Origin of the sequence: Thermasporomyces composti (genome assembly GCF_003386795.1) — a bacterium.
In the GTDB taxonomy this organism is placed as follows: domain Bacteria; phylum Actinomycetota; class Actinomycetes; order Propionibacteriales; family Actinopolymorphaceae; genus Thermasporomyces; species Thermasporomyces composti.
Window position 1 is genome coordinate 288142 of sequence record NZ_QTUC01000001.1, and the last position, 229357, is coordinate 517498.

The window sequence follows — 229357 nt, forward strand, 5'->3', positions numbered from 1 at the left end:
CCACGATGTCGGCTGGCCGCGACCGCACCGGCGGCAGCGCCAACTCACGGCGCAGCCCCTGTGCCGCATCCACCAGTGTGTCGAGCAGGAGCCGCAACCGGGCGCTCGCGACGTCACGACTCTCCCGCACTGCCCGGCGCGCCGACTCCAGCGCCATCTCGGCGTCAGCGAGCCGCGCCCGCAGCCGCCGAACCTCCGCCTCAGCGCGCGCGACGTCGGCGGCGGCCTTCTCCTGCACCTCCTCGAGGAGTCGAGCGTGCTGGGCGGCCGTTTCCTCTGCGCTGCGGGCTCGGTCTCGCGCCTGCCGGACAGTGCGGCGGAGCGTGGCGTTCTCCTCCTTCACCGCGGCGAGCTCCGCCTTGAGTCGCTCGCGTTCGTGGCGAGCGGCCTCCCGGACCGCCGCCAGCTGCTCACGGAGACGCGCGACAGTCTCCGCCTCCCGGTCACTGGCCTGCGCGGCGCTCTCCCGCTCGAGCTGCTCGAGGACGTCCTCAGCCACCGCGGTCCACCCCGGCGGCCGCAACAGATAGGCCGCCGCCACCACGTCGAACGGGTCCGCAGCCGCCGGTCGGCGTCCTTCCCGGATCGCCTCGGCGAGATCGGGCATGCCGCGTCGGAGCCGATCCGCCACACGGTGACGGAAGTTCGGGTCCCGATCCACGGCGACCGCGATCGGCGTCGCAGCCAGCCGGACCCGGCGCGCTGGAGCAAACCTCGCGAATGGACGCAGCCCAGCCGGAAGCTCCGCCACCTCGAGCTCGTCGATCGCGCCCGAGGCGAGAGCCACGATCCGTTGCCGAACCTGGTCCGGCAACGGCCGGGAGAGGACGTCTTCGCCCGTCTCCTCCGATCCGGCTGCTTCGCTGCTCACCTTTCGAGCGTAATTGGACGCCCGCCACGCCCATGCCGCGCCTCAATCCCGCGATGAAGGAGAAGACAAAACGTCACCGGATGAGAATGCGCCGTGACACATCGCGACATGACGCCCAGGCGCGACCAGAAACCCCGATCTCTGGCTACCCTTCCGCGCGTGAGCACCAAGAACCGCGCGAAGCTGCTCTACCAGGTCCAGTACGCCGCCCGAAACCCGGGCAAGATTCCGGGCTACCTGCGGCGACTCAGCCGCGACCTCATCCTTCGCGCCCGGTACCGCGATCACGTGAGCTACTACCGCGCGGTCATGAAGTCGGACGCCGCGAAAAGCCCTGAGGCCGCCGTCGGCAGCAAGTCCCACGAGCGTTGGCTCGCCCTCGGCCAGATGCAGTTCGACTACCTCATCGAGCACGGCCTCAAGCCCGGCGACCGCATGCTGGAGATCGGCTGCGGGAACCTCCGAGCCGGCCGGTTGTTCATCGACTACCTCGAACCGGGCCACTACTACGGGATCGACATCTCCCCCGACATTCTCCTGGCAGCGCAGGAGACCATCGTTCGGTACGGGCTGCAGGACAAGATGCCGTACCTCACGCCGGTCAGCGACCTGCGCTTCTCGTTCCTGCCCGACCACTACTTCACCGTCGTCCACGCGCACAGCGTCTTCTCTCACTCGCCGATCGAGGTCATCGACGAGTGCCTGGCACACGTCGGACGAGTGATGGCTCCCGACGGCTTCTTCGACTTCACCTTCGACCGCACCGAGGGCGAGGAGCACCACGTGCTGCGCGAGGACTTCTACTACCGGACCGAGACCCTCATCGCCCTCGCCGAGCGTCACGGGTTGCGGGCGCGCTTCATGGAGGACTGGGAGAAGCGTCCGCACGGCCAGTCCAAGATCCGCGTCACGCACCGCTAGCCAGCCGACCGCGACCCGCGTCGGCGTCCGAGCACGAGCGCGTCCTGCGTCGCGGTGTCGGTGGACACTCGTAACGTCCCGCCCATGACCGTCGAGGCGACGTTCGCGTCCCCACGTAGCGGCGGCCCACCCGTCGGTGTTCAGACCAGCTTCGACGAGCTCGGCACCCCGCTGCGCGAGGTCACCTTCTGTGTGGTCGACCTCGAGACCACCGGCGGCAACCCCGACAGCGCGGGTATCACCGAGATCGGAGCGGTCAAGGTCCGAGGAGGCGAGGTCCTCGGCGAGTTCCAGACGCTCGTCAACCCGGGCGCCGCGATCCCGCCGTTCATCGCGGTCCTCACCGGCATCACCGACGCGATGGTCGCGAGCGCACCCACGGTGAACGAGGTCCTTCCCACGTTCTTGGAGTTCGCGCGTGGGTGTGTGCTCGTGGCCCACAATGCTCCCTTCGACGTGGGTTTCCTGCGCGCCGCCGCCGACGCCGCCGGCTACCGTTGGCCGTCGTTCAACGTCATCGACACCGCCCGACTCGCCCGCCGGGTGCTCACCAGGGACGACGCCCCCAACTGCAAGCTCGCCACGCTCGCCGCCTACTTCAAGTCGCCGACCACCCCGACACACCGAGCCCTCGCCGACGCACGCGCGACCGTCGACGTGCTCCACGGCCTGCTGGAGCGCCTCGGATCACTCGGCGTCCACACGTTGGAGGAGCTGTCGACGTTCAGCTCCCGGGTCTCCCCCGCCCAGCGTCGCAAGCGCCACCTGGCCGACAAGCTCCCCCACGCACCCGGCATCTACCTGTTCACCGACGACCGCGGACGGGTCCTCTACGTCGGGAAGTCCAAGGACCTGCGCACGCGAGTGCGGAGCTACTTCACCGCGTCCGAGACCAGGTCCCGGATGGGCGAGATGCTCAACCTCGCCGCCGACGTCATCGGTATCGAGTGCGCCACGCCCCTCGAAGCCGAGGTTCGGGAGCTGCGGCTCATCGCGGCGCACAAGCCTCGTTACAACCGGCGATCTCGTTTTCCTGAGCGGGCGAGCTGGCTGAAGGTCACCGTCGAGCCCTTTCCTCGACTGTCCCTCGTTCGCGACGTGAAAGCCGACGGGGCCACCTACTTGGGTCCCTTCGGCTCCCGCCGAGTCGCCGAGCAAGCGATCGCAGCCCTCCACGAGGCGTTCCCTATTCGCCAATGCACCCAACGGCTGTCCCGCTCTCCAGGACGTGGTTCCGCGTGCGTCCTCGCGGAGATGGGCCGGTGCGTCGCGCCGTGTGTCGGCACCGTCGATGTCGCGGCGTACGCCGTGCATGTCGAGGCGGTGCGCCGCGCCATCACCACCGATCCCAGCCCTGTCATCGAGGCGATCACCCGTCGGATCCGGGTCTTGGCGGAGCAACAGCGCTACGAGGAGGCCATCGTGCACCGCGACCGGATGGCGGCCTTCGTGCGTTCGGCCGCGCGCACACAACGGCTGGCCGCTCTCGCTCGCTGTCCGGAGGTGGTGGCCGCACGACGTCTGCCCGACGGGGGATGGGAGGCGCACGTCATTCGGTACGGCCGGCTCGCCGGCGCCGGCGTGGTGCCTCCCGGGTCACCGGCACGCGCCGGCATCGCGGTCATCACCGCTTCCGCGGAGACCGTCGAACCGCCACCACCCCCTCGACCGGCCGCCACGGCTGAGGAAACCGAACGGATCCTCGCCTGGTTGGAGCAACCCGGCGTCCGTCTTGTGGAGCTGTCCGGCGAGTGGAGCTGTCCGGTCGCCGGAGCGGAGAGCCGGATCGCGTGGCTGGACACCGCCTACGACTGGCGTGAGGGGCACGTGGACGACTCGCGGGGACTGCGTCCCGGCCAGTCGCCGCTCCGCCCGTGACCCTGCCCACCCGCGTCTTGTCCGGCGCGGCGGCCAGGTGCGGACGGCCGGCCGGGATGTGGTACTCGTTGCGGAGGCAACTCAACGGGTCAAGGAGGCACAGTGATCACGGCGATCGTGTTCGTGCAAGCAGACGTGGCACGCATCCCCGAGGTGGCCCAGCAGATCGCCGAACTCGACGGTGTGAGCGAGGTCTACTCCGTGACCGGAGACATCGACCTCATCGCCATGGTGCGCGTGCGCGAGCACGAGGAGATCGCCACCGTGGTCGCCGACCGCCTCAACAAGGTCCCGGGTGTCCTGGCCACCGAGACCCACATCGCGTTCCGCGCCTACTCCCGGCATGACCTGGAGGCCGCTTTCAGCCTCGGCCTGGACGAGTCCTGAGGGGACGACGTCGAGCTGACCTCCACCTGATCAACACCGGCACACCACGCACTAGCCTGAGCGCATGCAGGACCAGGCGCCCGGCTGGTACAGCGATCCGTTCGGGCTACCGGAGACGTATCGCTGGTGGGACGGCCAGCAGTGGACGCGGTTCGTCACCACGGACTCGTCCGCACCACCGCCGGTCAAGGATGAGGAGAGGCAGAGCGGCACAGCGTCGCAGGCAGGTCCACCCGCGCCCGGAAACGCGGGGCCTCCGGCTCCGCCGCCGTCCACGGTCCCGCCCTCCCGGGGCCCGGCTGGGCCGCCAGGCCCGGGTGGGCCACCTCCGACGCCGCCGCACCCGCCGCCCGGTCCTGGCCCTCACCCGCCCATGTGGCCGGGTTCGGCGCAGCCCATGCCGCCTGGCGCACAGCCACCGCCGCCCGGTGCGCCCGGCCCGGGGTACCTGCCACCCCTTCTCCCACCGAGCGTCCCACCCGCTGGCGGCCTTCCGCCACGAGCGGAGGGGCTAAGCACGGAGGCACGCGTCACCTCCCCCACCGCTCGTCTCGCCGTGATCATCGGCGGCGTCGCGGCCTTCGTCCTGCTCGGAGTCGTCGGTTACGTCGCGGCCAGCTCCGGCGACGACGAGGACACCACGAGCGCGTCCGAGCCCGCTCCGGCAGCCAGCACGCGGGCGCCGGCGTCCCCGGAACCGACCACCAGCCCTTCGTCGCGTCCTGAGCCGGCCCCGAGCACGACGCCCGCAGAGCCCACGAGGCCGGACGACCTCCAGGCGGGACCGCACCTGATGTACAGCCTGTTGTCGTCGCCCTGGCGGCTCGACCCAGCGGCGACCAACGCGTTGAACGCCGTCGTCGCCCAGACAACGGTGACCGAGCCCAACTACCGGGACGGGCACGACTGGCTCGCGCTCGCCGCGGTCGGCCCGGCCAGCCCAGAGTTGTACGACCGGAACGACCTCGCCGCGAGCGCGCAGGAGATCGCGACGTGGTTCGCCGACAACAACTTCGTGGGCGCGGAGATCACCAGCGAGACGAGGTCCCGCACTCCCTTCGAGGTCGACGGCAGGAAGGCCTACCTGCTCGAGCAGCACTTGAGCTACCACATCGAGGGCCTGCGATCGACCGGCGAGACCGTGTACGTCGCGGTCGTGGACCTCGGCAACGGGCAGGGCGGCATGTTCATCGGATCCGTGCCCGACACGCACCCGCAGCTGGTCAAGGACGTGCAGGACGCGATCGAGTCACTCCACGTCATCGAGTGAGGCCAAGTCGGGCGACGCGGGGCACCCGCGGTCGCCCCGCGACGACGCGACACCCCCTGCCCGAGGCGCTACCTCGTGGCAGCGGCGAGCCAACGCTCGAGGACCGCGGCTGCCTGGCCCTCGTCCAGCGACTGGCGAGCCCGCTCGTACGCGGCGGCCAGACGCTCGGACAAGGAGGCGTCCGAGGGCTCGAAGACCGCCAGGGCGGCGGCGGCGTTGAGCAGCACCGCGTCCCGGACGGGCCCGGACTCGCCTGCCAGGAGGCGCCGACAAACCTCCACGTTGTGAGAAACGTCACCACCTCGGAGTTCCTCGGGGGTCGCACGCGGAATCCCGAGGTCGGCCGGGTCGAAGCGCTCCTCGGTGATCGTGCCGTCCCGCACCACCCAGATGCTCGACGTCGTGGTGGTGGTGAGCTCGTCGAGGCCGTCATCACCCCGGAACACCAGGGCGTCGACGCCACGCGCCGCGAAGACACCGGCCACCAGCGCGGCCAGCTTCCGGTCCGCCACACCGACCGCCTGCGCCTGGGGACGCGCCGGGTTACACATCGGCCCGAGGACGTTGAACGTGGTCGGGACACCGAGCTCACGCCGTGGCTGGGCTGCGTGACGCATCGCTGGGTGGAAGCGGGGCGCGAAGCAGAACGTGATACCCGTCTCACTCGCGATCTCGGCCACCCGGCTCGGCTCGAGATCGAGAGGCACGCCCAGGGCCTCGATCAGGTCGGCCGCACCGCAGCGTGACGACGCGGCCCGGTTGCCATGCTTGACGACCTGAGCGCCCGCGCCGGCCGCCACCAACGCCGCCATCGTCGAGATGTTGACCGTGTGGGCTCCGTCACCGCCCGTGCCCACGATGTCGACGGAGCGGCCTGGGACGTCGATCGTCGTGGCGTGCGCGTACATCGCCTCGACGAAACCCTCGACTTCCTGGACCGTCTCGCCCTTCATCCGCAAGGCGATCATGAAGCCGGCCACCTGCGCCGGCGTGGCGTCGCCCGACAGAATCTGACCCATCGCCCAGGACGCCTGCTCGCTCGTCAAGTCCGCACCCTTGAGCAGGTGGTTCAGCACGGACGGCCACGTCAAGGCCGGCTGGTCTGCCATCTCGGCCTCCAGGACAGCGACGGGGGCGACAGGAGAGAGATAAGAGAGATCGACGTAACGGAACGAGCTCAGCGCACTGCCGGCACCTGCTGCGAGAGTCGCCGCCGGGCCAGCTCGACCACCGCCTTGCAGACCGCGCGGGCGTCGAGCGGGTAGGGCACCGCGGCGTCCGCCCGGGACCACGTCGCCAGCCAGGCGTCCTGAACACGGCCTGTCAGAACGAGGATCGGCGGGCACTGGTAGATCTCGTCCTTCAGCTGCCGAGCCAGCCCCATCCCGCCAGCCGGCACCGCTTCGCCGTCGAGGACCGCCACGTCGATGCCGCCGGCGTCCATGGTCTTGAGCACGGCGTGATGCGTGGCGCACTCGACGAACTCCACTGGTGGCAGGTCGGTCTCAGGCCGCCTGCCTACCGCGAACTTCACCTTCTCCCGGGTGGTGCGGTCGTCGGAGTAGACCAGCACCCGCAGCTTCCGGGGGGACGCGGTGGCTTCAGTGCTCATCAGGTGACCTCGCGTGCCGGACTAGGCGGTGTGGCCGGGCGGTGTACTTCGTCCCACCCGTCAACGGCAGGTGACGGGCAGGCATTGGACACGATGCTACCGATGGGCCACCCGCACCCAACCGCCGGACCATGCCGTTCCGGTCCCACCCTGGCCCGACTCGTCGGCACAACCGCCATACGCGCCGCAACGGGGGTCCCACCCCATCGGCCACCCTCTGTCGACATAATGGCCAGCGTGGCGACAGCAGCAGCAGTAGAGCCGGTGGCACGCTTCCACGGCCACCCGAATCGCCCCTCGATGGTCAGCGTGGGGACGATCGTGTGGCTGGCAAGCGAACTCATGTTCTTCGCCGCTCTCTTCGCGGCGTACTTCACCATCCGGGCGGTGTCCCCGGAGCTATGGGCCCAGGAGACGGCGAAGCTCAATATCCCCTTCGCCGCCTTCAACACGACCGTGCTGGTGCTGTCGTCGGTGACGTGCCAGATGGGCGTGTTCGCCGCTGAGCGCGGCCAGGTCGGTCGGCAAGGCGGCCTGCTCAACGTGGCCCGTTGGGGACTGCGCGAGTGGTTCGTCCTCACCTACGTCATGGGCGCGTTCTTCATCGGCGGCCAGGCGTATGAGTATGCCGCGCTGATCTCCGAGGGCGTCACCTTGTCGTCATCGGCGTACGGCTCGGTGTTCTACCTCACGACCGGCTTCCACGGTCTCCACGTGACCGGCGGGCTCATCGCGTTCCTGCTGGTCCTCGGTCGTACGTTCGTGGCCCGACGGTTCACTCACGAGCAGGCCATCAGCGCGATCGTTGTGTCCTACTACTGGCACTTCGTCGACGTGGTCTGGATCGGGCTTTTCGCAAGTATCTACCTCATTCAGTAGGACGGAGCGCTCCGACGTGATCTTCGGGGTTCGGGGTCGTCCCCGGCGCAACAAGGACAGAGAGCGGGCGCAGGGTCGGTTGAGCCGAGTGCTGTCCGCCCACCGGCGGCACCGCTTCGCCGGTGGAGCGGTGCTGCTCGTCACCCTCGTGGGCTTCGGTGGCGTCTACGCGCTTGCCTCGCCGCCGTCCCAGGCGTCCGAGAAGGCCGCGCAGTCGACGCAGATCGAGGAAGGCCGCAAGCTCTTCGCGGTGAGCTGCTCCTCCTGCCACGGGCTCGACGCCCAGGGCACCGAGCGCGGTCCCAGCCTCATCGGTGTCGGCGCGGCTGCCGTCGACTTCCAGGTAGGCACCGGTCGGATGCCGGCGCAGAACCCGGCGGTGCAGGTGCCGAGGAAGCCGCCGGCGTTCGACGAGGAGGAGACCGCTGCGCTCGCCGCCTACGTCGCCTCCCTCGGGCCTGGCCCCGCGGTGCCATCCCGCGAGGACTACGACCCGGAGGGACTGACGGACGCGGAGATCGCCGAGGGCGGTGAGCTGTTCCGCACCAACTGCGCGAGCTGCCACAACGTCGTCGGCAAGGGCGGCGCCCTCACCTGGGGCCGCTACGCCCCCAACATCCAAGGCGTGAGCCCCAAGCACGTCTACGAGGCGATGCTGACCGGCCCGCAGAACATGCCGGTCTTCGCCGACTCGGTCCTCACCCCTGAGGACAAGCGCAAGGTGATCGGCTACCTGGATGCCGTGCAGTCCCAGCCCAAGCAGGGTGGCTTCACCCTCGGCAGCATGGGTCCGGTCACCGAGGGTCTCGCCGCTTGGCTGGGCGGCATCGGCGTCCTCGTCCTCATCGCCATCTGGATTGCCGCGAAGACCGCCAAAGGAAAGGGAGCGCAGGCGAGATGAGCAGCGAGTCCGGCCCCCACGGTGAGGTGGCCACCGCCACCGGCGCCGGCGACCCGATCCCGGACCCTGGGATCCCTCCGCACGAGCCCCGGCTGACCGACATCGACGAGCGCGCCGCCAGGCGAGCCGAACGTCAGGTCGCGACCTTCTTCGGGCTCGCGGCGCTCCTCCTGGTCGCTTTCGTCGTGCTCTACGTGGTCGTGCCGAAGAACGCGACGTTCCTCGGCTTCGGCGCCTCCCACATGGGCTTGGGGCTGACGCTCGGCCTGGCGCTCTTGTTCATCGGTGTCGGCGCCGTCCAGTGGGCGCGCAAGCTCATGGACGACCACGAGATCGTCGAGGAGCGTCACCCCTCCAGCTCGACCGAGGAGGATCGCCAGGAGACGATCGCGATCGTGCGGCAGGGCGCCCAGGAGAGCGGGATCGGTCGGCGCACCCTCATTCGCCGCACGCTCATCGCCGCGCTCGCCACGCTCGGCCTCCCAGTCGTGATCCTGCTTCGCGACCTGGGCCCGCTCCCGGGGAGCAGGCCGGCCCACACCGTCTGGCGGCGCGGAGTCCGGATCGTCAACGACGTCACGTTCAAGCCGCTTCGCCCGGAAGACATCTCCATGGGCATGCTCGTCAACGCCGTTCCGGAGAACATCCAAGAGCTTCCGGAAGGGCGCGAGCGGAACGCGGCCCGCGCCAAGGCGGCGGTGATCTTGGTCCGCATGCGCGAGGACGACATCCGCGCCCTGCCAAACCGCCGCAACTGGGGCGTCGACGGCATCCTGTGCTACTCGAAGATCTGCACGCACGTGGGATGCCCGGTCAACCTGTACGAGCAGCTGACACGCCAAGTGTTCTGCCCGTGCCACCAGTCGACGTTCGATCTCTCCGATAACGGGCGCGTCGTGTTCGGTCCTGCGGCCCGGTCACTCCCCCAGCTGCCCATCATGGTTGACTCGGAGGGGTACCTCGTGGCCCAGAGCGACTTCACTGAGCCCGTCGGTCCTAGCTATTGGGAGCGCGGATGAGTAGCGCCACACCAAAGGCGGTCACCCAGCCCTTGGAGTTCCTCGACGAACGACTGGGGTTGGCCAAGGCGCTCAAGAAGACTCTCCGGAAGGTCTTCCCTGACCACTGGTCGTTCCTTCTGGGTGAGATCGCCCTCTACAGCTTCATCATCCTCCTGCTGTCCGGCACATTCCTGACCTTGTGGTTCAAGCCGAGCATGCAGGAGGTGGTCTACGACGGCAGCTACGGTCCGCTGCGCGGCGTCCACATGTCCGAGGCGTTCGCCTCGACCTTGAACATCTCGTTCGACGTCCGTGGCGGGCTGCTCATGCGGCAGATCCACCACTGGTCGGCGATGCTCTTCGTCGGCGCGATGATGGTGCACATGCTCCGGGTGTTCTTCACCGGAGCGTTCCGCAAGCCGCGTGAGATCAACTGGCTGATCGGTGTCGTCCTGCTCAACCTCGGCCTCGTCGAGGGCTTCACGGGCTACTCCCTCCCCGACGACCTGCTCTCGGGTACCGGCCTGCGGTTCGTGGAGGGTCTGATCCGGTCGATCCCGGTGGTCGGCACCTACCTGTCGTTCTTCGTGTTCGGCGGTGAGTTCCCCGGCGACTCGATCATCCCGCGGCTGTACGGCATCCACATCCTGCTGATCCCCGGGCTGATCCTGGCGCTGATCGCCGCGCACATCGGGCTCGTCGTCTACCACAAGCACACGCAGTACCCGGGGCCGGGACGGACCAACAACAACGTGGTCGGCTACCCGCTCCTGCCGGTGTACATGGCCAAGGCCGGTGGCTTCTTCTTCATCGTCTTCGGCGTCACCGCTCTCATGGGCGCGCTGTTCCAGATCAACCCGGTCTGGGCGTACGGGCCCTACAACCCCACGATGGTCGGCGCGGGCACCCAGCCCGACTGGTACATGGGTTGGGTCGAGGGCGGTCTCCGGATCATGCCGAACTGGGAGACTCGGCTGTTCGGCTACACCGTCAGCTGGAACATCTTCCTCCCCGGCGTCGGTCTCCTCGGACTGCTCGCCGTCGTCCTCGCGCTCTACCCGTTCATCGAGCGGTGGGTGACCGGAGACACCCGCGAGCACCACGTGCTCGACCGGCCGCGGAACCAGCCGACCCGGACCGCGTTCGGCGTCGCCGGCATCACCTTCTACGGCCTGCTGTGGATCGGCGGCGGGAACGACATCATCGCGATCACGTTCAACCTGGCGATCAACGACGTGACCAACTTCCTGCGGGTCGCGGTGATCGTCGGGCCGATCATCGCCTTCCTGGTCACCAAGCGGATCTGCATCGGCCTCCAGCGCCGTGACCGGGAGTCGCTCCTCCACGGGATGGAGAGCGGTGTCATCACCCGCCTGCCTCATGGTGAGTACGTCGAGATCCACACACCGCTGCCGAAGGAGGAGGCCTACGTCCTCGCCTCGCACGAGCGGCAGACCCCGATCGAGATCGGTGAGGGTGTCGACGCCAACGGGGTCGAGATCCCCAAGCGGCGGAGCCTCAAGCTGCGAGCTCTGGCCTCGCGCTTCTACTTCGGTGACGTGGTGCAGAAGCCGACCAAGGGTGAGCTCGAGGCCGCGCACGCGCACGGCCGTGGTCACGGAGCGATCCACCACGACGGGGCTGACCGCACCAAGGAGGTCGGGGCTGGCACGCAGCAGCGTCAGTCCGACAGCTGACACGCTGCCGAGAGACGGCCAAGACGCCCGCCACCCACACGAGGACCTGGGTGGCGGGCGTCACCGCTTTCTGGGACAGCGGCCAACGCGAGGACCTCGCGAGATGACACGGAACTCGGTTCCGAGGTCAAGGCCGCACGGGAAGAGCCGCAGGCCTGGTGTGGCCGGGAAGGAGAATGCCACGGGCCTGGCGTTTCTTCGCCCCGTCCCTCCGATACCTGCCGAGGGAGTGGTGAACGCTGCCCTCATCGCTCCACCGTGAGGACCCGCGAACAGGCCATGCCCTCCCGACGTTCACGAGGATGGTTCGGCTGAACCATGGCACGGTCTTCACGGATCGCCGCGGGTCGGCACCACCCCTGTGGGGCGGTCACTCGCTTCGACCGCGCCCGTTCCGGAGGATATGGCCATGGAGGTCACCACTGGACGGTGACGAGGCCCATGGACGAAGAGGAAGCGGCGCACCCAACAGAGCGTGGCGACCGTCTCCAGACTTCTGGGAAGACGACGGAGGGCTGGCCCCTCCCCTCGCGGGAGATCGAGCCAGCCCTCGGGCACGGCGTGTCGCGATGGAGTCAGACCAGTGCGCTGCCGGCCGTCCACTCCTCCCAGGAGAAGTTCCAGTCGCCGTAGCCGTTGTTGGGCTCCATCGGGTTGCCGTCAGGGCTGTGGACTTCCACGGGGTCGCCCACGTGCGAGTTCTTCCACAGCCACTCGGAGTTCTCGGTGTTCATGCCGATGCAACCGTGGCTGACGTTCGCCCTGCCGTGTGACCCCACCGACCACCAAGCCGTGTGGATGAACTCCCCGCTCCAGGTGAGGCGGAGCGCCCACCGCGAGTGCAGTCGGTAGCTCTCCGGGGCCCCGATCTGCTCGTTGGTGAAGATGACGTTCTCCCTCTTCTCGAGAACGACCTTGACGCCGTCGCGGGTACGCCAACCCGCCTTGCCACCTGTCACCGGGATCGTTCGCGCCAGCTTGCCGTCGATGTAGACGTAGGCGTGGTGCTTGGCGAGGTCGACCTTGGTCACCACCGAGTTGGTGATACTGAAGTTTCGAACCTTGTCCTCGAGCCCCCACGCACCGGCACCCGAGGCGACACCGCGCAGGTTCGCTCGCACCGTGACCTTGGTGTGCGCCGGCCAGTAGGTCTTCGGCCGGAAGCGCACTTCCTCGTCGCTGAACCAGTGCCAAGCGCCCACGATCGGCTTCGACGTCTCGACCAGAAGCCGGCGCTCGACGGCGGCCTTGTTCTTGACCGGCTCCGAGAACTTCACCGAGATCGGCATGCCCACACCGACCGCGCTGCCTTCCGTGGGGGTGATCTCGGCCTCGAGCACTTTCCTGGGCTTGAGCGTGCTGAACGTCTTGTCGACCTTGGTCGGGTAGCCCTCTGCGTTGAGCGCCGTCGCCTGGACGCGATAGACCGTGTCTGGCGCCAAGGGCTGCGTCGAGGTCCACGTGGTGGCGCCCTTGCTCAAGGCGCCGTCGAGCCGCGTGCCGTCCGCTTGGGTGACCCGCACCTCGGTGAGCTTGCCGCCCGCAGCGGTCACCTTGACCGTGCTGTCCAGGCGTACGTTGGTGGTGTTGTCAGCCGGTTCGACCGTGACACGCGCCGGCGGCACGTTGTCAGCCACGGGTACGGCCGCCGCCTCGTTCTTCTTGGCATTGATGTTGGCCTCACGCGGCACGCCCTCTCTCGACTGGCAGCCGGCCACCAGCACGGCGGACAGCATGACAGCGAGAAGACCGACGGCACGCGCAATTGGAACCCGTCGCCCCCGTTGTCCCATGTCGGCTCCCCATCCCAAATCGCCGGTTCTGAGCGCAGAACCGCCAATTCCCCACAGAGTACGTCCTTAGAGAAAGACGCGCTCGACCCCTGGGAAGTTGCTTGCCGATCTGTGCAACAAAACAGTACCGAAGAGCGACGCCGCCCGAAGCTCAGTGGGCGTGCACACCTCGGTAGTACTCGAAGACGAGACCCAGAACGGACACGGTGCCAACACCGACAGCGATGAGGAAAAGCCACCAACCGAACACGACCCCGAGGACGGCGAGCGCCAGGGACAGACCGCAGTAGAGCGGCCACCAGCTGTGCGGGCTGAAGAAGCCCAGTTCGCCCGCCCCTTCCTCGATGTCGGCGTCCTTCCGGTCCTCAGGGCGCGGACCCACCCTCCGGGCGGTGATCAGGGTGTAGAAGCCGATGAGACCCGCCAACAACGTGCTCATCAGCAGCGCCGCGGTACCTGTCGGGTCATGCGACAGGAACCAGTACACAGGGGTGACCATCGCGAAGAACGCGGTCAAGCACAAGAAGATGAAACCTTCGATCTTCACGACTGCCCCTCCTGCTGCGTGCTGATCTGCTCGACGTGGTCTCGCCGGCCCGCCGTCTCCGGCGCGTCCGGGCCTCCCGCGCCGACGGAGGCGAGCTCCGCCATCACCACCTCAGGGTGCCGCAGGTCGAACGCCGGGCTCTCGGAGCGGATCCGCGGGATCGAGGTGAAGTTGTGCCGGGGTGGCGGGCAGGAGGTGGCCCACTCCAGGGACCGGCCCCAACCCCACGGGTCGTCCACCTGCACCTTCGGGCTCCTGCGCGTCCGGAGGACGTTGACGAGGAACGGCAGGGTCGACATCCCCAGCAGGAACGCACCCACGGTCGAGACCATGTTGAGCACCGTCCAGCCGTCCTCGACGAGGTAGTCGGCATAGCGGCGGGGCATCCCCTCCGCGCCGAGGATGTGCTGGACGAAGAACGTGGTGTGGAAGCCCACGAACAGCGTCCAGAAGTGGATCTTGCCGAGGCGCTCGTCGAGCATCCGCCCGGTCATCTTCGGCCACCAGAAGTAAAAGCCCGCGAACATCGCGAACACCACCGTGCCGAAGACCGTGTAGTGGAAGTGCGCCACGACGAAGTAGGTGTCGCTGACGTGGAAGTCCAGCGGCGGCGACGCCAGGATCACACCGGTGAGGCCGCCGAAGAGGAACGTGACCAAGAAGCCGATCGTCCACAGCATCGGGGTCTGGAAGCTCAACGACCCCTGCCACATCGTCCCGATCCAGTTGAAGAACTTGATGCCCGTGGGCACCGCGATCAGGAACGTCATGAACGAGAAGAACGGCAGGTTGACGGCCCCGGTCACGAACATGTGGTGCGCCCACACGGCCATCGACAGCGCCGCGATGCCCAACGTGGCGAGGACCATGCCGACGTAGCCGAAGAGCGGCTTGCGGCTGAAGACCGGCACGATCTCGCTGATGATGCCGAAGAACGGCAGCGCGATGATGTAGACCTCGGGGTGGCCGAAGAACCAGAACAGGTGCTGCCATAGCAGCGCTCCGCCGTGGGCGGCGTCGAACACGTGGCCGCCGAGCCGGCGGTCGAACTCCAGCATGAGCAGCGCGCCGGCCAGCATGGGGAAGACGAGCAGCACCAGGATGCTGGTCACCAGGACGTTCCAGGTGAAGATCGGCATCCGGAACATCGTCATGCCCGGCGCCCGCATGCAGAAGATCGTCGTAACGAAGTTGACGCTCCCGAGGATCGTCCCCAGACCACCCAGGTAGAGGCCCATGATCCACAGGTCCCCGCCAACACCAGGCGACCGCACGGCGTCGGCGAGCGGGACGTAGGCGGTCCAGCCGAACGACGGGGCGCCGCCGGGGACGATGAAGGAGGAGAAGGCGATCAGTCCGCCGAACAAGAACAGCCAGTAGCTGAACATGTTGAGGCGCGGGAACGCCACGTCCGGCGACCCGATCTGCAGCGGCATGATGACGTTCGCGAAGCCGACGAACAGCGGTGTCGCGAACAGGAACAGCATGATCGTGCCGTGCATGGTGAAGAGCTGGTTGAACACCTCTTCACCGGTGCCGGACTTGAAGATCTGCATGCCCGGGACCGCGAGCTCGGCCCGCATGAACAGGGCCATCAGGCCGGCGACGAGGAAGAAGGCGAAGGACGTGATCAGGTAGAGGTACCCGATCTTCTTGTGGTCCGTGGTGGTGAGCCAGTCGACCACCACGCTGCCGATCCGGCGCTCTCGTCGTGGCGACTCGAGCGCGATCTGGGTCTGCGTTGGCCGATCACCGAGAATGGTCACTTCGCCGCTCCCTGAGCTTCGGACACCAGGCCATGCTGCGTCGTGGCCCGTGCGCCGCCAACAGCCTCACCCGTCTGTCCGCGGGCTCGCAGCTCACGCAAGTGCTCGGCGAACTCCTCCCGACTCACGACGTGGACGTTGAAGAGCATCCTCGCGTGGTAGCTGCCACACAGCTCGGCGCACTTGCCCGCGAACACACCCTCCTTGGTCGGGGTGAGCTCGAAGTAGTTCTCATGCCCCGGGATGACGTCCATCTTGAACAGGAACGCGGGGATGAAGAACGAGTGGATGACGTCAGGCGACTCCAGCTGGAACCCGACCTTCTCCCCGACCGGCAGGTACAGGGTCGGGAGACGGTCAGGCGTCCCGGACTCCCAGACCGCCCCGGCCTCCGGCGCCGCACGGCCAGGCCGGTCGAGGTAGTTGAAGGTCCAGCTCCACTGCTGACCCACGACCCGGATGACATTCGCGGGCGGGTCGTTGCGGTCGACCTTCAGGATGGCGTTCTGGTCACGAACGGTGAAGTAGAACAGCACGCCGATGATGACGAACGGCACCACCGAGTAGAGGATCTCGATCGGCAGGTGGTAGCGCGTCTGCGGCGGGATCTTGTCATCGCGACGGCGGTAGGCGATGACGGACCAGATGATGAGTCCCCACACCAGCAGGCCGACGCACGCGGCGGCGATCCACGCGCCCTGCCATAGGTTCAGGACGTGGGTCGCCCGGTCGCTGGCCGGAGCCGGCAAACCGAGGCGCGACCAATTCCCGCCGCCCTGGCCCGCGCAACCGCTCAGCGAGACCAGTGCCACACCGGCGAGTGACGCCACGCTCGCCCACCGCCGGGCGCGGCGCGGCATCCGATCGTCAGGGTTCGACCTCACCGGACGCCTTTCTCCTTGGGATCCGTCCGTCGCCAACGGCCCTGGGGCCCCGGCGTACGGCGTGGAACGTCTCTGTCGGGACAGACCCTACTCGGCGGCTCGTGAGCGGTGGTGACGTACCCCGTGTCGGCCGGGTCACACCACCGTGAGCGGATGGTAGGTGACCGGGTCACGGCACGGAACCCATGCCCTCGTCGCGACGTCCCACCCTCGAGTCCACCCATGAGGCCCGGCCCACGCCCCGGGGATGTCCGTGACTCCCGGCCGTCAGTGGCCCTCGCGACCCGACGATCGGCGAGGTCGGACGCTGCTCTCACCACAGCACCTGTCCCGATCCCAGCACCAGGGCGGGAGCCACCATGGGGAAGTGAGGTGTCCGGTGGCCAACCGCTCGTCGACCTCCCTCGGCGTTCGCGCGCTGACCCTCGTGGCGATCCTGGCCGCGATACTCTCCGCGTGCGGAGATGAGCGGAGTGTGAGTACGGCAGCCCGGCGGGGGAGTCAGGCCCGGACGCCGACGCCGCAGGCCACGACACCGTCGCGTCCCGCGACCCCACCTTCCCCACCTGCCACGTCACCGACTCGAACACCGGACACGGAAGCTCGAACGCCGGGCACGGAACCCCCGCGGACCCCACCGCGCTCGCGCGCGACACCGCCCGACGCCACAGGTGAGCTGCTCCGAATCTCCGCGGCGGAGTCGACCGGGGATGGACGGAGCCTCCAGCTGACCTACACCCTGCCCACTCCCTGCTCGCCCGGCCTGCGCGAGGCACACGTCACCGAGCGTCCCGACGAGGTCGTCGTCACGCTGTACCGACGCTCGCCTCGCCCCGGGGACGAGGGTGTGTTCTGCTCCCAGGTCCTCACCGAGAAGTCCGTCACGGTGAGGCTCGAGCGGCCGCTCGGCGACCGCACGTTGGTCGACGGCTCCTCGGGGAGCCAGGTCCCGGTAGCGCGGCGCTGAGCCGCGGGTCACCCACGCCGACCCATCCGGCGGGGGCGGTGGCCTCACCAGCTCGGGACAGACCGGCGTCCGCACGCGGACGTCGATCTAGAACGACACCTTTCCGGCATTACACTCCCCTGGCAGCTCGCCACGTGACAGGACGTCCTGGTCGGACAGCGGGACGCGGGGCGGGCCGACGAGCCGACAGGTGCGCGCCAACCTGGTGCGCCCGCGAGTGGAGCGAGGGCACATGGGCAAGCAGGCCACCGAACGGCGCACCTTGGGCCGCAGCGGCGTCGAGGTCACCTGCCTGAGCCTGGGGACCGCGCCGCTCGGCGGACTCTTCCGACACGTCGAGGACGACACGGCCATCGCGGTCGTGAAGGCGGCGCTCGACGCGGGGCTCAACTACATCGACACCGCACCGCTGTACGGCCACGGCGTCGCCGAGCGGCGGGTCGGGGCCGCGCTAGCCGCGGCAGGCGTCGAGCGTTCGTCGTACGTGCTGTCCACGAAGGTGGGCCGGCTCATCGTCGACAATCCCGCCGGCGACTCGGACGGCTACGCCGACGCGCCGCCGTCCGAAGCGATCTTCGACTTCACCCCTGACGGGATCCGACGGTCGTTGGAGGAGAGCCTGGAGCGCCTCGGGCTCAGCGCGGTGGATGTGGTCTACATCCACGACCCCGATGACTACGAGGAGCAAGCGCTCAAGGTCGCCTACCCCGTGCTCCACGAGCTGCGCGAGCAAGGGGTGGTCAAAGCGATCGGCACGGGCATGAACCAGTCCCGGATCCCCACTCGTTTCGTGCGCGAGACCGACATCGATGTCGTCCTCCTCGCCGGTCGCTACACCCTGCTCGACCAGACCGGCGCGGCGGACCTGCTGCCCGCCTGCCTGGAGCGAGGTACCTCGATCGTCATCGGCGGCGTCTACAACTCGGGTCTGCTCGCCGACCCGCGTCCGGGCGCGACGTTCAACTACGCTCCCGCCCCACCCGAGCTCATCGCCCGGGCGCAGGAGCTGGAGCGCGTCTGCCAGGCCCACGACGTGCCGCTCAAGGCGGCCGCGATCCAGTTCCCCCTCGCCCACCCGGCGGTGGCGACCGTGCTGACCGGCGCCCGCGACGTCAGGGAGCTGACCGAGAACCTCGCGATGATGGAGTACGACATCCCCGACGCGCTGTGGGACGACCTGGCAGAGGTGGGGGTGCACCGCTATGGCCGCTGAGGAGGGCCGCCCCGCCCCGGCACAGCCATCCAACACCTCCTCGGCTGAGGAACCGGACGCCACACCACCGAGCTCAGCTCGGGGCGACGCCGGGCGGGTCGACGCCCACCATCACGTGTGGGACCTGTCCGTGCGGCCGGAACCCTGGATCACCGGGGACGCCATGGCGCCGATCGCCCGCACCTTCACCGTGGACGACCTCGCGCCGCACGCCGCCGCGGCTGGCGTGACCACCACCGTGCTCGTCCAGACGGTGAGCGAGATCGACCAGACTCGCGACTTCCTGGCCTTGGCGGCGAGCTCCGATCTGGTGGGCGCGGTCACCGGATGGGTGGACCTCACCTCGCCCTCCGTGGCCGACGACCTCGCCGCGCTGCGGGACGCTCCAGGCGGTGAATACCTCCGGGCGATCCGCCACGGGGTGCAGAGCGAGCCCGACCCGGCGTGGTTGTGCCGGCCCGACGTCCGACGCGGTCTTCGGGCGGTCGCCAACGCGGGTCTTCGGTACGAGCTGCTGACCTACCCCGTCCAGCTGCCAGCGGTCTTGTCCACGGTCGCCGACCTGCCGGAGCTGTCGTTCGTCCTCGACCACTGCTCCAAACCCGCGATCGCCGCCGGCCAGATGCATCCGTGGGCCGACCAGATCCGCGAGCTGGCCCGCCTGCCGAACGTCACCTGCAAGCTGTCCGGTCTGGTCACCGAGGCGGACTGGGCGACGTGGGACGTCGCCACGTTACGCCCGTACGTCGAGGTGGTGCTCGAAGCGTTCGGGCCCGAGCGAGTGATGTTCGGCTCCGACTGGCCGGTGTGCCTGCTCGCCTCGTCCTACGCGGACTGGGTCGCGGCGGCGGAGGAGCTGACCGCCCACCTGTCCGAAGCCGAGCGGGCCGCGATCTTCGGTGGCACCGCTCGACGCTTCTACGACCTCGCCTGACCTCGCCGGCTCTCGCCCGTCGTCCCAGCGCGACGAGCGCCGAGGCAAGTCGTCCGCGAGGTGCTGACCCAGGCCACGTCTTCGACCACGGCGGTGCTAGAAACCGGCCATGAGTTTGCGCATCGGCATCGCCGGCATGTCCACCGAGTCCAGCACCTTCGCGCCCCACCGGACGACGCTCGACGACTTCCGCGTCGCGCGCGGTGCGGAGCTCGCAGACCGTTACCCGTTCCTCCGGGACTGGCGTCTGCCAGGACGGACGGACGTGGAGTTCGTCCCCCTCCTGCAGGCGTCGGCGCTCCCGGGCGGACAGGTGCTGCCCGAGGTCTACGACACGCTGGAGGCGGAGATCCTCGACCTGATTCGCGCCGCCGTCGCCGAGCGACCCTTCGATGGGTTCTACTTCGACATCCACGGCGCGATGGCGGTCGAGGGCCGGCGTGACGCCGAGGCCCGCCTAGCCCGACGCATCCGGGAGCTCGTCGGTCCCCGCTGTCTGATCTCGGCCTCGATGGACCTGCACGGACAGGTCTCGCGTGACCTCGTGGAGACAGTCGACCTCCTCACCGCGTACCGGACGGCGCCCCACATCGACTACCTCGAGACCCGCGAGCGGGCTGTTCGCACTCTCGTCCGCTGCCTCACCGAGGGCATCCGACCGGTGCGCGCGTGGGTGCGGGTGCCCGTGCTGCTGCCTGGGGAGAAGACGAGCACGCGGGTCGAACCGGCGCGGTCGATCTACGCCACCCTCCCGGAGATCGAGCGTCAGCCGGGCGTCCTCGACGCGTCGTTGTGGGTCGGGTACGCCTGGGCGGACGAGCCGCGGTCCGCGGCCACCGTCGTGGTCTCCGGCACCGATCGGCAGGCCGTCACCGCGCACGCCGAGCGACTCGCCCGTGCGTGGTGGGATGCCCGGCACCAGTTCGAGTTCTGCGCGCCCGCCGGTCCCGCGGACTGGTGCGTCGCTCAGGCGCTCGCCTCCGACCAGCGCCCCTTCTTCATCAGCGACTCCGGCGACAACCCGACCGGTGGTGGCTCGAACGACGTGGCCTGGTTCCTCGGCCACTTGCTCGCCACGCCGCAGCTGGCCTCCGGCGAGCGGACGGCGATCTGGGCCAGCTGTGTCGCTCCCGACGCGGTCCGCGCCTGCGTGCAGGCCGGTGTCGGCGGATCGGTGCGTGTCGAGGTCGGCGGCTGCTTCGGCGGGGGTGACCCGGTCACCGTCTCCGGCACGGTGACCCACGTCGAGCACGCCGACCCTGTCGGCGGTGACATCGCCGTCGTGCGCTCCGGGGGCGTCCACGCCGTCCTCACCAGCCGCCGGAAGCCGTTCCACTACGTCGCGGACCTGGAAAAGCTCGGACTTGACCCCGCGCAACACGACATCACAGCCGTGAAGATCGGCTATCTCCAGCCCGACCTCTACCAGGCCGCCAAGGGCTGGGTCCTCGCGTTGACTCCTGGCGGTGTCGACCAGGACCTGAACCGGCTCGAGTATCGGCACGTGCTGCGCCCCATCCATCCGCTCGACCCCGAGATGGCCGAGCCCGACCTGTCCGCGGTGCTCTTCGGCTAACCGCATCCACGACCGGGGCATGATCGCGTCCAGCTCGGGGCGTGGATGCTGCGCCGACAGTGATCGTCACTTAGGGTGGTACCTCCCGTCTGGTACCGCCCATGCACGGACCGTCGACGTACGGCCGTCGAGTCACAAGGCGTGGCCATCCGCGGTACCAGCGACCGCGAGAACCGAGGACCGACGAGACCGAGGATCGGGGCGCGGCAACCTCGCCCGCCCCTGAGGGAGCGGCATGGTCGGACTGAGGCTGGAAAGCCTCCGCGTCGCTGGGGTGTGCCCGGAGCTGACCCTCGACGTGCCCGTCGGCGTGATCCGCGCAGCGGTCGTCAGCGACCAGGCCGCCGTCCACGCGCTCGCCAACGCCGTCGTCGGCCTGGACCGCACTCAATCAGCCGGTCGAGTCCTCGTCGATGGCGTGGACGTCTGGCAGCAGCACGTCGACCACCGCAGACGTCGGCGGCACCGCACGGGTCGGCACTGCCCGGTCCGGCTGGTGCCAGCGGCTGGGGGCCTTGTGCCGGGAATCACCGTCGCCGAGAACATGTGGCGGCTCCGATGCCCGACCGCCCGGGTGTCGAAGGCGTTGGGAACGGTGATGACCCAGGAGGTCGCCGCCACGCTCGACATGGCGGACCTGCTCGACCGTCGTCCCGAGCACCTCAGCGCCAACGAGCGCCGACTCGCCGGCCTGGCGCTGGCCCTGTGCTGGGAGCCGATCGCCATCGTCATCGAGGACACACCCGACCACCCGACCTGGCACGCGGTTCTGGAAGAGCCCCGGCGCCGTCGGGTGCCCTCGGCCGAGCTGACGTCGTCCAAGGCCGAAGCGGTGCTCGCCAACGTCGCGGTGCTCGTCATCACGACCGATGCCGCCAGGGTGTGGCAGCTGGACCACGATCCGGTGTGGCTCGAACCAAACCTGGTAACGGTCGGACGCTCGGCGGCGACGTCCTCCACCGGGAGGGCCGACGATGCGTAGCGTGCCTCGAGGCCAGTCGGGCGCTGGACGGCTTCGCCGGCGGGCGGTCTTAGCCGGGCTCCTGTCGGTCAGCGTGCCTCTCCCCGCGTGCTCGGCGGCCGGCGCACTGCTCGCCGATCGGCCGACCGTGCGGGTCGCGGTGACGTGGAGCGCCGCCGAGCTGTCGTTGTTCCGTCGGGTGATCGACGACCTGCGTCGCCTCCCCGGGGAGATGGCCTATGACGTCGACATCCTCCCCTACGGCGACGACATCTCGGCGGCCCTGGCGACCCGCGGCGCCGGCCGGCCAGACGTCGTCCTGCTGCCCCGGCCGGGCCTCGTCGCCGAGCACCTCGACGCTCTGGCACCGTTGCCCGCTGAGAGCTGGCCAGCGCCCGACACCTACCCACCGGTGTGGCGGTCGCTGCTCTTCCATCGACATCCCCAGACCGGGGAGCAAGTCCCCTATGGCCTGCCGTTCAAGGTCGCCCACAAGTCCTTGGTGTGGTATCGGCCGTGCCAGTTCGAGCGTCTCGGTCTGCAACCCCCGCAGACCTGGTCGGACTGGCTCGCCCTCAACACCGAGCTGAGCCGGCAGGGGATCCCCGCGTTGGCACTCGGTGGCGGGGACGGCTGGATGCTCACCGACTTCTTCGAGAACGTTCTCCTCGGACACTCCCCCTGCACCTACGACGCGCTCAGCGGGCCAGCGCCACGCCCGTGGCACGTGCCCGCCGTCCGAGAGGCGTTCCGTTCACTCGGTCAGATGTGGAGCACGCCCGGCGTGGTGGCGGGAGGGGTACGTCGGGCGCTCGTCCAGCAGTTCTCGGACGCGGTGCTGGAGGTCTTCCGCTACCACCGCGCCGCGATGGTCGTGGCGCCCGACTTCGCCTGGCCGATCATCGAGAGGTTCGGCATCGACCCCGACGGCTGTGACAACCCGGTCGGCACCTTCGCGTTCCCTCCCCCGCGCCGAGGCCAACCGCCGCTCGTCGCCGGAGGCGACGTCGTGGTGCTGACTCGACCAGCCCGGCCCGAGGCGCGGGACCTCCTCACCCGACTGGTCGACTCGCGAGCGGTCACGAGCTGGATCAGGGCCGGCGGCTTCGTCTCCCCCGACCTCACCGTGCCCGAGCGGCTGTACCCACCGGACATGCGTCCGGTCGTCCGCCAGCTTGTCAACGAACCGTTCCGCTTCGACCTCTCCGACCAGATCGGGGCCGTCGGCGGCCAGGAGGGCCTCTGGCGGGTTCTCCAGCAGTTCCTGACGCGGGTGGGCGACCGGGATACGGCCGCAGTCGACGTCGCCGCCGACGAGGCTGTCGCGCAGCTCCTCGCTCTGGAGGACGCCACCGTCGGTCGCGACGTGTCGTCGACGTGGGCGAGGCTGCGCGCCAGCTCCGCCGAACAGGTCGACCTGTGCGAACCAGGAGCCGGCGATGGCGGTTGAGAGCCACCGCGGCCTGCGCCTGGAAGTCACCAGTCGTCCGATGAGCGGACGGCTGGTACCCGGACGGCCGCCCCGCAAGATCGGCCGGTACCTGCTCGGTCTTCCGGCCGCGACCCTGGTCCTCCTGCTGGTCACACCCATGCTGCGAACGCTCGTGTGGGCGTTCCGGGAGGATGGGTCGTGGACGCTGCGCCACCTCGTCGGCGTCCTGGCCGACGGCGCGACCCAGCGCGCGTTGCTGCACACCCTCGCCTGGGTCGGCATCGCCGCCGGCTTGGTCGTCGTCTCCTTCTTGCTGGCGTTGGCCAGCCTGCGCTTCGAGCGCTGGGGCACCGCGTTCATGGGCGTGCTCGTGCTGCCTTTCGGTATCTCGGCCCTCACCTCCGGTGCGGCGTTCCGGCTGCTCTACGACCCGACGCCCGAGCGGGGGACGGTCAGCGCTCTCGCCGCTCTCGTCGGCGAGAGCCCGGTGTGGCTCGGCCCAGGCCTCATCTGGTTCGTCTTGGTGTCGGCGTTCGCCTGGACGTGGCTGGGTTTCGCGGTGTCGCTGTTCCGCGCGGGGCTTCGGGCCATCCCTGAGGACGTCGAGCGCGTCGGCCAGGCGCATGGAGCCAGCTGGTTCCAGTTGCTCCGCATTCGCATCCGCCTGGTGCTGCCCGTCGGGGCTCTCATCCTCCTCACCTTGGTCGTCGCCGCCGCCCGCCTGTTCGACCTCATCCTCATCGTCACACCTGGGCCGATGCGGCAGGAGGTCGACACCGCCGCGGTCCACTGGTGGCGACTGACGGTCCAGTCCCCGGAGCCAGGCCGGCCGGCCGCGCTTGCCGTCGTCTTGTTCTGCCTGCTGGGCTGCTGCGCGCTGCTCCTCAGCCACGCGATCGGGCGACGTCGGAGGATGCCACGCACGCCCCGGCCCTGGTGGCGGGAACGCCGGAGCGGTCACGTGCGCTGGTGGCACGTCCTCCTCGGAGTCGGCGTCGCCGCCATGTGGGTGTTCCCCGTCCTCGTGCTCGTCACGACAGCGCTGCAGACTCCCGAGGACGCCGGCGCTCGAGGCTGGTGGACGGTCGGCCAGTCAGGCCTGTCGCTGGCGTCCTTCCGTCAGATCATCGACGGCGGACTGCTGAACTCGCTGTGGTCGACGCTGGTCGTGGCGCTCGGCGCCACGAGTCTCCTCGTGGTCATCGCTCTGCTGGCCACCCCGGCGCTGTCGCTGCGCGTCCCGGACTGGGCCGGTCGACTGGTCGTGGCGGTGCTCACGATGCTGGCGGTCGCGCCGGTGCAGATGTACGCCATCCCGCTGCGTGACGCGTTCACCTCTCTCGGCGTTGTGGGCTCCCGACTGCCGTTGATCGTGGTGCACGTGGCGGCGGGTCTGCCCTTGGCGGTCCTCATCCTGCGCGCCGCCCTCCTGTCCTCCCACCGTCTGTCGTCCCACCGTCCGGCCCTCGACGACGTGCTGCTCGGGCAGACCGGCCCGCTGACCGCCCTGCGTCGACTGTGGGACCGCGCCGGAGCCGCGCTCGTCGCGGTGGCGGTGATGGAGTTCGTCCAGGTCTGGAACGACTTCATCGTCAGCCTCTTCATCAGTGGACCCGGCTCGAGCCCGCTGACGATCGTGCTGTGGGGTGAGGCTCGGCAGTTCGCCACCTCCGCGGGCACGATCGCGGCGAGCGCCGTGCTCGCGGCGCTCGTCCCGGTCGTCGTGCTCTTGCTGGTGTGGCGCCGGTGGATGGTGCCTGGCCTGACCGGAGGACTGCTGCGATGACGGTCACGCCGGATCCGCCACGAGACGCCGACCACCACGGTTCGCCAGGACCGGGCGAGGAGCCGACGGCCGGCCACCAACCTTCCAGCCTTGGCGCGACCGAGCTCGAGAAGGCCGCCGCCGCACCATCCTCGGCGGGGACGACGACCCAGCCTGCCACGCCGTCACATGCCTTCGCCGCCGCTCCGGTCGACGTCGGCTCCTCCACGCCGAGCGGGGTGACGACCGGACCGACACCCGCGCCCTACCACCAGCGACCGGCGCCACCGAGAGTCCCCGACCACCCGCAGGCGCCGCCGACCGCTCACGCGCTCGACGAGCCACGATCGGGCGTCATCCGCAACACCCTCATCGGCGCCGCGGCGCTCTTCGGCATCTTCCTCAACGGCCTCGCGTCAGACCTGCTCGCGGGAACGCTGAGCGACTCGCCGACCTGGGCGCCCGTTCAGCACCTGCTCCGCGTGCTGAGCGGGGTCATCGTCGTGGTGCTCCTCGCGGTCTGGCTCCTCGGCGCGTACTTGCGCAGGCGTCGACCCGTCCGCCAACTCGACAGCGACCTGGTCGCACCAGGACCGCCGACTCGACCCGCGTGGTTTCGACCCGAGCCCGTCACCATCGGGCGGGCGGAGGTCGTGCGGCAGGCGGTCGACGTCGTCCTCCGCCGGGGCGTCGTCGCCATCGTTGGGGCGCCCCGAATGGGAACCTCGACCGTCGCGCACGCCGTCGTCAGCGAGCTCATCCGACAAGGCCACGCCAACCCGGCCCACACCGCGCCCTTTCGACGTGCGCGGATGGTCGACCGAACGCCCCGACGACGCCACCACCATCGCCGGACACCTGCTGAGGACGTTCGGGGCGAGCGAGCCGCTGTCCGGGAGCGAGCAGGTGATGGACGACGCGGCCGCGAGGCTCCTGGAACGTCTGGCTGCGCAGGGCTCGACACTCGTCCTCGACAACGTGTCGAGCGTCGACCAGGTCACGTGGCTCACCAGGCGGTGGCCCAGCGACGGCTCGGGACCCCTGCTCGTGGTGGCCCTCTCGCACGACCCCGGCAGCCTGACGCTGGCCGACGGCTTCCCCGCCGAGTCGATCGTGCCCCTCGCTCCGTTGGAGATCGCTGACCTCCGCCAGCTGTGGCGAGCCGAGATCCGAGACGAACGGTGGGACCCCTATCTCGACGACGTCCTGCGCGCCTGTGACGGCCGTCCCGGCGCGGTCTGGGACCTCGTCCAGGAGCTGACGAGGCCCGGAGCCGACATCTGGCACCCGGAGGAGCTGGTCGACCGACTTCAACTGGCGGCCGTCGATCCTCGGCTCCGACAAGCCACCTCCGTCGTCGACCCGCCCGCCAGAGTCTGGTACGCCATCGTGGGCCGAACCCACCCGGGCATGTCACGTCGTGCGCGTCGGCTGGCCCGGGCGCTGGCCGACCTGCCAGTGGCCGAGCTCACCGTCGAGGCGATGGAGGCGGTTCGGCGGGGTCTCGACGAGGACGCCGACAACTCCGCCGAAGGGGAGCCTGAGCGAGCCGAGTACCCCCACCTCGTGGACCCGCTCCACGAGCTCACGGCCAGGAACCTGGTCCGACAGTCAGAGGCGGGGCGCTACCGGATGCCTCGAGAGATTCGCGTGGCGGTACGCGCCATCGTCACCGACGACAAGCGAGAGGCCCTCCGCGCCGCCCTGCCTTCCCTGGTGCGACGCTATGCCCACCTGGCCGAACGCTGGCGTGGCGTCCTCGACAGCCGCGCGCACGCCGCCTCGGCGGCTCGCTGGTTCCAAGCCGAGGAGCCCTTCCTACGCGCACTCGTCACCGCCAGCTACCCCGACGAGCCCGGCGAGACCGACGAGCCACTGCTCACCCTCGTCATCGACGATCTCGCGACGCTAACGGACGCGTTGGACGTCTGGTACGTGCGCCAGGGCCAGGTGCTTGGCGCCAGGGTCGTCCACAGCAGCTTCGGCGACCTCGCCGAGCGTGCGGGACGCCCCGACCTCGCCATGGTGGCCGAGACCAGGTGCGCCGCCCTCGCTCGGGCTACCGGACAGTTCGAGGACGCAGCCGCCCGGCTCGAGAGGGTTCGCCGCCAGCTCGCCGCCTTCGGCAGGTCCACTCGTCGCACGGCGTGGGCCCTGCGGGCTCGGCTCCACCACGAGCAGGCACAGCTCCACCTGGCGCGCGCCGACCAGTATCACGCCCACACCTCCCCCACATCGGACCACGGCAGCGGCGCAACCGACCCGTTGGCCGCGGCGACCCGACGCGACGTCGAACTGCGCGCCGCCGAGCGGGAGCTCCAGCACGCGTGGGCGGCGCTGCCCAAGAAGGACACGGCCGGCGAGATCACCACGTTGCTCAGCATGGCCGTCGTCTACCTGCACCAAGGCGCACCTGAGCGTGCGCTCGACCGGCTTGACCTCGCCGAAACCCGTGCTCAGGACGCCGAGGACGCGACTGCCCTGGCGCACGTCGCCGAGCTACGGGGAATCGCGGCGTGGATGCAAGGCCGGGCCCCAGTCGCCGTGGCGCTCTGGCAGCGGGCGATGACGCGCTTCAGCGAGCTGGCCGACCACCAAGGGGAGGCTCGATGTCTCCAACACCTGGGTTCGGCCGTCTTGGTCGCGCCGGAGCTGGCCAGCCTTCTGGTCGGTGACCAGCGACGCCCGCTCGACGAGGTGACCGCCGTGCGACACGCGTACACGTGGTTGCAGCGAGCCCAACGACTCGTGGCCGGTCAGCCTGAGTCACCGATCGGCCGCCGTTACCTGGACCTCGCCCGCGAGCGGGTCGGGCACAGCGGCGGCCTCGCCCAAGGCGACGCGGAGGGCGTGGCAGAGGACCACCCCGCCCGCACCGACACGTCGGATGACTCCGACCGTCGCGGATGGCTCCGCCAGATGCTCGGCCGTCTCGGACGTCGGCTCCTCGCGTAGGTGGCTGGTTCATACTCGTCTACGTGACCGCACGCAGCGCCGACTCCGCCGACGAACGGAGCACCGATTCGGGTGTCGGCGACGAACGCACGATCGTCCTCACCGGGCGGTTGGACACCGACGCACCCGACTGGGTCCCCGTCCCGGTGGACGTACCCGATGGTGTGCGTGAGATCGTCGTCCGCTACACCTACGACAACCCGTCGGCGGGCACCGGAGCACCTGGGAACGCGCTCGACATCGGCATCTTCGATCCGCGCGGCCATGAGCGAGGAGCCGCACACGGTTTCCGTGGGTGGTCCGGTGGAGCAAGGGAGAGCTTCTCCATCAGTCGGTCCACCGCGACGCCCGGCTACCTCCCCGGGCCCATTCATCCGGGCACGTGGCACCTCATGCTCGGGCCGTACACGATCACCCCGCAGGGTCTGTCGTACCGAATCGAGGTCACCTTGCGCTTCGGCCCACCCGGCCCGGACTTCGTCCCTCGATACGCCCCGCGACACGCGACGGGTCGTGGCAGGGCGTGGTACCGCGGTGACCTGCACCTCCACACCGTGCACTCAGACGGGCGGCGAGAGCCGGAGGAGCTCGTCGCCGACGTGCGCGCGGCGGGCCTGGACTTCATGGTGTCGACCGAGCACAACACCTCGAGCGCGTCGGGCGTGTGGGGCTACCACGTCCCGGACGACCTTCTCGTCATCGACGGGGAGGAGATCACGACCCGCAACGGCCACCTCGTGGTGGCAGGGCTGGACCCGGGCACCTGGCTCGACTGGCGGTACCGAGCCCGCGACGGTGTCTTCCCCGACGTCCTTCGGCACATCCACCGCCAAGGCGCGCTCGCGATCGCCGCGCACCCGTTCTGTCCGTTCCTCGGCTGTGCCTGGAAGTTCGGGTTCGACGGTCTCGACGCCGTCGAGGTGTGGAACGGCTCGTGGACCCCCGATGACGAGGTGACGCTCCGTCAGTGGGACGCCCACCTCGTGGCCGCGGGAAAGGACGGCGCCTGGCTGCCGGCGGTCGGTGGCAGTGACGCGCACGACCACAGTCAGACCGTTGGCCTCGGGCAGACGGTGGTCCTCGCCGACGACCTCACGAGGGACGCCATCCTCGCCGGTATCCGTGCCGGACGGTGCTACGTCGCGGAGTCCGCGAACGTCGAGCTGGACTTCTCGGCGAGCGCCGAGGAGGCCACGGCGGGCATCGGCGACCGCCTCTCCCTGAGGCCGGACACCGAGGTGGCGGTGGAGGTCGCGGTGCGTGGCGCGCCCGGCACGTTCGTCCGCTTGGTCACCGACGCGGGGCCGGTCGCCCAGCTGCCCGTGCCCGAGAGCGGTAACGGGACCGTGACGTGGCGGACGACTGCACGCGCGGCGGCCTACATCCGCGCCGAGGTCCGACGGATGCCGTCCGGGCCGCTGCCCTTCGAGCCGATGGTGGCGTTCACCAACCCGATCTTCCTGGACGTGCCGTCCTGACAGCGTCCGCCCTGGCGGCGTCCCTCCTGACAGCGTCCGGAGGGCACTCCACGGGCGGATGGTCACCGCGGTGGCGGCGGCCCACCAGCAGAGCCGTCAGTGGAAGGAGTCGCCGCAGGCGCAGGAGCCGACCGCGTTGGGGTTGTCGATCGTGAAGCCCTGCTTCTCGATCGTGTCGACGAAGTCGATGACGGCGCCGTGCAGGTACGGGGCACTCATCCGGTCGACGACCACGTCGACGCCGCCGAAGGTCCGGACCACGTCACCTTCCAGCTCCCGCTCGTCGAAGAAGAGCTGGTAGCGCAGACCCGAACAACCACCCGGCTGCACCGCGAGCCGGAGCCGCAGGTCGTCACGACCCTCCTGCTCGAGAAGGCTCTTGACCTTGGCGGCCGCTGCGTCGGTGAGGACGACGCCTTCCTGCCGCTCCTGCTGGGTCACGTCGCCTGAAATGGTCATACCTCGGACTCCCGTGGTCGGATGTCGGCTCAGTGATGTCGGCCCGATTTCGTCCGCATGGTGCTCAACACCGGCATCGGCACCGGCATTCCAGTGCTCCGGACCCATCGTTGCACAAGCGCACCGCCGCGACACTCAACGGGACCAGGTTCGCCCCGTCAACGCGACCAGGTTCGGGCGACCCGCTCGGCGAGCGCGGCCAACGACTCCCGGGGTCGGCCGAGCGCCTCCTTCTCGCCGACGAGGTCGACCACCGAATAGGCCGACTCCACCCCCATGGCCCGCATCTCCCGGGCGCCGACGTGGACCTGACCCGCGAGCACGACACAGGGTCGGAGCGCCCGCGCCGCGACGGTCGCGACGCCGGAGACCACCTTGCCGCTGGCCGACTGGAAGTCGAACGAACCCTCACCGGTCAGGACGAGGTCGACGTTACGGGCCTTCTCGGGCAGACCGACCGCCTGAGCGACCGTGTCGATGCCCGGCACTCTGCGCCCCCCGAGGAGGAGAAGGGCGTAGCCCAGACCGCCCGCCGCACCCGCTCCCTTGGCGTCGGCGAGCCGACGGTCGGCGAGATCAGCCAGCCGTGCCAGCGCGGCGTCGACGACCACGAGGCGCTCCCGCCGCAAACCCTTCTGCGGCCCGAAGACGTTGGTCGCACCACGCAGGCCGAGCAACGGGTTGTCGACATCGCTGGCGACGAGCAGCTCGACACCAGCCAGCCGCTCACGCGCTGCTCGGACGTCGAGGCGGGTGAGGTCGGCGAGCGCTCGCGGCCCACCGGTGAGGGCGGTCGGCGGGTCGGCGACCGCGCCCATCGCCGCGAGGAGGCCCGCACCGCCGTCGTTCGTCCCGCTTCCACCCAGGCCGACGACGACCCGCCGCACCCCGGCGTCGAGAGCGGCGCGAAGCAGCTCACCGACGCCGTAGGTGGTGGCAGCCTCTGGGTCACGCCGGTCGGCGGGAACCAGCGCGAGCCCGCACGCCTGCGCGGACTCCACGTACGCGGTCCGCTCGTGGAGCAGGAGGGTCGCCGGCGTGGGTTCGCCGAGCGGCCCGGTGACCGTCACCGCTTGCAGCTCGCCGCCGAGAGCGGCGTGGAGCACGTCGATGAAGCCTGGGCCGCCGTCGGACATCGGTGCCGTGAGGACCTCGTCGCCGGGTGCCTGGCGGCGCCAACCTTCGGCGATCGCCTCGGCGGCCTCGACCGCACTCAGGGTGCCGGCGAACTTGTCGGGAGCGATCAGCACGCGCACGCCGGCCATCTTCCACCGCCCGGGTGTCCTGCTCTCACCGGGGGTGACGCGCTCGCCGCCCTCGCGTTTCCCCTGGGATGCGCACTGGCCGCTATCGAGCGTCGACGTGCGCGACGTATGGTCGCCTCGTGCTGATCCGACCGATGACAGAGGACGACATCCCAGCCGCGCGAACACTCGCCCACCAGGCGATGGATCAGGTCCGCGCGGCGACCCGCTCCCCCGGCTCCCCCGAGCCTCGAACCGGTGACCCCTCACCCGAGGCGCTCTCCCTGTGGACCCGGCGCGCCAAGCACTTTCTGCGCCACGACCCCGACGGATGCTGGGTGGCCGACGTCGACGGCAAGGTGGCCGGCGTCGCCATGGCGCTGCGGCGGGACAAGCTGTGGGGTCTGTCCGCGTACTTCGTCCACCCGAACCACCAAGGGGCGGGGATCGGGAAGGCCCTGCTCGACGCTGTCCTCGGCTACAGCCGCGGCTGCCTGCGAGGGATCATCATCTCCACCGAGGATCCGCGAGCGGCCCGCCGTTACCGTCTCGCCGGCTTTTCCCTGCATCCCACGATCCGGGTCGCCGGCGTCGTCGATCGGACGTCGCTGCCCGTCGTGCCGGGGGTGCGGGAAGGCGGTCCGGGCGATCGCGACTTGTGTGACTCGGTGGACCGCCAGGTCCGCGGGGCGGCGCACGGTGTCGACCACGAGTTCCTCGGCGGCGAGTACGGGCTCCTCGTCTGTGACACGCTCGTCGGCAGTGGCTACTGCTATGTCGACGCCAACGGGTCACCCGTCCTGCTCGCCGCGACCGGACGCAAGATCGCGCAACGACTGCTCTGGTCGGCTCTGGCACGTTCACCGGAGAACGCGCAGGTGCGGATCGACTACCTCACCGCGGCGCAGGAGTGGGCAGTGGACGTCGCCCTCACCGCCGGTCTGTCCCTCCGCACCGAGGGCTACCTGTGCCTGCGCCACATGCGCCCACCGGCTCCGTACATCCCCTCAGGCGCCTTCCTCTGACCGCGCCGTTCCAGGGTCCCGACACGGGACCGGCCGGAACGACGCGTCCGCGAGGACCAGAGCTCTCACAAGCCGGGGGCACCCCAGACGGGGAACCACCGCGAGAGGTCGTTCTCGATTCGTAGGTCGTTGGCGATCAGGCCACGAATCTGCAGCTCCAGCGCGTTGTCCCGGCGCTCGTCGCCCACCGGCGCGAAGGGGTAGAAGGACCCCCGCTTGTACAGGTAGACCAACGCCAGCCGCCTCCCCTCCGGGTCGCGGAAGCCGACCAGTGAGCACAGCAGAGACGGCCCGAAACCGGCGGCCTCGAGTGAGGAGTTGACCGCGTGCAGGTCGGTCACCAGGGCGGACATGTCGGACGGATCCGCGCGGCAGACCAGCCAGGTGAAGCCGTAGGAGTCCTGCGTCCGCTCCACCTTCGGCCCCTCGTCGGCGTCGAGCAGTTGCTGGATCTCGGCCTGTGTCGCCGCGAACGCCCCGCCCTCGGCGGCGCGGTAGCACACCGAGCCGACGCCGGTGGGTCGAAACGTCGTCGCGACCTCCAAGGTGAGGGCGGCCTGGGGCAGCCCGAACAGCTGGTCGAGATCAGGCCGCTTGGGCTTGCTTCGCCCAAGGATCACGTCGAGGAACTTCATCGGCCGCCCTTCAGCAGCGAACCCAAACCGTCGAGGCCGCCGAGGCGAGCGTCGCGGGATGTCACAGCATCGGCCTTCCCAGCTCCGCGCTCACCTGCGCCAGCCGCTCCAAGCGCTTCTCCGTGCTGGGGTGCGTCGACAGCAAGGTCGCGAGCGAGTTGCCGACCGCCGCCGGCGCGAAGAAGAACGCTTGCGCCGGCGCGGACCGCCGCAGGTCTCGGGTTGGGATGCGCTCGACGTCGGAGGAGATCTTGACCAGAGCGGACGCCAGCGCTGACGGCTGACCGGTGAGGTAGGCGCCAGCTCGGTCGGCCGCGAACTCGCGGTACCGCGAGAGCGCCCGGGTGAGGAGGAAGCTGATCACGTAGACGACGATGCTGGCCAACCACACCACCGCGAAGACCACGGCGGTGTTGTCCCGGCTGCGGCCGAGCCCCGAGTACATCCCGAACCGGGCGATGAGCCCGGCGAGGACACCAAGGAACGACGCCACGGTCATGACGGCCACGTCCCGGTGGGCGATGTGGGACAGCTCGTGCGCCAAGACTCCCTCGAGCTCGGCACGATCCAGCCGTCGCAGGAGACCCGTGGTGACGCACACCACCGCGTTCCGCGGGTTCCGACCGGTGGCGAACGCGTTGGGGAGCTGCATGTCGGACACCGCCACCCGCGGCTTCGGCATGTCGGCCAGGGCGCACAGCCGGTCGATCATCGCGTGCAGCTCCGGCGCCTCCTCCGGAGTGACCTCGTGCGCGCCCATCGCGGCGAGCGCGATCTTGTCCGAGAAGTACCACTGCGCGACCAGAGCCCCCGCCGCGATGAGGACGACCAGGAACCAGTCGACGCCCGCGGCGATCAAGCCGGCCATCGCCGAGACGTACAGCAGCCCCAGCAGGAACATGACCACGACCATTCGGGTGGTCAGGCCCCTATCCGCCGGAAATCGCGTTCGTGCCATGTGTCATCGCTCCTCCTGTCATCTCATACGACGACGCGCGAGCGCCGAAGATTCCCGGCGCCCGCGCGTACGGCGCGATGAGCGTTCACCACCGAGGTGCCTGACCCGTCCGTTACCCGGGGATCAGTCCCTCCTCGCCGAGAAGCTCTTTGACCTCGTCGATGGTGGCGTCCTCCGGCGGAAGGAACAGGTCCGAGTCCTCCAGCGCGTCGTCCGGCAGCCTGGTGCCGACGGCTCGCACCTTCTGCAGAAGCGCCTGGAGCGCGGACTTGAACGCCGCCTCGTCGCCAGCCTCGACCGCCGTCTCGAGCTCGCTGTCGAGCTTGTTGAGCTCCTCGAGGTGCTCGTCGGCAACCCGCAGCTGGCCCTCGCCGAGGATTCGGACGATCACGATCCCTCCCCCTGCCGTTGTGCCTGCTCCGGCCTGACCTGCGCGGACTGTTCCGCCCCACTCCCGGCCTGGTCACTCTGGGCGGGCTGGCCCTCCAGCTCGCGCGGCTGCTGGGTGCCCCCAGCGAGCTGCGCCTTCATCGCGGCGAGCTCGCGCTCGACCTCGTTGCTCGAGGCCAGCATGTCCAGTTCGCGGGAGATGTCGTCCTTGCCGGTGCCCGTCACGTCGTCCAGCACCCCGGACGCCAGCAGCTCGTCGATTGCCCCGGAACGCGCCTGGAGCTCGGCGGTCTTGTCCTCGGCACGCTGGATGGCCAGGCCCACATCGCCCAGCTCCTCCGAGATCCCAGCGAACGCCTCGCCGATCCGGGTCTGCGCCTCGGCTGCGGTGTAGGTGGCCTTGATGGTCTCCTTCCTGGTGCGGAAGGCCTCCACCTTGGTCTGCAGACGCTGGGCGGCGAGGGTCAGCTTCTCCTCCTCGCCCTGAAGGGCGGCGTGCTGCGTGCTGAGATCAGCGAGCTGCTGCTCCAGGCCGGAGCGCCGAGTGAGCGCCTCCCGAGCCAGGTCCTCCCGGCCCATGCTGAGCGCCTTCTGCGCCTGCTCCTTGAGCTTGTCCGACTGCTGCCGCAGCTGGTTCATCTGGAGCTCGAGGCGCTTCCGGCTGGTCGCGACGTCGGCGACGCCTCGGCGTACCTTCTGGAGCATTTCCAGCTGCTTCTGGTACGAGTAGTCGAGGGTCTCCCGCGGGTCCTCGGCACGGTCCAACGCCTTATTGGCCTTCGCGCGGAAGATCATCGCGAAGCGCTTGAGAATACTCATCGAGGTCGGCCGCCCCCTTCGTCTCCAGGCCGGTCGTCAGTGTCAATCGTGCCGGGTCGGCACCGGACGGCGTGTCTGCGATCACCCTATGCCGCGAAGCCCTCACCAGGCGACCCCGCCACCCGCGTGCCTTGTCGCTGCGGTCGATCAAACCACAGGAAGCCAGGCCACCGGGCCCCATGGCATAGCGTGCATTGGGGACCGAAGCGACGGCCGGGACACATCGTCGAGCCGTTACGCTGTGGAGCGTGTTCCGACGCCGTACGACGACCGAGCCGGCCCCCGCCGAGAGTACCGAATCCACCCCTCGACCCACGACACCGGCCAAGGGGCCACGCGGCAAGGGATCGCCAGGCAAGGGACGTCCGACGCCGAAGCGCCGTGACGCTGAGCGGGCTCGCCGGCAACGGATCGCCGCCCCGCGCGACCGTCGGGAAGCCGCGCGGCTGGCGCGGCAACGGGCCCGGGCGGAGCGCGCGAAGATCCAGCAGGCGCTGATCACGGGCGACGAGCGCTACCTGCCGCCACGTGACAAGGGACCCGTCCGCCGCTTCTGCCGGGACTTCGTCGACTCGCGGAGGACGCTGGGCGAGTACCTCCTGCCCTTCTTCCTGGTGATCTTCCTCGCCATGATGATCCCTGTGCCGCAGGTTCAGCTTGTCGCCTACTACCTGTGGCTCACGGCAATCATCATCGTGCCCGTCGAGCTGTTCATCCTGGGCCGACGGCTCAAGCGCGAGCTCCGGGCGCGCTTCCCGAACGAGAGCCACCGCGGCGCTGTGTTGTACGGCGTGATGCGCGCGACGCAAATCCGACGGCTGCGCCTACCGAAGCCGCAAGTCGCGCCCGGCGACACGATCTGAGACCACCGGGCGCCCCGAGGCGACCGGACGCCGTCCGTCGGACACCCGCAGACCCGGGTCACCACACCCAGAGGACTGACGCCCCCTCAGGACGCGCCCCTCAGGACGTGGGGTAGGGCTACGCGCAGTCGGCCTGTCCGCGGGCGACCGTACTCCGCAGGGTCGGCCGCCTGGCCAGCCGTCCACTCAGCTCCGCGTTCCGCCACGCCGAGCGCATCTCCCCGGCGCTCAGCGCCTCCCGGATGCTCTCGGCGAGCTCGTCGTGGGGAGTCTGCAAGGCGTACCGCCACGACACCACGAGCCCGCGCAGCTCACCGAAGCAGTCGAACTCAGCCAGGACACGGTCATCCGCCGCGGTGCCGACGACCGTCTCCAGGCCCAGCTCGGCGAGGACAGCTCCCGCGCGCGGGACCAGCGGCGCCAGCCGGTCGAGGAGAGGCGGCAGCGCGCCCGCTCCCGCTGGCAGGAAGCTCCGGGCGAGGACCGAGACACCCGTCTCGGCGTACTTCTCCGCGACGAAGTCCGACGCCCGGCGGCGGGCGGCGCGGTAGGCGTCACGGACCGTATCGGCGAGGTCCCGGACCTGGATGCCTTGGGTCCAGTCGGGCGCCAGCTCGACCGCTTGAACGCGGCCATGACCGTCGACGCTGACCCGCACCAGGCCACGTCCGTCGTCGCAGGTGAAGGTGCTCGTGGCGATCCGCTGCTCCAGGATGCGCAACCGGTGCAGCCACTCTTCGCCCCGACGCATGCCGACCCTCCGTTGCGGTGTCTCACCAAGATCGCCCAGACGGTAACGGATGCCTGACAGGGTGTACCAGGCGACTCCCCGAGGACTCGACGTGGCGAACGTCGCACTCCACGGGACTCACGAGGGTCGACTCGGGTGTCGGACCAGGAACTCGGCGGTCAGTCGGCGCTCTCGTCGGCGGGATGCAAGCTCATCGGCCCGTACACCTCTCGCCCGGCCTCGAGCAGGGTGACCTGGTCCACTCCGGCAGCCCGGAGCTCCCGCCAGGTCTCCCCGATCCAGCTCTCCGCGTCACTTTGGGACGGAAACTCGACCCGGGCCAACCCGCCGACGTCGACGGGGTTGCCGTCCGCATCCTCGAGCCGCCATGTCCACGTCATCCCGTTGAGCTTAGAGCCTCCGCAGGGACACGGGCCGCAGCCGGCGCAGTCCACATCCTGACGTCCGCTTTGACGCGACCGGCTCCGTCGTGAGAACTTCCGTCCTGCACAACGTCATGGTGACGGGTCGGTTGACCCGTCTGACAGGGGAAGCCGGTCGGAAGCCGGCGCTGACCCGCAACCGTAGGCCGCGGCCTGGAGAGCAACCAGGCTCCACCCCTTGAGCGGCGAGCCGGGACGCCTGGCCATGACGTGGCTCCACGAACACCCGTCGAGGTCTGCGGGGCGGAGCCCGGGTGAGCACCCGAGTCTGCCCTCGGCCGCCGGCACTCGCCGGACGACGCCGAGGGTTTCTCGTGTTGGTCCCGGGGTCCGCGCCCGGACCCCTCACCCGGAGGACCCCATGAGTCTGGAGCGCGACGTTCGACGCCCTGTCCGGTCAGTCCTGACCGCGTCCAGGACTGCCCTGGCCGCGTCAGCAGCCCTCGTCCTCGCCGTTGTAGTGGCCGGACCCGCGTCCGCCGAGGCCTATCGCTACTGGGGCTTCTACCAGTGGAAGGACGGCGCCTGGGTCCTGGCGAGCAGCGGACCCGCGTCGGTCACGCCGGAGGACGGCGCTGTCGACGGTTGGCGACTGGCTGTCTCGGGCGAGACCACCCCACCCCGACCGCCTCGGGCGCCCGGCGACTTCGAGGCGATCTGCGGAGGGACACCAGCCGAACCCGGCCGCAAACGCGTCGCCGTCGTCGTCGACTACGGGCTCGCCGAGGAGGAGACCAGCGGCCAGGCGCTGCCCCAGCCACGGGGCGCCTGTGCGGTTGTCGACGCGGACGCCAGCTCCGCCCAGGTGCTGGCAGCGGTCGCTTCGGTACGGGAGGAGAACGGGCTGGTCTGCGCGATCGACTCCGTTCCGGCGACCGGCTGCGGGGACACGGTTCCCGAGGAACCCGACATCCCCTCCCCCGAGCCGACCGTGGCGCTCCAGCTTCCGGGTGGCACGCCCGAGGCGACGTCGACCGCGCAGGCCAACGAGACCACGACACCGAATCCGGCGGCCGCTGAGAACACCGATGGAGCGGCGAACACCGACGAGCAATCCTCGTCGCGCGGTGTCGCGGTGTGGTCGGTCGTTGGTGTGCTGGTCGTCGCGGCGCTTGTCCTCGCCGCGTTGGTGACCCGGCGCCGCCGCGGCGCCGGCGAGGACGTCTGACCTGTGCGCGCCGCCCACCGCCCTTCACTCCCCCGCCACCTCCACCCGGGCGCGTGGTGGCTGTGGGCGCTCGGCCTGGCGACCGCGGCGAGCCGTACCACGAACCCGGTCCTGCTGGCTCTGCTCGTCGCGGTGGCCGGCAACGTCGTGGCCGCGCGACGGACGAGCGCCCCATGGGCCAACTCGTACGCGGCGTTCCTCCGGCTCGGACTCGTCGTCATCGCGATCCGGGTGGTGTTCCAGGCCGTGTTCGGAGCCGCGGTCAGCGGCACGACGGTGCTGGTCCGACTGCCCCAGGTGCCGCTGCCGGACTGGATGCAAGGCATCCGGATCGGCGGTCCGGTCACCGCTGAGGCGTTGGCCTCTGCCGCGCTCGACGGCCTGCGCCTCGCGGCGGTCCTGGCCTGCGTGGGCGCCGCCAACGCGCTGGCCAACCCCAAACGTCTGCTGGCCAGCGTGCCCGGTGCGCTGTACGAGATGGGCGTCGCCGTCGTGGTGGCGATGACGTTCGCTCCCCAGCTCGTCGCCGACGCGGCTCGAGCCAGAGCCGCGCGGCGGCTGCGTGGCCAGCCGGACCGTGGGCTGCGGGCGCTTCGCGCCGTCGCCGTCCCGGTGCTCGAGGGCGCCATGGAGCGTTCGCTCGCACTCGCCGCGGCGATGGACTCGCGCGGCTACGGACGGACGAGGACGACATCCGGCCGAGCCCGGGTGCTCACCGGCGTGCTCGTCCTCGGCGGCCTGCTCGGCATCTGTGTCGGCCTCTACGGCCTCCTCGACGCCGGCGGACCGCCGGCGCTGGGCCTTCCCCTCCTGGTCGCCGGCGTCGCGGCGGCGGGAACGGGCCTGTTCCTCGGCGGCCGGCGGACGGCCCGCACCCGCTACCGTCCCGACCCCTGGGCGTTGCCCGAGTGGCTGGTCGCCGGCTCCGGCATCGCCTGCGCGGCCAGCTTCATGTGGTCTCAGGCCACCGGCGCCGACGGCCTCGTCGTGGCGACCACACCGCTCGCCGTGCCGCCCTTGCCGGCCGTCGCGGCGGTCGGCGCGCTCCTCGCTCTCCTTCCGGCGTGGCTGGCACCTCCGCCGCCGACGCCCGCCGGCCGAACCGCGGAGGTCTTCCGGTGATTCGCTTCGAATCCGTCACGGTCTACTACCCCGAGCAGCCCGAGCCGGTCCTGCGGGACGTCACCTTGCACGTGGCGGAGGGCGAGCTGTGTCTGGTCGTCGGTCAGACCGGAAGTGGCAAGTCGACCTTGCTCCGGGCGATCAACGGTCTGGTTCCGCACTTCACCGGCGGAACTCTGATCGGACGGGTGCTCGTGGACGGCCGCGACACCCGCACGCACCGCCCTCGCGACCTGGCCGACGTCGTCGGCGTCGTCGGGCAGGACCCGCTTGCCACGTTCGTCACGGACACGGTGGAGGACGAGCTCGCCTACGGCATGGAGTCGCTCGGCCTTCCCGGCGACGTCATGCGGACCCGTGTCGAGGAGACCCTCGACCTCCTCGGGCTGGCCGAGGTGCGCGCGCGTCCGATCAGCACGCTATCGGGCGGGCAACGGCAACGGGTCGCGATCGGCGCCGTGCTGACCACTCAGCCTCGAGTTCTCGTCCTGGATGAACCCACCTCGGCGCTCGACCCGCAGTCCGCCGAGGAGGTCCTGGCCGCCCTGCAGCGGTTGGTGCACGACCTCGGGGTGACCGTCGTCCTCGCCGAGCACCGGCTGGAGCGGGTCGTGCAGTACGCCGACCGGATCGTGGCGCTGCCGGGCCGCGGGCGACGACCGACCGTGGGCGCACCCGCCACCATCATGGCGTCCTCCACCGTCGCGCCGCCGGTCGTCGAGCTGGGGCGCCTGGCGGGGTGGGATCCCCTCCCGCTGAGTGTTCGCGACGCCCGGCGGCTCGCCGCTCCGCTGCGGGACCGGCTCGCCGGCCAACCGCGTGTGAGCGGGCAGCCGTCGAGAGACGCCGCGAGCTCGGCCGGCGTCCACGACGACCTGCCGGCCGCGACCATGCGTGGGGTGACGGTGCGGTATGGCGGGCGACGCTCCACCGCACCGCCCGCCCTGCGTGACGTCGACCTCAGCGTGCGGCGCGGCGAGATCGTCGCGCTCATGGGACGGAACGGCGCCGGCAAGTCCACGTTGCTCAGCACCCTCGTCGGCTTGGTCCGGCCAGCCTCCGGCGCGGTCCGCGTCGGCGACCTCGACCCCACCGTGTCCCCACCGAAGGAGATCGCGCGCACGGTGGGGCTGGTGCCCCAGGAGCCGGGCGACCTCCTCTACGCCGAGACAGTGGCGCGGGAGTGCCGACAAGCGGACCAGGACTTCGACGCGGAGGCGGGGCGCTGCGCCGCCATCCTCGCCCGACTCGCTCCGGGAATCCCCGCCGATCGGCATCCTCGTGACCTGTCGGAAGGGCAGCGACTGTGCCTCGCCCTCGCCGTGGTCCTCACCGGCGACCCGCCGGTGCTCCTTCTCGACGAGCCCACCCGAGGCCTCGACTACCTCGCCAAGCGGCGACTGACCACCATCCTGCGGGAGCTCGCCAGCGGCACCGACGGCGAGCCTCACGCCGTCGTCTTCGCCTCCCACGACGTCGAGCTCGTCGCGGAGGTCGCCGACCGCGTGGTCGTCCTCGCCGACGGCGAGGTGGTGGCCGACGGACCCGTCGAGTCGGTTGTGGTCGCCTCGCCGACGTTCGCTCCCCAGGTGGCGAAGATCCTCCGACCGCTTCCCCTGCTCACCGTCTCGCAGGTCGCCGAGGCTCTCCGGGAAGCGTCATGACGTCCCTTCGGTCCGCGCACGCACGGGCGGTGCCGCTTCGGGTTCGTCCACGCTCCGCGCTCGCCCTCACGCTGGCCTGCCTCGTCGGCGTCGCCGGGTACGGCTGGCCGTTCCTCGCCGACTCGACCAGTTCCATCGGTGGTCACTCGACGGACGCGCCCTATCTGTTCGCCCTGCTGCTGCCACTCGTGGTCGCGATCGTGGTCGCCGAGCTCAGCGACGGCGGCATGGACGCCAAAGCGGTCGCGATGCTGGGTGTACTGGCGGCGGTCGGGGCTGGTCTGCGCGCCGTGAGCCCGGGCACGGGCGGGTTCGAGCCCACTCTCTTCCTCGTGGCGCTGGCGGGACGCGTCTTCGGCGCGGGATTCGGCTTCGCGCTCGGCGCGACCATGATCGTGGCCAGTGGCCTGGTCACGGGCGGGGTCGGACCGTGGATGCCGTACCAGATGCTGGGGCTGGCCTGGGTGGGCATGGGAGCCGGGCTCCTGCCGGGTGGCACCGGCAAGGGCGAGCGGTGGCTCCTCGCCGGCTACACCGCGATCGCGAGCCTCGCCTTCGGCGCTCTGCTCAACCTGTCGTTCTGGCCGTTCACCACCAGTCTGCCGCCGACCATGGCCTACACGAGCGCCGCGTCGGCAGGCACCAACCTGGCCCACTACGCGGCGTTCTACGTCACGACGTCGCTGGGGTGGGACGCGGTCCGCGCCGTCGTCAACGCCACGCTCGTCGTCCTCGCCGGCCGTGCGATCCTGTCGACCCTGCGGCGGGCCGCGCGGCGGGCCGCCTTCGATGCGGAACCCGTGTTCCGTCCTCCCTTCCATCCGACGTCGACACGTCAGTCGAGGGCGGCGTCGGACCCGGACCAGGTCGACGACGGTGCCGTAGTGAGAGACACCGCCGACACGGCCAGGCGGCGGGAGAAGACAGATGACAACCCGGCGCCTTGTTGACATGCTCAGGAGACGTGCCGGGTTCTGATATCAGAACGGACGAGCGCCGTCGGCGTTCCGCACGCCGTGCCGCGCTCGGTGTCCTTCTCCGCGCGTTCCCGGGTCGGACGACTCTCCTCGCCATCCTCGCGCTGCTCGGCGGAATCCTGCCCACCGGCTTCGCGCTCCTGGTGGCCCAGCTGGTCGACCTCCTCCCCGTGGCGGTCACCAGTGGCTTCGACTCAGCGCACGGGCGCCGGGTCATCGGGACGCTGATCGGGATCGGGGTCGTCCTCGTGGCCCAGGAGCTCATCCGGGTGCTCCGCGAGCTCCACTCCACCGATCTGTACCGACGGCTCGACGAGTACCTCCTGTCCCGCGTGATGGCGACCACGATGTCGGCGCCTCGGCTCGACCTGTTCGAGGATCCCGAGCTCGCCGCGGCCACGAACCGGGCGGTGCGCATCGCCCGCTACGGTCCGGGCGAACTGGTGAGCGGGCTGAGCTACCGCTGGACCTCGGTCGCGCAGGGGCTCGCCGCCACTGCCCTGGTCGCCACGGTGTGGCCGCTCGCCGCGGCGTGCCTGCTCGTCCTGTGGTTCGTCGTGAGCCGCCACCTGCGGGCCGACTTCTACCGCGCCAACCCCTTCTGGGCCGAACCGCTGCGCCGAGCGGTCTACCTCAAGCGGCTCACCCTGATGCCCGAGTGGGCCAAGGAGCTGCGCGTCTTCGGCCTGACCGACTTCGTCGTGAGGAGGTTCGGCGAGGAGTGGTCGCGGGTGATGGACGAGCTCTGGCGCACGCGCCGCGTGGGGTACCGGACCACCACCGTCCTCACCGTCGCGATCCTCGTCGCCAACCTCGCGGTGATCCTCCTGGCCGTCCGGGACGCCCTGCGCGGCGCCATGGACACCGCCTCGCTCGTCGTCCTCATCCAAGGGCTCTTCGCCATGGCTCTCATCGCCGCACAGGACGGCGACATCTGGATCGAGAACGGCGCGATCCCGGTGCCGGACGTCCTCGCGCACGAGCGGGCAGCGGCCAAGGTCACGCCCGCGCCCGACCCGACGGCCCGTCCGGCCACCGGCATGCCCCGCCGAGAGATCCGTTTCGACAACGTGCGGTTCGGCTACCCAGGCCGCGACCGCCCGGTCTTCGACGGTCTCGACCTCACCATCGAGGCGGGCCGATCGCTCGCCGTCGTCGGTCTCAACGGCGCGGGCAAGACGACCCTGATCAAGCTGCTCACCGGCCTCGTCCAGCCGCAGGGCGGTCGCATCCTCGTCGACGGGGTCGACCTCGCCGAGCTTGACCTGGTGAGCTGGCGGCGGATGGTCGCGGCGATCTTCCAGGACTTCGTCCGCTACCAGCTACCCGCTCGGGAGAACATCGGCTTCGGAGCGGTGGAGACGCTCACCGATCCGAGGGCGGACGACCGAATCCTCGCCGCGGCCCGAAAGGCGGGCGCCGACGCGATCATCGAACGGCTGCCGGCAGGGCTCGACACGATCCTCTCCCGCCGTCACGACGGAGGCGTCGACCTGTCCGGCGGTCAGTGGCAGCGCATCGCGCTCGCGCGGGCCATGGCCGCGGTGGGCACAGGCGCACGGGTGCTCGTCCTGGACGAGCCGACCGCCCACCTCGATGCTCGCGCCGAGGCCGACCTGTATGACCGGTTCCTCGATCTGACGTACGGACTGACGTCGATCGTGATCAGCCACCGCTTCTCCACCGTCCGGCGGGCCGACCGGATCGTCGTCCTCGACGGCGGGAGGATCGTCGAGGACGGCAGCCACGACGAGCTCGTGGCAGCCGGCGGACGCTACGCCACGCTGTTCCACGCCCAGGCCATGCGCTACTACGACCTCACGGCGGAGGCCGCCGATGGCTGACTCCACACCCTGGTCCGGCGCCCGGCCTCCCGCGAGCCGACTGCGCGCGGCCACCGTCATGCTCGGCATCGCCTGGCAGGCAGACCGGCGGCGCGCGGTCCTCGCGTTCGGGATCTTCACCGTCCAGGCGCTTGTGACGGCCTCCTTCGCCTGGTGGCTCAAGCTCCTCCTCGACGGGCTCGCGGCAGGCGAGACCTGGCGTGTGGTCGCCGCGGCGGGAGCGGTGGCCGCGTGCGTGACCGCCGGCACCGGCTTGGACTACGCGGGGAGCCGAGTCCGGATGGCCCTCAACGAGCGCGCCCACCACCTGGTCGAACGTCAGCTCGCCGAGACGCTGGGCCGCACACCGACTCTCGAGATCCACGAAACCCCCGAGCACCTCACCCAGCTGGAGCTCCTCGACCAGGAGTCCTGGGAGTTCGGTGAGGCCATTCCCTCGCTCGTCCAGCTCACCAACACCGCCGTTCAGGTCGTCGTGACCGTCGTTCTGCTGGCGAGCGTCCATCCCCTGCTGCTCCTGCTGCCGGCGTTCGGCGCGCCGATGCTCTTGCTGAGCTCGCGGATCAACGGCCTCTACGAGCTCGGTGACGAACTCGCCGCGGCACCGCAGCGACGCGCCAACGACTTGTGGGACCTGGCCACGCTCGGCGACGCCGCGAAGGAGGTTCGACTGTTCCGGCTGGCGCCGGAGATCCTGCGACGGTTCCACGAAGCGCACCGCGAGATCAGAGCGACGCATCTTCGCGTCCAAGGCCGAGGTCTCGCCCTGGGTTTCGCCGTCCGACTCGCGTTCCTCGTCGGCTACTTCGGCGCGATCCTCTTCGTGGTCGACCAGGCGGTACGCGGTCGGGTGAGCGTAGGTGACGTCGTGCTGACCGCGGTCCTGGCCGGCCAGGTGCTCAACCTCGTGGACGGGTCTGGGGAGATCCTGCAGTGGACGCTGCGCACGCTCACCGCGGCGAGCCGCTTCGTGTACCTCAACGACGTCGCGAGCCGCAGTCGAGCGACCGTCGACGCGAGGCGCACGGTCCCGGAACGCCTCCGCTCGGGCATCGTCCTCGACCACGTCTCGTACCGCTATCCCCGCAGCGAGGCCGACGCGCTCCACGACGTCAACCTCACCTTGCCGGCCGGCTCGACCGTCGCCATCGTCGGCGACAACGGCGCGGGGAAAACCACTCTGGTCAAACTGCTCGCTGGGCTGTACCAGCCGACGAGCGGGCGGATCATGGTCGACGGGATCGACCTGGCCACGCTCGACCCGGATCGCTGGCGTGCCCGGGTGTCGGCGGCGTTTCAGGACTTCGCACGCTGGGAGTTCACCGCCGGCGAGGCGGTGGGAATCGGCGACCTCGCCGGTGTCGACGACCGGGTCGACCCCGAGCGAGTGACCGCCGCGCTCGACCGAGCGGGCGCGAGCGACCTGCTCGACACGCTGCCGAGAGGGCTCGACACCCAGCTCGGGCCGAGCTGGCCCGGGGGCATCGACCTGTCCGGCGGACAGTGGCAGAAGCTCGCGATCGGCCGAGCCATGATGCGCACGGCTCCCCTGCTGCTGCTCCTCGACGAGCCCACGGCGGCGTTGGACGCCGAGACCGAGCACCTGCTCTTCGAGCGTTGGACGGCGGCGGCTGCTGCGGTGCGCCGCACGACCGGCGGCGTGACCGTGCTCGTGTCGCACCGGTTCTCGACCGTGCGGATGGCCGACCTCATCGTGGTGTTGGACCGCGGCCGGGTCGTCGAGGTCGGCAGTCACGCCGACCTCGTGGCTCGACGAGGCGGCCGTTACGCCGAACTCTTCGAGCTCCAGGCTCGCTCCTACCGGTGACGTCGGCCGCATCCGCCGTACCGTCCTGGACGGTGGGGCCGGGTCAGCGCCGATCTGCCACCGGAGCTCGCGCTCGAACGGTTCTCATCGTCGTCCTGGTGCCACGCGGCTCCACGTTCGTCGCCGTCAGCTCACCGTTGGACGGCTGGACCGTCGACGCAACGCTCGGCGATCCGGGCGCCGCCTCACCGAGGTCGCCCGGCCGCGGCGGCGGGCTCGGCCGCCTCCAGCCTGCGGAGGATGTGGGCGCACGCGGCGGCATCGAAGCGGCCCCCGCGTGCCCGCAACCGGGCCGCGATCTGGCGTCGGTGCGCCGGCTCCTTCGTCCCGGCGTACTTGAACTTCGCGCGGACGTCGGTCACGGTGAGCTCGGCGCCGCGCAGGCCAGGGAGCAGCCGTCGGTCGGGTCCGGTCGTCGAGACCGGCACACGACCGCTGTTCGGTTCGAAGTGGGCGAGCTGGCGGTTGAGCAGGGCCGCCTTCTCCTCCGGGTCGTCGATGATCCGGACATCGCAGATGAGCTGGACGGTGGCGTAGTACGACGTCGGCACACCCAGCTCCGGTGGCGACCCCGGCTCGGCCTGCCAGGCCGCGGTGGCGTACACGTAGTCGTCGACGACGCTCAACACGCAGCGGGGGTTCGCCTCGAGCAGCGGCCACACGGGGTTGGGCCGAGCCAGGTGCAGCCAGGCCGTGGCGATCCCGTCGAACACGAAGTGGGTGGGCACCACGACCGGGACGTCACGGTCACGCCCGGAGGCCACCAACTGGCCGAAGTCGTGCTCGGCGAGCCAGGATCGCCATTCCTCGTCGGCCGCCTGATCCCAGGGGTGGATGAGCACGCCCCGCCTCCCCTTCGTTCGTCGCTCGCACCCGGGGGGTGCTAGGTCGAGAAATTTTGTTACAGTACAAACTTGTGACTGTGTCTACACAATATTCCATCCGTGGCTCGACGTCGAGCGAGATCGCGGCGAGCGTGGAGTCCGGCGTGCGCTCAGGTGCGCTCGGGGCTGGCACTCTCCTGCCACCGGTGCGGCGGCTCGCGGCCGATCTCGGCGTGAGCCCAGGCACCGTCGCGGCCGCCTACCGGACCCTGCGCCAGCGTGGCGTCATCGAGACCCACGGGCGCCGAGGAAGCCGGGTCCGCGCTCGGCCCCCGATAGCGCCGCGCAGCAAAGGCCCGCTCCCCGTGCCACCGGGAGCTCGCGACGTCGCGAACGGTGCCCCGGACCCAGCGTTGCTCCCCGCGCTCGGACCCCGGTTGCGGAAGCTCTCCCCGGAGCCGGTCCTCTACGACGTCACCGGACCGCTGCCAGCGCTCGCCGAGCTCGCACGCGACCGACTAGCCGCCGACGGCGTGCCGAGTGATGCCCTCACCGTCGCGAGCGGCTGCCTCGACGCCGTGGAGCGCGTCCTCGCCACACACCTACGCCCCGGTGACGCCGTAGCGGTCGAGGATCCCGGCTGGTCCAACCTGCTCGACTTGCTCGCCGCGATGAACCACCCAGCCGTCCCCGTCCCCGTCGACGACGACGGGCCATCGGCCAGGGGTGTCGCCGAGGCCCTCCGTCGCGGAGCGCGAGGTCTCGTCCTCACCAATCGCGCCCAGAACCCGTGGGGAGCCTGCGTGACCGCCGCACGGGCCGACGAGCTCCGCGCGGTGCTCCTCGCGCACCCGGACACGCTGCTCATCGAAGACGATCACGCCGCCGAGCTGGCGACCACGCCGTTGTACTCACTCGCCGGCACGACACACCACTGGGCCTACGTGCGATCCGTCTCCAAGCCTCTCGGTCCCGATCTACGCTGCGCCGTCGTCGCCGGCGACGAGGAGACCATCGACAGGGTCGAAGGACGTCAGCGGCTGGGCGCGCGGTGGGTCTCGACGGTCCTGCAGTCGCTCGTGGTCGCGCTGTGGCGGGACCCGTCCGTCGACGCGCTCGTCGCCCGGGCGGCGAAGCGCTACGACGAACGGCGGACCGCGCTCCTCGCGGCACTTCACCGGCGCGGCGTCGCCGCCCACGGTCGCTCCGGCCTCAACGTGTGGGTCCCGGTCGCGGACGAGACGGCGGCCTGCGCCCGCCTGCTGGAGGCGGGGTGGGTGGTGGCGCCTGGCTGGATGTACCGGATCGCGAGCGGGCCGGGCATTCGCATCACGACCAGCGCGCTTCGCGACGAGCGTGACGTGGAGGCGCTGGCCACCGCCGTCGCTGCCGCGCTCTCCCCCGCTCGGGTGCCAGTGAGCGTCTAGTCGTCGACCACCTTGTCGAGGAACGACGTCCCACCGACTGGACGTCCCATGGAACAGCCGAACCCGTCCTGGGAGCACTGCCGCGCACCACAACCGACGCGAGGTCCGACCGCGCGGACACCCGATCAGGAGGGACGTCCGGGTGTCACGACCGTGTCGAGCAAGCCATAGCTCAGCGCTTGCTCGGTGGTGAGAAACCGACCCTGTCGCAGGTCCGCGAGAACCGTCTCGACGTGCTGGCCCGTCGCCTCGGCGAGCAGCTCGGTCAGGGCACGCACCATGCGCGCGTACTCCTCCGCCACCGTCCCGACCTCTGTCGCGCGTCCGCGCACGTGTGTCGCCGGCGGCTCGACCAGGCGGAAGCGCGCATGCGGGTAGGCCACGCGTCTCGGCGCGGCAGCCAGGACGCCCAGCGCCGCGCCGCTCACCTCACCGACAGCCACCGCGGTGAGCTCCACGCTCAGCGCCCGGATCGTGTCAGCGAGGCTCAGCGCGGCGCCCAGCTCCCCTTCGGCACAGGCGAGATGCATCCGGACCGGCTCCGCGGCGCGAGCCTGGAGCGCGAGGAGCTGAGCGGAGGTCCGGTTGGCCATCGCCGCGTCGAGAACGCCCCGAGCGACCACGACGCGCTGGTCGAAGAGGCGCTCTTGGAGGAACGAGTCGAATGTCGGCTGCTGGTCGCTCATGCACCGCCCTCCACGCGTGGCCCGTCGCCATGACCTCCTGTGGGCGACGACCTCCTGTGGGTGACGCTAGCTCGCGGACCGCCAGCACGACGTCTCCGGTCGCCCGACCGTCGCGTGCCGCCAGGGGTGTTACCGGGTGGGCGAGCTGGACACGAACGGGGGTTGGCGAACGACGAAGGCCTCCTGCCGCCCCCGAACGTCCACCGACACCGAGGCTCCCTCACCCACCCCCGCGTCCAGCAACGCGAGCCCGATGCCACACCGCAGGGTCGGCGAGAAGGTGCCACTGGTCACGGTGCCCAACGGTGCTCCGCCGACATCGCGAACCGTCATGCCGGGGCGAGGAATCGCCCGTCCCTGAGAGACGATCCCACGCAGCCGCCGACTCGGTCCGGACTCCCGCTGCGCGACCAGCACGTCTCGGCCCCAGAAGCGCGGCTTGGCCCAGCCGACCGCCCAACCGAGCCGCGCCTCCACCGGCGTGACCTCGAGGGAGATGTCCTGGCCGTGCAGCGGGTAGCCCATCTCCGTGCGGAGCGTGTCACGCGCGCCGAGGCCGCAGGGCAGTGCGCCGTACGCGGCGCCGGCCTCCAGGAGGGCGTCCCACACACGTCCAGCGTCCTCGGCCGGCGTCACGATCTCGTAGCCGCGCTCGCCGGTGTAACCGGTCCGACAGACGGTGAGCGGGACGCCGTCCCAGTCCACCGTCACGAACGACATGTAGGAGTGGTCTGCCGGCAGGCTGAGGTCGGAGAGGAGCTCGCCGCTGCGGGGACCTTGGACCGCGATGATCGCGTAGTCCTCGTGCAGGTTCACCACCTCGACACCGGCCGGTGCGGCGACGCTGAGCCGGCGGACCACCTCCGCGCAGTTGGCGGCGTTCGGCACCAGGAAGACCTCATCGGGCCCGCGCAGGTAGGCGATCAGGTCGTCGACGATCCCGCCGGTCCGATCGTCGCAGCACAACGTGTACTGCGCCTGCCCGGGCTCGATCTTGGTGAGCGCGTTCGTGAGGGTGGCGTCGACGTACGCCGCGGCACCGGGCCCACTCACCCGTGCCTTGCCGAGATGGCTGACGTCGAAGATGCCCACCGCCGATCGCACCGCCGCGTGCTCTTTCAAGACACCGGCGCCGGCGTACTCCAGCGGCATCTCCCATCCGGCGAACTGCGCGAACTTCGCGCCGCGAGCCACATGTCGATCGTGCAGCGGGGAGCGGGTCATGCCGGGAACCTACCGCTCCTGGCTCGCTCGAGGTTCCTGGCCCGCCAAGTGGCCGCCCGGATCGCCCCCAGCTGACCGGTACGCGTACGATCCGCCGAAGGTCCATGAGAGCCGTCGACGTCCGCCAGCACCAGGCCGTGGCTTCGCGGACGTCACCGAGGGGGAGGGAACCGACGTGAGCGTTTCCGGTCCGAACATCAGCGTGGCGACTGTCGCTGCGCGCTCGGCGAAGGTCGATGCCGTCGTGATCGGTGTGGCCCCCAGCGACGGAGGCCTGGCGCTGGCACCCGGCTCGGACGACGTCGATGCCGCGCTCGGTGGCACCCTCACCCAGACCCTCACCAGACTCGGGGCGAAGGGCAAGGCCGACGAGGTGACGGTGCTGCCGTCGGGCGGCGCCCTCGTCGCTCCCCTCGTGGCCGCGGTCGGCCTCGGCTCCGAGGACCCGAGCCCAGAGGCGTTGCGTCGGGCCGCCGGCGCCGCCGTGCGCGCGTTGGCCGGCCGAGCGGACACGGTAGCGCTCGCCCTCACCGACGCGGACCCGACCACTGTTGGCGTCCTGGCCGAAGGGGCTCTGCTGGGCGCCTACTCCTACGACAGGTACCGCTCGGACAACGGCGAGCGTCCCCGCCCGGTCTCGGCGGTCACGGTGCTCACCTCGCACCGTCGGGACAAGGAGACCAAGGCGGCCCTGGAGCGGGCCCAAACCATCGCCCGCGCGGTCAACCTGGCCCGCGACTGGGTCAACACCTCGCCATCCGACCTCTACCCCGCCGTGTTCGCCGAGGAGGCCCGGGCCGCTGGGAAGCGCGCCGGGCTCAGCGTGGAGATCCTCGACGAGAAGGCGTTGGAAGCCGGCGGCTACGGCGGGATCCTCGGGGTGGGCAAGGGGTCGCAGCGCCCACCGCGGCTCGTCCGGTTGAGCTACCGGCCCTCCCGGGCGACGAAGCACCTGGCGTTCGTCGGCAAGGGGATCACCTTCGACACGGGTGGGATCTCGCTCAAGCCGAGCGACGCCATGATCACGATGAAGAGCGACATGAGCGGCGCCGCGGCGGTGATCGCGGCCGCCGCGGCGGTGGCCGACCTCGGACTTCCCGTCGCCGTGACGGCGTGGGCCCCCATGGCGGAGAACATGCCGTCCGGATCGGCCCAGCGTCCGTCCGACGTCTTGCGCATCTACGGCGGCAAGACGGTGGAGGTGCTGAACACCGACGCCGAGGGCCGGCTCGTGCTGGCCGACGCCATCGTCCGGGCCGGTGAGGACAAGCCGAAGCCGGACGTGATCGTCGACGTCGCCACGCTCACCGGAGCGTGCGTGGTGGCCCTCGGGCCGCGCGTCTTCGGGATCATGGCCAACGACGACGACCTCCGCGCGAAGGTCCACCAGATCGCCGAACGCGTCGGCGAGGACGGCTGGCCGCTCCCGATCCCGGAGGGCACCCGGGAGCGCCTCCAGTCCAAGGTGGCCGACCTGGCCAACGTCTCGACGCAGCGACAGGGCGGCGCGCTCGTCGCCGCGAGCTTCCTCGAGGCGTTCGTGGCCGACGGCATCCGGTGGGCGCACCTGGACATCGCCGGGCCGGCGTTCAACGAGTCCGGACCGTGGGGCTACACCCCGGCTGGCGGCACCGGATGCGGGGTCCGGACCCTCGTCGGGCTCGCGGAGGCCGCGGCCGCCGGGGAGCTGTGACGGGCCGCGCCAGACGAGGCGACGTCGACCTGCTCGAACGGACCCTCCCGCGGAGCCTGTCCGTCGAGCGTGCCTCGACTCAGGCGCCCACGTCGCCGGCTTTGCCGAGAGCATCCTTCTCAGCCGCCGCCCGCTTGGCGTTCCACTCGCGCATGCGCTTGGGGTAGCCGACCACCTGCGCGTCGTAGCTCGGGATACCGAGCTTGTTGGCGAACTGGTGGGCCCGCGCGGCGTCGGGAACGCGCCGCCGGGTCCACTCCCCGTCGCCAGCCACGAGCAGCAGTGTCGTGTCGGTCACAGCGGTCCGTGGCTCGACGAACCCCTCGACGCCTTGCCGGGTGCGCGCGAAGTTCGCCAGGTGCTCCATGTCCTCCCGGGACCATCCGTCACCGGACGACGCGCCGGCCCGGAGACGGCGCCGGAACCATCGCAGCATCGCCAGGAACCTCCAGCTTCGCGCACACCAACCGGACGGTTGTCGGCGGAACGCCCCAAGGGCGACGTCGGTTCCCGCATCGTCGCACATCAGCTCCAAGGGATCGAGCCCTTCGCGCGGACCTCGCCCCCACCCGAGGCCGGCACCGCCCCGCGCGCCGAGAGCGGACCGTTTGGCCAGCGATGCGCCGAGGGTGACAAGATGACGGTGGTATGACGACCGGACGAACGCACCGGTCGTCGACAGCACACGACTCGACACGGCTACGGAGGACCCCGTGGCGGACAACGCCGGCACCTCGTTCGACCTTGTGATCCTTGGTGGAGGCAGCGGCGGGTACGCGTGCGCCCTGCGCGCGGCTGAACTCGGCCTGAAGGTCGCCCTGATCGAGAAGGACAAGCTTGGCGGCACGTGCCTGCACCGCGGCTGCATCCCGACCAAGGCGCTGCTCCACGCCGCCGAAGTCGCCGACAACGTCCGTGACAGCGCCGACTTCGGAGTGCTGTCGACGTTCGAAGGCGTCGACATGGCCGGTGTGCACAAGTTCAAGGACGGTGTGATCAACCGCGCGTTCCGCGGGGTCACCGGACTGATCAAGGGGCGCGGCATCACCATCGTCGAGGGCGAGGGACGTCTGGTCTCGCCGAACACCGTGGCCGTCAACGGCACGCACTACACCGCCCCCACCATCGTCCTCGCCACCGGGTCCTACCCCCGCACACTGCCTGGTCTGGAGATCGACGGTGAGCGCGTCATCACAAGTGACCACGCTCTGCAGCTCGACCGCGTGCCCAGCTCGGTGATCGTGCTGGGCGGTGGTGTGATCGGTGTCGAGTTCGCCAGCCTGTGGCGGTCGTTCGGGGCAGAGATCACCATCGTCGAGGCGCTCCCGCGGCTTCTCCCCGCCGAGGACGAGGCGTCCTCGAAGATGCTCGAGAGGGCGTTCCGTCGCCGCGGCATCACCGCCAGGACCAACACCACGTTCAAGGCCGTCGAACGCACCGACGACGGCGTGCGGCTGACCACGGAGTCCGGCGAGACGCTCGAGGCCGAGCTCCTGCTCGTCGCGGTTGGACGCGGCCCGAACACGGCCGGACTCGGTCTCGAGGAGGTCGGCGTCGCCCTTGAACGCGGGTTCGTCCGGACCGACGAGCGGCTTCGCACCTCCGTGCCGGGAATCCGAGCCGCGGGTGACATCGTGCCCGGCCTCCAGCTCGCCCACCGTGGCTTCCAGCAGGGCATCTTCATCGCCGAGGACATCGCCGGTCTCAACCCGCCCGTCATCGACGAGACGGGGATTCCTCGCGTGACCTACTGCGACCCGGAGGTCGCCTCGATGGGACTCACCGAGGCCGCCGCCCGGGACAAGTACGGCGACGATGGGATCGAGACGTTCACCTACGACCTCGCCGGCAACCCCAAGAGCCAGATCCTTCGCACCCAGGGCTTCTGCAAGGTGATTCGTGCCAAGGACGGCCCAGTCGTCGGCATCCACATGGTGGGCGCGCGGGTTGGCGAGCTCATCGGCGAGGCCCAGCTGATCTACAACTGGGAGGCCTTCCCCTCCGAGGTCGCGCAGTTGATCCACATGCACCCGACGCAGAGCGAGGCCATCGGCGAGGCTCACCTCGCGCTCGCTGGCAAGCCTCTGCACGTGCACGGCTGAGCCCTCCATCACCCACGGTCCGGAAACACGACAAGGAGCAAGATGCCGGTCTCCGTCACCCTCCCCCCACTCGGCGAAAGCGTCACCGAGGGAACCGTCACCAGGTGGCTGAAGCAGGTCGGCGACACCGTTCAGGCCGACGAGCCGCTGCTCGAGGTGTCCACGGACAAGGTCGACACCGAGATCCCCGCCCCAGCCTCCGGAACACTGCTGCAGATCCTCGTCCGCGAGGACGAGACCGTTGAGGTGGGCGCCCAGCTCGCCGTCATCGGGTCGGAGGAGGAGGCTGCCGCGACGCCGCAGGAGCCCACACCAGCGCCCGCCGAGGCGGCCGCCCCTGAGCCCACGCCCGCCGCACCCCCGGCGGAGCCAGCGCCAGCGCCAGCGCCGCAACCCACGGCGGGCGCTGACGAGCAGACGGTTCCGGTGACCCTGCCCCCTCTCGGCGAGAGCGTCACCGAGGGAACCGTCACCAGGTGGCTGAAGCAGGTCGGCGACACCGTTCAGGCCGACGAGCCGCTGCTCGAGGTGTCCACGGACAAGGTCGACACCGAGATCCCCGCCCCAGCCTCCGGAACACTGCTGCAGATCCTCGTCGGCGAAGACGAGTCGGTCGAGGTCGGCGCCCAGCTGGCTGTCATCGGGACCGGCGTGGCCGCCGCACCGACGCCGGCCGCGCCCGCCCCGCAGCCGCCAGCTCCTCAGCCTCCGCCGGCCCCCACCCCGCCGCCGGCGCCTGCGCCTACACCTGCACCCACGCCCGAGCCGCCGACCGCGGCCGCGCCACAGCCAGCGCCGCGACCGACCCCGGCGCCGGAGCCAGCACCCGCGCCGCAGCCACCGGCCCCGCAGCCGGCGCCCACGCCGCCGCGCCCGGAGCCCGTGGCACCTGCCGCCGAGGTCGCCGGTGGGCGGCAGTACGTCACCCCTCTGGTCCGCAAGCTCGCCGCCGACCTCGGCGTCGACCTGTCGACCGTGCGCGGCACTGGCGTCGGCGGTCGTATCCGCAAGCAGGACGTGCTCGACGCCGCTCGGGCTCAGGAGGAGGCGGCTCGCGCCGCGGCACAGGCCACGCCCGCCGCACCCGCGCCGGCTGCCGCGGCACCCGCCCAGCCGAGTCCGCTGCGTGGCACCACGGAGAAGATGTCCCGTGCCCGCAAGGTGATCGCGCAGCGAGTGCACGAGTCGCTGCTGAACACGGCCCAGCTCACCACGGTGGTCGAGGCCGACGTGACCGCGATCGCCAAGGTTCGCGACCGGGTCAAGCGCGCGTTCGAGCAGCGGGAGGGCGTCAAGCTGACCTTCCTGCCGTTCTTCGCCAAGGCGGCGCTCGAGGCGCTGAAGGAGCACCCGAAGATCAACGCCTCGATCGACGTCGAGAAGGGCGAGATCACCTACCACGACACCGAGAACCTGGTGATCGCCGTCGACACCGACCGCGGCCTCATGGTTCCGGTGATCCACAACGCCGGCGACCTCAATGTCACCGGATTGGCCAAGCGCATCACCGACCTGGCCGAGCGGACGCGGCTCGGCAAGATCACGCCGGACGAGATCTCCGGTGGCACGTTCACCATCACCAACACCGGAAGCCGCGGCGCGCTGTTCGACACGCCGATCTTCTTCCAGCCTCAGGTGGCCATCCTCGGCACCGGTGCCGTGGTGAAGCGTCCGGTCGTGGTGGACACGCCGTTGGGTGAGACGATCGCCGTCCGCCACATGGTCTACCTCGCCCTCAGCTACGACCACCGGCTCATCGACGGCGCCGACGCCGCCCGCTTCCTCAACGCGGTCAAGCGTCGGCTGGAGGACGGCAGCGTCGCGGCGGAGTTCACCTCCTGACGAGCTGGAGGGCCACCACCTCCGGCCACCGGGTTCGACTCCGAACGCGTGGGGGACGCTCAGGTCATGCGCTACGTACTGGCCGGGGCCTCGGGGTTCCTGGGGCGCGCGCTCCGGGCGCGGCTGACCCGCGCCGGCCACGAGGTCACCCGGCTGGTACGTCGCGAGCCCCGCGGGCCGGACGAGGTCCAGTGGGACCCGGCACGCGGACGACTCGACGGACGGGTCCTCGAGGGCGCGGACGCCGTGGTCAACCTCGCGGGTGCGAGCATCGGGCGGATCCCCTGGACGAGGTCCTACCGGGAGACCTTGGTCTCCAGCCGTGTTGACACCACGGGCACCCTCGCCCGAGAGCTAGCCAACCTGAGCGATCCCCCGGTCTTCGTCGTCCAGAGCGCGAGCGGCTACTACGGCAAGGAGCGGGGCGACGACGAGCTCGACGAGGACTCACCCCCGGGTACCGGCTTCCTCGCCGACCTGGTACACCGCTGGGAGCAGGCCGCCGAGCCCGCCGAGCGCGCGGGAGTCCGGGTGGTCTGGCTGCGCACCGCGGTCGTCCTCGACCGGTCCGGGGGCATCTTCCCGCTGATGCTGCTGCCGTTCCGGTTCGGCCTCGGCGGACGCCTGGGATCCGGGCGACAGTTCATGCCGCTGGTGTCCTTGCGCGACTGGGTCGAGGTCGTGCCGTTCGTGGTCGAACGAACGGAAAGCCACGGCGCGTACAACGTCACGCTGCCTGAACCAGCCACGAACGCCGACCTGACGGCGGCGATCGGCGCGGCGCTCGGCCGTCCCACTCCCCTCCGAGTTCCCGCACCCTTGATCCGTCTCGCCCTGGGAGAGCTGTCCGGTGAGCTCGTGGGCAGTGTCCGGTTGCGACCCCGGCGACTCCTCGCCGAGGGCTTCGCGTTCCGTGACCCGGACGTCCAGTCGCTGGTCCGTGCCGGACTCCACCAGACCGAGCCGGGTCCGGCGTGAGCGGCCGTGGGCCCACCGGTCGGCGGCCGTGCCTCCCCTACCGCGCGGTGACCGAGCGATGGTTCAGGCGGCCTCGATCCGGGCAATGAGCCACCCGGCCGCGGGCTCGCGGACGAGGGTGATGCGACGGGTCGTCCACGGACCGGCCGGCTGAGGGGTTCGCACCCCCGACGGACTCACGATCGTGTACGCCTGGAGCTGGTCGGTCACGACGAGCACCACCTTGTCGTCCGTCTCGGACGCCACGTCGAGCTCCTTGATCTCGAAGCGCAGACCCTCGACTCGGCACCCGGCGCGGACGCACTTGTCGATCTCGGTCCGGTCGGCGGCCAGCAGATCCGATTCGCTGACGTAGACCGACGCCAGAAGGCTGGGATCCGACTCCGCGAACGCCCTCGCGCGTCGGCTGTCCAGCTCGGTCAGGACGTGTCGCCAGCGCGCCTGGGGATCGGCGGTCTCGGACGGATCCGCTGGAACAGGCTCGGCCGTGGGCGAGGACTCAGCCGTCGCCGTGGGCGTCGTGGCCGACGTGCTGGGTGGCATCAGCACGAGGGTCGGCGTGGCCGTTGCGGCGGGCCCGGCCGGCGGGGACGTGCGCGTGCGCGTACCGGTGTCGAGCTGTGCGACGGTGGGCGCCGTCGGAGGCGTCAGGTGGGCCCACGCCAAGCCGCCCGCCAGAGCCCCACCGAGGAGGAGCGCCACACCACCGCCAGCGAGGAGGACCGGTCGCAGGCGTGACGTGTCGTCCTCGTCCTCGTCCGCGCCGTCCACCGCCCCAGCGGGGATAGCCGCGGCGACGCCGGTGAACTCACGGAACGGTGGAGCGTCGTGGCCGGCGGACGTCGACGCCTCAACGCGGTGGCTCCCGTCGGCGCTGCCGGCGTGGGTCCCACCGGATCCGTCGGCGCGGTCGGATGCCGACGACGCGTCATCCGTCCGCCCCAGCATCGCGGCGAGATCGGCGTCGCCGAGGACGAGGCCGATGGGGAACCGGACAGGCGAGGGCGGGCAAGCGCTGTAGAGCAGCTCGGCGAACATCGCCGCGTCAGGTCGACGCGCGGGCAGGGGTTGGAGACCGACGGTGACCGCGTGGACCATGGCGGACGGCAGGTCGGCGGCGGCCTCAGCGAGCGGCATCCGAGGTTGTCCGAGGCGCGGCTGAAGCCCGGTCAACGCCGCGTGGCCCACGGCCGCCAGAGCGTAGACGTCGCTCGCGGGTGTGGGCTGGCCGCCGGTGGCGGGGTCGGCGTACCCGTGGGACGGTGGTGCGTCACCGCCCTCAACCAGCCCGAGGATGCCGACGTCCGCGAGGAGAGGGCGCCCCTCAGCGGTGAACACGATCGCCTCTGGTGTCACGTCACCGTGGACGAGGCCATGCTCGTGGACTGCCGCGAGCGCCTCCGCGACCGGCGCCAGGGCGGTCACCACCTCACCGGGGTCGAGGGCGCCACGCCCGCTCAGCAACTCGTCGAGACTCCCTCCGTCGGCACGGTCGAGGACGAGCACGACGTCCGCGCCGAGAGGCACCATCTGGCGCACGCGGACGAGGTGAGGGTGGCCGATCGAGTCCAGCAGCGCGAGCAGACGGCGCACGTCGTCGTGCGTACGGTCGGCGCGCAGCCGGAGGCGCTTGAGGAGTACCTCCTCCCCGGTGACGGCCGAGCGAGCGTGCCAGGTCTCGCTCCCGACGCCGGTGTCACGCAAGGGGCCCAGCTCGTATCCGGGCACTCGGAGATCGCCGCGCATATCGGGGAAGCCTGTCAGACCGAACCGGTCGACGTCGGACGTTGTCCACAGGGACAAGAGGCTGTGGGTGGGCCAGCCACCCCGCCGTCGTCGCGGACACGTGTCCCGCTCACGGCGGGTGCGGTGGGGCGACGCGGGACGTCACCGCGACTCCGCTGAGCCGATCTCCTCATTGGCGGCGATCAGCCACTCCCCGGACGCGTCACGTTCGAGCGTCATGCGGAACCGACGCGGTTCACCGCCCTCGTGCGGGTAGAGCCGGTCACCGATCCGCAGGCTGTAGGGCTGCAGCTGGCTCACCGCCTCGACCACCACCCGCTCCTCGCTCTCGGAGATCACCTTCAGCGACAGGATCGGCGTGTTGAGGCCGACGACACTGGTGACGTTGTTGGCCGCGTGCTCCTCCATGTTCGCCAGCTCCTCCTGCAGGACGACGGAGCCCGCCTTGTAGATCCTGCGGAGCTGGTCTCGATCGAGCTCCTCCCAGGCCTTGGTACGCCGCCGGTCGAGCTCGGTCAGGACTCGAGCCCAGCGCGCCTCGGCGGGGGTCCGAGGAGTCCACCGCGGGCTGGCGGTCGGTGGCGCGGGCGACGGCTGGCTGGTGGACGGTTCCTCGCCAGGTTCACTGGTCGGTCGCGTCGTCGGGGCGGTGCGAGGTTCGGTCCGTGACGACGAGTCGGCCAAACTCCGCCACCCCAGCACTCCCACCGTCACGACGAGGGCGAGCACGACGGGAACGCCCACGAGCAGCGCGACCAGTCGACCTGTCCGGCGACCTCGGCTGTCGTCCTCCACGTCGTCGTCCGCTGGCGGCGTCGGTCTGGAGGGCGGCGGCGTGGGCGGTGGCACGGACGTAGAGGGCGCGAACGCCTCCGCTGGGTCACCGTGTGGAGCCTGCCGAGGCGGAGCCGGAGGAGACTGCGGCGGCGGGGTCGGACCCGGCTGCGTGGGGGCCGGCGGTGCGGACACGCTGACGGACGTGATGGCCGGGCCCGGCTCAGGCATGGGCGGCCCGGGCGGCGGAAGCACGTCGCTCGACGGTGTGGGGAACCGAATCGGGACAGCCGCGGCCGCCGCCTCGACCTGCGCCGCGAACTGCGCGGCGCCAGGACGCTGCTCCGGTTTGCCTTGCAGTCCCGCCTCCACCACGTGAGCCAGCGGCGGCGGAACCCCGGGTGCCAGCTGGAGCAGGGGACGGCGCGCCGGCCCCGGCTCCGGCGGCGTTCCCGTGAGCGCGGTGTAGCAGACCGCTGCCAAGCCATAGACGTCACCGGCCGGAGTGGCCGCCTCGCCCGGCTTGCGCGCCGGGTCGGTGTACCCGAACGTGCCGGCGGTCGGCCCGTCGCCGTCGTCGACCAGGCCGAGCAGCCCGACGTCCGCCAGCAAGGGAGTGGCGTCCGCGGCGAGAAGGATGTTCTCCGGCGTCACGTCGCCGTGGACGACGCCGCGCTCGTGCAGGGCGGCCAGCGCGCGGGCGACAGCTCCCGCCATCGTCACCACCTCGCCGGGGTCGAGGGTTCCCCGCGCCAGCAGGAGCTGCCCGACGCTGCCTCCTTCGGCGTAGTCGAGCACGAAGACGAACTCATCGCCGCACGGAATCAGCTGGAGAACCCGGGCGAGGTTCGGGTGGCGGATCGCGTCGAGGGCCGCCAGCACACGACGCGCGGCCTCCTGCGCGTCGGCGTCCCTCGGCCGTACCCGCTTCAGCGCGACCTGGGCTCCCGACGCCTGCTCTCGGGCCAGCCACACCTCACCCGCTGGTCCGGCGCCCAGCAGGCCCTCGATGTCGTAGCCCTCGACGGAGAAGTCGCCCTGCATGCTCCCCAAGCCTCCCAGAGTGACGCCCGGAGCCCCTCAGCCAGGTCGCCGATCCCCCAGCGACGGCGAGCGGGCCAGCGCGTGGGCCGCGGACGCGCTCCTCACCCGGTGGAGGAGCCTGGGAGGCACAGGCGCACCTCCGGTGTCCTCGGACCGCCGATCTGCGACTCCTGCAGGATGCGCCACGCCGTCGAGCCCTCGAGAGGCACGACCTCGATCCGGACCCTCTTCAACGGCCCGCCCTCGCAGCGGTACCGCTTCCCGTCGGTGGTGACGATGGTGTACGGGGTCTCCTGGCGCTCGACCTCCAAGAGGATGGACTTCGGCCGTTCGGAGACCACGAAGATGCTGTGGATCGGTCGGCGCAGGCCCAGAACCCTGGCCACGGAGTTCGCGGCCATCTCCCGCATGTACTGACGGTTCTCGGTGTAGGCGGGCGAGTCCTGGATGTACAGCGTGGTGAGCTGGTCCGGGTCACGCTCGGCGAACGCCTTCGCCCGCCGCTCCTCGAACAGCTCCAGTGCGTTCTTCCAGCGAGCGGTCAGAGGGTCGAGCGAGACGGTGGGGCTGGGCGTGGGAGTCGGTGTGCGCGACCGGGTCGGCGTTGGTGACGGGTCCGCGACCGGCGTTCCATTGGTGGACAGCTGCCACACGACGATGCCGGTGATGGCGACGACGACCAGCACAGCCGCCGCGAGGATGAGGTACAGCCGCGGCGAGCGCGCACCGTCCGCACTTCGATCGGTGCCGCGTTCGTCCCCGAGCCGCGTCAGGAAGCCCTCCGGCGTCGATCGGATCGGCGACCCCGCACCCGGCGCACCGGGCCGTCCCACCGCTCGCGGACCGTCGCTCGGCGCCCCTGCGCGCCAGCCGGGCGACGTCGCTGGGCTCGAGACCGGTCCAGGCGGCCGCACGGCCGCAGCGGGTGGTGGGCCACCGTGCGGGGACACCGGTCCGCGGGAGGCGGGTGGGCCGGCGGGCGGGCCGTACGGGGCAGGCCCCGACCCCTCGGCGGACCTGGTCGGAGCGTCCGCCTGCTCCGGTCCGTAGAACGGCGCCTCCTCAAGATCCGGTTGCGCCTCCGGGAGGCGGATCGGCGCACGGCGGCACGACGCTTCGAGGAGCGTGCCGAACTGGCCCATGTGCGGTCGCATGTCCCAGGCGCGCTGCAAGCCCGCCTCGACCGCGTGGGCGAGGCCTGGTGGAACGCCGGGCGCGACCTGGTGCACCGGTCGATGTCCCTTCGGTCGCGGGACCAGCCCGGTCAACGCCATGTAGCAGATGGCGGCGAGGCTGTAGACGTCACCGGCCGGCGTGGGTTCGGACTCCTGCGTCTCCGCCGGATCGAGGTACGGGTTGGGCTCCTCGTCGTCGGACGGTGCGGCCAGGCGCCCGAACGCCAGGCCGCTGACCATAGGGGTGCCGTCGGCGCTGAGCAGGATGGTGTCGGGCGAGAGGTCGCCGTGGACGAGACCTCGTTCATGGGCTGCCGCCAACGCGGATGCCACCGTCGCGCCGAGCGTGACGACCTCGCCGGGGTCGAGGGTCCCCCGCACGAGGAGTAGCTGCCCGAGAGTCCCACCTTCGATGTGCTCGAGCACGAGCACGAGCTCCTCGTCGAGGGGCAGCAGCTCCCGCACCCGGCGGATGTTCGGGTGGTTCAGCGTCGACAGGCGTTCGACGAGCCGACGCGCGTCCTCAGCAGCGTCGCGGTCACGGAGGCGCATGCGGTGGAGCGCCACGTGGACGCCCGTCGACTCCTCGCGAGCGAGCCAGGTCTGCCCGCCGCGGCCGGCGCCCAGCAGGCCCTCGATCTCGTACCCGTCCACGTCGAAGTCGCTCCGCACGGTGCTAAGCCTTCCAGAAGGACCCCACAGCCGGCGGCGCGGTGGCTGCGGGTACCTACACAGACCCTGTGTCCTCGTCGCTGCGAAGAGTGAGCGAACGAACCGATCATGGCACACCGATCCAGGCCGCCGAGGAGGATGTACCACGAGGCCTGGACGGACCGATCGGCGGGATGGCCGATTCGTCGACGCCGCGCACGAGGCGACCAGGAAGTCGGCGCGACGACAGTAGGCTGCGGGACATGGTCGCACCGCGGTTCGTTCGGCTTGGGTTCGGTCCAGAGGCACGCGACTACGAAGAGGTGTGGGCGGAGCAGCGTCGCCTCCATGCCCAGCGGGTGGCCGGGGAAGTTCCGGACACCGTCCTTCTCCTCGAGCACCAGCCGGTCTACACCGCCGGGAAGCGCACCCAACCACACGAGCGACCGTTCGACGGCACACCTGTCATCGACGTGGACCGCGGCGGCAAGATCACCTGGCACGGCCCGGGTCAGCTCGTGGGCTACCCCATCGTGCGACTGCCCGAGCCCATCGACGTCGTGGCCTTCGTCCGTCGGCTCGAGCAGGCGCTCATGGACGTGTGTGCCGACATGGGTCTGGCGACCACGCGGATCGAGGGGCGCAGTGGTGTGTGGGTACCCGCGGACGAACGCGGCGCCGCGCGGAAGATCGCGGCGATCGGACTGCGCGTCGCCCAAGGTGTGACGATGCACGGCTTCGCGCTCAACTGCGACTGTGACCTCAGCGCGTTCGATCGCATCGTCCCGTGCGGTATCACCGACGCGGGTGTCACCTCGCTGTCGGTGGAGCTAGGTCGTCGGGTCGGCGTCGAAGACGTCCTCGAGGCCACGGAAGCCCGGCTCACCGCGATGCTCACGCCGCACGGCGTCAGCCGCGTCGCCTGAGAACGTCGCGCTCACGAGGGGGCCAGCGTTCGCCGCGAGCTCGCCTCAGCTCGGTGAGCCGGAAACGGGCGGCGTGCCCACGGAGGGCGCCTCGGGGAAGGGCAGGTGGGCGTTCCGGAACGGCACGAGCGCGAGCACGGCCGCGTGCGCGTAGTAGGCCACTCGGTCGATCACACCCCCGGTCAGCGGACCGACGGTGCCGGTTCGCTGCTTGCTGCCCGAGCAACCGAGGACGCGGTCCGTCGCCTCGCCGAGCTCGACGCCGGCACGCACCAGATCCGCGATCGGGGTGGGCAGGACGAACGTCGCCGTCCGGCTCTCCCCCTTGCGCAGGTGTCCGGGCTGCTCACCGTGTCCCAACACGACAATCCAGGCGAAGCACTCCAGACCGCCGTTGCGCTCGAGCACGCCCCCCTCGATCCCCACCCAGAGGTCGGCGTTGGGGTGCGCGAGGCGCGCCGCCTCGGCCCGGTTCCGGGCGCCGCGCAACGTCTCCTCGTCTCCGACGGGCTGGGCGGGCACGCCGGGGTTGACGTCAACCGTGATGGCGTCGACGTCGTCATGACCGAGCGTCACCCGCACCGCTTCGAGCGTGGCGCGGCGTTTGACCGGGTTCGTCGAGGCGATCACAACCTGAAAGGGCACGCCGCCAACCTAACCCTCGCCGTGGGGAGACCGTGCGCCCACCCACCTCGCTCACGTGACGACGCCACCCACGGATGCGAGAGCCATCGCGCGTCCCACGCGCGCCTCTGGCCTGTGCCGGGGCACTGGCGGCCCACCGTAGGCTGTTGGCGTGAGTGCCGTGGCCCCCGAGGGACGGAAGCTGCTGCGCCTGGAGGTACGCAACAGCCAGACCCCGATCGAGAAGAAGCCTCCGTGGATCAAGACCCGCGCCAGGATGGGTCCCGAGTACACCGCGCTGCGCTCGCTGGTCCAGCGCGAGCAGCTGCACACGGTGTGTCAAGAGGCGGGCTGTCCCAACATCTACGAGTGCTGGGAGGACCGCGAGGCGACGTTCCTGATCGGGGGCGACCAGTGCACCCGGCGTTGCGACTTCTGCCAGATCGACACCGGTAAGCCGAAGCAGCTCGACCTCGACGAGCCTCGCAGGGTCGCCGAGAGTGTCCGGACGATGGGCCTGCGCTACGCGACCGTCACCGGCGTCTGCCGGGACGACCTCGACGACGAGGGCGCCTGGATCTACGCCGAGACGGTTCGCCAGATCCACGCTTTGAACCCCGGCTGCGGCGTCGAGCTGTTGGCGCCGGACTTCTCCGGTCGACGTGAGCTGCTGTCGCAGGTCTTCGAGTCGCGGCCCGAGGTCTTCGCCCACAACGTCGAGACCGTCCCGCGCATCTTCCGCCGCATCCGCCCGGCGTTCCGGTACGAGCGGTCCTTGGAGGTGCTGAGGCAAGCCCGGGCGGAAGGACTGGTCACGAAGTCCAACCTGATTCTCGGCCTCGGTGAGGAACGACACGAGATCACCGCGACCATGCGCGACCTCCTTGACGCCGGCTGCGAGCTGCTGACCATCACCCAGTACCTCCGACCCTCGGTCCGGCACCACCCGGTCGCGCGGTGGGTGAAGCCGGAGGAGTTCGTCGAGCTTCGCGAGGAGGCGCTGGAGATGGGCTTCGCGGGCGTCATGTCCGGGCCGCTGGTCCGTTCCTCCTACCGCGCCGGACGCCTGTACCGCCAGGCGCTGGAGTCCCGCCGGCTCAGCGTGGCCCCTGCCACGGGCTGATCGGGGAACCACGGGCTGATCGGGGAACAACGACAGCTGACGACCGTTCACGTGAGGAAGGACGCGTACCGCACCGATGGCCAAGCGCGACACCACACCGGAGCAGAATCCTGGCCGGGTCGCCCAGGTCCGTGCCGCCTACCGTCTCACCAAGGAGGCCCAGCCGCGGATCGGGCTGATCCTGCTGGGAATCTTCCTCGCCGTCCTGGTGGTCTTCGTCGCTGTCGGACTGCTCCTCGACAGCCCCATCCTGTGGGGCCTGGTAGGCCTGCCGTTCGCTTTCCTCGTCACCGTGATCGTCTTCGGTCGCCGGGTCGAGAAGGCGGCGTACGCCCGGCTGGAGGGTCAGCTCGGAGCGGCCGCGAACGCGCTCGCCACGTTGCGTCGCGGGTGGACGGTCGACCCGGCGGTGGCGGTGACACGTAACCAGGACGTGGTCCACCGCGTCGTCGGCCGGCCCGGGATCGTCCTGGTCGGGGAAGGCGCTCCGAACCGCGTCGGTCACCTGCTCGCCAACGAGAAGCGCAAGCACGCCAGGGTCGCGCCCGAAACCCCGATCTACACCATCGTGGTCGGGGACGGCGAGGACCAGGTCCCGCTCCCCAAGCTCGCCTCCCACGTGATGAAGCTGCCGCGCAACTTGCGGCCCGCGGAGGTCACCGAGGTCCTGTTCCGGTTGAAGGCCCTGACGGCGCACCGGCAGCAGCTGCCGATCCCCAAGGGTCCGCTGCCCAAGAACATCAAGCTGCCACCGGGCGTGCCGCGTCCTCGCTGACGCCGCCGCGATCACCCTCGGCTCAGCGGGCGCGGACGAGCACGGTCCCCGCGAGCTTGTCGTGCAGTCCTCGACCGTCGGAGTCCACGACCAACGGCGGCAGCACGAGCAAGATCAGGACGGTTCGCAGGAGCGCCCGGGCCAACCCCACAGGCTGACCGTCGAGGCGGACGACGAGGAGGTGGCGCACCCGCTGGCCGATGCTCGCCCCCACGAACCCGGTCATGAGCCACACCTGCAGACCGAACAGGGCGAGGGGGAGGAAGTCCAGCGCGGTCACCGGAGCCTGCCACACCGCGTCGTCCCGGACGATGCCCAACGCCGCGAGGTTGGCGAGGAGCCAGTCGACCAGCAGCGCGGTGATGCGCGCTCCCCAGCCGGCGAGCGAGCCCCGACCGGTCTCGGGGAGACCGAGCCGTCGGCCTGCGTGGTCCTCCTCCCGGGGATCGGTGTCACCCGCTGGCTTGGTCCGACCGGGTTCACGACGCTGTGCCATGCCGTGAGGCTATCGCTCACGACCAGCCGGTCCGCGTCGTCTCTCCCCCGGCGGAGGAGGTGACTCGGCGGGGCAGCCCGGGGTAGAAGGGGTAGCGAGCGGGGCGCCAGGACGATCGGCGCTTCGCGGACCAGCGCACGGTCCGCTCCCCCGCGCCACACTGGGTGGGTAGACGCACGATTTCCGCGGAGGCTGCACCTCGGCCGTAACAAGGGCGCAACAACCGAGACACTGCCGGGAAACGGCCGCCTCCTAGCGTCGCGGAGCAGAGACACAGAGGAGGGGCCGAATGTTCCGGAGCGCCGACGAGCTGTTGGCATTCGTGCGCGACGAGGGCGTCGAGTTCATCGACGTCCGCTTCTGCGACCTGCCCGGCATCATGCAGCACTTCAACGTCCCCGCCGAGTCGTTCGACGAGGATGCCTTCACCAACGGGTTGATGTTCGACGGCTCGTCGATCCGCGGCTTCCAGGCCATCCACGAATCGGACATGAAGCTGATTCCGGACCCGGCGACCGCGTTCTTGGACCCGTTCCGGGCCAAGAAGACGCTGGCGATGAACTTCTCGATCGTGGACCCGTTCACCGACGAGCCCTACAGCCGGGACCCGCGCAACATCGCGGCGAAGGCCGAGGCCTACCTCAAGAGCAGCAACATCGCCGACACGGCGTACTTCGGGCCGGAAGCGGAGTTCTACGTCTTCGACGACGTACGGTTCGAGACCAAGCAGAACGCCGGCTACTACTACATCGACTCCATCGAAGGGGCCTGGAACACCGGTCGGGAGGAGGACGGCGGCAACAAGGGGTACAAGCCGCGGTACAAGGGCGGCTACTTCCCCGTTCCGCCGATGGACCACTTCGCCGACCTGCGTGACGAGATGGTCAAGACCTTGCGCAGCGTGGGCATCGAGGTGGAGCGGGCCCACCACGAGGTTGGCACCGCCGGTCAGGCCGAGATCAACTACAAGTTCGACTCGCTCCTCCACGCCGGCGACAAGCTCATGCTCTTCAAGTACGTCATCAAGAACGTGGCGTGGAGGGCTGGTCGCACCGCGACGTTCATGCCGAAGCCCCTCTTCGGGGACAACGGTTCCGGGATGCACTGCCACCAGAGCCTGTGGAAGGACGGGCAGCCGCTCTTCTACGACGAGCTCGGCTACGGCGGCCTGTCCGACACCGCCCGGTGGTACATCGGCGGCCTGCTCAAGCACGCGCCGAGCCTGCTGGCGTTCACCAACCCGACCGTCAACTCCTATCACCGGTTGGTGCCGGGCTTCGAGGCGCCGGTCAACCTCGTCTACAGCCAGCGGAACCGGTCGGCCGCGGTGCGGATCCCGGTCACCGGAACCAGCCCGAAGTCCAAGCGGATCGAGTTCCGAGTGCCTGACCCGTCCTGCAACCCCTACCTCGCGTTCTCCGCGATGCTGATGGCCGGCCTGGACGGCATTCGGAACAAGATCGAGCCGCCGGAGCCGATCGACAAGGACCTCTACGACCTGCCTCCGGAGGAGCACGCCCTGGTCGAGAAGGTTCCCGCCTCGTTGCCGGAGGTTCTCGACGCCCTGGAGGAGGACCACGAGTACCTGCTGGAGGGCGGGGTCTTCACCCAGGACCTGATCGAGACCTGGATCGACTGGAAGCGGACCAACGAGGTCGACCCGATCCGCCTTCGGCCGCACCCGCACGAGTTCGAGCTGTACTTCGACATCTGAGGTCGTCCCTGCTCAGAGGGTCTAGGCTCCTAGGCAGTCTTCGGGCCGTCGGCTGTCGTGTCTCGCTCGTCGAACACGCGGTCGACGGCCCGACGCGTTCTCTGCTCGGCATCAGGTGCGTAGAAGTGCGCAGCGTGAACCCGGGTCCGCGTGGCCTAGGTAACCAGACAACGTCAGCTCCTACGGCCACCACTGCTGGACTTTTCTCATAGCACGGATCAACTGGTGAATAGCTGATTCTCCACCGCAGGCCTGGATCGTCGGGATCGCTGCACGAATCAGAGCAAGGCATTCCCGCCGTCGTTTTATCCAGCAGGATCGTCGTAAGAAGCCAATGGCAATGACATCGACATCCGGTTGCCGAAAACGGCAGGCCTGCTCCAACAGTACCGAGCCAAAGTGATTCGCCCAACTCATCTCTCGAAAGAGCCCAACGAGAACGGCGGGCCGCTGGTCATCAGGCAGGTGTGGGGCCAGCGCCTCCAACGCCTCAACGCGGAAGTACTTGTCGGTGATGGCGTGGGCGGTCTCGAGCGCTTCGCGCACAACGGCGGGCCGCTGGTCACCAGGCAGGTGTGGGGCCAGCGCCGCCAACGCCCGAACGCGGTCGCCTTCGTTGGTGATGGCGTGGGCGATCTCGAGCGCCTTGCGGAGTAGCTCTTCAGACAGGTGTGGAGCCAGCGCCTCCAACGCCTCAACGCGGAAGTACTTGTCGGTGATGGCGTGGGCGGTCTCGAGCGCTTCGCGCACAATGGCGGGCCGCTGGTCATCAGATAGGCGTGGGAGAAGGGCGACGAGGGCGTTGCAGCGGATGCTTGGCTCGTGGAGCCGTCGGGCGTGGGTGAGGGCGCGGGTGGTGTCCCAGATCCCGGTCTCGACCAGGCGTTCCAAAAGAGGGATGGGGACGTTGCTCGTGATGCTGTTGATGCTGGCCGCCATCAGAACATAACGCAGCTCCAGCCCCAGAGAGGGAGCCTGTCGGCCGGCGCGGAGCCGGGCGTCGGTCTCCTGTTCGACCTGGCAGCGAGCCCGGTCCAGGTCCGTGAGGTAACGGTCGAGAGTACCGGCACGGTCATGAGCGTCGAACCACACATTCGTCGCACTGCCCGAACCGGTGGGCCGTTCGCAGGCGAGCAGCCGGTGCAGGTCCTCGATCTGCCCAGCGTGGTCCAGGTGGGCGGCGAGATGCCGCAGCGGGTAGCCGTCGTCGAGGTCCGCGAGAGCGGGATCGGCGGCCAGGGCGGCCAGCCCGGTGTCGAGTCCGCCGAAGCGGGTCAGGTAGTGGTCGGCGATCCGGGCGTGCGCGGCGTGGGTGGCGCCGGCGAAGGTAGCGGCGAGCGCGTGCAGATGATCGGGCAGGGACGTGTCAGGCTGTGTGGACAGAGTGCCGGTGAGAAACTCGCGCAGGCTGGCGTGGTAGATCGCGTACGTCCGCGGGAGTCCAGTGGCGGTCAGCAGGGGCCGGTAACGGACGTCGCACAACCGCTGAACGGCGTGGGTGTCGGGCAGGCCGGCCAGACGGGCCAAGGCTTCGGCGGGCAGCGGCTCGCGCGCTGCGGCCAGGGTGGCCAGTAGTGGCAGATGCACCTCGACCCACTGTGGGGAGTGCTGGTCAGCGCCCAGGGTCTTGGCGTAGTAGCCAGTCAAATCTGTGGGGAGATTGTCCACGTCATCGGGTCGGCGCAGACCGAGACGGATCTCACGCAGCACGTAGCGTAGGTACACCCACACGCCCCGGCAACGCTCAGCCAGCGCCTCGGTGAACTCCGCCGCGGGCACGCCGCACTCGGCCAGCCTGCCCGCCAATCTCTCCTCGGCGACGGCCTGGTTCAGAAAGCGCCGCACGTCGGCGTGATTGCGGGGATCGTCAGCGCGCAGCCGCAGCGTCGTGGAGTCCACCTCCGGTTCCCCGGGCGGGATGCCGGTTCGGTATGTCGCGACGACCCGGTTGTGGCTGTCTCGGATGGTGATCCGCCCGACCGTGTCCCGCACGCTGTCGGTGAAGAAGTCCCAGCCGAAGGCGGCATGGCCGGACCAGTCGGTCACCGGGAGGCTGGCGGTGCCGGCGTGCAGGGTGAGGCCGGCCGAGGCGGAGGCGCCAGGGGTGTTCGCCGGCCCGACCGTGAACCGCACACTTGATCGACCGTGTGTCGGGTAGCCGACCCGGACAGCGCTGTCGACCTGTGGCAGGGAGACCGTGAGGCCCGCCAGGTCAGCGTCGGTCTCGAAGTCCTGGAAGACACCAGCCGGGGCCGCCTCGGCCGGCGGACTGAGCACGGTGCCGCTGAGGGCCAACGCTCCGGTCAGGAGAAGACCGGCCAGGCGGGCGGACGTGCCAGCGCGCATGAGCTCCTCCGCCCCTTGGGAGAAATCGGGCGAGTCTTCGGTCGCGACCGCAAGTTCGGCGATTTGCCCTGTCAAGCGCTCGCCCCAAGCGGTCGCGACCAAGGTCGGCACGCGGACAGGGATCGCCGCTCGATCCGTGCTGACCTGTCCCCCGCCTGTCCCCCGGGCCGTGGTCGCGCGAGGTCGATCCTGGGCGATACCGTGGCGGCCATGGTGATCCCGTACGGCCCGTACGAACTGGACGACGACCCCACACGCATCGACCTCGACGCCGTCTGGTCCTTCCTGTCGACCGAGGCGTACTGGGGCCGTTGGCGTCAGCGCGAGCACGTCGAGCGGCAGGTGGCCAACGCCTGGCGGGTGGTCGGCGGCTACGACCGGGCCAGCGGTCGGATGGTGGCGTTCGCCCGAGCTGTGTCGGATGGCGTGGCCTTCGCGTACCTCGCGGACGTCTTCGTCGTCCCGGAAGCCCGGGGGAAGGGTCTCGGCAAGGAGCTGGTGCGGGTCATGATCGAGTGCGGGCCCGGTGCGGCCTTCCGGTGGACGCTCCACACGAAGGACGCGCACGGCCTCTACAAGCGGTTCGGCTTCGGTCCGCCCGACCCCACGTTCATGGAGCGCCCGGCCCAGCTGGGACGGTGACGGCGAGCGATCACGCGGGTCCATGATCGAGGGGCCGCGTTGCCGGGCCACACGGCCTCGTTGTATCGTCATGGCCATGCTTTGGCGCTATTGGTTTAGCAGGCCGGCCCTGGGTGGGACCGGCGGCGGCCAGTTGCGCTGATCTGAGGACCACCCAGAGCCGGCTAGGCAGCGGTCCGAACGGGCCACTGCCTTTTTTGTTGCCCATCGGCGAGCCGGCCCGGGTGGAACGGGACGGCTCCCGGACCGAAAGGAAGAAGCCGCCCGTGACATCGACACCACAGCTCGCGACCTCGACCCGCGACCTGCGTATCCTCCGAACCAGACCGCTCCTGCCTCCGGCACTGCTTCGGGAGGAGCTCCCGCTCGACGACAAGCGAGCGGAGGTCGTCGTCCGTGGACGACGCGAGGTCTCGGCGATCCTGGCCGGAGAGGACGACCGGCTCATCGTCATCGTGGGCCCCTGCTCGATTCACGACCCGAAGGCGGCGCTGGACTACGCCCAACGCCTCGCCGCGCTCGTCCCCGAGCTGGAGGACGACCTGTGCGTCGTCATGCGGGTGTACTTCGAGAAGCCGCGGACGACTCTTGGCTGGAAGGGGCTCATCAACGACCCCGACCTGGACGGCAGCTGCAACGTCAACAAGGGGCTGCGCACCGCCCGCAAGGTGCTGCTCGACGTCCTCGACCTCGGGCTGCCGGCCGGCTGCGAGTTCCTCGACCCGATCATCCCCCAGTACCTCGCCGACACCGTCAGCTGGGCCGCGATCGGCGCGCGGACGTCCGAGAGCCAGGTGCACCGGAACCTGGCCAGCGGGCTGTCGATGCCGGTCGGCTTCAAGAACCTCACCAGCGGCGACGTGCAGGGCGCGGTCGACGCGGTGCGCGCCGCAGCGGTCAGCCACGTCTTCACCGGCATCACCGACGACGGTGTCGCCGCGATCCTCACCACCAGCGGCAACCCGGACTGCCACGTGATCCTGCGTGGCGGCCACAGCGGTCCGAACTACGACGCCGAGAGCGTCGCCGACGCGCTGCTGCGGCTGGAGAAGGCCGGTCTTCCGCGACGGCTGATCGTCGACGCGAGCCACGGGAACAGCCGCAAGGACCACCTGCGCCAGCCACTGGTCGCCGAGGACGTCGCCCAGCAGGTGGCCGGTGGCCAGCGTGGTGTGGTGGGGGTGATGCTGGAGAGCTTCCTCCAGCCAGGTCGGCAGGACCTGGTCGAGGGCGAGGCTCACAAGCTGACCTACGGCTTGAGCATCACCGACGCCTGCATGGGCTGGGAGGTGACCGCGGACGTCCTGCGTGGGCTGGCGCGTGCTGCCCGGGCCCGGCGCTCGACGATCGCCGGAACCACGCACTCGTGACGACGATCGCCGACGACCACCAGGGGTGGCGCGCCCCCGGCCTGCGCCACCCCTCACGCGGCGAGGCCGCGGGGCGGCGGCTCACACCTGGAACAGCCGCTCGACGACGGCGCGAGCGCGACGAGTGACGCGACGGTAGTCCTCGACGAACCGGCTCGACTCCAGCGGCCCGTACCCCAAGATCCTCGACACCGCCGCCAGGTCCCGCGCATCGCGCGGCAAGGAGTCCGACGGCCGGCCGCGGACGAGCATCACCGCGTTGCGCGTTCGGGTGGCCATGCGCCAGGCCGCGAGGAGGGACTGCGTGTCCTTCGGCTCGACCAGACCCGCCTCGGTCGCCGCACGCAGCGCCTCGACCGTCCGCGTCGTCCGCAGCTGCGGGACCGCGCCCGCGTGACGCAGCTGGAGGAGCTGGACGGTCCACTCGATGTCGGCGAGACCACCGCGACCGAGCTTGGTATGGGTGGTGGGGTCCGCTCCGCGGGGCAGCCGTTCGGCGTCCACCCGCGCCTTGATCCGGAGGATCTCGCGGACGTCACGCTCGGACAGCCCTGAGGCGGGCCAGCGGATCGGGTCGACGAGCTCGACGAAGCCTCGCAAGAGTTCTGGGTCCCCGCACAACGGCTCCGCCCGGAGCAGGGCCTGGGCTTCCCACACGTGCGACCAACGCTCGTAGTAGGCGCTGAACGACGAGAGCGTCCTCACCAGGGGGCCTTGCCGGCCCTCCGGCCGCAGCGCGACGTCGACCTCCAGGGCCGGGTCCGGTCCGGGGAGCCCGAGGAGCCGGCGCAGCTCCGCGACGACCGCGGTCGCCGCCCCCGCCGCCTCGTGCTCGTCGACTCCCTCGAGAGGCTCGTGGACGACGACCACGTCGGCGTCGCTGACGTAGCTCATCTCGTGCCCGCCGAACCTGCCCATCGCCACGATCGCCAGACGTGTCGGCAGGGTGCGCCGGCGTTCGGCCTCGATCGCACGCACGGCCACCGACAGTCCGCCGGTCACGGTGGCCGCCGCGATCGCCGTGAGCGCCTCCCCCACCCTGTCGACGTCGAGAAGACCGAGCAGGTCCGCGGCCGCGACCCGGAACAGCTCCCGCCTGCGGATGGCGCGAATGGCAGCGATCGCGTTCGCTTGGTCGTCATGCCGACGAGCCGCGGCGAGCATCTCCGCCTCGATCTGCTCCCGGTCGCGCGGCTCGAGGGAAGCGTCGTCGCCCAAGATCGCGACCGCCTCCGGCGCTCGGAGGAGCAGGTCGACGATGAACCGACTCGACGCCAGCAGGCGGGCCATCCGCTCAGCGGTGACACCCTCGTCCCGAAGCAGTCGGAGGTACCACGGCGTGGTTCCGAGCGCCTCGGAGACCTGGCGGAACGCCAAGAGTCCAGCGTCGGGGTCGGGGGCGTCGGCGAACCAGCCCAGCATCACCGGCAGCAACGTGCGCTGGATGGCCGCTCGCCGCGACACCCCGGCGGTCAAGGCCTCGATGTGCCGGAGGGCCGCCGCCGGGTCGGCGTACCCGAGTGCGGTGAGTCGCGCCTCCGCGGCCTCCGGGGTAAGCCGTGCGTCGTCACCTGGAATGCGAGCGACGGCCGCGAGCAGCGGACGGTAGAAGAGCTTCTCGTGCAGTCGCCGGATCTGCCGTTGGTGCTGTCGCCACTGCTGGAGAAGCTCCTCGACGGGGTCGGACCACAAGCCAAGCGAGCGTCCGAGGGCTCGTAGCGCTCGTTCGTCGACCGGTAGCAGATGCGTTCGTCGCAGCCGAGCGAGCTGAATCCGATGCTCGAGGGTGCGCACGAACCGGTAGGCGTCGGTGAGCGCGGCACCGTCGCGCCGTCCGACGTACCCGCCTTCGGTCAGCGCCTCCAAGGCGCGCAAGGTCGACGGGATCCGCAAGCTCGGGTCGGAGCGTCCGTGCACCAGCTGCAACAGCTGGACGGCGAACTCGACGTCCCGCAGCCCACCCGGGCCGAGCTTGAGCTGGCGATCGAGCTCCTGGGCGGGGATGTGGTCCAGGACCCGGCGCCGCATCGCCTGGACGTCCTCGACGAAGTTCGGTCGGTCCGCGGCCTTCCACACCAAGGGGGTGACGGCTGCGAGGTAGGCCTCGCCGAGCTCCTTGTCCCCGGCGATGGGGCGCGCCTTGAGCAGGGCTTGGAACTCCCAGGTCTTGGCCCAGCGCCGGTAGTAGGCGAGGTGGCTGGCCACGGTTCGCACGAGCGGGCCGGCCCGTCCTTCGGGACGCAAGGCGGCGTCCACCGGCCACAAGGTGCCTTCGGCGGTGTGCTCGGAGCAGATCCGCATCAGGTGCGAGGCGAGCTGCGTGGCCGTCCGTAACGCGGCCGCCTCACGGTCGCGATCGCCACTGGTGTCGCCGACCGGCTCGGCGACGAACAGGACGTCGACGTCGCTGACGTAGTTGAGCTCCCGAGCGCCGCACTTGCCCATGCCGATGACGGCGAACCGACACGGTTCCGCGCTGGCGGGGAGTCGGGCCCGCGCGATGGCGAGCGCCGCCTCCAACGCGCCCGCCGCGAGGTCGGCCAGCTCGGCGGCCACGTCGTCGACGATCACCTCGCCACACAGGTCGCGTGCGGCGAGCCGGAGCAGAAGCTTGCGGTAGGCGATCCGCAAGGCGTCGACGGCCGCCGGACCGCCGTCGGTCGCGGTCGGTTCGGCCGCCCTCGGATCGGCACCGACCGCACGGAGAAGCTCGTCGCGTAGTGCCCACGCGGCCGGGCGCACCGCGCCGAGGGCTGGATCGGCCAGCTCGAAGCAGTGCTGAGGATGCCGGACGAGATGCTGGGCCAGGCCGGTGCTGGCGCCGAGCACCTTCAGCAGTCGTCCCCGGAACGCCGCGTCCGCGACCAGCGCCGACTCCAGGCCCTCCCGATCGGAGGCGGCCTGGAGAACCGCGAGGAGGTAGTCCACCGCCTGGTCGGGGTCCGCGGCTTCCGCCGCCGCTTCGACCACCGGGCGGGCATCGACACGAAGGTCCGCCAGGGACGTGCGCGCTCGCTCGGAGTCGGAGAAGCCCAACCGGGCCAAGTCCGCCGCGCTCGGAGTGGTGTCGCTCGACGTGGTGCTGCTCGGAGTGGAGCGGGCGTCCGTCACCGACTCGACCTCCTTCCACCGAGCGCTGCACCACCCACCGAGCGCCGCACCACTCACAGTACGGCAGCCGTGTCGTCCGATCGTGGCGACCGGGGCCGGTCGCACGCCGTGGAAAAAGTCCGCCGGCACGCCGAAAGCGGTAACTTTGCTCCAACCAGTCCACGCGGGAGGTCCGTGATGAGTCGACGCACACTGGCGGCGGTCACCACTGTCGGCGCCCTCCTCGCCGGCACTCTGGCGTTCACCACACCTGCCACGTCCCACCCGGCCCACGCGGCCGACGACGCCCGACCGACCGAGACGCAGTGGCGCAGCTTGTGGGTCGACTCGTTCCGGCCCTCCATCTACACCCCGGAGAACGTCGACAAGCTGGTGGCCGACGCCAAGGCGCTCCGCGTCAACGCGCTCATCGTCCAGGTCGGCCGGTGGATGGACTGCTTCTGCAACCGCTCGACCTTCCCCCGGACGCACGTGGCCATCGACCCGGACTTCGACCCGCTGGAGTACGTCGTGGAGAAGGCCCACGCGGCCGGCATCGAGGTCCACGCCTGGGTCAACGCCACGCCGCTGTGGAACGCCGCCTCCCCGCCGCCCTCACCGGACCACATCTTCCACACCCACGGTGAGACCGCGACCGGTGACGACCGTTGGCTCAACAAGCGCCACGACGGCACCGAGCGAGTCGGAAACATGCTGCTCCTCGACCCGGCCAACCCCGCCGCGGTCGACTACCTCGTCGACGGCATCGCCAGCATCGTCCGGGAGTACGACGTCGACGGCATCAACCTCGACTACATCCGCTACCCCGACTACAACTCCACCACCGAGCACAGTGACTGGGGCTACTCCGACGTCTCGCTACGACGCTTCGCCGCGGCCACCGGCCGCACCGACGTTCCGGAGCCGGATGACCCGCAGTTCAGCGATTGGCGGCGCGAGCAGGTCACCCAGCTCGTCCGCAAGATCTACCTGACGATGTACGACATCGACCCGCGGGCGCGGCTGTCCATCAACGGCATCACCTACGGGTTCGGCCCGCAGAGCGTCGGAGGGTGGGAGCGCACCCGCACCTACGCGGAGGTTCTCCAGGACTGGAAGGGCTGGCTCGCCGAGGGCATCATCGACACCAACGTCGCGATGAACTACAAGCGCGAGTTCCTGCCGGACCAGTACCAGATGTTCCGCGAGTGGAACGAGGTCCTCGCCGACTGGCAGTACGGTCGCCACAACGTCGTCGGTCCCGCCCTCTACCTCAACTCCGTCGAGGACAGCGTCCGGCAGGCGCGAGCGGCATTGGCGCGGACCTCCGCCGGCAACCGGGTCGCCGGCTGGAGCGGCTACTCCTACGCCGTCCCGAGCGCGACCGCCGACGCCGACCCCAGCCTCGCCGACGCCGAGCGCGCCGCGCTCACCACCGCGCTGACCGCCGAGGACCCCGACGGAGCGACGCCGTTGTTCGCTCGACCGGCCAAGGTTCCGCCGATGACCTGGAAGATCCGGCCGACCAAGGGCCACATCACCGGTGAGCTCGTCGCGGCCGACGGCACGCCCGCGGACCAGGTGGAGGTGTCGCTCACCCGCCCCGGGACTGGCACGGTCGTCGCGACCAAGCGGACCGACGGCTCGGGTTGGTTCGGTTTCGTCGACGTCCGGCCCGGCCGCTGGACGGTCACCGCGACCCTGCCGGATGGCGCCACGTCCGTCGCGACGGTGACCGTCCAGCCGGGCCGCATCGCAACCGCGACGTTCTCGCCGCGCTGAGTCGTCGCTGACGCGGCCGCGGGTGGGCATGCCCACCCGCGGCCGCGTCAGCTTCGACCGTCATGACGCGCCGGTTGTTCTCCGCCCCCATGCCGGCTGGGTCTTCTCAGCGCCCGTTGAGTCCCGGCGTCGGCTGGTCTCCATGCCGGCGGACCTACATGACGGGCAGCATCCGGGACAGCTCGTACGGCGTGATCTGCCGACGGTACTCGGCCCACTCCGACCGCTTGTTGCGCAGGAAGAAGTCGAACACCTGCTCCCCCAGCGTCTCGGCGACGAGCTCACTGCGCTCCATGAGCCGAATCGCCTCGTCGAGGTTCTGTGGGAGTGGGTCGATCCCGAGCGCGCGCCGCTCCCCCTCGGTGAGCGACCACACGTCGTCCTCAGCGCCCGGCGGCAGCTCGTAGCCTTCCTCGATGCCCTTCAACCCGGCCGCGAGGATGACCGCATAGGCCAGGTAGGGGTTGGCGGCCGAATCCAGGGACCGGAACTCGATCCGCGTCGACTGACCCTTCTGCGGCTTGTACATCGGCACCCGCACCAGCGCGGAGCGGTTGTTGTGGCCCCAGCAGATATAGGCCGGCGCTTCACCGCCGCCCCAGAGACGCTTGTAGGAATTGACCCACTGGCAGGTGACGGCGGTGATCTCAGCCGCGTGCCGGAGCAAACCCGCGATGAACGACCGCGCCAGCTTCGACAGGTGGTATTCCGCCCCGGCGTCGTAGAAGGCGTTGCGGTCGCCTTCGAACAGGGACATGTGCGTGTGCATGGCGGAGCCCGGCCATTGCGCGAATGGCTTGGGCATGAACGACGCGTAGAGTCCTTGGGTGAGCGCGACCTCCTTGACGACCACCCGGAACGTCATGATGTTGTCGGCGGTGGTCAACGCGTCGGCGTAACGCAGGTCGATCTCCTGCTGGCCGGGAGCGCCTTCGTGGTGGCTGAACTCCACCGAGATTCCCATCGACTCCAGCATCGTGATGGCTTCCCGGCGGAAATCCTGGCTCCTGCCGTGCGGGGTGTGGTCGAAGTAGCCGCTGTGGTCGATGGGCACAGGCGACTCACCCTCCTCCGGCAGCTTCTTGAACAGGAAGAACTCGATCTCCGGATGGGTGTAGAAGGTGAAACCGAGGTCAGCCGCTTTGCCCAACGCCCGCTTCAGGACGTACCGGGGGTCGGCGTACGACGGTGATCCGTCCGGCATGAGGATGTCGCAGAACATTCGCGCCGTGCTCGGCGAGTGACCTCGCCACGGCAGGATCTGGAAGGTCGACGGGTCGGGCTTGGCGAGCATGTCCGCCTCGTACACGCGTGCGAAGCCCTCGATCGACGAGCCGTCGAAACCGATGCCCTCGGAGAAGGCGTTCTCCAGCTCCGCAGGCGCGACGGCGACGGACTTCAAGAAGCCCAGCACGTCGGTGAACCACAGTCGGACGAATCGCACATCCCGTTCTTCGATAGTGCGGAGGACGAACTCTTGCTGTTTGTCCACTGGTCCCATCTCCGCTCGGATCATCCGGGCTCGACCAACTCGTCCCGGCCGCCTGTCGAGCACGTTACCGCGCGTTGGTTTGAACGGCTGGAACGGCCCGGTTACGAGGACGAACACGCGACCCGACGACAGCGCCCGACGACCCGGGCAGCCACTGAGCCGTCGGGTGCGGGCGGGCCATCGGAAGCGACTAATCTCGTGGCGTGGCTCAGATCCGCCTCGCCCTCGCACAGCTCAACGTCACCGTCGGCGACATCGCGGGCAACGCCGACGCGATCCTGAGGTGGGCGCAGCACGCCGCCGACCGTGGTGCCCACGTCGTCGCTTTCCCGGAGATGGCCCTCACCGGCTACCCCGTCGAGGACCTCGCCCTCCGGACATCGTTCGTCGACGCGTCACGGGCAGCGATGGACGACCTCGCCGCCAAGCTCGCCGCCGCCGGGCTCGGCAATCTAACCGTGATCTGTGGCTACCTCGACCGGGACCCCGAGGGGTACGACCGACTGGGTCGGCCGAAGGGCTCCCCTCAGAACGCGGCGGCCATCGTGCACGGCGGTCGGGTGGTCGCCCGCGCGGTGAAGCACCACCTGCCCAACTACGGCGTCTTCGACGAGTACCGCTACTTCGTGCCGGGCGACACCCTCCAGGTCGTCACCGTCCACGGCATTGACATCGCGGTGGTCATCTGCGAGGACCTGTGGCAGGAGGGCGGTCCGGTCCGAGCGACCCGGGCCGCGGGGGCCGGCCTGCTGCTCGCGATCAACGCCTCGCCGTACGAGCGGACCAAGGACGACGAGCGGCTCAAGCTGGTCACTCGGCGCGCGCGGGAGGCGATGTGCCCGCTCGCCTACGTCAACATGGTGGGCGGCCAGGACGAGCTCGTGTTCGACGGTGACTCGATCGTGGTCGACGAGTCCGGCACCGTCGTGACCCGCGCGCCGCAGTTCAGCGAAGGCCTGCTCACCGTCGACCTCGACCTCGCCGGCACAACCCGAGGCGCCGACGAGTACGCCGGCATCCGGATCGAGCGGACGGTGATCTCCGACCGCCCGTTGCCCCCGTACCAGCCGGCCCGCTCGGGCATCGCCCCGCGGCTGGATGAGGAGGCGGAGATCTACACCGCCATCGTCACCGGGCTGCGCGACTACGTGGAGAAGAACGGCCACCGCAGCGTCGTCGTGGGGCTGTCGGGCGGGATCGACTCGGCACTGACCGCCACCATCGCCTGCGATGCCCTGGGCCCGGAGAACGTCTACGGCGTCTCCAACCCGAGCAAGTACTCCTCCGAGCACTCCAAGGTCGACGCCGCCGAGCTGGCCGAGCGCACGGGTCTGAACTTCCGGGTGATCCCGATCGAGGACATCAAGGAGGCGTTTCTCCGGCAGCTGCCGCTCACCGGTGTCGCGGACGAGAACCTCCAGGCCCGCATTCGCGGCATGATCTGGATGAGCATCGCCAACCAGGAGGGGCACCTCGTCCTCGCCTCCGGCAACAAGAGCGAGCTGGCCGTCGGCTACTCCACGATCTACGGCGACGCGGTCGGCGCCTACGCGCCGCTCAAGGACGTGCCGAAGACCTGGGTGTGGCGGCTGGCGCGCTGGCGCAACCAGCGAGCTCGGGAGCTGGGCGAGACGCCGCCGATTCCGGAGAGGTCCATCACCAAGGAGCCGTCGGCGGAGCTGCGGCCCGGCCAGCGCGACACCGACTCCCTTCCGCCCTACGAGGTCCTCGACGACGTTCTCGACGACTACGTCGAGCAGGACGCGAGCGCGGCGGACCTGGTGGCCGCCGGCTTCGACCCGGACCTCGTCGAGCGGGTGATCCGGATGGTCGACGCCGCGGAGTTCAAGCGTCGCCAGTACCCGCCAGGCCCCAAGATCACGTTCAAGGCCTTCGGCCGCGACCGCAGGCTGCCATTGACGAACCGCTGGCGGGAGAGCGTCACGGATCACCAGCCCTCGCCGGCACCCGCCCGAGCGGCCTCTCCGGGCGAGGGACCACGGGGATAGGCGCCCACGACGACCTGTCGATCACCCCGAGCCGTGGCGCCCCAGGTCCCGGAGCTACGGTCGAGCGGTGAGCCAGCTGGTCGGGCATTCCCGCGCGCACGCGGTGGGCATGGTCCTGCTCTCCGCGCTGTCCTTGCAGTTCGGCGCGGCCGTCGCCGTCATCCTCCTCGGACGCGTGGGCCCGCTCGGTGCCGTCGCGCTCCGGCTGTCGATCGCCGCCGTCCTCCTCGTGGGCGTCGTGCGACCGCGCGTGACCCATCGAGACCGGGCTGACTGGGCCGTCGGAGTGGCGTTCGGTCTCACCCTGGGGCTGATGAACCTCTGCTTCTACGAGGCCGCCGCGCGGCTCCCGCTGGGAGCGGCGGTCACCCTCGAGTTCCTCGGCCCGCTCGGGCTCGCTGTCGTCACGTCCCGACGCGCTCGCGACCTGGCCTGGGTCGCGCTCGCCGGACTCGGCGTGATCCTGTTGAGCGAGGGCGGCTTCGAGCGGCTCGACGCGGTCGGCGTGGCGTTCGCGTTGGGGGCCGGAGGGTGCTGGGCCGGCTACATCCTGCTGGGCTCGCGGGCGAGCCGTCGCTTCCCCGGCGCCGAGGGCCTCGCCGTCGCGCTCGTCGTCGCCACGGTGGCGATCGCCCCACCGGCTGCGCTCGTCGCCGGACCGGCGCTCGTCGAACCGGGCATTCTCTTGCTCGGGGTGGGCGTCGCCTTGCTCTCCTCCGCGATCCCCTACACCCTGGAGCTCGCCGCGCTGCGCCGCGTCTCACCCGGGACGTTCGGGGTACTCATGAGCTTGGAGCCCGCCGTCGCTGCGCTCGCGGGCTTCCTCGTGCTGGGCCAACGGCTCACGCCGTGGCAGCTTCTCGCCGTCGGTCTGGTCGTGGTGGCGTCGGCCGGAGCGACCTGGGGCGGTCCGTCAGGGGCCCCGCGCGAGGTTGTCGAGCCGACGACCTCGGCGACGCCGACCAGCGTGGCGGTGGGCGGGCCGACCGACCAACGGGACAGCGCGGGCGACCGCGACAGGGCGGAGGGAGCGTGAACGCCCTACGGATCATGTGCCCCACCTGTGGGGGTGCGGGACAGGTGGCCGTCGACCGGTTCGCGATCGAGCTGGGCAATCCCCGGACCGGCACGGGACTGGTTCGTCAGGTCTGCCCGACCTGTGACGACGAAGGCTGGCTCGACACGCGGTGAGGCAGCCCGGCCGAGGCGGCCACCGACGCGCGACCTGATGGCGCACGGACGGGGTCAGGGGCCCCGCCCTGCGACGAGGCCCCCGACGTTCGCGCTCTCGGCCGGCCGCGATCAGGCCATGCCGACACCCGCGGCGATCTTGTCGCCCACCTCCTGGTCGATCTTGCGCCAGTAGTCCACCGCGCGGGCGAGGACTTCCTTGGACACGCCCTTCTTGAGGTGTCCGACGACGTTGGAGACCAGACGCTCCCGGGCGGCCTCGTCCATCACCTTCCGGACGAGCGTGCCGGCCTGGCCGAAGTCGTCGTCCTCCGGGTGCAGCGTGTACGCCGCGCGCACCATGTCGCCGTCGGTCTCCCACACGTGGTCGGCGTACGGGTCGTCGGTGGCGACCGGGCCGCCGTAGGAGTTCGGGTAGTAGACCGGACGGCTGCCGCTGTGGTGGTAGGTCATCGGCCCGTCGAAGACGTAGCTGTTGACCGGCACCTTGGGCTGGTTCACCGGCAGCTGCGCGTAGTTGGGGCCGATGCGGTACCGGTGGGTGTCGGCGTAGGCGAAGATCCGCCCGAGCAGCATCTTGTCCGGCGAGACGCCGATGCCCGGCACGAGGTTGCTCGGCTCGAACGCGGCCTGCTCGATCTGGGCGAAGTAGTTCTCGGGGTTGCGGTTGAGCGTCAGCCGCCCGACCTTGATGAGCGGGTAGTCGCCGTGCGGCCAGACCTTGGTCAGGTCGAACGGGTTGAACCGGTAGTCCTTCGCGTCCTCGTACGGCATCACCTGCACGTAGAGCGTCCAGCTCGGGTGGTCGCCGCGCTCGATCGCCTCCCACAGGTCCCGCAGGTGGTAGTCCGGGTCCTCACCGCGGATGGCCTGCGCCTCGGACTCGGTGAGGAACTCGATGCCCTGGTCGGTCTTGAAGTGGTACTTGATCCAGAACCGCTCACCGCCGGCGTTCACCCACATGTACGTGTGGGAGCCGTAGCCGTTCATGTGCCGCCACGTCTTGGGCAGGCCACGGTCGCCCATGAGCCAGGCCACCTGGTGGGCCGACTCGGGATTGGCGGTCCAGAAGTCCCACTGCATGTCGTGGTCCCGGACGTGCTTGTGGGGCAGTCGCTTCTGGGACCGGATGAAGTGGGGGAACTTCATCGGGTCACGGATGAAGAAGATCGGCGTGTTGTTGCCGACCAGGTCGTAGTTGCCCTCGGAGGTGTAGAACTTCAGCGCGAACCCCCGCGGGTCGCGCTGGGTGTCCGCGGATCCCAGCTCGCCAGCGACGGTGGAGAAGCGGGCGAGCACCTCGGTGGTCGTGCCCGGCTGGAAGACCGCCGCCCTGGTGAACTGGCTGACGTCTTCGGTGACCTCGAAGATGCCGAAGGCGCCTCCACCCTTGGCGTGCACGTTGCGCTCGGGCACGCGCTCGCGGTTGAAGTGCGCCATCTGCTGGATGAAGTGGTGGTCGTGGAGCAGGATCGGGCCGTTGGGGCCCAGCGTCAGCGTGTGCTGGTCGCTGGGGGCCGGCGCGCCCGACTCGGTGGTGGACCGGATGGGCTCTCCGGAGGACTGGAGGGTGGTCACAGCTCAGGACTCCTTCGTCGAAGAACGGTGCTGACAGTCCGGGCAGATACCCCAGAACGTGACCTCGGCCTCGTCGACACGGAATCCGGCGGTCTCCGAGGGCTCGAGGCAGGGTGCGGCGCCGGTCACGCACGGGACGTCGCAGACCCTCCCGCACTGCCGGCAGACGAGGTGGTGGTGGTTGTCGCCGACCCGGCGTTCGTAGCGGGTGGCGCTTCCGGCCGGCTCGATGGCACGGAGCAGGCCGACCGAGCTGAGGGTGTGGAGGACGTCGTACACCGCCTGGGTCGAGACCGAGCCGTGGCGGGCACGGACCTCGGCCGCGACTTCCTCAGCGGACAGGTGCGAGCGCTTCTCGAGGACGTCGAGAACCGCGAGGCGTGGGCCGGTCACCCGCAGCCCGTGGCTGCGCAGCAGCTCGGTCCACCGGGCACGCGCGGCCTCAGCGTCCTGGGTAGCGCCGCGCTGCGAGCTCATACCCTCATCCAAACCGATTTTCTTGAACTATTCAAGATTAGTCCGACAGCGGCTGCACCGTGCTCCCTGCTCGTTTCGCTCCGTCACGCGACCAGGCGCACCGCACTCCGCCGACCCCGGCACTGGGCTCGCGGGACGCGCGGCACGGCGTCACACAGCCTCGCTGGGCGCCTGGTCCGGCCTCGCTCGCGACGTAGACGACTCGCGACGCAGACCACTCACGACGCAGACACTCACTACGCGGACCAATGGAGGAACGCGTCGCCGATCTGGACGACGACGAACCACACCACCAGACCGACGACGGGCAGCAGAGGAACGAGCGACGGCCGCCGACGGAGAGACACCACGGCAGTGACGAGGAGGCCGCACCAGAGGACGAGGAAACCCACCACGGCCCACCGTGGTGCGACCAGGCCAGTGGCGAGATAGAGCCCCAAGAGCGGCACGAGAGCCGCGAGACCTACCCACCTCGCCGCCCGCGCAGCCGCACTCACACAGCCACCGTGGCGTGGTCGGGCGCGACGCGCCAGGACGGGTACGTCACCTCAGGCACCGGTCACGCGCTCGGCCAGCGCTCTCGCAGCTTCGGGAGGACGTCCCGAGCGAACAGCTCCAAGAACCTGGCCTGGTCGTCACCCGGACCGTGGAAGACCAGCTCGGTGAAGCCCAGCTCCACGTAGGGCGCGACCTTCTCCACGACCTCGTCGGGGTCGTTGGTGACGATGAACCGCTTGGTCCCGGCCAGCGGGTCGGCGTCGGCGAGACGTTCCAGCTCGAGCGGATCGTGGGTGCCCTGCTTCTGCTCCGCCGACAGACCGAGCGCAGCCCACCACCGACACGCCTCCCGAGCCGCGTCGAGGTCGGTGTCGTAGGAGACCTTGATCTCGATCTGCAGAGGGAAGCCGCTCTCGGCGCGACCAGCGGCGCGGGCGCCCTCGCGCATGGCGGCGAGCACCGCCTCGTACAACTCCGGATCCTTGCCGCTGGTGGCGATGAGGCCGTCCCCGATCCGGCCGGCGAGCTTGCCGGCGAGTGGACCGCCCGCGGCGACGTAGATGGGTGGCGGTGTCTCCGGGCGCTCGTAGATGGTGGCCTGGCGGGTCTTGTAGTACTCGCCGTCGTAGTCGACCCGTTCCTGCGACCACAACGTGCGAATGAGGTCCACCGCCTCACGCAGCCGGGCCCGGCGCTCCTTGCCACTCGGCCACTCGGCACCCGTGGCCGGCACCTCGTTCATCGCCTCCCCCGTTCCGACGCCGAGGTAGACGCGACCTGGCGCGAGCCGTTCGAGAGTGCCGAAGCCCTGCGCCACGATCGAGGGGTGGTAGCGCAGCATCGGCGTCAACACGCTCGTGCCCATGGTGATGCGCGTCGACGTCGCGGCGAGTGCGCCGAGCCAGGTGAAGACCAGCGGCGCGTGGCCCGACGTGTGTCGCCACGGCTGGAAGTGGTCGGAGACCGCGACGAGATCGAAGCCGAGCCGCTCGGCGAGCAAGGCGTAGTCGAGCAACTCCCGCGGCCCGAACTGCTCCGCCGACGCCTTGTAGCCGTACTTCATGAGGACGCCCCTCCCTCGCCACCGCGCGTTCCTACCCTCACCGAGCCCAGTGTGGCACGGTAGAGCCAATGGATCTCCACGAGGCACGGATGCTCCAGGATGTGCTCGACGGCACACCCTGGCTCGAACGTGCGCGCGAGTTCGGCCGGGCGCTGCGGCGGTCGACCCGAAGCGGGCTGCTCCTCTTCGGTCCTCGCGACGACGAGCCGTGGCACTTGACCGCCCACCTGGAAGACGAAGCCCGCTTCGCCGGGGTCCCCGAGCTCGCTCCCACGCTGGTGCGGTGGAGTCCTCCCTCGGACGCCCCGGCGCATCTGTCCGTCGGTCTCGACCGCCTCGCCGCCGCCCGACGGGGCGAGTCCGTGCTCGTCGTCGCCGCCGCCACACCCCCGGCCCTGTTGGAGCGGGTGGAGGACGTTCGCCGCCGTGGCGCGAACGTCTTCGCGCTCGGCACGGGGGACACCGAGCTCTCGACCCTCGCACACGAGACGTTGAGCCTCGAGGCGAGCGTCGCGCCCGTCGTGTCCTTCGAGGGCGCCCAGCACCTGGTAAGCCTCACCACGACGCACGCAGCGATCGAACGTCGAAGCGTGCGTGCCCGGTTGCGCCGTCTCCTGGACACGATCGCCGGCCCGGACCGGTGAGCACACACGGTCCACGCCTCGAGCCCGACGCATTCCCTCGCCCCGAAGGCGACCCCACATTGCTGGCGAGGCAAGAGCGGTACGACACGCGGTGCCGGTGAGACAAAGTGGCCCGTGAGACAAACGACCCGTGAGACAAAGGGACCGGTAAGACGAGCGGTCGGTAAGACAAAGAGGTGACTAACGCACCACGGCATGGCCCTTGTTTGGGATGAATTCCCGGACCACTTCGGACGTTTCCCGCACGGACGAAAAGATTCCTTGACACTCATGGTTTACAAGTGCCCCTCATGCGCAAGACCCACTGAGACGGCGGAGTGACGCCTTGCCATGGCAGCAACGACCTCCTACAAGGTCGGAGCCCTGCGAGGGAGGCAGTGCGGTGCCCACACGAATGACAGCGGCGACGAGAGCCGCGAGGACGACAACGGCCACGACAGGGAGACGGAAGAGCTCCTCCGGCACGGCGGCCATCGCGAGGTCCGTCGCGAGGCCGGCGGCGACCGCCCGAAAGGTCGCCCGGGGAGTCGTCCAGGCCGCGGAGAAGGTCACCGGGACCCGACGGACGGCGACGAAGCGATCGGCGACCAAGCGCGCCGCCACCAAGCGAGCGGCGACAAAGCGCACGACGACCGCGAAAAAAGCCGCCAAGAAGGTGACGCGCAAAGCGACCGCGCGCAAGACAACGGCCAGGAAGACCGCGGCGCGGAAGACGGCGGCGAGAAAGACCGTGGCGAAGAAGGCCACCGCGCGGAAGACAGCGGCGAAGAAGACCGTGAAGAAGGCCGCCGCGAAGCGAGTAGCCGCCAAGAAGGCGGCCGCCAAGCGTACCGCCAAGAAGACGACGGCGAAGCGCACGGCGAAGAAGGCGGCGGCGAAGCGCACGACCGCGCGGAAGACCGCGAAGCGGACGACGGCGAAGAAGACCACCCGAAGCCGAACCACGAGGGCGAGGGCGACGAGAACGCTCTGATCGGTCGTCGCCCTCCGCGGCGAGCCGTCAGCTCCTCGGCGGTGCCCGAAGCCCCGTCACCGTGCCGAGGAGCAGATCCCACGCGAGAGACCCATGCCGGCCGCCGGCACCGCCCGACGGCCGACTCAGCGGTCGTCCTCGTCGAGGTCGTCGTTCCAGAGCGGGTCGTTGTCCCACGCCTCGTTGCGTTCGGCGACCTTCGCCAGGGCGTTCTCGGCGTCCTCGCGACTGGGATAGGGACCGAGCCGGTCGGCGTTCTTGCAGCCCTCTCGCGGCTCGACGCGGTGATGCCGCAGGCAGTACCACCACTCCGGGCGCTCCACGCTCATGGAGCTAGCCTTCCCCACGGTGCCGACTCGAGCAACCCAGAGGGCCATGAACCGGGGGCCGGAGCCGTAGACTCCAGGAGTCATGAGTCCCCTCGCACCCGCCACGATCTCGCCGCGTCGGCCAGTCCCCCGCGGCATCGCCAGGCCTGAGTACGTCGACAAGCCCGCGCCGGCGCGGTTCCGCGGCTCCGAGGTCAAGGACGAGGAGACGATCGAGCGGATGCGGATCGCGTGCCGCATCGCCGCCCAGGCCCTGCAGGAGGTCGGCCGCCACGTCGCCCCGGGCGTCACCACGGACGAGCTCGACGCGATCGGCCATGAGTTCTTGTGTGACGCGGGAGCGTACCCGTCGACTCTCGGCTACCGCGGTTTCCCGAAATCGCTGTGCACCTCCGTCAACGAGGTGATCTGCCACGGGATCCCCGACTCACGGCCGCTCGAGGACGGCGACATCGTCAACATCGACATCACCGCCTACATCGGCGGCGTCCACGGCGACACCAACGCGACCTTCCTCGTGGGGGACGTCGACGAGGAGAGCCGCCTCCTCGTCGAGCGAACCCACGAGGCGATGATGCGGGGAATCCGCGCGGTCGCACCAGGTCGCAAGGTGAACGTCATCGGCCGAGTGATCGAGTCCTACGCCAAGCGGTTCGGTTACGGCGTCGTCCGAGAGTTCACCGGCCACGGCATCGGCACGGCGTTCCACTCGGGCCTCATCATCCCCCACTACGACGAGCCTCGGTTCGACACCGTGATCGAGACCGGGATGACGTTTACCATCGAGCCGATGCTCACCCTCGGCACCCATGAGTGGGAGATGTGGGACGACGGGTGGACCGTCGTGACGAAGGACCGTAAGCGCTCGGCGCAGTTCGAGCACACCATTCTGGTGACCGCCACGGGCGCGGAGATTCTCACGCTGCCGGACGCTCCCACGAGCTGAATCGGGCGTGGTGGGTGTCAGGCCCGGGCGTTGAGCTCCTCCACGATGAGCTCGGCGTCGCGGCGGGTCATGTCCAACCGTGGAATCCACCAGTCGTTGGCATGCAGGTCCCAGATGCCGTAGCCGAACCTGGTCTCTCGTACGACGTATCGCTCACCCACCGGTTCGCCTCCCCATTGTCGTACGGGGACCAAGCTATCGAACACACGTTCGAAATGGAAGTCCTGGGTGTGACCGAAGGACCGGTCGGACAGCGCCGTCCGACCGGGTCAACGCACTACGTGTTCCGCTGGGTACGTGTCCGCGCGGCGACCAATGCGGCCAGGTCCTGGGCGGCTCTGCGGGCGCGAGCGCCGTCCGCGCTCTGGATCGCCATCACCGGCATCGTCGTGCCGTCGTCCAGGTCCAGCTGAACCCACGGGTCCCCTGGGCGCAGGCTCACGTTCAGGACCTGCGCCCACTCCAGGCGACGACTGCGCACCAGGTTGACGATGGTGAGCCCGTGCTCGTCGGCCTCCAGCCGGATCCGCCCCAGTCGGTAGAGGCCGTACAGCAGGGCGACGAGCAGAAGCGCGAGCGTCACGACCTGGGCCGGACTGAAGTCGGCCCGGGCGGCCGGCGGCAGAGCCACCCAGAGACCCACACCCGTGATGACGAGCACGACCGCCATCACGACGGCCACCACGAGGCCCAGCCGGGCACGCCAGGTATGGGGAAGCGCGGGCAGATCGACCGAGGGCTCGGACGTCATCGAGGACCGACTCTCACCTTCGCCGACCGCCGACTCGTGGTCCTCACAGCCGGCACGCGTGGATGTTCGTCACCAGAATGGCACGCGCGCCGATACCCCACAGCTCATCCATCAAGCGTTGCGCGTCCGAACGGGGCACCATCACGCGCACAGCCACCCAGCCCTCGCGGTGCAGCGGCGAGACGGTCGGCCCCTCGAGTCCCGGGGTGATCTGGCACGCCTCGTCGATCCGGTCGGCCCTGATGTCGTAGTCCATGAGGACGTAGTCGCGAGCGACGAGGACGCCCTGCAGCCGACGAACGAGGAGATCCAGCCCGTCAGGGTCGGCGACGCCGTTCCTCTTGATGAGCACCGCCTCGGACTCCAGCAGTGCTTCGCCGAACAGCTCCAGTCCCGCCTGGCGGAGGGTGGCACCGGTCTGCACGACGTCAGCGATGACGTCGGCGACGCCGAGCTTGATGGCCGTCTCCACAGCGCCGTCGAGCCGCGTCACCTGAGCGCTCACGCCTCTGTCCGCGAGGTACTTGTGCACCAGTCCCGGGTACGACGTCGCGATCCGAAGTCCCTCCAGGTCCTCCACCGAGGTCGCGGTGCCGGGCTGGGCGGCGAACCGGAACGTCGATCGTGCGAAGCCCAACGGCAGGATCTCCTTCGCCGGCGCCCCGGAGTCCAGCAGCAGGTCACGTCCGGTGATGCCGACGTCGAGAGTGCCCTCCCCCACGTAGACGGCGATGTCACGGGGGCGCAGGTAGTAGAACTCGATGTTGTTCTCCGGATCGGCGAGCACCAGCTCACGGGAGTCGAGACGCTGGCGGTAACCGGCCTCCCGCAGCATGTCGACGGCGGGGCCGGCGAGGGTTCCCTTGTTCGGGACGGCGACACGCAGCATGGTCTAGCTCACTTTCTCAGCCTGTGACGAACTCGATCGACTGGGCGCGTCGGCAGGCCGACACGCCCTACAGATGGGCGTAGACGTCATCGAGATCGAGGCCGCAGGCGAGCATGAGCACCTGGGCGTGGTAGAGCAGCTGGGAGATCTCCTCGGCGGCCCGTTCCCGCGACTCGTACTCCGCCGCCATCCAGGCCTCCGCGGCTTCCTCCACGAGCTTCTTGCCGATGGCATGGACGCCCGCGTCCAGAGCGGCGACGGTGCCGGAGCCCGGCGCACGCGTGGCCGCCTTGGCGGACAGCTCGGCGAACAGCTCGTCGAAGGTCTTCATGGTGATCCTGAGTCGGTGTGGCGGGCAGGGTCCGTGTGACGCGGACACAAGCCTAGAAGCGGGGCCCGCCCGACCTGGTCGTGGGTGCCGCGACGACCCACGCGAGCGCCGACTTCGTCCGTCGTGGAGGCGTTTCTCCCGGATGTCAGACGAGTCCCGAGCGCACGGCATAGAGCGCTGCCTGCGTGCGGTCCGACAGGCCCAGCTTGGCGAGGATGGAGGACACGTGCGCTTTGACCGTCTTCTCGGACACCACGAGGGCTCGCGCAATCTCCCGGTTGGAGCGGCCCCGGGCCAGCTCCACCAGCACCTCCTTCTCGCGCTCCGTCAACGCCTCCACACCGCTCGGCTCGGATTCGCTCCGCAGGACGGCGGTCGCCACTTCCGGCTCGAGGAGGACCTGCCCGGCGTGGACGGCGCGGATTGCTTGCGCGAGCGCGTCCGGGTCGACGTCCTTGAAGAGGTAGCCTGACGCGCCGGCCCGCAGCGCGGCCACCACCCGGGCCGGCTCGGTGAACGAGGTGAGGACCAGCACCCGCGTCTGGTCACCCTCGGCTCGCAGCATTCGCAGCGCCTCGACCCCGTCGACCGACGGCAGCAGCAAGTCGAGGAGCATGACGTCCGGGCGCAGCTGGCGAACCCGCTCGACCGCCTCGGCACCGTCGGCGGCCTCACCCACCACCTCGATGTCGTCTTGAACGTCAAGGAAGCTTCGCAGCCCGTGCCGGACGACCTGGTGGTCGTCCACGACCAAGACGCGAATCCGGCCACGGGTCGGACCGGCCCCCGTCACCGTCGACGCGGCCTGTTTGGTCACCTCGGTCGCGGTCGTCGCCTCGGTCGACATCGTGCGCGCCGGGACAGCGTCGGCCTCACTCACGGGCGCCTCCGGACTCACGGGCGCCTCCGGACTCACGGGCGCCTCCGGACTCACGGGGCACCTCCAGCCGCACGGTCGTCCCCACTCCTGGCGCAGAGTCGATGCGCAGCCGTCCGCCCGCTCTCCTCGCCCGGCTGCGCATGGACGCCAGTCCCAGGTGCTGACCGCTCATCGCCGACGGGTCCTGGGTGAAGCCGGCGCCGTCGTCGGTGACGGCGAGCACAACCCGGTCGTCGTCGACCCGGAGGTCGAGGGTCACCACGCTGGGCATGGCGTGACGGACCGCGTTGTGCAGCGCTTCCTGCGCGACCCGGAACACGGCGTCTTCGATGTCCTCGGGCAGCGCGCACCTGCCGTCGCAGTTGGAGGTGAAGCGAATGTCGACAGGGTGCAGGCGACTCACCACCGCGACGTGCTTGCGCAGCGCGGGAACCAGCCCGTCCTCACGCAGCGCCGGCGGGCGAAGCTCGGTGATGACCGCCCTCAGCTCCTCCAGCGCGCCTCCCGCCAGCTCCTTCATCCGGGCGAACTCCACCCGGGCCCGCTCGTGGTCACCCTTGGCCACCAACGCCTCCACGGCCGGGATGGTGAGCCGCAAGCTGAACAACTTCTGGGCGACGGCGTCGTGGAGGTCCTGGGCGATCCGCGACCGTTCCTCCAGCAGGGTGAGCTCCCGGTCACGCTCGAACATCCGTGCCCGGGTGAGGGCGATCGCCGCGTGCGCCGCGAGGATCCCCAAGAGTCGCTCGTCCTCAGCGGTGAATTCCGCGCCGTCGGGACCGTTCGCGACGTAGATGGCGCCGAGGGTCGTCCCACAGTCGATGATCGGCACGCCAAGGAAGGACCGGATCACCGGGTGGGCGGCCGGCCAGCCCTTGAAGTGCGGCTCGGTCCGCACGTCGGCGCACCGGTAGACCCGCGAGTCCCGCATCATCACGCCGAGCAAGCCGTGCCCACGTGGCGTCGGGCCGATCGCACGCCATTGGTCGGCGCTCACGCCCGCCGCGTGGAACTCCGCGAACGTGCCGTACTCGTCCGGCACACCGAGGCCGGCGTAGTCCGCCTGGACGAGCGTGCGCGCCGACTCGACGATCATCTGCAGGACCTCGCGGGTCGAGGTGCGCTCGGTGACCGCGAGGAGAGCACGTGACAGCGCGTCGAGCGTCTGGTCACACGACGGAGTCGCGCTGCACCCTGAGTCGTCGCGCCGTTCCGAGCGGCTCGGTGAGATGGTCGTCACATCGCCACGGTACCGGCCTGCCCGCCCGTCGTCCTCGGCCGAGCGTCGTAGGTCCAGGGTCCAGGAGAGGTCTCGTCCGCTGACTGATGGCCGAACCTCCTCGCCTTCCTAGGGTCGAAGCCGGTGAGGAGGGATACGGTTCATGACGAACGACCTGATGATGAGCGAGCTCGCCCGCGCCCGCATCGCGGACCTGTACCGAGAGGCGGAGGTCCGACGCCTATCCCGGGCGGCGCGTCACGCTGCCCCGGGCCGGACGCTCACCCAGCGATTCCTCGCCCGCCTCACCGCTCGCCACGCTCGGCAGGACGCCCGGGTCGAGCAGCCTCCCGTGGCACTGCCACGGCAGCGCACCACCTCGGAGTCCGCCACCGTCAGCGGTGCAGCTGACCCTGGTGAGCGTCGCCTCACGCCGCACACGGGAGTGGTGGCGATCACGCGCCCATCGCGTGGTACCCGCCGTCGACGTGGATGATCTCGCCGGTCGTCTTGGGGAAGAAGTCCGACAGCAGGGCGACGCACGCCCGACCCGTCGCCTCCCGGTCGTCGGCGTCCCACCCCAGGGGAGCGCGCGGCGCCCAGATGCTCTCGACCTGCTCGAAACCGGGGATCCCCTTCGCCGCGATGGTCTTGGTCGGGCCGGCGGAGACGAGGTTCACCCGGATGCCCTTGGGCCCGAGGTCGCGGGCGAGGTAGCGAGCGCAGGACTCCAGGCCGGCCTTGGCGACACCCATCCAGTCGTACGCCGGCCACGCCACCGAGGCGTCGAACGTCAAGCCCACGATCGAGCCGCCGTGCTGCATGAGTGGCAGCGCCGCCATGGCCAGAGCCTTGAACGAGTAGGTCGAGACGTGGAGCGCGGTGGCGACGTCGGGCCAGCTTGTCTGGAGGAAGTTGCCGCCCAGCGCCTCCTGCGGCGCGAAGGCGATCGAGTGCACCACGCCGTCGAGCCGGTCGACGTGGGCGCGCAGCGAGTCCGCGAGCCCGGCCAGGTGCTCCTCGTTGGTGACGTCGAGCTCCAGGACGGCCGGCTCGACCGGAAGTCGCTTGGCGATGCGCCGCGTGATCGACAGGGCTCGACCGAAGTTGGTGATGACGACCTGGGCGCCCTGCTCCTGCGCCACCTTCGCGACCGCGAAGCCGAGCGAGGTGTCCATGGTCACGCCCGCGACCAGGATGCGCTTGCCCTCGAGGATTCCACCCATGTCAGTGCCCCATTCCGAGTCCGCCGTCGACCGGGATGACCGCGCCGGTGATGTACGCCGCCTCGTCGCTCGCCACCCACCGGATCACCCGGGCGACCTCCTCCGGCGTGGTGTACCGGCCGAGTGGGATCTGGGCGAGGTACTGCTTTTGTAGCTCCTCGGACAGCTGCGCGGTCAGGGCGGTTTCGACAAAACCAGGCGCCACGACGTTGGCGGTGATGCCTCTCGACCCGAGCTCGCGGGCGATGGAGCGCGCCATGCCGACCATGCCGGCCTTGCTCGCCGCGTAGTTGACCTGGCCGGCGCTCCCGAGGAGGCCGACGACGGAGGAGACGAAGATGATCCGACCGCGACGCAGCCGCAGCATGCCCTTGGCGGCACGCTTGGCCACCCGGTAGGCGCCGGTGAGGTTGGTCTCGATGACCTGGGACCAGTCCTCCTCGCTCATCCGGAGCAGCAGGGTGTCACGGGTGATACCGGCGTTCGCGACGAGAACCTCGACCGGTCCCTGCTTCTCCTCAACCTCCGCGAACGCCGCCTCGACGGTCTCCGGTTCGGTGACGTCGCACTTGACCGCGAGGAAACCGGCCGGCGGCTCGCCTCCGCGGTAGGTGATGGCGACGTTGTCGCCCACCTCGGCGAACGCCTGAGCCACGGCGAGTCCGATACCCCGGTTGCCGCCGGTCACGAGCACCGATCGAGCCACGAACGCCTCCTGTAGTCACGCTGTCACAGTCGGGCAAGACGCACCCGTTCCGGGACGCTAGCAGCCTCGAGCCCGAGACCTTCGTCTGAGGCTTTCACACCCGCGCGCGTGTCGTAACCCCGACCGAGGCGCCGGCTGGCCGAGGCCGGACGAGCGCGCGAGACGGCTCCATGTCGGGACGGCCGTCTCGAGCCACGCCCGCGTAGGCTTCGGCCCGTGGCTCGTTCACCGCGCATCGTCTGCCTCGACACCACCGTCGTCACCCCCGACGGCGTCCCGTTGGCCACCGACGTCACCGTCGCCGACGACGGCGAGCGCCATCCCGTCCTGTTGTTCCGCACGCCGTACGGCCGCGCCTCGGTGCGCGGCGCTCACGACGCCATCGGCTTGGCGAGGCTGGGGTGGGCCGTCGTCACCCAGGACGTGCGCGGCCGATGGGACTCCGGCGGAGCGTTCCTGCCGTTCCGGTCCGAACGAGCCGACGGCGCGCACACCATCGCGTGGTGCGCGTCGCAGCCGTGGTCCAACGGCGCGGTCGTCATGGCGGGCGCCTCCTACAACGGCTTCACCCAGTGGCTCGCCCTGGCCGACCGGCCGACCCCACTGCGCGCCATCGCACCGGCCGTCTCGGGCCCGAGCGTCCGCGACGCGGTCTACGAGGGTGGGGCGTTGCAGTACGGCGTCTTCACCGCGTGGACGCTCGGCATCGGCGCGTTGGGGAGCGCCAGCCTCGACCGCGCGGTGGTCGCCGCCGCCCTCGCCGAGCTCGACGGGTGGCCACGCTCCCTCAGTGAGGGGATCGAGAAGAGCACACTGCCGCAGATCAGTCCCGACTGGACACGCTGGCTCGACCCCGAGGACGAAGCGCTGTGGTCGTCCCTCGACGCCACCCCTGCCGTGTCGGGGCTCGACATCGCCGGCTACCACCTCGCCGGTTGGCACGACCTGTTCTGTGAGAGCACGCTGCGCGGGTACCAGCTCCTCACCGGCGAGAGCGCCGACGAGCGGACGAGGCGTCGGCAGCGGCTGGTGGTCGGCCCCTGGTCGCACGCGAGCATGCTGCGTCGGTCGACCGGCGACCTGGACTTCGGCGTGGCGGCGCAGGGCGAGTTCAACGGACTCCTCGAGGAGCAGGTGGCGTTCCTGACCGGAGCCGTCGCCGGGCATGACGTGCCGTCCGGCGTGCGTGTCTTCGTCATGGGGACGAACCGCTGGCTGGACCTTGCCGCCTGGCCTCCGCCGAGCGACCCGACACCGCTCTTCCTCACCCACGAGGACGGGCAGCGCCGCCTGCGCTGGTCGCCGGCACAGACCGAGGGAACCGACCGTTACCGGCACGACCCCACCAACCCCGTGCCGACGATTGGCGGCCGCACCCTGCACCCCACCCCGCCGCAGGCCGGTCCGCTCGACCAGCGTGTCCTCGACAGCCGTCCGGACGTCGTCATCTACACGAGCGACCCACTCGAACGGGATCTCACCATCATCGGAACGGTCGAGGCACACGTCGTCCTCTCGTCCACGGCCGAGGAGACGGACGTCACCGTGAAGCTCGTCGACGTGCACCCCGACGGCGCGGCGATGCTCGTCGTCGACTCGATCCGACGCGTCCAGACGACGCCGGGACGTCCGCAGCAGGTGGATCTCACGGTGGGGTCCACCGCCCTGACCTTCCGCGCCGGCCACCGGATTCGGGTGGAGATCGCCTCGTCGAACTACCCGCGGTTCGACACGTGTGAGGCGGCCGAGCAGACCATTCACCACGGTGGACGCGCCGCATCCCGGATCGTCCTGCCGGTGGTGGGCGCGACGGTCATGGCGTCCTGAGACTCCGCGACCCGAGGCCGCTCCCGCCCGTGAGCCCCTCTCGAGGGGCCCACCTGACGGCCCCACCCGAGAGCCACGGCCGTACGGCCCGCGCGACACTGCCACGCGGGTGGATCAGTTGGCGACGCTCTCGTGGATGAGCGCGAAGAAGACGTCCCCGCGGACGAGTTCGAACCGGTCGTCGAGCCGCTCGGCGAGCTGGACGATCTGGGTCGGCGTCCACTGCCAGGCCTGGATGGCACACGCCACGAACCTCGGCGCGCTGCCGTCCCAGTCCGCCACGTGCGCGAGCAGATTCTCGTAGTAGTCGTCGACACCCGCGAACCGCGCGAAGTCTCCGACCACCGGCAAGCCACCGGGCATGGAGAACTGGTTGCCGCGCTCCCAGCCGAGCGTCATCCCGAGCGCCGGCGTGTTCTTCTTGTACGACGCCCCGACCCGCTCGCTCACCGGCGCCGGCCCGCTGCCGACGATGTTGAAGCAGGAGATGACGTTGATCCCGGTGGACCGCATGTAGCGGCCGGTCATCCGGGTGTAGAGGTCGAACTCGTCCGCCGGCCACAGTCCCGGGTAGGTGTAGCCGGCGCCGGACGGACCGGCGATGAGCAGGTCGTTCTCGGTGGCCGTGCGCTGGTAGTAGCTGTAGATCGCCGGACCGATGTCCCGGAGCAGCGGGTTGATCGTCCAGTTCGTCGGGACGGTGCCGCGGTCGTCGTTGTCCCACAGCTCGCGCATGCGGTGTTGACAGTACTGGATGTTGTCACCCTCGCCGACGGTGAACGTCACGTACACCTTGGCGCGTAGCGGCGGCACCGTTCGCCGTGGCGGCGCCGAACGGATCGGCGCGGCGACACCGGAGTGAACGGTGCCGTTGTTGTAGAAGTCGGCAGCCAGGACCTCCAGCCCTTGCGCCGATGCCAGCCCGACACCGCTGTGCTCGCCCGCGACGGCACCGCTGAACCAGCCGAGATACGGCGTGGTCGGCTCGACTGTGCCGAAGATCTCCGTCATGAGCTCACCACCCGGTCCGTTGGGCGGGAGCCAGAACACCATGGCCCTCGTCGCCACGATGTAGTCGCGGAAGTGCGGGAACGGTTCCACCCGAGTCGGCGCCGTGGTGGTCGCGGTGACGAGGAACTGGTTCCACATCTCCACCCGGGCGGTGAGCGTGGTCGTCCCGGCGGGAGGGGTGAACCGGTAGATGAAGTAGGCACCGCCGTCGCAGAACCGGTGTCCTTCCGGCGCGATCGCCGACCCGTCCGCGTCGAACAGGAACGGCTCTTCCTCCGGGCTGTTCGTGGCGAAGTCGGCGATCGGTGTGCCGTCCGCCAAGACCGTCATCCGGGCGACTGACGGACCCCAGCCGTCGTTGGTGAACGCGTCGTGGAAGCGGACGTAGACGGCCTCGCCACCGAGCTCTGGTGACAGGTCCAGCTCGTAGACGTCGCGGTTGGAGCTGTCGCGAATCTCCCTGGTCTCGCGGGCGACTTCGCGCCACTCGACACCGGGCACGCCGACCGTTCGGGTCGGTGGGACGCCGGTGAGCAGCCGGTGCGTACAGCGCGGATACAGGTGCTCGAGCTGCCACCGGTAGATCGCGATCGGGTCGTCGTCGAAACGCCCGCGCAGGTCCTCGACGACGGTGAGCCCGTACGTCTCCACCTGGTCCGGGCTCGCGATGACCGCGCCCTTGAGCCCCGCCAGCGTGGTCGCGACGTTGATGGTGTCGGGGACGTCAGGGTCGTACACGACCGCCCCGCTGATCTCGCCGCGGTACCGCTCGAGGAGGCTCATCGCGTCCTCGTGCCGCGTCGTCGGGACGCCGAGCGTCGTCAGCCAGGCGGCGTCGCTCCACCCGTCGAAGGTGAAGTACAGACGAGGCTGCGTGCGGTTGACGACGCCCTGCAAGGTGGCGAGCAGCGCCTGGTCCGCGCCGTGGAGTGGACGGATGTCGGCGACATCCAGTCGCTTCGGCCGCCGGAAGGTGGGCAGCACCTGCCGGGCAGGCCAGGTGAGCCGTGGCGGTCGCGGACCGGAGACTGGAACACCGGTCGACGTGGAACCCGCGGCCATGGCGTGGGTATGGGTGGTCGATGCGGCGGCCTGCGTGCCGCCGAGGAGGCTGGCACCGAACAGCCCACTGGGAATCGTGAGGAAGGTGCGACGAGTGACCATGGCAGCGGTTCCCTCCCATCGCCGAGCACGCCAGGTGGGACGGTAGGGGCCTCGCCTCGACGTTGTCGATCATGTTGACCAGAGTCGGCAAGCGACCACTCGCCAGGGCGCCGTGCTCCTCGCGTGCCCGCACAACGCCGGCATGCCGACCGCGTCGTCGCGGTCTCCGTAGGCGCACCCGTCCGCGGGTGGGACCGCCGCCGAGGTGGTGGCCCACCGCAGATCGGGCATTCCGGTCGTCATCGTCTGCCGGACGCCGTTCACCCGCACGTGCCGGAGTGACCGAAACCGGCACCTCCACGTCCGCGATCGAGCCGCAGGCGACTCGCACCCACTCTCCTCGTCTCCTCGCCGACGCCGGGCGTACCGTGGCAGGAGGAGTCGAGGAGGCCCGATGCGTCAGAAGGTCCGCACACCCGTCTTTCGGATCAGCGCGGCACCACGCAGCCTGAAGGAGGACGTCCGATCCCGCGAGGTTCGCTATCTCGTGTCGATGGGTGTACGGACTGTGTGCTTCCTGGGGGCCTTCCTCACCCACGGTGTGGTCAGGTGGCTACTTGTCGTAGCAGCCTTCATCCTGCCCTACATCGCTGTGGTCATCGCCAATGCGGGCCGCGAACGCCGCTCTGAGCCGGTGCCGGCCTTCGTTCCCACCCCGAAGCGGACCTTGGCGGAGGGCTCAAGCTCCACTGCACCACAAAAAGCTCGGGGGGACGTCTAGACCTCGCGAGGCGTTCGTGCCAAACTCGGTCGTGCGCGCTCCGCTTCCCCCGTCGGAGTGCGACGTGATGCGGTGCCGGGCGGCTTCCCCCGTGGCTGCCCGGCATCGCTTCTGTGCTCTTCCCCTCCGGTACACCCGCGATGGGCGGCGAGGTGGCGTCGCTCACCAGTGCAACGCGCACGGAGCGCTGCTGGTTGCCCGGTCGCGCGGATGCCCTGTCTTCTCGGCGTGTGCTTCTCGTCTCAGCGTCTGTCTCTCGTCGCCTCGGCTCTCCAGCTCTGACGTCCCAGAGCGACACGATGTCCGTGGTGTGCGGTGCCACGATGTCCTCAAAGACACGAGGCCCCCGAAGAACAGAACGACACGAGACCGGCGAGGTAACGCAGATGACCGACGCCCCGGGAGACGGCCTCATCTGCTCGGCGAAGGGCTGCTCGGAGCCGGCGACCTGGGCACTGAGGTGGAACAACCCGCGAATCCACACCCCGGACAGACGCAAGACCTGGCTCGCCTGTGACCGTCATCGGGCGCATCTCAGCGACTTTCTCCGGGTCCGCGGGTTCCTCCGCGAGGTCGAGCCGATGGCGAGCGACGACCAGTCGGCTCCGTGACCTTGACACATCCTGGGTGGACGCGAGCGACGTGCTGCTGTGTGACGTCAGACATGCCTGCTCGCGGCGACCCGCTCAACCGCCGATCGCCGACATCGGCCGTGACGGCTGGAGGAACGTCGGGTCGTCGATGCCGTGACCGGCCTGCTTGGTCGCGACCGCTCGACGCCACAGCGCCGCAAGCTGCTCGTCCGAAGCCCCCGCGCGAAGAGGCGTTCGCAGATCGGATTCCTCGCGCGCGAACAGGCAGTTGCGCACCTGACCGTCGGCGGTGAGCCGGACCCGGTCGCAATCGCCGCAGAACGGCCGCGTCACCGACGCGATGATGCCCACCGTGGCGGGACCACCGTTGACCACGAACTGCTCCGCGGGCGCGCTGCCGCGCACGTAACGGTCGTCGGGGCGCAGGTCGAAGCGCTCGCTGAGACGAGCCAGGATCTCGTCGGCGGTCACCATCGTCGCGCGATCCCAACGGTGCTGGGCGTCGAGCGGCATCTGCTCGATGAACCGCAACACGTAGCCACGCTCCAGGCACCACGCGAGCAAGTCCGGCGCCTCCGCGTCGTTGACGCCGCGCACGAGCACGGCGTTGACCTTGATCGGCGCGAGTCCGACCCGCTCGGCCGCGGCCAGCCCGTCGATGACGTCGCGGAGCCGGTCGCGACGGGTCAGCTGATGGAAGACCTCCGGCCGCAGGGTGTCGAGGGAGACGTTGACGCGATCCAAGCCGGCGTCCCGCAGTGGCTCCGCGAGCCGACTCAGGCCGATTCCGTTGGTCGTGAGCGAGATCTCCGGACGGGGCCGGAGCTGGCTGGTGCGGCGGACGATGTCGACCAACCCACGGCGGAGCAACGGCTCGCCTCCGGTGAACCGCACCTCGCGGACGCCGAGGAGCCGGACGGCCACTCCGATGAGTCGGACGACCTCGTCGTCGGTCAAGATTTCCGGCGACGGCAGCCAGGGCAGACCTTCGGCCGGCATGCAGTAGCTGCACCGCAAGTTGCACCGGTCCGTCAGCGACACCCGCAGGTCGGTGGCGACCCGGCCATAGCGGTCAGCGAGCACCATCACTCCACCCTATGCAGCCCCCTCCGACAGTCGGTACGCCCAGGATGTCCATTGCAGCGTCGGCACCCACCCGCTGCGTCCTTCCCCTGGAGGGTTCGGTTAGCGTCACCAGTCGTGTACCGCTTCCTGCTGCGTCCGCGCTGGATCGCGCTGGTCCTCGGGGTCGCGGTGCTGGTGACCGTGTTCGTCCAGCTCGGCGACTGGCAGCTGGACCGGCGCGCTCAACGCCAGGCTCACAATGCGTTGGTCACCGTCAACAGCGAGCGACCGCCGCGCCCCGTCGAGCAGGTCCTGGCACCCGGCCGCGCGGTCCAGCCAGCCCAGGAGTGGACACGCGTCCTCGTCCGCGGTAGGTACGACGCGGACCACCAGGTCCTCGTCCGCTACCGCCCCCTCGACGGCGCGCCGGGATTCCACGTGCTCACTCCGCTGGTGCCGCGGAACGGACCGGCCGTCCTCGTCGACCGGGGATGGATTCCACGCCCCGGTGGTTCCGAGGCTGCCACGGCGCCCGCGCCGCCGTCCGGCGAGGTCACGGTGGTCGGGCGGGTGCGCCGCAGTGAAGAGGCACCCGACGGCCAAGGCCGGCCGCAGGCCGGACAGGTGCGCTTCATCGACACCGACCAGCTCGCCGCCGACCTCCCCTACCCCGTGGTCGACGGCTACGTCGAGTTGGTGGAGCAGCGTCCCGCCGCTCAAGACACGCCTCGCCCGGTGCCGCCTCCGACGCTGTCGGAGGGGCCGCACCTGGCGTATGGGCTCCAGTGGTACTTGTTCGCCGTCATCGCTGTGGTCGGTCTGGGTCTTCTGATCTACGACGAGGCCCACGGCGGTCGTCTGCGCGAGCGCCTCCGCGGCCCGGACCCACACGCGGACGCCACCCCGCCACGTGACCTCGGTGAGTCGACGGCGCCCCTTCCTCGATCCGAGAGCGGGCGGCCCTGAGGACGGTCGACGACAGGACGGCGGGTTGGCGCGGGGCCCAGGCACGCCCGGCCGGCGGCGTCACGCCCGCGCCTCGCCGAGAGCGGCGTCTGCCAGGCGAGGCAGCACCTCGCCGATCGGATCCCGCAGAACCGCGGCGGCCTTCTCGTCGTACGGCGTGGGTTGACCGTTGATGACGACGAGCCGGGCGCCCGCCTCCAACGCGACATCGCAGAGTCCGGCCGCCGGGTAGACCGTCAGAGACGTCCCGACGGCGAGGAAGAGGTCGGACTCCTCGGCCGCGCGCACCGCCTGGGCGAGCACGTCGCGGTCGAGCGGCTGACCGAACGAGATGGTGGCCGACTTTTGGATACCGCCGCAGCTCAGACAGCGCGGGTCGGGTTCGCCCGCGTCGACGCGGGCGAGAACGTCGGCCATGGGCGTCCGCAGTCCGCACTCCAGGCAGACCGCCCACCACACCGTGCCGTGGAGCTCCACCACCCTCGTGGAGCCGGCCTTTTGGTGGAGGCCGTCGATGTTCTGAGTCACGACGGTGTGGATGAGCCCGGCCCGTTCCAGGCGCACCAGAGCCTCGTGGGCCCGGTTGGGCCGTGCCGTCCACGCCGGGTGGTCGCGGCGAGACTTCCAGGCTTCGACCCGCACGGCCGGGTCGGCGAGGTAGTCGGCGATGTTGGACAGCCGTTCGGCGGCCGGGTTCGTCGTCCACACACCGCGCGGCCCGCGGAAATCCGGGATACCGGAGTCGGTGGAGATCCCCGCGCCGGTCAGCACTGTCACGGTCCGTGCGTCGCGCAGCCAGACCGCCACCTGGTCGGTCCTGTCCCGATCGACCGTGCCCCGATCGGTCGAGCCCTGGCTGGTCGAACGCTGGTTGATCGAGTCCGCTCCCGCTTCGGCCATGCTCCGACAGTACGTGCCCCATGCACCAGCGAGCCCCGTGCACCAGCGAGCGCGACCCCGGGCGACGTCGTGGACCCGAGGGTCGTGGTCACGTCGCCGCGTCACGGCGACGCGATCCTTCGCGGACGCCCACGTGCCGTCGCTCTGCGTGACGGAATCGTCCGAAGACGCCTCGTCCTTCGGCATTTTTGCGGCACCATTACCGTGTCCGCATGCAAAGCGTGACCACCATGGGGCAGGATGGGCCACCGTGGATCTTGGGGTGCGGGACCGAGTTTTCCTGTTGAGTGGAGCGAGCCGCGGGCTGGGCCGGGCAACCGCCGAGGTTCTCGTGGCCGAGGGAGCCTACGTGGTGATCTCCGCCCGAGACGAGGACGCCGTGCAGCGCACCGCCGCCAGCCTGGGCACCGCGCGGGCTGTCGGCGTGGCCGCGGACAACGCCGACCCCGCGTCGGCTGAGCGTTTGGTGGCCACTGCCATGGCCAAGTGGGGTCGTCTCGACGGCGCGCTCATCAGCGTCGGCGGGCCGCCGGCGGGATCCGCGATGGACACCGACGAGGACGAGTGGCGGCGAGCCTTCGAGTCGATCTACCTCGGCACGTTGCGGCTCTGCCGAGCGGTGGCCGCGGCGTGTCGCGACGGCGGCTCGATCGCCTTCGTGCTCTCGAGCTCCGTCCGGTCCCCGATCGCCAACCTCGCGATCTCCAACGGGCTCCGTCCTGGGCTCGCCGGTCTAGCGAAGACCTTCGCCGACGAGCTGGGCCCTGCCGGTGTGCGGGTCAACAGCCTGTTGCCCGGATCGTTCGACACCGAGCGCACCCGAGAGCTCGCGGCCCAGTCGGGCGACCCGGAGGCGTACCGCCGTCGACGCGAAGCCGAGATCCCCCTTCGACGTTTCGGCTCACCCGCGGAGTTCGGCCGGGTCGCGGCCTTCATCCTGTCCCCAGTCGCCTCGTACGTCACCGGCACCACCATCGCCATCGACGGCGGCGCCCTCCGGGCGATCTGACTGCTCACCGAGCCACGCCTGGCGGGGTACACGCCCGTCGCCGCCATCGGCGTGACCGTCCCGCTCGCGAGCGGCGAACTGCGTCCGGTACAGGTCGGCGTAGAGGCCTCCGGCGGCCAGCAGGTCCTCGTGGGTGCCGCGCTCCACGATGCGCCCGTCGTCGAGGACGAGGATGAGGTCGGCGTCCCGGACCGTCGAGAGCCGGTGCGCGATCACGATGGACGTGCGGCCTCGCAGCGCGGTGGACAGCGCCTTCTGCACGGCCGCCTCCGACTCGGAGTCCAGGTGAGCGGTGGCCTCGTCCAAGACGACGATGCGCGGTGCCTTGAGCAGCAGCCGAGCGATGGCGAGCCGCTGCTTCTCCCCACCGGACAGTCGGTAGCCACGCTCACCGACCACGGTGTCCAACCCGTCCGCGAGGCTGTCCACCAGGTCCGCGATCTGGGCGCCTTCCAGGGCCCGATAGAGCTCCTCCTCGGTGGCGTCCGGCTTGGCGTAGAGCAGGTTGGCTCGGATCGTGTCGTGGAACAGGTGCGGATCCTGGGTCACCACGCCGACCGCCGACCGAAGCGACTCCACGGTCAGGTCACGGACGTCGACGCCGCCGACGAGGACCCGGCCACTCGTCACGTCGTACAGGCGGGTGACCAGGTGGGTGAGCGTGGTCTTTCCCGCGCCGGAGGGCCCCACCAGTGCCACCATCTGGCCCGGCTCGGCCGTGAACGACACGTCGTGCAGCACCTCGGTCGGAGTGGTCTGGTCAAGGACCGCGACCGTCTCCAGCGAGGCCAGCGACACCTCGTCCGCGCTCGGGTAGCGGAAGCTCACGTGCTGGAACTCCACGCGCGCAGGCGCGTCCGGGGCGAGGTCGACCGCGTCCGGGCGGTTCTTCACCAGCGGCTCGAGGTCGAGCACCTCGAAGACACGCTCGAAGCTCACCAGCGCCGTCATGACGTCGACGTGGACGTTGGACAACGCCGCGAGAGGTCCGTACAGACGGGTCAGGTAGGCGGTCATCGCCACGAGCGTGCCGACGTCCAGGACTCCGCGGACCGCCTGGACCCCGCCCCAGCCGTACACCAGGGCCACCGACAGGGACGCCACCAGCATGAGCGCGGTGAAGAACACCCGGCTGTACATGGCCTGGACCACGCCGATGTCACGCACCCGCGCAGCCCGCTCGACGAACGCCCGGTCCTCCGCTTCGTGGCGCCCGAACAGCTTGACCAGGAGGGCACCGGCCACGCCGAAGCGCTCGGTGATCATGGCGTTCATCTGGGCGTTGAGGTCGTACGACTCCCGCGTGATCGCCTGGAGCCGACGACCCACCCAGCGTGCCGGCAGCAGGAAGAAGGGCAGCATGGCCAACGCCACGACGGTGATCCGCCAGGACAGAGCCGCCATGGCGCCGATGGTGAAGGCGGCCGTGAACAGGTTCCCCACGACGTTGGACAGCGTCGAGGTGAACGCCTGCTGGGCCCCGAGCACGTCGTTGTTGAGCCGGGACACCAGCGCGCCGGTCTGGGTCCGGGTGAAGAACGCCAGCGGCATTCGCTGCAGGTGGGCGAACACCTTCGACCGCATGTCGAAGATGAGCCCTTCCCCGATCCGCGCGGAGAGGTAGCGCTGGACCAGCCCGAGCGCGGCCGACAGCACCGCGATCACGGCGACGACAAACGCCAGCGCCACGACGAGGCCGGCGTCTCGCTTGAGGACGCCCTCGTTGATGATCTGGCGGAACAGGAGCGGCGTCACCGCGCCGAGACCGGCGTCGACCGCTAACAAGAGCACCAGGCCGACCACGAAGCCGCGGTACGGCCTGGCGAAGGCGACGATCCGCCTCGTGGTCCCGGGTGCCAGGCGGCGCCGGGTGAGGGAACGGTCGCGGCTGAACGACCGCATCATCCCCCAGGCGCCGAAACCGCCGTGCATGGCCACGTGGGAGCCTCCTTGTCCGGCCAGGTCCTGGTCTACGCCCAGCACAACCCGCCGGCGAGGCCACCGCTTCCCGGCAGGGGGACGATTGTCGCACTGCCGAGCACGGTCGTCCCGCGCCGCGGCCCTCCACGTGACCTCGGGGGTCCTCAAGGCCCCAAGGTGGTCACCTCGGGGCCTTGAGAGCCAACTCGTCGGCTACGTCCGCTTCTTGGAACGGGTCGCGCCGCCCCTGCTGCGGAGCTTCACTCCGGACTCGGTCAGCAGCCGGTGCACGAACCCGTAGGACCGGCCCGTCTCCTGAGCGATGGTTCGGATGCTCTTACCTCCGTCGTACTTCTTCTTCAGGTCCGCCGCGAGCTTGTCTCGCTGCGGACCGGTGACTCGGACGCCCTTCTTCAGAGTCTCGGCCACGCCTGCCTCCCGCTGACGAGTCTGTTTGTCGCGCTCGGCACTTGGTCACCGATCCGTCCAGTTGGTGGACGAAACGGACTCACCTTCCAGTCGGCATCCGTTGCCAGATTCCGACCGGTCCGCTACTCGCCACCGAGCCGCACAGCATTCGATCACTCCAACCAATGCCCCATGATCCGCCGAACCATGCCTCCGAACCAACGGAAGATCCGCCGTGTCGGATGGAAAGTTCTTGACGCGATTGACAGATCCCGGCAATCGATCACCGACGCGGTGTTTGGTGATTCCGGTGGGTCACGCCAGCGCTACCAAATCCGCGTAATCGTCGCTCCAGAGATCTTCGACGCCATCCGGCAGGAGCAGCACACGCTCAGGCTGGAGCGCTTCGACCGCTCCCTCGTCGTGGGTGACCAGGACGATCGCTCCCCGGTAGGACCTGATCGCGCCGAGGATCTCCTCCCGGGACATGGGGTCGAGATTGTTGGTTGGCTCGTCGAGCAACAGAACGTTGGCAGTCGAACACACCAAGCACGCAAGGGCGAGCCGAGTCTTCTCTCCCCCGGATAGCACGCCGGCCGGTTTGTCGACGTCATCCCCGCTGAACAGGAAGGAGCCGAGGATCCCACGGGCTTCAATGTCGGACAAATGTGGTCCAGCCGACAACAGATTGTGTAGAACACTGCGGTCGAGATCGAGTGTTTCGTGCTCCTGGGCGTAGTAACCCAACCGCAGACCGTGTCCAGCCTCGACGACTCCGGTGTCCGGCTCCTCCACGCCTGCGAGGATCTTGAGCAAGGTTGTCTTGCCGGCGCCGTTGAGCCCCAGGACCACCACGCGACTGCCTCGATCGATCGCGAGGTCGACGTCTGTGAAGACCTCCAGCGATCCGTACGACTTGGAGAGCCCGGTGGCTGTCAATGGTGTCTTGCCGCACGGCGCGGGTTCGGGCAGACGGATGCGCGCGACCTTCTCCGGACGGCGCGGCGGCTCCACCGCCGCCAGCATCCGCTCGGCCCGGCGGGCCATGTTCTTGGCGGCGACCGCCTTGGTGGCCTTCGCGCGCATCTTCTCGGCCTGGGCGAGAAGTGCCTGCGCCTTGCGCTCGGCGTTGGCGCGCTCCCGCTTGCGGCGACGTTCGTCGGCCTCACGCTGCGTGAGGTAGGTCTTCCACCCGACGTTGTGGATGTCGAGCTCGGCCCGGTTGGCGTCCAGGTGGAAGACCCGATTGACCACGGCTTCCAGCAGGCTGACGTCGTGGCTGATCAACACGAGACCGCCCTTGAAGCCCTTGAGGAACTCCCGCAACCACGCGATGGAGTCGGCGTCGAGGTGGTTCGTCGGCTCGTCCAGCAGCAGGGTGTCGGCACCGGAGAACAGGATCCGGGCGAGCTCGATTCGACGCCGCTGCCCACCCGAGAGCGTGCCCAGCGGCTGGTTCAGCACCCGGTCCGGCAGGCCGAGGCTCCTCGTCACCTGGGCCGCCTCCGCTTCGGCCGCGTACCCGCCGCGGGCGAGGAACTCCGCCTCGACGCGGGCGTACCGTCGCATCGCCCGCTCGCTCCCACTGGCCGCCATCTCCTGCTCGCGGGCCCGGAGAGCACGCACCAGCTCATCGAGGCCACGCGCTGACAGAACCCGGTCGCGCGCTGTCACCTCGAGATCGCCGGTGCGTGGGTCTTGCGGCAGGTAGCCGACCGAGCCGCTGCGCGTGACCGTGCCGGCCGCCGGCAGGCTCTCGCCGGCGAGAACCCGTGTGAGCGTGGTCTTGCCGGCCCCGTTCCGCCCAACGAGCCCGATCTTGTCGCCTGGGGACACGCGGAAGGACGCGTTCGCGAGGAGAAGACGGGCGCCGGCTCGCAGCTCGAGATTGCTAGCGGTGATCATTCAGTAGCTCTCCGGAGTCGATCGGACACAGGGAAAGGGCGTCGGCGTTGGCTGTCCGATCAAGAGGTCCGGATGAGCATGAGGTTCAGTGTAGAGAACGGGATCTCCCAGCCGCATCCGAGGATCGGGCCGGGACGCTTCTCGGCGCCCAACCCGCATACGCTGAGCCTCGGCCATTCCGACCAGCTGCAGCCCTCGGGCCCGGTTGGCCGGCCGAGGACGCCCCTCGGCCGTTGGTCGACCGAGGACGCCGGAGCTGAGGACGCCGAAACGCAGGACTCAACGCTCAGGACCCCGAAACGGAGCCCGTCGATGCCGTCCAGCCGTCTATCCACCCGTGACCTGGCGCTCGTGGCGCTCTTCGCGGCGCTGCTGGCCGCGCTCGGGCTTCCTGGGACGTTCTACCTCTTCGGCACCGCGGTCCCCATCACCGCGCAGACGTTGGGCGTCATGCTCGCCGGGTCGATCCTCGGCGCGCGCCGCGGCTTCCTCGCGGTGGCGACGTTCGTCGTCCTGGTCCTCGCCGGACTGCCCCTGCTCGCCGGTGGGCGCGGCGGACTCGGCGTCCTCGCCGGAGCATCCGCGGGGTACTTCGTCGCGTTCCCACTCGGAGCCTGGGTCACCGGCTGGTTGACCGAGAAGGCGATGCCGCGTTACTCGACGCTCTACGGCTTCATCGCGAACGTCATCGGCGGCATCGTGGTCGTCTACGCGATCGGGATTCCCGTGCAAGCCTGGCGGACGGGGACGACCGGCGTGGTCGCCGCCGTCGTCGCCGGCCTGGTGTTCCTGCCGGGCGATCTCCTCAAGGCGGTGGTGGCGACCGCCGTCGCCAAGGGGGTGCACGCCGGCTACCCGACCCTCGCCCGCGATACCGTTCGCCACGATGGCCATCTCCCGAGACGTGATACGACGGGCGGCCGCCCAACCTGACCGGCCCGCCGTCACCGGGCCGTGCGGGCCGGTGAGCTTCGGAGAGCTCGCCGCCCGCGGCCGGGCGCGCGCCGACGAGCTGGCCGCGCGGGGCGTCGGCCCTGGGCAGCAGGTCGTCACCAGCGACGGTGACGTCGTAGCTCTCCTCGTCGACCTCCTCGCCGCCGACCTCTTGGGCGCGGCCACCGTCGTGACCGACGCCCGGTGGCCGGACTCCGTCCGAGCCGCGGCCGTCCAGGCGGCCGCGTCCGCGGCGGCACCGCACGGCGACGACGTCTGTCTCGTGGTGTTCACCTCGGGCAGCACGGGCACACCGAGGCCGGTGGCGCGCACGCGGCAGTCGTGGACGTTCAGCTTCCCAGCCTTCTCGGCGCTCACCGGGGTGGGCGACGCCGACACGGTGCTGATTCCCGGCGGGCTGTCGTCCAGCCTGTTCCTCTTCGGCGCGCTGCACGCCCTCACCATGGGGGCGGCCATCCATCCGCTCCCCCGGTGGTCGCCCGAGGCGGCCGCCGACGCCTGCCAGCACTGCACGGCGGTCCACGCGGTCCCGGCGATGCTCGCGGCGCTGGCCGACCGTCTCGAGCCGGCCAGGAGCAGACTGCGGACCGCCGTCTGTGGTGGGGCCCACCTCAGGCAGGACGTCGACGCCGCCCTTCGCCGTGCCGGTGTGACCGTGGTCGACTACTACGGAGCCGCCGAGCTGTCGTTCGTGGCGATCCGGCGGCCGGGCGCACCCGCCGGAGTCATGCGACCGTTCCCGAACGTCGAGGTCGACATCCGCGACGGCGTGATCTGGGCACGCAGCCCGTACCTCGCACTGAGCGTGGAGCGTGACCACGCTGGCTTCGCCACCGTCGGTGACCTCGGCGTCCGTCGCGACGATGGCACTCTCACCGTCGCGGGCCGCGCCGACGGCGTCATCACCACCGGTGGGTCCACGATCATCCCCGAGGCGGTCGAGGAGGTCCTGCGCCACGCACCGAACGTCGCCGACGTGGCGGTCGTCGGACGAGCGCACGACACGCTGGGCGAGGTCGTCGTCGCGGTCGTGGAACCAGGTGACGACGGCGTCGCGCTCCACGACCTGCGCAGGAACCTCCGCGCATGGGCGGCGGAGCACCTCACCCCCGCGGAGCGACCACGGGTGTGGTACGCCGTCGACCGGCTCCCGCGGACCGCCTCGGGCAAGGTCGCCCGGGCTCAGGTCGTCGCCGGGCTGGCGGACGGAACTCTCAGCGCGCGGACCCTGTCGTGATCGCCACCAAGCCCCATCCACGCACACCGGTCATCGTCGCCGCACGGCGCACCGCGATCGGCACCGCCGGCCGGGCATTGGCCGACGTCCCGGTCGAGCGACTCGCCGCGCCGGTCCTCCGGGCGCTGCTGGACGACCTCGCCGCACGACCGGCGGAGGCGAGCAAGGACCGGCTCCCCCCGGTCGCCGACGTCATCCTCGGAAACTGCATGGGACCGGGCGGCAATGTCGCGCGGGTGGCCACGTTGGCTGCTGGGCTGGGCCCGGACGTACCGGGGCTGACCCTCGACCGGCAGTGCGGCAGCGGTCTCGAGGCCATCACGCTCGCCGGCAGTCTCGTCCTCGCCGGCCGGGGCGACCTCTATCTCGCCGGCGGGGCGGAGAGCGCCTCCACCGCCCCGATCCGCGCGTGGCGCCCGAAGCGACCCGGCGACCCGCCGCGTCCGTACGAGCGGGCGCCATTCGCGCCACCCCCCTACACCGATCCGGACATGGGCGTCGCCGCCGACCGAGTAGCCCAGGAGGCGGGCGTGAGCCGAGCGCGGCAGGACGCTTACGCCGCCCGCAGCCACGCTCGGGCCGTCGCCGCCATCGAGGCGAAGCGCTTCGCGCGCGAGATCGTCCTCCTGGGCGGCGTCGACCGGGACGAGCGTCCCCGCGCCGGGCTGACCCCCGAACGCCTCGCCCGGCTGCGTCCGGCGTACGTGCCCGAGGCGGAAGGCGGAACCGTCACCGCGGGCAACTCGTGCGGCGTCAACGACGGAGCCGCGGCGGTCGCCGTCGTCCCCGACCACGTTCGGGTGGACCACGGGTGGCCCGGCCTCGCCCTCCTCGACTGGGAATGCGCCGGCAGCGACCCTGACCGACCAGGTCTCGGGATGGTCCCAGCGGTTCGCCGGCTGCTCGCCCGCACCGGGCTCCAGCTCGACGACATCGGCGCGATCGAGCTGGTGGAGGCGTTCGCCGGTCAAGTGCTGGCCTGTGCCGACGCGCTCGGCCTCGATCCAGACCGGATCAGTCCCGACGGGGGGACCCTGGCCCTCGGCCACCCGTGGGGCGCGAGCGGGGCCCTCCTGCTCGTGCGGCTCTTCAGCCGGATGGTTCGCGAGGACGGGCCGGACCTGGGCTTGGCGGCCGTCTCCATCGGCGGCGGGATGGGTGTCGCCGCCCTCGTGCGGAAGGTTCCTGAGCCGTGATCCGAGTGCGCGAGGTCACCCACCGCTACGGTGACCGGGTCGTCTTGGACTCGATCGACGTCGAGCTCACCGAGCGCCGCATCGGCATCGTCGGAGCGAACGGCTCGGGGAAGTCGACCTTCGCCCGGCTGCTCAATGGCCTGGTCATCCCGACACACGGCCGCGTCGAGGTGGACGGGTTCGACACCAGGACGCACGGGCGCGAAGTCCGACGACGCGTGGGGTTCGTCTTCACCGACCCGGAGGCCCAGGTCGTCATGCCCACCGTGGCCGAGGACGTGGCGCTCGGGCTCCGGCGACTCGGCCTTCCCCGCGCCGAGGTCGCCCAACGGGTTTCGCAGACGCTCACCCGCTTCGGGCTGGCCGAGTACGCGGACCACCCGGCTCACCTGCTGTCGGGCGGCCAGCTCCAGCTGCTCGCCCTGGCCAGCGTGCTGGTCACCGAGCCACGGACCCTCGTCTGCGACGAGCCGACCACGCTCCTCGACCTGCGCAACGCCCGAATGGTCACCGAGCTGCTGGCGAGCCTCCCCCAACAGGTCATCCTGGTCACCCACCACCTCGACCTGCTCGCCGGCTTCGAGCGCGTCCTCGTCCTGCACGAAGGGCGCGTCGTCGCCGACGCCGGCGCGAGCGAGGCGGTGGCGTTCTACCGGAGGCTTGTGGCGTGAGCCTGTCGACGCACGTTCACCTCGGCCTCTACCAGCCCGGCTCGTCCCCCGTGCACCGCATGCCGGCTGGGATCAAGCTGGTGGCGCTCGCCGTCGTCGCAGTTGGGATCCTCCAGGTCTCTCGCCTGGCCACGCTCGGGCTCGTCGCGGCGGCCACGGTGTTGCTCACCGCGGTCGCCCGCGTACCGTGGCGGGTGGCCCTGGCGCAGGTGAGACCGGTGTGCTGGGTCGCCGCGCCGCTCCTGGTCTTCCAGTGGGTGACCGCCGGCCCGGACCAAGCGCTGCTCGTCGTGGGGCAGCTGCTCATCCTCGTCGCGCTCGCCGCACTGGTCACGCTCACGACTCGGGTGTCGGCCATGCTCGACGCCATCGAGGCGGCGGCTCGCCCGCTCGTCCGCCTCGGGATCAACCCCACCCGGGTGGCGCTCGTCCTCGCGCTCACCGTGCGCTGTGTGCCGCTGGTCGCGCGTTGCTACGCCGAGGCACGGGAGGCCCAGAAGGCCCGTGGTCTGGACAACCGCCCCTCGGCGCTCGTCGTCCCCCTGGTCATCCGGCTGGTGAAGAAGGCCGACGCGATCGGGGCCGCGCTGGCCGCCCGAGGCGTGGACGACTGAGCCGGGACGCTCCCGTCCGAGCATCGGCCGTCGCCGTCGTCGCCAACGACCAACCCACGCCTGCGACGGCAGACGCCCGAGGACGGCGCCGCTCAGAGGCGGCGGTACATGATGTGCAGCCCGACGTACCCCTTCTCCGGATGGTGGAACGCCTCGGGGACGGTGCCGATGATCTCGAAGCCGAGCGAGCGCCACAGGGCGACCGCCCGCGTGTTGGTCTCCACCACCGCGTTGAACTGCATCGCCCGGTAGCCCTCGGCCCGGGCGAGCTCCAGGACGTGTTCGGCCAGCCGACGCCCGATGCCACGGCCAGCGTGCCGGGGGTCGACCATGAAGCTGGCGTTCGCGACGTGGGACCCGGGCCCGGCCTGGTTGGGCTGGAACTTCGCGGTGCCGACGACCTCGTCCCCGTCGAGGGCGACGACCGTCCGCACCGGGGGACCCGGCATCCACAGCTCACGAGCGCGCTCCTCCGGCGTGTCCGGGTCCCACGTGTAGGTGTCTCCCGCCGCCACGATGGCCCGCAGGAAGGGCCAAATCCGCGGCCAGTGCGCGGGTTCGGCGTCCCTGATCTGCATAGCACTAAGCATGTCGCATCCGGGCGATCGCGCGCGCCACACACCGGCGTCAGTGAACCGGCGGCTCGGCCGCGGCCACCTGCGCGGCCACGCGTTGCTTGGTGGCCCCGAGGAGCTCTGAGATCTCCCACGCGGCCGCGGCGACCCTCGGGCCGAGCTCCTCCATGCGCTCCTCAGGCATGCGCACCTCGGGCGCGGACACGCTCACCGACGCCACCGTGGCACCAGCGTCGTCGAAGATCGCCGAGGCGATCGTGTGGACGCCCTCGGTGCGCTCGGCATAGGAGAACGCGATGTTGTGTGCCCGAATCTCGGCCAGCTGTTTGCGCAGCAGGACGGGGTCTGTGACGGTGCGCGGCGTGGCGGCCGGGATCGGGCGAGCCAGGATCGTCTCCTGAATCGAGTACGGCAGGTGCGCGAGCATCGCTTTGCCGGGCGCGCCGAGGGGCAAGGGGATGGGAACCCCGAACTCGGTGTAGGCGCGGCGAAGTGGCTGGCGGCTCTCGACTTGGTCGATGACCGCCCGCTCGTGCGTGGGCAGGAGGACATGCAGTCCGATGGTCTCGTCGATGTCGTCCCGCAGCGTGGTCATCACCGGGAGAGCGACATCGCGCAAGGTCGCGGTGACCGTGCCGCCGCGCGCCAGCTGCAGCAGCAGCGGACCCAAGGCGTAACGGCGGTCGCTCGTCTGGCGAACGAGCCGGTTGTCCTGGAGAGCGCTGAGAAGCCGGTGGGTCGTACTCGTCGACAGGCCAGTCATCCGCGCGATCTCGCTGATCCCGAGCTCAGGGCGGTCAAGGCTGAAGCAACGAAGGATCGCGGCGGCTCGGTCGATCGACTGAACGCCCCGACGGCGCGCGCTGGGCGCGTCCGTCCCGGCCTCGCTCGCCTCGTGCGGTGCATCGGTCGTGTGTGGAGAGCTCGCGGACCCCACCCAGCCTCCTCGCCGAGCGTTCCAGATACAGGACAGTTACCCCACTTTTCGGCATCAACGGCCTCTGTGGCAAGGAGGGAAAGACGCACATGCCAGCTAGCCCCGAAGCCGACGACGACAGGTGTGGACTCGTGACCGACGACCTCGTGGTGAACCGTGACGGCGCCATCGCGACCGTCCTCCTCAACCGACCAGCCACGCACAACGCCATCACGCTGGCGATGTACACCGCCCTCCCCATGATCATGACCGATCTCGCCAGCGACCCGTCCGTCAGGGTGGTCGTCTTCCGTGGCGCCGGCACGAAGGCGTTCGCGTCCGGGGCGGACATCAGCGAGTTCGAGCGCGTGCGAGGGGACGCCGTCAGCGCACGCGCCTACAACGAGAAGGTGGCCGCGGCGGAGCGGGCGATCGAGGAGTTCCCCAAGCCCACGATCGCCATGATCCACGGCTATTGCATCGGCGGCGGTGCCGGCCTCGCTCTGGCCACCGATTTGCGTTTCGGGGACGAGCACACCGAGGTCGCCATCACGCCGGCCAAGCTCGGCCTCGTCTATGGCCTCGAGTCGACGAGACGACTGGTGGACCTGGTAGGGCCGGCGCGGGCCAAGTGGATGCTCATGTCCGGCGAGCAGATCCACGCCGAGGACGCCCTGCGTCTCGGACTGCTCGACGAGCTGGTGCCGGCGGACACGTTGGAGGACCGCACCTACGACTTCGCGCGGTTGCTGACCACTCGTGCGCAGTTCAGCGTCCGAGCCGCCAAGACGATGGTCAACCGGATTGTCGACGGTCAGCGCACGGACGACGAGCTGACCGCGCACCTGCGCGATTCGTGCTTCGACACCGCGGACTACCGCGAAGGGGTCCGTGCGTTCCTGGAGAAGCGACCGCCACGCTTCGGGTAGCGTGCCGCCACCGGCGCACGGGTGGGCGGGTCTCAGCTCGGCCGCCACGTCGTGACCCGACACGACGCGGTGACCGTCACGGGCGCGGGCAGACGTCGGATCCTGGCCGCCACCGTCTCCGGGTCGGTGTGCCACGCGCTCGGTCCCATGGCGACGAGAGCGCGCACGGCGTCGTGGTCCAACCGGAGGGAGACGTCGAAGCGCTCCGAGTCGGCGACGGTGAACCACCGACCGAGGCTTTCCGCGAGCCGACGTTCCTTCTCCGCGTCCACCGACAGCAAGTCGAGGCGGCTGACGAGCTCGACGAGGTGTCGCGGCTCGGGCGTCACGGTGACCAGCCGCCCGCCCCGACGAAGCACCCGCGCGAACTCCGCGGCATGACGCGGAGCGAACACGTTGAGCACCACGTCGGCTACCCCGTCCCCGAGCGGCAGGTCTCGCCACAGGTCCGCGCGGACCGCGCCGATGGCCGGGTGCGCCCGAGCCGCCCGGCGCAGCGCGTACGCGGAGGAGTCGATCGCGATACCCAGGCCGGGTGTCCGCTCGAGGACGGCCGCCAGGTAGTAGCCCGTGCCCGCGCCGGCGTCCACCACGACGTCACCGCCGGCGCGCGCGGCGACGGCCTCCGCCAGCCACCGGTAGTGCCCTGCGGCGAGGAACGCCTCCCGGGCGGCGACCATCGTCGACGAGTCTCCTGGTAGCCCTTTGCCGCGTCCCCTGCCTCTGAGCAAGGTCACGTACCCGTGTCGGGCGATGTCGAAGCTGTGCCCACCGCCGCAGCGCAGCGACCGGCCGCGCGCCGCCAGTTGTCGACCGCACACCGGACAGCGCAGCAGGTGGACGACGTCGAGCAGTCCCATCACGCCTGCGTCCGCGCCACATCAGCCAGGCTCATGGTCGGCATGATCGGTGGTGACCACGAGGCGGCCACCATCGGGGTACCGCCATGGCGGCACGCATCGACGTCCTCCAGCTTGTCCGCTGGCACGAGCACGCGCCTCGACCGCCGCTCACACCCCGCTGTGGCGCCTGGTCAACCGGTCTCCCCCGTCGCGTGATGGTGAGCCGCGCCCAGAGGTTTGGACTCCGGAGACCCGCGTTCCCGCAGGTAGATCGCGAGCACCGCCATGGAGACCAGTGCGAGCAGCTCCGACTGCCAGTTCTGGAGGGTGCGACTCCAGAAGTCCGGTGAGCCGAGGTACTCGTGCCAGGTCAGCGGCGGCTCGAGCTGGCTCAGCTGCTCCTCGTTGTAGGCCACGACGCCGGTGATCGACTGCGCGAACCAGGAGGCGAGGAAGATCGAGCCCATCGCGAGCGACAGCGAGTGCGAGTACACGCCCAGCCGGAATCCGCGGAGGCGAGCCCAGCGGGGTGAGTCCGGACCCGCGTACGGCCCGGCGCGCTGCTGTTCATCGGAACCGGGACCGGCCGCGTCAACCGGCTTGGACTCCGGGGAGCCACGCTGGACGAGCCACACCGTGCCGTAGATGTAGAGGAAGAACTGCAGGTACTCCGACTGCCAGTTCTCCGTCACGTCCACACCGAAGTCCGACGAGGTGAGGTACTGCCACAGCGACACCGGCTCCAGCCCGGCCGCCAGCTGCTGTTGGTTGAGGAGAGCATGCCCGGCGACAGCCTGCCCGCCGAGCGCCGCGAGGAAGGCGGCACCGAACACGATCGTCAGCGAGTTCTCGCGGAAGGCCCTGCGTAGCACGGTCACCTACCTGTGGAGGAGTCCGAGGACGACGACGTACGCCAGTCCCCCGACGAGAAGGAGGACAAGGCCGGTGAACGTGGCTCGCACGGTGGCTCACCGTCCAGAAATCACACAGTCGTACGGCTGGTCGCCGCGGTAGACACAGCCGGCGGCGGTGATCCTCCATCCCGCCGAGAAGCTCGCGAGGAAGACGGTGTCACCGGCGAACACCACCCGTGCCTGGTCGCCGTAGACGTCCACGGTGTCGACGTGGTGTCCATGGGTGGGCACGTCCGCGTCGGCGAGGGCGCGATCACACGGGAGATCGGCCGACCGCTCCAGCTCCCGACGCGTCTGGGGCGCCAGCAACCCGCAGGCGACCGCGGCGTTCCCGGCCGCGACGGCGGATCGGAACTGTCGAGCGACCGCAGTGACAGCCGCCTCACGCCGAGAGAGCGAGCCACATCCCGTCAGCGCGGCGATGAGGCAACCGGCCAAAGCCGCCCGGGCGATGATTGGTCGCGCTCTGGAGCGGGCAAGATCGCGAACCACGCCTCCAGCCATACCCTTCGGCTGCGGTGGGCATGCGTCCCGTGAGCGAGCCGCGAGCCCGCGGCCAGCTCGTCTGCGCGCCGGTCATGGACCTGCGCTGACCAACCGCACGCGAACCGAGCGGAACTGCTCCGGCGTCCGCTGGAGCACCGCCAGCTTGGGATCCGGCACGGTCAGGTGCGGGGGAACGACGAGCGGCCGCAGCGGCGCGAGTCGCGGATCGTCCAAGACCTGCGCCACCGCCCGACGGTCTCCGCCCACCACCACGGCGTCGAGCGTGTCGGCCACCGGAACGACGATCCGAGCGACGACGTCGGCCGCGGCCCGGAACGCCTCCCGCGCCTGCTTCTCCCGACGCCGGGCGAACCGCTGCTGCGACCAACCACCCGCCGCCGAGCGACCGTGGACCAGCCTCGAGCCCACTTTGGAGGCCACCAGTCGGCTTCCTTCGAACACCCCAGCGGCGTAGCCACCCAATCGCACCAGGACCACGCCGACACGACGATCCCGACACACGTGCTCGACGAGCCCACCGAAGATCGCGTCCGGATCTGACCGGAGCGGAGGAAACGGGACACGACACTCAGCGCGGGTGCCGTCCCGTGCCACCACCGTGACCGTGTCGTCGTCGACAGACCACGAGGCGGGTGGGCGGGCACCGACCGCCTCTCCTGACCGTGCCGCGTCCTCCTGGCCCGCCGCCGCCCCACCGCGTGGCGCATCGGGTGCGGCCTCACCGCTGTGGCGGCAGAGGAAGTTCTCCAGGAAGCGCTCCAGCCGCTCCGGCGCGACGCTGAGCTCGCGAACGCCACCGGCCATGGGCTGGCTCTGGCCCGCTCAGACGTTGAAGCCGAGAGCCCGCAGCTGCTCGCGGCCCTCATCGGTGATCTTGTCGGGCCCCCACGGCGGCATCCACACCCAGTTGATGCGGAACGCGTCGACGACGCCGTCGAGCGCCACCTGCGCCTGGTCCTCGATCACATCCGTGAGCGGACAGGCCGCCGAGGTGAGCGTCATGTCGATCGTCGCCACGCCGTCGTCGTCCAGCTTCACGCCGTAGACCAGACCGAGGTCGACGACGTTGATGCCGAGCTCGGGGTCGACCACATCCTTCAACGCCTCGAGGATGTCGTCCTCCGTCGTCCGCACGCCATCGGTCATCGGCCGGCTCCCTCCTTGTTGGCCTGCCCATCGAGGCCACCGCCGGGCCGCGAGGCTTGGTCACGGCCGAGGGCCCGAGCGGTGGCGTCCTTCCACGCCATCCACGCCAGCAAGGCACACTTGATCCGCGCCGGGTACTTCGAGACCCCAGCGAAGGCGATCCCGTCCTGAAGGACCTCTTCGTCGGGTTCGACCTGGCCCTTGGATTGCATGAGGGCCACGAACTCGTCGTGCACCCGCATGGCGTCCTCGAGTCGCTGGCCACGCACGAGGTCGTGGAGCACCGAGGCGGCGGCCTGGCTGATGGAGCAGCCCACGCTGTCGTACGAGACGTCATCGATGCGCACGTCGTCGCCCTCACCGGCCAGGCGCACCCGAAGGGTCACCTCGTCGCCGCAGGTGGGGTTGACGTGGTAGGCCTCGGCGTCGTACGGCTCCCGCAGGCCCTTGCCGTGCGGGTTCTTGTAGTGGTCCAGGATGATGTCCTGGTAGAGCGTCTCGACCTGCATCAGCGTGTCGCTCCCGAGGTGTTCCGACCGCCTCCAGCACCCCCCGCGGTGGCCGTCGGGGCCACCCCGAAGAAGCGCTGGACGTGCTCGACGCCCTCGACGAGCGCGTCGACCTCGGCCCGAGTGTTGTAGAGGTAGAAGGTCGCCCGGGTGGTCGCCGGGACCCCGTACCGCCGCATGATCGGCCACGCGCAGTGGTGCCCGACCCGGACGGCGATGCCGAGGTCGTCGAGGACCTGACCCACGTCGTGCGGGTGTACCCCGTCGACGACGAACGACACCGCACCGCCGCGCGCCTCGGCGGTGAGCGGTCCGACGACGCGGACGCCCGGCGTCGCGCCGAGCCGTTCCAGCGCGTAGGCGGTGAGATCGCGTTCGTGCTCCGCCACCGCCTCCATGCCGACCTCGGACAGGTAGTCGACGGCGGCGGCGAGCCCGACCGCCTGGGCGATGTTGGGAACGCCGGCCTCGAAACGCTGCGGCGGTGGCGCGAAGGTCGATGCCTCCATCCGGACGACCTCGATCATGGATCCACCGGTGAGGAAGGGCGGCAGCGCATCCAACAGCTCCCGACGCCCGACCAGGACGCCGATCCCCGTCGGTCCCAGCATCTTGTGGCCGGAGAACGCCAGGAAGTCGACGCCGAGCCGGTGGAAGTCGACCGGCTGGTGCGGCACCGACTGAGCCGCGTCGACGACGACGAACGCGCCCACCGCGTGCGCCCGCGCGGTGATGACGTCGACCGGGTTGACGGTGCCGAGCACGTTCGACTGGTGGGTGACCGCGACGACCTTCACGCGCTCGGTGATCATCTCCTCGAGAGTGGAGAGGTCCAGCCGACCCTCGTCGGTGAGCCCGAACCACCGAAGCGTCGCGCCGGTCCGCTCGCACAGCATCTGCCACGGGACGAGGTTGGCGTGGTGCTCCATCTCGGTGACCACCACCTCGTCGCCGGGTCCCAACCGGAACCGGTCGGCGCCCGGCACCGACGAGGTCGCCGCGTTGCTCATCCCGTAGGCGACGAGGTTGATGGCCTCGGTGGCGTTCTTGGTGAACACCACCTCGCCCGGGTCGGCGCCCACGAACGCCGCGACCTTGGCACGGGCCGACTCGTACAGCTCGGTGGCCTCCTCGGCCAGCCGGTGCGCACCGCGGTGCACGGCCGCGTTGTGACGCTCGTAGAACTCGCGCTCCGCGTCGAGCACCTGACGCGGCTTCTGCGAGGTGGCCCCACTGTCGAGGTAGATCAGCTGACGGCCGCCGGGCAGCACGCGCTCGAGGATCGGGAAGTCCTTCCGGATCCTCTCCACGTCCAGCCCCAGACCGGCCCGGCCGGCCCGCGCCACACCGTCACTCACGAGGATGCGCCTGCCTTCACGTAGTTCGCGTAGCCCTCCGTCTCCAGCTTCTCAGCCAGCTCAGGTCCGCCCGCCTCCGCGACCCGGCCGTCGACGAACACGTGCACGTAGTCCGGCCGGATGTAGCGGAGGATGCGCGTGTAGTGGGTGATGAGCAACACGCCCTTGTCACCCCTGGCGTGGAAGCGGTTGACGCCTTCGGAGACGACCTTCAGCGCGTCGATGTCGAGCCCGGAGTCGGTCTCGTCCAGGATCGCGAACTTCGGGTCCAGGAGCTCCAACTGGACGATCTCGTGCCGCTTCTTCTCACCGCCGGAGAAGCCTTCGTTGACGTTGCGCTGCGAGAAGCTGGGGTCCATGCCGAGCCGCTCCAGAGCGGCGTTGACCTCCTTGACCCATTGACGCAGCGCGGGCGGCTTTCCGTCGATGGCGGTCTTGGCGGTCCGCAGGAAGTTCGCGACCGACACACCGGTCACCTCGACGGGGTACTGCATCGCCAGGAACAGGCCGGCACGGGCCCGCTCGTCGACGCTCATCGCGAGGATGTCCTCACCGTCGAGCGTGACCGAGCCACCGGTGACCTGGTACTTCGGGTGACCGGCGATCGAGTACGCCAAGGTGGACTTGCCCGAGCCGTTCGGGCCCATGATGGCGTGGATCTCCCCCGACCGCACGGTCAGGTCAACCCCACGAAGGATCTCCTTCGGGCCGTCCTCTGTCTCGACGGAGACGTGCAGGTCGCGGATCTCAAGGGTGCTCACGAGGGATCTGGCTCCAGTCCTAGGCAGGTCGTTCGATGTTGTTCAACGGGTGGTGGACGTCGACGTAGACGTCGTCGCCCTCCACCTTCACCGGGTACACAGGTACCGGCTCGGTCGCCGGCAGACCCGTCGGCTGTCCGGTCGCGAGATCGAAACGGGATCCGTGCAGCCAGCACTCGATCTCGCCGTCCTCGACCTCGCCCTCCGACAACGCCACCTCCTCATGGGAGCAGACGTCGTAGATGGCGTGCAGCTGGTCACCGGACCGCACGATCGCGACCGGGACGCCGTCGAGCACAACCGGAACCGGGCTGGCCTCGGTCACCTCAGCCAGCGCGCAGGCGCGTTGGAAGTCGCTCATCGCTCACACCTCCGATCGCGCCCCGGGCGTCGCGCCGGACGACGCGGGCGGCAGGCCGATGCTGCGCTCGAGCTCCGCCTCGACCCGCTGCATCAGCCGGTCCCGCAGCTCCGGGACGCCGATCTGACGGATCAGGTCGGCGAAGAAGCCGTGCACCACCAGGCGGCGCGCCTCGTCGGTCGGGACACCGCGCGACTGCAGGTAGAACAGCTGCTCGTCGTCGAAACGCCCCGTCGCACTGGCGTGTCCCGCGCCCTCGATCTCGCCGGTCTCGATCTCCAGGTTCGGCACGGAGTCTGCTCGGCATCCGTCCGTCAACATCAGGTTGCGGTTGTGCTCGTAGGTGCGGATGCCCTCCGCCACCTTGCGGATCAACACGTCGCCGACCCACACCGCGTGCGCGCCCTTGCCCTGCAGCGCGCCCTTGTACTCGACGTTGCTCTGGGTGTGTGGGTGGTTGTGGTCGACGAACAGCCGGTGCTCGAGGTGCTGGTCGGCGTCGACGAAGTACAGGCCGAGCATCTCCACCTCGCCGCCCGGACCGGCGTAGTCGACCTGGGCGTAGAGGCGGACGAGGTCGCCGCCGAAGGTGACGGCCACGTGCTTGACCGTCGCGTCACGGCCGACCCGGAGCGCCTGGTGGACGGCGTGGACCGCGTCGTCCTCCCAGTCCTGCATGGAGACGACGGTCAGCCGCGCTCCCTCGCCCACGGCGAACTCCACGTTGGCCGCGTGCGTCGCCGAGCCCACGTGGTCGAGGATCACGACGGCCTCGGCGTAGGGCTTGACGTCGACCACGGTGTGCCCGTAGCTCGCTCCGCTCGCGTCCTCGCCGCGCACGGTCAGAACGACCGGCCGGTCGAGTCGAGCGTCCTGGGGCACCGTCACGACGGTGGCGCTCTGGAAGGAGGTCCACGCCTGGGCGCTGACGCGGTCCCCGGGGACGTAGACCGAGCCCAAACGCGGGTCGTCTCGGCCCACCGTCTCGACGCGCACCTCCGCCGGCGCGTCGACGCTGGTGACCACCTTGCCGTCCGGCGACGCCGTGCCGTCGGTCAGTCCACGCAACCGCTTGAGCGGCGTGAACCGCCAGACCTCCTCCCGTCCCGTGGGGACCGGGTGGTCGGCGAGGTCGAACGAGCCGGTCGGGTGCAGGTGCGAGGCGGGCGCGGACTCCGCGCCGGCGCCATGCGCGTGCGCACGCCCGGCCGCGCCGGCCGGTGTCGCGGAACCCGCGGTGGCGCCGGACTCGGGCGAGAGCACCTGGGAAGCCGCGGCGGCGGGTTCCCCCGCGGCCACCTCACCGGTGCGGATCTGGTCGTGGTCAGGCATGTCGGATGTCGCTCTCACCTTCTCGTCGTACGGACACCTGGTCGACGCGGCTGCCCGGCCGCGTCCGCTGGGCCGGATCAGCCGACGGCCCCCTCCATCTGCAGCTCGATGAGGCGGTTGAGCTCCAGCGCGTACTCCATCGGGAGCTCACGCGCGATCGGCTCCACGAAACCGCGGACGATCATCGCCATCGCCTCGTCCTCGTTGAGCCCGCGGCTCATGAGGTAGAAGAGCTGGTCGTCGGTGACCTTGGACACCGTCGCCTCGTGGGCCATCTCCACGTCGTCTTCCCGGACGTCGACGTAGGGGTAGGTGTCGGAGCGGCTCACCGTGTCGACGAGAAGGGCGTCGCACTTCACCGTGCTCTTGGAGTGCTCGGCGCCTTCCCGGACCTCGACCAGGCCACGGTAGGAGGTACGACCACCGCTTCGCGCGACGGACTTGGAGACGATCGTGGACGACGTCCGAGGCGCGCAGTGGACCATCTTGGCGCCGGCGTCCTGGTGCTGGCCCTCGCCGGCGAAGGCGATCGAGAGCGTCTCCCCCTTGGCGTGCTCACCCATGAGGTAGACGGCCGGGTACTTCATCGTGACCTTGGACCCGATGTTGCCGTCGACCCACTCCATGGTCGCGCCCTCGGCCGCCGTGGCCCGCTTCGTCACGAGGTTGTAGACGTTGTTGGACCAGTTCTGGATCGTGGTGTACCGGCAGCGGCCGTTCTTCTTCACGATGATCTCGACCACCGCGGCGTGCAGCGAGTCCGACTTGTAGATCGGAGCCGTGCAGCCCTCGACGTAGTGCACGTAGGCACCCTCGTCCACGATGATCAACGTCCGCTCGAACTGGCCCATGTTCTCGGTGTTGATCCGGAAGTAGGCCTGGAGCGGAATCTCGACGTGGACGCCCGGCGGCACGTAGATGAACGAGCCACCCGACCACACGGCGGTGTTGAGCGCGGCGAACTTGTTGTCACCCGGCGGGACGACCGTCCCGAAGTACTCCTGGAAGATCTCCGGGTGCTCCTTCAGGCCGGTGTCGGTGTCGAGGAAGATCACGCCCTGCTGCTCGAGGTCCTCCCGGATCTTGTGGTAGACGACCTCGCTCTCGTACTGGGCCGCGACACCAGCGATGAGACGCTGCTTCTCCGCCTCGGGGATGCCGAGTCGGTCGTAGGTCCTCCGGATGTCCTCGGGCAGTTCGTCCCAGCTCGTGGCCTTCTTCTCCGTCGAGCGCACGTAGTACTTGATGATGTCGAAGTCGATCTCCGACAAGTCGGCGCCCCAGGTGGGCATCGGCTTGCGGTAGAACGCCTTCAGCCCGCGGAGCCTGATGTTCAGCATCCACTCGGGCTCGTTCTTGAGCGCGGAGATCTCGCGGACGACCTCTTCGGACAGGCCGCGCTTCGCGGTGGCGCCCGCGATGTCGCGGTCGGCCCAGCCGTACTGGTAGCGTCCGAGACCCTCGAGCTCGGGATGGGCGGTGCTCGTCATGGAGAAGTAGTCCTTCCAGTCCGGGACTCGGGTGTTCCGGATGTCGCCGGGGCTTGCGTCCCCGAGTGGTTCCTACGTGTCGTCGCGGTCGTCGTCCGCCTGAGCGTCGCCTCTTTCGCCTTCGACGCTGTGGACCGGCCGAGGCGCTCCTGGTGGAGCGTGCTCACGATCTCAGTGCGCGGAACGTGCGTGGTGCAGACCCCGTCGCCGTGCGCGATCGTGGCGAGGCGCTGCACATGCCGCCCAAGCAGCCGGGCGAACACCTCCGTCTCGGCCTCGCAAAGCTCCGGGAACTGCTCGGCGACGTGCGCCACCGGGCAGTGGTGCTGGCACACCTGCTCGCCGAGCCGTACCGGCTCGACCGAGGCAGCGTACCCGTCCGCGGACAGCGCCTCGGCAAGCGCTGCCGTGCCCGCCTTCTCCGGCGCCGCCGCGGCCACCGCGTGGTAGCGCTCCTCCAGGCGAGTCGCGACACGGCGCGCGAACTCCTGGAGAGCACGCTCGCCGCCGGTCTCCCGGATGTAGCGCAGCGCGCTGACCGCCAGATCGTCGTACGCCTGGTAGAAGGCGCTGCGCCCGGCGTCGGTGAGGGCGAACACCTTGGCCGGTCGCCCCCGTCCCCTCCGGCCTCGGACCCGCTGGTCACGGGCGACCACGACCCCTTCGGCGGCCATGGCGTCCAGGTGGCGCCGGACCGCGGCCGGAGTGATACCCAGACGCTCGGCGAGGGCGGAAGCCGTCTGCGGCCCGCCCTCGAGGATCGCCCGGGCTACCCGCTCCCTCGTCCTCGTCGAGAGATGGGTGGCGTCGCTCCGACTCTGCCGACGCGACGCTGGCGCACCAGCCGGCGCGGCCGACGTCGCAGGAGACGGACCGACGTTTTTCACAACCTCATTGTGCTGTTATTCCTGCCGGCAAGCCAGTGAGGCTCGCCTAACTACACCGTCCCTCCCGCCCGATACGTCCGAAATCTCCCCATGAGAGATTCGTCACGGCGATGATTCAGCGCTCCCGGTCCGCGCCACGACCCGCCGCGGAGGGCGTCTCCGATCACGGCGCGGAGAGGCGGGACAGTGCCGCCACACCACGGTGTGATCAACCGTGATCGAGCCACCACGCCGCACACGAGGTGATCGATCAGCCACGACCTACACTCCCAAGGCGTGAACGACATGGTCGTCGAGGTGGAGGACCTCGTCGTGCGATACGGGCGCGGCCGATCGGCCGTCACCGCGCTCGACGGGCTCACCCTCACCGCCGCGCGCGGTCAGGTGACAGCCGTGCTGGGCCCGAACGGCGCCGGCAAGACGACCATGGTCGAGACGTGCGAGGGCTACCGCCGCCCGAGCGCGGGAACCGTCCGCGTCCTCGGACTGGACCCGATCCGCGACCGGCGCCGACTCCTGCCACGGCTCGGCGTCATGCCGCAGTCCGGCGGCGCGTGGCCAGGGGCGCGGGCCGAGGAGCTGCTCCGCCACGTCGCGCGCCTCTACGCCCACCCCCTCGACGTCGACATGCTCGTCGAGCGGCTCGACCTCGCCTCGTGCCGCCGGACGCCGTACCGGCGGCTGTCCGGTGGGGAGCGACAACGTCTCTCGCTGGCGATGGCGCTGGTCGGCCGGCCCGAGCTGGCGTTCCTCGACGAGCCGACCGCCGGCCTGGACCCGGCGGCTCGGCGCGCGACGTGGGAGTTGATCGAGGAGCTGAGAGCCGACGGCGTGTCGGTGATCCTCACCACACACCTCATGGACGAGGTCGAGCGCCTCGCTGACCAGGTGTACGTCGTGGACCACGGCGTCGTCATCGCGTCCGGCACCCCCGCCGAGCTGACCACCCGCGGCGCGGCCAACACCCTGCGGTTTCGCGGACCGGCCGGGCTCGACCTGCGCTCCCTCGTCGCGGCGCTGCCGGAGGACTGCGCGGTCAGCGAACCGAGCCCCGGTCACTACTTGATCGTCGGCAAGATCGACCCTCACCTCCTCGCGACGGTCACCGCGTGGTGCGCCGCCCACGGCGTCATGCCGGACGCTCTCGCGGTCGAGCGACACACCCTGGAGGACGTGTTCCTCGAGCTCACCGGCCGGGAGCTGCGACGATGACGACACCCCGGGACGGCTTCCCACCCGGCACGGAGGACGCTCCGACCGGTCGCGGCACGTTCACGCCCGCACCCGGCGCGGCGCCGCTCGTCCGCATGGTGCTCGCCCAGGGCCTGTTGGAGACCCGGTTGCTGCTGCGGAACGGCGAGCAGGTCCTCCTCGCGCTGGTCATCCCCCTGCTTCTCCTCGTCGTGGGCACCCTCGCGCCCGGGATCGAGCTGGGTGGTTCCCGGCGTATCGACGTCCTCGCCCCCGGTGTCCTCGCGCTCGCGGTCATGTCCACGTCGTTCACGAGCGTGGCGATCGCGACCGGCTTCGAACGCCGGTACGGGGTGCTGAAGAGGCTGGGAGCCTCCCCGCTCCCCCGCGTCGGCCTGCTCGCCGGCAAGCTCGTGGCGGTGGGGTTGGTGGAGGCGCTCCAGGTCCTCGTCATCGTGACGGCCGCCGCCCTGCTCGGCTGGCGGCCCCACCCACACGCCGGCGCTGTCGCGGTCGCCGTGGCGCTCGTCCTCGCCGGGACGGCGGCGTTCGGCGCGCTCGGCCTGCTCATGGCCGGAACCTTGCGCGCGGAGGCCACGCTCGCCGCGGCCAACCTGGTGTACCTGCTCCTTCTCGTTGGTGGCGCGACGCTCGTACCGGTGGACGCCTACCCGGCCGTGCTCCAGCCCGTGATCGGTTGGTTGCCCTCAGGAGCGCTCGGGGAAGGACTGCGTCACGTGCTCGCCACGGCCGTGCCCTCGATGGAGGTAGCCGTCACCTCACTCGGGGTCTTGGTGGCGTGGGCGGTCAGTGGCTCGCTCATCACCGCGCGCGTGTTCCAGTGGGAGTGACGGTCACCGATCGCGCGGGTCGAGGTCACCTGACCGTTCGCCCTCGGGGTCATCCGGATCAGGACCGTGGATGCGTCCCTCGAGGTCACGAAGTCGACGACCGGACCCGCCCCACCGCAGCGCGATGATCTCCGCGGCGATCGACACCGCGGTCTCCTCCGGGGTCCGACCTCGAAGGTCGAGCCCGATCGGCGCGGACAGCCGCGCCAGCTCCTCCTCGCTGACGCCGGCGGCCCGCAGCGCCTCGACGCGTGCGGCATGGGTGCGCCGGCTGCCCATGACCCCGATGTAGGCGGCCGGCGCCCGGAGGGCGACCCGCAGCAGGGGGACGTCGAACTTCGGGTCATGGGTCAGCACGCACACCACCGTGCGATCGTCGACCAGCCCCGCCTCGACCTGGGCCGCGAGGTAGCGATGGGGCCAGTCGACCACCACCTCGTGGGCGTCCGGGACGCGCCGGGATGTCGCGAAGACGGGGCGCGCGTCGCACACCGTGACGCGGTAGCCGAGGAACCTGCCCATGCGCGCGACCGCCGCGGCGAAGTCGATCGCACCGAAGATGAGCATGCGCGGTGGCGCCGCGAACGACTGGATGAAGACCGTCACGTCCGCAGCACGCCGCTCGCCGTCCGGCCCGTACCGACGCTCCCCCGTGGAGCCCTGCGCCAGCATCGCCCGCGCGTCCGCGACGACGGCTTGATCCAGCCCCGGAGATCCGAGCGAGCCCGCGACCTCGTCCGGCCAGACCAGCACGTGTGCCCCCACCGCCGCACGACCCTCGGTCACGGTGGCGAGCGCGACCGGCCGGCCCGCGCGGAGATCCTCGCCGAGGCGAAGCAACTCGGGGAAGGACGCCCGGTCGACCGGTTCGACGAAGACGTCGAGGCTCCCGCCGCACGTCAGGCCGACCGCGAAGGCGTCCTCGTCACTGACGCCATAGCGTTGCCGAACCGGCCGGCCGGTCGCGATCACCTCCTGAGCCAGCTCGTACACCGCTGACTCGACACATCCGCCGGAGACGCTGCCCACCGTCGCCCCGTCCGCGGTCACGGCCATCGTGGCCCCAGGCGGTCGAGGGGCGCTGCTCCAGGTCCGGACCACGGTCGCCAGGGCGAACCGCTCACCCGCCGCGTACCGGGGCAGAACGTCGTCCATCACGTCACGCACTGGTCACCTCACGCGCTGACGGCCTGCCCGGGACGCGCCACGCACGGGGCGCCTCCACCTGACGAGCCCCACCTGTGAGCCCAGGCAAACGTCGCCCATCGTCGGCGTGATCCCTCACCGCCGTCAACCGGCCGCCCACCGGCGACGAAGCGGGGGTTCTTACCCTCGTACTCGTGCAACTGCCCAGACCAACCCTCACCGGCGTGCGCCACCTCGCCGTCGCGTCCGTCGTGGTCAACATCGCCATCATCGTCACCGGCGGGGCGGTACGCCTGACCGGCTCGGGGTTGGGCTGCCCCACTTGGCCGCGGTGCACGGAGGACTCCTTCGTCAGCCATCCGGCCCTCGGCATCCACGGCGCGATCGAGTTCGGCAACCGTCTGATCACCTTCGTCGTCGCCGCCGTCGTCGGCCTGGCGTGGCTCGCGGCGCTCCGCCTGCGACCGCGCCGACGGGATCTCGTCGCGCTCGCCTCGATCCTGCTGGCGGGCGTCCCGCTCCAAGCCGTGGCGGGTGGCATCACCGTGCTCACCGGACTCAACCCCTGGTGGGTGTCGGTGCACTTCCTCCTCTCACCCGCGCTGGTCGCCATCGCGGTGATCTTCGTCCGACGGTGCGGGGAGCCGGCCGGCCGGACCCAGCCCACCGTCCCGCGGCCGGTCCGCCAGCTGGCCTACGCGACGTTCGCGGCCGCGGCCGTCGTCATCTACATCGGGACCCTGGTGACCGGCAGCGGTCCACACGCAGGGGACGAGCGTGCGCCTCGCAACGGGCTCGACCCCGAATCGATCAGCCAGCTGCACACCGACGTCGCGTTCCTCCTCCTGGGTCTCACGATCGGCACGTTGCTCGCGTTCCGAGCCGTCGGCGCACCCGATCGCGCGCTCAGCGCGACGAGGTGGTTGCTCGGCGTCGAGGTCGCACAGAGCGTCATCGGGTTCGCCCAGTACTTCACCGGCCTGCCGACCGTGCTCGTCGGCCTCCACTTGCTTGGCTCGGCCCTCATGGTCGTCACGGCGACCACGATGGTGCTCGGCACTCGGGAGGCGGCCTCCACGGAGCCGGTCGGACCACCCGGAACCGAGCGGCCAGCGCCCACCCCCGTGCCCTAGGTGGCGCGATGGCGCCCTTGTGTCGAGACGGCGCGCTCGCGTCCGGAGGGCGGTGCGGTGTCGGGCCAGGGCGGCGGGAAGAGTCGACACATGGACGCCAAGCCGCCGGGCAGCGACGGCCCACCGGGCAGTGGCCTGCCGCCGGGCAAGGACTGCCCGCCCGACCGTGAGCGACCCGGGTTCGCCATCGACTCCCCATCCGGTCGCTGGGTGCTCGCCGGCGCGATCCTCGGGTCCGGTGTCGCTCTCCTCGACGCGACCGTCGTCACCATCGCGTTGCCGGCGATCCGCCAGAACCTGGGCGGTGGGCTCGTCGTGCAGCAGTGGGTGGTGGACGGCTACGTACTGTCCCTAGGCTCGCTGCTCCTGCTCGGCGGCGTCCTCGGCGACCGGTACGGCCGACGGCGGACATTCCTGATCGGCCTCATGACGTTCACGGCGGCGTCACTCGCGTGCGGTCTCGCGCCCAACGCCGCGAGCCTGATCCTGGCCCGGCTCGCCCAGGGCGTGGGCGGCGCGCTGCTCGTGCCGGGCAGCCTCGCGCTCATCTACGCGACCCTGCGCGCGGAGGACCACGGTCGGGCGGTCGGCGTCTGGGCCGGGCTCACCGGCGTCGCCTCGGCGGTCGGTCCTTTGGTGGGCGGCTGGCTGGTCGCGGCGGCGTCGTGGCGCTGGGTGTTCCTGCTCAACCTCCCGTTCGCGGCGGTCGCCCTGGGGGTCATCCGGCGCCACGTGCCGGAGAGCCGGGACCCCACCTCGCCGCGCCGGCTCGACCTGGCCGGCGCCGCCGCGATCTCGATCGGCCTGGCCGGCGTCACCTTCGCCTGCATCGAGGTCCCGGTGCGCGGCTGGAGCGCGGTCACGGTGCTGGCCGGCGTCGCGGGTGCGGCCGGGCTGACCGCGTTCCCACTCCTGGAGACTCGTCACCCAGCGCCGCTGCTGCCACTCCGGATCTTCTCCTCACGGCAGTTCACCGGTGCGAACCTCACCACCTTCGGTGTCTACGCCGCGCTCAGCGGCGCGCTGTTCCTCCTCGCCTTGCAGCTGCAGCAGACCCTCCGCTACTCCGCGTTCGCCGCGGGGCTGGCCCTGTTGCCGATCACGATCGTCATGCTGCTGCTCTCGCCCCGAGTCGGCGCGCTCGGGCAGCGCATCGGCCCGCGCGCCCCGATGACCGTCGGCCCGCTCGTCGCCGGGCTCGGGCTGCTGCTCATGGCTCGGGTGCAGCACGGCGGGGCGTACTGGACGCACGTGTTCCCCGCCGTGACGGTGTTCGGCCTCGGCATGGCGATCACGGTGGCGCCGCTGACCTCGACCGTTCTCGCCTCCGTGCCCGAACACCTCGTGGGCGCGGCCTCCGGCGTCAACAACGCCGTCGCGCGCGTCGCCGGTCTGCTCGCGGTGGCGGTCCTCCCGACGGTCGCGGGCATCCCGGTGACGACCGCCGGGCCCCTCGGTCCCGGTTTCGCGCGTGCCATGCTCGCCTCGGCGGCGCTGTGCGCGGCGGGCGCGGTCGTGGCGTTCGCGACGGTGCGCACCGGCGCCCGGGTCCGACCGCACCCTCCCCCGGGTGCGCGGCACGCCTGCCTGGAGCCGTGCACCAGGGTCGACGTCGCGAGCGTCCGCTCCACCTCATCGGACGTCTGATGACTCGGCTCGCTGCGAGCGCTTGCCACGCGCTGTCGCGCGCGACGACGATCAGGGTCCGTGGCCCGAACATCGCCCCCCGTCCACACGCCGCCCATCCACACGGTGACCCTCCCGCACTACCAGGTCCGGTCCGCGCCCGACCATCTCGCCATCGGTGAGGTCCTCGACCGCGCCATCTGCCGGCTCGTCCACGAGGCGGCCGGACCGGCCGAGCGACGGGTCGCCATCAGGGCCGTCAGCTTGATCGACCACCCGGGCATGTCGCACGACGACCTCACCGCGACCATCGTGGCGACCGGTACCGACCGGTACGACCCCGCCCGCGTGGGGCCACTCGACCACGTCTACGGGCCGTACGGCGTCGAGCTGCACGCCATTCCCTGCACGGTCTCCCCCGCCGGGCTGCGGTCGGTCCACAGCTCGGGGCCGTCGGTCATGGCCGAAGTCGTCTCGGACTTCTACCTCGGACCGCCCGTCGACCGCGGCGGCGTCCCCCTGCGCGTGGACGTCGTGACGGTCTACGACCTGCGGATGCTGGAGGGCCTGGTCATCCCCTTCCACGGCGACGAGCCCGAGCCGACGGCGTATCGGTTCCGCAGGCCGGCCTCCGACCGGCCGCATCCGCGGAACTGGCGGGCTCAGGCGGTCCTCGGCGTCCTCCAGGTGCGCTGACCTCCGCGCCGAGGCTGCGTCGGCGCTCACGCGCCGAACCCGCGACGCCGCGACAACTCCCCGGGCGCGCGGCCATCCTCGGCCGACGTCTTCACCCGGTCGATCCGATACGGCAGGATCACGCGCAGTGCGCCGTCGACGACGACCAGACGCCAGCGAGACGAGCCGAGAGGACAGCATGGACTACACCACGCCCCGTCCGGACCTCTACGACGTGCCCTACACGGCCACGGAGTTCCACGGCATGCCCTATCGCCAGCTCGGCGCGTCCGGCCTGCGAGCCTCCGTCATCGGCCTCGGCACCTGGAAGTTCGGGTACCCGCACACCGGAGACGGCGCCCGCGTCGACGAGCGCACCGCTTTCGCCATCTTCGACCGCGCGGTCGAGCTGGGCGTGACGTTCTGGGACACGGCCAACCGCTACAACGCCGGCTCGGGCAACTCCGAGCGACTGATCGGTCGGTGGTTCCGCGCCAATCCCGACCAGCGTCGCAACATCGTCCTCGCCACGAAGCTGTACGGCGGGATGGACGGCGCGACGCCCAACCACAGCGGCCTCTCGCGCGGCAACATCCGCGACGCGCTCCACGCGTCGCTCTCCCGTCTGCAGCTCGACTACGTCGACTTGCTCTACTTCCACCGGTTCGACCCGACCGTGCCCATCGAGGAGAGTCTGGAGACGATCGAGGACCTCGTCCGCGAGGGCTTGATCCGCTACTTCGCCGTCTCCAACTTCACCAAGGACCAGCTCGCGTCCTACCTCGAGGTGCAGCGCAGCTTGTCCCGGCGGTGTCGACCCGTGGCCGTCCAGAACAAGTACGACCCGCTCGGCCGCGAGCCCGAGCCGTACGTGGGTGTGCTGGAGTTCTGCGCCGCCCACGACATCGCCTTCGTCCCCTACAGCCCACTGGCCGGCGGCCTGCTGACCACCCGCTACCTCGACCCCGCCAAGGCCGGCGCCGGTGACCGGCTCGTCGACGAGGGCACGCTGCAGTCGGTCGCCACGCCGGAGAGGCTGGCTGCGGTGCGGCGCCTGGTCAAGCTGGCCGAGTCCTGGGACATGGCGGTGAACCAGCTCGCCTTGGCGTACCTGCTCACGCTGCCGGGGATGGGACCGCAGATCCCGAGCAGCTCCACGGTCGCCCAGCTGGAGTCGAACGCAGCCGCCGGTCGGATCGTCCTGACCGAGGAGCAGGTCCGCGAGGTGGAGGCCGCGCTGGCGCCGACGACCTGAGCCCACCTCCAGCCGGCGGGTGCGGCGGCCGCGTGTCGCGGATCGGCGACCCGTCGTCAGACGAGCCGCTGGCGGAGCGCGGTGAGCTGGTCGTCGGTGAGGCCTCCGCCCTTGAGGTACTCCGCCACGCCGCCGTACCTGCTTTCCAGGTGGGCGAGAGTGGTGAGCATGGTCTCCGGTGCGGTGACCTGCAGGCGTCGAACGTTCTCCCGCAGCACCGGGTCCTCGATCCTCGCGAGGACCGCGGCGTTCTCCTCGGCCAGCCGCTCCTGACTCAGGGCGTAGTCCTGAGCGATGACGTCGGGCTCGACGCCAGCGATGCGGAGAGCCATGGCCACGACCATGCCCGTCCGGTCCTTGCCCCCAGCGCAGTGGACGACGACCGGGCCTGGAGGAGCGTCAGCGATCGCGCCCACCGCGGCCGCGAACAGCTGCGGCCGCAGGTCGAGCATCGCGATGTAGATCTCGGCAAGGCTCAACGACTCGTTGTCCGGGTCGGCCGGATCCTGGACCGGGATGGAGCGGTAGAGCGACGACCCCTGGAACGGGCTCGGAGCACGCTCGCACTCGGTGGTGCGGCGCAGGTCGATGATCCGGCTGACGCCGTACTCCTTGACCGCGCGGACGCCTTCCTCGGTGAGCTTGGTGTGGTTGTCGGTCCGGACCAGTGCCTCGCGCCGGATGGTCCTCCCGTCGGCAGTGGGAAGACCGCCGAGGTCGCGCGCATTGAGGCAGTTGGGCCAATCCAGATGAAGTGGCGTCACACTGGTCAAGACCAAACCTCCACCTAGGACTCTCAGCAAACAGGAGGAAGGTCGCGTACCGTACGCGACCTCGGCCAGCAGCTTACCGGTCGGTCCGCGAGGCCATGCCGCGCGCGCCGGCACCGGCCAGCCGTAGGGCGAGCGAAACCGGCCAGCTCACGAAGGCTCGGCACGGTGGTCAGCGGCGGGATCGACCGTCCCGAACGGCCAGCGATTCGGGGACGGGGCGCCGGAGGGTCAGCCGGTGAGCAAGGGGTCGATCGCGATCGCGGCGAAGACCAGCGCCAGGTAGATGTTGGACCAATGGAAGAACCGCATCGGGCGGAGATCCAGCCCGCTCTTGCCGCGGACGACCCGGGCGAGCATGGCCACCGCCTCGGCCAGGACACCGGCGCCGAGGACACCGGCCGCCACGGGGTAGAACCATCCGGTCCGCGCGAGCGGCCAGACCGCGAGCGAGGCGGCCACGGTGGCCGCGGTGTAGGCCACCACCTGCCAGGCGACGTTGCGTTCCGACGCCACCACGGGGAGCATCGGCACCTCAGCGGCCGCGTAGTCATCCCGGTAGCGCATCGCCAGCGTCCACGTGTGGGGAGGCGTCCAGAAGAACACCACGAGCGCGAGGACCACCGGTACCCAGTCGACCGAGTCCCGGATCGCGGCCCAGCCGATCAGCACCGGGAAGCATCCCGCGATGCCACCCCAGACGATGTTCTGCGACGTCCGGCGCTTCAGGAGCAGGGTGTAGACGAGGATGTAGAAGGCGTTCGCCGCGAGCGCGAGCCAAGCCGACAGCCAGTTGACCAGGACGCCGAGCCAGATCGTCGAGACCAGCCCGAGCACGACGCCAAAGATCAACGCCTGGCGTGGGGCGACGACGTGCCGCGGCAGCGGCCGTCGGCGAGTACGCCGCATCCGCTCGTCGATGTCGCGGTCGAAGAGGCAGTTGAGGGTGTTGGCGCTGCCGGCCGCGAGGATCCCGCCCACCGTGGTGGCGAGCACCAGCCCGAGGGGAGGTACCCCGCCTTCGGCGAGGAACATCACCGGCACACTGGTGACGAGCAGCAGCTCGATGATCCTGGGCTTGGTCAAGGCGACGTACGCCGCCACCACGTCACGCCAGCTCGAAGGTCTCGAGCCGACTCCAACGGTCTCCTCGCGCACCGCTGGGCCGGAGTCGACAGCCGCCACACACACCTCGGAAGGACAGACAAGGGCCGGACGGTCCGACCCTCAACGGCCGCCAGTCTAGGTGGCGCCCTCCTACGCGCTGTCGTCGACCCGAGCCGACACGGGCGTCCGTGGGACTCGAGCCCCACGGGTAGGCTCGCAGGAGGGGTGCTCCGCCTTGCCCACCTCTGTTCCATCGATGACGTCCTAGGCGAGACGGGGGACGTCCTAGGCGACAGGACTAGACGACAGGAGCCGGATGAACGCCAACGACGGACGTGTGCCACTTGAGTGGACCGATCTCGACCGACGGGCCGTCGACACCATCCGCGTCCTAGCCATGGACGCCGTCGAGGCCACCGGCAACGGCCACCCGGGTACCGCCATGAGCCTGGCGCCCGCGGCGTACCTGATCTTCCAGCGGCTCATGCGGTACGACCCGGCTGATCCGGACTGGGCCGGCCGCGACCGCTTCATCCTTTCCGCCGGACACACCAGCCTCACCCTGTACATCCAGCTCTACTACGCGGGGTTGCTGGCCCTCGACGACATCAAGCAGTTCCGGCGGTGGGGCAGCCGGACGCCGGGGCACCCTGAGTACGGGCACACGCCCGGCGTCGAGACGACCACCGGGCCGCTCGGCCAGGGCATCGCCAACGCGGTCGGGATGGCGATGGCGGCCCGACGCGAGCGCGGCCTGTTCGACCCCGACGCTCCGCCCGGCAGCAGCCCGTTCGACCACCGGATCTTCGTCATCGCCAGCGATGGTGACATCGAGGAGGGCATCAGCCACGAGGCGTGCTCACTCGCCGGCCACCAGCGCCTGGGGAACCTGATCGTCCTCTACGACAGCAACCAGATCTCCATCGAGGACGACACCGACATCGCGTTCTCCGAGGACGTCGGCAAGCGCTTCGAGGCCTACGGCTGGCACGTCCAGACCGTGGAGTGGCGACGCCCCGACGGCTACGTCGAGGACGTCCAGGCGCTCTGGGACGCCTACCAGAAGGCGATCGCCGAGACCGACCGCCCGTCGCTCATCATCCTCAAGACGATCATCGCCTGGCCGGCGCCCAACGCGCAGAACACCGGCAAGGCGCACGGCGCCGCGCTGGGTGCCGAGGAGGTGGCGGCGACCAAGCGCATCCTCGGCTTCGACCCGAACCAGACCTTCCAGGTCGAGGACGACGTGCTCGCTCACGTCCGCAAGGTCCGCGAGCGGGCCGCGCGGATGCGCCAGGAGTGGGACGCCCAGTACAAGGCGTGGCGCAGCGCCAACCCGGAGCGGGCGAGCTTGCTCGACCGGACTCGGGAGCGCCGGCTGCCCGACGGGTGGAGCGACCGGATCCCGACGTTCGAGTACGGCAAGGACGTGGCCACCCGCAAGGCCTCCGGCGTCGTGCTCAACGCCGTGGCGCCGGCTCTCCCCGAGCTGTGGGGCGGCTCGGCGGACCTGGCCGAGTCCAACAACAGCACCCTCGCGGGGGAGCCGTCGTTCATCCCGCCGGACCGCTCGACGAAGGAGTTCACCGGCGACTGGTACGGCCGCGTGCTGCACTTCGGCGTCCGTGAGCACGCGATGGGCGCGATCCTCAACGGCATCGCGCTCCACGGCGGAACCCGCCCGTTCGGCGCGACCTTCCTGGTCTTCAGCGACTACATGCGCCCCGCCGTCCGGTTGGCGGCGCTCATGAAGCTGCCCGTGATCTACATCTGGACCCACGACTCGATCGGTCTGGGCGAGGACGGTCCCACGCACCAGCCCGTCGAGCACCTCGCCTCTCTGCGGGCCATTCCGGGTCTGGAGGTGGTGCGTCCCGCGGACGCCAACGAGACGGCCGCCGCCTGGCAGCACATCCTGGCCAACCCCGACGGCCCGAAGGCGCTCGCGCTCACCCGGCAGAACGTCCCGACCTTCGACCGCTCGGAGGGCACCGGCTTCGCGCCGGCCAGCGAGACCGCCAAGGGTGGCTACATCTTGGTCGACACGCCGGACGAGAAGATGCCTGACGTCATCCTGATCGCGACCGGCTCGGAGGTGCAGCTGGCCGTCGCGGCCCGCGAGGAGCTGGCGAAGGAAGGCATCGCCGCGCGGGTGGTCTCCATGCCGTGCGTGGAGTGGTTCGACGCCCAGCCCGAGTCCTACAAGGACCTGGTCCTCCCCTCCGAGGTTCGGGCGCGGGTGTGCGTCGAGGCGGGCACCGCCCAGCCCTGGTACCGCTTCGCCGGTGACGCGGGGCGGATCGTCTCCTTGGAGCACTTCGGGGCGTCGGCCGACTTCAAGACCCTCTACGCGAAGTTCGGCCTCACCAAGGAGGCGGTGGTCGAGGCCGCGAAGGAGAGCATCGCCGCGGCCGCCCGCGGGTGACCCCCGGAAGGAGGCATGATGACCGACCGACTCAAGGCGCTCTCCGACGAGGGCGTGGCGATCTGGCTCGACGACGTCTCCCGGCAGCGCCTGCGCTCGGGCAACCTCGCCGAGCTCGTCGAGACCAAGCACGTCGTCGGCGTGACCAGCAACCCGACGATCTTCGCCAAGGCGCTCTCGGACCCCGACGTCTACACCGGCCAGCTGCGGGACCTCGGGATCCGCGGGGTCGACGTCGAAGAGGCCACGCGGATGATCACCACGTACGACATCCGCTGGGCGTGCGACGTCCTCCGCCCCGTCTACGACCGGACCGGTGGCGTGGACGGACGGGTCTCGATCGAGGTCGACCCGCGGCTGGCGCACGAGACCGAGAAGACCGTCGCCGAGGCGGGCCTCCTGTGGTGGCTGGTCGACCGGCCGAACCTCTTCATCAAGATCCCGGCGACGAAGGAAGGGCTGCCGGCGATCACCGAGGCGCTCGCCCAGGGGATCAGCGTCAACGTCACGTTGATCTTCGGGATCCAGCGCTACCGCGAGGTGATGGACGCGTTCATGACCGGCCTCGAGCGGGCCAAGGAGCGCGGCCACGACCTGTCCACCATCGCGAGCGTGGCGTCCTTCTTCGTCAGTCGGGTCGACACCGAGGTCGACAAGCGGCTGGACAAGCTCGGCACGGAGCGCGCCCGCGCGCTCCGCGGCAAGGCGGCCGTCGCCAACGCCCGGCTGGCCTACGAGGCGTACGAGCAGACGTTCGCCTCCGACCGGTGGAAGGCGCTCCAGGCCGCGGGGGCGCGTCCCCAGCGACCTCTGTGGGCGTCCACCTCGGTGAAGGACCCCAGCCTTCCGGACACGCTCTACGTCACCGAGCTGGTGACCTCCGGCGTGGTGAACACGATGCCGGAGGCGACGATCCAGGCGGTCGCCGACCACGGTGAGGTGCGTGGCGACACGGTGCGCGGCCGGTACGACGAGGCTCGCCAGGTCTGGGCCGAGCTCGCCGAGCTGGGCATCGACTACGACGACGTCGTGTCCGTCCTGGAGGCCGAGGGCGTCGAGAAGTTCGTGGCGAGCTGGAAGGAGCTGCTGGCCACGGTTCGCAAGGGCTTGGAGGAAGAGGCGCGACGGTGAGCGGAGCGGACCTGCGCACCGAAGTCCACCAGCCCGACGGGGGAGTCGTCCTCGACCGGCTGGTCACGGAGGACGTGGCGGCCAAGCTGGCCCGCCAAGATCCCACGCTGTGGGGACCCGAGGCCGAGTCGGAGGCGTCGATCCGTCTCGGGTGGGTGGATCTGCCGCGGACCTCGCGACCGCTGCTCGCGCAGATCGACGCGCTGCGGGCCGAGCTGCGTGAGGAGGGCCTCGACCACGTCGTCCTCGCCGGGATGGGCGGCTCCTCCCTGGCGCCTGAGGTGATCGCGGCCACCGCCGGGGTCGAGCTGACCGTGCTCGACTCCACCGACCCACACATGGTGCGGCGGGCGTTGAGCGACCGACTCGATCGCACGATCGTGGTCGTCTCCAGCAAGTCGGGGACGACCGTCGAGACCGACAGCCAGCGGCGTGCCTACCTCAAGGCGTTCGCCGACGCCGGGATCGACGGCGCGCGCCGGATCGTCGTCGTCACCGACCCTGGCTCTCCGTTGGCCGAGCTGGCCGAGCGCGAGGGCTACCGGACGGTGTTCCTCGCCGACCCCCACGTCGGTGGCCGCTTCAGCGCCCTGTCCGCGTTCGGCCTGGTGCCCGCCGCTCTGGCCGGTGTCGACCCGGCCGAGCTGCTCGACGAGGCCGAGGCCGTCATGCCGGCGCTGGCCGCGTCCGCGCCGGACAACCCCGGACTCGCGTTGGGCGCCGCGCTCGGCGCCGCCCACGAGCAGGGGCGGAACAAGGTCGCCCTCGGGGAGGGGGCGAGCCCGATCCGAGGCTTCGCCGCCTGGGCGGAGCAGCTCATCGCCGAGTCGACCGGCAAGGACGGTCGCGGACTGCTCCCGGTCGACGTCGGCGCCGCCCGGACGTCGACCCCCGGCTGGGGCGACGCCGGCGACGACGTGATCCGGGTGTCCATCGGCGCGCCCGACGACGCAGTCCCGGGGCAGCTGGTCACCGAGGGGTCCCTCGGCGCCTTGTTCCTGCTGTGGGAGACCGCTGTCGCCGTCGCGGGACGGGTGATCGGGATCAACCCGTTCGACCAGCCCAACGTCGAGGAGGCCAAGCGGGCCGCCCGCGCCCTGCTCGATGCGCCTTCCGGCGAAGCGGCAGCGGCCGAGGAACCGGTCTTCGCCGACGGGGCGGTCGAGGTCTACGCCGACGCCACGCTGCTGGGCTCGGCGCGTTCGCTTCCGGACGCGCTCCAGGCGCTGACCAGGGCCGTCCCCGACCGGGGCTATCTCGCCGTGCTCGCCTACCTCGACCGGGTGGGCGACGCGCGCGCCGCCGACCTGCGGGGGCTCCTCGCGCGCGGCGCGGCATACCCGGTGACGTTCGGGTGGGGACCCCGCTTCCTCCACTCGACCGGCCAGTACCACAAGGGGGGACCGCCCGTCGGGGCCTTCCTGCAGATCACCGGCGCGGTGCGCGAGGACCTCGCGGTGCCCGACCGCCCGTACACCTTCGGCCAGCTCATCGCCGCCCAGGCCGCCGGTGACCTCGCGGTGCTGCGGTCCAAGGGCGCCCCGACCCTGCGACTCCACCTCACCGACCGCTCGACTGGGCTTGAGCAGGTCCTCCAAGCGGCGGAAAGGGTACGTTCATGACCGATGAGGCCGGTGCCCCCGGCACGACCAGCCGCGCGACGACCGGCTCCGCCGACGCCGATCACATCGCGACCCAGGCGTCGGCGGTGGCGCCACTCGGTCCCGCGGCGGCGCTGATCCAGCAAACCCCGGACACCAACCCCCTGCGCGATCCGCGTGACCGACGGCTGCCCCGCGTCGCGGGGCCCTGCGCGCTGATCATCTTCGGCGTGACCGGCGACCTCGCACGCAAGAAGCTGATGCCGGCCGTCTACGACCTCGCCAACCGCGGGCTGCTTCCGCCCGGCTTCGCCCTCGTGGGGTTCGCCCGACGCGAGTGGGACCACAAGGCCTTCGAGGAGGTCGTCCACGACGCGGTCAAGGAGCACGCCCGCACGCCGTTCCGCGAGGAGGTCTGGCAGCAGCTCGCCGAGGGCTGCCGGTTCGTGCCCGGCGAGCTGGGGGACGATCCGTCGTTTGAGCGACTGCGCGCGACGATCGCCGAGGTCGACCGGGAGCGCGGAACCAACGGCAACCACGCGTTCTACCTGTCGGTGCCGCCCAAGCTGTTCCCGGTGACGGTCCGCCAGCTCAAGCAGCACGGTCTGGTCGACCACGTCCCCGGCCAGTGGCGCCGCGTGGTGATCGAGAAGCCGTTCGGCTACGACCTGCAGAGCGCGCGAGAGCTCAACGCGATCGTCTCGGAGGTCTTCCCGCCGGAGGCGGTCTTCCGCATCGACCACTACCTCGGCAAGGAGACCGTCCAGAACATCCTGGCCCTGCGCTTCGCCAACCAGCTCTTCGAGCCGATCTGGAACGCCCACTACGTCGACCACGTCCAGATCACCATGGCCGAGGACATCGGCATCGGCGGCCGGGCCGGCTACTACGACGCGATCGGTGCCGCGCGGGACGTCATCCAGAACCACCTGCTGCAGCTGCTGGCGCTCACCGCGATGGAGGAGCCGGTGAGCTTCGACGCCCGCAGCCTGCAGCTGGAGAAGCAGAAGGTGCTCGCCGCGGTGCAGCTGCCGCGACGGCTCGACCTGTACACCGCGCGGGGCCAGTACGCCGCGGGCTGGGCCGGTGGCGAGAAGGTCCGGGGCTACCTCGAGGAGGACGGCATCCCGAGTACGTCGCACACCGAGACCTACGCCGCGATCAAGCTCGAGATCGACATCCGGCGCTGGGCCGGGGTGCCGTTCTACCTGCGCACGGGGAAGCGCTTGGCACGCCGCGTCACCGAGGTGGCCGTGGTGTTCAAGCGGGCACCGCACCTGCCGTTCGCGGCGACGTCCACCGAGGAGCTCGGCGAGAACACCCTGGTGATGCGGATCCAGCCGGACGAGGGTGTCACGATCCGGTTCGGCTCGAAAGTCCCGGGCACCCAGATGGAGATCCGCGACGTGACGATGGACTTCGCCTACGGCGGCGCCTTCACCGAGTCCTCCCCCGAGGCGTACGAGCGACTCATCCTCGACGTCCTGCTCGGCGACTCCCCCTTGTTCCCACAGCACGAGGAAGTGGAGCTGTCGTGGCAGATCCTCGACCCGATCGTCGAGTTCTGGGCCGAGCAGGGCCCACCCGAGCAGTATCCGTCCGGTACGTGGGGGCCGAAGTCGGCCGACGAGATGTTGGCCCGTGACGGTCGAAGCTGGAGACGGCCTTGATCATCGACCTGTCGGACACCAATGCCAGCGCGATCGCGAGCGCCCTGGTCCGAGCCCGCCGCAGCGCGGGCAGCCCGGCGATGGGCATGGTGCTCACGCTCATCATCGTCGCCGACGAGCACTCGCACTACGACGCGATCCGGGCCGCCATGCAGGCCGCCAAGGAGCATCCCTCACGGATCATCGGGGTGATTCCCCAGGCTGGACGCGGCCCGGCCCGGCTGGACGCCGAGGTCCGCGTCGGCGGGGAGGGCGGCCCGGGTGAGAGCCTCTTGCTCCGCCTCTACGGCGAGCTCTCCCACCACCCGGAGTCCGTCGTCACCCCGCTGCTGCTGCCGGAGTCCCCCGTGGTCACCTGGTGGCCGGGGAAGGCACCGAGTGCCCCGTCGGCGGATCCGCTGGGTGCGCTAGCCCAACGGCGGATCACCGACTGCTCGGCCGCCCGCTACCCGCTGGCCGAGCTGCAGCAGCGCTGCCAGACCTACGCGCCCGGCGACACCGACTTGGCGTGGACCAGGATCACGCCGTGGCGGGCGCTCCTGGCCGCAGCGCTCGACCAGCCACACGGCATGATCTCCGGCGCCACGATCGAGGCCGAGCGCGCCAACGCGAGCGCCGACCTGCTGGGCGCGTGGCTGTCCTGGCGGCTGCGGATCCCGGTGACGGTGAAGCAGTCGGCCGGGCCTGGCATCACCGCCGCCCGCCTGCACACCGAGGACGGCGACATCGCGATCGACCGGACGGACGGTCGGGTCGCGCGGTACTCGATCCCCTTCCAGCCGGAGCGCACCGTCGCGTTGAAGCGCCGGGAGACCTCGGAGCTGCTGGCGGAGGAGCTGCGCCGGCTCGACCCCGACGAGATCTACGCGCGCACTGTCCAGGAGCTGCTGCGTACCGCGTCGGAGACGGCCGACCAGGTGCTGCTCTCCCCCGGTGAGCCGTCGGCTGAGAAGGCGGAGCGGCCCGCACGGAAGCGGGCGGCGAAGAAGCAGGCGGCTTCCGACGTGGGCGCGGAGCACGGCGGAAGGCGGACGGCGGCGAAGACGGCCAAGAAGGCCACGGCCAAGGCCCCGGCCGCGAAGGGAGCCGCCAAGAAGGCAGCGAAGAAGAGCGCCGCCAAGAAGACGACCGCCAAGAAGGCGACCGGTCGCACATCGACCACCCGCGCGGGTGGCGGCGCGAAGCGGGCGGCGTCGACGGGGCGCCGTGGACGGGAGGAGTCGTGACGAGCACGCCGGAGGTCGTCGTCCACGCCAACGCCGAGCTGCTGGCCCAGTCCGTCGCCGCCCGGCTGGTGACCCGCCTCGTGGACGTCCAGGCGAGCCGAGGAAGCGCCTCGGTCGTCCTGACCGGTGGCGGCATCGGCACCGCGAGTCTGGCCGCGCTGGCGTCCGCCCCGGCCCGCGACGCGATCGACTGGAGCCGCCTCGACATCTGGTGGGGTGACGAGCGGTTCCTGCCCACGGGCCATCCCGAGCGCAACGAGACCGGCGCCCGCCAGGCACTCCTGGACCACGTGCCGGTGGACCCGACGCGGGTGCACCCCATGCCCGCCTCCGATGGCCCGGATGGTGACGACGTGGAGGCGGCCGCGCGGCGCTACGCCGCCGAGCTGGCGGCTGCCCGTCGACCGGAGGACCATGGCCCGTTCCCCTCGTTCGACGTCCTGCTGCTCGGCGTCGGCCCTGACTGCCACGTGGCCTCGCTGTTCCCCGGGCTGCCGGCCGTGTACGACGAGCGGCCGGTGGTGGCCGTCCACGGTGCACCCAAGCCACCGCCCACCCGGATCAGCCTGACCTTCCCCGCCATCCAGGCCGCGCGCGAGGTCTGGCTGCTCGTCGCGGGTGAGGAGAAGGCCCCCGCTGTCCGCCTCGCCCTCTCCGGCGCGGGACACGTGCAGGTTCCCGCCGCGGGTGCTCGCGGGCGGCAGCGCACCCTCTGGCTGCTCGACCAGGCGGCGGCCGCTCAGCTGCCCAGCGACCTGCGTCGGCCGTCGGTGTAGCGGTCGGCTGTCGTGCCGCGTCGACGGCGTGTACGGGGCGCCGGGCCGGTCGTCGCCCGGACGATGAGCTCGCTGTCGAGGACATGGCGGGTGTCCGCGACGTCGTCATCGCCCAAGATCCGCAACAGGACCTCGACCGCGAGCTGGCCGGCCATTCGGGTCGGCGCGGAGACCGCGGTCAGCGGTGGCGTGGTGGTGTCCGCCACCACGTCGTCGCAGCCCACCACGCTGACGTCGTCCGGCACCGCCACCCCGGCCGCCGACAGTCCGGCGAGGATGCCTTGTGCGACCGCGTCGTCGAACGCCACGACCGCGGTGACCCGCGCGGCGAGCAACGCCGAGGTGCACTCGATGCCGGCCGCGTAGGTGGGACGGCTCGCTTGGACGGTGGCCACCTCCAACCCGCGGGCGGCGGCGACCCGGCGGACGGCGCGACGGCGCTGCTGGTTCGACCACGACGACGCTGGCCCGCTGACGTAGGCCAGACGTCGGTGTCCGAGGTCGGCGAGGTGCTCCACCGCCTGGGCCATGCCTGAGGCGCTGTCGATGAGCACCCTGGGCACTCCGGGGATGTCCCGGTTGACGAGCACGAGGGGACGTCGGGTCGCGTGCTCGCGCACCCGTGCCGACGGCATCCGGGTGGACGCCAGGACAACCCCCTCGACCTGGTGGGCGAACTTGGTGAGGAGCACGTCCTCGCGTGCCGGGCTCTCGTCGGAGTCACCGAGCACGACGCTGTAGCCGGCGGCGTCGGCCGCCTGCTGAGCCCCGCGCATGAGGGGTGGGAAGAACGGGTTGGCGATGTCGGGCACGACGAGCGCGATCGTGGCGTACCGCCCCGTCGACAGCGCCCGAGCCACCACGTTAGGCGTGTAGCCCAGGCGAGCCGCGACCTCTCGCACGCGCTCGACTGTCTCGGGCCGAAGGAGGTCGGGTCGGGTGAACGCCCGCGACACCGTCGCCCTGGACACACCCGCCGCCTCCGCCACCTCCCGGATCGTGGGCGTCCGACCGCCACCGGTCAGCCCGCGGGCACCGGTCAGTCCTCGGGTCATCACGGCAGCGTAAGGAGCGCGTCGCCTCACACCGCGACAGGGTGGCCGCTGGCCAGGGAGCGGTGGATCGCGTCCAGGATCGCCGTGACGTGACGGCTCTCGGCGAGGGTGACCAGCGGCGCGCGTCCCTCCGCGACACACTCGATCATGTGCCGGTCGGCGAGCGCGAGCGCCCCGGCCTGGACGCCGTGGATCACCGGCGTGATGGAGGTCCTGGGGTAGCGGTACTCGCTGGACGTGGCGATCTCGAGCTGCTCGTCCTTGCGGTCGAGGTGGATGACACCCCGCTCCCCCACGACCTCGATGAACGAGTCGGTCATCGTCGGGAAGGTGTCGGGGTAGATCCAGCACGACTCGAACGTGGCGACCGCCCCCGACGCGAACCTGACCTGCGCCTGGACGGCGTCCGGGGTCTTGATCCCCATGCCGTCGAGCACGCCCCGGACGCCTGTCGCGTACACCTCGACCGCCTGGTCGTCGCCGAAGAACCAGCAGACGAGGTCGATGTCGTGGCTGGACAAGAACCACGCGGGCGTGGTGCCCTCCGCCCACCGAAGCATCCGGGTGGGCACGAAGATCCGGTCGTTCTTGCGTGCGTAGGCCATCCTGGGACGGCCCACGGCGCCGGCGTCGATCTCCGCCTTCGCCTGGGCATAGCAGGGGATCCAGCGGTGGTTGAACGCCGTCATGGCGGGGACGCCGGCCCGTTCGACCGCCTCGATCACGCGATCAGCGTCCGCCAGGCTGGTGGCGAGCGGCTTCTCGATCAGGATGGCCTTGCCGGCCTCCGCGGCAGCGACCGCGATCTCGGTGTGGAGGTGGTCCGGCGTGGCGACGATGACGAGCTTCACGTCGGGACGGACCAGGAGCTCCTCGTAGTCGTCCGTGGCCACCCATCCGCCGTAGCGCGCCGTGAGCTCACGGGCCGGCCCGTCCGGAACACTCGCCACACCGACGAGACGGGCTCGGGGGTGGGAGGCCACCGCGCCGGCGTGCGCGGTGCCCATGATGCCCGCTCCGATGATCGCGACCCCGATTGGATCGACCTTCATGGGTCCTTCACCTCCGTCTCCCGTCCACCGGCGCGGATCGACCGCTCGACCGCCTCGACGACCGCCACCGCGGCCAGGCCGTCCTCACCCGTCACCGGTGGTCGCGTCTCGGTCCGCACCGCGGTCACGAACGCCATCAGTTCCTGGCGCAGGTCACCGCCGGGGATGCCGGCGTCCGGAGGCCAGTGGTAGGTGTCGAGCTGCTCGGTCCGGCCGCCGCGTGACGTCAGCGCGACGTCGGTATGGGAGAGCTCGACCTCGCACATCCCCTCGGCGCCCACGAGCTCCAAGCCAGCCGACAGCCCGCTGGCCCGCTCGACGGGAAGCAGCCACGACCACCGCAACTCGACCGGGGTGCCGTCGGTGAGCCAGGCGTGGACCTCCACGTGGTCGTCGTGCGGTGAGACCACCCGGAGCCCACGCGCCCGCACCCGGCTGATGCGGCGACCGGTCACGTGGTGGACGAGATCCACGTCGTGGATGCCGAGGAACCACGCGACCGAGGTCCGGGTCCCGATCCGCCGGGCGGCGAGAAGCGAGTTCGCTCGCCAGGCCCGCACCGTCCACAACGCACCGAGTCCACGACACGCCGCCACCGCCTGCGCCACCCGCGGGTCGAACCGCAGGAGGTGCCCCACCATGAGGTGCGCCGGCGACGGCCGAGCGGCCAGCAGCCGGGTCGCCTCGGCGACGCTGGTCGCGAGCGGTTTCTCGACCAGGACGTGCCGACCCGCCTGGAGCGCCTCGAGGACCGGGTCCCGAACGTCGTCAGGTGTCGCGACGACCACCGCGTCGACCTCGTCCCACCGAGCCCGGGTCAGGACCGGGACCCCGAATCGCTCAGCCAGCTCCGCGTGCCGCCTGGTGTCGGTCTCCGCGATCCACGCCAGCTCCACGTCAGGCACGGCAGGGAGGAGCCGGGCGTACAGGGTGCCCATGAATCCGGCGCCGACGACCCCGATCCGCATCACGACGAGCCCTTTCACACCGTCGTGCAGATGACGTGGACGGCGAAGGCGCCGTAGAACAGAGCCGTGGCCGTCATCATGACGAGGCGGACGCCACGCAGCCGGATCGCCGCAGGAAGCGTGCGGTTCAGCCGGATGAGGAGTGCCGTCGACGCGAAGAGCACCAGACCGCCGATGACACCGCTGATGCTGATCAGGATCAGCGGCTGCTCCAGCCCGAGGACGAGGATCGCGATACCGATCAGGACCTGAGCCCAGACGGTGAGCAGGTAGAGCTTGCTCTCCGACCAGAAGACGCTGTCGTGAAGCCGGTCCACCTTCCACACGTCAGCCACGACCCGTCCGGCGATGTCGAGGTTGCCGATCACGGTCGAGAACAGGATGCAGAAGCCGACGAGGAAGAACGCGGTCCCGAACCAGTCACCGACCCGCTCGGCGAGCACGGCGCCCTCGACCCGTACGAACGCGAGGTCTTTCTCGTCGACGCGCGCGCCGCCAACGGTCGAGTGCGCGAGGACCGAGAGGGCGACGATCGTCGCGACGCCGATGCCGACGAACAGCACCAGCTGCTCACGGTTGGCCAACCGCCACCATCGCCGGAACCGACCGATGTTCTCCGGGTCCTGCGGGAACAAGTGGCCCAACGCGGGCGCCGCGGTCTCGGCGCCGGTGATGGGCGACACGATCCGCGGGACGTACGCGCCCATCCCCCAGTTCTTGTCCCGGATCCAGTTCGCCACCGCCAGATTGCCGAGCCCACCGGATCCGGCGTAGACGAGCGCGCTGAAGAAGACCGCGGGTTCGATCGCCTCGGGGAGCGTGCCCACGCTCACCACGCCTCGTGCCGCCTCCGCCCAGTCGCCAAGAGAGGTGCACACGACGGTCGCGACCGCGAGGAAGGCGAGCACGACCGCGGTCATCACCGTCTGGAACTTCTCCAGCGTCTGGTAGACGACGGGCGACAGGGAGAAGGCGACACCGACCAGCAGCAGGCCGACGATGGCGCAGAGGAGGACGTCGACACCGAAGGCGTAGTTCAACGTCGTGGCGGCGCCGACGGCGATGCCGGGAAAGAGGAAACCGACGAGCGGAAGGGTGGCGAACAGCAGTCCCCAAGGGCGCCACAGCCGTGTGAAACCGGTGATCGCCGTCTCCCCCGTGGCCAAGGTGTAGCGCTGGACCTCGGTGTTGACGAAGAACTGCAGACACACGCCGAGGACGGCGGCCCACAGCAACCCAAGTCCTTCGTGGCTCGCCACGTAGGGCCAGACGAGGAACTCGCCGGAGCCGACCGCACCCGCCACCAGGACGATGCCGGGACCCATCACCTTCCGAAACGACGGCGCCTCTGGCATCGGCCGGTACGTCACGGGCGGTAGGTGCCGACTCGGGATCTCCGGCGCGGTGGTCATGGACGCAGAAGCTTGCAAGGCATGTCCTCGCCCGTCAAGCATTGTTCGGCATACGTGACATTGCCGAAACTTCTTACGCCGTTGACCTGCAACCGATTGCACGCCACACTTGCGGCAAGCGGATCGCACCGCCCCGGGAGACCTCATGGGCGCACTGGACTGGCTCGTCCTCCTCGGCTACTTCGGCGTCATGGTCGGCATCGGCCTGTGGGCACGAGCCCGGATCCGCAGTGCGCGGGACTTCTTCGTCGCCGGCGGCCGGATGCCGTGGTGGCTGTCGGGGATCTCGCACCACATGTCGGGCTACAGCGCGGCCGTGTTCGTCGGGTACGCCGCCGTCGCCTACACCCACGGCTTCACGCTCTACGTGTGGTGGGCGATCCCCATCACGATCGCCATGCTGGTCGGCGCGGCCACGTTCGCGCCTCGGTGGCCCCGCCTGCGGCGACGGCTCGGCATCATCTCCCCGCTCGAGTACCTCGCGACCCGCTACGACGTGCCGACCCAGCAGCTGCTGGCCTGGAGCGGCACCGCGCTCAAGGTCTTCGACGTGGGAGCGAAGTGGGCGGCGACCGCGATTCTCCTCGAGGTCTTCGCCGGCGTCCCCCTCGCGTGGGGCATCCTCCTCACCGGCGGCGTCACACTCGTCTACTCCACGGTCGGCGGCCTCTGGGCCGACGCCCTGACCGACTTCGGCCAGTTCGTCATCCAGGCGCTCGCCGGCCTGACGTTGTTCGTCGCGGTCCTCACTCGGCTCGGAGGCATTCCGGCGCTGTGGGAGGTCTGGGACCGGCTTCCTCCTGAGCACGCGCGCCCGTTCAACGGGGAGTACACCGTCGTCTTCGTGCTCGCCTACGTCCTCATCTCGACGTTGTCCTACAACGGCGGCACCTGGAACCTCGCCCAGCGCTTCATCGCGGCGCCGAGTGGAGAGTCTGCGCGCCGCGCCGCGCTCCTGTCGGCCGGTCTCTACCTGCTCTGGCCACTCGTGCTCTTCTTCCCCATGTGGGCGGCACCGTTGCTGCTGCCTGACCTCGAGGACCCATCGCAGTCCTACGCCCTGCTCACCACCCAGCTGCTACCCGCTGGGCTCGTCGGCTTGGTGCTCGCCGGCATGTTCGCGCACACCATGGCGATGACGTCCTCCGACGCCAACGCGATCTCCGCCGTCGTGATCCGCGACATCCTGCCGCGGCTCTGGAAAGGAGCACGGTCGATGTCGGGTCGGGTGGAGCTGGCGGCCGGACGGTTCAGCGTCTTCACGTTCATCGCGCTGTCGATGGTGATCGCACTCGCGGCCGACTCCTTCGGCGGCGTCCTCGGGCTGATCGTGCTGTGGTTCGGCGCGCTCGTCGGCCCGATCGCGATCCCCATGCTCCTCGGCATGCTGCCGGCCTTCCGGCGCTGCGGTCCCTCCGCGGCCGTCGTCTCCTGGGCCGGCGGTCTGGTCGTCTTCACCTTGGTCAAGTACGTCTTCGACGACAGCATCGCCGCGCTCGGCGGTGACCTCCAGACGACGTTCACCGTCGCCGGCCCCGTCCTGTGCGCGCTCCTGCTGTTCGTCGCGGTCGGCTACCTGCGACCGTCACGCGACTCGCGCGCGCTTGCTCTCGTCGCGGCGCTGACACGCGACGAGGACGAGCCGGAGCCGACCGGCCGGGCGAGCTCGAGCGCGGCCGACGTCGGGTCGTCTCCACCACACGGTAGAGGAGGACTCCGTGCCTGACCTCGATCTGCGCACCCATCTCGTCGACGACGTGGTGGGCTGGTGGCTGCGTCACGGGCCGGACGACCTCCAGGGCGGTGTCTTCACCTGCTGGGACAACGCTGGTGAGCGTCTACTGTCGACGGACAAGTACACCTGGTCGCAGGGACGTTGGATCTGGCTGACCGCCCGGCTGGCCGACAGCGTCGCGCGAGGAGCGCTCGCCTCGGCGCAGGATCGCCTTGACAGTGAACGTCTCCTCGCGCTGGCGCGATCCACCGCGGACTTCGTACGGCGACACGCACTCCTACCGGACGGCACCACGGCCTACGTCACCGATCGCACCGGTCGGCCCAAGGAGCCGGCGCCGGGTGCCGGCCTGCACACGAGCGTGTTCGCCGATTGCTTCGTGGCCTTGGGGCTCGCGGCACTCGCTCGTCTGGACGGCGATCGAGCCGCCGCCCGGCTCGCGGAGGACCTGCTGCACAGCGCGGACGCGCGGGTTCGCGCCGGGCGCGCGCGCACGGACCCATACCCGGTGCATCCGGCCTTCGCGGCGTTCTCCCTGCCGATGATCCTGCTCGGCACCGCCACCGAGGTTCACCAGGCGACCGGCTCGCCTGGCAGCGCCGAGGTGGCGACCCAGGCGGCCCGCACGATCGTGACCTGGTTCCGCGACGGCGCCGACGTGCGCGAGCTGCGTCCGAACCCACGCGGGTTCGACGACACCTTGCTCGCGCGCCACCGGACGCCCGGCCACGTCCTGGAGTGCGCGTGGTTCCTCGTCCACGCCGCCGACACGGTGCCAGGAGTCGCCGGCGTGCTCGGTGACTGGCCGACCTGGCTTCCGACCGTGGCCGCGCACGCGCTCGCCCTGGGCTGGGACGAGCAAGACGGCGGCCTGTTCCGCTACACCGACGTCGACGGCGGCGAGCCACGGGGACGCCTCCTCGACGACCCCTACGAGCGGCTGGTGCGCGACACCTGGGACACCAAGCTGTGGTGGCCCCACGCGGAGGCTCTCTACGCCACCGCCTTGCTCGCTCGCCGGTGTCGCGCGGCCGACCGATCAGCGCCCGCCGCCGAGCTCACCGCGTGGCACGATCGCCTCCGGGCGTACACGTTCGCCACCTTCCCCGCCGGGCCTGGCCGGGAGTGGATCCAGATCCGCCGGCGCGACGGCGCGCCCCTCGACCAGACCGTGGCGCTTCCGGTCAAGGATCCGTTCCACGTCGCGCGCGCCCTCCTGCTTATGGTGGAGATCGACGAACCTGGCGAAAGGACGAATCCGTGACCCAACCGACAGTCCGCATCTTTCCCGACCGCGCGAGTCTCGGGCATGCCGCGGCGACCGACATCGCCACCGAGATTCGCGAGCGGCTGGCCGCCCAGGACACCGTCCGGATGATCTTCGCCGCCGCGCCGAGCCAGCAAGAGACCCTTGACGCTCTCGTCACCGAGGTGGGCATCGCGTGGGAGCGGGTCATCGCGTTCCACATGGACGACTACATCGGGCTCCCCGACGACCACCCGCAGCGCTTCGGCAACTGGCTGCGCAGAACCCTCTTCGACCGCCTGCCGTTCAAGGACGTCCACCTCATGCGCACCGACGGTGACGTCCAGCAGCGGGCCGAGGAGTATGCCGCGCTGCTCGACGAGGCGCCCATCGACATCTGCTGCCTCGGGATCGGGGTCAACGGCCACATCGCGTTCAACGATCCACCGGTCGCGGACTTCGACGACCCGTTGTCGGTGAAGGTGGTGGAGCTCGACGAGGTCTGTCGCCAGCAGCAGGTCGACGATGGCTGCTTCCCCACGCTGGAGGACGTCCCCCGGACCGCCCTCACCCTGACGGTGCCGCGGCTGCTGCGCGCCGAGCGGCTGTTCTGCATGGTTCCGGGCGCGGCGAAGGCGACCGCGGTCCGCCGCGCGCTACGTGACCCGATCGGTGAGGAGTGCCCCGCTACCGCCTTGCGCACCCACCCGGCCTGCACGATCTACCTCGACCAGGAGTCCGCGCGTGAGCTCAGCTGAGATCAGCGGGCGGGATCCCGCGACGGGTCAGCCGGTGACGGTTCGCGTCGACTCCGGACGGATCGTCGACGTCCGGCGGGAACCCCATGCCAGCGATGACCTGAACGATCCAGGGCCGTACCTCAGTCCCGGCCTGATCGACCTCCAGGTCAACGGGTTCGCGGGGTTCGACGTCAACACCACCGACGCCACGACGTTGACGCACCCGGCCGAGGATCGCCAGGGCGGGGAGCCGAGCGTGGGCTCTGCGGATCCGATCGTGGGACTGGTGCGCGCGCTGTTCGCGGTCGGTGTCACCACGGTCGTGCCGACCATCGTCACAGCGTCGGAGGAGCACATCGTCGCTTGCCTGCGTCGGGTGGCGAAAGCCCGCGAGGCGGATCCCCTGACCCGTCACGCCATCCCCTTCGTCCACGTGGAGGGACCGCACCTGTCCGATCAGGACGGTCCGCGAGGCGTCCACCCGCGCGAGCACATCCGGCCGCCAGATCTCGCGGAGTTCCTGCGCTGGCAGGAGGCCTGTGACGGGCTCGTCGGCATGGTCACCGTCTCTCCGCACTTCGAGGGCAGCACGGGCTACATTCGCGAGCTCGTCGCACGGGGTGTCCGGGTCGCCATCGGCCACACGCATGCGACGCCGGAGCAGGTTCGTGCCGCCGCGGACGCCGGCGCCACCCTGTCCACCCACTTGGGCAACGGCGCCCACGCGGTGCTGCCGCGGCATCCCAACTACGTGTGGGCACAGCTCGCCGACGACCGGCTCTGCGCGGGGTTCATCGCCGACGGGCACCACCTGCCCGCCGACACGCTCGTGGCGATGCTTCGCGCGAAAGGGCTGCGGCGATCCCTCTTGGTCTCCGACGCCACGACGCTCGCCGGTTCGCCCCCTGGCGTCTACCACACCTCGGTGGGCGGCGAGGTGGAACTGTCGCCGGACGGTCGGCTCTCGTACCGGGGGACGCCGTTCCTGGCGGGTGCCGCTCGACCTGTCACCGACGGTGTCGCGCACGTCGCCAACCTCGGTCCGTTCTCGCTCGCGGAGGCACTCGAGCTCGCGACGCGCTCACCAGGTCGGTTCGTCGGAGATCGTGGGGTGTTGGAGGTCGGCGCCCCCGCCGACCTCATCACCTTCACCTGGCGTCCGGGTGACACGACTCTCACGATCGACCGCGTCTGGGTCGCGGGACAGGAGGTGGTCGGATGACCGCGGACGCCACGATCGTCCGCGCCGGCGCCGCCGTCGTCGACATCACGCCCCCGGCGGGCCTGGCCATGTCGGGCTACTCCGCCCGCACGTCTCCCGCCACCGCCGCGCACGACCCGCTCACCGCACGGGCCCTCGTGGTGAACGACACCGCGATCGTGGCGGTCGACGTCTGCGGCCTCCACGAGGACACCTGTGAGCGCGTGCGTCGCAACGTCGTCACGGCGGCCCCCCACCTGACCTCCGTGGTCGTCACGGCGACGCACACCCACGGCGGTCCGGCCGTCGTGCCCGGTCGGCTCGGCGGACCTGTGGACCCGACGTACCTGGCCCGATTGGAGAGCGCGTGCGTCGAGGCCGTTCTCGCCGCCGACCGGTCCGCGCGTCGTGTCACGGTCTGGTTCGGCGTCGGAACCGACCCTGGCGTCGCTCGCAATCGGCGCCGCCCCGATGGCCCCACGGACCCGACGCTGCCCGTCCTCCGGTTCGTCGACGAGGCCGGCCAGGTCGTGGCGGTCGTGACGTCGTACGCCTGTCACCCGGTTGTCCTCGGTCCACGCACCACGGTCTGGACGGCCGACTATCCCGGGGTCGTGCGGCGGGAGCTGGAGCGGGCCGTCCCTGGCTCGGTCGCGCTCTTTCTCACCGGGTGCTGTGGCGACGCGAACACCGGGCACTCGGCTAGCGCCTCGATCGTCGGCACGGGAGGCCCATCCCGGACCTTTCCGACCTGCGAACGGCTGGGGCGGCGCATCGCGCAAGCCGCCCTTGACGCTGACACACGACCCGTGTCCGGACCGACCGGAGGCCGGCACGCCGGCGTCGAGCTCGCCCTCGGTGACGGCTCGTGCTGGCGCGGTCGGGTGAGCGTGCTGACCTGGGCCGGAGTCCGCGTCGTCGCGTTCCCCGGCGAGCCGTTCGCGGCGACGTCGCTCGCGGTGCGGGCCGCCCTTCCTGGTCCTGCGCTGGTCCTCGGCTACGCCGACGGGTGTCCCGGCTACCTGCCGCCACGGGAGGAGTACGCCCATGGCGGATACGAGGTGGAGGAGGCGCACCTGTACTACGGCATGCCGGCGGCGTTCGCCCCAGGTTGCGCCGAGCAGCTCCTCGACACCGCGCTCCGACTCGCGACGACCGACTCAACGGTCCTCGCGTAGGTCGAGGCCCAGATCGAGGGCCGGCGCCGAGTGCGTGAGCGCCCCGACCGCGAGGTAGTCGACGCCGGTCTCGGCGTACTGGCGGGCCACCTCCAGCGTCAGCCCACCGGAGGCCTCCAGCTTGGTGCCGGTTCCCGCGGCGCGGACCCGCCGCACGGCCTCCGCGCACTGCGCGGGGGTGAAGTTGTCGAGGAGGACGAGCTCGGCCCCGGCGTCGAGGACGGCGTCCAACTCCTCCAGCGTCGTGACCTCCACCTCACACGGGAGGTGGGGGGCGTGGGCGCGGACGGCCGCCAGCGCCGCCGCCACGGATCCCGCCGCGACGACGTGGTTGTCCTTGATCAGGACCGCGTCGCCCAGCCCCAACCGGTGGTTGACGCCTCCCCCGCAGCGAACGGCGTACTTCTGCAGCGAGCGCAGCCCGGGCAGGGTCTTCCGGGTGTCGCGGATGGCGCAGCCGGTGCCCTCGACCGCCCGCACCCACGCGGCGGTGACGGTGGCCACGCCGGAGAGATGACACAGCAGGTTCAGCACGGTCCGTTCGGCGGTGAGCAGGTCACGGACCTCGCCGCGAACCAGCAGCGCGGGTTGACCGGGTTCCAGCCGACTCCCGTCAGGCTCACGCTCGACGATCTCGATCCTTCCGGGCGCCACGAGGTCGAAGACCACGTCAGCGAGCACGCCACCCGCCAAGACGCCAGGCTTTCGCGGCGTGATCTCGGCGGTCGCGCTCAGCCCTTCGGGAACGGTCGCCACCGTGGTGGCGTCCGGGCCGTAGCGGAGGTCTTCTGTGAGCGCGGTCCGCACGACCCGCGCGACGTCCTCGGGGTCGAGTCCAGCCCGCGCCAGAGCGGCACGGGTCGCCGAGGACAGCTCAGCCGCCACCTCCGGCAGCTGACCGGAGCCCACCTGCGTCATGCCACACCTCCCAAGGCCAGGGTGTGCGCGGGGACGACGCGGCCGTCGTCGTCAAGCTTGAAGACGATGCTGTGGCGCCAGCGGTCGTCCCGGTCGGGGTAGTCGTGCCGGACGTGGCAGCCACGCGTCTCCTCTCGTTCACGCGCGGCGCGGAGCAGGGCCTGAGCGGTCAACGCCAAGGCGGCGTTCTCCATGGCGAGCCGCTCGTCCACGGTCGCGACGGTACTCGTCGCGTCGAGCACCTCCGCCGCGGCGGCGAGTCCCTCGGGATCCCGACCGATCCCCGCGTACCGGCTCATCGCCCGCTGCAGCGCCGCCCGGTCGGTCACGACCGGCACCGTCGGCAGCGGCTCCACAACCGCCCGAGTCGGGTCGCCGAGGAGACCGCGCGCCAGGTCGGCGGCGACCGCCCGGGCCGCGCGGATCCCGACGACCAGACCCTCGAGGAGGCTGTTGGACGCCAGCCGGTTGGCGCCATGCAAGCCGGTGCGGGCGACCTCACCCGCGGCGTAGAGGCCGGGCACGTCGGTCCGCCCGTCGACAGTCGTGACCACGCCGCCACAGGAGAAGTGCGCCGCCGGCGCGACGGGAATCGGCTGCGTCGCGGGATCGATGCCCGCCTCCACGCACGCGGCGTACACCGTCGGGAACCGCTGGCGGAAGGCCGCCGCCGACAGGTGCGTGGCGTCGAGGAAGACGTGATCGTCGACGCCACCGGGCGCCTCGACGAGGCGGCGCGAGATCGCCGCCGAGACGACGTCGCGCGGGGCGAGGTCGCCGAGCGGATGCACCCCGTCCATGACCCGTCTCCCGGTCGCGTCGACGAGCACCGCGCCCTCGCCACGAACCGCCTCCGTCACCAGTGGACGGCGACCGGAGGCGCCTGGACCGGTGTAGAGGACCGTGGGGTGGAACTGCACGAACTCCAGGTCGGCGACGGTCGCACCGGCCCACAGCGCCAGCGCGATCCCGTCACCGGTCGCGACGTCAGGGTTGGTGGTCGTGCGGTAGAGCTGGCCCACGCCGCCGGTCGCCAACAGGACCGCGGGGGCGCGGAGCAACCCGGGTACCCCGTCCGGACCGAGGACCAGCAGGCCGGCGACCGCGCCCTCGGGCGTTCGCTCGATGCGGACCGCGACGTGGTGCTCGAGCAGCGTCAGCCCATGCCCGTCGGCGCTCGCGATGAGGGCGCGAGCCACTTCCGCGCCCGTGGCGTCGCCTCCAGCGTGGACGACACGGTACGCCGAGTGCCCTCCCTCTCGGGTGCGGGAGAGTCGCCCATCCGGACCGGTGTCGAAGGTGGCACCGTGCGCACGCAGAGCGGCGAACGCCGCCGGGCCGTCGGCGATGATCGTGGCGACCGCGTCGGGGTCGCACAGCCCCGCGCCGGCAACCAGGGTGTCGTCGACGTGGCGCGCCACGGAGTCTTCGTCGTCGTGCTCGTCGGGCAGGACGACCGCCACTCCGCCCTGCGCCCACCGGGTACTGCCTTCGCCTGCACTCGCCTTGGTGACCACGAGGACCCGAAGTCCAGCGCGGATGGCCTCGAGGGCGGCCGTCAGGCCCGCGACCCCCGTCCCCACCACGACCAGATCCGCGTCGGCCTCCCACGCCGCACCGCTCATCTGTCGATTCCGTCCACTCGCCGCTGCCGCGTCACTCGCCGCTGCGTCATTCACCACTGCCGGGCTGGCCGATCTCGATCATCCGCTGGACAGCGCCTCGCGCCCGCTCGGCCACCACGGGATCGACGTGGACCTCGTCGACGCCCTCCCGCAGACACCGCAGCAAGGCGCCGGGCGTGATCATCTTCATGAACCGGCACGAGGCCCGGTCGTTGACCGGCTGGAAGTCGACGCCGGGCGCGGCCTTGCGGAGCTGGTGCAGCATCCCCACCTCGGTGGCGACGAGGACCGACCGGGAGCGGGTCGTGCGCGCCGCGTCGAGCATGCCGCCGGTCGAGAGGATCTTCACGCGCTCACTGGGGACCGCCCCCTCCCCGGCGAGGTAGAGGGCCGACGTCGCGCAGCCGCACTCGGGGTGGATGAACAGCTCGGCGTCGGGGTTGGCGGCCGCTCGCCGGCTGAGCTCCGCGCCGTCGATGCCGGCGTGCACGTGGCACTCGCCAGCCCAGACGTGGATGTTCTCCCGTCCCGTCTCCCGCCGGACGTGGGCACCCAGGAACATGTCCGGGCAGAACAGCACCTCTTTGTCGGCGGGGATCGAGTTGATGACGTCCACGGCGTTGGACGAGGTGCAGCAGATGTCGGTCTCCGCCTTGACCTCCGCGGTGGTGTTGACGTAGGAGACGACGACAGCTCCGGGGTGCTCGGCCTTCCACGCCCGCAGCTGCTCGGCGGTGATGGAGTCGGCGAGCGAGCAGCCGGCCCGGGCGTCCGGGATGAGCACGGTCTTGTCCGGGCTGAGGATCTTGGCGGTCTCGGCCATGAAGTGCACGCCGCAGAAGACGATCGTCGACGCGTCACTGGCCGCAGCGATCCTGCTCAGGGCGAGAGAGTCCCCTGTGTGGTCGGCGATGTCCTGGATCTCGGGAATCTGGTAGTTGTGCGCCAGCAGAATGGCGTCGCGCTCGCGGACGAGCCGGCGGACCTCCTCCCGCCATGCGCGGTCGGGCACCACGTTGTCGTAGGTGCTGTCCGTGCGGTCCGCTGTGGCAGCGGTCATGGGACCCTCCCTGAGGGTTTTCGCCTTAGAATCGAAAACCCTGAGATACTATCATCGGGTGAGCTCGTTGGAACACGAGGTTCTGGCGGCTGTACTCCAGGTCCGGTCTCGGTCACTTCAGGTTCTGCTGTGGCAACGAGCCCGCGACCCCCATGCCGGGCGATGGTCACTGCCCGGTGGCAAGCTGCGCCACGACGAGGACGTCGAGACGTCGGTACGCCGCCAGCTCGCCGAGAAGGTGGACGTCCGGCAGCTCTCCCACGTCGAGCAGTTGGCGGTCTTCAGCGCACCGGACCGAGTACCGGGGCCGCGCGTCATCGCGACCGCCTTCCTCGGTCTGGTGCCCAGCGACAACGACCCCGAGGTGCCGGCCGACACGCGCTGGTTCTGCGTCGACGCCCTCCCGCCCACCGCGTTCGACCATGGGGCGATCGTGCTCAGGGCGCGGGACCGGCTGCGATCCAAGCTCTCCTACACCAACCTCGGCTTCGCGCTCGCGCCGCCGACGTTCACCATCTCCGAGCTCCGTGACATCTACTCCGCGGCCTTGGGCTACCGCGTCTCGGCCACGAACCTCCAGCGGGTCCTGAGCCGGCGCGGACAACTGGAGCCGACCGGCGAGACCGCGGTGTCCGGACCGAGCGGCGGACGGCCCGCGGCGTTGTTCCGCTTCACCTGTCGCGACATGCAGGTCACCGACGCGTTCGCGGTCCTGCGACCGCCGTCCCTCCGCAAGTGAGAGCCCTACGCGAGCGCCCTACCCACTGGAGGTCCCAAGCGCAGGGGGCGGCTCGTACGTGAGCTTCAACACACACGCAGACAGACGCCCTGCGCCGCTGCGCTCCTCGTCGACCACGCTCGACGCCGCACGAGTCGGCACCGCCGCACGATGGCGCGTCGCCCAGGTCAGACTTGGACGCCATGGACCTCTTGTTGCTGTCGAACTCACGCAACCACGGCCAGGAGCTCCTCGCGCATGCGCGCGACGAGATCGACGACTTCCTCGGCACCGTCCGACGCATCGTCTTCGTCCCCTACGCGCTGGCCGACCACGACGCGTACACCGCCTCGATCGCCTCCGCACTGGAGCCGATCGGCGTCCGCGTCGAGGGCGTCCACCGCTTCCCCGATCCCGGTCAGGCGATCAGGGAGGCCGAAGCGGTGTTCGTCGGAGGTGGGAACTCCTTCCGCCTCCTCAAGACCTTGCAGAGCACTGGCCTGGTGGAAGCGATCGGTCCGCGGGTCCGCGCGGGCGAGCTGCGTTACCTCGGGTCGAGCGCCGGCACCAACATGGCGTGCCCGACGCTGCGGACCACCAATGACATGCCGATCGTGCAGCCCACCTCGTTCGCGGCGTTCGGCTTCGTGCCGTTCCAGATCAACCCGCACTACCTCGATCCCGACCCGACGAGCACGCACATGGGCGAGACGAGGGAGCAACGCCTCATCGAGTTCCTCGAGGAGAACGACGTCCCGGTGCTGGGCATTCGCGAGGGCGGATGGCTGCGAGTCCACGACGGCCACGCTCGGCTCGGCGGCGCCAACGGTGCCCGCCTGTTCCTTCGAGGCGAGCGACCCCGCGAACTGGCCCCCGACGCCGACGTCTCCTTCCTCCTGCACGCTGAGCCGCGCTACGACGTGGGACCTGAACAGCGTTCGTGAGGGCGTTGCGACGAGCACCAGAGCTCTAGGGACGGCGAGCGGCCGGCGCCTGAAGGTGGGTCATCGGCCCGTACAGCTCGACCAGCCGGGCGAACTCGTCAGCGTCGTAGAACGAGCAGGCACCCCGGCCGAAGTCCTTGGCCACCTCGATGCAGAACCGCACCGCGGCCTCGACACTGCGCAGGTCGGTCGCACCCGTCGCGGAGCCGGCCACCGCGGTCTCGGTCGTGATCGCCACGCCGACCACCGGTGCCGCCGTCACCGTGGCCGGCTGCAGGATCGAGTTGATGTGGTGGACGCCGTTCCCGTAGGGCGTGATGTCTTGGGTGGCGAGCGGGAGGACGACGGGAAGGCGCCCGGTCACCCGCTGCTGCACCGCGAGCAGGTCGGGGCTCACCCGCAGGATCCACCCCTCCTTGACGGTCGGGGAGATCGCGAAGCCGACCTCGTTGCAGACCAGGTTGCCCTTCGTGGTGTCCACGGAGAGCACGGCATCCGCCGTCGCGTCCACCTCGTGGGCGTTCATGGTGGCGATGTCGACCGGCGAGTCCATGAACGGCACCGGGTCGTGCGGCCTGGTCGGGGCGTTGGGGCAGATGTGCGTCGCCACCAGGACGTCCCCAGTCAAGACGTCGCCCCGCTCGCGCATCGACGCGAGCTTCGCCGCCGTCGCGACCGCGACCAGGGCGCCGTCCCCGTCGGAGACGAAGCCGATCTGCTCCGGCCGAGCACCGAGGCCTCCCAACCGGCCGACGACGCAAAGCGTCGGTGCTGTTCCGCCCGACCGTCGACCGGCGGCTCCGGGAACGAGGACACGGACGAAATCCGTGCTGCCCTTCGCGCCCGTGACAGTGCGCACCTCCACGTCCGTGGCCCCAACGCCGCGAAGGTACGCGGCGACGGCGTCGCCGTTCACCCGCGGGTCGTCGAGCAGGTCGTAGACGTCGATGACGTGACGCCAACTCATCTCAAACTCCCCTTCCATTCACAACGGTCGCGTCTCGCAGCACGACCCGACAGTCACTCGCGAACCACTCGGCGAACGTCGTCAGGCGACCACTTCCCCGGCGAGCCGCCCCACCACGGAGCGCGCGAGCAGGACGGGCACCTCGCACACCTGGCGCGCCGCGACGCGCATCGCCTCGGTGTAGCCCATGCAGTCGAGGACGATCCATCGGGCCCCTCGAGCGGCGAGGCCGCGGGCGGCGGCCGCCACCGCCTCAACCGCGTCGTCCCGGTAGGGCGAGGCGACAGCGACCTCCACGCTCCTGGCGACGCGCGACCACCTCACCGCGGTCATCTCCCTCTGGTCTGGGAGTGGACACACGACACCGAGGACTCCGTCGTGGTCGCACAATCCACGTACGCCGGCGTTGAGCAGACGCTGGGCGAGCAGCAGCGGCCGTGTGTGGTCCAAGGCCGGGAACTCGCCGGTGCACACCACGAGCGTCGCGTCGACGCCGAGCCCTTCCACCGCCCGCACCGCCTCCTGTAACCGGGTGACCACCTTGTCGTGGTCGAGGACGACCGAGGAGCCATCGGCCAACCTGGTGGTCAAGACGGGCCTGTCGGAGGAGCTCGGTGCCAGCTCGGCGATCTGCTCGGCGCCCAACCCGTCCAGTGCGCCGCGTTCCACCACCTCGACGCCGGGAAGCCAGCGCAGCAGCTCGGGCACGAGGTCGACCCGCGGAGCCTGTCCGATCGTCACCAGGCCAAGTGTCCGGGATCGTCCGCCGGTCGGCGTGTCGACAGTGGTGTGGTCGGTCACGGTGCCTGCCTGGCGAGGGTCAGGAGATGGTCGAGGACGTCAGCCACACGCAGACCGTCGTGGTCGTGCTCGTTGGTGATCCATGGGGTGAGCCGACCGACAGCCGCCGCGGTCTGCAGGGAAAGCTCCCGGGGCACGTACATGTCGTCGTAGTAGATGGCCGCGAAGGTCGGCACCTCGTTGCGAGCCAGCCGGTCCGGGTCGTACAGCCGGGGCCAGTCGTCCTTGGCGGCCAGCAGGTCGGCGGCCTCCCGCAGCGGTACCAGCGCCGGGTCCTCGGCGAAGAAGAACGGGTAGATCATCTCGCCGGTGAAGAGGAACGGGGTGTCGTCGTCCAACGCGAACTCCGGCCGCTCGGCGTAGAGCCGTTCCGCCGACCAGGCCGACGCGGTGCCCTGACAGTAGATCGCCTCGTGCAACACGGCGTACAGCGGGTTGGTGGCGAAGCTCACCGCCGCACCCACTCCGGCCAGGAACGTGTCGGAGAGCTCAGGCCCGTCGACGCCGTCGACGAACGCCTCCTCCAGCAAGTAGTGAAGCGCATCGAAGTCCGCTCGCATGCCGAGACGCATCCCAAGCGACTGGAAGCGCCGTGGGCTCAGCCGCTCCCCGGTCGGCAGTCGGACGTCCTTCTCCCGGAGGTGCCGCACGATCCGCGCGCAGAGCTCTCGATCCGCCGGGTGACGGGCGAAGTAGGCGAGGTTGCGCTCGACTGTTCGCTGGTAGGTCAGCCGGTAGACCTCGTCCGCCGTGCTGGAAAGCCCCGGAAGACCTCCCGTGATGAACGCCTCCCGCAGTCCCTCGGGGGCGAAGGAGAGGTAGGTCAGGGTGCAGAATCCTCCGAAGCTCTGTCCCAGGACGGACCACGGTTCGTCACCCTGGAGCTCGCGGCGCAGCCGCTCGGCGTCAGCGACGATCGCGTCCGCCCGGAAGTGCGACAGGTACTCCGCCTGCGCCTCGGGGCCTCCACGCCGAGCCAACGTCTGCCGGTTCGCGGGTGTCGACAGCCCGGTCCCCCGCTGGTCGAGGATCACAACCCGAAAATCCTCGAGCGCCCGGCCGAGCCAGCTACTCCGGTCCTTGGGTCGGTGGCCCTTGCCGCCCGGGCCGCCCTGAAGAAACAGGAGGCGGGGCAGGTTGGCGTCCGCCTTGGCCGCGTCGACGACCTCCCGAGCGTAGACCTCGATGTGCTCGCCGTCCGGCCGCCTGTGGTCGAGGGGAACCTCGAGAAAGTACTCCGTACAGACAAGGTCTCGTTGACGGTATGTCCTCACCTTCACCGGGGCTTCCCGCCTCCTCTGTCACCGCTCACGATCCACGACGTACGCCTGCGTGGGCCGTCAGTAGCCGCTGACACCGAGTCGTCGGCAGATCTCCACCAGACGTGGATGCACGTAGCGCCCGTCCTGCTCGATCACCTCGCCGTCGAGGTAGATCGTGGGGTTGAGCAGGCTGCCATCGGTGTGCGCGGCGGCGGTCCAGGGCTCGCCACCGATCCAGGCCCCCTTCGCCCCGAGGCCGAGCTCGACGCAGCCGAAGACGCGCTCGTCCTCCACGATCCGGCCCGTCGGCCGGGTCACACCTGGGTTGAAGCCCAACGACCAGTGCGCGATCCGAAGCATGTTGGGATCATCGAGGCTTTCCATCCAGCGGCGGAACGTCAAGGCGTCCGAGCCACCCTCGATCGAGGTGACGACCCCACCGGACACTTCCATCCGGATCGGCGAGGTGAGCAGCCCCAGCTCGGCGGGTGGCCACACCGCGCCGTCGAAGACCAGGACGCCTTCTTGAGTCTCCTCCAGCGGGTTCCAGGAGATCTGGCCAGCGAGCATCACCGTCTCACCAGGACGCTCCGCCGGCTTGCCGCGCAGGTTGACCGGGCGGCCGCCGTTGCGAGCCCGCAGGTCCGTCCCGGCCGGCGTGGTGATGCGAACCTCGTCCGCGCGCTCGATCAGCTCGACCAGCGCGCGGCCCAGTTCCATGACCCCGTCGAGATCCACCCGCGCGATGGTGTTGACGAGCATCGGGACGTCCATCCCGGTGAAGTTGGCGTAGCGGGCACCGTTCGCGATCGCGTGCCGGAACGCGTCGGAGTGCATGATGTACGCCACCGCGAACTCGATCCACACGTCGGCTCGGGCGATCGCACCGGCCACCGGAGCGGGCGGCTCCATCGCAGAGCTCGGCCGTGTCTCGTACCACACCACGGTGGGGGTCGCGCCGGCCGCCGCCACCGCTTGCGCCGTGAGGTCGACGACTCGCGCGTCCGTTGCGGTGTCGGCGGTGAGGACGACGTCCTCGCCCGGCTTGACGAGCATGACCTGCTCGACCAGCTTGCGGGCACCGACCGCGGCCTCGAGGTGAAGGTACTCCGGGCGAGAGGAGAGATCCATCCACGACTTCCTTTCCGAGGTCGACCATTCGCTCAGCGTTCGAGGACTCGACCCACGTCGGTCAAGGAGTTGCCGGCGATGATCCCCGCTCCGATGAGGTTGAGGTCACCGGCGGCACGCTCGCCCTTCATTCGCGTCCACGCGATGCGCACGGCGAGCGCCGCGAAGACCAGCCAGCACGCGTACGGCGTCAGGATGAGGAGGCCGGTCGCGAGGAGAACGCCCATCTGGCGGGAGGGCCCTCCGAGGAGCTGCACGAGGGCGCCGGGGATGGCCCAGAGCAGGATGTTGACCAGCGTCGACGTCTCAGTCAACCCAGCATTGACAGTATCGGCGTAAACCTTGGAGACCGGCGGGATGAGCTCGTCGTCGAAGTAGGACTGCCAAGTGAGGGCGACGACGGCGAGCGCGACCGCGAACCCGACCAGCTGCGCGATGTACTGCTGACGGCGGCCGGCGCGCTCGACGAGGCGATAGGGTGTCGCGCCCTTCCGAATGATCCACCCGGCTTTGAAGTCGTATCCCATGTCGGCGAAGGCCGGCCCGGTGGCCGCGACGTAGGCGACGAAAAGCCCCAGCGGCACCGTAGGGATGCCGATGACCAGCCCGAGCACCAGGAAGATGAGCGTCACCGCGAACGCCGGAAACCACCCCGAGTGCATGGCGGCCAACCCCACGATGAGCTCGTGGACGAGCGCCGCGAACCCGGCGAGCAGACACCAGCCGAGCATCTGCACCGGTGAGAGCTCGCCGAGGATCCCGCCGAGCAAGGCGACGACGAGCGCGCCGAGGACGAACAGAACGTAGCCCTCGCCGAGGGCGCGCCGAAGCCCCGCCGCGTCGACGTCGAACTCCTCCGCCGCCTCCGCGGCCCGGGCACGCTCGGCCTCGTGCGCTCGTCCACGACGTTCCCGCCCGACGAGCAAGACCACGGCCTGACCGAGCGCCACGACGCCGGCGCCCACCATGACACCGTGAGGGATGTAGAGGGCGTTGAGGTCGACGTCGAACCACTCGACCCCGTACTGGCGAAGCGCGAGCCCGAGGCCGAACATCGCCAGCGCCCACACGTTCCCGATGAGCGCCACACCCGCGGCTGACATGGGCAGCTTGACGATCGCTCCGACGAGCCCGACGAGTCCGCCCACACCGAGCACGATCGCGCGGCGTCCGCCCTCGTCGCCGGCGATCAACGTCTCGGCCGCCGCCACCCCCGGGGGCCACGTCCCTCGGCCGGGAAAGAGCTTGGAGTTGAAGACGCGGTACAAGACGTAGGCGTCGACGAAGAGCCCGATGGCCGCTCCAGCGAGCATGGGCCACACCAAGTCAGGACGTCCGAGCGCGAACGGCACGGCGATCGGGACGAGCAAGGAGTTCGCCGCGGCGAACGTCGCACCTGAGATGGCGCTCTGCACGAGGTTCTGACGATGGATCGAGCGCATCTCCCCCAACCGCCACGCCGGGATACGCCCGACGAGCATGGCGATGAGCGCTCCGATGACGGAGGTGTTGGCGGTGATGCCGAGCGACGTCACCAGGTGAAGGCCTACGAAGGCTCCGAGGATCGACAACACGATCGTGAGGCCGAGGACCACCGGTTCGACCGCCCGCGGATGCGAGTCAGGACCTGTCAGGTCGGCGCCTTTGAGGGGCGTGGTGACGGACATCTGTCCTCCTCCGGTGACGTCGCGACGCCACCTGCGTTGATCAACCTGTCCCGCCGAGCAAGGCTTCGAGGCGGGCCGTCCCCTCGCGAACGAGCTCGACCGCGTCGTCAACCTTCGCGGCCATGCGGTCGTGCGGGCCGATGATGGCGATCGATGCGACGACCTGGCCGAGAACGAAGCACGGCGCGGCCACCGAGATCACGTTGGCGTCGTATTCGCCGTGCGAGATCGCCACACCGGTCTCGCGTACTCGCGCATAGGTGTCCGTGAGCTCGCCTGGGTCGACGATGGTGTGCTCGCTGAAGCGAGGCAGCGGGCCGTCGCCGACCAATCGACGGATCTCCTCCTCGGGGTAGAAGGCGAAGATGGCGTGGCCTCCGGCGCCGCCGTGGGCGGGAATGGTCTGCCCCACGGTGGCGGAGTAGCGCACCGGGCCGTCGGCGTCGACGGCGACAGCACATCGGTACGCACCACCGTGGGGGACGTTGAGGGTCGCGCTCTCACCAATCCGCCGTGCGAGAGCGGCGAGCACGGGCCGGGCGGTGGACTCGAGGACCCCGCCCTGCTCCGCGGCGCGAGCCAGGACACTGATGGTGGCGCCGAGGCGGTAGCGGCGGCTCTCAGGATCGGCGAGCACGAAGCCACGGCGGGCGAGCGTGGACAAGAGCCGTTGCGTGACGGACTTGTCGAGCCCGAGCTCACGGGCGAGCTCGGAGACACCCCACTCCGGTCGGGAGCGGAAGGCAAGGAGAACCTGCAGCGCCCGGTCGGCGGTCTGCAGGACAGCGGAGTCCCGTCGGGGAGTGATGACGGACGATCCTCCGGTGTCGTTGGTCGTGCCCTCTGCCGCCATGGTGTCCTGACTCGTTTCGAGGTGCTGTTGCGATATTCACAACAGTGCGATATTCACAACAGCTTTGCGATATCTGAAACAGTAAGCCGATGATGCAAGGCACGGTCGAGCCCGGTCAAGGCGGAATTCGGACGTGCCGGGTTCCGCGAAACGTGGCGAACTTCCTCAAACGGGCATGATCGGCTTGGATATGCCCATGACTCTTCGGTGGGAGCCGCCGAACCCTGGTCGCGGGCGGCTCGTTCTCGTGCATGGCGAGCTCTCCCACGCGGCAACGTGGTGGCGGATCGGCCCCGCGTTGGCCGAGCAGGGCTGGCAGGTCCTCGCCCCCGACATGCCAGGCCACGGAGCGACGGCGCGCGTCGACCGTCCGCTGCACCTGCCCCGCCTCGTCCAGGGTGTCGCCGAACAGCTCCCGGGACAGGTCGACGTGCTCGTCGGCCACGGGCTCGGTGCGGTCGTCGCGTTGGCGCTCGCCAACCGCTACCCCGAGCTCACCCGGGCGGTCGTGCTCGAGGAGCCACCGAGCTCACGCGCGGAGGACCGGGCCGCGCTCATCAGTCAGATCGCCGCCGACTCGGCGGTGGCCCGCTCCTCTCCCCACCAGTTGGCGGATCGGCTCCGCCACGACCATCCCCGGTGGGATGCCGCCGACATCGAGCACGCGATCACCGGCGTGACGGCGACCGACGTTCCCGCCCTCCTCGCCGGCCTGCGCGCGCCACACCCGTGGGACCTGCCCACCCTGCTGGGAACGCTGCGGGTTCCGGCCCTTCTCCTCGTGGCGCCGGAGACGCCCGACCCGCCCGAGACTGGCGAAGCCAGTGCGCTGCGCGGTCTCGATCGCAAGTCCGCGGAGGCGATGCTGCCGCCGGAACGCTTCACCGTGCTGCACGGCGGCCATCACCTCCATCGAGACGTGCCCGACCAGTGGATCAAAGTGGTCACCGACTTCGCGTACGCGGTGTGCCCAGCTCCGGACGCGCCCTGAGGTCCGCGACACAGAGAGGCGACCTCGCTCAAGGTCACGGTCCGGCTCGGTCAAGCTCGGCTCGCACGCCCACGAGCCGAACCTCACGGCCCGGCTCGAACCCTTCCAGCGCCGTGAGTGCGGCCGCCTCGATGACCGCGGCCTCGCTCGACGGTGTCGGCAACCCGACGCTGCGCGTGCGCGTCTCGAACGGCGCCCACCGCACCTTGACACCGACGCGGACCGCAGGACGACCTTCCACCACGACGTCCTGGGCGACCCGACGGGCCAGCGCCGCGACCTCGGCACGGACGGCGTCCCAGTCGGTCAGGTTCCGTTGAAAGGTCGTCTCCCGGCTGCGTGACTTGGCGACGTAGGGGCCAGCCGCGACAGGGGTGCGGTCCTCCCCACGGGCGAGCCGACGTAACCACGGACCCATCGTGGGTCCGAATCGCCGTGCGAGCTCGCCGACGTCGCTCGCGGCGAGGTCGGCCACTGTCCGAATGCCGAGCGCCGCGAGCTTACGCGCGGTCTTGTCGCCGACGCCCCACAACGCGTGTGTGGGACGGCGACCCATGACCGGCCACCAGGTGGCCTCGGTGAGCCGGAACACCCCTCCCGGCTTGGCGAAACCAGTCGCCAGCTTGGCGCGCAACTTGTTGTCACCGATGCCGACCGAGCAGGTGAGCGCCGTACGCGCGAGCACCGCGTGCTGGATACGCTGGGCGAGGTCCTCCGGGTCGGCGACCGCCACGTCGAGGAAGGCCTCGTCCCAGCCCACCACCTCGACGACCGCGGGAAAAGTCCGCAGCGTCTCCATCACCTGAACGGAGACCGCTTCGTACGCGGGCGGATCCGTGGGCAGGAAGACGGCGTGCGGGCAGCGACGAGCGGCGGTTCGCAACGGCATGCCGGAGCGGACACCGAACGCGCGGGCCTCGTAGGAGGCCGTGGCGACGACACCGCGCTGGGTCGGATCCCCGGTTCCTCCGACGACGACCGGTTTGCCCACGAGCTCAGGCCGCCGCAGTCTCTCGACGGCGGCGATGAACCCGTCAAGGTCGACGTGCAGGACCCACCGAGGCGCGCCCACACGGCCAGTGTTCCCCTCCGAGGCCCACGCCCGGCCGATCTCGATCGGCCTCGGGCGGAGCTGGGGCGAGCCTCACAAACCGCGTGGTCGCGGAGCTCACCAAACGAGGCGCCTCACCCGGAACGAGCGTGTGCGGCGACCGCTTCCGCGACGGGTGTCTCGCCCTTGACCAGCTCGAGAACCACACGCGTCACCGCCGGTGTGTCCAGCAGCGCGAGGAGGACGTCGGCCACGTCGTCCCGACTGATCTCCGAACGGTCGACTCGAGGGGCGAGCCGAACCCGGCCCGTACCCGGATCGTTGGTGAGCCGACCCGGTCGCACGATGACCCAGTCGAGGTCGCGACGACGAAGGTCCTCCTCCGCGGCGAGCTTGGCACGTAGGTAGGCGACGAACACCTCGTCGACACCCTCGGGCCGGCCGCCGTCACGGACCTGCTCGACACCCATCGAGGACACCTGCAGGAAGCGCCGCACACCAGCTCGTTCTGCGGCGGCCGCGAACAGGACGGCCGCGGCGCGGTCCACCGTCTCCTTGCGAGCGGCGCCACTGCCGGGCCCGGCGCCGGCCGCGAACACAGCAGCGTCGGCACCCTCGAGGACGTCCGCGACCTGCTCGACCGTGGCCTTCTCCAGGTCCACGACGACCGGCGTCATCCCCGCCTCGGACAGGTCCGACGCCTGGTCGGGATTACGGATGATGCCGACGGCCTCGTCTCCCCGCTGGGCGAGGCGACGGCCCAGACGCATCGCCACCTTGCCATGTCCGCCCGCCACGACGACGCGCACGACGCGACTCCCTTCGCTTCTCGGCGGCCCATGAACACCGCTGGGGTACGCACGCCCGCTGGCGTTCGCGCCAAACGGTGTGCAGGAGCGCGGGGAGCCGACACCGGGTCGACTCCCCGCGTCCTCGGACTCAGCTACAACCGCTGGTGTTTCCGCATCCCTCGCAGACGAAGCAGCTGCCCGCCGGCCGCATCTTCGTGCCGCAGGTGAAGCACAGCGGTGCGTCGGCCACCGTGCCCTGGATCGCCTCGACGAGCTCGGTGGAGGTGTGCGCCTGCGTCGGCGCCGGCCTCGCCTCGGCCGTGGCCTTCTGCGTGTCAGTGGGAGCCGACGTGAGCGACGCGGCGTCACCGGCGTCGTCCACCGACTCCGGAACCGGCTCGTACGACCCGGTCTCCAGCTGACGACGGCGCTCCTCGGCGGAGAAGATGCCCAAGGCCGCCCGCTTCTCGAACGGCAGGTAGTCCAGCGCCAGCCGACGGAAGATGTAGTCCATGATCGACTGCGCCATCCGGATGTCCGGGTCGTCGGTCATGCCGGCCGGCTCGAACCGCAGGTTGGTGAACTTCTCGACGTACTTCTCCAGCGGCACGCCGTACTGCAAAGCGATCGAGACCGCGATGGAGAAGGCGTCCATCACGCCTGCGAGCGTGGACCCCTGCTTGCCGAGCTTGAGGAAGACCTCACCAAGGCCGTCGTCGGGGTACAGGCCCGCGGTCATGTATCCCTCGGCGCCGCCCACCGTGAACGACGTCGTGCGAGACGGCCGCGACTTGGGCAGCCGCCGCCGGGTCGGCCGGTACTCGACGACGACCTCCTTCTCCTTCGGCTGCTCGGCCTTCTTCGCCTTCGCGTTCGACAAGGGCTGGCCGACCTTGCAGTTGTCGCGGTAGATGGCCAGCGCCTTCAAGCCGAGCTTCCAACCCTGGAAGTAGATCTCCTCGATGTCCTCGACCGTCGCCGACTCCGGCATGTTGACCGTCTTGGAGATCGCGCCGGAGACGAACGGCTGCACCGCCGCCATCATCTTGACGTGACCCATCGGCTTGATGGCCCGGGTCCCCATGGCGCAGTCGAACACCTCGTAGTGCTCGGGCTTGAGCCCTGGCGCGTCGACGACATGGCCGTGCTCGGCGATGTAGTCGACGATCGCCTCGATCTGCTCGGGCTGGTAGCCGAGGGTCTTCAGCGCGCGAGGCACGGTGGTGTTGACGATCTGCATCGAGCCGCCACCGACCAGCTTCTTGAACTTCACCAGTGCGAGGTCCGGCTCGATCCCCGTGGTGTCGCAGTCCATCGCCAAGCCGATCGTGCCGGTCGGGGCGATGACGCTGGCCTGGGAGTTGCGGTAGCCGTGCTTCTCCCCCAGCTTGATCGCGGCATCCCAGGCCTGCGTCGCGGCCCGCAGGATCTCCCGATCCATCGGGCCGACCGAGCGGACGGCGTCGTTCGCGGCAGCGTGCTTGCGGATGATCCGCTTGTGCGCCTCGGCGTTGCGCGCGTAGCCGTCGTAGGGACCGACGATGGCGGCGAGCTCCGCTGACCGCTTGTAGGCGGTGCCCGTCATGAGCGAGGTGATCGCCGCAGCAAGAGCTCGACCTCCGTCGGAGTCGTACCCGTGGCCGGTCGCCATGAGCAGCGCGCCGAGGTTGGCGTAGCCGATGCCGAGCTGCCGGTAGGCGCGGGTCGTCTCAGCGATCGCCTCCGTCGGGAAGTCGGCGAAGCAGATCGAGATGTCCATTGCCGTGATGATCAGCTCGACGGCCTTGATGAAGGACTCGATGTCGAACCGACCATCGTCGGTGAGGAACTTGAGCAGGTTGAGGCTGGCGAGGTTGCACGAGGAGTTGTCCAGGTGCATGTACTCGCTGCACGGGTTGGAGGCCGTGATCCGGCCAGACTCCGGGCAGGTGTGCCAGTCGTTGATGGTGTCGTCGTACTGCAGGCCCGGGTCGGCGCACGCCCACGCCGCCTCGGCGATCTTGCGGAACAGCTTCCGCGCGTCGACCTTCCGGACGACCTCGCCGGTCAGCCGCGCCCGCAGCCCGAACATGCCGCCGTTCTCCACGGCGCGCATGAACTCGTCGGTGACGCGAACGGAGTTGTTGGCGTTCTGGTACTGCACCGAGACGATGTCCTTGCCGCCGAGGTCCATGTCGAACCCGGCGTCACGCAGCACGCGGATCTTCTCCTCCTCGCGCGCCTTCGTCTCGATGAACTCCTCGATGTCGGGGTGGTCGACGTCCAGGATCACCATCTTGGCGGCGCGCCTGGTGGCCCCACCGGACTTGATCGTCCCAGCGGAGGCGTCAGCGCCACGCATGAACGACACCGGCCCGGACGCGGTGCCACCGGAGGAGAGCAGCTCGCAGCTCGCCCGAATCCGCGAGAGGTTGACCCCGGCACCGGAGCCGCCTTTGAAGATCAGCCCTTCTTCCTTGTACCAGTTGAGGATCGACTCCATCGAGTCCTCGACCGACAGGATGAAGCAGGCGGACACCTGCTGCGGCGCCGAGGTCCCGACGTTGAACCACACCGGGCTGTTGAAGCTGAAGTACTGGTGCAACAGCATCCAGGTCAGCTCGTGCTCGAAGATCTCGGCGTCCTCCGGCGTGGCGAAGTAGCCGTGCTCCTCCCCCGCCGCTCGGTAGGTCTTCACCACACGGTCGATGAGCTGCTTGAGGCTGTACTCGCGGTCAGGGCTGCCGACGGCGCCGCGGAAGTACTTGGTGGTGACGATCGTCGAGGCGTTCACCGACCAGAAGTCGGGGAACTCCACGCCCTGCTGGCTGAAGACGGTCTCCCCGGTCTTCCAGTTCGTCTGGACGACGTCCCGCCGCTCCCACGTGACCTCGTCGTACGGGTGGACGCCGGGAGTCGTGAAGACGCGACTGATCTTGAGCCCTTTGCGCGAGCGCCCCTTCGCACCCCCGCGTGCGGGGCCACTCACCGTCTCCGTCATGGTGTCTTCTCCTTGCACTCTCGCTGGGCCTTCCCCTCGGACTGCCCGGTGGATGGGAATGACCGCCCCAGCCCGGACGCTTCCCCACGGCGGGCCGGGCGCGGTGTGTGGTGTTGTCGACGAGGGCGCGGCCTGAGGCGCCCGTCACTCACTCCTGGCGGATCGACTCCCGAGCCTGCTCCGGCTCGGGCACGGTCTCGTCACGCTCCGCGCGCAGCAGAGCGATCTCGGTCTCGAAGTCGGCCAGGCTGGCGAAACCTCGGTAGACGCTGGCGAACCGCATGTACGCCACTTCGTCGAGCTCGCGGAGCGGGCCGAGGATGGCCAGGCCCACCTCGTGCGAGGGGACCTCGGCCGACCCGCTCGCCCTGATCTCTTCTTCGACCCGTTGACCGAGCCGGGCGAGGGCGTCCTCGCTGACCGGCCGGCCCTTGCACGCCTTCCGGACGCCGGCGATCACCTTCTCGCGGCTGAACGGCTCGGTGACGCCCGAGCGCTTCACCACCGCGAGGGTGACCTGCTCGACAGTCGTGAACCGCCGCTCGCACTCCGGACACTGACGGCGGCGTCGGATGGCTGTGCCGTCGTCGGTCGTACGGCTGTCGACAACCCGACTGTCGGGGAACCGGCAGAAGGGACAGTGCATGGAGCGGGCCTTCCCACAAGCTTCGACGTCACGGTGGCAGCGCCGTGCAGCCGCAAGCGCCTCCACCACCGGCCCGCGGCCAGGTCTCCCGAGCACGCCACGTAGCGACCCCACGGAGATTCCGTGACCGCGAAAGCACAACTTGTGGAGGACTTACAGCTGTGTAACTACCAGATGTTGGGGTCAACGCTACGTCGGCGACGGGCGGCACGCAAGCGTGGACAGGCGCGTCGACTCGGGCGATTCGGCGTCATGCCTGGTCAGCTCGCACAAGCTCACCGCATGACACGAATGCCCTCGGCGTGTCGCGCTGACACCTGCCGTCCGCCACGAGCAGGAGCCGCGTTCGGGGGAGGCGTCAGGTGTCGACACGCTCGCCTGGCCGGGCGTCAGCGAGCGCGGCCGTACCGCTCGCGAACGCCTTCCCGCTGCCGACCAGCAGCTTTCGGACCAACCGGGCCATGCCCAAGGTCCGGCCCCACACCGCGTCACCGAGCAAGGCGACACGGCCTCGCCACGCCGTCGGTACACGGACTCGGCTGATCGAGGCGGAGCACAGCTCCTCGACGTCGCGCAAGCCCTCGAGCAGCGTGGGCACGTGCCGTCACGCCCGCCTAGTCGACGACCACGGCGAGGCCGCACAACACCGTCCCGACCAGCACGAGGCTGAGGACCGGACCGCCGAGCATCGACAACGCGAGGGTGGCCGCCACGGTCACCACAGTGACGGCCAACCGACCCCGGCGGGTCAGCCGGACACCGGCACGATCACGATCACGGCGCCGACGCACCATGGGGTCACCCGGAGCGAACCCTCGGCAGCTCGGAACCCTGGCGGGTCGAGGTCGCCGGCGCCTCCGCGTCTTGGCGAGCGTGCGCCCTGGCGGTGAGCGAAACGTGGTGCTCGCTCCGACGAGATGTGTCACCTCTGGCCGGTACGTCCCGGAGTCCGCGGTCCCTGGCGAGCGGTTCGCTGCCGCGCGTGGCCGCTCGACCCCGACGCGCCGAGCGCGGTAGTCCTCCAGGTAGATGACCGGTGCACTGCTCATTCGACACCCTCCACGGACGAGCGGAGTCGCGAGCCACGTCGAACGGTTGTTCGATGGACCGCTCCATGAGTTCTACACCAGACCGCCGACACACGCCACCGGTCGTCGAACCTCCGTTCGATGCCACGCCCAGTCTGTGGCAAGATCGTCTTCGCTCGCGACGACACGCGGTCGAACACGCGTTTGGACGTGGATGACCAAAGGCTTACGCTCGTGTGCGAGGCGCTCCCGGCGGAGCGTGGACCCACCGGCCCTGCCCACGACAAGGAGATCGCCGTCATGTCGAGGCGGAAGAATGGCGACCGCACCACCTCCACCGCGGGTGCTCGGGAACTCTCGGACGGCCCGCCCGACGCAGCGGGTCTCACGCCCCGGCAGCGGCGGATCCTCGAGGTCATCCGCGAGACGGTCCAGCAGCGCGGCTATCCGCCCGCCATGCGGGAGATCGGCGAGCTCGTGGGCCTGACCTCCTCCTCGTCGGTGGCACACCAGCTGCGGGTCTTGGAGAACAAGGGGTTCATCCGTCGTGACCCCAACCGGCCGCGAGCACTGGAGGTGTTGGTGTCACCGCCGGAACGGCGGTCGGTCTCGAGCGTCACCGTCACCGCCATCGACGAGACCGGCAGCGGCGACGCCCATCCCACGCCCGCGCTCGTCCCGGTGGTCGGCCGCATCGCCGCGGGCGGCCCGATCCTCGCCGAGGAGTCCATCGAGGACGTCATGCCCCTGCCCCGCCAACTCGTCGGCGAGGGCGAGCTGTTCATGCTCAAGGTCAAGGGCGACTCGATGGTGGAGGCCGCGATCTGTGACGGCGACTGGGTCGTCGTCCGCAAGCAGCCCACGGCCGAGTCCGGGGAGATCGTCTCCGCGATGATCGACGGTGAGGCGACCGTCAAGACCTACCGTTACCGCGACGGCAAAGTGTGGCTCGTCCCGCACAACCCAGCTTACGAACCCATCCCTGGAGACAACGCGGTCATCCTCGGTAAGGTCGTCGCCGTTCTACGTCGTGTCTGACCCGACGCGAGACCACGAAGCGACGACGACCAGGAGCGGGATGGTCAACCTCACGGCACATACCTCGTCGACGTCCGGAGACGAGCCCGAGTCGAGCGACGGCGCCCTGGCGCGCGGCCGTGACGACGTTCCCCCACCGAAGGCCCCATTGGCGCCCAACGAGGGCAAGAGCCTCATGGTGGAGGTGGAAGGAGCCTACTGGGCGCGGGTTCCCATCCGTACCGACTTGTTCCGCCGGGGCGACGACCTCGTCGACAAGGTGGCCGCCTACGTGACCAAGACGGTCGCGCTCATGGCGTCCGACGCCTCGTTCACGGGCGCTTTCCTCGAGCCGTGGTACGTCGTGGTGAGCGAGAAGATCGTCGCGATCAGCCAGGGACGGTCCTACTTCACCTGGGAGATCAACCCCGGTCGAGCCGCCCGGCTGCTTTCCAAGATGGTCCGGCGGACCCCGTACGGCATCGGGCTCGGGAGCCCGTGGACGATGCAGCTCGCCATCAACGAGGCCGGCCTGCCGCGTATCCTCCTCGCGGCTGCCGCGAGCGTGGTCGGCAAGATGCTGGGTCGGCGCGGCTGGTTCTACGTCGTCGCCGGCCACCGCGTGAACGCGATCGACGGTCCCACGCCGTACTCGGCGTTCCCGTCCAACGTCTCGGCCAAGCTCCCACCGGCCGAGCCCGACAAGGTGGCGGCTCGCATCACCCAGGCCCTACGGTCCCAGCTCGACGGCGACGCGGCCCGGACGTTGAGCGGCACGGTGATCATCGACTCCAACGACCTCGGCCGCGAGGTACTCGGCCACGACAGCGACCGGCTCCCCCGCTTCTTCTGCGAGCTGTTCCGGGACAACCCCTTCGGACAGGGACGTCAGCAGACCCCCATCGCGGTCTGCGTCCGCATGCCGTCGTAGGGACCGTCGTCAGGGGACGGACGCCTCGCGCGCCGCGCTCAACCGGCGCAGCGCCGCGACGACGACGTCGTGGTCGAGAGTCGACCACATGGGTGGGAGCGACGCACGCAGGTATCCGCCGTAGCGCGCGGTGGCCAGTCGAGGGTCGAGCACCGCGACCACCCCACGGTCGGTGGAGCGCCGGATCAGTCGACCGACGCCCTGCGCCAACAGCAGGGCGGCGTGGGTGGCGGCCACCGCCATGAACCCGTTCCCGCCCGCCTCGTCGACCGCCTTCTGGCGCGCCGAGAGCAGAGGATCGTCGGGGCGCGGGAACGGGATCCGGTCGATGACCACGAGCTGGCAGGTGTCGCCGGGCACGTCCAGCCCTTGCCACAGCGACAAGGTGCCGAACAACGAGGTCGCCGGCTCGGCGGCGAACCGTTGGTGCAGCTCCGCGAGCTGACCGTCTCCCTGGCACAACACCTCGTACCCCAGCCGCTCGCGGACCGCGGCGGCCGCCTCCTCGGCAGCCCGGCGCGAGGAGAACAAGCCGAGCGTCGCCCCACCAGCCGCTTCCACCAGGCTGGTCAGCTCATCCAGCGCCTGGGGCGAGATGCCCGCACGACCGGGTGGCGGCAGGCGGCGTGCGATGTAAAGGATCGCCTGGCGGGCGTAGTCGAACGGCGACCCCACGTCGAGGGCCCGCCACGGCAACGTCTCCACCACGTCGGTACCTGCTTGGCCGGCGCCGGCCCGGCCAGGGCTCGCCTGCTCGGCGTCGGACTTCCCCTCGGCGAGGTCGCCTCCAGTCGCCTCGCCCCCGCCTTGCTCCCGACGGTCCGTCGAGGCGTCGGCGTGAGGTCGCTCGGCCCCGGTCGACGCCCCTTCGGTGCCCTTCGCGTCGTGTTCGGCCTCGCTGACCCGCTCCACTGAGCGCAGCCCGACCGACCGGGCGACGGCCAGGAAGTCGCCACCGAGCTTCAACGTCGCCGAGGTGAAGATGCAGGTGTGCTGGGCCAGCAGCCGCTCCCGCAACAGCCCTGCGACCGACAGCGGAGCGACGCGGAGCTCGCGACCACCGCGTTCCCGCTCCTCGACCCACACCACGTCGACCGCCGCCATCTGGGCGACGCGCTCCGCGACCTCGCGCACCTGCTCGACCCAGGCGCGTGCCTGGCGGCGCGAAGCCTCGACGTCGTCCTCCTGCTTGTCGCTCGGGAACGCCGACCACGCGGCGCGGGCGGCATCCCGCACCTGCGCGACGGCCGCCGCGAGCTCCCCGGTCAGGGCCTCCAACCGACCCACGGGGGCGTTCGACAGCGCGGTTCGCAGGGCGTGCCCGGCGTCCTCGAGCGGGTCCGCCTCCCCGCCGACGCAGAAGGCGCGGGCGCGGCGTGCCGCGCGCTCCACCATCCCCGGGGACAGCTCGGCCGACGCGGCGCCGGTCACCCGCGCCGCCAGCTCGTGCGCCTCGTCGATGACCACGACGTCGTGGTCGGGCAGCACCGGGACGTTCTCCAGCGCGTTGATCGCCAGCAGCGCGTGGTTAGTGACGATCACGTCGGCGGCCATGGCGCGCTCCCGAGCCCGCTCGGCGAAGCACTCCTCCCCGTACGGGCACCGTTGAGCGCCGAGACACTCCCGCGACGACACCGAGACCTGCGCCCAGGCGCGGTCCTGGTGGGTGGGTGCGGCGTCCCGGTCACCGTCGCCGTCGGCCTGCGCCTGCTGCTCCGCCCACGTCCGCAGAGCGAGCACCTGCCTGCCGACCGGGCCCGTCGGCACCGCCTCGAGGAGGGCTCCTTGGTCGTCGGGCACACCATCGCGAACCCTGTGCAGGCAGGCGTAGTTGTGCCGACCCTTGAGGATGGCGTAGGTCGGTCGATGGCCCAGCCGCTTCTCGACGGCGGCCACCAGCCGAGGAAGGTCGCGATTGACCAGCTGGGCTTGGAGGGCGAGCGTCGCGGTCGCCACGACGACGGGGCGGCCACTTCCCCGCGACCGCAGCAACGACGGCACCAGGTACGCGAGCGACTTGCCGGTTCCCGTGCCGGCTTGCACCAGCAGGTGCTCACCCCGCTCCATCGCGCGGGCGACGGCCTCGGCCATGGCCACCTGACCGGGACGCTCCCGCCCGCCCAGGGCGGCCACCGCGTCACCCAGCAGCTCACGGACACGAGGGTCGGGTCGGTACCCGGCGGGCGCTGTCTCGGCCATTCCGGGAGGCTATCCGGTGCCCGCCAACGCCGGCGCCGCGCCACCACGACATCGCGCATTCCTCTCGTCCAGGCGGACCCTCGGAAGCAGGGACGGCCCGGCGAGACAGACCGCCCCGGAGATGCCACTGCCCCGGAGATGCCACTGCCCCGGAGATACCCCCGCCCCAGGAATGCCACCGCCCTGGGGATGCCACCGGCCTGGGAATGTGGTGGGATCCTCCTCATGACCTACGACGCTGTCCCGCTCATTCCGCGCGAGGTCTTGTTCGGAAACCCCACGTACGCCAACCCGACCGTCTCACCGGACGGTCGTTGGCTGGGCTTCCTCGCGCCCGACGAGGGTGTCCTCAACGTCTGGGTCGGACCGGCCGACAACCACGCGCAGGCGGTCCCGGTAACCCACGACCGTGGTCGCGGCATCCGCGCGTACGGGTTCTGCCACGACGACCGCACCCTGTTCTACTTGCAGGACCGGGACGGCGACGAGAACTGGCGGCTGCACCTGCTGGACCTGCAGACCGGCGAGGAGCGGTGCGTCACCCCCTTCGAGGACGTCCAGGTGCGGATCCTCGGGCACAACCGGTGGAACCCCACCACGATGCTCCTCGCGATCAACAAGGATCAGCCGGAGCTCCACGACGTCTACAGCCTCGACCTCACGACCGGGGCCTTGGAGAAGGTGCTCGACAACCCCGGGTACGTCGGCTGGATGGTCGACACCGACTTGACCGTCCAAGGCGCGGTGTCGGTGACCGAGGAAGGCGGCGCGGTCTTCTTCCTCGTCGACGAGGACGGGGAGTTCCGTCCCTGGCTCAACGTGCCGCCGGAGGACGCCAACACGACGAGCCCGGTGGGGTTCTCCCGGGACGGCACGACGGCCTACCTCGTGTCGTCCTTGGGGGCGAACGCCGCGCGTCTCGTCGCAGTCGACCTCGCGACCGGCGAGGAGACCGTGCTCGCCGAGGACCCGGCCTACGACGTCGGCGGAGTCGAGTTCCACCCGGAGACCCGGCGGCCGCAGGCCGTCATCTTCGACAAGGACCGTGAGGTCTGGTCCTATCTGGACGAGGACTACGGCCGAGCGGTCGAGGAGCTGCGGGACGCGTTGGGCATCGACGGCGAGCTCAGCATCAACCGGGCGGAGCGTACCGACCGGGTCTGGCTGGTGTCCGTCACCCCCTCCGACGGGCCAGTCCGCTACTACCTCTACGACCGGTCGACGAAGGCGCTCCGGTTCCTCTTCTCCCACAAGCCGGACCTCGCCGGCTACGTGCTCGCCCCCATGGAGCCGTTCACCTTCACCGCGCGGGACGGGTTGGAGATCCACGGCTACATCACCGTCCCACCGGAGGTGGAACGCCGGAACCTGCCCGCCGTCCTCAACGTGCACGGCGGACCGTGGGCACGCGACACGTGGGGCTACCACCCCGAGGCCCAGTGGCTGGCCAACCGAGGGTACGTCTGCGTCCAGGTCAACTACCGTGGCTCCACCGGCTACGGCAAGGCCTTCGGCAACGCCGGGGACAAGCAGTGGGGCCGGGCCATGCACACCGACCTGCTGGACGCCGTCGACCACCTGGCGCGCCAGGGTCTCATCGACCGGACGCGGGTGGGGATCATGGGCGGCTCCTACGGCGGCTACGCGGCCCTGGCCGGCGCCGCCTTCACGCCGGAGGTGTTCCGGTGCGCCGTCGACCTGTGCGGGCCCTCCAACCTCCTCACCCTGATCGAGTCCATCCCGCCGTACTGGAAGCCGGTGGTCTCGATGATGTACGCCAAGGTGGGCAACCCGGCGACCGAGAAGGACATGCTCTGGGAGCGATCACCGCTCTCGAAGATCGACAACATCCGCATCCCGGTCCTGGTCGCGCAGGGCGCCAACGACCCCAGGGTCAAGCAGGCCGAGGCCGAGCAGATCGTGACCGCGTTGAAGGAGAAGGGCCTGCCGCACCAGTACCTCCTCTTTCCCGACGAGGGACACGGCCTGGCCAAACCGGAGAACCGCGAGACCTACTACGCCGCCGCCGAGCGGTTCCTCGCCGAGCACCTCGGCGGGCGCTCGGAGTAGGCCGGCCGCCCGACTCGGCTGGTCGTGGGGCCACCGGCAGATCTCGCCTGTCGGGCTGGTCGGCCTTGCCCGCATCGGGCATGGTGGACTCATGGCCTCTGCGTACTATCGCCCGCCCCAGCGCGCCGTTCGCGCTGCCGATTCCGGTACGTCGGGTCTGAAAGTCCTCGGGTACCTCGTCGGTCTCATGTGGGTCAGCGAGGTCGTCGACACCCTCCTGGGGAACCGACTTGACCTGTATGGCATCCAGGCCCGCGACTCCGACGGTCTGCTCGGGATCGTCACCGCGCCGTTCCTGCACGCCGGCTTCGGACACCTGATGTCCAACACCGTGCCGCTGCTCATGCTGGGCGCGATCATCGCGGCCGCCGGCGCCGCGCGGTTGCTCGCGGTCACGGCGATCGTCGCGGTGGTGAGCGGGCTGGGCACGTGGCTCCTGTCGCCGCCGGCGACGATCACCGTCGGCGCGAGCGGATTGGTGTTCGGCTACGCCACGTACCTGATGGTGCGCGGGGTCTTCAACCGCAGCCTGGGTCAGCTGCTCATCGGTGTGCTCGTGACGCTCGTCTGGGGCGGTGCCCTCCTGGGTGGGCTGCTGCCTCAGCCGGGCATCTCCTGGCAGGGGCACCTCTTCGGCGCGGTTGGCGGCATCGTCGCCGCCTGGCTGCTGGGCGGCACCCAACGCCGGACGACACGCACGGACATCGCCGTCTGAGGTACGACAGCCAGCAGAGACGTCAGGCGGTCTCGCGACCGGTGGGTGTCCGTGCGCCGCACACCCGGTGAGGCGCTCACGGCCAGCGCCCTCGCTCAGGCCAACGCGTAGCCGTCCAGCATCGCCGCGAGCCCGGGGTCGACGCGTGCCCGCAAGCGGGTGCCGGTGTCCGTGTGCTCGATCTCCAAGACCTCACCGTGTTCGTGGACCCGGGAGACGAGGTCGCCGCGTGTGTAGGGCACCAGCGCGCTGACCTCCACCGCGGGCCGCGGGAGCTCGGCCGCGATCATCTCGAGCAGCTCCGGGAGGCCTTGGCCGGTTCGCGCCGAGACGACGACGGAGCGTGGTTCGAGCGTCCGTAGCCGGGCGAGCTCCACCGGATCGGCGATGTCCGCCTTGTTGATCGCGACGATCTCGGGAAGGTCACCCGCACCGGTCTCGGCGAGCACCTCGCGCACGGCGCGAATCTGACCCTCGGGATCCGGGTGGGACCCGTCGACCACGTGCAGCACGAGGTCGGCCTCGGAGACCTCCTCCAACGTCGACCGGAACGCCTCGACCAACTGGTGCGGGAGGTGGCGGACGAATCCGACCGTGTCCGTGAGGGTGAATGTACGACCGTCCGGCGTCGTCGCGCGACGAGTGGTCGGATCCAAGGTCGCGAACAACGCGTCCTCGACCAACACGCCGGCACCGGTGAGCCGGTTGAGCAACGACGACTTGCCGGCGTTGGTGTAGCCCGCGATCGCCACCGACGGTACGGCGTTGCGACGCCGCTGAAGGCGCTTGGTCTCTCGATTGGCGCGGAGCTCGGCGATCTCGCGACGCAACTTCGCCATGCGAGCGCGGATGCGACGACGGTCGATCTCGAGCTTGGTCTCACCTGGGCCACGCAGACCGACGCCACCCGTGGCACCGCCGGCACGTCCACCCGTCTGGCGGGACAGGGACCCACCCCATCCACGCAGCCTGGGCAGGAAGTAGGTCAGCTGAGCCAGCTCGACCTGCGCCTTGCCTTCCTTGCTCTTGGCGTGCTGAGCGAAGATGTCGAGGATGAGGGCGGTCCGGTCGATGACCTTGACCTTGATCCGCTCCTCGAGGTTGCGCAACTGCGCGGGACTGAGCTCGCCGTCGCAGATCACGGTGTCGGCACCGGTCGCGACGACGGTCTCACGCAGCTCCTCGACCTTGCCTCGACCGATGTAGGTCGCCTGGTCGGGCCGGGCGCGCCGCTGGATGAGCCCTTCCAGCACCTGCGCACCCGCCGTCTCGGCGAGCAGCTTCAGTTCACGCAGGGAGTTCTCGGCGTCCTCCGCGCTCCCGCTGGTCCAGACACCGACGAGGACGACCCGCTCGAGCCGGAGCTGTCGGTACTCGACCTCGCTGATATCGGTGAGGTCGGTGGAGAATCCCGGCACCCGGCGCAGCGCCTGACGGTCCTCCAGATCGAGCTCCCCCGTCGCGGGCTCGTCCTCAGGGGGGACGAAGGTCAGCCGGATGTCGACGTCTCGCGTGTCGGTCGCCAACGACTCAGCCTGGTTCTCGTGTCGACGTGTCATACAACTCCAGTCAACACCACGGCGCGTCCGTGGCTTCCCCATCGTGGCATGCCTCCGACGCCTTCCGCACCCGGAAATCGCCCTGCCATGCCCGGGAAGAGCGTCGCGATCCGGCACTGGCCACGCGCCGCAGAGGTCCGCACTCGTCTGTCCGATACCTGCCGTTCGAGTGGGATGGAGGGAAACCTCGCCGGTGCCTTCGTACAGTCAACCGCGGGACGGCCGCCGCTCGCGCGACGCGGCGGCCCGCGACCGGCCGCCGGCCGAACAAGGTGAACAGGACCCGAGCGAGTAGAGGAGCCATGTCCGCGACCCCCTCACCCGAGAACCCGCTGCCCGCCACGACCCCGCCGTGGGCGGATTCTGACGGCCTGCGCATCACGCGCGTCCGGAGCATCCTGACCGCCCCGGAGAACATCACCCTCGTCGTGGTACGGATCGACACGTCCGAGCCGGGCCTGTACGGGCTGGGCTGCGCGACGTTCACCCAGCGGGCTCGCGCGGTGGCCGAGGCGATCGACTCCTACCTCGCCCCCCAGCTGGTCGGGCGCGACCCCGCGGACATCACCGACATCACGTCCTCGCTCCTGGTGAGCTCGTACTGGCGGTTCGGCCCTGTCCTCAACAACGCGTTGTCCGGCGTCGACATGGCGCTGTGGGACATCAAGGGGAAGCAGGCCGGCCTCCCGGTGTGGCAGCTCCTGGGCGGAAGGTGTCGCACCGCCGTACCGGTGTACGCACACGCGTCCGGTCGGGACGCCGTCGAGGTGGAGGACAACGTCCGGCGGTTCCTGGAGGCCGGCTATCGCTACGTCCGCTGCCAGGTCGCGGTGCCGGGAGCCACGACCTATGGCGCGCTATCGACGCCGAACGAGCGACGGGCGACCCCGGGGAGCCTCTCGGGTCGCAACGTGCGAGGCCTCGCGCCGTGGGACCCCGACGCGTATCTCAGGGTGGTACCTGCGCTCTTCGCCCACTTGCGTGAGCGGTTAGGACCGGACGTGCACCTCCTCCACGACGTGCACGAGCGTCTCCATCCCACGCAAGCCGTCCGGCTGGCGAAGGAGCTGGAGCCGTTCCACCTGTTCTTCCTCGAGGACCTTCTCGCGCCCGAGGACCTGGGGTGGCTTCCGACGATCCGTGCCCAGACCGCGACGCCGCTGGCCATCGGAGAGCTGTTCACCAATCCCGCTGAGTACGTCCCGCTCGTCAAGGATCGGTTGATCGACTTCATCCGCTGCCACATCTCGGCGATCGGAGGGCTGACGCCGGCGTGGCGGTTGGCGTCGGCGGCCGAGCTGTTCGGCGTTCGGACCGCCTGGCATGGTCCCGGCGACGTGTCACCGGTGGGCCACGCGGCGAACCTCGCCCTCGACATCGCCGCGCCGAACTTCGGCATTCAAGAGCAGCACGTCTTCAACGACGCGGCGATGGAGGTCTTCCCTGGCTGCCCGCAGGTGCGAGACGGTCACCTGTGGCCCAGCGACGCACCAGGGTTGGGCGTGGACATCGACGAGAAGCTGGCCGCGAAGTTCCCGCCCGTCGATCCACTCGTCAACGACACCTGGACGCGTACCCGGCTCCCGGACGGCACCGTGCAACGTCCCTGAGTCGCAGGCCTTCGTCCGGTCAGCGGCGCTGGTCGGGATAGCTGATCGACCGCAGCAGCACCGCGGTGCGGGCCACGGCCGACCGCCGGGCGAGCGACATGGCCCGGCGGGCTCGGAGCTGGCGCAGGAGCACGCGGCGCCGCTCGTGCCACTCCGGGTCGGTCGCTGCCTGTCGCGGAAGGGGAAGCTCGACCGCCGTCTGCGGCGCGTCGGCGCTCCGACGGGGTGGGGGGACTGGCGGCACCGACATGCTCTCGACTCTAGCCTGACGCTCCGTCATAGCACCTCGGTCTGACGTCGCGAGCCTCCTCCGCCGAACGGAGGAGGCTCGCCTCAGGGAACCCTGACGCTGGTCGACACCTCTTGATCGGGGATTCGGCCCGCAGGCGGACACCGCGACGGCATCCTGCCCACTCCGCGGCCTGCCGATCGCATGATCCGCGTCACGTCGCGGAGGCAGGTGCACACCGCCGAGCGCGTGAGCCACGTGGCCGGGCCGCGGCGTCGACGGCTGGCGACTCACTCGTGGTTCACGCAGACCGCGTCGCGCAAGCGGCTCGCGTCACCCGGTGCCAGCACGTCGAGATCGAGGGCCGACGTGAGGATGCACAACATGCCGCGCCCCAGGAAGGTCCGCGCGGCCTCGTCGTCCACGCCAGCGACCCGACGAACCAGATCGAACAGGCGCCGCATTCGGTCCCGGACGACCGCGCGAACCTCCTCGTCTCCGGACGCGGCGAAGCACTGCAAGTGGAACCGCAGCAGGTAGGGGTTGGTGGCGAGCAAGTCGTCGTAAGCCTGCCCGATCGCGCACAGCCGGTCCTCCCGCGGCACCTCGCGCGCTCGCTCCTGGAAGAGCTCCTCCAGCTGGTCGAAGCTGCGGTGCACGGCGGCAAGGAACAGTCCCTTCTTGGAGCCGAAGAGGGAGAACGCGTACGGCTGGGTGATCCCGACGGTGTTCGTGATGCTGCTCACCGCCGTTCCATGCAACCCAAACGCCGCGAATGCCTCGATCGCCGCGGTGATGAGGGCCTCCCGGCGCTCGTCGGAGGTCGATCTCTGCGGCGTCCTCGTCGATCGGGTCGGCGCTGATGAGACCTGTGCCGGCGTCGATGGGGTGGGTGTCGCTCGGGTCGTCATGGGCCTCGCTCGCGGGTCTCTGTCGGTCGGTTGACATCTTAGTGAGTGGACGCTAACTTCCCCAGCCGCAATGTAGTTAGCAGTCACTAATAACTTCGGAGGACTCCGTGCACGACGTTCGTCGCGGCTGGTGGACCGTGGCGGTGGTGTCCGTGACGACGTTCATGGCGGCGCTGGACAACTTGATCGTCACGGTCGCGCTCCCGGTCATCCGGACCGAGCTCGACGCGTCCCTCGAGTCACTGGAATGGACGGTCAACGCCTACACCCTGGCGTTCGGCGTCTCGCTGATCCCGGCCGCGGCCCTGGCCGAACGCTTCGGTCGCCGACGCTTCTTCCTCGCCGGGCTCGCGCTCTTCACTCTCGCGTCCGCCTGGGCCGGCCTCGCCTCGTCCCCCGCCACCCTCGTCGCGGCGCGACTGGTCCAAGGCGTCGGCGGAGCGGTGGTAACACCGCTGTCGCTGACGCTCATCGCCCACCAGGTCCCGCGTGAACGACGAGGCCCGGCGTTGGGCACCTGGTCAGCCGCCACCGCCCTCGGTATCGCGCTCGGACCGCTGGTCGGCGGCGCCGTCGCCGACACCGCTGGATGGCACTGGATCTTCTGGATCAACGTCCCCGTCGGCCTGGCGCTGCTGCCCATCGCAGCCGTCGTCCTGCTGCCCAGCAGAGGCGCCCGCGAGCCGGTCGACCTCGTTGGGTTCGCCCTGGTGACCAGCGGGTTGTTCGGGGTGGTGTTCGGCCTCGTCCGATCCAACGCCTCGGGGTGGGGCAGCCCGCTGATCGTCGGCTCACTGTCGGTCGGTGTGGTCCTGCTGACAGCGTTCGTGCTCTGGGAGTCGCGCGCGGCCACGCCCATGGTGCCCCTACGGTTCTTCACGCGGCGTCGGTTCGTCGTCACGAACGTCGTCGGGTTCCTCATGAGCTTCGGCGTCTTCGGCTCGGTGTTCCTACTCACCCAGCTGCTCCAGTCGCTGTTCGACTTCGGCCCCTTCGACGCCGGGCTACGGATGCTGTTCTGGTCCGGAGCGACGACGCTCGTCTCGCCCGTCGCGGCCTCCCTCGCCGAGCGGTTCGGACCACGCCCGTTCATGGCCGCGGGCCTTGGCTTGCTCGCCGTCGCGTTCGTCTGGATCGCGGTGACCGCGTCGGTCGGAATGTCGTGGGTCGGACTCATCCCGCCCTTCGTCCTGGGCGGCATCGGGAACTCGCTGGCCTTCGCGCCGGCCGCCAGCGCGGTGCTGGCCGCGGTCGCCACCGAGGACGCCGGTCGGGCCTCGGGGGTCAACAACGCGATCCGCGAGGTGGGCGGGGCGTTCGGCGTCGCCGTGCTGGCGACCGTCTTCGCGCACCACGGTGGGTTCGCCTCCGTCCAGGACATCCTCGACGGGACCAGACCCGCCGTCCTGGTCGGCGCGGCGTTCGTCGCCGTCGGGGCCGTGGCCGCCCTGTTCTACGGGAGCGTCCGACCCGCCGTCCGACGGCCGGAAGCCGAGCAGGTGACGCGGGAGCCCAGCCTGGTCTGAGCGACCGGCTCAGGTGATCGTGGGAGGCTCAGAGGTCGATCTCACCCCGGGCCGTGAGGACCGCCGGACCGGTGAGCACGACGTGCTGGTCAGCGCGGAACGACACGGTGAGACTGCCGCCGGGGACGTCGATCCGGTACGCCTCGCCGGCCGGCAGGTTGACCTGCTGGTCGGCGAGGTGGTCGACCGCGGCCGCCACCACCGCGACCGAGCAGGCGCCGGTCCCGCAGGAGCGGGTCTCGCCCACGCCACGCTCGTGGACCCGCATCGCCAGGTGTCGTGATCCACGCCAGACGGCGAACTCGATGTTCACACCCTTGGGGAACGCCTCGCTCGGGGACCACGTCGGCTGCTCCACCAAAGGCCCAGGGTCGGCGAGGTCGTCGACGAACGCGACCGCGTGCGGGTTCCCCATGTCAACTGGCACGGCCGGCCAGGAGCGACCGGCGGCGCTCACCATGACCGCGCTCGGCCCAGGAAGGCGAGGGCGACCCATGTCAACGCTGAGTTGACTATCGTCCTCGAACCGCACGCGCTTCACGCCAGCCCGCGTCCCCACCGGCAGCTCGACGCTCGGGTCGACGAGACCGTGGACCCGGAGGTAGTGGGCGAAGACTCGCACGCCGTTGCCGCACATCTCCCCAGTGGAACCGTCGGCGTTGCGGAAGTCCATGAACCACTCGGCCTCGTCGGCGTACGGGCGACCGTCGTCGAGCGCCGCCGAGCGGACCACCCGCAGCACACCGTCGGCCCCCACACCTCGACGGCGGTGGCACAGCTCGCGCACCAGACCTTCGTCGAGGCGCATCGTGCCGTCCGGGTCATGCAGCAGCACGAAGTCGTTCTCCGTGCCGTGGCCCTTCACCCACGAGATCGTGCCCATGCTCACCTTCGTCGTGATCTCGCCCGCGCGCCGAGGAGCGTCGCCTTCGCCCGGATTCCGCCCCGTTCACCTGTCGCTTCGGATGTCGGGATCGGGCTGCCGGCGGACTGGTGGCTCGCTCCCGCGCCGTCCGGGCTCCAGCCTAGAGTCCGATCGGCGCTTGGGTCTGATCGACCCTGGAGTCCGACGAGCCGTCCGGCCGGGCCTGCTCGGACCCCCGCGCGGACTACTCGGCGTGGCCACCTGTCTCAGCGACCGACGGGGTGGACGACCATGGCGGAGCCACCGCCACGCCGAGTGGGTTCGGCGACCGCGACGACGTAGCCGCGACGTCCGAACTCCAACGCCGTGGCGGCCCCGATCTCCTCGATCTCGGAGAACTGGTGCCCCATCGCGGCGAGGGCTCGCCCCTGCGCCGAGGCGATGAACGCGGGCTCGGCCTGCGTGACGGCGTTCCGAGGCGACACCCTGGGCGCGGCGACCGCCTCGGGGAGTCCCATCCCGAGCTCCAGCCGGTTGAGCAGCGTCTAGAGCACCGTCGTGATGATCGTCGCTCCGCCCGGACTGCCCAGGGCGAGGAAGGGCCGACCATCGGCGAGCACGATCGTCGGCGCCATCGACGAGCGTGGGCGCTTGCGAGGGCCGGGCAGGTTCGGGTCGGGCGCGTCACCCTGTGTCGGCGCGAAGCTGAAGTCGGTCAGCTCGTTGTTGAGGAGGAAGCCACGGTCGGGCACGACCATCCCGTTGCCACCGGTCGCCTCGATGGTGAGGGTGTAGGACACCACGTTGCCCCACCGGTCGGAGACGGTCAGATGGGTGGTCGAGGGACCCTCGTGCTGGCCGCCACGCGCCGGCGGCGCCTGGGCGCCGCAGGGGTTGTACTCACCGTCGGGGACGCCGGGCGGCACCGGCTTGGGCAGCACCTCGTCGAGCCGAATGTGGCAGGCGCGTTCTTCCGCGAAGCCCTGCGACAGCAGCTCGTCCAGCGGGACGTCCACCTGGTCGGGGTCGCCGACGTATCGGTCACGATCGGCGAACGCCAACGCGCTCGCCTCCAGGTAAGCGTGCAGCGCGAGGCGCTCCCGGCTGGCACGGGAACCGGTCGTCCGCGGCAAGACGGTCTCGAGGATGTTGAGCGCCTCGCCGACCGTCGAGCCACCCGACGACGGCGGTCCCATGCTGTAGACGTCGAGTCCCTCGTAACGCACGTGAGTAGGGCGACGGAACGGCGCGTCGTAGCCCGCCAAGTCCTCGACCGTCATCGCGCCCGGCCGCACCGCCCGGTTGGCGTCCGGTGCCACCGGCGGCTTGCGTACCGTGTTGACGATCGCGGCGGCCAACGTCCCGTGGTAGAACTCCTCGACGCCCTCCCGAGCGAGGAGTCGGTAGGTGGCGGCGAGGTCGCGATTGCGGAAGACCGAGCCCACCGCTGGCGGGCGACCGTGTGGGAGGTAGAGCTCGCGCGTCGAGGTGAAGTCGTCGAAGATGTCGGCGTTCTGGGCGATCTGCGACCGGAACGTCTCGTCCACCACGAACCCCCGCCGCGCGACGCGGATCGCCGGGCCCAGTGCGCGCCGCAGCGACCAGGTGCCCCACGTGTCGAGGGCCCGTTGCCACGTCGCCGGTGTCCCCGGGACGCCAACCGAGAGCCCGCTGACCCGGGCCTCCTCGAACGGCAGCGGCTCCCCTGTGGCGGGATCGAGGAACAGCCGTTCCGTGGCCGCGGCCGGCGCGGTCTCGCGGCCGTCGATGGTGTGGACCCTGCGAGTGCGCGCGTCGTAGTAGACGAAGAAGCCTCCACCACCGATGCCTGCGGAGAAGGGCTCGGTGACGCCGAGCGTCGCGGCGGCCGCGACCGCCGCGTCGACCGCGTTGCCTCCGCGGCGGAGGACCTCGATCCCCGCCCTCGTCGCGTGCGGGTCCACGGTCGAGACCGCACCACCGTACCCGCGCGCGACCGCCTGCTTCGGTACGTCCCGGCGTCCGGCGAGCTTCGCCGACCGCGACGTCTCGTCAGCCCCCGCGGCGGAGGCGGGAGCCGCGCGAGCGTGCTCGGGCGCCGGTGCCGCGAGGACGGCGGAGCCGCCTGCTACCGACGTCGCCAGGGCCACGGCCGCCGCGATGGTCCGTCGCATCACAGTGCTCCCCTCCCCGCTGTGGGCTCCCCTCGAGTCGGGTCCCCTCGGCCTGCTCCCGGTCGGCTCTCTTCCGCGCATGCCCACCGCGGTCGCACCGGGAACCTCGCCCAGTGCTTCGAGGTTAGGCGCGAGTCGGGCTAGCCGGAAGCATCCGTGACGATTCGGACCGCTCGGTCGACCAGGTCCGGCGCGTCGTAGGGCAGCCAGTGGATCCGGGGGTCGCGGCGGAACCACGAGTCCTGGCGGCGCACGAACCTGCGCGTGATCCGCACCGTCTCCTCCTTGGCCTCCTCTTCCGTGAGGCGACCGTCGAGGTAGGCCAGCACCTGTGCGTAGCCGTGGGCGCGGCTGGCCGTCGGGCTCTCGCGCAAGCCGGCCTCCGCCAGGCGCCGGACCTCCTCGACCCATCCGGCGGCCCACATGCGGTCGACGCGGGCTCGGATCCGCTCGTCCAAGACGTCCCGAGGCACGTCAAGGCCGACTTGACGCACGTCCGGAAACGCGTACGTGTGATCGGGCAGGCTCGCGGTGAACGGACGGCCGGTGATCTCGACGACCTCGAGCGCGCGCACGATACGTCGGCCGTTGGAGGGCAGGATTCGCGCTGCCGCCTCCGGATCCACCGCCGCCAGCCGGCGGTGCATCGCCTGCGGTCCCACCCGCTGAAGCTCCACCTCCAGGCTGCGCCGCACCGCCGGGTCCGTGCCTGGGAACTCGAAACGGTCCAAGACCGCTCGGATGTACAAGGCCGACCCGCCGACCACGATGGGCAGGACACCGCGGGCGTGGCAGTCGTGGATCGCGGCGCGCGCCCAGCCCTGGAACTCCGCCACCGTGGCGGTGTCGCGGATGTCGAGGACGTCCATGACGTGGTGTGGAACGCCGCGACGTTGCTCGAGCGTGAGCTTGGCCGTGCCGATGTCCATGCCGCGGTACAGCTGCATCGAGTCCGCGTTGATCACCTCGCCGCCCAGTCGAAGCGCCAGCTCGACCGCGAGGTCCGATTTGCCCGCGGCCGTCGGCCCGACCACCGCCACCACGCGCCCCGTCGCCGCGTGCTCCGCGCTGGCGTCCCCAGCGATCAGGTGTCCAGCAGTCGCGTGCCCACCGTGCACTGCCTCGGCCTCCCCAGCCACGCGCGCCCTGTCAACGCCAAGCTCCATCAGCCGGGACGCTACTGCGACGCCGACGAGCGCGCGTGGTCAGGCTCCGCGCCCGTGGCGGCGGGAGCGAGCTGTCGCGACTGACCCAGGACGCCACGAAGTAGCCCACCCCGTATGGGGCGGTGTGCGTGAGGAGCGTCGGCTCCAGGTCGCTGCCCTCCGCCGCACCCGCGAGCACCTGCCAGGCCGGACGCCCCGCGACCAGAAGCGCATCGGCGTCGTCGGCCCGCAACGCGCCCAGACCAGCGAGATCGCCCGTCGCGAGGAGGGCCGCCACCTGGGTGTCCCACTCCTCTGCAGACGGGTCGTACGCGCCGGGCGACGCCGTGGTCCGTCGGGCCGAGCCGTCCCCCATGGCGAGGACGCCCACCCGGTTGGCGACGCGAGCGAGCCGCGCGCCGTGGCTCCGGCATCGCGCGGGATCCCACGACTGGGACACGCCCTCGTAGCACCGCTCGCCGGCGTATCCCGCCCGGTCGAGCAGCCAGGCGGCGACCGCGAGCGCCAGGGGCAGTGGCGGCTCCATGGCAGCTCCCTCGCCTCCGACCCGGACATCCACGCCGAACGGAGCAAAGGAGCCCCGCGCCGAGCTCCCCCACCGTCGGGCGGTCGGCGAGGCGCCCACGCACACGACGACGTCGGGTCGGCTGGCGAGCAGCCGGCGCACGGCCTCGTCGCAGTGGGCGCGTAGATCGTCCAGCTCTGGCGCCGCCCCAGCCGCGAGCTCGGGGATCAACAGGGGCGGATGCGGACAGACCGCGGCGGCGACCAGCATGGCTTCGTTCCTAGCACGGTTCCTCGACGTCCTAGAAGCAGGAACAGCCCGACATGACGGCGAGGACAGCTCGCTCAAGCGGAGTTCGATGAACCGGTCGGCCGGGTCAGGTGATCCCCCGGCGTCGGAGGATGTCCTCGATCTCCTCCATGCCCTCCAGGGGGTCCGTCTCCTTCGAGCCCTTGCCAACCGCCTTCGGCGGGCGCTTGCCCTCGGCGTCGCGACCGCCTGCCCGCGCCCTGCCGGCGGTCTCACCGCCACCGGCCGCGCCCGCCTGGCGAGCCTCACGGCGGCGCATCGCGGCGGCCACCGGGAACGCGATCGCGGCCACCCCGAACAGCGCGAGACCAATCCAGACGGTGGGACTGAACGCGAAGCGGCTGATCCACCGGACGACCTCAGCCCCGACCGTCCACAGCAGGCGAACCATGCCGGTCAAGTAGACGGCCATCGGCAGGACGGCCCATCCGATCAAGCGCAGGCCGGAGGCCGCGCCACGCCGGCGAAAGGCCAGGAACGCCGCGACCAAGCCCACGAGCGTCAGACCAGCGCAGATCGGGAACCAGACCACGGCGTCGAATCCCACCGGCGTCTCCTCGCGTCCTCTCCACGGCCGACGCGGTCCATCCTGCCCCCTTCACCGCGGGAACGCACGGGGGTGATCCCGGGCTCTTCCCTGACTTTGCGCGCAGGGTGCCCGTCCCGCGCCCTCAGCACGAGCCTCAGGACGAGAGGTCCAGGGCACCCACCTAGAAGGGCACTGCCGGCAAGGTCACGTGCGAGCGGTTGAGCTCCTCGACCTTGGACACGCCGAGCAGCTGCATGGTCCGGGTGATCTCGCTCGCGAGGATCTCCACGGCCCGCTGGACGCCTCGTTCTCCACCGGCCATCAGCCCGTACAAGTACGCCCGACCCACGAGCACGGCCTTCGCCCCCAGCGCGACGCCCGCGACGATGTCGGCACCGCTCATGACACCGGTGTCGACGAACACCTCGGCCCGGTCACCCACCGCGTCGACCACCTTGGGCAGCAGCTCCAACGGCACCGGTGCGCGGTCGAGCTGACGACCACCGTGGTTCGAGACCACGACCGCGTCCGCGCCCAGGTCGACCACGCGACGGGCGTCCTCGACGTTCTGGATGCCCTTGACCACCAACGACCCCGACCAGGTCTCGCGCAGCCACGCCACGTCGTCGAAGGTCACCGTGGGGTCGAACATGTGGTTGATCAGCTCGGCCACCGTGCCCGGCCACTCCGACAGCGAGGCGAACGACAGTGGCTTGGTGGTCAGGAGGTTGAACCACCACGAGGGGTGCATCGCCATGTCGATGAGCGTCCGCGGCGTCAGCGAGGGCGGGATCGTCATGCCGTTGCGGACGTCCCGCAGCCGCGCACCAGCGACCGGGACGTCGACGGTGAGGACCAGCGTGGTGTAGCCGGCGTCCTTCGCCCGCTGCACGAGGTCCTTTCCGGCGTCGCGATCCGTCCAGATGTAGAGCTGGAACCACTTGTCGGCGGAGGGGGCAGCCGCGGCGACGTCCTCGATCGAGGTGGTCCCCAGCGTGGACAGGGCATAGGGGATGCCGGTCCGTTCGGCGACCCGCACGACCGCGGTCTCCCCCTCGTGCTGCATCATCCGCGTGAAACCGGTGGGCGCGAACGCGAACGGGTACGCCGACGGGCGCCCCAGGATCGTGGTGCTCGGGTCCACCTTCGACACGTCACGCAGGACGCCGGGGTTGAACTGCACGCGGCGGAACAGCGCGCGGGCGCGGCGAAGACTGATCTCCTCCTCCGCCGCCCCATCGGTGTAGTCGAACGGCCCCTTAGGGGTCCGGCGCTTCGCGATCGCCCGGAGGTCGGCGATGGTGAGCGCTCGGTCGAGCCGCCGCTTGGTGAGGTCCAGTTCAGGACGCCGGGTGCGGATCAGGGGTCGCAGCTCCGACCAGCGAGGCAGTCGGCGTTCGGTCATGAGGAACTCTCCCTTGGTCGGACGGGTGCTCAAGCGCGCGTAGGAGTTCCAGTCGGCCGGCGGCCACCTGGGCCACCACCGCCTCCGCCATGCATGCGCGGATTGTGTCACAGCAAGAGACTGGCCGGGGCGCTCGACAAGCGCCCCGGCCAGTCGTGGCCGCGATGGCGTACGCGGGCCCGGTCGTGCGTTACGCCGCCCGACGCAGCCGCAGCGTGACGATCTGGAACGGCCGCAACGCCAGCTCGACACCACCGTCGACGACCTCACGGTCGGCGGTCGGACGCTCCAGCAGGTCCGTCTCCTGCGCGGACGCCAGCTCGAACGAGGTGGTGAGCCGCGCGGTGGCTCGGCCGCCGTGCGCCTCGTAGAGCCGGACAACCACGTCACCGGAGCGGTCGTCGGCCAGCTTCACCGCCTCGACCACCACCGCCGGGTTGTCGACCTGCACCAGCGGCGCGACGCCGTGCGCGCCGATCACCGTCCGCTCCGGGAGGTTGATCCGGTACCCCTCCTCGATCGCCTCGGGGATGCCGGCGCCGGGCACCAGGGCGTAGGAGAGCCGGTGCACGCCCTGGTCGGTCACCGGATCGGGGACCCGTGGCGCCCGCAGCAGCGAGAGCCGGACCGTCGTGGTCGTGCCGCCGTCGGGACGCACGTCCCGAGTGACGTCGTGGCCGTACGTCGAGTCGTTGACGAGCGCGTGGCCGTAGCCGGGCTCGCCCACGTGGATCCAGCGGTGCGCGCAGATCTCGAACTTCGCCGCCTCCCACGAGGTGTTCGTGTGGGTCGGCCGGAACACGTGCCCGAACTGGGTCTCCGACGCCGAGTGGTCGGCACGGATGTCGAGCGGGAACGCGGCTTTGAGGAACTTCTCCTTCTCGTGCCAGTCGATCTCGTTGTCGACGTTCACCTGGCACTCGCCGGCGCGGACCCGCACGGTCTGCGTGATCCGCGACGACCCGAAAGACCGGGTGACGGCGACCGCGACCTCCTCGGGGGTCTCGCGTACCACCTCGATCGAGTCGACGTCGACCAGGTCGGTCACCTTGTTGCGGTAGAAGGCGTCCACGTCCCAGGCGTCCCACATGTTCGGCGTGTCGACGTGGAGCTGCAGCAGGTTCCCGGCCGCGCCCGGCGCGATCGCCTCCCGACCCGACTCGATCTCGTACACCGACGTGAGCAGGCCACGCTCGTCGATGGTGACCCGGACCAGCCCGTTGTCGAGCACGAGCGAACCGCCGTCCCGGGTGAGGGTGACGGCCGGGGCGTGCGAGCCGCCCTGGACCGCGGCGCCCATCGCGGGCACTCCGGCACGCGCGTGCGGCGCGGCGTTGAAGACGATCGGCTGCGTGCCCTCGCCGGCCAACGCCCGCTGCGCCCGCTCGATGATCGCCTCCAGCTCCTTCGCCAGCCGGGCGTAGGTCTCCTCCGCCTCGCGGTGCACCCAGCGGATGGAGCTGCCCGGCAGGATGTCGTGGAACTGGTTGAGCAGGACCGCCTTCCAGATGCGGTCGAGGTCGTCGTACGGGTAGTCCAGCAGCCCGGCGACCGCGGCCGTCGCCGACCACAGCTCCGCCTCGCGCAGCAGGTGCTCGCTGCGCCGGTTGCCCTGCTTGGTCTTGGCCTGCGAGGTGTACGTGCCCCGGTGCAGCTCCAGGTACAGCTCGCCCACCCAGACCGGCGCGTTGGGGTACTCCTCGTGCGCCTGCTCGAAGAAGCGCTCCGGGTGGTCGATCGTCACCGTCGGCGAGGACTCGAGGTCGCGCAGGCGCTTGGCCCGGGCGAGCATCTCCCGGGTGGGCCCGCCACCGCCGTCGCCGTGCCCGAACGGCAGCAAGGAGCGGGTGCCGCCGCCCTTGTCCTGGTAGTTGCGCTGGGCGTAGGCGAGCTCCTTACCGGTGAGCTGGCCGTTGTAGGTGTCGGCGGGCGGGAAGTGGGTGAAGATCCGGGTCCCGTCGATGCCCTCCCACCAGAACGTGTGGTGGGGGAACTTGTTCACCTGGTTCCAGGAGATCTTCTGGGTGAGGAACCACCGGTGTCCCGACAGCTTCACCAGCTGCGGGAGCGCCGCCGAGTAACCGAAGGAGTCCGGCAGCCACACCACGGTCGTCTCGACGCCGTACTCGTCGAGGAAGAACCGCTTGCCGTACACGAACTGGCGGGCCATCGCCTCCCCACCCGGCATGTTCGTGTCGGACTCGACCCACATGCCGCCGATGGGGATGATCTGACCGCGCGCGACCGCCTCCTTCAGCCGCGCCCACACCTTCGGGTGGTGTTCCTTCATCCAGGCGTGCTGCTGGGCCTGGGAGAACGCGAACTTGAACTCCGGGTGGTCCGCCGCGAGCGTCGTCACGTTGCAGACGGTGCGAGCGACCTTGCGGACCGTCTCCCGGAGTGGCCACAGCCACGCCGAGTCGATGTGGGCGTGGCCGACCGCGGTGATCCGGTGGGCGGAGGCGTACGCCGGCTTGGCGAGCACGCCGGCGAGCTGCTCGCGGGCGGCCGCCGCTGTGCCCGGGATGTCGTCGTAGTCCAGGGCGTCGAGGGCGCGCTCGAGAGCACGCAGGATCTCCGCCCGACGCGGCAGGTCAGCGGGAAGCTCTCGGCGCAGCTCGTCGAGCACCTGGATGTCGAGCAGGAGGTTCCAGACGTCGACGTTGAGGACCGCGAGCTCGGCGCGCCGGATGTGGTAGAGCGGGTCGGTCCCGGCGGTCTCCTTGTCACCGAGGTGTGTGGGCGCGAAGTCCGGCCAGCTGATCACGGTCGGGTTCGCCGCGGCCTCGACGTAGACCTGGAACTCCGCGCCGCCCTTCGCGGTCGCCGTCTCGGCGTCGGAGGCGGCGCCCGAGCACAGGCCGGCGATCGGGATGTAGGTGTTGTCGGGGTTGAGGCCCTTGATCGGCTCGCCGCTCGGGGTGTAGACGAGGCCCTCGGCGGAGAAGCCCGGGCCGCCACCGAAGCCCAGGTCGACGACCGCCTCCACCCGCTTGCCGTCCCACTCCTGCGGGACGCGTCCGGTGAGGCGGAACCAGCTCGTCCCCCACGGCGGGCCCCACGGGTCCCCCACCGCGGCCGGCTTGTAGTCGGCGGCCAGTGCCTCGCTGACCGGGACGGGCTCTCCCGGGGCGTGCCACACCTCGATGTCCAGGGGAACGGTCTCGCCGTAGAGGGCAGGCCGCAGGCGCTGGCGTACCGCGCGCTCGAGCCGCGCCTCGACGAGGCGTTGGTCGTCGTGCATGAATCCTCCGAACGACGGTTCAGGAGCGGGTTGGCGCAGACGCTAGTCGAGGACCCCGTGTCCGGAATCGGCCAGACCGGAGTTTCGGCTCTCGCCGCCGACGCTTCCGACCGTCGTGGGCGACGCCCGCGGCGCTCGTCGACGAGAACTCAGCGCTCGTCGACGAGAACTCAGCGCTCGCCGACCGAGGGCTCAGCGTTCGCGTCCCAGGGTGCTCTCCCGGGCGACCAGCTCGAACGTCGCGAAGACCTCCTGCGGGCCACGGCCGTCGGCCTGCCCCGCCGCCCCACTGACGAGCTGCTGGTTGAGCAGGTCGACGGCAAGGCGCGCGATCTGGCGCTTGTCGGGCGACACGGTGGACAGCGTGGGCACGGAGTACTGGCCGTCCTCGATGTCGTCGAACCCGATGACGGCGATGTCGTCGGGCACCCGCACGCCGTGGTCGGCGAGGGTGCGCAGGGCGCCCAGCGCCAGCAGGTCGTTGAAGCAGAACACCGCGTCCGGTCGCGGGGTGCGGTCGAGCAGACGAGCCATCGCGGCCGCGCCGTCCGCGCGGTGGAAGTACGTGGTCGAGGCGACGAGGTTCTCGTCATAGGGCAGACCGGCCGCCTCGAGCGCCTCGCGGTAGCCGCGCAGCCGCAGTCTGGCAGTGACGCCGGCCGGAGCCAACTGCGCGCCGATGGCGGCGATCCGTCGACGACCGAGACCGATCAGGTGCTCGGTCGCGGCCCGACTCGCCGCGACGTTGTCGATCACCACGTGATCCGCCGGGCCCTGGTGGATCCGCTCCCCCAGCAGGACGAGCGGGGTCGCGTCGGTGCGTTTGGCCAGGTCGGCCGCGGTCAGCGCTAACGGGCTGAAAATGAGGCCGTCGATGAGCTGTCCACGCAGCCCGTCGAGGATCTGCCGTTCGCGGTCGGGCTCTCCCTCGGTCTGGTCGACCAGGACGGTCCAGCCGTACCGCTCGGCCTCGGCCACGAGGTGCCGGGCCAACTCGGCGAAGTACGGCACGTCCAGCTCTGGCACCGCCAGCGCGATGACGCCGGTGCGTCCGCGGCGCAGGCTCCGCGCGGAGAGGTTCGGGCGGTAGTTGAGCCGGGCGATCGCGTGCTGGACCCGACGACGCGTCTCCGGCCGGACATGGATGTAGCCGTTGACCACGTTGGAGACGGTCTTCGGAGACACCCCGGCGAGCCGAGCGACATCACGTAACGTCGTCCGCATCGCGGCTACTCTCCTCGCCGGCGTTGTCTGGGTCCAGGCCCTATTGTGCGCGAGCGGCCGCGAACACGCCGCCGCCGGCCCCGTGCACGCGCCCCGATCGGCGACCGCCGGTCGCCGTGTCCGCCCGCCTCCTCCGCGCGTCGTCCGCGCGTGTCACTGTCCGCGTTCGCCGGCGACGAGATCACCGCCTCAGGACGTGGTGCCAGGACGCGGGCGGCCTCGCCGCCTAGACTCGAACCGCGGATTCGTCTCGCCCTCACCAGGGACGCCACGAGTCCACGGCGGACCCGGACCCGTCTCGCCGCATTCCATCGCCCGCAGGCCTTCGACCCTCGTCTCGAGCGAAGACCACGGCCCCGTTCACGACTCTCCCATGGTGATGGACCGTTACGACATCGTCGCCCGGCACTCCGTGCACCGCACCCGTCCCGACCCGCACGAGCCCCTGTCGGTGGGGAATGGCGAGTTCGCCTTCACCTTCGACGTCACCGGCCTGCAAACCATCCCCGACTTCCATGCCGACGGCATCCGGCTGGGCACGCAGGCCCAGTGGGCGTGGCACTCCGCGCCCAACCCGGAGGAGTTCCGGCTCGAGGACGTCTACACCGCCTACCGAACCCTGGACGGCCGGATCGTTCCCTACGCCACCACGCCGCCGGACAGCGACCAGCTCACCCAGCGCCGCGGACGCGCCTGGCGCTGGTTGCGCGAGAACCCGCACCGCATTGACCTCGGCCGCATCGGCTTCGTCCGCGCCGACGGGTCGCCGATCCGCGTGGAGGAACTGCGCGAGACGAGCCAACGCCTGGACCTCTGGCGAGGCCGGGTCGAGAGCCGGTTCCAGCTGGACGGCACCCCCGTGCACGTCACCACCGCGTGTGATCCCGAGCTGGATCTTTTGGCGGTGCGGGTGGAGTCACCCCTTCTCGCCCGCGGCGATCTCGCAGTCGGCATCCGCTTCCCCTACGCCGTGGGCGACTGGCGCGACCCGCGTGACTGGGATGCGGTCGACCGGCATGCCAGCGAGGTCACCGTGCGCGGCTCGCGCGCCGACGTTCGGCGAGTGCTCGACGACGACGTCCACTACGTCGCGTTGACCTGGTCGCCGGGCGCACGGCTGAAGCAGGTGGACCGGCACGAGTTCCTCCTCCACGCCGAGGTGAGCCTGCTCGAGTTCACCGTCGGCTTCTCTCCCACCCCCATCGTCGGGACCGGGCCGAGCGTCGCCGACGTGCTGGCCGCGGCCGAGACCAGCTGGGCGGAGTTCTGGGCGGCCGGCGGTCAGATCGACTTCTCCGAGTGCACCGACCCTCGCGCGGCCGAGCTCGAGCGGCGGGTGATCCTCTCGCAGTACCTCACCGCCGTCCACTGCGCGGGGTCGCTGCCGCCCCAGGAGACCGGGCTGGTTCCCAACAGCTGGCGGGGCAAGTTCCACCTCGAGATGCACTGGTGGCACAGCGCCCACTTCGCCTTGTGGAACCGCGTCCACCTGCTCGAGCGCAGCCTCGGGTGGTACGAGTCGCATCTACCCAAGGCTCGGGAGTGGGCACGTCGCCACGGCTACGCGGGCGCCCGCTGGCCCAAGCAAGTCGGTCCGGACGGACGCGAGACGCCGAGCGACATCGGTGCGGTCCTGATCTGGCAGCAACCGCACCCCATCTACCTGGCCGAGCTGGTGTGGAGGTGCCGACCCGGTCGACGGACGCTCGCGCGCTTTGCCGACGTGGTCTTCGCGACTGCCACCTTCATGGCTTCCTACGCCACGTTCAACCCTGACCGAGGATGCTTCGTCCTCGGCCCGCCGTTGGCCTCCGCGCAGGAGAAGGCCACCCCGAAGCGACAGGTCACGCGCAATCCAGCCTTCGAGCTGGCCTACTGGCAGTGGGGTCTGCGGACCGCACAAGCCTGGCGAGAACGGCTCGGCCTGCCGCGTGTGGACGCGTGGGACGCGGTGGCGAACAACCTGGCCCCGCTACCGGTGCGAGACGGGCGCTACGTCGAACTCGAGTACCCGCCCACCGGGGACGAGGGGCACCCAACCATGGTCGCCGCGCTGGGCTTCGTCCCGGACACGGGCGTCGTCGACTCGGAGCTGATGCGCGCCACACTCCGCCACGTGCTCGACCACTGGGACTTCCAGGACACCTGGGGGTGGGACTATCCGCTCCTCGCGATGACCGCCTGCCGCCTCGGCGAGCCTCACCTCGCCGTCGAGGCGTTGCTGCTCGACACTCCGAAGAATCGCTACCTCGGCAACGGTCACAACCCGCAGCGTCCGGACCTGCCTCTCTACCTTCCCGGCAACGGAGGGCTGCTCTACGCGACCGCGATGATGGCCGCGGGCTGGGACGGCGCGCCCGACCGGCCGGCGCCGGGATTCCCTGAGACCGGCTGGCGCGTCCGCGCCGAAGGATTGTCCCGAGCTCCCTGAGGCTTACCCGCGCGGCCCGGACGCCTCCGCCGTCTCCTCCGTCGGCCGTCGCCACCGGGCGAGTCGTACGGCGACGAACCCGACGGCCGCGGCCACGACGAGCGCGAGGACTCCCTTGGAGTACATGCCGACGTACTCCTCGACCACTCGCCAGTTCTGCCCGAGCGCGTAGCCGGCGAGGATGAACGTGGTGTTCCAGATCAGGCTGCCAACGGTGGTGAAGAGCACGAAGACGCCGAGGGACATCCGCTCGAGACCGGCCGGCACCGAGATCAGGCTGCGGAAGATCGGCACCATCCGACCGAGCAGGACCGCCTTGCGCCCGTGCTTGACGAACCAGGCTTCGCTCCGGTCGAGGTCGTGCAGCGTCAGCAGCGGCATGCGCGCGACGATGGCGCGCAGCCGCTCACGGCCCACCAGCGCGCCGATCGCGTAGAGGACCAGGGCGCCGACCAGCGACCCCATCGTCGTCCACACGACGGCGGCGAGCAGGCTCATCTCGCCGCGGCTGGCGGTGAACCCGGCGAGCGGGAGGACGACCTCGCTCGGCAGCGGAGGAAAGAGGTTCTCCAGCGCGATGAGGATGCCGGCGCCCGGGGCACCCAGCCGCTCCATCACGTCAGTGGCCCACGTGGCGATGGTGTCCGCCAGCCCGGGGGACGCTGCTTCCGTCGTGTCGATCACGCCCACCACGCTAAGGGTCGTCCTCCCACGGTGACGACCCGCCCCACCATGGTCGGCGCCTCGGCCGTCCCTGGCTCGACCAGCGCCCCGGCGCTAACGGCGGACAGTGGGCATGCCGAGCAAGACGCCGCCGCCCCGCGAGTCCGCGGCGTCGGTGTGGCGGGCCTCCCAGATGTCGCCGGCGCGCGTGCGGCGGACCGCCAACGGTCGCTCGTCAGCGATGAGGTGGTGGGGAGCGGCGCGGGTGATCCTCACCCGGACGAAGTCCCCTGGCCGGATCGCGCCGCTCCCGGCGTCCTCGCCGGGGTTGAAGTGCACGAGCCGGTTGTCGGGAGCGCGCCCGCTCAGCCGTCGCGTCGCGGCGTCCTTACGTCCCTCGCCCTCGGCGACGAGCACCTCGACCTCGCGACCGACCAGGGCGCGGTTCTCCGCCCAGGCGATCTCCTCGACCAGCGCCACCAGACGGTCGTAGCGGTCTTGGACGACCTCCTTGGGCACCTGGTCGGGCATCTCCGCGGCGGGCGTTCCAGGACGCTTGGAGTACTGGAACGTGAACGCGCCCGCGAACCGCGCCTCCCGGACGACGTGGAGCGTCTCCTGGAAGTCCTCCTCGGTCTCGCCCGGGAAGCCCACGATGATGTCGGTGGTGATGGCGGCCTCGGGCATCGCCTCACGAACCTTGCGCACGATGTCGAGGTAGCGCGCCTGCCGGTAGGAGCGTCGCATCGCCCGCAGCACACGGTCGGAGCCCGACTGCAGGGGCATGTGCAGCTGGGGCATGACGTTGGGCGTCTCCGCCATCGCGGCGATGACGTCGTCGGTGAAGTCCCGCGGGTGGGGCGAGGTGAAGCGGACGCGCTCGAGTCCCTCGATCTCGCCGCACGCGCGCAGCAGCTTGCCGAACGCGAACCGGTCGCCGAACTCCACGCCGTAGGCGTTGACGTTCTGTCCCAGCAGGGTCACCTCGAGGACGCCTTCCGCCACGAGCGCTTTGATCTCAGCGAGCACCTCGCCCGGTCGGCGGTCCTTCTCCTTGCCGCGCAGGGACGGGACGATGCAGAAGGTGCAGGTGTTGTTGCACCCGACGCTGATCGCCACCCACGCGGCGTAGGGGGACTCCCGCCGGGATGGCAGCGTGGAGGGGAACGTCTCGAGGTAGTCCTTGATCTCGACCTGCGCCTCTCCCAGGACGCGCGCGCGTTCGAGGAGGACCGGCAGCGAGCTGATGTTGTGGGTGCCGAAGACGACGTCCACCCACGGTGCTCGGCGGACGATCTCGCCCTTGTCCTTCTGCGCAAGGCAGCCACCCACCGCGATCTGCATGCCCGGCCGCCGTGCCTTGGTGGGCGCGAGGTGCCCGAGGTTGCCGTAGAGCCGGTTGTCGGCGTTCTCGCGCACCGCGCAGGTGTTGAAGACCACGACGTCGGCGATCTCGCCCTCCGGCGCACGCACGTAGCCGGCCTCCTCGAGCAGCCCGGCCAGGCGCTCGGAGTCGTGGACGTTCATCTGGCAGCCGAAGGTCCGCACCTCGTAGGTGCGGGCGCTCGCGGCAGTGGACTGAGGATGGTCAGACATGGCCGTTCCAGCGTACGGTCGCGCCGTGGTCTGACGGCAGCCAGGCCACGTGTGACGCGTTGACGCCCGGACCCGATCGCCTGGCCGCGACCAGATCCCCAGCCGACGCGTCTCGCCACCTTCTGATCACTTTACGTAGTCGGGCGCTCGGCCATCTCTTGTGTTTCGGGCAAACGCGACATGATCATTCGTTTCAGTCCGGCTACGGTGCGCCCTCGCGTCTCGCGCACGTCATAGAAGGCCTGTACCTTCGCCTGTCATGACAGACACGAGCGCGCGTAGCCACGCTCCCGCTCCTCGGTCCGGACGCCCGGTGGTCCAGCTGACCAAGGTCAACAAGTACTTCGGCGACCTCCACGTCCTCCGCGACATCGACCTGTCGGTCGGATCCGGCGAGGTCGTCGTCGTGATCGGGCCGTCCGGCTCGGGCAAGTCCACCCTGTGCCGGACGATCAACCGGCTGGAGCCGATCGACTCTGGCGAGATCCGCATCGACGGTCAGCCGCTGCCGGCCGAGGGACGGGCCCTCGCTCAGCTCCGCGCCGACGTCGGCATGGTCTTCCAGTCGTTCAACCTCTTCGCGCACAAGACCGTCCTCGAGAACGTCACCCTCGGCCCGATCAAGGTCCGCAAGAAGCCGAAGGGCGACGCCGAGGAGAAGGCGATGCAGCTGCTTCGCCGCGTTGGCGTCGCCAACCAGGCGACCAAGTACCCTGCCCAGCTCTCGGGCGGTCAGCAGCAGCGCGTCGCCATCGCCCGCGCCCTGGCCATGGAGCCGAAGGTCATCTTGTTCGACGAGCCCACGTCGGCGCTGGATCCAGAGATGATCAAGGAGGTGCTCGACGTCATGGTCGACCTCGCCCGGGGCGGCATGACCATGGTCGTCGTCACCCACGAGATGGGCTTCGCGCGCAACGCCGCCGACCGGGTGGTGTTCATGTCCGACGGCCAGATCCTCGAGGACCGGACACCGGAGGAGTTCTTCGATGCCCCCCGCACCGACCGGGCGAAGGACTTCCTCTCCAAGATCCTGCAGCACTGAACCCTGATGCGACACGCCAGGAAAGGGGCGTCATGCGAAACATGAAGCTACGGCTGCTGGGAGTGGGCGCCGTCGCCGCGCTGCTGCTCAGCGCCTGCGGTGGCGGTGGCAACGGTGTCGACGTCGAGGTCGCCGAGAACCCCAACTTCCCTGAGGGGTCGACCATGGCGAAGCTCGCCGACGCCGGCAAGATCACGATCGGCGTCAAGTACGACCAGCCAGGGATCGGCTACCTCGAGCCCGGGGCGGACGCTCCCACCGGCTTCGACATCGAGATCGGCAAGATCATCGCCGCGAAGCTCGGTATCCCGCCGGAGAACATCACCTGGAAGGAGACGGTCTCGGACAACCGTGAGCCGTTCCTCCAGAACGGCACCGTCGACCTCGTGATCGCCTCGTACTCGATCACCGACGAACGCCGCAAGGTCGTCGGCCAGGCCGGCCCGTACTACGTCACCGGCCAGCAGCTGCTGGTCCGTGAGGAGGACAAGGAGAGGATCACCGGCCCCGAGCAGCTCGCCGACGTCAAGACCTGCTCGGTGAAGGGCTCCACCTCGCTGAAGAACGTCGTGGAGGACTACAACGCCGAGCCTGTCCCCTTCGACACATACTCCGACTGCGTGACCCAGCTGCTCAACGGGTCGGTGGACGCGGTGACCACGGACGGAGCCATCCTCCTCGGCTACGCGGCGCAGAACCCCGACAAGCTCGAGGTCGTGGGCGAGCCGTTCAGCGAGGAGCGCTACGGCGTCGGCTTCAAGCACGGCGACACCCAGATGTGCGAGTTCATCACGGACACGTTGAAGGAAGCGATGGAGGACGGGACCTGGGCCGAGGCGTTCGAGGCGACGCTCGGCCAGTCGGGTGTGGAGACGCCCGAGCCGCCGGCCCTCGACCCCTGTTCGTGAGCTGGCCTGTCCGATGCCCGGCGTTTGCGCGCCGGGCATCGGCATGGCCGGATGACACCTGCCTTGGAGGGATGACCTGACGTGTACTGGACCGAGCTGGGGTCCCGCCTCGTCGAGGGGTTCACCGTCACCCTGCAGCTTCTGGTGGTGTCGGCCCTCATCGCGACAGCGCTCGGCACCGTCCTCGCCGCGATGCGGGTCTCGCCGATCCCGCCGTTGCGGGCCTTCGCGACCGCCTACGTGACCGTCTTCCGCAACACTCCTCTCGTCGTCCTCTTCCTCATCGCCGTGGTCGCGCTTCCGGAGCTTGGCCTGCTGCGCGGCAGCTTCTTCTGGCGAGCGGTCGTCGCCTTGTCCGTCTACACGGCCGCCTTCGTGTGCGAGGTGCTGCGCTCGGGCATCAACACCGTGCATACCGGCCAAGCGGAGGCCGCCCGGTCCCTCGGCATGACGTTCACCCAGTCGCTGCGCCTGGTCGTCCTGCCGCAGGCCTTCCGCGCGGTGATTCCTCCCCTGGCGAGCGTCTACATCGCCTTGACCAAGAACACCTCCGTCGCGTCCGCGTTCGGTATCACCGAGGCCACCTACCAGCTCAGCGACCTGATCGAAGACTTCCCCGGGTCGCTCTACTACTCCTTCCTCGGGATCGCGGTCGGGTACGTCGCGATCGTGCTCGTGATCTCCGGGGTCGCGGCCTTCCTCGAGCGTCAGGTGGCGGTGACGCGATGAGCGCGGTGCTGTTCGACGTCCCAGGTCCCAGAGCACGCTTCCGTCACCGCGTCTACACCGTGCTCGGCACCCTCGGTTTGCTCGCGCTGCTGGCGTGGGTGCTGTGGACGCTGTGGGAGCGGGAGCAGATCACCCCGGACAAGTGGGAAGCCTTCACGCGAGTCCCCATCCTGCGCGCCTTGGCCGAGGGCTTGGCCACCACGTTGGGCGCGGCAGCGATGGCGATCGCCCTCGCCATCGTGTTCGGAGCGGTCTTCGCCGCCGGTCGCCTCTCCGACCACGGCTGGCTGCGCCTGCCCAGTGTCGTGGTGGTGGAGTTCTTCCGGGCCGTCCCGCTCCTGCTCCTCATCCTCGCCATCTACCTCGGGTTCGGCTCGGTCCTGGGCACCTTCTGGTCCCTCGTGCTCGGGCTGACGTTGTACAACGGCTCGGTGCTCGCGGAGATCTTCCGCGCCGGGATCCTCGCCGTGCCCAAGGGCCAGAGCGAGGCGGGCTACGCGCTCGGCCTGCGCAAGTCGCAGGTCATGTCGCTGGTCCTGGCGCCACAGGCGGTCCGGTCCATGCTGCCCGCGGTCATCAGCCAGTGCGTGGTCGCGTTGAAGGACACCGCGCTGGGCTACGTCATCGGAGCGCCGGGCATCGTCAACGTCGGCGAGCGGATCTACATCCAGCCGATGTACCAGAACCCGCTCGCCGTGGGTCTGGTGCTCGCGGCGGTGTTCATCGTCATCAACTACACGCTGTCCAGACTCGCCCAGTGGTTGGAGGCGCGTCTGCGGCGCGAGGGGCGTCGCGTCGTCGACGTCACCGCCATACCGGGCGCGGGCGACGCCGGCCAGGGCGCCTGAGCCCCGGGTCAGTCAGGGATCGCGTCGTGCGGGCTGGCTCGACGCGAGCCCAGCCGGCGGTCAGAAGAACTCCTGGAGCCACGGGGTACGACCGCCGAACGCGCCCTCCAAGGCGGCGAGCTCGGCCTCGTCCGCACCGTCGAGCAGGCCGAGGCGGCGCAGCCGACGCGGGTTCGCCCAACCGGTGTACAGGGCGGCGAGCGGGCCGATCCCCACTCGCACCTGGCCTCGCCCGCCGGGCTCGAGACTGCCGTGGCCGTCCTTGACCCGCAGGACGTATGCGCCGGCGTTCCACGGGGCTGAGTCGTCGTGGACGTCGAGGTGCACCTCGACGTCGACGTCCTCGCGATATCCCCGCGCGGCGACCGCGCCGCGCGCGTCGACGAGGCGGGTCATCCAGCACCAGCCGAGGCCGGTGGGTCGAAGCATCCGTTCACCGAGGTACAGCGGGGTCGCGGCGGACTGGTGGAGGACGACCGTCGCCACCTCCGCGACGGGGTGGTACGACGAGAGCAGGCGGAAGAGCTCCAACTCGGCGTCGAGGTCGATGGCCGCGTAGGTCCGCACGGTCAAGGTGTAGAAGCCGCGGTCGTCCGGCGCGTCGCCGCGCGCAACGGTGACGAACCCGACGACGCGACCCTCCCGCTCGGCGACGTAGACGTCCTGGTGCCCCTCGTACGGCAGCATGCGCCTACGCGCGAACTCCGGGCCGTGCCAGAGGCTTCCCGGCTCGTCCCGCCAGACTTCCTCGTGGAGGCGCCGCAGCGCGGGCAGGTCGGCGGGCTCCGCGGGACGGATCGTCGCGCGCCGTCTGGGCGCGGGCAGCGCCTGAAGCGCCCCGAGGTCGAGTCGGCTCTCTGGGTGGGCGCCCGCGACCTCCCAGCCATGTCGACGGTAGAGCCTGTGGTTCATCGGGAACAGCGTCGAGATGGTCTCGCCACGCTCCCGCATGGCCTGAAGCGCCTCGCGCAGGAGCGCGCTCGCCACCCCTCGGCCACGCGCGAACGGCTCGACGGCGACCCCGGCCACCCCGCCCATGGGCACCCGACGGCCGCCGAACCACTGGCCCATCTCCCAGACCGCGAGCTTTCCGACGATCCGGCCGTCCTCGCAGGCGACGAGGCGTCGATCGAGCGGGGTCGTCGAACGGTCGTCCGCCTCCTCGTAGGGCGCGGGCCGAGCCGCGAACGCCTGCTGGCTCAGCCTGTGGAGGGCCTGACGCTCGTCGTCACGTGCGGTTCTCACCTCGATCGCCATGAGCCCACACGCTAGCGACTGACACATCGGGCTCAGACGCCCGCGCGTCGCGGCCGCTTCCGCTGGGGGCGGCTCCCATCACGTGGAGCCGCCCATGTGTCAGTCGTCGGCGGGGCTCTCCACCGCGTCCTCCAAGGCGTCGACGGCATCGCCCAGCGCCTCGACCGCCGACCGCTCGTCGTCGGTGAGGTTGCCGTCCCTGTCGTCGAGAACGTCGCGAATCGCGCGGAAAGCCATGGCCGGCGAGTAGCCCTTGCGCACGAGCATGGCCATGAGCCTGCGAGTTCGCGTCCGTCCGTCGAGGTGGCTGACGGCGCGCAAGCGGCGCGTCACGAGGGCACGCGCGGTGGCCAGCTCCGTCTCCGGAGAGAGTCGCCCCACGGCTGCGTCGACATGCTCCTCGTCGACACCTCGCCGCCGCAGCTCGTGGGCGAGCGCACGGCGAGCCAGCCCGCGACCCGCGTGCCGGGACTCCACCCAGGCGCGGGCGAACGCGGCGTCGTCGATCAGCCCCACGTCGGTGAAGCGGTCCATGACGCTCTCGATCACCGGGTCGGGAATGCCGCGCCTCCGCAGGACGCGTTCCAGCTCCGCGCGGGTCCTCGGCTGGTGAGCCAGCAGCCGCATCACGATGGCTCGCGCCCGCTGCTCGGGATCGGCCTGGATGTCGCGACCGTCGTCGGAGAGCGCGCCGTCGGCACCTCGCGTTCGCTCGGCGGACAGGTCACCGCGGACGGAGCGGCGCCGCCGGGCTCGATGATTCACCACAGCTCCTCATGCTGCTCGTCGAGCGCCGCTCCGCGGAATCCCCTCAGAAGTCCTCCGGCTCCTCAGCGGGAGTGTCGACCCGCGGACCGATGCCGAGCTTCTCCTTGATCTTCTTCTCCAGCTCGTCGGCCAGCTCAGGGTTGTCCTTGAGGAACTTCCGAGCGTTCTCCTTGCCCTGACCGAGCTGGTCACCTTCATAGGTGTACCAGGCACCAGCCTTGCGCACGATGCCGTGCTCGACACCGAGGTCGACGAGGTTCCCCTCGCGGCTGATCCCCTCACCGAACAAGATGTCGAACTCCGCCTGCCGGAACGGTGGCGCCAGCTTGTTCTTCACCACCTTGACCCGGACCCGGTTGCCCACCGCGTCCTGGCCATCCTTCAACGTCTCGATGCGCCGGACGTCCAGCCGGATCGACGCGTAGAACTTCAACGCCTTGCCGCCCGTCGTGGTCTCGGGCGACCCGAACATGACGCCGACCTTCTCTCGGAGCTGGTTGATGAAGATCGCCGTGGTCTTGGAGGCGCTGATCGCACCGGTGAGCTTACGGAGCGCCTGGCTCATCAAGCGCGCCTGGAGACCGACGTGGCTGTCCCCCATCTCACCGTCGATCTCCGCCCGCGGGACGAGAGCGGCCACGGAGTCGACGACCACGACGTCGAGCGCCCCGGAACGGATGAGCATGTCGGCGATCTCGAGGGCCTGCTCGCCGCTGTCGGGCTGCGAGACGAGGAGGTTGTCGGTGTCGACGCCGAGCTTGCGCGCGTACTCGGGGTCGAGGGCGTGCTCAGCGTCGATGAAGCCCGCGACACCGCCGGCTCGCTGAGCGTTGGCCACCGCGTGCAGCGCGATCGTGGTCTTGCCCGAGCTCTCCGGACCATAGATCTCGACCACACGTCCGCGCGGCAGGCCGCCGATGCCGAGGGCCACATCGAGCGCGATGGAGCCCGAAGGGATCACCTCGATGGGGGCGCGCCCCTCCTGGCCGAGACGCATGACCGCGCCTTTGCCGAACTGCCGCTCGATCTGCGCGATCGCCGCGTCGAGCGCCTTCTCTCGATCATGAGCCGCCATGCTCGCCATCCCGGATGAGTCGAAAGGTCGTCGAGAACCCCGCGTCTTCTTCTGGGCCGTCTTCTCCGTCACACCGCCGACGGTAGAGGTAGCTACCGACAGCCGCCCATCCCCCTCGGACGGCTGTGGACGGCGCCGCCATCCCGTGGCCTTGTGGACCAAGTCCGGCGGAGCCGACGGCAACTCGCCGTCGACGTCGAAGCCACTCTACGACGCCTGAGCGAACAGACGTTCGAAGGGTCGCGGTACGCCGGCCCGTGTCGCGGCGAAGGCACGCGTAGCGTGCGCCGGCCGATGCGTGCCAGCCGGTGCGTGCCGGGTGGAGCAGGCGACGCGAACCCGGGAACATCGTCGCCCGCGGCCACCGTTGCGAGAAGGCGGGAGCGGACGGGGCCGGCGGCCCAGCGGACGACGCCGGGCGGGCTCAGCGCTCGGACGGCGGAAGCTCCAACGCCCGCCACACCGCCCGCCAGACGTCCTTGGTGTCCCAGCCGGCTTCGAGGGCCTGCAGGACGGTACGCTCACCCAGGTCGGCGAGGACCTGCTCGCGTGCCCACGTGCGGGCGTAGCCCGCGCCGAGGTGCTGGTCCATTCGCTCCCAGAACTCCGTCAGCCGCACCCGTCCAGTATCCGACACGGAACGAAGAGGTTCATTCGGGCGATGCCGTCGACGTGGCACGACGTGCGCCGGCACCCGGGACCCCCCTCGCGGACACCTGGGCGGACGGCGGACGATGGACATCGACTGATCCGAGCCCGGTGCACGTCCACCGTCGCGACGTGCCGACCTGTGACGACCTGGAGGGCGTCATGCAGTGGTGTGTCCTGCTCAAGTACGGCGAGCTGGCACTGAAGGGACGCAACCGCTGGAGGTTCGAAGAGACCCTTCTGCGCAACCTCACCAACACGCTCGCCGACCTCGACGGCGTGCGGATCCGCCGTCGCCACGGCGTCCTCCTCGTCCAGGGCGCGCCGCTACCCACCCTGCTCGAGCGGGCTCAGCTGGTGCTCGGCGTCGCCCTCGTGAACCCCGCCGTCCTGGTCAAGCCGGACATGGCCGCCATCGAGAAGACGGCGGTGGAGCTGCTCCGCGACAAGCGGGACGTCACCTTCGCGGTCCGACCTCGGCGCCGGTGGAAGGGGTTCGAGGCCCGCTCCCAAGAGATCGCCATCCGCGTCGGCGACCGGATCCGCACCGAGCTCGGGCTCAAGGTCGACCTCACCCACCCCGACGTCGAGCTGGGCATCGAGGTCGACCGGTACGAGGCGCTCCTCTACACCGAGAAGCTGCCCGGCCAAGGCGGGCTTCCCGTCGGTGTCAACGGTCGGGCGATCACCCTCCTCTCGGGGGGCTTCGACTCGCCGGTCGCGGCGTACCGGGCCATGCGACGTGGACTGTCCACGGACTTCATCCACTTCTCCGGTATGCCGTTCACCGGTCCGCAGTCGGTCTACAAGGCGTACGCCTTGGCCTCCCAGCTCGACCGCTTCCGGGGCGGCGGATCTCGGCTGTGGGTGATCTCGTTCGGCAACGCGCAGCGCTCGCTCGCCACGGCGGGCGCCGGCAAGCTGCAGGTGCTCGCCCAGCGGCGGCTCATGGTCCGGGTCGCGTCGCGGCTCGGCGCGCGGATCGGCGCCCAGGCGGTCGTCACGGGCGACTCGCTCGGCCAGGTCTCCAGCCAGACGCTGCCGAACCTCGTCGCCGTCGAGGCCGCCGCTGAGCTCCCGGTCCTGCGGCCGTTGCTGGGATGGGACAAGACCGAGATCGTCGCGGAGGCGGAGCGGATCGGCACCGCGGAGATCTCCAAGCTCCCCGACGAGGACTGCTGCACGCTGTTCGCCTCGCCGCTGGCCGAGACCCGGGCCGATGTGGCCGAGCTGGAGAAGATCGAGAGCCGCCTCGAGCTCGACCCGCTCATCGACGACCTCATCGCCGCGGCGAAGCTGCACGAGCTCGGCACCCAGCGCGACCGTACCGTCTCCGGGGCCACCTCAGGGGCCGCCTCAGACACTGCCTCAGGGGCCGCCTAGGAGAGCTGCCTGGAGCGCCCGCCCGAGCACGCGTCAGCGCAGCAGGCGGCGACCGATCCGTCGGGACGCGAGCATGACCCCAAGGCAGCCCAGCGCCACCAAGTAGCCGACGCTCACCAGGTGGTGCCACCCGACCGTGCCCAGGGTGAGTCCGCGCACCAACGCCACGCCGTGGTAGAGCGGGGTGAGCTGGACGACGAGCTGGCCGGCCGGCGGGTAGGCCGACAACGGGAAGAACGTGGCCGACAGCAGGAACATCGGCAGGACCGCGAGGTTGACGAACTCGAAGTCCTGCCAGCTCCGCATGAGCGTCGTCCCGGCGACGCCCAGCGCCGCGAAGGAAAAGCCGATGAGCACCGCCGCCGGGACGACGAGGACCGCCCACCACGACGCCACCAGACCGAGCGCGAGCATCGCGACGAGGAAGGCCACCGCGTAGAGAGCGCAGTGCAGCAGCGCCCAGAGCACTTCCCCCATCGCGACGTCGAGCGGCCGCATGGGCGTCGCCAGCACGGCGTCGTAAAGCTTGGCGTACCGCAGCTTGAAGAACATGTTGTACGTCGTGTCCGCGATCGCTCCGTTCATCGCGCTGGCGGCCAACAGCGCGGGGGCGATGAACATCGGGTAGCTCACCTCCCGGCCGGCGACCTCGATCGAGCCCACGAGCCGCGCGACACCGACCCCGATGGAGAACAGGTAGAGCAGGGGTTCGACACAACCGGAGGCCAGCACCGCCCAGTCGTGCCGGTACACCATCGCGTTGCGTTCGACGAGCAGCCACGCGCGTCGCCGCGCGGGCGGGACAGTCCGGCTGACCGCCACAGCGCTCCTACCCTTCCGCGTGCTCCTCCGACGACGCGAGCCACAAGACCTCGGATCACTCGACGGGCCAGCCCACCGAGCACTAGACGAACAGCCGCCGGCGGAACGCGTGCGCGGCCCACCACGTCCCCGCGCCGACCCACGTGCACAAGTACCCAACCCCCAGCACGATCCGACCCGGCTCGGGGATGCCGTAGGCGAACATCCGGGCCATCTCGACCCCGTGCCACAGCGGCGTCGCGTACGCGACGAGGCGGACCAGCGCGGGGAGCTGCTCGACCGGGAAGAACGCTCCGGAGAACAGGAACATCGGCAGGATGGCCAGCCGGAAGTAGATCGACAGGACGGTGTCCCGGTCGGCGATCGTGGCGAGTGCGAAGGTCGGCGCGGCCACCGCCAGGCCGGTGAGCAGTCCCGCGACGACGGTGAGGACGCCCCACGGCGACCTGACCGCACCGAACGCCGAGATCACCACCAGGTAGACCAGGCACGTGGTCAGCACCCGAAAGCCCACGAAGAGCAGGTGACCGACCAGCACGTCGACAGGTCGCAGGGGTGTCGCGAGCATCGCGTAGTAGCTCTTGAACCACTTCCACGCGCCCATGACGGGGTACGACGACTCCAGCGCCGCCGTCTGCATCGCCGTCGCGGCCAGCAGGCCGGGCGCGATGAAGGTCAGGTACGTCTGCCCGCCCAGCGCCGCTCGCCCGGGTCCTGTGTCGACGAATGAGCCGAGGCCCAGACCCAGCGCCGCCAGGAACAGCACCGGCATGAGGAACGTGGACACGGCGGTGCCGCGCCACGTCCGCCGGTAGGCCAGCATCCAGTACTCGAACGCGCGTTCCGTCGCACGCAGCCGGCCGGTCCGGGCTCGTTCGGGACCGCTGTCCACGCCCACGCCGTTCCGCTCCTTCCGCCTCGGGCTCACCAGCGCTCCTCACTCGATGAGGGATCGCCCGGTCAGGCGGAGGAACACGTCCTCGAGCGTGCTGCGTCGCACGAGCATGGCCCTGCTCGCAAGGCCCCTCCGGACCACCTCGGCCGCGGCGGCGTCGCCGTCGTCGGTGTAGAGGAGGAGCCGGTCGGGTAGCACCTCCACCCGCTCGCCGAGGTCGGCGATCGTTCGCGCCGCGACGTCGGGCTCCGCGCTCACGAACCGCAGCTCGACCACCTCGCGGGTGGAGTGGGCGCGGACGAGGTCGTACGGCGCGCCCTCGGCGACCACCTGACCCTTGTCCATGACGACGAGGCGGTCGCACAGTTGCTCGGCCTCGTCCATGTAGTGGGTCGTGAGGACGAGAGTCACCCCCTGCTGCTTGAGGTGGAACAACCGGTCCCAGACCATGTGCCGTGCTTGTGGATCGAGACCGGTCGTCGGCTCGTCCAGGACCATGATGTCCGGTGCGTTGACGAGCGCCCGGACGAGCGTGAGCCGGCGCTTCATCCCGCCGGACAGGTCGATGACCTTCGTGTCGCGACGGTCGGCGAGGTTCGCGAAGGCGAGCAGCTGGTCCGCCCGCTCGGCGCAGGTGCGCCTTGACAGCCCGAAGTACCGTCCGTAGATGAGGAGGTTCTCGCGCGCGGTGAGCTCGTCGTCCAGCCAGTTGTCCTGAGGGCACACGCCCAGCCGAGCGCGAATGCGTGGCCCGTCGACGGCGGGATCCATGCCGAGGACCCGGAGCGTGCCGGAGGTGACCGGGGAGACGCAACCGATCATCCGCATCGTCGAGCTCTTCCCCGCCCCGTTCGGCCCGAGGAACCCGAACACCTCACCGCGGCGGACCTCGATGTCGATCCCGTCGACCGCCGTGAACGAGTCGAACCGCTTGGTGAGACCACGCGCCCAGATCAGGACCTCCACCCGCGTCTCCCGAGGCTTCCTGCCACCCGTCGCCGGGGTGACGTCAAGGGACGGCGGTCAGCCGCGCGCTCGCCCGCTACCCGCGCGACCAGCGCGCCGCTTTGCGGACCAGCTCCCGAGCCCGCTCGCTGGCCGTCTCCGGCATGGCGGCGAGAGCCCGGTAGACCTGCCGGTGCAGCCACGGGCTCGCCGCCACCCGGGACACGACCCGGCGTGGGATCGCGCGGTAGGAGATGCCCCGCACGTCGACGATCCGGCCACCCTGCACGATGGCCGTGCCGATCGGGATGGCGGGCGAGCGCCCGGCGACGTCGGTCCGCAGGGCCAGCGGGTGTCGGCCTGGCGGCAGCGTCGTCACGTCGTTGAAGCTCAGGACCGCCTCCTGGGAGGGCTGGAGGCGACCGGGTAGCGTGCGGGCCGAACCAGCCCGGCCGATCACGACCTCCACCTCGCGGGCGCCCGCCCCCGGACCCGCGAGAACCGGCACGGCCAGGTGGAGTCGCGTCCCGTACGCCTGCAGCGGACCCACGCCGCGGGCAGCGATCTCGCTGGGCAGAGCCTGGTGGCGCTCGTCGATCTCCAAGATCAGCTGGCCGGTCGGCATCGCCCGGAACGGGACGACGACACGCGCGGGGTCCCCGACCACCGCCGGGACGAGAGCCCTCTCCCATCGTTCGCCGCCCTCGACGATGAGCCGAACCGGGCGCCCCAGTCCCAGGGTTTGCACCGAGACCCACACCTCGTACCGGCCGGGCTCCGCCGGACCGCCGCCGGCGAGGCGGCGAGGGTCGAGTGAGGCCGTCCCCGTCACGACGACCTGGTAGCGCGCCTCCTTGCCGGCGCCGACCGGCACCAGTGTCGGACGCATCGTGGCCGGCGCGAACCACCACATCCTCGCGTCGCGGTGATACACCCGCACCTCCGCCTTGACGTGCTCGCGCGGATCGCCGACGTCCCAGCTCTCGATGCCGGGCAGACCGGCGACCAGGATCGGATCGAGCTCGTACCGCCCGTCCCGCTCGACCACCACGACTGGCGAGCCGTCGGCGTGGACGAGCCCGGTCCGGATGTCGACCCGCAGCTCGTTGTCCTCCCACCGCAGGTCGTCCAGCGTGGCGAACCCTCGGACGTTCTCACAGCGGCGCGCGAGCTCCATGAGCCCGTCGAGCCGGTCGTCGTCGAGCAGCCGGGCGCGGAGCCGCATGATCGGTGAGAGTCCGGCCACGACCGGCCCACGGGAGAACGACGCGGTGGGCGTGGAGAAGCGCTCAATGGCCAGCTTCCTGACCACCTCGTAGCCCCTGCGCCGATACCCCTCGGAGTAGCGGAGCAGGCGCGGCTCCCGGAGTCGGGTCATCATCTCGACCCGGAAGAAGCGCCGCATCAGCCGGTCGCGCAGCTCACCTGGTTCGGTACCGGCCTCGACGGCGTCGAGGACCTCGCGGAGGTTGTCGTAGTACCCCTCCATCGTCGACGCCGTACCGCTGCTGTTGCCGCCGTCGTCGCGGCGGTTCCAGTAGTAGCAGCAGTAGTCGCCGAGGATCGAGACGGTCCGCGCCTTCAGGTACGCCTGGACCATGAAGAGCTGGTCCTCCAGGCGCCGACGCCCCTCCGGGAACCTCAAGTCGTGCTCGAGGAGGAAGGCCCGCCGGAACATCTTGTGCGGGCTCAAGCTGTCGATGAGCGGCGCGTCCTCGATGGTGCAGCGCTCGACGGTCTCGCGGAAGACGCTGTTCGGTCCGGTCATCGTGCCGCCCACCTTGCCGAGCACGATGTCGGAACCGTTGCGGACCGCCAACGCGTACATGCGCTCGAGCGCCTCAGCGCCCAGCTGATCGTCTTGGTCGACGAACTGGATGTACTCGCCGCGGGCGTGATCGATGCCGACGTTGCGGGGCTTGCCAGGCCAGCCGGAGTTCTCCTGGTGGAGGACCAGCACGTTGTCGTGCTCGGCCGCCAGCTTGTCCAGGCGGGCCGGCGCGTCATCGGTCGAGCCGTCGTCGACGAAGACCATCTCGTACTCGTGCGGCGACAGGCTCTGGTTCAGCAGCGACTCGATGCAGGGCTCGAGGTAAGGGCCGGGATTGTAGACGGGTACGACGACGCTGACCTTGATCATGGCCTCCCCCGCTCCTGCGTCGCGCACGAGTGACGTCGCGCCTGAGTTCGTTGACAGATCCCGTTCCCTCAGGTGCAGGACCCAAAACGGGACGGCTCACTCGTCGCCTGCGGTCACACGTCACCCGCGTCCGAGGTCCCGCGACGTCCCAGCGCGGAGGTCGGCAGCGCGCCGTTCCCCTCCTCTCCGAGCCCGTTCGCCTCGAGCCCGTTCGCCTCGTCAGGCTCGGCCTCGTCGTCCGAGAGGTCTCCGGTGTCGGGAGCGGCGAGCGACAGCCCGACGGGCGCTCGACCGTCCTTGAGCCGGCGCTCCACCTCCTCCCACCGTGGTCCCGCGCCGTGCTCGCCGGACCACTCCCGCGTGGCTGCCGCGATGAGCGCCTCGGCGGCGGCGTTCCACCTCTCTTGGGCGGGCGGCTCGTCGGGGCCGAGCAAGTAGGAACGTGCCTTCGCTCGCTCCTCTGCGAGCGGGTCGCCGTTGAGGATCGACTCGATGACGGGCGCGATGTCGGCGTCGGGGTGCAGCAGGTACGCCGACGCCGAGCTCGGGAACTCCGCCCGAAACTCGTCCTCGGACAGGCCCTTGGGGTTCGCCACCACCAAGGGCTTGCCGGTGGCGAGGAAGTCCGACACCACGCTCGACACGTCCGCGATCATCACGTCGGCTGCGTTGAAGCAGTCGAAGAGCGTCGGCAGCCGACCGTCGACCACGACGTGACGACCCGCGTGGGCCTGGTGGTAGGTCGCGTGCCACTCCTCCTGCAGCAGTTCCGCTTCCGCGACGTCCAGGGTCGGCTGCGCGAGCAGCTCTTCGATGGCGTCGAGGCGGTCCTGGAGCTCTGCCGGCACAGGGTCCTGACCGCGGGTCGCCTCCTCGATCATCGCCCGGATCTGCTCGTCGACCCGAGCCGCCTTCCGATCCCGCGTCCCCGTCAACGGGTGGGGCTTGTAGATGAGCCGGATCGGCACGGGTAGCTCGAGCAGGCGGCGTACCAGCACCGGACCCATCGCCGTCAGCGACGTCTGGAAGTCGTCGTCCGTCCACCCCTCCCACGTGGGGACGTACAGCACCGTGAGCGGCCGGGTCGGGGTGGGCGTGGGAACCGATCCGGTCCACCGCTGGAGGACGTCGAGCTGGGGCCGGCCGACCTCGACGATCGCCTCGTCGCGCACCCCCACGCGGGCCCGCGCGTAGCGGTCTCGTCCCGCCGGGCCCGCGACCCAGATTTGGTCGTACACCTTGCTGAACGGGTTGAAGCTGGCGACCTTGTCGCTGTCGCCGTGCCCAATGAAGACGTGCTTAATCCGCGGCTCACGCAAGAAGTGGATGTTGTTGCCGACGTTGGCGACGTAGAGCGCGATGCGCGCGTCGGGCAAGGCGAAGTTCATCAGGTCGACAGAGCTCGGGATGCACACCACCGGCAGGCGGGTCCGCGCCATGTTCTGGATCGCGTGGCGCTGTCTGACCAGGATCATGCTCGGGCGCGGCATGCGCTCCAGCGTCTTGATCCACATGTCGATCTGGTAGACCGAGCTGGCCGAGCCGCTGAAGTAGAGCACCACCTCCGGCCGGTACGCCCGCAGCGCGGCACTCACTCCGTCAAGGATCTCCTGACGCGTGTGCCGCCGGGACAGCAGCACCAGGTGGCGCAGCAGGAACAGGGACGCCACGCCGACGATGGCGACGTAGAGCGCCACGACGACGCCGAACGCCCGGAAGGAGTTGTGGTGGACGCTGTAGGCACCGGCCAGGACCGGTAGCAGCCCGAGAGCGAGAAGACGGGTCGCGGCGTGCTGGCTGAGGATCCGCGGCAGGGCTGGCGGGTGGAGGTTCTCCGGCAGGTCCACGTTGCGGACCTCGACCGGTGGCAGGATGCGCCGCTGCGCCAGGGTCAGCAGGCTGAGGTAGCCGATCCGACACACCGGCACCGCCAGGGCGACCAGGCTGATCACCAGCAGCTCCACCCGGCTCATCTCGCGGTTGGCGTCGGTGATCGCGACGAGCAGGAGCAGCAGGAAGATCTGTCCGAACGCGCGGTGCGAGATCCCGAACTGGGCACGCCTCAGCAGCGCGACGATCGGGCGGAAACGACGCTCGACCAACATGTCGAGCATGGAGGCGAAGACCACGCCCACACCGAAGGCGAGCGGATTGGCCAGGACGGCCGCGACGACGAGTGTGGAGTAGCTGAGCCCCAGTGCCGCGAGGACTGCGACCAACGACCAGCGACGGGCGAGCAAGCGCAGCACAGTCAGAGGGCTCCAGGAACTCGTCGACGGCAAGGACATCACCTGGTGGGTGCGCGGCGGATCAACGAAACCGCACAGGCGTGACGGTACGCGACGACCAAGCCCCGCACCGGGGTGGCGGGCTACCCAACGTAGCTCACCGACGCCGCCACCGCTTTCCGCATGCGCTCGAGCGCGGCGGGCTCCGGGGGACCGAGCAGCCGCTCCCGCAACGCCGCGCGCTCCGCGGCAGCTGGGTCGTCCTCGCCGCGTCCCGCGGCCAGGAGCTGTGCCAGGCCGTGACCGTCAGGATCGACGAGGTAGCCACCGCGGCTGGCAGGATATCGGACCGCGAACTCCTGGGCGGTCAGCCCTGCCGGGTTGACCACGCCGTAGGGCCGGTCACACGCCAGGAAGTCGGTGATCACGCTGGAGACGTCGCTCAACAAGACGTCCGCGACGGCGAAGCAGGCGTACAGGCTGACGTGCGGGCCCGCGACGACCAGATGCCGAGGTCCGTCGGGGCGGTAGGCCAGGCGCTTGCTCGCCCACACCTCCAGCGCGGCGACCTGCTCCGCGCGCGACATCTGGGCCGGACACGCGGCGATCTCCAAGTCATCCCGCGCCTTGGCGTACGGCTCGGCGGGCACGACCGGCTCCGGCAGCGGCTCGGCGCCCAACAGCTCGAGGATCTCCTGGTGCGCGCGAGCCACGACCGGGTCCCGGGTTCCGGCGAGCGGATGCGGCCGATACAGCACCCGCACGTCCGACTCGGCGAGCAGCAGGCGCACGAGCGCGACCCCGCAGGGCCCGAGAGACGTCTGGTGCGGCGTGTCGCCGTACCCCTCCCACGTCGGGGCGTAGAGCACCGTCAACGGAGCGGGGTCGGTCGACTCGGGCTCGGGCCGTCTCCGCACCAGCCCATCCAGCTGGGGTCGACCGATCTCCACCACGCGCCGTTCGTCCAGGTCAAGTCGCGCGCTGCGGAATCGCGCCCGCGCCGCCGGACCCGACACCCAGACCTCGTCGTAGGCCTTGAGGAACGGGTTCGTCGTGACGGGCTTGTCGCTGTCGCCGTGACCGATGAAGACGTGTCGCACACCGCGCCGGCGGAGCATGTGGAGGTTGTTGACGGAGTGGGCGACATACAGCACGAGGCGAAGGTGGGGCAGCGCCTGCGCCATGAGCACATTGCCGTGTTCGACGCACAGGACCGGTATCCGGGTGGGCCCGAGACGACGGAAGCTCTCCCGGTCGCGCACGATGATGAGGCTCGGCACGTCGAGACGTTCGAGGGTCTCCACCCACATCTCGAGCTGGTAGAGGGCTTCCGGCCCGCCCCCGAAGTAGAGCGCGACCTCAGCCGCCACCTTCTCCAACGCGCGGTCCACGGCCGCGTGCACCCGGGCCGCCGTGATGCGGCGCATAGCGAGCGCGGCACGCGCGAGGAGGCCGACCGCGCATGCCAGGGCGACGAGCGTGACCGCCGCTCCGACGAGGAACGGCACGAAGGAGTCCGTCAGGGTCGCGGCCGCCGCACCCACGAGGAGGGCGAGGTCGGGCACCGTCAGGGACTGGTCGAGGTGTCGGCCCACGAGTGGATGCGGAGCCCGCGGGATACGCACGGGCGCCAGCGAGACACCACGCGTGACCACGGGCATCTTCCGCTTGCGGGCCACCAGGACCCCCAGGGCGTGCCCGACAGTGCGGGCGACCACCACCAGGAGGAGCCCGCCGAACGCCGGTAGGTACCAGCCTTCGGGGACCCCGGCACGGACCAGCAGCACCACCACCGCGAGCGCCCGCACCAGCCCACGCCAGGAGGCGCCCAGGCCCAGGTGCGCGGCCAGCCAGCCGGCGAACGGTGCCCGCATGCCCACCAGCACCTCGCCCGCCACCGCGAGGAGAGAGGCCACCGCGAACATCCAGGGAGCCGAGAGCAGGGCGGCCGTGACGAGAAGGACGTAGCTCACCGCCAGCCCGGCGGCCAGGCCGAACGAAAGCCGCCCCCAGTCAGGCGCAGGGATGCGTTCGGTGACCTGGACGGTACGCATGCTCGCTACCCACGCGACTCACTCGAGCGCGTCCGACTGGCCCCTTCGGCGTCGACGCTCGCGTCCCCGTCCGCGGCCGCCGACTCCATCCGGCCGAGCGCTTCCGTGATGCCCCGCCGGGGATCCCGGCTCACCGGAGGCGTCACGTTCGGGATAGGCGTCAGCCGGACGTCGATGACGTGCCCGGTCTGGTCCGAGAGCAAGACGTCGAGCGAGGCGAGGCCGACGTCCCGGGCGGGGAGCAACGTCTCCGGCGGCTCCTGCCCGAACGCGCGGGTGCGCATCGGGGTCTGGGTGCGCTCGGGGTTGATGCAGTTCACCCGGATCCCGTCGCTCGCCCACTCGTCGGCCAGCGCCTGGGTCAGGTTGACGATCGCCGCCTTGGTCGAGGAGTACAGGCTGTAGCCGGCACGTCCTCGGGTGTACGAGCTCGAGGTGAAGAGGAGGAGGTGCCCACGAGTCTCGGCGAGGTAGCGATGGGCGGCGCGGGCGACGTAGATCGGCCCGAGCAGGTTGACCCGAACACTGTCGTCGATGATGTCGTCCGGCGCGTCGGCCAGCTCCACCGTGTGAAGTACCCCGGCGGTGACCGCGACGAAGTCGATCCGGCCCGTCTGCTCGTACGCCTGCTCCAGCGCTGCGCGCACGTGGTCGGGGTTCTCCACGTGGGTGCCGGTCGCCGAGCGGCTGAAGCTGAAGACGGTGGCGCCGAGGTCCTTCGCCGCCGCGGCGATCTCGGCGCCGATGCCGTAGCTGCCGCCGAAGACCACCAGCGTCTTCCCGGTGAGCATGGCGCTCGCCTGGTCGGACGACAGCGGGCTGGGCGGCGTGTGGGATCCGAGCCGGAAGAGCTGGTCAGCGAGGAAGACGTCGATCGGATAGGTGACCTTCATGTTCTGCTCGGAGCCCTCCACCACCGTGATGGGGACGTCCGGCAGGTAGCGGAGGACGACCGAGCAGTCGTCGGTGGCGGTGAAGTGGGGGTCCTTGGCGGCGAGCTCGTAGGCGCGCCGAATCGTCGACAGCCGGAAGGCTTGCGGTGTCTGCCCCCGCCGGAGACGGTCCCGGCCGGGGATGTCGGTGATGAGGCCGTCGTCGACGACGATGATCGTGTCCGCGGAGGGGATCGCCACGTCGACCGCGTCGAAGTGGTCGAGAGCGCGGACGCAGTCGGCGATGATGCGGTGGTCGACCAAGGGGCGCACCGCGTCGTGGAAGAGCACCTTGGCGTCGTCCGGACCGATCGCCTCCAGGGCCAGCCGGGTCGTGTCGTTCCGGGTCGCGCCGCCCTCGAGGATGCGAGTCACCTTGCGGAAGCCCGCGTTGCGCACGATCTTCTCGGCGTCCTCGGTCCAACCCGGCGCCATCATGACGAGGATCTCGTCGATGTCAGGCGAGGTCTCGAACACGTCCAGGGTGTGTTCGAGCAGTGGCTTACCCGCCACCTTGAGCAACTGCTTGGGGACGCGCAGGCCCACCCGTGCGCCGGTTCCGCCCGCCAGGATGACCGCCACGGTCCGCTCCCGCCCCCGATCGGTGACCTCCTGCACACGCTGGGTGTCAGGGGTGGCTTCGGACGTCGGATCCGGCCTCGTATCGGGCACTGTCGCGTCACTTCCCTTCGTCTGGTCGGACGAGCTTCTCACGGGAGCATGCCGCGATGATCACGATCCCGTGTCGCACGGTTCCACGGATGGTAGTTGCCCACCCTGAACGACGATCGGTGGCCCGTCCGCGCGGTGGGTGAACCTCGCCCAGCGTGGACGACTAACCTCGGGGAGGCACCTGCTGACGACCGGTCACGCAGGTGACACGGTGGGCGACCGACGGCGACGGGAAGCGCCCGACCGCACACCAGCCGACGAGACGAGCCGACCGAGAAGGGGAAACCTCCTGTGAAATCGCTGAGTATCGACGGTGCCTGGGTGCTCGAGCCGACGATCTTCCCGGACAAGCGCGGCGCCTTCTGCGAGTGGTTCCGCGGAGCCGACTTCCGGGCAGCGACAGGGCACGACCTCACGCTGGCACAGGCCAACTGCTCCGTCTCCCGGCGCGGCGTCATTCGCGGCATCCACTTCGCCGACGTCCCACCGGGCCAAGCCAAGTACGTCACGTGCGCACGGGGCGCGGTGCTCGACGTCGTCGTCGACATCCGGGTGGGCTCTCCCACGTTCGGCCAGTGGGAGGCTGTCCGGCTCGATGACGACGCCCGGCGCGCGGTCTACCTCTCCGAAGGGCTGGGCCACGCCTTCATGGCTCTCACCGACGACGCGACCCTGGTCTACCTCTGCTCGACGCCGTACGCGCCGGAGCGGGAGCACACGGTCCACCCACTCGACTCGGACCTGGCCATCGACTGGCCCGCGGACGTCGAGCCCATCCTGTCCGACCGGGACGCCGCCGCGCCGAGCCTGGCCGAGGCCGAGCGACAGGGGCTGCTGCCGTCCTACGTCGAGACCCAGGCGTTCCGCGCGGCGCTCCGCTCCCGCGCGCTCAGCTGACCACACGTGCGCCCTAGCCGCGGGCCGGCAGCGGCCGTAGCGTGTGGACGGGCGCCGGTGTGGACATATGGGAAGGACAGATAGCCTGCGGCTCCAGAGCACACGTGCGCACCGGGGCCGGCCGCGCGGAGGACGGGGAACCCGCCCATCGCACGAGGGGAACGCCACCGTGACAGCTTCCACGACCAGTCCGACGTCCGATCGGGAACAGACCTCCGGACCGGCGGTGAAGGTGAGTGTCATCGTCCCGGTCTACAACCCCGGACCGTACATCGAGGACCTCATCGCCTCCTTGCTCCGGCAGAGCCTGCCCGCGACCGAGTTCGAGGCGATCTTCGTCGACGACGGCTCCACCGACGAGACCCCCGCCCGACTCGACGCATTGGCGGCCGAGCATCCCCACATGCGAGTCATCCACCAGGAGAACTCCGGGTGGTCGGGGAAGCCGCGCAACGTCGGCATCGAGGCGGCCCGCGGCGAGTACGTCTTCTTCGCGGACAACGACGACTGGCTCGGTGACGAGGCGCTCGAGCGGCTCTACAACTTCGCCAAGAAGAACGACGCCGACATCGTCATCGGCAAGATGGCCGGCAAGGGCCGCGGCGTTCCCCGCGAGCTGTTCCGGCGCAACTACGACCGCGCCACCCTGGCCAACGCCCCGCTCATCGACAGCCTCACGCCGCACAAGCTGTTCCGCAAGGCCTTCCTCGACGAGCACAAGCTGCGCTTCCCCGAAGGGCGTCGTCGGCTGGAAGACCACGTCTTCGTCACCGCGGCGTACTTCGCGGCGCGCACGATCTCGGTGTTGAGCGACTACGTCTGCTACTACCACGTGCGCCGCGACGACAACGCCAACGCCGGGTTCCAGCGACTCGAGCCCAAGGGCTACTTCGCCAACCTCGCCGAGGCCCTCGACATCGTCGAGAAGAACACCGAGCCCGGGCCGTTGCGGGACCGTCTCTACCGGCGCTGGTACCGCGTGGAGATGATCGAGCGCCTGCGCGGGAAGCGCCTGTTGCAGATGCCCGAGGCGGACCGCGAGGCGCTGTTCGCCGAGATCCGGCGGCTGTCCAGCGAGCGCTTCGGGCCGGGCGTGGCCGCCGGCCTGCCGCCAAGCCAGCGCGTCGTGGGGCGCCTCATCCAAGCCGACCGGCTGAAGGACCTGGTGCACCTCGCGGTCTGGGAGGAGGACATCCGCGCGCTGGTCCGGCTGGACGACATGGGCTGGCACGACGGAGCGCTCCGGCTCGTGGTGACCGGTGAGCTGCGCGCCGGGTCCAGCCCGGTGACGTTCACCCACCGCGATGGCCGCGACCTGCTCACACCGCCGCTGCCCGAGGACGCCCTCGCCGTCATCGGTGAGGAGGACCTGGACTCGACCGCGCGGCTCGCCCAGAGCAAGCTCGACGTCCTCGTCCGCTCGCGCGAGACCTCGGCGGAGTTCCTCCTCCCGGTGACCTTCACCCCGTGCCGGGAGCCCATCGACGACAGCGACGGGCGCTTTCGGCTGGTGCTGCGCGGGGAGGCGCGCCTGGACGTCACGACCGTCGGCGGGAGAGCGCCGCTGGACGACGGCATCTGGGACGTGGTGGCGAGGATCTCGTCCTGCGGCTGGACCAAGGACACGCGGGTCGGATCGGTTCGCCTGCCCAGCGTCTCCGACCACTGTGTGCCCGCCGTCCTCGGCAACCCGCCGCGGGCGGTGACCCCCTACTGGACCGACAAGGGCAACCTCTCCGTCGACGTGGGCCAGCGGACCTCTCACCTGGCTGACCTGGTGCTGGCCGGCGACCAGCCGAGCCTGCGCAAGGACTCCTCGGGCCTCGCGCTGTGCCTCCCGCTTCGAGCGGTCGTCGCCCAGCCGGTCACCGACGCCGCTGTGCGGCTCGTTCATGAGGCGAGTGGGCGCAGCGTGGACGCGCTCGCGGAGCTCGCTCCCGCCGTCAGCGAGGGAACCGGCCGTTCCGAGCTGCGCACCTGGATCGGTGAACGACTGGAGCCAGGACGCTGGGCCGTGCAGGTCCGTCTGGTGCCCGCTGAGCGAGGCCGTTTCGTCGGCGTTCCAGTGAGCGTCACGGTGCCGGCGCGGGGCGGTTCACCAGCGATCGAGGTCTTGCGCCGCCCGGACGACGGAGGCGCGCCCCCACCCGCAGCCTCGGCGCGCGCGACCGAGTTCGCCCGCGCTCTCCGGGTCGGGCGCCGGCTCGCGCGCAAGGTCCGGCACACCGTCGCTGGAGCGGTCCGCCGCGGCAGCTCGTGACCGGCGGGCGAGACCGCCCACCATCGGACTGCGAACCTTGGACGCGCGACCTCACCGGCCGCCCGTCCTGACCGGCGACAGACGGCCGGGCGAGGTACGGCGGCAGCGTCAGCGCAGCTTGCGCCCCAAGGCCGGGGCGCCAGGAACCTTACGGAGAAACGACGCCCGCCGGGCCAACCTCTGGACGAGAGCGCGGCGCGGCCTCGTCGGTTCGCCGGACGCGCGTCCCTCGGCGGCCCTCCGGCGGCGGACCTCCGCGATCATCTCCGCCTCCCCCACCGACACCGACGGATCGAACTCGCGATCGCGTCCGCGCCGCGGGTCCGGCGCCCACTCGCTCAACGCCGGACGGGGCAGATCCGCCAACGCCTTGTCGATGTCGGCGAGCAGCTGCTCACGCCCGTACGAGTCGTCCAGCCCGTCACGCCCGTTGACCAGGGCGGACCAGAACGGCGCTTCCAGCAGCGCCTCCGGCGGCATCGCGCAGGTCCGCTCGACCAGCTCCGCGGGCAGCTGCTGCGGATCCCGGATCAGGTAGCGGTCCATGATCTCGGCATAGCTGTCGCGGAGCACCCGGTTGCCCGGGTCGACGCCGAAGACCACCATCATGCCGGTCGGCCGGGTGTTCACCACCGCCAACCGTAGGTCCGGGCGGTACCGCTGGAGCACCGGGACCATCTTGTAGACGTCACCGGTCCACGCGCCGGTGTGACGGTTGCGCGCCGCCTCGTCGACGTTGCGAGGAAGTTGGTCGTCGAAGACCACGACACTCGACCAGTCGGTGTAGGCCTCGACGTTGATGAAGTCCCGTAAGGCGTACTCGAACAGGTGCATCCCGTCGATGAAGGCCAGGTCGACCCGGGCGCCTCGCAGGTGCTCCAGAGGGTTCTCGCGCGCGAAGAAGTCATCGCTGGTGGCGCGCACCAGGTGCAGGTCGCAGCGAAGTTCCTTGACGACCTTGAACGCGGGGTCCACCGCGACCGTGGGAACCCGGGACAGCGCCAGACTTCGTCCGTCGTTGACCCCGATCTCCAGGTAGGTGCGTGGCCGGTAGACCTCGTGCAGCTGGCGTAGGAACTCGTGGCGATGCACGCGACCTGCTCCTCGTCGTCACTCGCGGACGTCCGATCCGGACTATCCGGGAACGATAGGAGCCCGTCGGTGACGTGCGGTTCCAACACGCGCGGACCACTACTCTGCGTCACGACGGTGCCGTGAGCAGGGCCGCGAGGCGATGTCAGAGCACCGCGTCCCTGCTGGACCACGGCTCGTCGACACGTCCCTTCGCCGACCACGGTCCTCCCGTCGCCGCTCCCCCGCACGATCGAGAAGGCCGCCGGACGGCCTGCCTCGTGGAGTCAGGGCCTCGGCAAGGTGGGGAACGCGGCGTGGAGCGCCTCGCGCCAGTGCCGGATCGGCCCCAGGCCGAGCTCCGCCCACCGTGCGTGGCCGAGCACGCTGTAGGCCGGCCGCGGCGCGGGTCGAGGGAACCTGTCGGTGGTCGTGGGTCGGACGCGGTCGGGGTCGGCGCCGAGCAGTCGGAAGACCTCCCGCGCGAGCTCGTACCACGTGGCCTCGCCCGCGCTGGTGGCGTGGAAGATCCCCGCCGCGCGTGGATCGGCGCCCAGCAGCACCAGGCGCTCGGCGACGTCGACCGTCCACGTGGGCTGCCCGCGCTGGTCGTCCACCACCTCGAGGGTGTCCCGCTCCCGCTCCAGCCGCATCATCGTGCGGACGAAGTTGCCGCCGTGCGCGCCGTAGAGCCACGCCGTCCGCACCACGACACCGGTCGTCGGAAGCGTGTCGAGCACGGCTTCCTCGCCAGCGAGCTTGGTCCGGCCATAGGCCGTCGCGGGCGCCGGCTTGGCGTCCTCGGCGTAGGGTGCGCGGGCGTCGCCGGCGAACACGTAGTCGGTGGACACGTGCACCAACCGGGTGCCGTGGGCGGCGGCCGCCTCGGCGAGGAGGCGCGGACCCACCGCGTTGACCTGGTACGCGCGCTCCTCGTCGGTCTCGGCGTCGTCGACGGCGGTGTAGGCCGCGCAGTTGACCACCACGTCCGGCCGGTGGCGGTCGAATGCGGCCCGGACCGCGTCGGCGTCGGTGATGTCGAGGTCGCCGCGACCGAGACCGACCACCTCGTGACCGGCCTCACGCAACGCGACCATCACGTCGTGGCCGAGCATGCCGCCGGCGCCGGTGACGATCCACCTGAGCGTGGTCATGGGTCTCGCCCTACTCCACGACGCTCACAGGGCTGCCCGCTTCTTCAGCGGCTCCCACCAGGCGCGGTTCTCCCGGTACCAGGCCACGGTCTCCGCCAGGCCGGTCTCGAAGTCCCGCTGCGGCGTGTACCCGAGCTCCTCGCGGATCTTCGTCCAGTCGACCGAGTAGCGACGGTCGTGACCCTTGCGGTCCTCGACGTACTCGACGCTGTCCCAGGTCGCGCCACAGGCGGCGAGCAACCGGTCGGTGAGCTCCTTGTTGGTCAGCTCCGTCCCACCCCCGATGTTGTAGATCTCGCCCGGACGGCCCTTCTCCAGCACGAGCGCGATCGCGCGGCAGTGGTCGTCGACGTGCAGCCAGTCCCGCACGTTGAGGCCGTCGCCGTACAGCGGGACCTTCTTGCCCTCGAGGAGGTTCGTGATGAACAGCGGGATGACCTTCTCGGGGAACTGGTAGGGGCCGTAGTTGTTCGAGCACCGCGTCACCCGCACGTCCAACCCATGGGTGCGGTGGTAGGACAGCGCGATCAGGTCGCTCGCGGCCTTGGAGGCCGAGTACGGCGAGTTCGGCTGCAGTGGGTCGGTCTCCGGCCAGGAGCCCTCCAGGATGGAACCGTACACCTCGTCGGTGGAGACATGGATGAAGGGTGAGACGCCGTGCCGGAGGGCGGCGTCGAGGAGCGTGTGCGTCCCCACGACGTTGGTCATCACGAAGTCGGCCGCGCCCTTGATGGACCGGTCGACGTGGGACTCGGCGGCGAAGTGCACCACCGCGTCGTGGCCCGGCAGGACCTCATCGACCAGGGCGGCATCGGCGATGTCACCGTGGACGAAGGAGAAGCCGGGCAGGTCGCGCACCGGGTCGAGGTTGGCGAGGTTGCCGGCGTAGGTCAGCTTGTCCAGCACCGTCACCCGCGCGCCAGCCAGACTCGGGTACCCCCCGGTGAGCAGCGTGCGAACGAAGTGCGAGCCGACGAAACCGGCCGCTCCGGTGACGAGGATCGCGGGCGTCGAACGAGACATCGTGGAACCTTGTGGGGCTTGCCCTTGCATGACTATCCGATCGTGACGAGCTGACTGTTACGAGCTGATCTGGATCCTGCTGTGGTCACCGAGGACCAGCCGGTGCGCCTTCGGCACCTTCGGGGCCGGCGTGACCTGGACCTGGTGGCCGATGAGCGACGCCTCGATTCGGCGTACCCCCTGGATCGACGAGTTGTGCAAGACGATCGAGAACTCGATCTCGGAGTCGATGATCTGGCAGTCGTGCTGGACCGAGGTGAACGGCCCGATGTAGGAGTCGACCACCCGGGTGTTCGCTCCGATGATCACGGGGCCGACGATCCGTGAGCCGACGATCTCCGCGCCCTCCTCGACGACGACCCGGCCGATGATCTCGGACGTGTCGTCGACCGATCCGTCGATCTTCGGCTCGAGCCGCTCCAGGACCGAGCGGTTGACCTCCAGCATGTCCTCGACGTTCCCGGTGTCCTTCCAGTAGCCGGAGATCACCGTGGACCGCACGTCGTATCCCTGGTCGACCAGCCACTGGATGGCGTGGGTGATCTCCAGCTCCCCGCGCCAGGACGGCTCGATCTTGCGCACTGCCTGGTGGATCACGGGCGTGAACATGTAGACGCCGACCAGTGCGAGGTCGCTCTTGGGCTGCTTGGGCTTCTCCTCCAAGCCGACGACCCGACCGTTCTCGTCGAGCTCGACGACGCCGAACGCGCTGGGGTTGGGCACGTGCTGGAGGAGGATCTGGGCGTCGGGACGGGTGGCGCGGAACTCGTCCACCAAGGGCGTGATGCCGCCGACGATGAAGTTGTCGCCGAGGTACATCACGAAGTCCTCATCCCCCAGGTAGTCGCGTGAGATGAGCACGGCGTGCGCCAGCCCACGCGGCGCGTCCTGTGGGATGAACGTCACATCCAGGCCGAACCGCGAACCGTCGCCGACCGCCTCCTTGACCTCCTCGGCGGCCTGGTCCACGCCGACGACGATGCCGACCTCCCTGATCCCGGCGTCGGCGATCGCCTCCAGCCCGTAGAAGAGGACAGGTTTGTTGGCCACCGGAACCAGCTGCTTGGCCGACGTGTGGGTGATCGGCCGCAGTCGAGTACCAGCGCCGCCGGACAGAACCAAAGCTCGCATGAAGCGACACCATAGCCGCTGTACCGCATGCCGCTCGTGTCCACCACCGTGTGGTTGGTACGCCGTGTGATGATCTTTCCCCACACGGGCACAGGCCACGGACGGTTGCCGCGCCCGCTATGCCCCGACCTGGGTCGTCAGGCAACCTACTGGGCAGCGGTCGGCGTCCTGGGACCGACCGCCCACGGCGAAGGGAGCCGCGTGCGGAGAGACC

At 70.4% G+C, this 229357-nt stretch carries 200 protein-coding genes, 1 pseudogene and 1 riboswitch (1 of these 202 cut by a window edge); of the genes and pseudogenes, 88 read left to right on the forward strand and 113 right to left on the reverse strand.

Annotation, left to right across the window (positions count from 1 at the left end):
* Positions 1 to 871 carry the 5' portion of an NYN domain-containing protein gene (locus DFJ64_RS01265; protein WP_115848771.1) on the reverse strand. The gene continues 455 nt to the left of window position 1, outside the view, so only the first 871 of its 1326 coding nucleotides appear in the window; its start codon is at positions 869 to 871; its stop codon lies off the left edge, out of view.
* A 159-nt stretch (positions 872 to 1030) separates the two neighbouring features.
* Here DFJ64_RS01265 and DFJ64_RS01270 point away from each other — a divergent pair, with 159 nt between their 5' ends.
* The 5 genes and pseudogenes from DFJ64_RS01270 to DFJ64_RS19790 all read left to right on the forward strand — a co-directional run bounded on the left by DFJ64_RS01270 (position 1031) and on the right by DFJ64_RS19790 (position 5327).
* Positions 1031 to 1792, forward strand: coding sequence for a class I SAM-dependent methyltransferase (locus tag DFJ64_RS01270; protein ID WP_211310455.1), 762 nt, complete (start codon positions 1031 to 1033; stop codon positions 1790 to 1792).
* A gap of 84 nt (positions 1793 to 1876) precedes the next feature.
* Positions 1877 to 3670 carry a DEDD exonuclease domain-containing protein gene (locus tag DFJ64_RS01275; protein WP_115848773.1) on the forward strand — a complete coding sequence of 598 codons (1794 nt, stop codon included), beginning with the start codon at positions 1877 to 1879 and terminating at the stop codon, positions 3668 to 3670.
* 102 nt (positions 3671 to 3772) lie between these two features.
* Positions 3773 to 4057 (forward strand): Lrp/AsnC family transcriptional regulator, encoded by a 285-nt coding sequence (locus tag DFJ64_RS01280; RefSeq protein ID WP_115848774.1) that lies wholly within the window; start codon positions 3773 to 3775, stop codon positions 4055 to 4057.
* A gap of 64 nt (positions 4058 to 4121) precedes the next feature.
* A pseudogene (locus DFJ64_RS20175) lies at positions 4122 to 4226 on the forward strand (DUF2510 domain-containing protein); the annotation flags it as partial.
* A gap of 387 nt (positions 4227 to 4613) precedes the next feature.
* The gene (locus DFJ64_RS19790; protein ID WP_245941348.1) at positions 4614 to 5327 is read left to right on the forward strand and encodes an RAD23 family protein; all 714 of its coding nucleotides are present in this window, start codon (positions 4614 to 4616) and stop codon (positions 5325 to 5327) included.
* Between the two features lie 68 nt (positions 5328 to 5395).
* On the opposite strand, the gene trpD is transcribed toward DFJ64_RS19790, so the two are convergent.
* Both trpD and DFJ64_RS01295 read right to left on the reverse strand, forming a co-directional pair.
* A complete protein-coding gene (gene trpD / locus DFJ64_RS01290) occupies positions 5396 to 6436 on the reverse strand; it encodes an anthranilate phosphoribosyltransferase (protein WP_115848776.1) in 1041 nt (346 codons plus the stop codon).
* Positions 6437 to 6504: 68 nt separating this feature from the next.
* A complete protein-coding gene (locus tag DFJ64_RS01295) occupies positions 6505 to 6939 on the reverse strand; it encodes a hypothetical protein (RefSeq protein ID WP_115848777.1) in 435 nt (144 codons plus the stop codon).
* A 228-nt stretch (positions 6940 to 7167) separates the two neighbouring features.
* Between DFJ64_RS01295 and ctaE the strand changes: the two genes are divergently transcribed.
* The 4 genes from ctaE to qcrB all read left to right on the forward strand — a co-directional run bounded on the left by ctaE (position 7168) and on the right by qcrB (position 11417).
* Positions 7168 to 7818 carry an aa3-type cytochrome oxidase subunit III gene (gene ctaE / locus DFJ64_RS01300; RefSeq protein ID WP_115848778.1) on the forward strand — a complete coding sequence of 217 codons (651 nt, stop codon included), beginning with the start codon at positions 7168 to 7170 and terminating at the stop codon, positions 7816 to 7818.
* 79 nt (positions 7819 to 7897) lie between these two features.
* Positions 7898 to 8719 (forward strand): cytochrome bc1 complex diheme cytochrome c subunit, encoded by an 822-nt coding sequence (gene qcrC / locus DFJ64_RS01305; protein ID WP_425452207.1) that lies wholly within the window; start codon positions 7898 to 7900, stop codon positions 8717 to 8719.
* Entirely contained in the window at positions 8716 to 9738 is a 1023-nt protein-coding gene (gene qcrA / locus DFJ64_RS01310; protein WP_115848779.1) for a cytochrome bc1 complex Rieske iron-sulfur subunit, read from the forward strand. Before qcrC ends, qcrA begins: the two co-directional genes overlap by 4 nt.
* Positions 9735 to 11417, forward strand: a complete 1683-nt coding sequence (gene qcrB, locus DFJ64_RS01315) for a cytochrome bc1 complex cytochrome b subunit (RefSeq protein ID WP_115848780.1) — start codon at positions 9735 to 9737, stop codon at positions 11415 to 11417. Before qcrA ends, qcrB begins: the two co-directional genes overlap by 4 nt.
* Positions 11418 to 11992: 575 nt before the next feature.
* Here the strand turns inward: qcrB and DFJ64_RS01320 are convergent.
* The 4 genes from DFJ64_RS01320 to ctaC form a co-directional block, all read right to left on the reverse strand.
* Complete coding sequence (locus tag DFJ64_RS01320; RefSeq protein ID WP_245940888.1) at positions 11993 to 13210, reverse strand: L,D-transpeptidase; 1218 nt, start codon at positions 13208 to 13210, stop codon at positions 11993 to 11995.
* A gap of 151 nt (positions 13211 to 13361) precedes the next feature.
* A complete protein-coding gene (locus DFJ64_RS01325; protein WP_115848782.1) occupies positions 13362 to 13757 on the reverse strand; it encodes a cytochrome c oxidase subunit 4 in 396 nt (131 codons plus the stop codon).
* Positions 13754 to 15487 (reverse strand): aa3-type cytochrome oxidase subunit I, encoded by a 1734-nt coding sequence (ctaD, locus tag DFJ64_RS01330; RefSeq protein ID WP_245941258.1) that lies wholly within the window; start codon positions 15485 to 15487, stop codon positions 13754 to 13756. The genes DFJ64_RS01325 and ctaD overlap by 4 nt, the downstream gene beginning before the upstream one ends.
* A gap of 32 nt (positions 15488 to 15519) precedes the next feature.
* Complete coding sequence (gene ctaC, locus DFJ64_RS01335; protein ID WP_245940889.1) at positions 15520 to 16407, reverse strand: aa3-type cytochrome oxidase subunit II; 888 nt, start codon at positions 16405 to 16407, stop codon at positions 15520 to 15522.
* A gap of 1157 nt (positions 16408 to 17564) precedes the next feature.
* Here ctaC and DFJ64_RS01345 point away from each other — a divergent pair.
* The 8 genes from DFJ64_RS01345 to DFJ64_RS01385 all read left to right on the forward strand — a co-directional run bounded on the left by DFJ64_RS01345 (position 17565) and on the right by DFJ64_RS01385 (position 29688).
* The gene (locus tag DFJ64_RS01345) at positions 17565 to 18587 is read left to right on the forward strand and encodes an aldo/keto reductase (RefSeq protein ID WP_245940890.1); all 1023 of its coding nucleotides are present in this window, start codon (positions 17565 to 17567) and stop codon (positions 18585 to 18587) included.
* Positions 18577 to 19521 carry an amidohydrolase family protein gene (locus tag DFJ64_RS01350; RefSeq protein WP_115848786.1) on the forward strand — a complete coding sequence of 315 codons (945 nt, stop codon included), beginning with the start codon at positions 18577 to 18579 and terminating at the stop codon, positions 19519 to 19521. Before DFJ64_RS01345 ends, DFJ64_RS01350 begins: the two co-directional genes overlap by 11 nt.
* A gap of 109 nt (positions 19522 to 19630) precedes the next feature.
* Positions 19631 to 21097: a M81 family metallopeptidase gene (locus DFJ64_RS01355; protein WP_115848787.1), complete on the forward strand. Its 1467-nt coding sequence runs from the start codon at positions 19631 to 19633 to the stop codon at positions 21095 to 21097.
* A gap of 235 nt (positions 21098 to 21332) precedes the next feature.
* Positions 21333 to 22079: a P-loop NTPase family protein gene (locus DFJ64_RS01360; protein WP_115848788.1), complete on the forward strand. Its 747-nt coding sequence runs from the start codon at positions 21333 to 21335 to the stop codon at positions 22077 to 22079.
* A gap of 1 nt (position 22080) precedes the next feature.
* Entirely contained in the window at positions 22081 to 23508 is a 1428-nt protein-coding gene (locus DFJ64_RS01365) for an ABC transporter substrate-binding protein (protein ID WP_170152461.1), read from the forward strand.
* The gene (locus DFJ64_RS01370) at positions 23498 to 25276 is read left to right on the forward strand and encodes an ABC transporter permease subunit (RefSeq protein WP_115848790.1); all 1779 of its coding nucleotides are present in this window, start codon (positions 23498 to 23500) and stop codon (positions 25274 to 25276) included. The genes DFJ64_RS01365 and DFJ64_RS01370 overlap by 11 nt, the downstream gene beginning before the upstream one ends.
* A 783-nt stretch (positions 25277 to 26059) precedes the next feature.
* Positions 26060 to 28210: a hypothetical protein gene (locus DFJ64_RS01380; RefSeq protein WP_147304558.1), complete on the forward strand. Its 2151-nt coding sequence runs from the start codon at positions 26060 to 26062 to the stop codon at positions 28208 to 28210.
* A 23-nt stretch (positions 28211 to 28233) separates the two neighbouring features.
* Positions 28234 to 29688 carry a CehA/McbA family metallohydrolase gene (locus DFJ64_RS01385; protein WP_245940891.1) on the forward strand — a complete coding sequence of 485 codons (1455 nt, stop codon included), beginning with the start codon at positions 28234 to 28236 and terminating at the stop codon, positions 29686 to 29688.
* 96 nt (positions 29689 to 29784) lie between these two features.
* Here DFJ64_RS01385 and DFJ64_RS01390 read toward each other — a convergent pair whose 3' ends face one another.
* Positions 29785 to 30147 carry a HesB/IscA family protein gene (locus DFJ64_RS01390; RefSeq protein WP_115848794.1) on the reverse strand — a complete coding sequence of 121 codons (363 nt, stop codon included), beginning with the start codon at positions 30145 to 30147 and terminating at the stop codon, positions 29785 to 29787.
* 158 nt (positions 30148 to 30305) lie between these two features.
* Positions 30306 to 31412 carry a glycerate kinase family protein gene (locus tag DFJ64_RS01395; RefSeq protein WP_245940892.1) on the reverse strand — a complete coding sequence of 369 codons (1107 nt, stop codon included), beginning with the start codon at positions 31410 to 31412 and terminating at the stop codon, positions 30306 to 30308.
* 119 nt (positions 31413 to 31531) lie between these two features.
* On the opposite strand from DFJ64_RS01395, the gene DFJ64_RS01400 reads away from it, so the two are divergent.
* A complete protein-coding gene (locus DFJ64_RS01400; protein WP_115848795.1) occupies positions 31532 to 32416 on the forward strand; it encodes a GNAT family N-acetyltransferase in 885 nt (294 codons plus the stop codon).
* 65 nt (positions 32417 to 32481) lie between these two features.
* Here DFJ64_RS01400 and pspAB read toward each other — a convergent pair whose 3' ends face one another.
* The 4 genes from pspAB to DFJ64_RS01420 form a co-directional block, all read right to left on the reverse strand.
* Positions 32482 to 33051, reverse strand: a complete 570-nt coding sequence (gene pspAB / locus DFJ64_RS01405; RefSeq protein WP_115848796.1) for a PspA-associated protein PspAB — start codon at positions 33049 to 33051, stop codon at positions 32482 to 32484.
* A 61-nt stretch (positions 33052 to 33112) separates the two neighbouring features.
* On the reverse strand, positions 33113 to 34009 hold the full coding sequence (gene htpX / locus DFJ64_RS01410; protein ID WP_115848797.1) for a zinc metalloprotease HtpX: 897 nt from the start codon (positions 34007 to 34009) through the stop codon (positions 33113 to 33115).
* Between the two features lie 112 nt (positions 34010 to 34121).
* Positions 34122 to 34400, reverse strand: a complete 279-nt coding sequence (gene pspAA / locus DFJ64_RS01415) for a PspA-associated protein PspAA (RefSeq protein ID WP_115848798.1) — start codon at positions 34398 to 34400, stop codon at positions 34122 to 34124.
* On the reverse strand, positions 34397 to 35218 hold the full coding sequence (locus DFJ64_RS01420; protein WP_115848799.1) for a PspA/IM30 family protein: 822 nt from the start codon (positions 35216 to 35218) through the stop codon (positions 34397 to 34399). Before DFJ64_RS01420 ends, pspAA begins: the two co-directional genes overlap by 4 nt.
* Before the next feature lie 248 nt (positions 35219 to 35466).
* Here DFJ64_RS01420 and DFJ64_RS01425 point away from each other — a divergent pair, with 248 nt between their 5' ends.
* Complete coding sequence (locus DFJ64_RS01425) at positions 35467 to 36081, forward strand: DUF3043 domain-containing protein (RefSeq protein ID WP_115848800.1); 615 nt, start codon at positions 35467 to 35469, stop codon at positions 36079 to 36081.
* 118 nt (positions 36082 to 36199) lie between these two features.
* Here DFJ64_RS01425 and DFJ64_RS01430 read toward each other — a convergent pair whose 3' ends face one another.
* Both DFJ64_RS01430 and DFJ64_RS01435 read right to left on the reverse strand, forming a co-directional pair.
* Entirely contained in the window at positions 36200 to 36832 is a 633-nt protein-coding gene (locus DFJ64_RS01430; protein WP_115848801.1) for a YbaB/EbfC family nucleoid-associated protein, read from the reverse strand.
* 158 nt (positions 36833 to 36990) lie between these two features.
* Positions 36991 to 37212, reverse strand: a complete 222-nt coding sequence (locus tag DFJ64_RS01435; protein WP_115848802.1) for a hypothetical protein — start codon at positions 37210 to 37212, stop codon at positions 36991 to 36993.
* Positions 37213 to 37312: 100 nt separating this feature from the next.
* A riboswitch (cobalamin riboswitch) is annotated at positions 37313 to 37476 on the forward strand.
* A 139-nt stretch (positions 37477 to 37615) separates the two neighbouring features.
* Between DFJ64_RS01435 and DFJ64_RS01440 the strand changes: the two genes are divergently transcribed.
* Genes DFJ64_RS01440 through DFJ64_RS01465 form a run of 6 tightly spaced genes read left to right on the forward strand, consistent with a single transcriptional unit; the run spans position 37616 to position 45857 of the window.
* Positions 37616 to 38422, forward strand: coding sequence for an SCO2322 family protein (locus DFJ64_RS01440; RefSeq protein ID WP_147304559.1), 807 nt, complete (start codon positions 37616 to 37618; stop codon positions 38420 to 38422).
* Between the two features lie 3 nt (positions 38423 to 38425).
* Positions 38426 to 39544, forward strand: coding sequence for a CbiQ family ECF transporter T component (locus DFJ64_RS01445; protein WP_115848804.1), 1119 nt, complete (start codon positions 38426 to 38428; stop codon positions 39542 to 39544).
* A complete protein-coding gene (locus tag DFJ64_RS01450) occupies positions 39541 to 41208 on the forward strand; it encodes an ABC transporter ATP-binding protein (RefSeq protein ID WP_115851728.1) in 1668 nt (555 codons plus the stop codon). The genes DFJ64_RS01445 and DFJ64_RS01450 overlap by 4 nt, the downstream gene beginning before the upstream one ends.
* Positions 41205 to 42158 carry an ECF transporter S component gene (locus tag DFJ64_RS01455; protein ID WP_115848805.1) on the forward strand — a complete coding sequence of 318 codons (954 nt, stop codon included), beginning with the start codon at positions 41205 to 41207 and terminating at the stop codon, positions 42156 to 42158. The genes DFJ64_RS01450 and DFJ64_RS01455 overlap by 4 nt, the downstream gene beginning before the upstream one ends.
* Positions 42159 to 42172: 14 nt before the next feature.
* Positions 42173 to 44029, forward strand: coding sequence for an ABC transporter ATP-binding protein (locus DFJ64_RS01460; RefSeq protein WP_245940893.1), 1857 nt, complete (start codon positions 42173 to 42175; stop codon positions 44027 to 44029).
* Positions 44022 to 45857: an ABC transporter ATP-binding protein gene (locus DFJ64_RS01465; protein ID WP_115848806.1), complete on the forward strand. Its 1836-nt coding sequence runs from the start codon at positions 44022 to 44024 to the stop codon at positions 45855 to 45857. The genes DFJ64_RS01460 and DFJ64_RS01465 overlap by 8 nt, the downstream gene beginning before the upstream one ends.
* 185 nt (positions 45858 to 46042) lie before the next feature.
* Here DFJ64_RS01465 and DFJ64_RS01470 read toward each other — a convergent pair whose 3' ends face one another.
* Positions 46043 to 46699: an FMN-binding negative transcriptional regulator gene (locus tag DFJ64_RS01470; protein WP_115848807.1), complete on the reverse strand. Its 657-nt coding sequence runs from the start codon at positions 46697 to 46699 to the stop codon at positions 46043 to 46045.
* A gap of 80 nt (positions 46700 to 46779) precedes the next feature.
* Here DFJ64_RS01470 and DFJ64_RS01475 point away from each other — a divergent pair, with 80 nt between their 5' ends.
* Positions 46780 to 48108 carry an aminotransferase class I/II-fold pyridoxal phosphate-dependent enzyme gene (locus tag DFJ64_RS01475; RefSeq protein WP_115851730.1) on the forward strand — a complete coding sequence of 443 codons (1329 nt, stop codon included), beginning with the start codon at positions 46780 to 46782 and terminating at the stop codon, positions 48106 to 48108.
* A 125-nt stretch (positions 48109 to 48233) separates the two neighbouring features.
* On the opposite strand, the gene DFJ64_RS01480 is transcribed toward DFJ64_RS01475, so the two are convergent.
* Positions 48234 to 48794 carry an ATP-dependent Clp protease proteolytic subunit gene (locus DFJ64_RS01480; RefSeq protein ID WP_115848808.1) on the reverse strand — a complete coding sequence of 187 codons (561 nt, stop codon included), beginning with the start codon at positions 48792 to 48794 and terminating at the stop codon, positions 48234 to 48236.
* Between the two features lie 129 nt (positions 48795 to 48923).
* Positions 48924 to 50018 (reverse strand): glycine cleavage system aminomethyltransferase GcvT, encoded by a 1095-nt coding sequence (gcvT, locus tag DFJ64_RS01485; protein WP_115848809.1) that lies wholly within the window; start codon positions 50016 to 50018, stop codon positions 48924 to 48926.
* 175 nt (positions 50019 to 50193) lie between these two features.
* Between gcvT and DFJ64_RS01490 the strand changes: the two genes are divergently transcribed.
* Positions 50194 to 51711, forward strand: a complete 1518-nt coding sequence (locus tag DFJ64_RS01490) for a leucyl aminopeptidase (RefSeq protein WP_245940894.1) — start codon at positions 50194 to 50196, stop codon at positions 51709 to 51711.
* A gap of 79 nt (positions 51712 to 51790) precedes the next feature.
* Here DFJ64_RS01490 and DFJ64_RS01495 read toward each other — a convergent pair whose 3' ends face one another.
* Positions 51791 to 52147, reverse strand: a complete 357-nt coding sequence (locus tag DFJ64_RS01495) for a hypothetical protein (RefSeq protein ID WP_115851731.1) — start codon at positions 52145 to 52147, stop codon at positions 51791 to 51793.
* 277 nt (positions 52148 to 52424) lie between these two features.
* On the opposite strand from DFJ64_RS01495, the gene lpdA reads away from it, so the two are divergent.
* The 3 genes from lpdA to DFJ64_RS01510 all read left to right on the forward strand — a co-directional run bounded on the left by lpdA (position 52425) and on the right by DFJ64_RS01510 (position 56633).
* On the forward strand, positions 52425 to 53813 hold the full coding sequence (gene lpdA / locus DFJ64_RS01500; protein ID WP_115848811.1) for a dihydrolipoyl dehydrogenase: 1389 nt from the start codon (positions 52425 to 52427) through the stop codon (positions 53811 to 53813).
* 42 nt (positions 53814 to 53855) lie between these two features.
* Complete coding sequence (gene sucB, locus DFJ64_RS01505; protein WP_115848812.1) at positions 53856 to 55655, forward strand: 2-oxoglutarate dehydrogenase, E2 component, dihydrolipoamide succinyltransferase; 1800 nt, start codon at positions 53856 to 53858, stop codon at positions 55653 to 55655.
* A gap of 66 nt (positions 55656 to 55721) precedes the next feature.
* Positions 55722 to 56633: a TIGR01777 family oxidoreductase gene (locus tag DFJ64_RS01510; protein ID WP_115851732.1), complete on the forward strand. Its 912-nt coding sequence runs from the start codon at positions 55722 to 55724 to the stop codon at positions 56631 to 56633.
* A gap of 63 nt (positions 56634 to 56696) precedes the next feature.
* On the opposite strand, the gene DFJ64_RS01515 is transcribed toward DFJ64_RS01510, so the two are convergent.
* The 3 genes from DFJ64_RS01515 to DFJ64_RS01525 form a co-directional block, all read right to left on the reverse strand.
* The gene (locus tag DFJ64_RS01515) at positions 56697 to 58379 is read right to left on the reverse strand and encodes a protein kinase domain-containing protein (RefSeq protein ID WP_115848813.1); all 1683 of its coding nucleotides are present in this window, start codon (positions 58377 to 58379) and stop codon (positions 56697 to 56699) included.
* Between the two features lie 141 nt (positions 58380 to 58520).
* Positions 58521 to 60197 carry a serine/threonine-protein kinase gene (locus DFJ64_RS20035; RefSeq protein ID WP_115848814.1) on the reverse strand — a complete coding sequence of 559 codons (1677 nt, stop codon included), beginning with the start codon at positions 60195 to 60197 and terminating at the stop codon, positions 58521 to 58523.
* A 101-nt stretch (positions 60198 to 60298) separates the two neighbouring features.
* The gene (locus DFJ64_RS01525; protein ID WP_170152462.1) at positions 60299 to 62044 is read right to left on the reverse strand and encodes a serine/threonine protein kinase; all 1746 of its coding nucleotides are present in this window, start codon (positions 62042 to 62044) and stop codon (positions 60299 to 60301) included.
* A gap of 242 nt (positions 62045 to 62286) precedes the next feature.
* Here DFJ64_RS01525 and lipB point away from each other — a divergent pair, with 242 nt between their 5' ends.
* Positions 62287 to 62949, forward strand: a complete 663-nt coding sequence (gene lipB / locus DFJ64_RS01530) for a lipoyl(octanoyl) transferase LipB (protein WP_115848816.1) — start codon at positions 62287 to 62289, stop codon at positions 62947 to 62949.
* 45 nt (positions 62950 to 62994) lie between these two features.
* Here the strand turns inward: lipB and yjjX are convergent, their stop codons facing one another.
* Positions 62995 to 63594 carry an inosine/xanthosine triphosphatase gene (gene yjjX / locus DFJ64_RS01535; RefSeq protein ID WP_115848817.1) on the reverse strand — a complete coding sequence of 200 codons (600 nt, stop codon included), beginning with the start codon at positions 63592 to 63594 and terminating at the stop codon, positions 62995 to 62997.
* Between the two features lie 151 nt (positions 63595 to 63745).
* On the opposite strand from yjjX, the gene lipA reads away from it, so the two are divergent.
* Entirely contained in the window at positions 63746 to 64696 is a 951-nt protein-coding gene (gene lipA, locus DFJ64_RS01540) for a lipoyl synthase (RefSeq protein ID WP_115848818.1), read from the forward strand.
* Positions 64697 to 64772: 76 nt separating this feature from the next.
* Positions 64773 to 65471, forward strand: coding sequence for a DUF4191 domain-containing protein (locus tag DFJ64_RS01545; protein ID WP_115848819.1), 699 nt, complete (start codon positions 64773 to 64775; stop codon positions 65469 to 65471).
* 22 nt (positions 65472 to 65493) lie between these two features.
* Here DFJ64_RS01545 and DFJ64_RS01550 read toward each other — a convergent pair whose 3' ends face one another.
* On the reverse strand, positions 65494 to 65967 hold the full coding sequence (locus DFJ64_RS01550; protein ID WP_115848820.1) for an RDD family protein: 474 nt from the start codon (positions 65965 to 65967) through the stop codon (positions 65494 to 65496).
* Positions 65968 to 66256: 289 nt separating this feature from the next.
* Here DFJ64_RS01550 and glnA point away from each other — a divergent pair, with 289 nt between their 5' ends.
* On the forward strand, positions 66257 to 67681 hold the full coding sequence (glnA, locus tag DFJ64_RS01555; RefSeq protein ID WP_115848821.1) for a type I glutamate--ammonia ligase: 1425 nt from the start codon (positions 66257 to 66259) through the stop codon (positions 67679 to 67681).
* 180 nt (positions 67682 to 67861) lie between these two features.
* On the opposite strand, the gene DFJ64_RS01560 is transcribed toward glnA, so the two are convergent.
* On the reverse strand, positions 67862 to 69727 hold the full coding sequence (locus tag DFJ64_RS01560) for a hypothetical protein (RefSeq protein WP_147304561.1): 1866 nt from the start codon (positions 69725 to 69727) through the stop codon (positions 67862 to 67864).
* Positions 69728 to 70237: 510 nt separating this feature from the next.
* Here DFJ64_RS01560 and DFJ64_RS01565 point away from each other — a divergent pair.
* Positions 70238 to 70669 carry a GNAT family N-acetyltransferase gene (locus DFJ64_RS01565; protein WP_115848823.1) on the forward strand — a complete coding sequence of 144 codons (432 nt, stop codon included), beginning with the start codon at positions 70238 to 70240 and terminating at the stop codon, positions 70667 to 70669.
* A gap of 266 nt (positions 70670 to 70935) precedes the next feature.
* On the forward strand, positions 70936 to 72039 hold the full coding sequence (locus DFJ64_RS01570; RefSeq protein WP_115848824.1) for a 3-deoxy-7-phosphoheptulonate synthase: 1104 nt from the start codon (positions 70936 to 70938) through the stop codon (positions 72037 to 72039).
* A gap of 81 nt (positions 72040 to 72120) precedes the next feature.
* Here DFJ64_RS01570 and DFJ64_RS01575 read toward each other — a convergent pair whose 3' ends face one another.
* The gene (locus DFJ64_RS01575) at positions 72121 to 75150 is read right to left on the reverse strand and encodes a bifunctional [glutamine synthetase] adenylyltransferase/[glutamine synthetase]-adenylyl-L-tyrosine phosphorylase (protein WP_115851733.1); all 3030 of its coding nucleotides are present in this window, start codon (positions 75148 to 75150) and stop codon (positions 72121 to 72123) included.
* 177 nt (positions 75151 to 75327) lie between these two features.
* Here DFJ64_RS01575 and DFJ64_RS01580 point away from each other — a divergent pair, with 177 nt between their 5' ends.
* On the forward strand, positions 75328 to 76911 hold the full coding sequence (locus DFJ64_RS01580) for a glycoside hydrolase family 10-like protein (RefSeq protein ID WP_115848825.1): 1584 nt from the start codon (positions 75328 to 75330) through the stop codon (positions 76909 to 76911).
* A 154-nt stretch (positions 76912 to 77065) separates the two neighbouring features.
* On the opposite strand, the gene DFJ64_RS01585 is transcribed toward DFJ64_RS01580, so the two are convergent.
* Positions 77066 to 78403 carry a glutamine synthetase family protein gene (locus DFJ64_RS01585; RefSeq protein WP_115851734.1) on the reverse strand — a complete coding sequence of 446 codons (1338 nt, stop codon included), beginning with the start codon at positions 78401 to 78403 and terminating at the stop codon, positions 77066 to 77068.
* Between the two features lie 203 nt (positions 78404 to 78606).
* Here DFJ64_RS01585 and DFJ64_RS01590 point away from each other — a divergent pair, with 203 nt between their 5' ends.
* The 3 genes from DFJ64_RS01590 (at position 78607) to DFJ64_RS19320 (ending at position 81603) form a co-directional block, all read left to right on the forward strand.
* On the forward strand, positions 78607 to 80412 hold the full coding sequence (locus tag DFJ64_RS01590; protein ID WP_115848826.1) for an NAD+ synthase: 1806 nt from the start codon (positions 78607 to 78609) through the stop codon (positions 80410 to 80412).
* Positions 80413 to 80479: 67 nt separating this feature from the next.
* On the forward strand, positions 80480 to 81448 hold the full coding sequence (locus DFJ64_RS01595; protein WP_245940895.1) for an EamA family transporter: 969 nt from the start codon (positions 80480 to 80482) through the stop codon (positions 81446 to 81448).
* Positions 81445 to 81603 carry a hypothetical protein gene (locus DFJ64_RS19320; RefSeq protein ID WP_170152463.1) on the forward strand — a complete coding sequence of 53 codons (159 nt, stop codon included), beginning with the start codon at positions 81445 to 81447 and terminating at the stop codon, positions 81601 to 81603. Before DFJ64_RS01595 ends, DFJ64_RS19320 begins: the two co-directional genes overlap by 4 nt.
* Before the next feature lie 111 nt (positions 81604 to 81714).
* On the opposite strand, the gene DFJ64_RS01600 is transcribed toward DFJ64_RS19320, so the two are convergent.
* From DFJ64_RS01600 to DFJ64_RS01615, 4 genes are all read right to left on the reverse strand, one after another.
* Positions 81715 to 83181 (reverse strand): catalase, encoded by a 1467-nt coding sequence (locus DFJ64_RS01600; RefSeq protein ID WP_115848827.1) that lies wholly within the window; start codon positions 83179 to 83181, stop codon positions 81715 to 81717.
* 3 nt (positions 83182 to 83184) lie between these two features.
* Positions 83185 to 83658 carry a Fur family transcriptional regulator gene (locus DFJ64_RS01605; RefSeq protein ID WP_115848828.1) on the reverse strand — a complete coding sequence of 158 codons (474 nt, stop codon included), beginning with the start codon at positions 83656 to 83658 and terminating at the stop codon, positions 83185 to 83187.
* Positions 83659 to 83894: 236 nt separating this feature from the next.
* A complete protein-coding gene (locus DFJ64_RS01610) occupies positions 83895 to 84155 on the reverse strand; it encodes a hypothetical protein (RefSeq protein ID WP_115848829.1) in 261 nt (86 codons plus the stop codon).
* A 62-nt stretch (positions 84156 to 84217) separates the two neighbouring features.
* Complete coding sequence (locus tag DFJ64_RS01615) at positions 84218 to 85219, reverse strand: TIGR03557 family F420-dependent LLM class oxidoreductase (RefSeq protein ID WP_115848830.1); 1002 nt, start codon at positions 85217 to 85219, stop codon at positions 84218 to 84220.
* Between the two features lie 68 nt (positions 85220 to 85287).
* Between DFJ64_RS01615 and DFJ64_RS01620 the strand changes: the two genes are divergently transcribed.
* Positions 85288 to 85863: a hypothetical protein gene (locus DFJ64_RS01620; RefSeq protein WP_115848831.1), complete on the forward strand. Its 576-nt coding sequence runs from the start codon at positions 85288 to 85290 to the stop codon at positions 85861 to 85863.
* Positions 85864 to 86151: 288 nt separating this feature from the next.
* Here DFJ64_RS01620 and DFJ64_RS19595 read toward each other — a convergent pair whose 3' ends face one another.
* Both DFJ64_RS19595 and DFJ64_RS01630 read right to left on the reverse strand, forming a co-directional pair.
* On the reverse strand, positions 86152 to 86808 hold the full coding sequence (locus DFJ64_RS19595; RefSeq protein WP_211310457.1) for a hypothetical protein: 657 nt from the start codon (positions 86806 to 86808) through the stop codon (positions 86152 to 86154).
* A 153-nt stretch (positions 86809 to 86961) separates the two neighbouring features.
* The gene (locus tag DFJ64_RS01630; RefSeq protein ID WP_115848832.1) at positions 86962 to 87165 is read right to left on the reverse strand and encodes an SPOR domain-containing protein; all 204 of its coding nucleotides are present in this window, start codon (positions 87163 to 87165) and stop codon (positions 86962 to 86964) included.
* Positions 87166 to 87247: 82 nt separating this feature from the next.
* Between DFJ64_RS01630 and map the strand changes: the two genes are divergently transcribed.
* Complete coding sequence (gene map, locus DFJ64_RS01635; RefSeq protein WP_115848833.1) at positions 87248 to 88111, forward strand: type I methionyl aminopeptidase; 864 nt, start codon at positions 87248 to 87250, stop codon at positions 88109 to 88111.
* Between the two features lie 17 nt (positions 88112 to 88128).
* On the opposite strand, the gene DFJ64_RS19325 is transcribed toward map, so the two are convergent.
* The 6 genes from DFJ64_RS19325 to DFJ64_RS01660 form a co-directional block, all read right to left on the reverse strand.
* The gene (locus DFJ64_RS19325; protein ID WP_170152464.1) at positions 88129 to 88272 is read right to left on the reverse strand and encodes a hypothetical protein; all 144 of its coding nucleotides are present in this window, start codon (positions 88270 to 88272) and stop codon (positions 88129 to 88131) included.
* A 116-nt stretch (positions 88273 to 88388) separates the two neighbouring features.
* The gene (locus tag DFJ64_RS01640) at positions 88389 to 88862 is read right to left on the reverse strand and encodes a PH domain-containing protein (RefSeq protein WP_115848834.1); all 474 of its coding nucleotides are present in this window, start codon (positions 88860 to 88862) and stop codon (positions 88389 to 88391) included.
* Between the two features lie 43 nt (positions 88863 to 88905).
* On the reverse strand, positions 88906 to 89751 hold the full coding sequence (hisG, locus tag DFJ64_RS01645) for an ATP phosphoribosyltransferase (protein ID WP_115848835.1): 846 nt from the start codon (positions 89749 to 89751) through the stop codon (positions 88906 to 88908).
* A gap of 67 nt (positions 89752 to 89818) precedes the next feature.
* Positions 89819 to 90082, reverse strand: coding sequence for a phosphoribosyl-ATP diphosphatase (locus tag DFJ64_RS01650; RefSeq protein WP_115848836.1), 264 nt, complete (start codon positions 90080 to 90082; stop codon positions 89819 to 89821).
* A 145-nt stretch (positions 90083 to 90227) separates the two neighbouring features.
* Positions 90228 to 90962: a response regulator gene (locus DFJ64_RS01655; RefSeq protein WP_245940896.1), complete on the reverse strand. Its 735-nt coding sequence runs from the start codon at positions 90960 to 90962 to the stop codon at positions 90228 to 90230.
* A complete protein-coding gene (locus DFJ64_RS01660) occupies positions 90955 to 92202 on the reverse strand; it encodes a GAF domain-containing sensor histidine kinase (RefSeq protein ID WP_245940897.1) in 1248 nt (415 codons plus the stop codon). Before DFJ64_RS01660 ends, DFJ64_RS01655 begins: the two co-directional genes overlap by 8 nt.
* A gap of 142 nt (positions 92203 to 92344) precedes the next feature.
* Here DFJ64_RS01660 and DFJ64_RS01665 point away from each other — a divergent pair, with 142 nt between their 5' ends.
* Positions 92345 to 92677 (forward strand): hypothetical protein, encoded by a 333-nt coding sequence (locus DFJ64_RS01665; RefSeq protein ID WP_115848837.1) that lies wholly within the window; start codon positions 92345 to 92347, stop codon positions 92675 to 92677.
* On the opposite strand, the gene fabI is transcribed toward DFJ64_RS01665, so the two are convergent.
* Positions 92637 to 93407 (reverse strand): enoyl-ACP reductase FabI, encoded by a 771-nt coding sequence (fabI, locus tag DFJ64_RS01670; RefSeq protein WP_115848838.1) that lies wholly within the window; start codon positions 93405 to 93407, stop codon positions 92637 to 92639. The genes DFJ64_RS01665 and fabI overlap by 41 nt on opposite strands.
* A gap of 1 nt (position 93408) precedes the next feature.
* Positions 93409 to 94113 carry a 3-oxoacyl-[acyl-carrier-protein] reductase gene (gene fabG / locus DFJ64_RS01675; RefSeq protein WP_115848839.1) on the reverse strand — a complete coding sequence of 235 codons (705 nt, stop codon included), beginning with the start codon at positions 94111 to 94113 and terminating at the stop codon, positions 93409 to 93411.
* A gap of 216 nt (positions 94114 to 94329) precedes the next feature.
* On the opposite strand from fabG, the gene DFJ64_RS01680 reads away from it, so the two are divergent.
* Positions 94330 to 95940, forward strand: a complete 1611-nt coding sequence (locus DFJ64_RS01680) for a CocE/NonD family hydrolase (protein ID WP_170152465.1) — start codon at positions 94330 to 94332, stop codon at positions 95938 to 95940.
* 114 nt (positions 95941 to 96054) lie between these two features.
* Here the strand turns inward: DFJ64_RS01680 and DFJ64_RS01685 are convergent, their stop codons facing one another.
* Positions 96055 to 98115 (reverse strand): GxGYxYP domain-containing protein, encoded by a 2061-nt coding sequence (locus DFJ64_RS01685; RefSeq protein WP_115848841.1) that lies wholly within the window; start codon positions 98113 to 98115, stop codon positions 96055 to 96057.
* A 394-nt stretch (positions 98116 to 98509) separates the two neighbouring features.
* Here DFJ64_RS01685 and DFJ64_RS01690 point away from each other — a divergent pair, with 394 nt between their 5' ends.
* The gene (locus DFJ64_RS01690; RefSeq protein ID WP_115848842.1) at positions 98510 to 98836 is read left to right on the forward strand and encodes a DUF3099 domain-containing protein; all 327 of its coding nucleotides are present in this window, start codon (positions 98510 to 98512) and stop codon (positions 98834 to 98836) included.
* A gap of 386 nt (positions 98837 to 99222) precedes the next feature.
* Complete coding sequence (locus DFJ64_RS01695; RefSeq protein WP_115848843.1) at positions 99223 to 99447, forward strand: hypothetical protein; 225 nt, start codon at positions 99223 to 99225, stop codon at positions 99445 to 99447.
* Between the two features lie 75 nt (positions 99448 to 99522).
* Here DFJ64_RS01695 and moaA read toward each other — a convergent pair whose 3' ends face one another.
* Positions 99523 to 100515 carry a GTP 3',8-cyclase MoaA gene (gene moaA / locus DFJ64_RS01700; RefSeq protein ID WP_211310458.1) on the reverse strand — a complete coding sequence of 331 codons (993 nt, stop codon included), beginning with the start codon at positions 100513 to 100515 and terminating at the stop codon, positions 99523 to 99525.
* A 114-nt stretch (positions 100516 to 100629) separates the two neighbouring features.
* Between moaA and DFJ64_RS01705 the strand changes: the two genes are divergently transcribed.
* Positions 100630 to 101460, forward strand: coding sequence for an SURF1 family cytochrome oxidase biogenesis protein (locus DFJ64_RS01705; RefSeq protein ID WP_170152466.1), 831 nt, complete (start codon positions 100630 to 100632; stop codon positions 101458 to 101460).
* Positions 101461 to 101520: 60 nt separating this feature from the next.
* Here the strand turns inward: DFJ64_RS01705 and DFJ64_RS01710 are convergent, their stop codons facing one another.
* A complete protein-coding gene (locus DFJ64_RS01710; protein WP_115851740.1) occupies positions 101521 to 102360 on the reverse strand; it encodes an SIR2 family NAD-dependent protein deacylase in 840 nt (279 codons plus the stop codon).
* A 262-nt stretch (positions 102361 to 102622) separates the two neighbouring features.
* On the opposite strand from DFJ64_RS01710, the gene DFJ64_RS01715 reads away from it, so the two are divergent.
* Positions 102623 to 103369: an SDR family oxidoreductase gene (locus tag DFJ64_RS01715; protein ID WP_245940898.1), complete on the forward strand. Its 747-nt coding sequence runs from the start codon at positions 102623 to 102625 to the stop codon at positions 103367 to 103369.
* Here the strand turns inward: DFJ64_RS01715 and DFJ64_RS01720 are convergent.
* The 3 genes from DFJ64_RS01720 to DFJ64_RS01730 form a co-directional block, all read right to left on the reverse strand.
* Positions 103262 to 105301 (reverse strand): ABC transporter ATP-binding protein, encoded by a 2040-nt coding sequence (locus DFJ64_RS01720; protein WP_211310695.1) that lies wholly within the window; start codon positions 105299 to 105301, stop codon positions 103262 to 103264. The two genes, DFJ64_RS01715 and DFJ64_RS01720, sit on opposite strands and share 108 nt — an antisense overlap.
* Before the next feature lie 201 nt (positions 105302 to 105502).
* Positions 105503 to 105718 carry a helix-turn-helix domain-containing protein gene (locus DFJ64_RS01725; protein ID WP_115848845.1) on the reverse strand — a complete coding sequence of 72 codons (216 nt, stop codon included), beginning with the start codon at positions 105716 to 105718 and terminating at the stop codon, positions 105503 to 105505.
* 294 nt (positions 105719 to 106012) lie between these two features.
* Positions 106013 to 107602 (reverse strand): ABC-F family ATP-binding cassette domain-containing protein, encoded by a 1590-nt coding sequence (locus DFJ64_RS01730; protein ID WP_115848846.1) that lies wholly within the window; start codon positions 107600 to 107602, stop codon positions 106013 to 106015.
* 312 nt (positions 107603 to 107914) lie between these two features.
* Between DFJ64_RS01730 and DFJ64_RS01735 the strand changes: the two genes are divergently transcribed.
* The 5 genes from DFJ64_RS01735 to DFJ64_RS01755 are packed head-to-tail and all read left to right on the forward strand — an operon-like array spanning position 107915 to position 112274.
* Positions 107915 to 108535, forward strand: a complete 621-nt coding sequence (locus DFJ64_RS01735; protein WP_115848847.1) for a biotin transporter BioY — start codon at positions 107915 to 107917, stop codon at positions 108533 to 108535.
* Positions 108489 to 109793 (forward strand): class I adenylate-forming enzyme family protein, encoded by a 1305-nt coding sequence (locus tag DFJ64_RS01740; RefSeq protein ID WP_115848848.1) that lies wholly within the window; start codon positions 108489 to 108491, stop codon positions 109791 to 109793. Before DFJ64_RS01735 ends, DFJ64_RS01740 begins: the two co-directional genes overlap by 47 nt.
* Complete coding sequence (locus tag DFJ64_RS01745) at positions 109790 to 110989, forward strand: thiolase family protein (RefSeq protein ID WP_170152447.1); 1200 nt, start codon at positions 109790 to 109792, stop codon at positions 110987 to 110989. Before DFJ64_RS01740 ends, DFJ64_RS01745 begins: the two co-directional genes overlap by 4 nt.
* The gene (locus DFJ64_RS01750) at positions 110986 to 111660 is read left to right on the forward strand and encodes an energy-coupling factor ABC transporter ATP-binding protein (RefSeq protein WP_115848850.1); all 675 of its coding nucleotides are present in this window, start codon (positions 110986 to 110988) and stop codon (positions 111658 to 111660) included. The genes DFJ64_RS01745 and DFJ64_RS01750 overlap by 4 nt, the downstream gene beginning before the upstream one ends.
* Positions 111657 to 112274 carry an energy-coupling factor transporter transmembrane component T family protein gene (locus tag DFJ64_RS01755; protein ID WP_245940899.1) on the forward strand — a complete coding sequence of 206 codons (618 nt, stop codon included), beginning with the start codon at positions 111657 to 111659 and terminating at the stop codon, positions 112272 to 112274. Before DFJ64_RS01750 ends, DFJ64_RS01755 begins: the two co-directional genes overlap by 4 nt.
* Positions 112275 to 112366: 92 nt before the next feature.
* Here DFJ64_RS01755 and DFJ64_RS01760 read toward each other — a convergent pair whose 3' ends face one another.
* On the reverse strand, positions 112367 to 112852 hold the full coding sequence (locus DFJ64_RS01760) for a GNAT family N-acetyltransferase (protein WP_211310459.1): 486 nt from the start codon (positions 112850 to 112852) through the stop codon (positions 112367 to 112369).
* Positions 112853 to 112901: 49 nt separating this feature from the next.
* Positions 112902 to 113786, reverse strand: a complete 885-nt coding sequence (locus DFJ64_RS01765) for an IclR family transcriptional regulator (RefSeq protein WP_115848852.1) — start codon at positions 113784 to 113786, stop codon at positions 112902 to 112904.
* Positions 113787 to 113875: 89 nt separating this feature from the next.
* Here DFJ64_RS01765 and DFJ64_RS01770 point away from each other — a divergent pair, with 89 nt between their 5' ends.
* On the forward strand, positions 113876 to 114694 hold the full coding sequence (locus DFJ64_RS01770) for an enoyl-CoA hydratase-related protein (protein ID WP_245940900.1): 819 nt from the start codon (positions 113876 to 113878) through the stop codon (positions 114692 to 114694).
* Between the two features lie 32 nt (positions 114695 to 114726).
* Here the strand turns inward: DFJ64_RS01770 and DFJ64_RS01775 are convergent, their stop codons facing one another.
* The 12 genes from DFJ64_RS01775 to DFJ64_RS01830 form a co-directional block, all read right to left on the reverse strand.
* Positions 114727 to 115554 carry a putative RNA methyltransferase gene (locus DFJ64_RS01775; RefSeq protein ID WP_115848854.1) on the reverse strand — a complete coding sequence of 276 codons (828 nt, stop codon included), beginning with the start codon at positions 115552 to 115554 and terminating at the stop codon, positions 114727 to 114729.
* 173 nt (positions 115555 to 115727) lie between these two features.
* Entirely contained in the window at positions 115728 to 116414 is a 687-nt protein-coding gene (locus DFJ64_RS01780; RefSeq protein ID WP_245940901.1) for a DUF6766 family protein, read from the reverse strand.
* A gap of 90 nt (positions 116415 to 116504) precedes the next feature.
* Positions 116505 to 116942 carry a hypothetical protein gene (locus tag DFJ64_RS01785; protein ID WP_211310460.1) on the reverse strand — a complete coding sequence of 146 codons (438 nt, stop codon included), beginning with the start codon at positions 116940 to 116942 and terminating at the stop codon, positions 116505 to 116507.
* 84 nt (positions 116943 to 117026) lie between these two features.
* Complete coding sequence (locus tag DFJ64_RS01790; RefSeq protein WP_115848856.1) at positions 117027 to 117761, reverse strand: acVLRF1 family peptidyl-tRNA hydrolase; 735 nt, start codon at positions 117759 to 117761, stop codon at positions 117027 to 117029.
* A gap of 18 nt (positions 117762 to 117779) precedes the next feature.
* Positions 117780 to 118103 carry a metal-sulfur cluster assembly factor gene (locus DFJ64_RS01795; protein WP_115848857.1) on the reverse strand — a complete coding sequence of 108 codons (324 nt, stop codon included), beginning with the start codon at positions 118101 to 118103 and terminating at the stop codon, positions 117780 to 117782.
* Positions 118100 to 118612: a Fe-S cluster assembly sulfur transfer protein SufU gene (gene sufU, locus DFJ64_RS01800; protein ID WP_115848858.1), complete on the reverse strand. Its 513-nt coding sequence runs from the start codon at positions 118610 to 118612 to the stop codon at positions 118100 to 118102. The genes DFJ64_RS01795 and sufU overlap by 4 nt, the downstream gene beginning before the upstream one ends.
* The gene (locus tag DFJ64_RS01805) at positions 118612 to 119970 is read right to left on the reverse strand and encodes a cysteine desulfurase (RefSeq protein WP_281268476.1); all 1359 of its coding nucleotides are present in this window, start codon (positions 119968 to 119970) and stop codon (positions 118612 to 118614) included. Before DFJ64_RS01805 ends, sufU begins: the two co-directional genes overlap by 1 nt.
* Positions 119967 to 120731 (reverse strand): Fe-S cluster assembly ATPase SufC, encoded by a 765-nt coding sequence (sufC, locus tag DFJ64_RS01810; RefSeq protein ID WP_115848859.1) that lies wholly within the window; start codon positions 120729 to 120731, stop codon positions 119967 to 119969. Before sufC ends, DFJ64_RS01805 begins: the two co-directional genes overlap by 4 nt.
* Before the next feature lie 19 nt (positions 120732 to 120750).
* Complete coding sequence (locus DFJ64_RS01815; protein WP_115848860.1) at positions 120751 to 121092, reverse strand: non-heme iron oxygenase ferredoxin subunit; 342 nt, start codon at positions 121090 to 121092, stop codon at positions 120751 to 120753.
* A 3-nt stretch (positions 121093 to 121095) separates the two neighbouring features.
* Positions 121096 to 122442: a Fe-S cluster assembly protein SufD gene (gene sufD, locus DFJ64_RS01820; protein ID WP_245940902.1), complete on the reverse strand. Its 1347-nt coding sequence runs from the start codon at positions 122440 to 122442 to the stop codon at positions 121096 to 121098.
* A 59-nt stretch (positions 122443 to 122501) separates the two neighbouring features.
* Positions 122502 to 123914, reverse strand: a complete 1413-nt coding sequence (gene sufB, locus DFJ64_RS01825) for a Fe-S cluster assembly protein SufB (protein ID WP_115848861.1) — start codon at positions 123912 to 123914, stop codon at positions 122502 to 122504.
* The gene (locus DFJ64_RS01830; protein WP_115848862.1) at positions 123911 to 124801 is read right to left on the reverse strand and encodes a helix-turn-helix domain-containing protein; all 891 of its coding nucleotides are present in this window, start codon (positions 124799 to 124801) and stop codon (positions 123911 to 123913) included. The genes sufB and DFJ64_RS01830 overlap by 4 nt, the downstream gene beginning before the upstream one ends.
* Before the next feature lie 285 nt (positions 124802 to 125086).
* On the opposite strand from DFJ64_RS01830, the gene DFJ64_RS01835 reads away from it, so the two are divergent.
* Both DFJ64_RS01835 and DFJ64_RS01840 read left to right on the forward strand, forming a co-directional pair.
* Positions 125087 to 126013: an ABC transporter ATP-binding protein gene (locus tag DFJ64_RS01835; protein WP_115851746.1), complete on the forward strand. Its 927-nt coding sequence runs from the start codon at positions 125087 to 125089 to the stop codon at positions 126011 to 126013.
* A complete protein-coding gene (locus DFJ64_RS01840; protein WP_115848863.1) occupies positions 126010 to 126843 on the forward strand; it encodes an ABC transporter permease in 834 nt (277 codons plus the stop codon). The genes DFJ64_RS01835 and DFJ64_RS01840 overlap by 4 nt, the downstream gene beginning before the upstream one ends.
* Positions 126844 to 126846: 3 nt before the next feature.
* On the opposite strand, the gene DFJ64_RS01845 is transcribed toward DFJ64_RS01840, so the two are convergent.
* The gene (locus DFJ64_RS01845) at positions 126847 to 128010 is read right to left on the reverse strand and encodes an XdhC family protein (RefSeq protein WP_115848864.1); all 1164 of its coding nucleotides are present in this window, start codon (positions 128008 to 128010) and stop codon (positions 126847 to 126849) included.
* 173 nt (positions 128011 to 128183) lie between these two features.
* Here DFJ64_RS01845 and DFJ64_RS01850 point away from each other — a divergent pair, with 173 nt between their 5' ends.
* The 4 genes from DFJ64_RS01850 (at position 128184) to DFJ64_RS01865 (ending at position 132678) form a co-directional block, all read left to right on the forward strand.
* Positions 128184 to 129122 (forward strand): COX15/CtaA family protein, encoded by a 939-nt coding sequence (locus DFJ64_RS01850; RefSeq protein WP_245940903.1) that lies wholly within the window; start codon positions 128184 to 128186, stop codon positions 129120 to 129122.
* A 90-nt stretch (positions 129123 to 129212) separates the two neighbouring features.
* Positions 129213 to 130769, forward strand: coding sequence for a DHA2 family efflux MFS transporter permease subunit (locus DFJ64_RS01855; protein ID WP_115848866.1), 1557 nt, complete (start codon positions 129213 to 129215; stop codon positions 130767 to 130769).
* A gap of 60 nt (positions 130770 to 130829) precedes the next feature.
* Complete coding sequence (locus DFJ64_RS01860) at positions 130830 to 131444, forward strand: hypothetical protein (protein ID WP_115848867.1); 615 nt, start codon at positions 130830 to 130832, stop codon at positions 131442 to 131444.
* Between the two features lie 178 nt (positions 131445 to 131622).
* Positions 131623 to 132678: an aldo/keto reductase gene (locus DFJ64_RS01865; RefSeq protein WP_115848868.1), complete on the forward strand. Its 1056-nt coding sequence runs from the start codon at positions 131623 to 131625 to the stop codon at positions 132676 to 132678.
* Positions 132679 to 132734: 56 nt separating this feature from the next.
* Here the strand turns inward: DFJ64_RS01865 and DFJ64_RS01870 are convergent, their stop codons facing one another.
* Positions 132735 to 133442, reverse strand: a complete 708-nt coding sequence (locus tag DFJ64_RS01870) for a tyrosine-protein phosphatase (RefSeq protein WP_115848869.1) — start codon at positions 133440 to 133442, stop codon at positions 132735 to 132737.
* 237 nt (positions 133443 to 133679) lie between these two features.
* Positions 133680 to 134606 carry a heme o synthase gene (locus tag DFJ64_RS01875; protein ID WP_245941259.1) on the reverse strand — a complete coding sequence of 309 codons (927 nt, stop codon included), beginning with the start codon at positions 134604 to 134606 and terminating at the stop codon, positions 133680 to 133682.
* A gap of 265 nt (positions 134607 to 134871) precedes the next feature.
* Between DFJ64_RS01875 and tkt the strand changes: the two genes are divergently transcribed.
* From tkt to pgl, 6 genes are read left to right on the forward strand one after another with little or no spacing between them, the layout of a single operon-like run.
* Positions 134872 to 136980: a transketolase gene (gene tkt, locus DFJ64_RS01880; protein WP_115848871.1), complete on the forward strand. Its 2109-nt coding sequence runs from the start codon at positions 134872 to 134874 to the stop codon at positions 136978 to 136980.
* An 18-nt stretch (positions 136981 to 136998) separates the two neighbouring features.
* Positions 136999 to 138111 carry a transaldolase gene (gene tal, locus DFJ64_RS01885; protein WP_115851747.1) on the forward strand — a complete coding sequence of 371 codons (1113 nt, stop codon included), beginning with the start codon at positions 136999 to 137001 and terminating at the stop codon, positions 138109 to 138111.
* Positions 138108 to 139733, forward strand: a complete 1626-nt coding sequence (locus tag DFJ64_RS01890; protein ID WP_115848872.1) for a glucose-6-phosphate isomerase — start codon at positions 138108 to 138110, stop codon at positions 139731 to 139733. Before tal ends, DFJ64_RS01890 begins: the two co-directional genes overlap by 4 nt.
* Positions 139730 to 141382 carry a glucose-6-phosphate dehydrogenase gene (gene zwf / locus DFJ64_RS01895; RefSeq protein WP_115848873.1) on the forward strand — a complete coding sequence of 551 codons (1653 nt, stop codon included), beginning with the start codon at positions 139730 to 139732 and terminating at the stop codon, positions 141380 to 141382. The genes DFJ64_RS01890 and zwf overlap by 4 nt, the downstream gene beginning before the upstream one ends.
* Positions 141379 to 142608 carry a glucose-6-phosphate dehydrogenase assembly protein OpcA gene (locus tag DFJ64_RS01900; RefSeq protein WP_115848874.1) on the forward strand — a complete coding sequence of 410 codons (1230 nt, stop codon included), beginning with the start codon at positions 141379 to 141381 and terminating at the stop codon, positions 142606 to 142608. Before zwf ends, DFJ64_RS01900 begins: the two co-directional genes overlap by 4 nt.
* Positions 142605 to 143384, forward strand: a complete 780-nt coding sequence (gene pgl / locus DFJ64_RS01905) for a 6-phosphogluconolactonase (protein WP_115848875.1) — start codon at positions 142605 to 142607, stop codon at positions 143382 to 143384. Before DFJ64_RS01900 ends, pgl begins: the two co-directional genes overlap by 4 nt.
* Here pgl and DFJ64_RS01910 read toward each other — a convergent pair.
* The 4 genes from DFJ64_RS01910 to DFJ64_RS01925 are packed head-to-tail and all read right to left on the reverse strand — an operon-like array spanning position 143348 to position 147871.
* A complete protein-coding gene (locus DFJ64_RS01910) occupies positions 143348 to 144439 on the reverse strand; it encodes a LacI family DNA-binding transcriptional regulator (RefSeq protein ID WP_115848876.1) in 1092 nt (363 codons plus the stop codon). The genes pgl and DFJ64_RS01910 overlap by 37 nt on opposite strands.
* A 26-nt stretch (positions 144440 to 144465) precedes the next feature.
* Entirely contained in the window at positions 144466 to 145491 is a 1026-nt protein-coding gene (locus tag DFJ64_RS01915) for a Gfo/Idh/MocA family protein (protein WP_115848877.1), read from the reverse strand.
* Positions 145488 to 146477, reverse strand: a complete 990-nt coding sequence (locus DFJ64_RS01920; protein ID WP_115848878.1) for a Gfo/Idh/MocA family protein — start codon at positions 146475 to 146477, stop codon at positions 145488 to 145490. Before DFJ64_RS01920 ends, DFJ64_RS01915 begins: the two co-directional genes overlap by 4 nt.
* The gene (locus DFJ64_RS01925) at positions 146474 to 147871 is read right to left on the reverse strand and encodes an Nramp family divalent metal transporter (RefSeq protein WP_115848879.1); all 1398 of its coding nucleotides are present in this window, start codon (positions 147869 to 147871) and stop codon (positions 146474 to 146476) included. The genes DFJ64_RS01920 and DFJ64_RS01925 overlap by 4 nt, the downstream gene beginning before the upstream one ends.
* Positions 147872 to 148016: 145 nt before the next feature.
* Here DFJ64_RS01925 and DFJ64_RS01930 point away from each other — a divergent pair, with 145 nt between their 5' ends.
* Genes DFJ64_RS01930 through DFJ64_RS01950 form a run of 5 tightly spaced genes read left to right on the forward strand, consistent with a single transcriptional unit; the run spans position 148017 to position 153971 of the window.
* Positions 148017 to 149597 (forward strand): sodium:solute symporter family protein, encoded by a 1581-nt coding sequence (locus tag DFJ64_RS01930; protein ID WP_115848880.1) that lies wholly within the window; start codon positions 148017 to 148019, stop codon positions 149595 to 149597.
* Positions 149590 to 150870: an AGE family epimerase/isomerase gene (locus tag DFJ64_RS01935; RefSeq protein WP_115848881.1), complete on the forward strand. Its 1281-nt coding sequence runs from the start codon at positions 149590 to 149592 to the stop codon at positions 150868 to 150870. Before DFJ64_RS01930 ends, DFJ64_RS01935 begins: the two co-directional genes overlap by 8 nt.
* Complete coding sequence (locus tag DFJ64_RS01940) at positions 150867 to 151610, forward strand: glucosamine-6-phosphate deaminase (protein ID WP_115848882.1); 744 nt, start codon at positions 150867 to 150869, stop codon at positions 151608 to 151610. Before DFJ64_RS01935 ends, DFJ64_RS01940 begins: the two co-directional genes overlap by 4 nt.
* Entirely contained in the window at positions 151597 to 152814 is a 1218-nt protein-coding gene (locus DFJ64_RS01945) for an N-acetylglucosamine-6-phosphate deacetylase (RefSeq protein WP_115848883.1), read from the forward strand. The genes DFJ64_RS01940 and DFJ64_RS01945 overlap by 14 nt, the downstream gene beginning before the upstream one ends.
* Positions 152811 to 153971 (forward strand): alkaline ceramidase, encoded by a 1161-nt coding sequence (locus DFJ64_RS01950; RefSeq protein ID WP_115848884.1) that lies wholly within the window; start codon positions 152811 to 152813, stop codon positions 153969 to 153971. The genes DFJ64_RS01945 and DFJ64_RS01950 overlap by 4 nt, the downstream gene beginning before the upstream one ends.
* Here the strand turns inward: DFJ64_RS01950 and nadC are convergent.
* Genes nadC through nadA form a run of 3 tightly spaced genes read right to left on the reverse strand, consistent with a single transcriptional unit; the run spans position 153954 to position 157574 of the window.
* Positions 153954 to 154889 (reverse strand): carboxylating nicotinate-nucleotide diphosphorylase, encoded by a 936-nt coding sequence (gene nadC, locus DFJ64_RS01955; protein ID WP_115848885.1) that lies wholly within the window; start codon positions 154887 to 154889, stop codon positions 153954 to 153956. The two genes, DFJ64_RS01950 and nadC, sit on opposite strands and share 18 nt — an antisense overlap.
* Positions 154886 to 156514, reverse strand: a complete 1629-nt coding sequence (locus DFJ64_RS01960) for an L-aspartate oxidase (RefSeq protein WP_115848886.1) — start codon at positions 156512 to 156514, stop codon at positions 154886 to 154888. Before DFJ64_RS01960 ends, nadC begins: the two co-directional genes overlap by 4 nt.
* Positions 156515 to 156560: 46 nt before the next feature.
* Positions 156561 to 157574, reverse strand: a complete 1014-nt coding sequence (gene nadA, locus DFJ64_RS01965; RefSeq protein ID WP_115848887.1) for a quinolinate synthase NadA — start codon at positions 157572 to 157574, stop codon at positions 156561 to 156563.
* Between the two features lie 58 nt (positions 157575 to 157632).
* On the opposite strand from nadA, the gene DFJ64_RS01970 reads away from it, so the two are divergent.
* Positions 157633 to 158313 carry an NUDIX hydrolase gene (locus DFJ64_RS01970; protein WP_245940904.1) on the forward strand — a complete coding sequence of 227 codons (681 nt, stop codon included), beginning with the start codon at positions 157633 to 157635 and terminating at the stop codon, positions 158311 to 158313.
* Between the two features lie 182 nt (positions 158314 to 158495).
* Positions 158496 to 159236, forward strand: coding sequence for a dipeptidase PepE (pepE, locus tag DFJ64_RS01975; protein WP_115848888.1), 741 nt, complete (start codon positions 158496 to 158498; stop codon positions 159234 to 159236).
* Between the two features lie 25 nt (positions 159237 to 159261).
* On the opposite strand, the gene DFJ64_RS01980 is transcribed toward pepE, so the two are convergent.
* From DFJ64_RS01980 to DFJ64_RS02005, 6 genes are all read right to left on the reverse strand, one after another.
* Entirely contained in the window at positions 159262 to 160203 is a 942-nt protein-coding gene (locus DFJ64_RS01980) for a DUF1177 domain-containing protein (RefSeq protein ID WP_115848889.1), read from the reverse strand.
* 81 nt (positions 160204 to 160284) lie between these two features.
* Positions 160285 to 160944 carry an AroM family protein gene (locus DFJ64_RS01985; RefSeq protein WP_211310461.1) on the reverse strand — a complete coding sequence of 220 codons (660 nt, stop codon included), beginning with the start codon at positions 160942 to 160944 and terminating at the stop codon, positions 160285 to 160287.
* A 56-nt stretch (positions 160945 to 161000) separates the two neighbouring features.
* On the reverse strand, positions 161001 to 162284 hold the full coding sequence (locus tag DFJ64_RS01990; RefSeq protein WP_115848891.1) for an alpha/beta fold hydrolase: 1284 nt from the start codon (positions 162282 to 162284) through the stop codon (positions 161001 to 161003).
* A 60-nt stretch (positions 162285 to 162344) separates the two neighbouring features.
* Positions 162345 to 163397, reverse strand: a complete 1053-nt coding sequence (locus DFJ64_RS01995; RefSeq protein WP_115848892.1) for a 2,5-dihydroxypyridine 5,6-dioxygenase NicX family protein — start codon at positions 163395 to 163397, stop codon at positions 162345 to 162347.
* A gap of 32 nt (positions 163398 to 163429) precedes the next feature.
* Positions 163430 to 165064 carry an OPT/YSL family transporter gene (locus DFJ64_RS02000; RefSeq protein WP_115848893.1) on the reverse strand — a complete coding sequence of 545 codons (1635 nt, stop codon included), beginning with the start codon at positions 165062 to 165064 and terminating at the stop codon, positions 163430 to 163432.
* Positions 165065 to 165104: 40 nt separating this feature from the next.
* Positions 165105 to 165917: an IclR family transcriptional regulator gene (locus DFJ64_RS02005; RefSeq protein WP_115848894.1), complete on the reverse strand. Its 813-nt coding sequence runs from the start codon at positions 165915 to 165917 to the stop codon at positions 165105 to 165107.
* Between the two features lie 196 nt (positions 165918 to 166113).
* Here DFJ64_RS02005 and DFJ64_RS02010 point away from each other — a divergent pair, with 196 nt between their 5' ends.
* Positions 166114 to 166908 carry an alpha/beta fold hydrolase gene (locus tag DFJ64_RS02010; RefSeq protein ID WP_170152467.1) on the forward strand — a complete coding sequence of 265 codons (795 nt, stop codon included), beginning with the start codon at positions 166114 to 166116 and terminating at the stop codon, positions 166906 to 166908.
* 34 nt (positions 166909 to 166942) lie between these two features.
* Here the strand turns inward: DFJ64_RS02010 and DFJ64_RS02015 are convergent, their stop codons facing one another.
* The 6 genes from DFJ64_RS02015 to DFJ64_RS02040 form a co-directional block, all read right to left on the reverse strand.
* Positions 166943 to 167980: a DNA polymerase IV gene (locus DFJ64_RS02015; RefSeq protein ID WP_115848896.1), complete on the reverse strand. Its 1038-nt coding sequence runs from the start codon at positions 167978 to 167980 to the stop codon at positions 166943 to 166945.
* A 113-nt stretch (positions 167981 to 168093) separates the two neighbouring features.
* Complete coding sequence (locus DFJ64_RS02020) at positions 168094 to 168768, reverse strand: NAD(P)H-binding protein (protein ID WP_115848897.1); 675 nt, start codon at positions 168766 to 168768, stop codon at positions 168094 to 168096.
* Positions 168769 to 168898: 130 nt separating this feature from the next.
* The gene (locus tag DFJ64_RS02025; protein ID WP_115848898.1) at positions 168899 to 171730 is read right to left on the reverse strand and encodes a vitamin B12-dependent ribonucleotide reductase; all 2832 of its coding nucleotides are present in this window, start codon (positions 171728 to 171730) and stop codon (positions 168899 to 168901) included.
* 148 nt (positions 171731 to 171878) lie between these two features.
* Positions 171879 to 172376 (reverse strand): transcriptional regulator NrdR, encoded by a 498-nt coding sequence (nrdR, locus tag DFJ64_RS02030; protein WP_115848899.1) that lies wholly within the window; start codon positions 172374 to 172376, stop codon positions 171879 to 171881.
* Between the two features lie 358 nt (positions 172377 to 172734).
* Positions 172735 to 172974, reverse strand: a complete 240-nt coding sequence (locus DFJ64_RS02035; protein WP_115848900.1) for a hypothetical protein — start codon at positions 172972 to 172974, stop codon at positions 172735 to 172737.
* A gap of 16 nt (positions 172975 to 172990) precedes the next feature.
* Positions 172991 to 173425 carry a hypothetical protein gene (locus tag DFJ64_RS02040; protein WP_115848901.1) on the reverse strand — a complete coding sequence of 145 codons (435 nt, stop codon included), beginning with the start codon at positions 173423 to 173425 and terminating at the stop codon, positions 172991 to 172993.
* Positions 173426 to 173704: 279 nt separating this feature from the next.
* Between DFJ64_RS02040 and lexA the strand changes: the two genes are divergently transcribed.
* Complete coding sequence (gene lexA, locus DFJ64_RS02045) at positions 173705 to 174442, forward strand: transcriptional repressor LexA (RefSeq protein ID WP_115851749.1); 738 nt, start codon at positions 173705 to 173707, stop codon at positions 174440 to 174442.
* Positions 174443 to 174482: 40 nt separating this feature from the next.
* The gene (locus DFJ64_RS02050) at positions 174483 to 175352 is read left to right on the forward strand and encodes a coenzyme F420-0:L-glutamate ligase (protein WP_115848902.1); all 870 of its coding nucleotides are present in this window, start codon (positions 174483 to 174485) and stop codon (positions 175350 to 175352) included.
* Between the two features lie 9 nt (positions 175353 to 175361).
* Here DFJ64_RS02050 and DFJ64_RS20040 read toward each other — a convergent pair whose 3' ends face one another.
* Entirely contained in the window at positions 175362 to 177551 is a 2190-nt protein-coding gene (locus tag DFJ64_RS20040; RefSeq protein ID WP_281268478.1) for an ATP-dependent DNA helicase, read from the reverse strand.
* A gap of 225 nt (positions 177552 to 177776) precedes the next feature.
* On the opposite strand from DFJ64_RS20040, the gene DFJ64_RS02060 reads away from it, so the two are divergent.
* The gene (locus tag DFJ64_RS02060; RefSeq protein WP_115851751.1) at positions 177777 to 179621 is read left to right on the forward strand and encodes a S9 family peptidase; all 1845 of its coding nucleotides are present in this window, start codon (positions 177777 to 177779) and stop codon (positions 179619 to 179621) included.
* A gap of 91 nt (positions 179622 to 179712) precedes the next feature.
* A complete protein-coding gene (locus DFJ64_RS02065; RefSeq protein WP_115848903.1) occupies positions 179713 to 180336 on the forward strand; it encodes a rhomboid family intramembrane serine protease in 624 nt (207 codons plus the stop codon).
* A 95-nt stretch (positions 180337 to 180431) separates the two neighbouring features.
* Here the strand turns inward: DFJ64_RS02065 and hflX are convergent, their stop codons facing one another.
* Positions 180432 to 181895: a GTPase HflX gene (hflX, locus tag DFJ64_RS02070; protein ID WP_115848904.1), complete on the reverse strand. Its 1464-nt coding sequence runs from the start codon at positions 181893 to 181895 to the stop codon at positions 180432 to 180434.
* Between the two features lie 302 nt (positions 181896 to 182197).
* On the opposite strand from hflX, the gene DFJ64_RS02075 reads away from it, so the two are divergent.
* On the forward strand, positions 182198 to 183505 hold the full coding sequence (locus DFJ64_RS02075; protein ID WP_115848905.1) for an enolase C-terminal domain-like protein: 1308 nt from the start codon (positions 182198 to 182200) through the stop codon (positions 183503 to 183505).
* A 19-nt stretch (positions 183506 to 183524) separates the two neighbouring features.
* On the opposite strand, the gene DFJ64_RS02080 is transcribed toward DFJ64_RS02075, so the two are convergent.
* Both DFJ64_RS02080 and DFJ64_RS02085 read right to left on the reverse strand, forming a co-directional pair.
* A complete protein-coding gene (locus tag DFJ64_RS02080; RefSeq protein WP_115848906.1) occupies positions 183525 to 183755 on the reverse strand; it encodes a hypothetical protein in 231 nt (76 codons plus the stop codon).
* A 269-nt stretch (positions 183756 to 184024) separates the two neighbouring features.
* Positions 184025 to 184645, reverse strand: coding sequence for a TetR/AcrR family transcriptional regulator (locus DFJ64_RS02085; RefSeq protein ID WP_115848907.1), 621 nt, complete (start codon positions 184643 to 184645; stop codon positions 184025 to 184027).
* Between the two features lie 107 nt (positions 184646 to 184752).
* On the opposite strand from DFJ64_RS02085, the gene DFJ64_RS02090 reads away from it, so the two are divergent.
* Positions 184753 to 186171 (forward strand): DHA2 family efflux MFS transporter permease subunit, encoded by a 1419-nt coding sequence (locus DFJ64_RS02090; protein ID WP_245940906.1) that lies wholly within the window; start codon positions 184753 to 184755, stop codon positions 186169 to 186171.
* 28 nt (positions 186172 to 186199) lie between these two features.
* On the opposite strand, the gene dapF is transcribed toward DFJ64_RS02090, so the two are convergent.
* From dapF to DFJ64_RS02130, 9 genes are all read right to left on the reverse strand, one after another.
* Entirely contained in the window at positions 186200 to 187054 is an 855-nt protein-coding gene (dapF, locus tag DFJ64_RS02095) for a diaminopimelate epimerase (protein ID WP_115848908.1), read from the reverse strand.
* A gap of 248 nt (positions 187055 to 187302) precedes the next feature.
* Positions 187303 to 187554 carry a hypothetical protein gene (locus DFJ64_RS19805; protein WP_245940907.1) on the reverse strand — a complete coding sequence of 84 codons (252 nt, stop codon included), beginning with the start codon at positions 187552 to 187554 and terminating at the stop codon, positions 187303 to 187305.
* Between the two features lie 27 nt (positions 187555 to 187581).
* Positions 187582 to 189189, reverse strand: coding sequence for a gamma-glutamyltransferase (ggt, locus tag DFJ64_RS02100; protein ID WP_245940908.1), 1608 nt, complete (start codon positions 189187 to 189189; stop codon positions 187582 to 187584).
* Positions 189190 to 189329: 140 nt separating this feature from the next.
* Positions 189330 to 190355, reverse strand: a complete 1026-nt coding sequence (gene miaA, locus DFJ64_RS02105; protein WP_115848909.1) for a tRNA (adenosine(37)-N6)-dimethylallyltransferase MiaA — start codon at positions 190353 to 190355, stop codon at positions 189330 to 189332.
* Positions 190339 to 191130 carry a class III extradiol dioxygenase subunit B-like domain-containing protein gene (locus DFJ64_RS02110; RefSeq protein ID WP_211310462.1) on the reverse strand — a complete coding sequence of 264 codons (792 nt, stop codon included), beginning with the start codon at positions 191128 to 191130 and terminating at the stop codon, positions 190339 to 190341. The genes miaA and DFJ64_RS02110 overlap by 17 nt, the downstream gene beginning before the upstream one ends.
* A gap of 106 nt (positions 191131 to 191236) precedes the next feature.
* Positions 191237 to 191716, reverse strand: a complete 480-nt coding sequence (locus DFJ64_RS02115) for a cellulose synthase (protein ID WP_115848910.1) — start codon at positions 191714 to 191716, stop codon at positions 191237 to 191239.
* Positions 191717 to 191879: 163 nt separating this feature from the next.
* Entirely contained in the window at positions 191880 to 193103 is a 1224-nt protein-coding gene (locus DFJ64_RS02120; protein ID WP_115851753.1) for an alpha-hydroxy acid oxidase, read from the reverse strand.
* A gap of 190 nt (positions 193104 to 193293) precedes the next feature.
* Positions 193294 to 196347, reverse strand: a complete 3054-nt coding sequence (locus DFJ64_RS02125) for an alpha-mannosidase (RefSeq protein WP_115848911.1) — start codon at positions 196345 to 196347, stop codon at positions 193294 to 193296.
* A gap of 192 nt (positions 196348 to 196539) precedes the next feature.
* Positions 196540 to 197571 (reverse strand): LacI family DNA-binding transcriptional regulator, encoded by a 1032-nt coding sequence (locus tag DFJ64_RS02130; protein WP_115848912.1) that lies wholly within the window; start codon positions 197569 to 197571, stop codon positions 196540 to 196542.
* A gap of 373 nt (positions 197572 to 197944) precedes the next feature.
* Here DFJ64_RS02130 and DFJ64_RS02135 point away from each other — a divergent pair, with 373 nt between their 5' ends.
* Positions 197945 to 200002 (forward strand): hypothetical protein, encoded by a 2058-nt coding sequence (locus DFJ64_RS02135; protein ID WP_115848913.1) that lies wholly within the window; start codon positions 197945 to 197947, stop codon positions 200000 to 200002.
* Positions 200003 to 200005: 3 nt separating this feature from the next.
* On the opposite strand, the gene DFJ64_RS02140 is transcribed toward DFJ64_RS02135, so the two are convergent.
* A complete protein-coding gene (locus DFJ64_RS02140; protein ID WP_245940909.1) occupies positions 200006 to 200686 on the reverse strand; it encodes a DedA family protein in 681 nt (226 codons plus the stop codon).
* A 93-nt stretch (positions 200687 to 200779) separates the two neighbouring features.
* Entirely contained in the window at positions 200780 to 202261 is a 1482-nt protein-coding gene (gene miaB, locus DFJ64_RS02145; protein WP_115848914.1) for a tRNA (N6-isopentenyl adenosine(37)-C2)-methylthiotransferase MiaB, read from the reverse strand.
* Between the two features lie 259 nt (positions 202262 to 202520).
* Between miaB and DFJ64_RS02150 the strand changes: the two genes are divergently transcribed.
* From DFJ64_RS02150 to DFJ64_RS02165, 4 genes are all read left to right on the forward strand, one after another.
* Positions 202521 to 203303 carry an amino acid ABC transporter ATP-binding protein gene (locus tag DFJ64_RS02150; protein ID WP_115848915.1) on the forward strand — a complete coding sequence of 261 codons (783 nt, stop codon included), beginning with the start codon at positions 202521 to 202523 and terminating at the stop codon, positions 203301 to 203303.
* Positions 203304 to 203335: 32 nt separating this feature from the next.
* Positions 203336 to 204211, forward strand: coding sequence for a glutamate ABC transporter substrate-binding protein (locus DFJ64_RS02155; RefSeq protein ID WP_115848916.1), 876 nt, complete (start codon positions 203336 to 203338; stop codon positions 204209 to 204211).
* 81 nt (positions 204212 to 204292) lie between these two features.
* Positions 204293 to 204940: an amino acid ABC transporter permease gene (locus DFJ64_RS02160; protein ID WP_115848917.1), complete on the forward strand. Its 648-nt coding sequence runs from the start codon at positions 204293 to 204295 to the stop codon at positions 204938 to 204940.
* Positions 204937 to 205788, forward strand: coding sequence for an amino acid ABC transporter permease (locus DFJ64_RS02165; protein WP_115848918.1), 852 nt, complete (start codon positions 204937 to 204939; stop codon positions 205786 to 205788). The genes DFJ64_RS02160 and DFJ64_RS02165 overlap by 4 nt, the downstream gene beginning before the upstream one ends.
* A gap of 60 nt (positions 205789 to 205848) precedes the next feature.
* On the opposite strand, the gene DFJ64_RS02170 is transcribed toward DFJ64_RS02165, so the two are convergent.
* The 4 genes from DFJ64_RS02170 to DFJ64_RS02185 all read right to left on the reverse strand — a co-directional run bounded on the left by DFJ64_RS02170 (position 205849) and on the right by DFJ64_RS02185 (position 209507).
* Complete coding sequence (locus DFJ64_RS02170) at positions 205849 to 207045, reverse strand: GNAT family N-acetyltransferase (RefSeq protein WP_170152469.1); 1197 nt, start codon at positions 207043 to 207045, stop codon at positions 205849 to 205851.
* A 99-nt stretch (positions 207046 to 207144) separates the two neighbouring features.
* On the reverse strand, positions 207145 to 207810 hold the full coding sequence (locus tag DFJ64_RS02175) for a regulatory protein RecX (RefSeq protein WP_245940910.1): 666 nt from the start codon (positions 207808 to 207810) through the stop codon (positions 207145 to 207147).
* 46 nt (positions 207811 to 207856) lie between these two features.
* A complete protein-coding gene (recA, locus tag DFJ64_RS02180; RefSeq protein WP_115851756.1) occupies positions 207857 to 208888 on the reverse strand; it encodes a recombinase RecA in 1032 nt (343 codons plus the stop codon).
* Between the two features lie 424 nt (positions 208889 to 209312).
* On the reverse strand, positions 209313 to 209507 hold the full coding sequence (locus DFJ64_RS02185) for a DUF3046 domain-containing protein (RefSeq protein WP_115848920.1): 195 nt from the start codon (positions 209505 to 209507) through the stop codon (positions 209313 to 209315).
* Between the two features lie 161 nt (positions 209508 to 209668).
* Here DFJ64_RS02185 and thiI point away from each other — a divergent pair, with 161 nt between their 5' ends.
* Positions 209669 to 210919, forward strand: coding sequence for a tRNA uracil 4-sulfurtransferase ThiI (thiI, locus tag DFJ64_RS02190; protein ID WP_245940911.1), 1251 nt, complete (start codon positions 209669 to 209671; stop codon positions 210917 to 210919).
* Positions 210920 to 210952: 33 nt separating this feature from the next.
* Here the strand turns inward: thiI and DFJ64_RS02195 are convergent, their stop codons facing one another.
* The 7 genes from DFJ64_RS02195 to ispD form a co-directional block, all read right to left on the reverse strand.
* Positions 210953 to 211741 (reverse strand): ABC transporter permease, encoded by a 789-nt coding sequence (locus DFJ64_RS02195; protein ID WP_245940912.1) that lies wholly within the window; start codon positions 211739 to 211741, stop codon positions 210953 to 210955.
* Between the two features lie 82 nt (positions 211742 to 211823).
* Positions 211824 to 212669 carry an ABC transporter permease gene (locus tag DFJ64_RS02200; protein ID WP_245940913.1) on the reverse strand — a complete coding sequence of 282 codons (846 nt, stop codon included), beginning with the start codon at positions 212667 to 212669 and terminating at the stop codon, positions 211824 to 211826.
* 9 nt (positions 212670 to 212678) lie between these two features.
* Positions 212679 to 213602 carry an ABC transporter ATP-binding protein gene (locus tag DFJ64_RS02205; RefSeq protein WP_115848921.1) on the reverse strand — a complete coding sequence of 308 codons (924 nt, stop codon included), beginning with the start codon at positions 213600 to 213602 and terminating at the stop codon, positions 212679 to 212681.
* Positions 213603 to 213678: 76 nt separating this feature from the next.
* Positions 213679 to 215721, reverse strand: a complete 2043-nt coding sequence (locus DFJ64_RS02210) for a glycosyltransferase family 2 protein (protein WP_115848922.1) — start codon at positions 215719 to 215721, stop codon at positions 213679 to 213681.
* 113 nt (positions 215722 to 215834) lie between these two features.
* On the reverse strand, positions 215835 to 218003 hold the full coding sequence (locus DFJ64_RS02215) for a glycerophosphotransferase (RefSeq protein WP_147304562.1): 2169 nt from the start codon (positions 218001 to 218003) through the stop codon (positions 215835 to 215837).
* A gap of 89 nt (positions 218004 to 218092) precedes the next feature.
* On the reverse strand, positions 218093 to 220003 hold the full coding sequence (locus DFJ64_RS02220) for a hypothetical protein (protein ID WP_115848924.1): 1911 nt from the start codon (positions 220001 to 220003) through the stop codon (positions 218093 to 218095).
* Between the two features lie 5 nt (positions 220004 to 220008).
* Positions 220009 to 221517 (reverse strand): 2-C-methyl-D-erythritol 4-phosphate cytidylyltransferase, encoded by a 1509-nt coding sequence (gene ispD, locus DFJ64_RS02225; RefSeq protein ID WP_245940914.1) that lies wholly within the window; start codon positions 221515 to 221517, stop codon positions 220009 to 220011.
* A 381-nt stretch (positions 221518 to 221898) separates the two neighbouring features.
* Between ispD and rfbC the strand changes: the two genes are divergently transcribed.
* Complete coding sequence (rfbC, locus tag DFJ64_RS02230) at positions 221899 to 222504, forward strand: dTDP-4-dehydrorhamnose 3,5-epimerase (protein ID WP_115848926.1); 606 nt, start codon at positions 221899 to 221901, stop codon at positions 222502 to 222504.
* Positions 222505 to 222673: 169 nt separating this feature from the next.
* Positions 222674 to 224764: a glycosyltransferase family 2 protein gene (locus tag DFJ64_RS02235; protein ID WP_245940915.1), complete on the forward strand. Its 2091-nt coding sequence runs from the start codon at positions 222674 to 222676 to the stop codon at positions 224762 to 224764.
* Positions 224765 to 224872: 108 nt separating this feature from the next.
* On the opposite strand, the gene DFJ64_RS02240 is transcribed toward DFJ64_RS02235, so the two are convergent.
* The 4 genes from DFJ64_RS02240 to DFJ64_RS02255 all read right to left on the reverse strand — a co-directional run bounded on the left by DFJ64_RS02240 (position 224873) and on the right by DFJ64_RS02255 (position 229143).
* Entirely contained in the window at positions 224873 to 225856 is a 984-nt protein-coding gene (locus DFJ64_RS02240) for a class I SAM-dependent methyltransferase (RefSeq protein ID WP_211310463.1), read from the reverse strand.
* Between the two features lie 266 nt (positions 225857 to 226122).
* A complete protein-coding gene (gene rfbD / locus DFJ64_RS02245) occupies positions 226123 to 226989 on the reverse strand; it encodes a dTDP-4-dehydrorhamnose reductase (protein ID WP_115848928.1) in 867 nt (288 codons plus the stop codon).
* 24 nt (positions 226990 to 227013) lie between these two features.
* Entirely contained in the window at positions 227014 to 228012 is a 999-nt protein-coding gene (rfbB, locus tag DFJ64_RS02250; RefSeq protein WP_115848929.1) for a dTDP-glucose 4,6-dehydratase, read from the reverse strand.
* A gap of 57 nt (positions 228013 to 228069) precedes the next feature.
* On the reverse strand, positions 228070 to 229143 hold the full coding sequence (locus DFJ64_RS02255; protein ID WP_115848930.1) for a glucose-1-phosphate thymidylyltransferase: 1074 nt from the start codon (positions 229141 to 229143) through the stop codon (positions 228070 to 228072).
* Positions 229144 to 229357: the final 214 nt, after the last annotated feature.

What these genes read in the sequence shown, in the direction of transcription:
- DFJ64_RS01275 (WP_115848773.1), top strand. Translation starts at nt 1,877, where the DNA reads ATGACCGTCGAGGCGACGTTCGCGTCCCCACGTAGCGGCGGCCCACCC.
- trpD (WP_115848776.1), bottom strand. Translation starts at nt 6,436, where the DNA reads ATGGCAGACCAGCCGGCCTTGACGTGGCCGTCCGTGCTGAACCACCTG.
- DFJ64_RS01295 (WP_115848777.1), bottom strand. Translation starts at nt 6,939, where the DNA reads ATGAGCACTGAAGCCACCGCGTCCCCCCGGAAGCTGCGGGTGCTGGTC.
- ctaE (WP_115848778.1), top strand. Translation starts at nt 7,168, where the DNA reads ATGGCCAGCGTGGCGACAGCAGCAGCAGTAGAGCCGGTGGCACGCTTC.
- qcrA (WP_115848779.1), top strand. Translation starts at nt 8,716, where the DNA reads ATGAGCAGCGAGTCCGGCCCCCACGGTGAGGTGGCCACCGCCACCGGC.
- qcrB (WP_115848780.1), top strand. Translation starts at nt 9,735, where the DNA reads ATGAGTAGCGCCACACCAAAGGCGGTCACCCAGCCCTTGGAGTTCCTC.
- DFJ64_RS01320 (WP_245940888.1), bottom strand. Translation starts at nt 13,210, where the DNA reads ATGGGACAACGGGGGCGACGGGTTCCAATTGCGCGTGCCGTCGGTCTT.
- DFJ64_RS01350 (WP_115848786.1), top strand. Translation starts at nt 18,577, where the DNA reads ATGGCCGCTGAGGAGGGCCGCCCCGCCCCGGCACAGCCATCCAACACC.
- DFJ64_RS01355 (WP_115848787.1), top strand. Translation starts at nt 19,631, where the DNA reads ATGAGTTTGCGCATCGGCATCGCCGGCATGTCCACCGAGTCCAGCACC.
- DFJ64_RS01360 (WP_115848788.1), top strand. Translation starts at nt 21,333, where the DNA reads ATGGTCGGACTGAGGCTGGAAAGCCTCCGCGTCGCTGGGGTGTGCCCG.
- DFJ64_RS01370 (WP_115848790.1), top strand. Translation starts at nt 23,498, where the DNA reads ATGGCGGTTGAGAGCCACCGCGGCCTGCGCCTGGAAGTCACCAGTCGT.
- DFJ64_RS01390 (WP_115848794.1), bottom strand. Translation starts at nt 30,147, where the DNA reads ATGACCATTTCAGGCGACGTGACCCAGCAGGAGCGGCAGGAAGGCGTC.
- DFJ64_RS01395 (WP_245940892.1), bottom strand. Translation starts at nt 31,412, where the DNA reads ATGGCCGGCGTGCGCGTGCTGATCGCTCCCGACAAGTTCGCCGGCACC.
- pspAB (WP_115848796.1), bottom strand. Translation starts at nt 33,051, where the DNA reads ATGAAGTTCCTCGACGTGATCCTTGGGCGAAGCAAGCCCAAGCGGCCT.
- htpX (WP_115848797.1), bottom strand. Translation starts at nt 34,009, where the DNA reads ATGGCACGAACGCGATTTCCGGCGGATAGGGGCCTGACCACCCGAATG.
- DFJ64_RS01420 (WP_115848799.1), bottom strand. Translation starts at nt 35,218, where the DNA reads ATGAGTATTCTCAAGCGCTTCGCGATGATCTTCCGCGCGAAGGCCAAT.
- DFJ64_RS01430 (WP_115848801.1), bottom strand. Translation starts at nt 36,832, where the DNA reads ATGCGTCGGGGCGAAGAGTGGCTGCACCGGTTGCGCATCCTGGAGCAG.
- DFJ64_RS01435 (WP_115848802.1), bottom strand. Translation starts at nt 37,212, where the DNA reads ATGACGTGGACATGGCGGCTCGAGGATGCGGACGGCAACCCCGTCGAC.
- DFJ64_RS01440 (WP_147304559.1), top strand. Translation starts at nt 37,616, where the DNA reads ATGAGTCTGGAGCGCGACGTTCGACGCCCTGTCCGGTCAGTCCTGACC.
- DFJ64_RS01455 (WP_115848805.1), top strand. Translation starts at nt 41,205, where the DNA reads ATGACGTCCCTTCGGTCCGCGCACGCACGGGCGGTGCCGCTTCGGGTT.
- DFJ64_RS01465 (WP_115848806.1), top strand. Translation starts at nt 44,022, where the DNA reads ATGGCTGACTCCACACCCTGGTCCGGCGCCCGGCCTCCCGCGAGCCGA.
- DFJ64_RS01480 (WP_115848808.1), bottom strand. Translation starts at nt 48,794, where the DNA reads ATGAGCGACCAGCAGCCGACATTCGACTCGTTCCTCCAAGAGCGCCTC.
- gcvT (WP_115848809.1), bottom strand. Translation starts at nt 50,018, where the DNA reads ATGACCCGCTCCCCGCTGCACGATCGACATGTGGCTCGCGGCGCGAAG.
- DFJ64_RS01495 (WP_115851731.1), bottom strand. Translation starts at nt 52,147, where the DNA reads ATGCTGCGATGGTTCCGGCGCCGTCTCCGGGCCGGCGCGTCGTCCGGT.
- sucB (WP_115848812.1), top strand. Translation starts at nt 53,856, where the DNA reads ATGCCGGTCTCCGTCACCCTCCCCCCACTCGGCGAAAGCGTCACCGAG.
- DFJ64_RS01510 (WP_115851732.1), top strand. Translation starts at nt 55,722, where the DNA reads ATGCGCTACGTACTGGCCGGGGCCTCGGGGTTCCTGGGGCGCGCGCTC.
- DFJ64_RS01515 (WP_115848813.1), bottom strand. Translation starts at nt 58,379, where the DNA reads ATGCGCGGCGATCTCCGAGTGCCCGGATACGAGCTGGGCCCCTTGCGT.
- DFJ64_RS20035 (WP_115848814.1), bottom strand. Translation starts at nt 60,197, where the DNA reads ATGCAGGGCGACTTCTCCGTCGAGGGCTACGACATCGAGGGCCTGCTG.
- lipB (WP_115848816.1), top strand. Translation starts at nt 62,287, where the DNA reads ATGGTCGCACCGCGGTTCGTTCGGCTTGGGTTCGGTCCAGAGGCACGC.
- DFJ64_RS01545 (WP_115848819.1), top strand. Translation starts at nt 64,773, where the DNA reads ATGGCCAAGCGCGACACCACACCGGAGCAGAATCCTGGCCGGGTCGCC.
- DFJ64_RS01550 (WP_115848820.1), bottom strand. Translation starts at nt 65,967, where the DNA reads ATGGCACAGCGTCGTGAACCCGGTCGGACCAAGCCAGCGGGTGACACC.
- glnA (WP_115848821.1), top strand. Translation starts at nt 66,257, where the DNA reads ATGTTCCGGAGCGCCGACGAGCTGTTGGCATTCGTGCGCGACGAGGGC.
- DFJ64_RS01565 (WP_115848823.1), top strand. Translation starts at nt 70,238, where the DNA reads ATGGTGATCCCGTACGGCCCGTACGAACTGGACGACGACCCCACACGC.
- DFJ64_RS01580 (WP_115848825.1), top strand. Translation starts at nt 75,328, where the DNA reads ATGAGTCGACGCACACTGGCGGCGGTCACCACTGTCGGCGCCCTCCTC.
- DFJ64_RS01605 (WP_115848828.1), bottom strand. Translation starts at nt 83,658, where the DNA reads ATGAGCTCGCAGCGCGGCGCTACCCAGGACGCTGAGGCCGCGCGTGCC.
- DFJ64_RS01615 (WP_115848830.1), bottom strand. Translation starts at nt 85,219, where the DNA reads ATGAAGTACGGCTACAAGGCGTCGGCGGAGCAGTTCGGGCCGCGGGAG.
- DFJ64_RS01620 (WP_115848831.1), top strand. Translation starts at nt 85,288, where the DNA reads ATGGATCTCCACGAGGCACGGATGCTCCAGGATGTGCTCGACGGCACA.
- DFJ64_RS01630 (WP_115848832.1), bottom strand. Translation starts at nt 87,165, where the DNA reads ATGAGCGTGGAGCGCCCGGAGTGGTGGTACTGCCTGCGGCATCACCGC.
- map (WP_115848833.1), top strand. Translation starts at nt 87,248, where the DNA reads ATGAGTCCCCTCGCACCCGCCACGATCTCGCCGCGTCGGCCAGTCCCC.
- DFJ64_RS01640 (WP_115848834.1), bottom strand. Translation starts at nt 88,862, where the DNA reads ATGACGTCCGAGCCCTCGGTCGATCTGCCCGCGCTTCCCCATACCTGG.
- hisG (WP_115848835.1), bottom strand. Translation starts at nt 89,751, where the DNA reads ATGCTGCGTGTCGCCGTCCCGAACAAGGGAACCCTCGCCGGCCCCGCC.
- DFJ64_RS01650 (WP_115848836.1), bottom strand. Translation starts at nt 90,082, where the DNA reads ATGAAGACCTTCGACGAGCTGTTCGCCGAGCTGTCCGCCAAGGCGGCC.
- DFJ64_RS01665 (WP_115848837.1), top strand. Translation starts at nt 92,345, where the DNA reads ATGACGAACGACCTGATGATGAGCGAGCTCGCCCGCGCCCGCATCGCG.
- fabI (WP_115848838.1), bottom strand. Translation starts at nt 93,407, where the DNA reads ATGGGTGGAATCCTCGAGGGCAAGCGCATCCTGGTCGCGGGCGTGACC.
- DFJ64_RS01685 (WP_115848841.1), bottom strand. Translation starts at nt 98,115, where the DNA reads ATGGTCACTCGTCGCACCTTCCTCACGATTCCCAGTGGGCTGTTCGGT.
- DFJ64_RS01690 (WP_115848842.1), top strand. Translation starts at nt 98,510, where the DNA reads ATGCGTCAGAAGGTCCGCACACCCGTCTTTCGGATCAGCGCGGCACCA.
- DFJ64_RS01695 (WP_115848843.1), top strand. Translation starts at nt 99,223, where the DNA reads ATGACCGACGCCCCGGGAGACGGCCTCATCTGCTCGGCGAAGGGCTGC.
- moaA (WP_211310458.1), bottom strand. Translation starts at nt 100,515, where the DNA reads ATGGTGCTCGCTGACCGCTATGGCCGGGTCGCCACCGACCTGCGGGTG.
- DFJ64_RS01710 (WP_115851740.1), bottom strand. Translation starts at nt 102,360, where the DNA reads ATGGCCGAAGCGGGAGCGGACTCGATCAACCAGCGTTCGACCAGCCAG.
- DFJ64_RS01720 (WP_211310695.1), bottom strand. Translation starts at nt 105,301, where the DNA reads ATGCACGGCGGTTTCGGCGCCTGGGGGATGATGCGGTCGTTCAGCCGC.
- DFJ64_RS01730 (WP_115848846.1), bottom strand. Translation starts at nt 107,602, where the DNA reads ATGATCACCGCTAGCAATCTCGAGCTGCGAGCCGGCGCCCGTCTTCTC.
- DFJ64_RS01735 (WP_115848847.1), top strand. Translation starts at nt 107,915, where the DNA reads ATGCCGTCCAGCCGTCTATCCACCCGTGACCTGGCGCTCGTGGCGCTC.
- DFJ64_RS01740 (WP_115848848.1), top strand. Translation starts at nt 108,489, where the DNA reads ATGGCCATCTCCCGAGACGTGATACGACGGGCGGCCGCCCAACCTGAC.
- DFJ64_RS01760 (WP_211310459.1), bottom strand. Translation starts at nt 112,852, where the DNA reads ATGCAGATCAGGGACGCCGAACCCGCGCACTGGCCGCGGATTTGGCCC.
- DFJ64_RS01770 (WP_245940900.1), top strand. Translation starts at nt 113,876, where the DNA reads ATGCCAGCTAGCCCCGAAGCCGACGACGACAGGTGTGGACTCGTGACC.
- DFJ64_RS01775 (WP_115848854.1), bottom strand. Translation starts at nt 115,554, where the DNA reads ATGGGACTGCTCGACGTCGTCCACCTGCTGCGCTGTCCGGTGTGCGGT.
- DFJ64_RS01790 (WP_115848856.1), bottom strand. Translation starts at nt 117,761, where the DNA reads ATGGCCGGTGGCGTTCGCGAGCTCAGCGTCGCGCCGGAGCGGCTGGAG.
- DFJ64_RS01795 (WP_115848857.1), bottom strand. Translation starts at nt 118,103, where the DNA reads ATGACCGATGGCGTGCGGACGACGGAGGACGACATCCTCGAGGCGTTG.
- sufU (WP_115848858.1), bottom strand. Translation starts at nt 118,612, where the DNA reads ATGCAGGTCGAGACGCTCTACCAGGACATCATCCTGGACCACTACAAG.
- DFJ64_RS01815 (WP_115848860.1), bottom strand. Translation starts at nt 121,092, where the DNA reads ATGAGCGACTTCCAACGCGCCTGCGCGCTGGCTGAGGTGACCGAGGCC.
- sufB (WP_115848861.1), bottom strand. Translation starts at nt 123,914, where the DNA reads ATGACGAGCACCGCCCATCCCGAGCTCGAGGGTCTCGGACGCTACCAG.
- DFJ64_RS01835 (WP_115851746.1), top strand. Translation starts at nt 125,087, where the DNA reads ATGGTCGTCGAGGTGGAGGACCTCGTCGTGCGATACGGGCGCGGCCGA.
- DFJ64_RS01840 (WP_115848863.1), top strand. Translation starts at nt 126,010, where the DNA reads ATGACGACACCCCGGGACGGCTTCCCACCCGGCACGGAGGACGCTCCG.
- DFJ64_RS01855 (WP_115848866.1), top strand. Translation starts at nt 129,213, where the DNA reads ATGGACGCCAAGCCGCCGGGCAGCGACGGCCCACCGGGCAGTGGCCTG.
- DFJ64_RS01865 (WP_115848868.1), top strand. Translation starts at nt 131,623, where the DNA reads ATGGACTACACCACGCCCCGTCCGGACCTCTACGACGTGCCCTACACG.
- tkt (WP_115848871.1), top strand. Translation starts at nt 134,872, where the DNA reads ATGAACGCCAACGACGGACGTGTGCCACTTGAGTGGACCGATCTCGAC.
- tal (WP_115851747.1), top strand. Translation starts at nt 136,999, where the DNA reads ATGACCGACCGACTCAAGGCGCTCTCCGACGAGGGCGTGGCGATCTGG.
- zwf (WP_115848873.1), top strand. Translation starts at nt 139,730, where the DNA reads ATGACCGATGAGGCCGGTGCCCCCGGCACGACCAGCCGCGCGACGACC.
- DFJ64_RS01910 (WP_115848876.1), bottom strand. Translation starts at nt 144,439, where the DNA reads ATGACCCGAGGACTGACCGGTGCCCGCGGGCTGACCGGTGGCGGTCGG.
- DFJ64_RS01915 (WP_115848877.1), bottom strand. Translation starts at nt 145,491, where the DNA reads ATGAAGGTCGATCCAATCGGGGTCGCGATCATCGGAGCGGGCATCATG.
- DFJ64_RS01925 (WP_115848879.1), bottom strand. Translation starts at nt 147,871, where the DNA reads ATGACCACCGCGCCGGAGATCCCGAGTCGGCACCTACCGCCCGTGACG.
- DFJ64_RS01930 (WP_115848880.1), top strand. Translation starts at nt 148,017, where the DNA reads ATGGGCGCACTGGACTGGCTCGTCCTCCTCGGCTACTTCGGCGTCATG.
- DFJ64_RS01950 (WP_115848884.1), top strand. Translation starts at nt 152,811, where the DNA reads ATGACCGCGGACGCCACGATCGTCCGCGCCGGCGCCGCCGTCGTCGAC.
- nadC (WP_115848885.1), bottom strand. Translation starts at nt 154,889, where the DNA reads ATGACGCAGGTGGGCTCCGGTCAGCTGCCGGAGGTGGCGGCTGAGCTG.
- DFJ64_RS01960 (WP_115848886.1), bottom strand. Translation starts at nt 156,514, where the DNA reads ATGAGCGGTGCGGCGTGGGAGGCCGACGCGGATCTGGTCGTGGTGGGG.
- nadA (WP_115848887.1), bottom strand. Translation starts at nt 157,574, where the DNA reads ATGACCGCTGCCACAGCGGACCGCACGGACAGCACCTACGACAACGTG.
- pepE (WP_115848888.1), top strand. Translation starts at nt 158,496, where the DNA reads ATGGACCTCTTGTTGCTGTCGAACTCACGCAACCACGGCCAGGAGCTC.
- DFJ64_RS01980 (WP_115848889.1), bottom strand. Translation starts at nt 160,203, where the DNA reads ATGAGTTGGCGTCACGTCATCGACGTCTACGACCTGCTCGACGACCCG.
- DFJ64_RS01995 (WP_115848892.1), bottom strand. Translation starts at nt 163,397, where the DNA reads ATGGATCTCTCCTCTCGCCCGGAGTACCTTCACCTCGAGGCCGCGGTC.
- DFJ64_RS02000 (WP_115848893.1), bottom strand. Translation starts at nt 165,064, where the DNA reads ATGTCCGTCACCACGCCCCTCAAAGGCGCCGACCTGACAGGTCCTGAC.
- DFJ64_RS02005 (WP_115848894.1), bottom strand. Translation starts at nt 165,917, where the DNA reads ATGGCGGCAGAGGGCACGACCAACGACACCGGAGGATCGTCCGTCATC.
- DFJ64_RS02010 (WP_170152467.1), top strand. Translation starts at nt 166,114, where the DNA reads ATGACTCTTCGGTGGGAGCCGCCGAACCCTGGTCGCGGGCGGCTCGTT.
- DFJ64_RS02025 (WP_115848898.1), bottom strand. Translation starts at nt 171,730, where the DNA reads ATGACGGAGACGGTGAGTGGCCCCGCACGCGGGGGTGCGAAGGGGCGC.
- nrdR (WP_115848899.1), bottom strand. Translation starts at nt 172,376, where the DNA reads ATGCACTGTCCCTTCTGCCGGTTCCCCGACAGTCGGGTTGTCGACAGC.
- DFJ64_RS02040 (WP_115848901.1), bottom strand. Translation starts at nt 173,425, where the DNA reads ATGAGCAGTGCACCGGTCATCTACCTGGAGGACTACCGCGCTCGGCGC.
- lexA (WP_115851749.1), top strand. Translation starts at nt 173,705, where the DNA reads ATGTCGAGGCGGAAGAATGGCGACCGCACCACCTCCACCGCGGGTGCT.
- DFJ64_RS02050 (WP_115848902.1), top strand. Translation starts at nt 174,483, where the DNA reads ATGGTCAACCTCACGGCACATACCTCGTCGACGTCCGGAGACGAGCCC.
- DFJ64_RS20040 (WP_281268478.1), bottom strand. Translation starts at nt 177,551, where the DNA reads ATGGCCGAGACAGCGCCCGCCGGGTACCGACCCGACCCTCGTGTCCGT.
- DFJ64_RS02060 (WP_115851751.1), top strand. Translation starts at nt 177,777, where the DNA reads ATGACCTACGACGCTGTCCCGCTCATTCCGCGCGAGGTCTTGTTCGGA.
- DFJ64_RS02065 (WP_115848903.1), top strand. Translation starts at nt 179,713, where the DNA reads ATGGCCTCTGCGTACTATCGCCCGCCCCAGCGCGCCGTTCGCGCTGCC.
- hflX (WP_115848904.1), bottom strand. Translation starts at nt 181,895, where the DNA reads ATGACACGTCGACACGAGAACCAGGCTGAGTCGTTGGCGACCGACACG.
- DFJ64_RS02075 (WP_115848905.1), top strand. Translation starts at nt 182,198, where the DNA reads ATGTCCGCGACCCCCTCACCCGAGAACCCGCTGCCCGCCACGACCCCG.
- DFJ64_RS02080 (WP_115848906.1), bottom strand. Translation starts at nt 183,755, where the DNA reads ATGTCGGTGCCGCCAGTCCCCCCACCCCGTCGGAGCGCCGACGCGCCG.
- DFJ64_RS02085 (WP_115848907.1), bottom strand. Translation starts at nt 184,645, where the DNA reads ATGACGACCCGAGCGACACCCACCCCATCGACGCCGGCACAGGTCTCA.
- dapF (WP_115848908.1), bottom strand. Translation starts at nt 187,054, where the DNA reads ATGGGCACGATCTCGTGGGTGAAGGGCCACGGCACGGAGAACGACTTC.
- DFJ64_RS19805 (WP_245940907.1), bottom strand. Translation starts at nt 187,554, where the DNA reads ATGGGACTCCCCGAGGCGGTCGCCGCGCCCAGGGTGTCGCCTCGGAAC.
- ggt (WP_245940908.1), bottom strand. Translation starts at nt 189,189, where the DNA reads ATGCGACGGACCATCGCGGCGGCCGTGGCCCTGGCGACGTCGGTAGCA.
- miaA (WP_115848909.1), bottom strand. Translation starts at nt 190,355, where the DNA reads ATGGAGCTTGGCGTTGACAGGGCGCGCGTGGCTGGGGAGGCCGAGGCA.
- DFJ64_RS02110 (WP_211310462.1), bottom strand. Translation starts at nt 191,130, where the DNA reads ATGCTGGTCGCCGCCGCGGTCTGTCCGCATCCGCCCCTGTTGATCCCC.
- DFJ64_RS02120 (WP_115851753.1), bottom strand. Translation starts at nt 193,103, where the DNA reads ATGACCGAACGCCGACTGCCTCGCTGGTCGGAGCTGCGACCCCTGATC.
- DFJ64_RS02125 (WP_115848911.1), bottom strand. Translation starts at nt 196,347, where the DNA reads ATGCACGACGACCAACGCCTCGTCGAGGCGCGGCTCGAGCGCGCGGTA.
- DFJ64_RS02130 (WP_115848912.1), bottom strand. Translation starts at nt 197,571, where the DNA reads ATGCGGACGACGTTACGTGATGTCGCTCGGCTCGCCGGGGTGTCTCCG.
- DFJ64_RS02135 (WP_115848913.1), top strand. Translation starts at nt 197,945, where the DNA reads ATGGTGATGGACCGTTACGACATCGTCGCCCGGCACTCCGTGCACCGC.
- miaB (WP_115848914.1), bottom strand. Translation starts at nt 202,261, where the DNA reads ATGTCTGACCATCCTCAGTCCACTGCCGCGAGCGCCCGCACCTACGAG.
- DFJ64_RS02150 (WP_115848915.1), top strand. Translation starts at nt 202,521, where the DNA reads ATGACAGACACGAGCGCGCGTAGCCACGCTCCCGCTCCTCGGTCCGGA.
- DFJ64_RS02155 (WP_115848916.1), top strand. Translation starts at nt 203,336, where the DNA reads ATGCGAAACATGAAGCTACGGCTGCTGGGAGTGGGCGCCGTCGCCGCG.
- DFJ64_RS02165 (WP_115848918.1), top strand. Translation starts at nt 204,937, where the DNA reads ATGAGCGCGGTGCTGTTCGACGTCCCAGGTCCCAGAGCACGCTTCCGT.
- DFJ64_RS02170 (WP_170152469.1), bottom strand. Translation starts at nt 207,045, where the DNA reads ATGGCGATCGAGGTGAGAACCGCACGTGACGACGAGCGTCAGGCCCTC.
- recA (WP_115851756.1), bottom strand. Translation starts at nt 208,888, where the DNA reads ATGGCGGCTCATGATCGAGAGAAGGCGCTCGACGCGGCGATCGCGCAG.
- DFJ64_RS02210 (WP_115848922.1), bottom strand. Translation starts at nt 215,721, where the DNA reads ATGATCAAGGTCAGCGTCGTCGTACCCGTCTACAATCCCGGCCCTTAC.
- DFJ64_RS02220 (WP_115848924.1), bottom strand. Translation starts at nt 220,003, where the DNA reads ATGCGTACCGTCCAGGTCACCGAACGCATCCCTGCGCCTGACTGGGGG.
- rfbD (WP_115848928.1), bottom strand. Translation starts at nt 226,989, where the DNA reads ATGACCACGCTCAGGTGGATCGTCACCGGCGCCGGCGGCATGCTCGGC.
- rfbB (WP_115848929.1), bottom strand. Translation starts at nt 228,012, where the DNA reads ATGTCTCGTTCGACGCCCGCGATCCTCGTCACCGGAGCGGCCGGTTTC.
- DFJ64_RS02255 (WP_115848930.1), bottom strand. Translation starts at nt 229,143, where the DNA reads ATGCGAGCTTTGGTTCTGTCCGGCGGCGCTGGTACTCGACTGCGGCCG.